Consider the following 221,869-nt stretch of genomic DNA (forward strand, 5'->3'; position numbering starts at 1 on the left):
CATTCGCCGCCCTCGCCATCTTCACCTTATGGGCTGGCCTTCGCCCCGGAGACGCCGGGAATAATAGGTTCGGGAAGCCACCAACGCGACTGGGAATGATGTGGACGCTAACTCGACCCGTTTGAGGCCTAGGGCGACGTCTTCTCCCCACCCCTCGCGGACCCTCGCTGCGTCTGCTTCCCGCCGCGCTCGCTGCGCTATCGCCCCGTCCGTCGCATCGAGGACGCACAGGGCCTCGCCGACCCCGATCTTGGCGACGCCGGCATGGCCGAGATGCGCGGGCCCCTCGCCAGGAGAGGCCCGCGCGGGCAGGCGCAGTCAGATCGGTCGCCGGCTCAGAATTTCGCCGCTACGCCGATGGCGTAGGTCGATCCGTAGCGCTCGTTCTCGACGAGCTGGCGGGAATTGCCGATCCAGCGGCGCCAGTCGGCGTCGGTGAGGTTCTTGCCCTCGGCGTAGACCTGCCAGTTCTTGTTGATCGCGTAGCCGACCTTGAAGTCGAGCCGGCCGCGTCCGGCGGTGTAGGTGTCGGTCGCGTCGCTGTCGCCGAGGGTGTCGAGGAACTTGGAGCGGTACGAGTAGGCCAGACGCGCAGTCCAGTTGTACTTCTCGTAGGTCAGCTCCGCCGTCCCCGTGAGGTCGGAGGTGTAGATCAGCGGCACGCTGCGGCCGTCGGCGTCGGTGTGAGACTTCTGGGCCGTGGCGTTGAACGACACGCCCATGCCGTCGAAGGGCGAGGGCAGGTAGTTGTCGAGCTGCATGACGAAGTTGAACTCGGCGCCCTCGGCGTAGGCGCTCGACAGGTTGACCGGCTGGAAGATCTTCACGCCGGTGTAGGTGACGCCGTTGATGGTCTCGGAGGCCGGATCGCGCTCGGTCTGGAAGACCGGGTTGTCGATGTTCTTGCGGAACAGCGAGATCGAGATCACGCCGCTACGGCCGAAGTAGTGCTCGACGCCGATGTCGAAGTTGACCGACTTGAGCGGCTTGAGCTCGGGGTTGCCGAGGCTGATTTCGCCGTCGTTGCGGCTGTAGTTCACCGTCGGCGCCAGGTCTTCGTAGTTCGGCCGGCCGATGGCGGTGGTGACGGCCAGGCGCACCAGCGTGTTCTCGTTGAAGTCGTAGCGCCCGACGATCGAGGGGAAGTAGTCGGTGTAGGACTTGGAGCCGAACACGTTGAACGGCGTGTCGAACGAGGCGGTCTCGTCGAACTGCTTGCCGGCGTAGTCGGACTTGGTGTGCTCGACGCGCAGGCCCGGAATGACGGTCCAGCGGTCCACGTGGATGGTCGCCTGCACGTAGCCGGCGGCCACCTTTTCCTTCACGTCGTAGTCGCCGCCGAGATCGTCCGGCACCGAGCCCTCGGCGTCGAGGGTCAAGACGTTGTGGCTGCGGGCGTAGTCCAGCGCTTCCTGGAAATCGACGGTCGGGCCGAACGTATTGCCATAGAGGGTGCGCGCGGGGACGGCGGTGAAGTCGGTCAGCGGCATGGAGCCGGAGGCGACTTCATAGAGGCGGTAGAAGACGTCGCTGCGCTTGTGGCGCTGGGTGTACTTGAGGCCGACCTTCCAGGTGGTGTCGCCCGCGAACATGGTCGTCGGCAGGGTGTAGTTCGCCGAGACCTGATTGAGCGTCTCGCGATAGTGGTCGGCTTCCAGCTCGGCCTCGGAGCCGAAGTACTTGGACGCGTCGTAGGCCGCCGCGGAGGGCGTGACCTTGAACAGGACGTCCGACAGGTCGTACGTGCCGCTGGCGTCGGACTTGCTGTCGGTGGCGAAGGCGAAGTTGTAGCGCGGGTCGTCGTCCTTGACCGCGCTGGAGGTGGTGAAGTCCGCGTCGAGCACGCCGCCGCCGACGTCGAACTGGCCGCCGAGATTGATCGTGGCGATGTGCTCGTCTTCGTAGCGGTACTTGACGTCTCGCTTGGGAACCTTGTTGCCGGCGTAGGTCCCGGTGCCGTCGCCGGTCGGCGTCTGGCTCTTCAGCGAGATCGTGAACTGCTCGCGCTGCTCCATGTCGGTGAAGTGCGAGAACAGGGTGTGCAGGTGGAGCTTCACCCCGTCCTTGGGACGCCAGTCGAAGTTGACCGCCGCGCCCTGGCGGTTGCGGGTCACGTCGTAGTTGCGCAGCTTCCAGTCCTTGGGCACGACCTGGTCGCCGACGGCGGTCCAGGTGCTGGAGCCCTGCAGGTTGTCGGAGCCGAACGGACGGCGCGAGGCGTTCAGCGCCACGACCACGCCGAAGTCGTCGTTCGCGCCGAAGCGCGCCCCGCCCGAAAAGTCGGTGTCGTAGTAGCTGCTGTCGGTGAGGTCGATGTGGCCGAAGCTGTAGCGGCCCGTGAAGAACGGCGCGCGGCGGTCGAAGGCGGTGGCGGTCTTGATGTCGACCGCGCCGGCGATGGCGTTGGCGTCGTATTCGGCGGTCTGGGCCTTGATCACCTCGACCGAGCCGATGAGGCCGGACGGGATGGTGTCGACCTTGACCTCGCGGGTGTCGGCTTCGGGCGCGGCGGCGTCCTGGCCGTTGATGCGCACGGCCGTCAGCGACGGATCGAGGCCGCGAAGGATGACGTAGCGCCCTTCGCCCTGATCGTCGTCGACCGAGACGCCCGGCATGCGCTGCACCGCTTCGCCGACGTTCTGGTCCGGCAGCTTGCCGGCGTCGTTGGCGGTGACCACGCTGCGCAGGTTGTCGGACTTGTGCTGCTGCTCGAGCGCCTCGCGCTCGGCCGCGCGATGGCCGAAGACGACGACGGAATCCACGGTGTCCGTGTCGTTATCCGACGTGGTTGTTACATTTTGCGCGTGAGACGCGGTTGCAAATCCAAGCGCGCAAGCGGCGCTCAACATGAGCGTTGATCTCAATTTCATGATTATTCCCCCTCCACACCTCGTCCGGGTGGGCGGGGACGGCGCTAGCACGCGACTACGACGGTTTTGCTACCCCTGCGCATGTTGGCGAGGCGGCGCGCGCGGACGTTGATCCACCGTGTTCCGTCCGCCCCACATTGCGGCGAAGGCGCCTCGCCTCAGCGCGCGGCCGCAAGCCGCGTCTCGGCGAGGCGCTCGAGCGTTTCCAGGGCGCACGAGGCGGCCCGGTCGGCCGCGCCGCAGCCGTCGATCGTCAGCCACTGGAAGAACGGCGGCGAGCGGGCGTCGAGCGGCGTCAGGTCGCGCATCTGGTCCATGGTCTGCGATCGGTAGAAGGCGCGCACGAACCGCTTGCCGGCGGCGTCTTCATAGAGCGCCAAGCCGAACGCGCCTCCGGGCGGCGGGGTGTTGGCGGGATAGGACGGCACATGCCAGTCAAAGCCGAGGAGCCCGCTCATCTCCGATATGTTGGTGTCGTGCCCGACCAAGACGGTGAGCCGGGCGGGGCCGTTCAGCGCCTCCAGCATGCGCTTCAGAAGGGGGCCCGCGCCGCGCGCGGCGATGTAGAGCGGACGCTGCAGGACCTCGCCCTTCATGGCGTGCAGGCCCATCAGCTGTTCAATGTCCTGGCGGGTGGCGCGGCCCCAGCCGACCTCGGCCATCGGCAGGCCCTCGACATATTCCAGCATCAGCGTCTGCGCGGCGGTGGGGCCGAAATCCAGGGGGCCGCTCAGCTTGGGCCTGCCCCCGCCGTCGACGAAGGCGCTTTGGAGATCGGCGAGCGAGCAGGACGCCGCCGCGGACGGGCAGGCCGGGGCGGCGCAACAGCCGAGCACGCGGCCCAGCGCATCGAGCTCCTGGCGGTGGGCGGCGGCGACGGCGTCGAGGGGGCCGACCGCCTCGACAATCGCCGCCCGCGCGGCGGCGGGGTCCATGGAGGCCCGCTCGGGCGGAGAGAACAGCGGGTCGTCCTCGCCCTCGGGATTGTGGCCGTTGACCAGCCCGCAACCGGGGGCCAGGCCCTCCAGCAGGGCGTCGCCGGTGCGGATCGTCCGCTCGTCGCTGTCGGACCAGACCACGACCTCGCCGGGCGCGGGACAGCCCCGCCGCGGCAGCAGGCCCGCCTTGGACCAGCGCATCCTGTCGGCCGCGCCGAGCAGGCGGATCGCGGCGTAGCCGTGGGCCGTCAGGTGTCCGTAGGGCGTATTCCACTGCGGCCACGGATCGGCGGCGACGCCGGGGGGCGTGACCTCGGCCTTCGTCGGCGGGCGCACGCCATGCCGGGTCAGCATGACGACGCGCTCAAGCTTGAGCGGCTCGGCGCTGGCCGGCGCCGCGGTCCAGGCCGCGAGCAAGAGGATCAGGACGACGAGGCGCTTCATGCCATTCTCCGGCCGCGGAGCTGCGGAGCCGCGGCCATCGCACTTTCGTGTATAAAGTTGATGATGGCCCGCAGCGCCGGGAGTCGCCACGCCCCGCCAAGCCCTGGAACGAGCCATGCCCCTCGTCGGCCCGCTGAAGATCAAAGCCCAGCTTCGCTGCGGGAGCGATTTCGCCATGGGGCCGGGCAAGGCCGACCTGTTGGAGGCGATCGACCGCGAGGGCTCGATCTCCGCCGCCGGCCGGGCGCTGGGCATGAGCTATCGCCGCGCCTGGCTGCTGGTGGACGAGATGAACCGGACCTGGAAGCGTCCGCTCGTCGAGACGGTGGCCGGCGGCGGCAAGGATCGCGGCGCCCATGTCACCGAGACCGGGCGCCAGGTGCTGGCCGCCTATCGCGACCTGGAGGCCCGGCTGGTGGAATCCGCCGGCGGAGAGGCCCTGGCCCGGCTGCAGCGCCTGTTGCTGGACGAGCCGCGCCCCTCGCAGAAGGGCGCCTAGAGCGGGCAGTCCGGCTTGGGCAGGGAAAGGCGCGGATCGCGCACGAAGCTCTCGTCGGTCAGGGCGCGCAGGAAGGCGATGAGCTGATCCGCTTCGGCCGGGCTCGGCCGCAGCATCCGGTGCGCGGCGATGGCGGCCTGAAGATCGGCGGCGGAGCCGTCGTGCAGGTAGGGGCCGGTGAGAGCCACGTTGCGCAGGCTGGGCGTGCGGAAGGCGTAGGCGTCGGACGGCCGATGGGTGATCTCGGCCAGGCCCTGGTCCTCGCCAGCGGTCTGGCCGATGCCGTGGAAGGCGCCGTCGGTGAAGAGGGCGCCGGCGTGGCAGCTTGCGCAGGCGGCGCGGAAGCGGGCCTGGCCGAGGCGGGCCTGCGGCGACAGCCGGCCCCGGTCGACGGGCGCGTCGAACGAGACCAGGGTGCGCTCGAAGGCGGCGATGGCGTCGACCACCTGCGGCGTCGCGATCCTTCCGCCGCGCTCCGGGAAGGCGGCGGCGAACAGCCGGCGGTAGCAGGCGTTCGCGGAGAGCCTGCGGGCCAGTTCGGCGTCCTGGCCGCCCATGGCCATCTCCACCGGATGGTCGCCGAACAGGGGGATGCGGGCCTGGTCCTCCAGGCGCTGGACGCGCGGGTCCCCCCAGGTGAGCGAGGGCAGATAGCCGACGTTGGCCAGGGCCATGACGTTGCGCCGGCCGGGCTCGCCAGTGGCGCCCGGATGGGTGCGATTGCCGTCGGCGAAGGCGTTCTTCTGCTCGTGGCAGGTGGCGCAGGACATCGTGCCGTCGATCGACAGGTCGGCGTCGTAGAACAGCCGGCGGCCGAGTTCGACCTTGGCCGGGTTCGACGGATTGTCCGCCGGCTGCGGCGGCGGGCCGATGGTCCTGGGCGCGGCGGCCGCGCAGACCAGCGCCAGGGCCGCCAGCGCCGCGCGCGCGAGCTTCAAGGCGCCTGCACCACCATCACCGCCACGGCCGGCGCGCCGTTCGCGGAGATCTGGATCACGTGGCGGCCGGCGGCGAGCGGGAAGGTCACCATCTTGCGCACGCTGGAGCAGGCGGGGCCGTGGCCGTGCGCCGTGGAGGCCACCGGCGCGCCGTCCGCCAGCACGTCCAGCCAGGCGCCGGAGCCGAGCGCCACGCGGTAGCTTCCCGCCCGCGGGACGGTCACGGCGAGCAGCCCGCCATAGCTCACCGAGCCGCCGGGCTTTTCCGGCTGGACCAGGTAGGCGACCTCGGGCGTGCGGCTGAGCTTGATGTCATAGGCCCGGCCGATCTGAAGCTGCGCGGCGTCCAGCCCCGCTTCGGCGGCGGCGGCGGCGAGCGGCGCGGGGCTGGTCCAGCCGGCGAGATCGGCGGGCAGGTTGGCGTCGGTCGCCGCGCAGTCGGCCGGGGCGGGCTGCGCCATGGGCTGGGCCGCGGCGGGGGCGGCGGCGGCCAGGACCAGGGCGGCGATCCAGGCCGGGCGGCGGGGCGTGCGGGAATGCTCAAGCATCATGTGCTGTATTTCACCATATATCGAGATGGGCGTCTCCCGGCCCTAGCTATATATGAATGGATATAGAGATTCGATCCGCTGACGCGGCCACGACATCCCCGGGGGAGCCCTCATGCAAAAGACCATCGCGCTCTTCGCAGCCGCCTCGACGCTCATCCTCGCCACGGCGGCGCGCGCGGCCGACGACGGCCAGGCCGGCCAGGCGTTCGAGCTGGGGCAGATCATCGTCACCGCGCCGCGGGTGCAGGGCGTGGCGATCGACGCCAACACCCTGTCGTCGGAGGCGATCTACGCGTTCTCGCGGCCGACGCTGGACGACGCGGTCAACCTGATTCCGGGGGTGGCTTCGTCGAACACCGGCGGCTCGCGCAACGAGCGCGTGGTGTCGGTGCGCGGCTTCAACCGCTTCCAGGCGCCGCTGATGATCGACGGGGTGCGGGTGTTCCTGCCGGCCGACAACCGGCTGGACTACGGCCGGTTCCTGACGCCCGACGTCGCCGAGGTGCAGGTGGCCAAGGGCTATGTCTCGGTGCTCGACGGGCCGGACGGCATGGGCGGGGCGATCAACCTGGTGACGCGCAAGCCGACCAAGCCGTTCGAGGCCGAGGCGCAGGCCTCGCTCGACATGGGGCGCAAGGGCGAATACGCCGGCTACACCGCCTTCGGCCTGATCGGCACGCGCCAGGACCGCTGGTACGCCCAGGCCAGCTATGCGCGGCGGTTCCAGGACCACACGGACCTGTCCGGCGACTTCACCCCGACGGCCAGCGAGGACGGCGGCGAGCGCGACCTGTCGCGCGCCGAGGACTGGCGGCTCAACCTGAAGGTCGGGGTGACGCCCAACGACACCGACGAATACAGCCTGAACTACACCAAGCAGGAGGGGGAGAAGCTGGCGCCGCTCTCCACGGTCGATCCGGTGTCGACCCAGCGGTTCTGGACCTGGCCCTACTGGAACATCGACAGCCTCTATTTCCTGTCGACGACGGCGCTGAGCGAGCGGCTGACCCTGAAGACCAAGATCTACCGCAACACCTTCGACAACCTGCTGCGGGCCTTCGACAACCGCAATGAAAACACGCAGACCCTGGGCCGCGCGTTCAACAGCTACTACGCCGACGAGGCGCACGGCGGCGCGCTGATCCTGGCCGTCCAGGCCACCGACGCCGACAAGGTGAGCCTGGCCGCCTACTATCGCCGCGACGAGCACGTGGAATGGCAGCAGGGCTTCCCGTCCGGCGCCGTGGAGCCGCACCAGACCTCGCTGGAGGACAGCTACAGCCTGGCGGTGGAGAACGTGCTGGAGCTGTCGCCGGCGCTGACCTTCACGGCGGGGGCCAGCTACGACTGGCGCGACCTGAAGCGGGCCGAGGACTACACGAGCGGCGCCTATGTCTTCTATCCGCTACGCGACAGCCACGCCGCCAACGGCCAGGCCAAGCTCTCCTGGCGGCTGGACGACAAGAGCGAGGTCTACGCCTCGATCTCCTCGCGGGCGCGCTTTCCGACGCTGTTCGAGCGGTTCAGCTCGCGCTTCGGCGGGGCGGTGTCCAATCCGGACCTGAAGCCGGAGCGGGCGACCAACTTCGAGGTGGGCGGCGCGCGCGAGCTGGGCGGGGTCCACCTGGAGGGCGCGGTGTTCTACTCGCGCCTGGACGACGTGATCGTCTCGGTCCCCTTCATCTACACGACCTGCACGGCGGCCGGGGTCTGCACCGACAACGCCGTCAGCCAGAGCCGCAACGTGGGCGAGGGCGAATACTGGGGCCTGGAGGGGGCGGTGGTCTGGCGGGCCGCGGAGACCCTGAGCCTGGGCGCCAACTACACCTACATGCACCGGGACCTGACCGATCCCAACAACGCCGCCTTCCGGCCGACCGACGTGCCCGCGCACAAGGGTTTCGTCTACGCCGACTGGCGTCCGCTGGCGCGGCTGCGGGTGCTGCCGAGCGTGGACCTGGCCTCGGACCGCTGGACGGTGAACACCGCCGGCACGCGCTACTATCGGACCGGCGCCTACGCCGTGGCGAACCTGCGCGTCGACTACGAGCTGGCCGACGGGCTGGAGGTGGGCGTCGGCGGCCGCAACCTGTTCGACCAGAACTACCAACTCGTCGACGGCTTCCCGGAACAGGGGCGCACCCTGTTCCTGAGCCTGCGCGCGCGGCGCTGAGGCGCGGCGCGGCTACTGGGCCTTGGCCTCGTCCGCCGCCTTGAGGACGCGCAGGGCGTTGCCGCCCCAGATCTTGGCGACGTCCTCCTTGGTGTAGCCGGCGGCCATCAGGCGCTTGGTGATTTCCGGATAGTAGGTGACGTCCATCAGGCCCTCGATGCCGCCGCCGCCGTCGAAGTCGCCGCTGACGCCGACGTGGTCGACGCCGACCACCTGGATGGCGTGGAACATGTGCTTCATGAAGTCGTCGATGTCGGCCTTGGGCACGGGCCATTTGGCGTCGATGGCCTTGCGCCCGGCGATGAAGGCCTTGCGCTGGTCGGGGGTCATGTCGTGGCCGTCGAAGCCGATGGACTTCATCAGATCGGCCATGGCCGCCTCGCGCTCGGGGATCTTCGGCGTGGCGATCATGTAGTTGTTGAAGGCGTTGATCTGGATGACGCCGCCCTTGGCCGCGAGCTTCTTCAGGATCTCGTCGGGGACGTTGCGCGGATGGTCGAACACCGCGGCGACGCCGGAGTGGGAGAGGATGATCGGCGTTTTGGACAGCTCGATCATTTGCTCGGTGGCCTCATTGGAGGAGTGCGAGGCGTCGATCACCATGCCCAGGCGGTTGGCCTCGGCGACGAACTGTTTTCCGAGGGGCGACAGGCCATGCCACTCGGGGCCCTTGGGGTCGGTGGAGCTGTCGCCCAGGTCGTTGTTGAGGAAGTGGATCGGCCCGATCATGCGCACGCCGAGCTTGTAGAAGGTCTGCATCAAGGTCAGGTCGTCGCCCAGCGGATAGCTGTTCTCGATGCTCATGAAGACGAAGCGCTTGCCCTCGGCGGCGATGCGCGGGGCGTCCTCGGCCTTGGTGGCGAGCTCGAACTTGTCGCCGTGCTTGGCGACCATCTCGTGGATCTCGACGGCGCGGACGATGGCCGCGTCGCGGGCGGCGGCGTCGCCTTCCGGCGTGCGCGGACCCTGGGGGGTGAAGATGGCGAAGAAGCCGCCGTCGACCCCGCCCTCGACCATGCGCGGATAGTCCACCTGGCTGCCGTCCACGTTCACGTCGTGGCGGTCCATGATGTCCCAGCCGGGGATGTGGAAGTTGGCCGGGGTGTCGAAGTGGGTGTCGAGCACCAGGGCCGCGGCGTGGGCGGCCTCGGCCGGGGTTTCGGCGCGCGCGGCCGACAGGCTCGCGGCCAGGATCAGCGCGGCGAGCGACACAGTACGGATCTTCACTTGGACTACCCCCGAAACGGCGAAGGGCGCAGGTGAGCCCTTCGCCGCCGGGGAGGCAAGCCTGGCCCGGCGGACCGGCGGCTCAGAGCCGGTCGATGCGCGCGGCGTAGCAGCCGCGGCCCGCGTTGTGGGCGTGCTGGCTAGGGCTTGGCTGTCTCCAGAAGGACTCAGGCGGCGTCGTGGAAGATGACGCCGAGGGTGTGGCGATGGCCCGAGCGGATGCGGCTGACGCCGTGGCGCATGATCGCGCGGGCGGGGCCGCGGGGGCCGGCGATGGGGCGGGCCGCGACGGCGAAGACCAGGGCGTCGCCCTGGGACAGCGGGGCGACCTCGGGCCGGGACTGCATGCGGGCCCGCTGCTCGGTGAGCACGAACTCGCCGCCGGTGAAGTCGCGGCCGGGCTGCGAGAGCAGCACCGCGACCTGCAGGGGAAAGACCTCCTGGCCGTAGAGGTCCTGGTGCAGGCGGTTGTAGTCGCCAGGGCCGTAGCGCAGGACGAGCGGGGTCGGCCGGGCCTGGCCCGCCGCGTGGCAGCGGGCCAGATAGTCGGCGTGGGCCGCCGGATAGCGGGCGGGCAGGCCGAGCGCGGCGTTCCAGGCGTTGGCGACCTTGGCGAGCGGCGGATAGAGCCCGGTGCGCAGGGCCTGGACCAGGGGCGGCAGGGGATAGGCGAAGTAGCGGTATTCCCCCTGGCCGTAGCCGTGGCGCTGCATGATCACCTGCTTGCGGAAGCCCTCGCCGTCGTAGGCGGCGGCGAGGGCCTCGCATTCGGCCGGCGTCAGCAGCGCCGGGATCACCGCCGAGCCCTGGGCGTCGAGCTCGGCGGCGAGCGCGGTCCAGTCGAGGCCGGCCAGGCGGGATTCGACAGGTTGGGTCACGCGGCGGCCTCGCGCTTCAGCAAGGCCGCCTTGCGCTCGACGCCCCAGCGGTAGCCGGAAAGCTCGCCGTCGGTGCGCACCACGCGGTGGCAGGGGATGGCGATGGCCAGCGCATTGGCCGCGCAGGCGCCGGCGACCGCGCGGACGGCCTTGGGCGCGCCGATGCGGCGGGCGACGTCGGCGTAGCTTTCCCGCCGGCCCGGCGGGATCTCGCGCAGGGCCCGCCAGACCCGGTGCTGGAAGGCGGTGCCGCGCACATGGAGCGGCAGGTCCAGCCCCTGGGCGGGGTTCTCCACGAGGCCGACGACCCGGGCGACCAGCGCCTCGAAGGCCGGATCGGCGCCGACCAGTTCGGCCCTGGGGAAGCGGTCCTCAAGGTCGCGGACCAAGGCGGCCGGATCATCGCCCAGGAGGATCGCGCAGACCCCGCGGTCGCTGGCGGCGACCAGGATCGAGCCCAGGGAGCATTCACCGACCGCGAAGCGGATCGTCGAGCCCGTCCCGCCGGCGCGGTACGCGCCCGGGGTCATGCCGAGCACCTCGCCGGCGGTCTCGTAGAAGCGGCTCCCGGAGTTGAAGCCGGCCTCGTAGATCGCCTCGGTGACGCCGGCGCCGGAAGCCAGGCCCTGGCGAACCTTTTCGGCCCGGCGCTGGGCGGCGTAGGCGCGGGGGGTGACGCCCACGGCCTCCTTGAACACCCGGTGGAAGTGATGCGGGCTGAGGCCCGTGGCGCGGGCCAGCTCCTCGAGCGGGGGCGGGGTCTCGGCCTCGTCGATCAGGCGGCAGGCGAGGGCGGCGGCCTTGGCCCGGCGCTCGGCGAGGGAGGCTTCGGTCGGCTTGCAGCGCTTGCAGGGGCGAAAGCCGGCGGCCTCGGCCTCGGCGGGCGAGGCGTGGAAGGCGACGTTCTCGCGCAGGGCCGGGCGGGCGGCGCAGGAGGGGCGGCAGAAGACGCCGGTGGTGCGCACCGAATAGAGGAAGGCGCCGTCGGCGGCGCGGTCCTTGGCGACCACGGCGGCCCAGCGGGCTTCGTCGCTCGCGAAGGGGTTCGGGGTGAAGGTCGGTTGCATGGTCTTGTCCATCAGTCAGATCGTGACCGGTGGTGTAGGGGGCGCGGCGAAGCGGCGAACTCCGCTCCTTGCGCTCAAATTCGCTCATGGGCCGGCCGGTGCAAGGGCGCGGGGGACGCGGAGTCCGATTTGCGCGATCGGCCCCGCCGGCCTATATCGGCCGCTTCAACCGGAGGCCTTGAACATGGAACGCGACCTGGACGCCCGCTTCGCCCGCCTCGTTCATCGCGCCCCGGTTTTCCATGTCCGCCTTCATCACCCTCGACGGCCTGTCGTATCGCACGCCTGACGGCCGCACCCTCTTCGACAATCTGACCCTGAGCTTCGGGCCCGAGCGCACCGGCCTCGTCGGCCGCAACGGCGCGGGCAAGACGACGCTCCTGCGCCTGATGCTGGGCGAGCTCTCGCCGCTCGCCGGGAGCGTCAGCGTGCGCGGCCGCCTGGGCGTGCTGCGCCAGGCGCATGCGCCGCCGGAGGGCGCGAGCGTGGCCGACGTGATGGGCCTGGCCGAGCCGCTGGCGCGGCTGGCGCGCATCGGCGAGGGGCGCGGGGAGGCCGATGACTTCGACCTGGCCGACTGGACGCTGGAGGCCCGCCTGGAGGCGGGGCTGGCGCAGGTGGGGCTGGAGGGGCTGGACCTTCAGCGCCCCGCCGCTTCGCTGAGCGGCGGGCAGGCGACGCGGGCGGCCCTGGCCGGGCTGCTCGCCGCCGAGCCGGACGTGCTGGTGCTGGACGAGCCGACCAACAACCTGGACGCCGGCGCGCGCGAGCTGATCGCCGAGGTGCTGGGCGGCTGGGGCGGCGGGGCGGTGGTGGTGAGCCACGACCGGGCGCTGCTGCGCCGCATGGACAGGATCGTCGAGCTTTCCGCTTTGGGAGCCAAGACCTACGGCGGGAACTTCGACCTCTACGCCGAGCGCAAGGCCGAGGAAGAGGCCGCCGCCGCGCGCGACCTGGAGAGCGCCGAGCGGGGCGCGCGGGCGGTGGAGCGCGAGGTCCAGGCGGCGCGGGAGCGCAAGGCGCGGCGCGACGCAGCCGGCCGGCGCTTCGCCGCCAAGAAGAGCGAGCCGAAGATCCTGCTGGGCGCCATGGCCGAGCGGGCGGAGAACTCCGGCGGCCGGGGCGAACGGCTGGCCGAACGGCGGCGGGCCGAGGCGGGCGCGGAACTGGAGGCGGCGCAGGCCAAGGTCGAGCGGCTGCGCGCCCTGGCCTTCGAGCTGCCGCCGTCCGGCCTGGCGGCGGGCAAGACCGTGCTGGTGATGGAGGATGTGGGATTCGCCTATCCGGGCGGCCGGCCGGCGCCGGAAAAGGTCTCGCTGCGCATCGTCGGGCCCGAGCGGGTGGCGGTCGTCGGGCCGAACGGAGCGGGCAAGACCACGCTCCTGCGGCTGGCGGTGGGCGAGCTGGAGCCGACGCGGGGGCGGGTGACGCGGGGCGTGGAGGCCGCCTTCCTCGACCAGAAGACGGCGCTGCTGGCCGAACACGAGACGCTCCTGGAAGCCTATCGGCGGCTCAATCCCGAGGCCGACGACAACGCCGCGCATGCGGCGCTGGCGAAGTTCCTGTTCCGCAACACCGCGGCGGCCAAGCCGGTGGCGGCCCTGAGCGGCGGCGAGCGGCTGCGCGCGGCGCTGGCCTGCGTGCTGACCGGGGCGAGTCCGCCGAAGCTCTTGGTGCTGGACGAGCCCACCAACCACCTCGACCTGGATTCCATCGCCGCGGTGGAGGCGGCGCTCGCCGGCTACGACGGCGCGCTCCTGGTGACGAGCCACGATGCGGACTTCCTGGCGGCGATCGGCGTGGAGCGGCAGGTGCGGCTGGGGTAGGGAGAGGCGAGGCGCTCGCCCGCCTTGGGAGATGACGATGCGGATCTGGGGACGGCGCAACTCCATCAACGTGCAGAAGGTGCTGTGGGCCGCCGACGAGATCGGGCTGGACTACGAGCACATCGACGCCGGCGGCGACGCGGGCGGGCTGGACGAGCCGGCGTTCCGGGCGATGAACCCGCACGGGCGCGTGCCGGTGATCGACGACGGCGGCGTGGTGGTGTGGGAATCCAACGCGATCGTGCGCTACCTCTGCGCCCGCTACGCCGAGGGCGGGCTCTGCCCGGCCGGAGCGGTGGGGCGGGCGCAGGCCGACCAGTGGATGGACTGGGCCCTGGCCGACTTCCAGCGCGACTTCATGTTCGTCTTCTGGGCCTGGTACCGGATGCCGGCGGCCAAGCGGAACATGCCGGCCGTCGAGGCGACCTGGGCGCGCGTGGGCGAGCACCTGGGCCTCCTGGACCGCGAACTCGCGCGGCGGCCCTATCTGGTTGGCGAGGCCTTCACCATGGCCGACATCCCGGCCGGGACCATGCTCTACCGGCTGTTCGAGCTGGAGCTGGAGCGGCCCGAGGCGCCCCACGTGCAGGCCTGGTACGCGCGGCTTAGCGAGCGATCGGCGTACCAGGCCCACGTGATGCGGCCGTTCGGCGAGCTGTTCGGCCGGCTGGCGTTCTGAAGGGCGGGGAAGGCCGCTCATCCTTCTCCCCTTGCGGGAGAAGGTGGCCTTCCGGAGGAAGGTCGGATGAGGGGTTGAAGATCATATCCGCTTCAAGAGCGGCGCTGGCGGGCGCAAGCGGGGAGGTTTGAGAGACCCCTCACCCGACCCGGCTCCGCCGGGCCACCCTCTCCCGCAAGGGGAGAGGGGGCTATGCGCGGGGGCTAGGACGGCGGGGGCTTGCGGACCACGCGGAAGACCGCGTTGGCCTTGGCGCAGGGCTCGCCGTCGGCGGTGACGAAGGCCTGGGTGAAGCACAGGGTTCCGCCCGGTTTGACGAACACCGTGTCGAACTCCAGCCACTGGCCGATCCTGGCCGAGGCCAGGAAGTCCAGCGACAGGTTGACGGTGACCAAGCTTTGCAGATCGCCGAGGCGCTCGACGCACGACAGGCCCATGGCGTTGTCGGCCAGCGCCGAGATCAGCCCGCCGTGGACGAAGCCGCGGCCGTTGGCGTGGGGCCGGTCGGCCCATAGGCCCAGGATCACCGCGCCCTCGGCCTTGCGGCTGTAGATCGGCTCCCAGGGCTCGGTGACCGGGCTCCTGCGGAAGTGCGGCTCAAAGCCGGCCGGGGGCGGGGGAAGGGTGGTGGTCATCGCTCCCTCCTCACGCGGCCGCGAGCCGGGCGAGGCTTTCCAGGGTCCGGGCGCAGGCCTGGGCCGCCTCGGCGCCCTTCACCAGGAAGTGCTCGCGGAAGAAGGCCGCGTGCGGCGCGTGCTCATGGAAGTGGTGCGGGGTGAGCACCACGGAGAACACCGGCGTCTCGGTGGAGAGCTGCACCTGCATCAGGGCGCCGACCACGGTCTCGGCGACGAAGTCGTGGCGGTAGATACCGCCGTCGACCACGAAGGCGGCGGCGACGATCGCGGTGTAGCGGCCGGACTTGGCCAGCGCCTGGGCGTGCAGCGGGATTTCGAAGGCGCCCGGCACCTGGAAGACGTCGATGGCGCCTTCCGGGAAGCCCAGCTTGACCATCTCGGCGACGAAGCCGGCGCGGGCCTGGTCGACGATCTCGGCGTGCCAGAGCGCCTGGACGAAGGCGATGCGGGTGGCGCGGTAGGCGCCGTTGGCGGTGGGAAATTCCAGTGGTTGGGTGACAGCTTGGGTCATGGTCGGCTCCCTAGAGCCCTATCCGTTCAAATGGAATCATTTGAACGGAGAAATAGGGCTCTAATTCAAAGGCTTGAGCGCGATCTGGTCGCAAAACCGGTGTCCACTTTTGCGGATCGCGCTCTAGGGGTGGAACCACGACTCAGGGATCGCCGAAGCGGCGCAGCCGGGCGCGCAGGCGCGCGCGGCCGATCGCAACGGCGGTTCTCATAACCGGACTATGACCGTCGGCCCCGGAATCGCACCGGTGTCTGCTCGTCCCCGCCGGCCGGTGGGCCGACGGGCGCCCGCGGGCTTGTGCGATGCGACCAGGGCCGCAGAGCGCCATCACCGCCGGTGGGGAGTTTCACCCCGCCCTGAGAACGCGACCGCCGGAACAGCCCGGCGGCGCCTGCGATCTAGGCGCCGATGCAGCTTTCAAACAAGTGTTTAAACGCATCCGCGCCGCGTTTTGTGAAGTGACGCGGGGTCAGGCCGGCTCGGCCGCTAGGCGCGCTTGTTGAGGGTGATGGCGGTGGCCGCGCCGGTTGCGGGCTTGGCCGCCGCGCCGGGGCCGTAGCCGCCGGCCCTGGAGCGCTGGGAGGCGACCTCCTCGGCGATGGCGCGCACGATGCCCTCGGTGATGGTCTTGGCCGCCTCCAGCGCGCGGCCCTGGCGGGCGAGGACGGCGTCGAAGGCCTCGGTGGCGCGGATCAGGCGCAGGCGCAGCTCGGACGGCGCTTCGGCCACCAGCTTGGGATTGGCGCGCACGCGCATGGATTCGTGACGGTAGAGATTGGCCAGCCGGGTGGTCTCGGCCTGGTGCTGGGCCGCGTCCTGCGGGCGGCGCGCCTCGAAGGCCTGAGCCTCCAGGGCGATCAGCTCGGTCAGCCGCTCGGTCAGGATGATCATCTGTTCGACGCGGTCGCCGGCGTCGGAAGCGTGGATCGCCATCGCGCTAAGTCTCCTACTCGAGCCCTTGGAGCTTCAACATTTCGCGGCCGACCTGATCGGCCAGGCCGATGCCGCCGGCCTTGGCCATCTGCTTGGCGATGGCGTCGGTCATGAACGACTGGAACATCTGCTCGCCCTGGCCGCCGCCGAACGGCTCGGAGACCTTCACGTCCTGGAACATCTGCTGAAGCATGGACGACAGGAACGAGGCCTCGAATTTCTGGGCGGTCTGCTTGATCTGGGCGCGCTTGGCGGCCTCGTCGCCGGTCATCGGCTTGCCGGCCGACGGCGACGCGCCCGGCGTCTGCAGGAACTGGGTCGGGGTGGAGACGGCGGCCATCGAACCCATCACATCACCTCGATGTCGGCCTGCAGGGCGCCGGCGGCCTTGATGGTCTGCAGGATGGAAATCATGTCGCGCGGGGTGACGCCCAGGGCGTTGAGCCCGGCCACCAGGGTGGCGAGGGAGGCGCCGGACTGGACGGTGAGGAACTTCTTGCCCTTCTCCTCGTCCACCGAGACGCCGGACTGCGGCACCACCGTGGTCTGGCCCTGGCTGAAGGGCGCGGGCTGGCTGACCGCCGGGCTCTCGGTGACGGTGATGGTCAGGTTGCCCTGGGCGATGGCCACGGTGGAGATGCGCACGTTCTCGCCCATGACGATCACGCCGGAGACCTCGTCGATCACCACGCGGGCCGGGTTGTCGGGCTGGACGGAGAGGTTCTCCACCTGGGACAGGAAGGTGGTCATGTCCTCGCCGGCGGGCGGGCGGACGGTGACGATGGTGGGGTTGTCGGCCGCCGCCGCGCCGGGGAAGCGGGCGTTGACCGCGTCGGCGATCCGGCGGGCCGTGGTGAAGTCGGGATTGCGCAGGGTCATGCGCATCTGTGCCATATTGGCGAGCTGGAAGCCGATCTCGCGTTCCACGATGGCGCCGGCGGCGATGCGGCCGGCGGTGGGCACGCCCTTGGAGATGCTCGAGCCGGAGGCGCCGCTGGCCGAGACCGAGCCGGTCTGCACCGTGCCCTGGGCCACGGCGTAGGCCTCGCCGTCGGCGCCCAGGAGCGGGGTGACCAGGAGGGTGCCGCCCTGCAGGCTCTTGGCGTCGCCCATGGCCGAGACGGTGGCGTCGATCTGCGAGCCGGAGGCGGAGAAGGCGGGCAGCTTGGCCGTGACCATGACGGCGGCCACGTTCTTGGTGTTCATCGTCGCGTCGCGCGTGTTCACGCCCAGCCGCTCCAGCATCGCCTCCAGGCTCTGCTTGGTGAAGGGCGAGTTGCGCAGGGAGTCGCCGGTGCCGTTGAGGCCGACGACGATGCCGTAGCCCACCAGCATGTTGTCGCGGACGCCCTCGAACTCGACGATGTCCTTGATCCGGGAGTTGGCGAACGCGGGGCCCGCCGCGAGGCTCGCGGCGAAGGCGAGGGCGCTGAAGAGTCTGAAGGAGCGACGCATGGCAACCTGGCTACCGACTGGATCGGCAAGTCCCATGCGACCGGCGTGCCAAGATTGCCGGCTCGAAAAGTCTAGCGAAAACAATGCGAAGGTGATTCGCGGGGAGTCTGCGGATGCTGCCGACGGCAGAAATTGCCCGGCATTAACCATACCCTAAGCATGCCCGTGAGAGAGTGGCTCCTGAAGTAATCCGGTATGAGCAAGTTGCGCGCATGAAGGTCAGCGGTACGAGCGGCGTCGGCGGTCCGTCGGGCGGCGGCCGCACGCGCGCGACCGGCGGCGGGCAGGGGTTCCGGCTGACGCAGCCGGGCGCGGCCGCGCCGACGGCCCAGGCGGCGCCGACGGCCGGCGTGGCCGGGGTGATGAGCCTGGACGCGCTGGTGGCCCTGCAGGACGTGGGCGGGCCGCTGGAACGCAAGCGGCGCGCGGTGCGCCGGGCGGGACGGCTGCTGGACGTGCTGGAAGACGTGAAGGTCGCCATGCTGGGCGACGGCGTGAGCGCCGCCGACCTGGATCGCCTGAGCCGCGCGGTGCGCGATCAGCGCGAGGCCACCGACGAGCCGGCCCTGGAGGACGTGCTCAACGAGATCGAAACGCGCGCGGCGGTCGAGCTGGCCAAGCTTGAACTAGCCAAGCGTGCGATCTAATAGCACGCCTCGCGCGTCCCGCGTTGAAAGCGGCGCCGAGTTTGCTATAAGCCCACCCAAATCGTTCTTGGGGGTTTCCAGGGGGCGTTGAGGTGTCGATGACCACAGCCGCTGTTCTGGCTGAAGAATCCTATCGTCCTTCCGAGGACGAGGAGTTCATGAACGAGCGTCAGCTTGAGTACTTCAAGCAGAAGCTGTTGAATTGGAAAGAGGACATTCTTCGCGAATCTCGCGAGACGCTGTCCCATCTCCAAAGCGAAACCGAGAATCATCCTGACCTCGCCGATCGCGCCTCGTCGGAAACCGATCGAGCGCTTGAACTGCGCACGCGAGACCGTCAGCGGAAGCTCATTTCCAAGATCGACGACGCCCTGCGGCGAATCGAAGACGGCTCCTACGGATGGTGCGAGGAGACCGGCGAGCCGATCGGCCTGGCGCGCCTGGAAGCCCGTCCGATCGCCACCCTGAGCCTGGAGGCCCAGGAACGGCACGAACGGCGCGAGCGCGTCCACCGCGACGACTGAGGCGCCGGCGCCCGCTGCTTCAGCGTTCGGCGCCCAATGTTTTGTCAGACTTCATGAAGGCGACACAGAGTTGTCGCCGCCTTTTCGCGGACGCGGCCTAGCGACGCCCCCCGACAACGAACGGGGATGCCACATGAAGTTCCTATCCACCACGGCCGCGGCGGCCATCGTCGCGGCGCTGGCGCCGTGCGCCCATGCCGACGAGGCCCGGCAGGCCGCCGGCGCCTCGGCGGTCGACGAGGTCATCGTCACCGGCACGCGCCGGGTCGACCGCACGGCCTTCGACTCGACGGCCCCGGTGGACGTGGTCTCGGCCGAGGCGCTGGAGTCCATCGTCTCCGACCAGATCATGGACAAGCTGGCGGCGACCACCCCGTCCTTCAACGTGCAGCGCCTGCCCATGGCCGACGGCCAGGTGTTCGTGCGCCCGGCCACGCTGCGCGGCCTGTCGCCGGACCAGACGCTGGTGCTGGTGAACGGCAAGCGCCGCCACCGCTCGGCGCTGCTGGGCTCGCGCGGCGCGCAGGGGGTCGACCTGGGGCAACTGGCGGGGATCGCCATGGAGCGCATCGAGGTGCTGCGCGACGGCGCCTCCGCGCAGTACGGCTCCGACGCCATCGCCGGGGTGATCAACATCATCCTGAACGACAAGCCCGGCTTCTCCGGCTTCGTGCAGGGCGGCCAGTACTACGAGGGCGACGGCGCCAAGCTGGAGGCGGCGGGCCGCTACGGCTGGGCGAGCGACGCCGGCCACCTGGCCGTGAGCCTGGACTACACCTCGAGCGATCCGACCTCGCGCACGCGCCAGCGGGCCGACGCCATCGCCCTGCAGGCGGCCAACCCGACGCTGAAGGTGCCCAACCCGGTGCAGCGCTGGGGCCAGCCGGAGCGCGAGCTGTGGCGCGGGACCCTCGACGGGGCCTACCAACTGACCGACGCGGTCGAGCTCTACGGCTTCGCCACCTATTCGGACTCCAACGGCGTCAGCGACTTCAACTGGCGCAACCCGGCGACGGACTCCTCGTTCAAGACCTCCACGGTGTTCCCGGGCTGGGACCTGCACACGATCTATCCGACGGGCTTCTCGCCGCAGTTCGGCCAGGACGAGACCGACTATGCGCTGAACGCCGGCCTGCGCGGCTCGCTCGCCGGGTTCGACTGGGATCTCAGCGCCTCGACCGGCCGCGACAAGATCGACTACTTCATCCGCAACACCATCAACGCCTCGCTCGGGCCGAACTCGCCCACGTCGTTCCGGCCGGGGGTGCTGATCCAGGAGGAGAAGACCCTCAACCTGGACGTGGTGCGGCCGCTGGAGCTGTCGGTCCTGGCCAAGCCGGCCAACCTGGCGTTCGGCCTGGAGCGGCGCCAGGAGACCTATGAGATCGAGGCCGGCGACGAGGCCTCCTGGGCGGTCGGGCCGGGGGCGGCGACCGGCCTGCCGTCCGGCTCCAACGGCTTCCCCGGCTACAGCCCCTCGCAGGCGGGCTCGTGGGACCAGACGAGCACGGCGGCCTATGTGGACCTGGACCTGCCCTGGACCACGGCCTTCTCCACCGACCTGGCGGTGCGCTACGAGGACTTCTCGGAGTTCGGTTCGACCACCGACGGCAAGATCGCCGCGCGCTACGAGTTCTCGCCGCACTTCGCGATCCGCGGGGCCGTCTCCACCGGCTTCCGCGCGCCGACGCCGGGCCAGCTCTACAGCACGCGCACCTCGCAGGGCCTGGACACGACCACCCTGCAGCTCTTCACGGCCGGCCGGCTGTCGCCGCTCGACCCGGTGGCGCAGTACTTCGGCGCCAAGGCGCTGAAGCCGGAGACCTCGCGCAACTATTCGGCGGGGCTGGTCTGGCGCAACGACGCCGGGCTGACGCTGAGCCTGGACGCCTATCAGATCGAGGTGGACGACCGCTTCGCCGTCTCGAAGAGCTACACGGTGACCTCGGACATCCGCGCCATCCTGCTGGCCCAGGGCGTGCCGGGGGCGGATTCGCTGACCTCGCTGAACTACTTCACCAACTCGTTCGACACCCGCACGCGCGGGATCGACCTGGTGGCCTCCTGGCGCACGGACCTGGCCGGCGGGGCGCTGACGCTCACCGGCGCCTACAACTGGAACCAAACCAAGGTGCTGCGCGCCAACAGCGCCGAGGTGTCGGAACTGGCGAAGACCAACCTGGAGGAGGGGCTGCCGGCGCATAAGGGCAACGTCACGGCCACCTATGCGCACGGCCGGTTCGAGGGGATGGCGCGGATCCGCTACTATGGCGAATGGACCGACGCGGAATACCAGTCGTCGGCGAACCTGATCCAGACCTTCGGCGCCAGGGCGTTCGTCGACCTGTCGCTGAGCATGGAGCTGAACGAGCACCTCAAGGCGACGGTGGGCGGAGAGAACATCTTCGACACCTATCCGGACGAGGCCACGTTCCAGGCGTCGCGCGGGCTGATCTATTCGCGCAACGCCGTCTACGACACCGACGGCGGGCTCTACTACGTGCGCCTGAGCGCCACCTTCTAGGCCCGCGGCCCCAGCCCCCGCCGCGTACGGGACGCGGCGGGGCGCAAGGCTGTGGCTTGGGCGCTTTGGCCGGGCTAAGAACCGGCCATGACCGACCGTCTTGTAATCGCCGCCGTCCAGGCCAATCCCATCGTCGGCGCCGTGGAGCGCAACGAGGCGATGGCGCGTGAGCTCATCGCCGAGGCCTGCGAGGCCGGAGCCGACATCGCGCTCTTCTCCGAACTGTTCCTGACCGGCTATCCGCCGGAGGACCTGGCGCTGAAGCCGGCGCTGTGGAACGCCAGCCGCGCGGCGGTGGAGCGCCTGGCCGGCGCCACCAAGGACGGCTGCGCGGCGCTGGTGGGGGCGATCTGGCCGCCGGAGACGCCCGGCGGGCGGCCGCGCAACGCGCTGGCCTATCTGGCCGAGGGCGTGGTCAAGGGCGTGGCCTTCAAGTGCGACCTGCCCAACTACGGCGTGTTCGACGAAAAGCGCATCTTCGAGCGCGGCATGGGCCCGGAGGTGTTCGAGCTGAAGGGCGTGAAGATCGGCGCGCCGATCTGCGAGGACATCTGGGAAAAGCCGGTCTGCGCGGAGCTGAAGGCCAAGGGCGCGGAGATCCTGCTGGTGCCCAACGGCTCGCCGTTCCGGGTGACGGCCGACTACGAGCGGATGGACGTGGCCCAGGCGCGGGTGGAGGAGACCGGCCTGCCGCTGGTCTACGTGAACCAGGTGGGCGGCCAGGACGAGCTGGTGTTCGACGGCGGCTCGTTCATCCTGCAGGCGGACGGGACGGTCGCCATGCAGTTGGCGATGTTCGAGGAGCGTCTGGCGGTGACGACCTGGACGCGGGACGAGCGCGGCTGGACCTGCGTCGAGGCGCCGATGGAGCCGTGGTGCGCGGGCGCCGAGGAGATGTACCGCGCCATGGTGCTGGGCCTTCGCGACTATGTGAAGAAATCCGGCTTTCCCGGCGTCCTGCTTGGACTTTCCGGCGGCGTGGACTCGGCGATCTCGGCGGTGGTGGCGGCCGACGCCCTGGGGCCGGACGCGGTGCGCTGCTTCATGATGCCCTCGCGCTACACCAGCCGCGAGAGCCTGGAGGACGCGGCCGACTGCGCAAAGCGGCTGGGCGTGCGGCTGGACGAGATCAAGATCGAGCCGGCGGTGAACGCGTTCGCCGAGATGCTGACGCCGCTCTACGAGGGCCGGGCGCCGGACATCACCGAGGAGAACATCCAGGCGCGGATCCGCGGGGTCTCGCTGATGGCCCTGTCCAACAAGCTCGGCCTGATGCTGATGACCACCGGCAACAAGTCGGAGATGGCGGTGGGCTACGCCACGCTCTACGGCGACATGTGCGGCGGCTACAACGTCTTGAAGGATCTCTACAAGACCGACGTCTACGCCGTGTGCGTGTGGCGCAACGCCAACAATCCGTATGGCCTGGCGGACAACCCGATCCCCGAGCGGATCCTCACCAAGCCGCCGTCGGCCGAGCTGCGGCCGGACCAGACCGACCAGGACAGCCTGCCGGCCTATGCGGTGCTGGACGCCATCCTGCACGGGCTGGTGGAGGAGGAGGCGACGCTGGACGAGATCGTCGCCCAGGGCCACGATCCGGACACGGTGGAGCGGGTGCAGCGGCTGCTCTACGGCTCCGAATACAAGCGCCGCCAGGCGCCTCCGGGCGTGAAGATCGGCCGCCGGGCCTTCGGCCGCGACCGGCGCTACCCGATCGTCAACGGCTTCCGCGACAAGGTCACGCGCGGCTGAGCCGGATCAGGTGATTTGGGCGGTCCCGGGCGCGACGCCGCCGTTGCGCCAGGCCGCGCGCACGGCCGGGATGATCTGATCGACCGTGTCCACCGAGGTCCAGGCCTCGGCGAAGGCGGGGGGCGTCAGTTTCTGGTCGATGGTGTGGTTGAAGAGGTCGAACAGCGGCTTCCAGAAGCCCCGGGGATTGTGGAAGACGATCGGCTTGGCGTGCAGCTCCAGCCGCCGCCAGGAGAGCAGCTCCACCACCTCCTCCAGGGTGCCGATGCCGCCGGGCAGGACGGCGAAGCCGTCGGCCTCCTCGAACATCATCATCTTGCGCTGGTGCATGGAGGTGACGATCACGGTGCGCACCTCGTCCAGCGCCCGCTCGCGGCTGGTCAGGAAGTCGGGGATCACCCCCAGGACGTCGCCGCCGGCGCGGTGGGCGGCGCGCGCGCAGGCGCCCATCAGCCCCACGCCGCCGCCGCCGTAGACCAGGCGCAGCCCCTCGGCGGCCAGGGCCGAGCCCAGGGCCGCGGCGTCGGCCAGGAACGCCGGATCGGCCGCGTCGGAAGAGCCGCAGAATACGCAGATGGACCGCAGGCCGGGCGTTTGCCCCATGGTCGAAGCACTCCAGAACGGGCGCCGCGCTTGCTACGGCGGCGCAAAAGGCCAAATAGCTCTATGACCGGGCCGAGGAGATTCAAGCAAGCGGTGAAGAAGGCGTCGATTCTCATCCTGGCGGGAGCCCTGGGCGGGCTGGGCGCCTGCGGGCCCACGGGGCCGTCCTCGCCGCCGCCCGCGCCGGCCGCCAGCCGCGCGCCCGCCGCCCCGTCGGGATACCTCGCCCCGCCCAGCCTGACGGCCAGCCAGGTGTCCGGCGCCCGCGTCTTCCTGAGCGGACGGGCCGCGCCGGCGGCGCACGTGCGCCTGGCCAGCCCGGACGGCGATGCGATGTTCACCGACGCCGACGCCAAGGGCCTGTGGCGGCTGTCGGTGTCGCAGACGCCCGCGCCGCAGCTCTTCGGCCTGTCGATGACCGTGGACGGCCGCCAGGTGCAGGCCCAGGGCTATGTGCTGGTCACGCCCAAGGGCCGCGCGGCCCTGCTGCGGGCCGGGGCCGGGGCGGTGACGCTGGACCGGGGCGGCGCGCCGCGGATCACGGCGCTGGATTTCGACGCCGAGGGCGGGGCGGTGGTCTCCGGGCTCGCGCCGTCGGACACGCCGATCACCGTCAGCGTCGACGACCGGCAGATGGGCGAGGGGCGCAGCGACGCGGCCGGCCGCTTCAGCATCGTGCTGAGCCAGCCGCTGAGCGCGGGCCAGCACCGCCTGCAGATCTCCGGCGAGTCCTGGGACGCCTCGGCGAACTACAACGTCACCCCCGCCGGGCCGGTGGCTGGCGCGCCCTATCACGGCCGGGTGGAGGGCGAGGACGTGCGGGTGGACTGGATCACGCCGGGCGGCGGGCTGCAGACCACCCTCGTGCGCAACTGAGGCGGAGCAGGACTTGGCCCATTTCCACGCCGCCCACGGCCGGGCGATGTCGACGCCCGGCATGGTCTCGCCGGCCTCGGTGAAGTTCGACTTCTGGACCTCGATGGCCGACCTGTGGCGGCTGGTGATGCGCTCGGGCGCGCCGCAACTGCGCGCGCGGCTGGGCCTGGCGATCGGCCTGGTGGTGGCGGGCAAGCTGGCCGGGGTGGCCGCGCCGGTGATGCTGGGCGACGCCATCAACACCCTGGAGCCGGCGGTGAAGAGCGCGGCCGGGATCGGCGCGGGCTTCATCGGCCTGGCCCTGGCCTTCGCCGGCCTGCGGTTCGTGGCGGCCTGCGCCCCGTTCGCCCGGGACGCGGTGTTCAACGCGGTCTCGCAGGCGACCCTGGCGCGGGCGGCGGTGGAGGCGTTCGACCACACCCTGGCGCTGTCGCTGGACTTCCACCAGGGTAAGCAGACCGGCACGCTGGCGCGCGTGATCGACCGGGGCGCGCGCTCCACCGATTTCCTGATCCGCAGCGTCGCCTTCAACCTGGGCCCCACGGCGGTGGAGCTGGTCATGGCCATGGCGGTGATGACCCTGAAGCTCGACTGGCGCTTCGCGCTCGCCGCCTTCCTGACCATCGTGGTCTACACGGTCGTCACCTTCCGCATCACCGATTGGCGGCTTTCGCACCGGCGCGAACTGAACGAGACCGACTCCCACGCCGCCGGCCTGTCGGTGGACGCGCTGATGAACTACGAGGCGGTGAAGACCTTCGGCGCGGAGGCACGCACGGTGAAGGCCTACGCCGACGCCATGGCCCGCTTCGTGCGGGCGGCGGTGAAGTCGAACACCTCGCTGTCGCTCCTGAACTCGGTGCAGTCGCTGGTGCTGAACATCGGCCTGGCGCTGATGGCGGTGATGGCCGGGCTGGAGGTGATGGACGGGCGCATGCGCATCGGCGACGTGACGACGGCGGTGCTCTTGCTGATCGGCGTCTACGGGCCGCTGAACATGCTGGGCTTCAACTACCGCGAGATCCGCCAGGCCTTCATCGACATGGAGCAGATGGTCACGCTCACCGCCGAGCCGCCGGGCATCGTCGACGCGCCGGCCGCGCGCGACCTGCCGCCGGCGACGGGCAAGGGGGCCGAGGTGGTGTTCGACCACGTGGGCTTCCGCCACGACGCGCGCTCGACGGGCCTGGCCGACGTCAGCTTCACGGCCGCGCCGGGCTCGACGGTGGCGATCGTCGGCCCCTCGGGGGCGGGCAAGACCACGGCCGTGCGCCTGGCGCTGCGGCTGATCGATCCGCAGGAGGGGCAGGTGACGATCGACGGGGTGGACCTGCGCAAGGCGACCCAGGCCTCGCTGCGGCGGGCGGTGGCGCTGGTGCCGCAGGACGTGGCCCTGTTCAACGACAGCCTCTACGCCAACATCGCCTTCGCCCGGCCCGACGCGCCGCCGGCCGCCGTGCGCGCGGCGGCGGACGCGGCCGAGCTGGGCGGCTTCATCGACAGCCTGCCGGACGGGCTCTCCACGCGGGTGGGCGAGCGGGGGCTGAAGCTGTCGGGCGGCGAGCGCCAGCGGGTGGGCATCGCCCGCGCGCTCTTGGCCGACCCGCGCGTGCTGATCCTCGACGAAGCCACCAGCGCGCTCGACGGGCGCACGGAGGAGGCGATCCAGGCGACCCTGCGCAAGGTGCGGGGCGGGCGCACCACCCTGGTGGTGGCCCACCGGCTCTCGACCATCGTCGACGCCGACCAGATCATCGTGCTCAGGCGCGGGCGGGTGGTGGAGCAGGGGACCCACGCCGAGCTCCTGGAGAAGGCCGGGGAATACGCGGCGCTGTGGCGGCGGCAGACGCGGGAAAGCTGAGGTCTGTTCAGCCGCCGCGACGTCCTGCGGGTACTTCGGTGACAGCTTATTCCTGTCCCGATCCTCGGACCGTCTTCGCCCGGCTGGTCCGGGCGATCCAAGCGGCCGCTCGGCTTGGGTCCCCCGGATCGGCCTTCGCCCGACCGGAGGATGACGGCTGCAGAGACGATCGCGCGCTCGGGCCTGGAAATAGGATTGGCGGCGATGCCGGCGAACGACCCTTAGCGGACGTTTGTCAAGAGGACGTGCCTCGCGCTTGAGACGGCACAGGGAACTGCACGCCACGCGCTTCCAGCATGGCCTTCACCTTGGCGCGTTTGGGTTCAAGGTCAGGCCGAATGGCACGGACTTGAACGTGCGCCCCTAAATTCGATAAATCGTAATTATAACCGCGGTCCAACAGTTCTGCGAGCTTGTCGTACTGTGCCATATCCGCCGCAAATATAGAGATGGTATTGTATGTCCCGTAAACGCGATTGATGTCCGCGCCCGCTTCCAGGATCGCATAATAATTCGCCCACTTGTCGTCGTGAATGCCCATGGACATTGCCGACATAAGGGCGCTCCTTTCGCTTTCTTTTGATCCAGCGTTGGGATCGCCACCGTGATTCAAAAGCGCCTTCAGTATCTCCACAGGTTCTTGCGCCGCGGCATAGACCACAGAAAAATCGCCACCCAGCAATTGGTTGGGATTGGCGCCGCCATCCAACAGCGCCTCTACGCCGCGCAAATTTCGGCAACGTATCGCCCAGAGCAGCGGAACAGCTCTTTCGTTGCCCACCGCGTTGGGGTTGGCGCCGGCCGCGATCTGACGGGCCACGGTCTTCTCGTCCCCTGAACAAGCAGCCTTTGCCAGGGCCGCCACCTTGGGATCAGGGAACAGTTCGCTGGCGGATCTACCGTTGATTTTGCGTTCCATAGATGCCGCAGGCTGTGTGCAACCCACAATCACCGAGGCGGCCACGACGGATAGGATGACGACTATGCGTTTCATGGGACCGTTAAGCATTCTCAATGCGAGACTAGGCTGCTCTCAGCGGGATGATCAATATCGGCCCACTACCCTTGGCCGACACTTGGGACGCGCGGTGTCCGGCCCGGCGGCTGACGCGCCTTTAGCGCCCGCCGCCGCGCCTATTCCGCCGCCTTGCCGAAGTCGCCGCCCACGACCGGCGCGCCCTTGGCCCGGCGGGGCGGGAAGAGCCGCCGCCAGAGCTTGCCGAAGCGCTCGGAGTAGACCTTGGGCGCGGCGAGGAGCACCGGGGTGAGCAGGAGGGTGAGGAGGGTGGCGAAGGACAGGCCCCAGACCACCGCGCCGGAGAGCTGCACCCACCATTCGGAGCCCGGCGCCTTGTACTCGATGTGCGCGTTGCGGAAGTTCGGGTGGATCTGGAACATCAAGGGCAGGAGGCCGACCACCGTGACCAGGGTGGTCAGCATCACCGGGCGGAACCGCTGGACGGCCGCGCGCATGGCCGCCTCGTCGGCGGCGTAGCCCTGGTGGCGGAGCTGGTAGAAGGTGTCGACCAGCACGATGTTGTGGCCCACCACCACCCCGGCCAGGGCGACGACGCCGGTGCCGAGCATGATGATCGAGACGTAGTCGAAGGTGTGAGCGAGGTTCACCTCGACGCCGAGCAGCACGCCGACGGTGGAGAGGATCACCGCCGATAGGGTGACGAACACCCCGTAGAAGCTGTTGAACTGCCAGAGCAGGATCAACATCATCAGGAACAGCGAGGCGGCCATGGCCGTGACGAAGAAGGCGGCGGCCTTCTGGCCCTCCTCGTCGGCGCCGGTGAATTTCCAGGTCACGGCGGGGTCGATGTCGGCCTTCTCCAGCCAGGGGCGGAGCTGGGCGATCTTCTGGTTGGCGGCCACGCCCTCGACGGTGTTGGCCTGGATCAGCACCAGGCGCTGGGAGTTGCGGCGCTGGATGGTCGAGACCTGCTGGGCGGGCACGCGCTGGACGAAATAGCTGGCCGGCACGGGGCCGAGGGCGGTGGGCACCTTCAGGCTCTCGAAGGCCGAGATGTTGCGCGCCTCGGGCGGGAAGCGCATGCGGATGTCGACCTCGTCGTCGGCGTCGTCGGGGCGGAAGCGGCCGACCAGCACGCCGTTGGTGACGAACTGGATCGCCTGGCCCACCGACAGGACGTCGGCGCCGTAGCGGCCGGCGGCCACGCGGTCGACGGTGAAGTTCCACTCGATGCCCGGCGAGGTGCGGTTGTCCTCCAGCTCGATGAGCTGGGGATCGGCGGCGAGCTTGGCCTTGACCATGTCGGCGGCCTTGTTCAGTGCGACCGGATCGTGGCTGAGGAGCTGGACCTGCACGTCCTTGCCGGTGGGCGGGCCGCCCTGGGGCTCGCGCACCTCGATCTCCATGCCCGGCATGTGGCCGACCCGGTGGCGGATCTCGTCGGCGATGTCCTTGCCGCGCAGCCCCAGGACCAGTCGCTCCTCGTAGGGCTCGAACTGCATCTGGATGCGGCCGATGGTGTCGTTGGGCGCGGCGTTGGGCCCGCCGCCGCTGTCGCCCGAGCCCGAGCGCACGTACATCGACTTGACGCCCTTGATCCCCTGCAGCCGGCCCTCGACCTGGCGCACCAGCACGTCCTGGGCCTCGGGCGAGAGGTTGCCGCGGGCCTTGACGTAGACCCGCACCCATTCGGGGTCCTGGCGCAGGAAGAACTCGGTGGGCCGGCCGTGGCCGAACAGCACGACGATCGTCACCACCACCGCCAGGCCGGCGGCCAGGGTGCGGGTGGGGTGGCGTCCCATGACGTCGATCGCGCGGGCGTAGCGGCCCATGAAACCGCTCATCTGGCGCGGATCGCCGTGCTCGGACTTCTCGATCTCGGCCAGGTGCTCGGCGTCGACGGCGGCGGCGCGGCCGAACACCGAGCCGAGGGCCGGGGTGAAGATCAGCGCGACGAAGATCGACGCGCCCAGCACGAAGAACAGGGTCAGCGGCAGGAAGCTCATGAACTTGCCGGCCACCGAGTTCCAGAACATGAACGGCAGGAAGGCGCAGAGCGTGGTCAGGGTGCCGTTGACCACCGGCCAGAACATGCGCTTGCCGGCCGCGGCGAACGCCTCCTCCTTGGTCAGGCCCTCGGCCATCTTGCGGTCGGCGTACTCGACCACGACGATGCCGCCGTCCACCAGGATGCCGACCGCCAGCACCAGGCCGAACATGACCATCTGGTTGAGGGTGACACCCATGGCGTTGAGCATCAGGAAGGCCAGCATGAAGCAGGCCGGGATCGCCGCGCCGACCATCAGCCCCTGGCGCACGCCCAGGCTGGCGATGATGATCACCATGACCAGGATGGTGGCGCTGATCAGCCCCGATTCCAGCACCACCAGGGTGCGGCCGATGAAGTCGCTCTCATCGTAGGTGTAGTCGACCTTGATGGTGTCGGGCCAACGCTTGGACTCCTCGGCGACGACCTGGCGCACCTCCTTGACCGTCTCCAGGATGTTGGCGCCGCTGCGCTTGGCCACCTCCAGCGAGAACGCCCGCTGGCCGTTGAAGCGAGTGATGTAGGTGGGCTCCTTGAAGGTGCGGCGCACGTCGCCGATGTCGCCGACGGTGATCACCCGGTCGCCGCTCTTCTTGATCGGCAGGGCCAGGATGTCCTTCGGCTCCTCGATGACGCCGGGCACCTTGACCGCGAAGCGGCCCTGGCCGGAACGCAGGTCGCCGGCCGGCACGAGCTGGTTGTTGCGGCTGATCACCTGGGCGAGCTCGCCGGTGGTGACGTTGTAGGATTCCATCCGCACCGGATCGACGGTGACCTCGAGCAGCTCATCGCGGGCGCCGTTGAGATAGACCTCCAGCACGCCGGGGGTGGCCTCCAGCCGCTCCTGCAGGCGGCGGGCGACGCGGTACATCTCCCGCTCGGGCGCGGCGCCGGACAGCACGACGCCGATGACCGGGTCGCCGCTGGTGTTGGCCTCCTGGATGATCGGCGGCAGGGCGTCGGGCGGGAACTTGCCGCGGGCCTGGTCGACCTTGGCCCGCACGTCCTCCAGGGCCTTTTCCTTGTTGAAGTCGGCCTCGAACTCCAGGGTCACCACCGCCGAACCCTGGTGGGCGACGGCGTTCATCTCCTTGATGCCCTCGATGCTCTGGAGGGCCACCTCCAGGGGCTTGATCAAGAGCCGCTCGCCGTCCTCGGGGCTGACGCCGGGGTAGGGGACGACCACGGAGATGTAGGGGATGTCGATGTTCGGCTGGGATTCCCGGGGCATGCCGAGGTAGGCCAGCACGCCGAACAGGCTGGCGATCAGGGCGACGCCGAGCACGACCTTGCGCCGTTTGATCGCGCCGTCGATCAAGGATCCGATCATGCCAGCCTCCCAGGGGCCGCGCGGGGTTCATCCGCCCGCCGCGCGCCCGCAATCGCTTCAACCAGGCCGCCGCCGCGTCAGTTCGCTGCGGCCACCCGAACCCTCTGGCCCTCGCCCACGTAGGACTGGCCGACCGTGATGACCCGCGTGGGGCCGTGCAGGCCGCGCACCCAGATGCCCTCGGGCGTCTCCTCCAGCACCGTCACCGGGGCGAAGCCCACCGTCTGGTCGGCCTTGACGAAGCGCACGCCCTGGCGGCCGGCGGCGTCCAGCACCAGGGCCGAGACCGGCACCAGATGCGCCGGGCCGACGCCGGCGCGGATGCGGATCTCGGCCGACAGGCCCGAACGCGCGGTCAGGCGCGGGTTCTGAGCGATCACCTCGACGTGGTAGGTGCGCGTCTGGGCGTCGGCGTCGCGGGCGGCGTAGCGCACCTTGCCGGAGAGCTTCTCGCCGGAGACCAGGGTGGCGACGGCCGGCGCGCCGACGGCGAACTGGCCGGCCTCGGTCTCGGGCACGTCGCCGACGATCAGGATCGGGTCGAGTTCGATCACCGTGCCGCAGGTCTGGCCGGGGCTGAGGTAGGAGCCGACCTCGACGTTGCGGTTGGTGAAGACCCCGTCGAACGGGGCGCGGATGTTCACCTGGTCAAGGGCGATCTCGGCCTGGCGCACGGCGGCGGAGGCCGAATCCAGGCTCGCCTGGCTCTGCAGCACCTGGGTCTGGGAGCGATAGCCCTTCTTGGCGAGCTCGACGGTGGCCTGCTGGGTCAGCTCGCGCGAGCGCAGATCGGCCTTGGCCTGGTCGAGGGTGGCCTGGCGGGCGTTGACCTCCAGCCGGCACAGGGTCGCGCCCTTGCGCACGAAGGCGCCCTCGACCGCCGGGGTCGCGGCGACCACGCCGGCGGTCTCGGAAGCGACGGCGACGGTGCGGGCGGACTCGGTGCGCCCGCGCAGCACCACGTCGTACTCGTGAGCCACCTCGGGCGTCAGCTTCGCCTGGACGGTGGTCGCCTGGGGCGCGGACTTGGCCGCGGCGCGCGCCTCCTTCGGCCGGGCCGCGCCGAACAGCGCGCCGATGATGAAGAACAGCGCGACCGCGCCGATCAGGCCGATGGCGACGACGGTTGACGACTTGAGCCGCATGATCCCCCGATCCTGACGCGGGCCGGCCGCAGCCCGCCTGACGCGCTCCATCCCCCCGACAATTTTGGAACACCGGTTCTGGTGGCGCGGGCCCTCCAGGGCAAATGAAATCGCGGACAGGAAGCCGATCGCGCGCAAGTTGCGCCCATCGGGCCGCACAGGCGGAAAGAGGCTTGCGCCGGCGCGCGGACATGCCCAAGTGCGCGCGCAAGGAGGCCGCCACCGATGAAATACCTGCACACCATGGTCCGCGTCGCCGATCTCGACGCCTCGCTCGACTTCTATTGCAACAAGCTGGGGCTGCGCGAAGTGCGCCGGTTCGACAATCCGGGCGGACGCTTCACCCTGGTGTTCCTGTGCGCCCCCGAGGACGTCGGGCGCGCCGCCGAGGACATGGCGCCCCTGGTGGAGCTCACCTTCAACTGGGATCCGGAGGCCTACGGCGGCGGCCGCAACTTCGGCCACCTGGCCTATGCGGTGGACGACATCTACGAGACCTGCCAGCGGCTGATGGACGGCGGGGTGACGATCAACCGGCCGCCGCGCGACGGGCACATGGCGTTCGTGCGCTCGCCGGACGGCATCTCCATCGAGCTGCTGCAGGCCGGCGAGTCCAAGGCGCCGGCCGAACCCTGGGCCTCGATGCCCAACGTCGGCGTCTGGTAGGCCGCCGGCCCCGGAAAGCCTTGTGAGCGGGGACTGACGGCGCCAGTCTTCGCCCATGACCTCGACCGGGACCACGCGTCGAGGCGCCGCCGAGCGCAATCGGCCGCCGTTCTGGCGCCTGCTGCTCATTGCGCTGGGCCTCGCCGCGGCTGCTGCGGCGGCCGCGCAGGCGCGCGGCCGCGAGGCGGTGGTGCTGCGGCTGGACGGGGCGATCGGGCCCGCCAGCGCCGACTATGTCGTCAAGGGACTGGAGAAGGCCGCAGACCAGGGGGCGGCCGTGGTGGTGCTGGAGATGGACACGCCCGGCGGGCTGGACGTCTCCATGCGCCAGATCATCCGCGCGATCATCTCCTCGCCGGTGCCGGTGGCGGCCTATGTGGCGCCCGGCGGGGCGCGGGCGGCGAGCGCCGGAACCTACATCCTCTACGCCAGCCACATCGCCGCCATGGCGCCGGGCACCAACCTTGGCGCGGCCACGCCCGTGCAGATCGGCGGCCTGCCTGGGCTGACGCCGGGCGCGCAGCCCGAGCCCGCCGCCGAGCCGGCCCAGCCGGGGGAAGGGCAGGCGGGCGCCGAGCCGCGCGCGCCGCCGGCCGACGCCATGGAGGCCAAGATCACCAACGACGCGGCGGCCTATATCCGCGCGCTGGCGGGCCTGCGCGGGCGCAACGCCGACTGGGCCGAGCGGGCGGTGCGCGAGGCCGCGAGCCTGGACGCCGAGGCCGCGCTGAAGGCGCATGTGGTCGACTTTGTCGCCAGCGACGTCGGCGACCTCCTGGCCCAGGCCGACGGGCGCACGGTGAGCGTGCAGGGCGCGCCGCGGGTGCTGCACACCAGGGGGCTTTCCGTCGAGACCCGGGCGCCGGACTGGCGCCACGGCCTGCTGGCGGCGATCGCCAATCCGAACGTCGCGCTGATCCTGATGATGGTCGGGGTCTATGGCCTGCTCTTCGAGTTCCTGCATCCGGGGGCGATGGCGCCGGGGGTGATCGGGGCGATCTGCCTGATCGCGGGGCTCTACGCCCTGGCCATGCTGCCGGTGAACTACGCCGGCCTGGGGCTGGTGGTGCTGGGGCTGGCGCTGATGGTCGCCGAGGCCTTCGTGCCCTCGTTCGGCGCCCTGGGCGTGGGCGGGATCGCCGCCTTCGTGCTGGGCGCCCTGATCCTGTTCGACACCGGCGCGCCGGAGTTCCGCGTCTCGGTGGCGCTGATCGCCGGCCTGGCCGCCGCCAGCCTGGGCTTCATCCTGTTCGTCGCGCGCCTGGCGATCGGCGCGCATCGGCGCAAGGTGGTCTCCGGGCCCGAGGAGATGATCGGCTGTCCGGGCGTGGTGCAGGACTGGAACGGTCTGGAAGGCCACGTGTTCGCCCATGGCGAACGCTGGCGCGCGACGGCCGAGCGGCCCCTCAAGACGGGGGACAAGGTGCGCGCCCGGGCCCTGAACGGGCTGACCCTCACCGTCGCCCCGCAGGACTAGCCGTCAGGAGACGCCGATGCTGACCGACCTCGCCTTCTACATGCCGATCCTCGTCGTCGCGCTGGTGATCCTGGCCGCGGCGATCAAGATCCTGCGCGAGTACGAGCGGGGGGTGGTGTTCACCCTCGGCCGCTTCACCGGCGTGAAGGGGCCGGGGCTGATGCTGCTGGTGCCGCTCGCCCAGCAGATGGTGAAGGTGGACCTGCGCACCATCGTGCTGGACGTGCCCAGCCAGGACGTGATCTCGCACGACAACGTCTCGGTGCAGGTGAACGCTGTGCTCTATTTCCGCGTGGTCGACCCGGAGAAGGCGACGATCCAGGTGGAGAACTACCTGCAGGCCACCAGCCAGCTCGCCCAGACGACGCTGCGCTCGGTGCTGGGCAAGCACGAGCTGGACGAGATGCTGGCCGAGCGGGACAAGCTGAACGCCGACATCCAGGAAATCCTCGACGCCCAGACCGACGCCTGGGGGATCAAGGTGGCCAACGTCGAGATCAAGCACGTGGACATCGACGAGAGCATGGTGCGGATGATCGCGCGCCAGGCCGAGGCCGAGCGCGAGCGGCGGGCCAAGGTGATCACAGCCGAGGGCGAGCAGCAGGCCGCCCAGAAGCTGCACGAGGCCGCCGTGGTGCTGGCCAAGCAGCCCGAGGCGATGCAGTTGCGCTACCTCGGCGCGCTGCAGGCGATCGCCACCGACCGCACCAGCACCATCGTCTTCCCGTTCCCGCTGGAGGCGGGCGAGGTGCTGTCGGCCATGCGGGCGGCGCGCAAGGACGGCTAGGCGCAGGTCAGACCTGGCGCAGCCAGACCTCGCCGATGGAGTGGTCGGCGCGCTTGCGCAGCACCACGTTGGCGCGCTCGCGGGTGGGTAGGATGTTCTGCAAGAGGTTGGGGCGGTTGATGTCGCGCCAGATGCGCCGGCCGGCCTCGGGCGCCTCGGTCGGGTCGAGGTTGCGCATGTGGTGGAAGTAGGATTCGCCCTGGCGGAACACCGTGCGCTGCAGGAGCACGAAGCGCTCGACGTACCAGCGCTCGATGTCGGCCTCGTCGGCGTCGAGGTAGAGCGAGAAGTCGAAGAAGTCGGAGACGATGGCCGAGGGCGGCCGATCCACGCCGACGCCGGTCTGCAGAACGTTCAGCCCCTCGAAGATCAGGACGTCGGGATGCTCGACGACCTGCCGCTCGTCGGGGACGATGTCGTAGGTGACGTGGGAATAGACCGGCGCCTCGACGTGGCCGGCGCCGGCCTTCACATCGGACAGGAAATCGACCATGCGGCGCAGGTCGTAGCTCTCCGGGAAGCCCTTGCGCTGCATCAGGCCGCGCGCCTCCAGGTCGGCGTTGGGGAAGAGGAAGCCGTCGGTGGTGACCAGCTCGACGCGCGGATGCTCGGGCCAGCGCGCCATCAGCGCCCGCAGGATGCGCGCCAGGGTGCTCTTGCCCACCGCCACGCTGCCGGCGATGGCGATGACATAGGGACCGCTGGCGGCGGGCCGGCCAAGGAAGGCGTCCTTGACGCCGACGAGGCTGCGGGCGGCGGCGACGTGCAGGTTCAACAGGCGCGACAGCGGCAGGTGGATGTCGACCACATCCTCCAGCGAGACCTTGTCGTTGACGCCGCGCAGGCTGGCCAGGTCCTCTTCCGACAGGGTGAGCGGCGTGGCGGCGCGAAGCCGGGCCCAGGCTTCCCGGTCGAAGGTGAGATAGGCGTCGGCGTGCATGCTGGGCCTCCCTGCCGCCCTGGCGCGGGCCGCCGCGACCGACCTGCCACAGAGCTGGGCGGGGCGCCAGATTGCGTTACGTCAACGCGGCCGGCCGGGGCGGCGGCGAAAAGACTTGCGATCGGGCTGTTCAAGCGCCGACTTTAGGCGGGCGCGGGCCGGACGGCCCAGGCCGGGGAGGCAAGGCACATGGATCATCCCGCACCCTCGTCGAACGGACCCGGCCGCCCGGCAGTGGCCCGCGCGTCGCTGGGCGTGATCCTGACGCTGGTCGGCTCGCTGACGCTGTGCCTGCTGGTGTGGATGTCCAACAGCGGCGCGGCGCTGGCGCAGAAGCTGATGTTCGCCATGGGCCTGGCCCTGACCAGCCTGGTGTCGGCTACGGCCCAGGCGCTGGTCTTCGCCGGGCTCTGGCTGCTCTGGCGGGCGGTGCATCACCGCGAGCAGGACTAGGCGCGCGCGGGGCGGGCGAGGCGGCGGCGGACTGTCTCGTCGATCAGCTTGAACGCCAGCCAGCCGACGAAGAGGGCCGGCACGATCGCCGCGAACAGGATGTTGTGGCCCAGCAGCGACGGGCGTCGTGCGCGGACGATGTCGCCGACCATCTCCAGCAGCGGCCCGTGCGTCGCATAGAGCGGATAGGAGATCTCCCCCAGCAGGATCGCCAGGCGCGGCGGCTCGCCGGTGGCGGAGGCTCCCGCGAGCAGGACGAACGGCATGACCATGGCGATGACGAAGACGTCCCACCAGGCGATGGGCAGCCGTACGGCGAGCGCGGCGACGAGCATGACGGGCGAGAGCAGGGCGACCAGCCTGGGCAGGCGCCAGCGGGGCTCGAGCCTGTAGGCGAGGCACCCCACGGTGAAGCCGAACAGCACCCTGGCCAGGCCGCCGACGAAGGACGGCCATTCCCATCCGATGTCGGCTGAGCCGTAGCGCATGACGCAGGCGGCCAGGGCGACGAACGCTCCAGCGCAGAAGACCGCCAGCCATCGCGTGGGCAGCCGGACGAGGCAGCTCGCCCAGAACGCGTTGGCGATGAATTCGAGGAAGAGCGACCAGAGCGGGCTGTCGCCCACGAACAGCTTCCACTCGGTGTTCCGGCTGCGCCAGAAGACCGGCAGCAGGAGGAGATTCAGGGCGACGCCCAGGACGACGAGACCCGTCGGGTCGCTTGCGCCCGGGTTCAGCTTGGAGTGGACGAACAGGTAGAGCGCGCCGATGAGGACGCCGGCCGCCGAAATCGGCACCAGCCGCGCGGCCCGGCGCGCCAGGAACGCGGGCAGGGCGGTCTCGCCGAGCAGCTTCCGCTCATAGGCGTGCGAGAGGACGAACCCGCTGAGCATGAAAAAGAAGTCCACGGCCAGGTAGCCGCGGGGGAAGATGTTCCCGCACTGCAGGATCGTATGGCAGTGATAGAGCACCACCGAGACGGCGGCGACGCCGCGAAGGGCGTCCAGCGTGGCGTAGCGGCGCCGGTTCAACCGCGCCTCCCGAGCTCGCGGAAGGCCGCGACGAGGTGGTCGAACGCGGCGCGCACGCGCGGGACGTTGCGCAGGTCCTCGTGGGTCACGATCCAGGTGTCGAGCTCGCCGACGGCGAGGTCGGGCAGGACCGGCTCGAGCCGCGGGTCGGCGAGGCCGGCGGGCCGCTGAATGGCGGCGATCCCGAGGCCCGCCCGCGCGGCGGCGAGCTGGGCCGGGTGGCTGTCGGTGCGCACGACGAACCGTTCGCGGCCGACGCCCGGGAAGAAACGGGCGGCGAAGGCCAGGTCGGCCCGGGCGCGGTCCGAGCCGATCAGGTCGTGGGCGGCCAGGTCCTCCAGCGTCGCGGGCCGGCCGCGCCGGGCCAGATAGTCGCGGCTGGCGAACAGGCCGAGGGGAATGGCCGGCGCCTTGCGCGCCACCAGGGCCTCCTGGGCCGGCGGGTGCATGCGCACGGCCACGTCGACCTCCTGCTCCAGCAGGTTGGCCGACTCGTTGCTCAGCACGACCTCGACGATCAGGCGGGGATGACGCTCGCGCAGCGCGGCGAGCATGGGCGGCAGCACCTCGACGCCGACGAACTCGGAGACGCTCATGCGCACGACGCCGGCGACCTCGCCCGGCGCGGCCGAGGCGGCGCGCACGAAGGCTTCGGAGGCGCGCGCCATCGCCCGGGCCGAGGCGCCGAGCGCGCGGGCCTGGTCTGTGGGCGTCAGGCCCCTGACCGAGCGGGTGAAGAGCGCTGTGCCGAGGGCGGTCTCCAGCGACGCGATGCGGGCGCGGATGGTCGGCTGGGCCACGCCCATGCGCCGGGCCGCGCCCGACAGGCTGCCTTCCTCCAGCACGGCGAGGAAGGCGCGCTGGTCGTCCCAGTCGATCCGATCGCTCATAAATTTCGTACTAGCTGCTGAACCCTCTTCGACAATTCCTTTCAGGGCTCGCGCCGTCCACCCTTTTCGCAATGGATCGAAAGGAGATCGGACATGAGAGAGGCGAAGACGGCGCTGGTGCTGGGCGCGACCGGCGGGATCGGCGGCGAGACGGCCAGGGCCCTGCTGCGGCGCGGCTGGAAGGTGACGGCCATGGCGCGCAAGCCCGAGGCGCGGCGCCTGCGGGCGGGCGACCCGCTGGCCGGCGCGACCTGGGTGAAGGGCGATGCGATGAACGCCGCCGACGTGCGGCGCGCGGCCGAGGGCGCGCAGGTGATCGTCCACGGCGTCAATCCGCCCAGCTATCACAACTGGGGCGGGCTGGTGCTGCCGATGATCGACAACACCATCGCCGCGGCCAAGGCGGCCGGCGCGCGGGTGGTGCTGCCCGGCACGATCTACAACTACGGGCCGGACGCCTTTCCCGACCTGAAGGAGGACTCGCCGCAGGATCCTGTGTCGGAGAAGGGCCGCATCCGCATGGAGCTGGAGCGGCGGCTGGAGGCGGGCGCCCGCGAGGGCGCGCCGGCGCTGATCGTGCGCTTCGGCGACTTCTTCGGCGCGGAGGCCGGCAACAGTTGGCTGAGCCAGGGCATGGTCGCGCCGGGCAAGCGGCTGGGCGCCATCAGCTATCCGGGCGATCCGGGCGTCGGACACGCCTGGGCCTATCTGCCGGACGCGGCCGAGGCGATCGCGCGCCTGCTGGACCGGATGGATGAGCTGGAGCCGTTCGCCAGGTTCCACTTCGCCGGGCATTGGGACGCCGACGGAACGGCGCTGACGCAGGCCATCGCCCATGCGGTGGGCCGGCCGGCGACGAAGGTGAGGGCGATCCCCTGGCCGCTGATCGGCTTGGCCGGCCCGTTCCAGGAGACCCTGCGGGAGCTCTACAAGATGCGCTACCTGTGGAAGACGCCGATCCGGCTCGACAACGAACGGCTGGTCGGCTTCCTCGGCGAGGAGCCGCACACGCCGCTGCCGCAGGCCGTGCGCGCGACGCTGCAAGGGCTGCGCGTGAGCTGAAGGCAAGACCGGCGATGTGGGGGGCGTGAAGCGCGCGGACGCCGTCCGCGCGTCTTCCGAATGGCTCCCCGGGCAGGACTCGAACCTGCGACCCGGCGGTTAACAGCCGCCTGCTCTACCAACTGAGCTACCGAGGATCACCGTCGGAGGCCGGGCGTATACTGCGCGTCGGGCGGGCGCGCAACCCGCCGTGCACGGCCTTTTGTCGCGTCGGCGCCGATGGGCGGCCTAGAAGCCGGCTTCCTTGCCGTTGGGGCGGCCGTCGACGATCTGGTCCAGATATTCGCTGAGGCCGTAGCCGACCTGATCGCCGCAGCGGTACTCGGTCATGCCCTCGGTGATGCGGGTGTTGAGCTCGGTCCCGTCCGGCGCGGTGCGGCGGTTGCGCAGGGGAATCAGCGACAGCACCCGGCCGGTGACCTCGTAGCGCTTGCCGCCCTCGGTCGCGATCTTGGCGCGCAGGGCGGTCTGGTAGCCGGCCTCGTCCCAGTCGCTGTCGATCCGGCACTCGGTGATCAGGTCGTAGACGCCGTCGCGGAACACCATGCCGCCCTCGCGCACGCCGCCTTTGCCGTCGCCGATGGTGGACAGCATCATGCCGAAGTCGCGGCCGAAGTTCATCGGGCACCAGCGGTACCATTCGATGGCCTGCCAGTGGCGCGGGCCCCAGGACTTGTCGCGCAGGCCGAAGCCGGAGATCTCGAATCGCTCGTCGCCGACGGTGAAGACCCCGCTGGCCGCGCAGTGCTGCTCGTAATGGGCCTTGGCGAAGGACTTCTCCGGGTCGATCTCCAGGGACGAGCCGTCGGCCTTCACCGTCTCGCCGCCGTACATGGGCGAGACGCCCTCGTAGTCGAACGCGAAGCTGCAGGGCACGCTGGGATTGTCGCGGTAGGCGGCCTTGGGATCGGCCATCTGCGCCGGCTCCTTCAGCAGCAGCGCCTTGCCCGAGAAGCTCGCCCTGAGTCGCTTGAAGGGCTCGACCACCTCGACCTTCAGGCCCCCGGCGTTCATCTCGCGATTGTGCTCGATCTTGGGGCGGCCGAACATGAAGGCGATGCGCCCATCCGGCAGGTAGAGGCAGACGCTGACCTCGGCGTAGCCCTCGTTGGGCCGGTTGCCGATGCGGAACCAGCCGCCCGTCTTCTTCTTCGGGTCGAAGACGTTGAAGTACATGCTTTCGTTGTAGTTCTTCGCCTCGCCCGGATCGTGCGGAAACTCGTCCTGCGGCTCCAGGCGCGTCTTGAAGCCCGCTTTCGCCTTGGCCATCGCGCGTCTCCCTTGCTCTTGCTTGGAAGAAGGGTAGGGCGCTTGACGCCGGGGCCGACAAGCCCGGCGGGGCGGGAAAAAAAGAGCCCGGCCGAAGCCGGGCTTATCAAAGTCGGTGATGGTGGGGTGTCTTCGGAAGAAGACAAGGCGAGCCTCGCGCCACATGGTTAACGAGCTGTTAATCGCGTCTCGCGGCCCGACGAAGATTTTACGAAACCTCGGCTAGCGGCGGACCGCGTCGGTGCAGCGCTCGCGGGCGACGGCGAGGATCTCGTCGGCCAGCGGGCTGTCGTCGGACAGGGCGCGCGACAGCGCCATCGCCCCGGCCATGCGGGTGAAGAGGTCGATGGCGGCGGCCCGCCCGTCGTCGTCCCGCGGCAGCCTCTCGGCCAGGGACTGGAGTATCCGCTCAAGGCCCTCGGCGAACACCTGCTTGACCGCCTGCGGCTGGCGCGCGGTGTCGCCGCCCAGGGCCGCGGCCGGGCAGGCGCGGCCGGGGGCGCGGCGGGCGGCCTCGGAAAGGTAGCCGGCGATCAGGGTTTCCAGGTCGCCGGCCCTGGCGCGCTCGGCGTCCATCTGGCGGAAGGCCGCGTCCAGCGCCTCGGCGGCCAGGGCGTCTTTCGACGAGAAGTGATTGTAGAAGCCGCCGTGGGTGAAGCCGGCGGCCTTCATCAGCTCGCCCACGGCCACGCCGTCGAAACCGCGCTCGCGGAACAGACGGGAGGCCGCGGCCACCACCTTGTCCCGGTTCTCCTGCGCCTGGGCCCGGCTGATCCGCATGGCGACCTCATTTGCTGATGATCATCATCAATAACGCGTGATCGCGCGGCGCGCAACGGCTGGGGCGGCTTGACCGGCGCTTTTCGATGATGATCGTCATCATTGTGTAGCGGCCGGGCGGATCCGGCCGCGCTGACGGGAGAGGCTCATGCCGCTTTGGAAAATCTATCACCCGCCGGGGGCGTTCAGCCTGGAGGACAAGAAGGGGCTGTCGGCCGACATCACCGCCCTCTACCGGCGCCTGCCGAGGTTCTATGTGGGCGTGGTGTTCCACGCCGTGGAGCCGCAGGACTTCTGGGTGGGAGGCGAGGCGCGGGACAACTTCGTGCGCATCTGGATCGACCACATCGCCCGCACCATGCCGACGCCGGAAATCCGGGCGATGGCGATCAGGGCCTTCGACGGGGCGCTCAGGCCCTACATCGCCGACAAGGGCCTGGACTGGGAGTTCCACATCGACGAGACGCCGTTCGACCTGTGGTCGATCCAGGGACTGCGGCCGCCGCCGCCCGAATCGGAGGCGGAGAAGCGTTGGATCGCCGAGAACCGGCCGAGCGCCTACGAGGTCTAGGGGCGCAGGCGGGGGGGCGCGAAGGCCGCCCCCCGGCCGGGCCTCAGCCGTGCCGCGCCGGGATCGGCTGGGTGTATTCGCCGCCGCCGGCCTCGGCGTCGGCGAACGCCTTCTTGCGCGGGCCCAGGTAGCCGAACAGGTAGGCGGCCACCTTGCGCATCTGGATCTCCTCGGAGCCCTCGGTGATGCGGTAGCGGCGGTGGTGGCGGTAGATGTGCTCGAAGGGCTTGTGGCGCGAGTAGCCGATGCCGCCGTGCACCTGCATGGCCCGGTCGGCGGCCTCGCACACCAGGCGGTTAGCCCAGTAGTTGCACATGGAGACCTTGTCGGAGATCTCCTTCTCGATCTGCTTGTGCTCCATGCGGTCCATCTGCCAGGCGGTCTTGCGGATCAGAAGGCGCAGCATCTCGGCCTGGGTGGAAAGCTCGACCAGCGGCCACTGGATCGCCTGGTTCTCCGACAGCGCCTTGCCGAAGGGTTTGCGGGCGCGGGCGTACTTGACGCTCTCCTCGATGCAGAAGACCGCCGCGCCCAGGGAGGAGGCGGCCTGACGGATGCGGTTCTGGTGCACGAAGCTCTGGCCGATGCCCAGGCCCCGGTCGATCTGGCCCCAGTAGCTGTCCTCCGGCACCCAGACGTTCGTGAAGCTCACCCGCGGGTGGTCGGTGGGCATGTTGAAGGTCCACAGATACTCTTCGACCTTCACGCCGGGGGTGTCGGCAGGGACGATGAAGCAGGTGATGCCGAGCGCGTCGCCGTCCTCGCCGCTGGTGCGGGCGAAGACCATGCAGTGGGTGGCCACGTGCATGCCGGTGGACCACATCTTCTCGCCGTTGATCAGCCAGCCGGGCTGGCCGTCCCTGTCCTGGCGGACGGCGCGGGTCTCCATGAAGGTGGCGTCGGAGCCGTGGTTGGGCTCGGTCAGGCCGAAGATGGTGCGCATCCTGCCCGACAGCAGCGCCTCGGAGTCGCGCTCGTACTGGGCGTTGGTGGCGAACTCCTTGAACATCAGGATGAAGGGGTTGTTGCCGACGATCGAGTGCTCGTTCTGCAGGTCGTTGAACAGGCCCAGGCCCTTGGCGGCCAGGTGTTCGCGGATCACCGCCATGTCGAGGTTCGAGCCGCCCTTGCCGCCCATCTCCTTGGGCCAGGCGTAGCGGTAGTGGCCGGCCTCGTCGGCCCGGCGGCGGGCCTCGGCCAGCAGGGCCTCCCACTCGTGGCGGGGCAGGCCGTCGCGGTCCCAGTCGGTGCGGGCCCATTCGCGGCGGTGGTCGAAGAAGCGCTCGTTGTCGTCCTGGGCCTGCAGCGGCTTGATCTCGGCCTCGATGAAGGCGTCAAGCTCGGCCAAGTAGGCCTCCAGTTCCGGCGGCAAATTGAAATCCATGGCGCGTCCTCGGCACGATCTGATTTTATGATTTCATGTAATTCGGCATTTACAGGACGGCGCAAGACCTTCCACAAGAAAGTAATATGAACGGCACGAGCTTACCCAGGGTAAGCCAATGCACGACATGGGAGGTTCACGTCGCGTAATGAACGACGTCGTTGCAGAGGGATTGGCGAGACTGGCGCCGCGCCTGGCCGGAGAGGGGGCGCGGCTGGACGGGCCGAGCCGCCTGTCGGCCGGCGCCAGCATGGAGACCTGGGCCTTCGCCTATGACGGGCCGGACGGGCGGCGCGAGCTGATCCTGCGCCGGCGGCCGGGCGGCGCGCCGGCGCAGGACGCCGACGGGCGGGCGGTTCCGCTGCGGGTGGAGGCGGCGCTGATCCAGGCGGCGGCGGCCGGCGGGGTGCCCGCGCCGCCGATCGTCCACGTCTGCGGCGAGGCCGACGGCCTGGGCGAGGCCTATGTGATGGGGCGCGTCGAGGGCGAGACCCTGGGGCGCAAGATCGTCTCCGATCCCCGCTTCGAGGCGGTGCGGCCGAAGCTGGCGCGCCAGTGCGGCCAGGTGCTGGCGCGCATCCACGCCACGACGCCGCCTGACGGCGCGGGCCTGCGCACCGCCGACGCCGTGGCCGAGCTCGACAAGTACGAGGAGATCTACCGGGCGAGCGGCGCGGAGCGGCCGATCCTGGAGCTGGCCTTCCGCCATCTGCGCCAGCGCGCGCCCGAGCCCCTGGCGCCGGTGCTGCTGCACGGCGACTTCCGGAACGGCAACCTGATGATCGACCCGCAGGCCGGGGTGGTGGCGGTGCTGGACTGGGAGCTGCCGCACCTGGGCGATCCGGCCGAGGACCTGGGCTGGCTGTGCGTGAACTCCTGGCGGTTCGGCCGGCCGGACCGGCCGGTGGGCGGCTTCGGCGACTACGCCGACCTCCTGGCCGGCTACGCGGAGGCGGGCGGGCGGCCGATCCCGCTGGAGCGCGTGCTCTACTGGCAGGCCCTCGGCTCGCTGAAGTGGGGGGTGATGTGCCTGATCATGTACATGAGCGGCGCGACCAACAAGGAAGCCGGCGTCGAGCGCGCCGTGATCGGCCGCCGCGTGAGCGAGACCGAGATCGATATCGTCAGACTGTTGGAGCGCGGCCTGTGATCACCCACCCCACCGCCGTCGAACTCGTCGACGTGGTCGCCCGCTGGATCGACGGCGTGCGGCCGAACCTGTCCGGACGGGACGCCTTCATGGCCCGGGTGGCGGTCAACGCCCTGGGCATCGTCAGCCGCGAGCTGAGGGAGGGACCGGCCGCAGAGGCCGCCGCCGTCGCGCGGCTGGCCGAGCTGCTGGGCCACGAGGGCGGCTTCGCCGAGCTGAACGCCGAGCTCTGCGGGCGGCTGCGCGCAGGCGAGATGGATGCGGCCACGCCCGGCCTCCTGGCGGCGCTGGAGGCCGGGGCGAGCGCGCAGATCGCCATCGACCAGCCGAACTATCGGCCCGAGGAATCCTGACGCCAGCGTCACCAAGGCTTGAGCAACGCCGCGTAACGCTGTCTTGTTGCGACGGGCCGGCGCCTGGCGCCGGCGGCGGAGGAACACCCATGGCTGCTAACAAGGCGCACGACGTCGCCTCGATGACCGCGATCCTCAACCGGCAGAAGGCGGCGCACCTGGCGCAGGGCGCGCCGAGCGCCGAGACGCGGATCGACCGGATCAACCGCTGCATCTCGCTGCTGATCGACAACCGGCGCGCCATCGAGGACGCGCTGAACACCGACTTCGGCTCGCGCTCGCGCGAGGCGACGGCCTTCACCGACATCGCCGGCTCCATCGGCCCGCTGAAGCACGCCCGCGAAGGCGTGCGCAAATGGATGCGGCCGGAGAAGCGCAAGACGACGCCGGCGATTCTCGGCCTGTTCGGCGCCAAGGCCGAGGTGCGCTTCCAGCCCAAGGGCGTGGTGGGGGTGATCAGCCCCTGGAACTTCCCGGTGAACCTGACCTTCGGCCCACTGGCCGGCATCCTGGCGGCGGGCAACCGGGCGATGATCAAGCCCTCGGAATACACGCCGGCCACCTCCGAGCTGATGGCCAAGATGTTCTCCGCCGCCTTCGACGAGACCGAGATCTGCGTGATCACCGGCGGGCCGGAAGTGGGCCAGGCGTTCGCCGGGCTGGCCTTCGACCACATGATCTTCACCGGCGGCACCTCGATCGCCCGCCACGTGATGCGCGCGGCGGCGGACAACCTGGTGCCGCTGACCCTGGAGCTGGGCGGCAAGAGCCCGGTGGTGATCGGCAAGTCGGCCAACATGGAGACCGCCGCGGCGCGGATCATGAACGGCAAGACCCTGAACGCGGGGCAGATCTGCCTGGCGCCGGACTATGTGCTGACGCCGAAGGAGAGCTTGGAGGGCTTCATCGGCGAGGCGCAGAAGGCCGTGACCCGGATGTTCCCGACGATCAAGGACAACCCCGACTACACCGCCATCATCGCCCAGCGGCACTACGACCGCATCAAGAGCTATGTGGACGAGGCGCGCGCCAAGGGGGCGCGGGTGATCGAGATCAAGCCCGAGAACGAGGACCTGAGCCAGCAGGAGCACCGCAAGATCGCGCCGACCCTGATCATCGATCCGAGCGACGACATGAAGGTGATGCAGGAGGAGATCTTCGGGCCGGTGCTGCCGGTGAAGACCTATTCGGGCGTGGACGAGGCGATCGGCTACATCAACGCCCACGCCCGGCCGCTGGGGCTCTACTACTTCGGCGAGGACGCGGCCGAGCAGGAGAAGGTCTTGTCGTCGACCACCTCGGGCGGGGTGACGGTGAACGACGTGATCTTCCACGTGGCCCAGGAGGAGCTGCCGTTCGGCGGCGTCGGGCCCGCCGGCATGGGCAGCTACCACGGCCATGACGGCTTCCTGGAGTTCAGCCACAGGAAGTCCGTGTTCAGCCAGATCAAGAAGGACATCGGCCCCTTGCAGCAGCTGCGCCCGCCCTACGGGCCCGGCATCCGCAAGTACCTGGATGGGCAGATGAAGGGCTAGAGCGAAATCCGTTTCGATTGAAACGGATTTCGCTCCAGACTCCTTGAATTTAGAGCGTTTTCTACGCCGAACCGGCATCCGCCTCGGCGGAAAGTGCTCTACGCCGACTTCGGCTTGCGTTCCGGCCGCTCGGCGGCCGGGGCGGCCGGGGCGGCCGGGGCGGCGAGGGGGAAGTCGCGCGGGTGCACGAACTCGCGCCGGTACCAGGGCGCGCGCTCCGGGTCGAAGATGGACTTCAGCCAGTCGACCACGGCGCGGATGCGCGCCGACTGGCCCACGTCGCGGTGATGCACCAGCCACAGCTTGGCCGCCGGCAGGGGATTGACGTCCAGCATCACCAGCGACGGCTCGACCGCCATGATCGCGGTGGGCAGGGCGCCGATGCCGACGCCGTTCTTGACGGCCTGGACCACCACGGCGCTGGAATTGGTCTCGATCCGCTTCTTGGTGAGCGTCTGGAAGGCGATGGCCTTCTCGCCCCAGATCTCCTTCTGATGGGTCTGGGCCACGTGGTGGACGTAGGGGTGGCTCAGCACCTCGACCCCGTCGCTGGGCGCGCCGTAGAGGTCCAGGTACTCGCGCGAGGCGAAGAGCGCGTAGTGGACGTGGGCGATGGTGATGCCCACGGCGTCGGCGTAGGCCGGCTCCGAGAAGGTGAGGGTCAGGTCCGCCTCGCCCTCCAGCGGCCGGTCGGGCCACAGGCCGCAGTCGACCACCAGGTCGATGCCCGGATTGGCCCGCAGGAAGGCGGGCATGTGCGGGCTGATGAAGAAGCCGGCCAGGCCGTCGGGCGCGGCGAGCTTCACCCGGCCCTCGGGCAGGCTCTCGGCGTTGGAGACCTCCAGCTCGAGCGCCTCGGCGGTCTGCTGCATGGTGCGCACGCGCTGGTAGGCGGTCACGCCCGACTGCGTCAGCGTCACCCCGCGCGGGCCGCGGATGAACAGGCTGACGTTGAGCTGGCGCTCCAGCTCGTCGATCGTTCGGGTCACGGTGGAGGGATTGAGGCGCAGCTCGCGGGCCGCGGCGTTGAAGCCGCCGGTTTCCGCCACCGCAAAGAACACGCGCAGATGAGACCAATCCGCTCGGCGCCGAGCGATCTTCGTCATGTGTGACCCCAGCAAATTCGCCTTCACCCTATTGCAAAGTTCGCGGGCGCCCAAGCGTGTCTCGCAAGTCTAGCCACGTCTTCCTGCGACATCCGCGGGAGACTTGCCATGAGACCAGCCAAGACTTCGCCGGCCTTTGGACCGGTCGTCAGCAGAATCCGCCGCGAGCTGGCGGCCTACGACCTGATTCCCGCCACCGCGCGGGACATCGCCGAGGCGCGGGATTTCGCCGCCGACCTGATCGGGCCGGCCATCGTGTCGGCCGAGGCCCTGCAGCGGGTGCACGAGCGGAGCGGGGCGGGCCTGTTCCTGGCGCGGGAGGAGGGGACGCTGACCGGCGTGCTGGCCTTCGTGCTGCTCAATCGGGCCGGGCTGGACGCGGTTTGGGCCGAGACCTTCGAGGCGGTGGACCCGGCGGCCTCGCACGTGAACGCGGCCGGTGAGGATCCGGCGGCGCTCTACGGCTGGGGCGTGGCGGCGACCACCAAGCCCAGCGCCGCGCGCCTGATCGAGGGTGCGCGGGCCATGTGGGCCGGCGCGGTGATGGGACTGCCCTATTTCGCCCGGCCGACGACGCCGAAGGGCGAGCGGCTGATGCGCGAGCGGCTGAACTTCGAGGACTGTCCCGGCTCGACCACGGGCCTGGTGTGGCTGCCGCCGGACCGCGTGCGCAAGGAGGCGGCATGACCGTGCAGAGCGATCCCATGCGGCCCAACGCCCCCCGCTACGAGGTGCGCGTCGCGCGCACGCTCAACGACCTCATGCAGGTGCAGACCGTGCGCTCGCTCGTCTACATGGGCGACCAGGACTGCCCCTACGAGGAGGAGTTCGACGGCAACGACCTGGCCGGCGCGACGCACCTGCTGCTGCGCTACGGCGCCGAGCCGGTGGGCGTGGTGCGCATGCGCTGGTTCGGCGACTTCGCCAAGATGGAGCGGCTGGCCGTGCGCAAGGAGCACCGGGGCGGTCCGGGGCTCCTGATGCTGTCGCGCGCGGCGTTCGAACTGGCCGCGCGCAAGGGCTACCGCAAGCTGATGGGCCACGCCCAGGTGCGCGGCGAAGCGTTCTGGAAGCGCTACTTCAAGGGCCGTCCGCGCACCGACCGGCCGCGCTTCTCCTTCTCCGACTACGACTATGTGGAGATCGAGTTCGACCTGGCGCCGCCGGCCGACGCCATCGGCCTGGACACCGATCCGTTCGTGCTGCTGCGCCCCGAGGGCGACTGGGACCGGCCGGGCGTGCTGGAGGCGCGCGCGGGGCTGAACGACGCCAGGGAGCTGGCGGCTTGAGCGGCCCGGCGATCACCGCCCTGGGGGCGCGCCCGCGCCTGCTGGTGTGCCTGGACCTGGTGACGCCGCCCGCGGCGTCGGACGGGGAGGCCGTCGACAACGCCTTCGTGCGCAATTGCCGGCGGGTGCTGGAGCACGCCCGCGACCGCGGCTGGCTGGTGGTGCACGTGCACGACGCCAAGGCCTTCCCGACCAGCGCCCGCTGCATCGAAGGCCTGGAGCTGCTGCCCAGCGAGCCGCTGTTCCACCGCCTGGGCGTTTCGGCCTTCTCCAGCCCGGAGTTCCGCGCCCTGGCGCGGGCCAACCCGCAGGCCGAGCTGGTGATCGTGGGCGCCTCGCTGGACTCGGCGTGCCTGGCCACGGCGCTGGCGGCCTTCGACCGCGGCATGGCGGTGACCCTGGTCAGCGACGCGGTGTCGGTCAGCCCGAAGGAGCGGGAGGGCCTGGAGGGGCTGGAGCTGATCGTGCGGGCCCTGGCCGAACCCTTCGTGCGGTTCGTCGGGGTGGACGGTCTGCTGGAGCGTGGTCGTAAATTCGTCGTGATCGAGGGCGGGGCGGCGCCGCAGCGGCGCGCAGCGCCCTAATTCGCGCAACACCCCCATTGCGCTTCCGTTTAGGCTTGGCCTTGGCTAGGGTTTACGCGTGCGCCGCATCCGGCGCGGCGGCTCAAGCGGCGAGATCCTGACCATGCCCGACTCCGATCGCAGCGACCCTATCGACGTGGCCGTCGGGTCGCGGATTCGCGTGCGGCGGCAGGCCTTGAAGATCAGCCAATCGGCGCTGGCCGACGCGCTCAACCTCAGCTTCCAGCAGATTCAGAAGTACGAACGCGGCGCCAACCGGGTGTCCGCCTCGATGCTGGTCAAGATCGCGCGCAAGCTGGAATGCTCGGCCGCGGCGCTGCTGGGCGAGACCGAGGCGCACGCCGGGGACGCCGAATTCCTGCAACTGCTGTCGGCGCCCGGGGCGGTGGACCTGCTCACCGCGTTCAGCAAGATCTCCGACCCGGCCGTGCGCTCGGCGGTGATCAGCGTGGCGCGCGGCCTGGCCAACAACGGCTCGCGCTGCAAGGTCGGATAACGCCGCCGCCAGGCCGGCGGCGACGTTTCACGAACCCTGTTCGGGACGCCTGGAGGCCAGGCGTCTCCTCTTCAGATCAGGCGCTCTTGGCGCGGCCGCGACGGCGGGGCGCGGCGTCGTCGGCCGGCTTGCGGCCCAGGCCGAGCGACTTGGCCATGGCCGAGCGGGCCTCGCTGTAGGTGGCCGCGACCATCGGATAGTCGCGCGGCAGGCCCCACTTGTCGCGATACTCTTCCGGCGTCAGGCCGCGGGTCGACAGATGCCGCTTGAGCGTGCGGTAGGCCTTGCCGTCTTCGAAGCTGATCAGTGCATCGGGCGTGATCGACTTGCGCACTTGCGCGGGCGTCAGCTTAGGCGCGGCGGGTTCTTCTTGAACCTCGACGGGCGCGGCAGTCTCGGCCACGGAAACGCCGGTCAGGCTCGAGGCGATTTGCTGGATCACGAGTGGAATGTCGGTGGGCGAAACGTGCGTGTTCGAGAAGTAGGCCGCTGCGACATCGGCAACGAGTTCACGCAGGCGGTCATTGTCTTCGGTCATCATCGCACCTTCGATTTCTGGACTCCGATTTGCTGGCGATAGGCCCGACGCCAAGCTGCTGCAAGATTAATTTCCCCGTACCGTAAAAGACGACATCTTGTGGTTGCTCGCCTTCAAGGCGTGCGCGTTGCAGTGATCTTTCAGATAGTCGCGGCGTGCGATTTTCGCCGTTCGGGCAGGCGCCGAAGCCTCGTCGAACGGCGGCCGGACCGACTCGTTTGCGGCCGGCGGCGAGCCTGGATAGCGTGGCCGCGCCGGCGCATGGGGACGCCGGCCGCTCGCCGAGGACAGCTTCATGGGCCGGATCGCCGCCATCATCCTTATGCTGACGATCGCGGCCGTGGCGCCGGCAAGGGCCGCCGACGGCGGCGAGGCGCAACGCTGGGCGCGCGAGGCGGCGGCCGTGACCATCGTGCGCGACGACTGGGGGATCGCCCACGTCACCGGCAGGACCGACGCCGACGCCGTGTTCGGGGCGATCTACGCCCAGGCGGAGGACGACTTCAATCGCGTGGAGCGCAACTACCTGTTCGCCCTGGGCCGCGAGGCCGAGGCCGACGGGGAGGGGCTGGTCTTCAAGGACCTGCGCATGAAGCTGTTCGTCGATCCCGACGACCTGAGGGCGCGCTACGCGGCGAGCCCGGACTGGCTGAAGGCGCTGATGAACGCCTGGGCCGACGGGCTGAACTACTACCTGGCGACCCATCCGGACGTGAAGCCGAAGGTGATCAAGCGCTTCGAGCCGTGGATGGCGCTGAGCTTCACCGAGGGCAGCATCGGCGGCGACATCGAGCAGATCTCCGTGCCCAAGCTGGAAGCCTTCTACTCGGGCCATGAGGTGGCGCTGAACGAGGAACAGACCGGCGCGCGCTTCGTCGAGCCCACCGGCTCCAACGGCGTCGCCATCGCGCCCGCCAACACCAAGGACGGCCACGCGCTGCTCCTGATCAACCCGCACACCTCGTTCTTCTTCCGCTCGGAGCTGCAGATGACGAGCGGGGAGGGGCTGAACGCCTATGGCGCGTCGACCTGGGGCCAGTTCTTCATCTACCAGGGCTTCAACGCGCACGCCGGCTGGATGCACACCTCCAGCGGCGTCGACGTGATCGACGAGTTCGCCGAGACCATCGTCAAGAAGGACGGCAAGCTCTTCTACAAGTACGGCGACGACCTCAGGCCCGTGGCGGTGAAGACCATCGTCGTGCCGTACAGGACCGCCGACGGCGCGATGGCGAAGAAGACCTTCACCGTCTACCGCACGCACCACGGCCCGATCGTGCGCGAGGAAGGCGGCAAGTGGGTCGCGACGGCGCTGATGTTCAAGCCGATCGAGGCGCTGGAGCAGTCGTACCTGCGCACCAAGGCCAGCGATCTTGCGAGCTACATGAAGGTGGCCGAGCTGAAGGCCAATTCCTCGAACAACACGCTCTTCGCCGACTCCAAGGGCGAGATCGCATACCTGCACCCGCAGTTCATCCCCAGGCGCGACGACCGCTTCGACTATCGCTATCCGGTGGACGGCTCGGACCCGGCGACCGACTGGCAGGGGCTGCACGACCTGGACACGGTCCCGCATGTGATCTCCCCGCCCAACGGCTATGTGGTGAACACCAACGACTGGCCCTATTCGGCGGCCGGGCCCTATAGCCCGAAGAAGGCCGACTTCCCGCGCTACATGGACACCTTCGGCGAGAACCCGCGCGGCGTGCACGCCGCGCTGCTGCTGAAGGACCGCAAGGACTTCACCCTGGACGGCCTGGTCGCCGCCGCCTTCGATTCCTACCTGCCGACCTTCGCCCGGCTGATCCCGACCCTGAGCGCGGCCTACGACGCCCTGCCGGCGAGCGATCCGCGCAAGGCCGAGCTGGCCGAGCCGGTGGCGCTGCTGAAGGGCTGGGACGACCGCTGGGGGCTGGAATCGACCGCGACCTCGCTGGCGGTGTTCTGGGGCGAGAACCTGTGGGCCAAGGCCGGGCCGGCGGCGAAGGCCGAGAAGAGCTCGCCCTGGCACTACATGGCCGAGAGGCTGACGCCCGAGGACCGGATCGCCGCCCTGGCCGCGGCGGTGGACCGGCTGAAGACGGACTTCGGCGACTGGCGCGTCCCCTGGGGCGAGATCAACCGCTACCAGCGCAATGACGCGTCCATCGTGCAGACCTTCGATGACAAGAAGCCCAGCCTGGCGGTGCCGTTCGCCTCGGCCCAGTGGGGCTCGCTGGCGTCGTTCGGCGCGCGGCGCTATCCGGGCACGAAGCGCTACTACGGCACCTCGGGCAACAGCTTCGTGGCGGTGGTGGAGTTCGGCGACAAGGTGCGCGCCCGGGCGGTGACGGCCGGCGGGGAGAGCGGCGATCCGTCATCGCCGCACTTCGGCGACGAGGCCCAGCGCTACGCCGACGGGAACCTTCGGCCCGTCTACTTCTACCCCGAGGACTTGAAGGGCCACATCGAGCGCAGCTACCACCCCGGCGGCTGAGCGGTCAGCGCGCGGGCGCGTCCTCGCCGACGATCGACACCCGCTCGCCGTAGCGCGAGTAGGGATAGTAGTCCCACACCGCCTGGTGCTGGGTGCAGCGGTTGTCCCAGAAGGTCAGGGTGTTGGGCTCCCAGCGCACGCGGCAGTGCAGCTTGGGCTCGCGCTGCAGGAGGCCGAAGGCCATGTCCAGCAGGGCGCGGCTTTCCCAGCGCTGCAGCCCCTCGACGTGGCTGGTGAAGCCGGAATTCACGTAGAGCACCTGGCGGCCGGTGTCCGGATGGCGGGTGATCACCGGATGGACGTGGCGCGGATAGCCGCCCTCGGGCGGGACGGACTTGTAGTTGCCGACATAGGGCAGGGCGCCGTCGTGCACCGCGTCCAGGCCCTCCATGAAGCCGCGCATGGCCGGCGAGAGCATTTCGCAGGCCATGTACATGTTGGCGAACAGGGTGTCGCCGCCGCCGCACTCGGGCGTCTCGGTGATGTAGAGCATCGAGCCCATCGGCGGGACCGCGTCGCAGGTGACGTCGGCGTGCCAGCCCTCGCCGGCGGTGTAGGCCGACTTGGCGGTGGTCTTCACCACCAGGATTTCCGGATCCTGGTCGGGCCGGTTGTGGTGCATGGGATGGACGTGCAGGCGGCCGAAATGGCGGCCGAACGCCTTGTGCGCCTCGCGATCCAGGCGCTGGTCGCGGAAGACGAGCACCATCCAGTCGGCCCAGGCCTGGCGGATGTCGGCCAGGAGTTGGCCGCCGACCGGCTGGGACAGGTCCACGCCCCGAATCTCCGCGCCGATGTGCGGCGAGATCGGGGTCACGCTGAAGCTGGAATATTCGGTGCGGCGGGCCTCTTGGACCGGCACGTGCTTGGAAAGCGCTACGACCGCCATGTCGTCCTCCCTTCGCGCCGGGCGCGGTCTGCGCCGCGTCCCCGCGCCTGATGGCGAAGGATCGCGGTGGGGAGGGCCCGTGTCCAGGGGGTGATTCGCCGGCGGGCGGCCGCTGCGGCGGCGGGCAGGCGAGCCGCCGGCCGATTCTTCAAAGACTAAGGGAAGTTGGAGGCCTGGCCCGGAATCGAACCGGGGTGCACGGATTTGCAGTCCGCTGCGTAACCACTCCGCCACCAGGCCGTTCGGCGCCGACGCGATGATCACGCGCCCCGCCGGGAGGGCGGATCGCTAACAGAACGCGCCGTCCGCGGCAATCTCTCTCGCAGGCCCGCATTGCGCTTGGGTTAAGGGCGGACCTATAAGCCCCTGACCGTGCAAACCCCGAGGACTTCATGGCCGCCGATCTCTCCGCCGCTCGCCTGAACATGGTGGAAAGCCAAGTGCGCACGCAGGATGTGACCGACGTGCGCATCCACGACGCCATGCGCGAGGTCGCGCGCGAGTCGCTGCTGCCGGCCGACAAGGCTTACCTGGCCTACGCCGACGTGGACGCCGAATACGCGCCGGGCCGCTACCTGATGAAGCCGCGCAACGTCTCCAAGCTGCTGCAGGCGCTCAAGCCCGCCGCCGGCGAGCGCGCCCTGGCGATCGCCGCGCCCTATGCGGCGCTGGTGCTGGAGCACATGGGCCTGTCGGTGGAGCGGCTGGACGGATCGGACCTGTCGACCCCGCCGGGGCCGGCCTACGACGTGATCATCTGCGAGGGCGCGGTGGCCAAGGCGCCGGCCGCCTGGCTGGCGGCGCTGTCCAAAACCGGACGCCTGGCGGTGGTGGAGCGCGACGGGCCGGTGGGCAAGGCCGCGATCTATCGTCGCGCCGAGGACGGTTTCGGCCGTAGCCAAATCTTCGACGCGACCCCGCCGATCCTTGAAGAATTCAAGCCGGAACACGGGTTTGCGTTCTGACGCCCGGCGGAAACACGTTCGAAACGTCTAGGTGAAAAAAGCTTAAGGTCGAGCCCACTGGTCCAAGCGCAATGAGACCGTCATATAGGGGCCCGAGCTCTCGCTGCTTTTGGGGATATTGAATGTTCACCTGCCGTCGCAAAGGTTTGCTGGCCGCTGCATGCGTCGCCGGCCTGGCGAGCGGTCTCGCGGCCACCCAGGCGAGCGCCGAGACCCTGGCGGACGCGATCGCGCTCGCCTACGACAGCAACCCGACCTTGCAGGCCCAACGCGCGACTCAGCGCGCGCTCGACGAGAGCGTGGTGCAGGCCAAGGCGGGCTGGCGGCCGACGCTGAACGCTCAGACGTATTACTACTATCGGCAGTATCGCTCCCCGGGCGTGGCCGCCATCGGCCAGACATTTGACACGACAAAGCAAGACTATGCGGTCCTGACGCTGAGCCAGCCGGTTTGGACCGGCGGGCGCGTGGGCGCCGCGGTGTCGGCGGCCGAGGCCGACGTGCTGCAGGGACGCGAGAACCTGCGCCGGGTGGAAGGCCAGGTGATCGCCAGCGTGATCCAGGCCTATGTGGACGTGCGCCGCGACCAGGAGGCGCTGGCGATCCGCGAGGAGAACGTCAAGGTCCTGCAGCGCCAGCTCGAGGAATCCAAGGCCCGCTTCGATGTGGGCGAGATCACCCGCACGGACGTGGCCCAGTCCGAGGCGCGGCTGGCCGCGTCCCAGGCGCTGTTGCGCTCGGCCCAGGCCCAGCTCGCCGTCAGCCGGGCGAGCTACGCCGCGGTCGTGGGGCAGAACCCGGGCGACCTGGCGCCGGAGCCGTCGCTGGCGCCGCTGCTGCCGGACGACGTGGACAAGGCCTTCGACGTCGCCGAACAGAACAACGCGCAGATCCGCGCGGCCGAATACGCCGCCGACGCCACCAAGGCGCGGGTGGCCGAGGCCAAGGCCGACCACATGCCGAGCGTGTCGGTGAGCGGCAACCTCGTCTGGTTCACCCCGGCCAGCCCGTTCCGCACCAGCGACGCCACCCGCGAGATCGTCGGCCAGGCGACGCTGACCGTGCCGCTGTACGCCGGCGGGCTGACCAGCTCGCGGGTGCGGGCGCAGGTGGAGCGGGACAACGCCGCGCGGATCGGCATTGAGACCGCCCGCCGCAGCGTGCTGCAATCGGTGACCCAGTCCTGGAACCAGCTGCTGGCCGCGCGCGCCAACATCTCCTCCACCGCCGAGCAGGTGAAGGCCGCCGAGATCGCCGCCGAGGGCACGCGCCAGGAGCAGCAGGTCGGCCTTCGCACCACGATCGACGTCCTGAACGCCGAACAGGAGCTGCGCAGCGCCCAGCTTTCGCAGGTGAGCGCGGTGCATGACGAGTATGTCTCGTCGGCCTCGGTGCTGCTGGCGATGGGCCGGCTGGAGGCGGCGAACCTGACGCCGGCGACGGCGACCTACGATCCGAAGACGAACTTCGACAAGCTGCGCATCACCTGGGGCTGGGTGCCCTGGGAGGAGCCGATCGGGGTGGCCGATTCGGCCTTCACGCCGAAGACCAAGGAAATGCCGCGCGAAGAGACCGTCACCCTGCCGGCAGCCGACGCCGCCAAGCCCGAGCAATAACGCCGCAGGCGCGCGCAGCTTCGCCTTTTGGGCGAATAGGCGCTTGCGGACTCGGGTGGAAATTGCAGGATCGGCCCGTCGCGCCTAGGCTAGGCGCACGGGATTCTCCGACGCTATCCACGGCTTAGACATGTCCGACCAGACCGCTCAAGAACCGACGATGGAGGAGATTCTCGCCTCCATCCGGCGCATCATCTCGGAGGACGACGGCGACGACGCCGAAGGCGGCGCGCCCGCCGAGGCGATGGAGGAGGCGGAGCCCGAGGCCGAGGCGGCCCCGGCGCTGGAGCTGCCGCCAGAGCCGGAACCGGAGCTGGCGCCCGCACCCGAGCCGGTGCTGGAAGCCCCCGCCGAGGAAGAGGACGTCTTGGAGCTGACCGAAAAGGTCGAGACCGTGGGCGACCTGGACGTCTATTCGCCCACCGCCGCTCCGGCCGCCGAGCCGGAAGCCAGCACCCTGACGCCGGAAGAGGGCCTGGTAGGCCCGGTCGCCGCGAGCGCGGCGGCCAGCGCCTTCGGCCAGCTCTCGGCCTCGATCCTGATGGGCAACGCCGACCTGACCCTGGAGCAACTGGTGCGCGAGATGCTGCGCCCGATGCTGAAGGACTGGCTGGACGCCAACCTGCCGCGCATCGTGCAGGCCACGGTGGACGCCGAGGTCGAGCGCATTTCCCGCGGCCGAGTACGCTAAGCCTGCATAGAGCCCCGCTCAGCCCCGCCCCGGCGGGGCCCCAGGCGTCCGTCCGAAATCCGGGGTGACCCGAAAAAGCCTGGCTGCCCGCTTTCGCGGGAGCGAGCGGGAATGTATTCACCGCCGACAAATCGCCATGCTTGAAAAAACCTTCGATCCGAAATCCGTCGAACCGCGTCTCTACGAGGCCTGGGAACGGTCCGGCGCGTTCGCGCCGACGACCGCTCCGGCCGCCGAGCCGTTCACCATCGTGATCCCGCCGCCGAACGTGACGGGCTCGCTGCACATCGGCCATGCGCTGAACAACACCCTGCAGGACGTGCTGATCCGCTTCGAGCGGATGCGCGGCAAGGCGGCCCTGTGGCTTCCGGGCACCGACCACGCCGGCATCGCCACCCAGATGGTGGTGGAGCGCCAGCTCGCCGCCGCCGGCAACATCTCGCGCCGGGACATGGGCCGCGAGGCGTTCGTCGCCAAGGTCTGGGAATGGAAGGCCGAGAGCGGGGGGATGATCGTCAACCAGCTCCGCCGGCTGGGCGCCTCGTGCGACTGGAGCCGCGAGCGCTTCACCCTGGACGAGGGCCTGTCGGCCGCCGTGCGCAAGGTGTTCGTCACCCTCTACAAGGAGGGGCTGATCTACCGCGACAAGCGGTTGGTGAACTGGGATCCCTTCTTCCAGACCGCCATCTCCGACCTGGAGGTGGAGCAGAAGGAGGTCGACGGCGCCTACTACCACTTCGCCTATCCGCTGGAGGACGGCTCCGGCGAGATCGTCGTGGCCACCACGCGGCCAGAGACGATGCTGGGCGACACGGCCGTGGCGGTGCATCCGGACGACGAGCGCTACAAGGGCCTTGTCGGCAAGTGCGTGCGCCTGCCGATCGTCGGCCGGCCGATCCCGATCATCGCCGACGACTACGCCGACCCGGAGAAGGGCTCGGGGGCGGTGAAGATCACGCCCGCGCACGACTTCAACGACTTCATGGTGGGCAAGCGCCACAACCTGCCGGCCATCAACGTGATGGACGACTTCGCGCGCATCAACGACGAGGCCCCGGCCGCGTTCCGCGGCCTGGACCGTTTCGCCGCCCGCAAGAAGGTGGTCGAGACGATGGAGGAGCTGGGCCTGCTGCGCGAGATCGAGCGGACCCGGCACGTGGTTCCGCACGGCGACCGCTCCGGCGTGCCGGTGGAGCCCTATCTGACCGACCAGTGGTACGTGAACGCCGAGGTGCTGGCGCGCCCGGCGATCAAGGCGGTGGAGGAGGGCGAAACCGTCTTCGAGCCGCGCCACTGGGAGAAGACCTACTTCGAGTGGATGCGCAACATCCAGCCCTGGTGCGTCTCGCGCCAGCTCTGGTGGGGCCACCGCATCCCGGCCTGGTACGGGCCGGACGGTGCGATCTTCGTCGCCGAGACGGTTCAGCAAGCCGCCGACCAAGCACGTGAACGCTACGGCCGCGATGAAGTCCTGCGCCAGGACGAGGACGTGCTGGACACCTGGTTTTCGTCCGGGCTGTGGCCGTTCTCGACCCTGGGCTGGCCGGAGAAGACCGCCGACCTGGAGCGGTTCTATCCGACCAACACCCTGATCACCGGCTTCGACATCATCTTCTTCTGGGTCGCCCGGATGATGATGATGGGCCTGCACTTCACCGGCGAGGTTCCGTTCAAGCGGGTCTTCATCAACGCCCTGGTCCGCGACGCCGAGGGCAAGAAGATGTCCAAGTCCAAGGGCAACGTGATGGACCCCCTGGAGCTGGTGGACGACTACGGCGCCGACGCCCTGCGCTTCACCCTGGCGGCGATGTCCGGCCAGGCGCGCGACATCAAGCTCTCGCGCCAGCGCATTGAGGGCTATCGCAATTTCGGCACCAAGCTGTGGAACGCCACGCGCTTCTGCCAGATGAACGGCTGCGCGCGGGCGGCGAGCTTCGATCCTGCCGCGGTGAAGACCACGCTGAACAAGTGGATCGTCGGCGAGACCGCCCGCACGGCCAAGGCGGTGACCGAGGCGCTGGACGGCTGCGGCTACGACGAGGCCACGGGGACGCTCTACCGCTTCATCTGGAACGTGTTCTGCGACTGGTACGTGGAACTGGCCAAGCCGATCCTGAACGGCGAGGACGCGGCCGCCAAGGCCGAGACCCAGGCGACCGCGGCCTGGGTGCTGGACGTGATCCTGAAGCTCTTGCACCCGGTCATGCCGTTCCTGACCGAGGAGCTGTGGGCGCAGACGGCGGGGGAGGGCGCGCCGCGCGACCACGCCGGCTTCCTGATGGTCGCGCCCTGGCCGGAGCTGCCGCAGAGCCTGGTCGATCCGGCCGCCGACGCGGAGATCGGCCTGATCATCGCCGCGGTCAGCGAAGGCCGCTCGGTGCGCGCCGAGCTCAACGTGCCGCCGGCCGCGCGGCCGCCGCTGCTGGTCATCGAGGCCGACGAGGCCCAGCGCCAGACCCTGCTCGCCAACGCCGCGGTGATCGGCCAGACCCTGCGCGTCAGCGAGGTGCGCGTCGAGGCCGCCGCGCCGGAAGGGGCGATCCCCTACGTCGTGGAGGGCGCGACCCTGGCCCTGCCGGTGGCCGAGTTCATCGACCTGGCCGCCGAGCGCGCGCGCCTGACCAAGGAGATCGCGGCCCTCACGACCGACGCCGAGCGCACGGCCAAGAAGCTTTCCAACCCCGACTTCGTCGCCCGCGCGCCGGAAGAGGTGGTGGAGGAGAACCGCGAGCGGCTGGCCGAGGCCGAGGCGGCGAAGGCCAAGCTGGAAGCGGCCCTGGGACGGCTGACCGGCCTCTAGGCGAGGCCCCGTCACATCTTGCTCAGGTTTAACTTGAGGTGACGGCCGGTTACGCCATGGTGGGGCCCGTTGGAGGGACCCCCATGCGCATACTGATCAAGGCGGCGGCGCTGGCCGCGGCGGCCGCGTTCGGCCTTTGGACGGCGACCGCGCCGGCGCTGGCGGCCGACGCCCCGGCGAAGGCCGAGGCCAAGGCGGACAAGCCCAAGGACGACAAGTTCCTCGACCTGCCGCCGCTGCCGGCCGACGCCAGCGTCAAGCAGTCGATCAAGCTGGACGGCAAGACGCTGAACTACACCGCCACCGTCGGCTCGCTGCCCGTGCGCGACGACAAGGGCGAGAAGATCGGCGAGGTGGTCTACACCGCCTATGTGCTGGACGGGCCGCGCGATCCGAACCGGCCGGTCACCTTCGCCTTCAACGGCGGGCCAGGGGCGGCCTCGGTCTATCTGAACCTGGGGGCGATCGGGCCTAAGCGCGTGCAGTTCGGCGCCCAGGGCGATTCCCCCTCCGAGCCGGCGCGGCTGATCGACAACGCTGGCACGTGGCTGGACTTCACCGACCTGGTGTTCATCGACCCCGTCGGCACCGGCTATTCCCGCTCGCTGGTGAACGAGGACGAGACCAAGAAGGACTTCTTCCAGGTCAAGGCGGACATCGAGTACCTCTCGCGCATCGTCTTCGACTGGCTGGTGAAGAACGGCCGCATGGCCTCGCCGAAGTACGTGGTGGGCGAGAGCTACGGTGGCTTCCGCGCCCCGAGCATCGCCCGCTTCCTGCAGACCGAACTGGGCGTGGGGCCGAGCGGGGTGATCATGCTCTCGCCGTTCCTGGACGCGCACATGCAGGTGGCCGAGGACTTCTCGCCCATGCCGTGGATCGTCAACCTGCCATCGATGGCCGCGGCCAAGCTGGAGCGCGACGGCAAGCCGCTGAACGCGCAGACCCTGGCCGAGGTCGAGGACTACGCCCGCGGCGAGTTCGCCGTCGACCTGATGAAGGGCGTCTCCGATCCGGCGGCCGTGGCCCGGATCGTCGATCACGTGACCCGCTACACGGGCCTGGACCCGGCGCTGGTGAAGAAGATGGGCGGGCGCGTCGATCCGGCGACCTTCCTGCGCGAGCTCTATCGCGACCAGGGCAAGCTCGCGAGCGTCTACGATTCCAACGTCACCGCCTGGGATCCCTTCCCGTGGTCGCAGCCGCAGCGGACGGGCGATCCGATCCTGGACCAGATCATCGCGCCGACGACCAGCGCCATGGTCGACTTCATGACCCGCACGGTCGGCTGGAAGATCGACGCCCGCTACAACGCCCTGAGCAACGCGGTGAACGAGGCCTGGGAGAAGGACTGGTACACCTCCATCGAGTCGGTGAGCGACCTGCGCAAGGCGCTGGCGGCGGACGGCAAGATGCGGGTGATGATCGCCCACGGCTACGACGACCTGTCGTGCCCGTTCTTCGCCTCGCGGCTGATCCTGGACCAGATGCCGGCCATGGGCGACCCGGGACGGGCGAGCCTGAAGGTCTATCCGGGCGGGCACATGTTCTACAGCCGGCCGGACAGCCAGGCGGCGTTCCGGCGCGACGTGAAGGCCCTCTACGCGGCGCGCTCCTGAACCCAGCCTCGAACGGACGTTTGCCTAGCGGGCTAGGTTATGCTTGTTCACCTAGGACAGAACGCGCGCCGGCGTCATGGCGCGCCAGTGCATTAGGAGAACGCCCATGACCGAGGCTGCTTTGCCCGCCGGTTGGCCCGCCATGTCCATCGCCCAGGCCCACGCGCTGCTGACGGGGGCGGGCTCGCCCTTCGAGATGGAGGAGGTGGTCGTCGACGGGGTGAAGCTCAGGTCGTGGAAGAACCAGCCGCCGACCCTGCGCACGCTGGTGGAGGGCTGCCGGGCCCACGGGGACAAGGCGTTCCTGGTCTACGAGGACGAGCGCGTCACCTACGAGGCGTTCTACAAGGCCGTCGCAGCGCTGGCGGCGGAACTGGCCGCCCAGGGCGTGACCAAGGGCGACCGCGTGGCCGTGGTCATGCGCAACCTGCCCGAATGGGTGGTGTCCTTCTACGCGGCCGCCTCGCTGGGGGCGATCGTCACGCCGCTGAACGCCTGGTGGACCGGGCCGGAGCTGGAATACGGCCTGACCGATTCCGGCGCCAAGGCCGCGCTGGTCGACGCCGAGCGCTTCGAACGCCTGAAGGAGCACATCCACAACTGCCCGGCGCTGAAGAAGGTCTACGTCTCCCGCGAGATCGAGGAGATCGCCCACCCGCTGGTGGCCAAGGTGGAGGACGTGATCGGCGGCGCCAACGACTGGGCCTCGCTGCCCGAACAGGCGCTGCCGGCCTGCGAAATCGCCCCGGACGACGAGGCGACGATCTTCTACACCTCGGGCACCACCGGAAAGCCGAAGGGCGCGCTGGGCACCCACCGGGGCATCAACTCCAACATCATGACCGCCGGCGCGGCCGGCGTGCGCCACTTCCTGCGCCGGGGCGAGGCGCCGCCGGCGCCCGACCCGGACGCGCCGCAGCGCTCGGTCCTGCTGTCGGTGCCGTTCTTCCACGCCACCGGCTGCTTCGCCGTGCTGAACCCGATGCTGTTCTTCGGCGGCAAGCTGGTGATGATGTACAAGTGGGACGTGATCCGCGCCTTCGAGCTGATCGAGCGCGAGAAGATCCAGTCCGCCGGGGGCGTGCCGACCATCGCCTGGCAGCTCATCGAGCACCCCGCGCGGGCCAACTACGACCTGTCTTCGCTGGAATCGGTGTCCTACGGCGGCGCGCCGTCGGCGCCGGAGCTGGTGCGCCGCATCCGCGAAGCCTTCCCCAAGTCGCAGCCCGGCCAGGGCTGGGGCATGACCGAGACCTGCGCGACGGTGACCAGCAACGGCGCGGAGGACTACGTCAACCGCCCCGACAGCTGCGGGCCGGCCGCCGCCGTCGCCGAGCTGAAGATCATGGATCCGGGCGACGGCGTGACCGAGCTGGCGATCGGCGAACTCGGCGAGCTGTGGGCCAAGGGACCGATGATCGTGAAGGGCTACTGGAACAAGCCGGAAGCCACGGCCCAGACCTTCGTCGACGGCTGGGTGCGCACGGGCGACCTGGCGCGGCTGGACGAGGAGGGCTTCTGCTTCATCGTCGACCGGGCCAAGGACATGCTGATCCGCGGCGGCGAGAACATCTACTGCGTGGAGGTGGAGAACGTGCTCTACGACCACCCGGCGGTGATGGACGCGGCCATCGTCGGCATCCCGCACAAGACGCTGGGCGAGGAGCCGGGCGCCGTGGTGACGCTGAAGCCGGGCGCGGAAGCCTCCGAGGCCGAGCTGCGCGCCCACGTGGCCGACCGGCTGGCGGCGTTCAAGGTGCCGGTGAAGGTCAAGTTCTGGCACGAGACCCTGCCGCGCAACGCCAACGGCAAGATCCTGAAGAACGAGCTGAAGAAGCTGTTCGCCGAGGAGGGGGCCGACGCCTGAGCCGGCCCTGACCCGCAAGCGCGCCGACGTCCTGCTGGTCGAGCGCGGCCTGTTCGACAGCCGCGCCAAGGCCCGCGCCGCCATCGAGGCGGGGCGGGTGACGGCGGCCGGGCGGCCGGTGGCCAAGGCTTCCGATCTCCTGGAGCCGGACGCCGAGCTGACGGCGCAGGCGGCCCATCCCTGGGTGGGGCGCGGGGCGCTGAAGCTGGCCCGGGCGCTGGAGATCTGGCCGGTGCGCGTGGAGGGCCGCGTGGTGCTGGACGTGGGCGCCTCGACCGGCGGCTTCACCGAGGTCTGCCTGGCCGGCGGCGCGGCGCGCGTCTACGCCGTGGACGTGGGGCGCGGCCAGCTTCACCCCAAGATCGCGGCCGATCCGCGGGTGGTCTCGCTGGAGGCCACGGACGCGCGCGCCCTGACGGCGGCGCTGGTTCCCGAGGCGCCGGAGCTGGTGGTCTGCGACGTGAGCTTCATCAGCCTGGCCAAGGCGCTGCCGGCGGCCCTGGCGCTGGCGGCGGCCGGGGCGGACCTGGTCTGCCTGGTCAAGCCGCAGTTCGAGGCCGGCCCGGCCCAGGTGGGCAAGGGCGGGATGGTGAAGGACGAGGCGGTGAGGCTGAAGGCCGTGACGGACGCCGAGGCGTTCCTGGAAGCGGCGGGCTGGCGCCTGCGCGGCCGCGCCGACAGCCCGATCGCCGGAGGCGACGGCAATCTGGAGTTTTTGGTCTGGGCGACCAAGGCGGCCTGAACCCGGATGCAAGAAAGGCCGCCCGCGGAGGAGCGGAGCGGCCTTTCCGACGCCCTGGTCCGCGCTTCAATACTTAAGCGAAGAGCGGTCCAAGCACGCAGTCCCGACGCCTGTAGGGGCAGGCGGCGCCGGGGTGTTCGATTTAGTCGACGACCTGATAGCGGCCGGAGTCGTCGCGGCAGACGCGCACGAAGCGCTTCTGGACGCGGCCGTCGGGCAGGTAGATCGGGCTTTCGGCCAGGGTGCAGCTATCGGCCGGCGGGCCGGAGCGCTCGGTGACCGAATAGCTCTCGGTGTAGCCGCGGTCGCCGTCGTCGTCGTAGCGGCCCTGGTAGTACCGGTTGTCGTAGCGCGGCTGGTAGTAGCTGGTGCGCGGGGCCGGCGGCGGCGGGGCGTAGGACGAGGTGCAGGCCGCCGAACGGTTGCCCACGGCCGCGCCGGTGGCCGCGCCGAGCGCGCCGCCGAGCAGGGCGCCTTCGGTGCGCGCGTTGCGGGCGGCGGCGTTGGAGCCGATCACCGCGCCCATGGCGCCGCCGATCAGGGCGCCGACGGTGCCGCGGTTGGTGGAGGCCCGGCGGCAGGGATCATAGTTGTACGAGCCGCCGTCGTAGTAGCCGGCCGACTGGGCCGCGGCGAAGGTGGGGATGGACAGGGCGCCGGTGAGCGCCATGACGCCCGCGACCGCGGCGGTCGCGCCCTTGGCGATGATGGTACGGTTGGACATCAGACACTCCTTGAAAAACGGGATTCTTCGATCGGCCCGGCTCAGGTCCGGCCGCTCGGCCGCCAGACGCCGTCACGTCCGCGGCAGACTTCGAAGTCGTGGTTGCGGCCGCCGTAGTACTCCTGCACCCAGTGGCAGTCGGCGCGGGCGGCGACGCGCTTGGGATACTTCAGGCACTTGACCCGGCGCTTGCCGATCTCGTGGCCGGCGACCGCGCCGACCGCCCCGCCGAGCACGGCGCCCTCGGTCTTGCGGCCGTGCGAGGCGACGGCCGAGCCGAACAGGGCGCCGGCGACCGCGCCGACGGCGGTGCCGGTGTTGGCCGAGCGGCGTTGCTCGGCCTTGCAGATGTCGCCCTCGCCGTAGTTGCGGGCGGACTGGGCGGCGGCGAATTGCGGGGCGACGAAGGCCGGCGCGGCGATCGCGGCGGCCACGGCCAGAACGACGGTGCGGTTCATGGACCTCTCCTTGGCGTATAAGCGGCGCCCCTCGCCGCGTTTCGAACGTGACAATGGCAGGGCCAAGCTGAACGATGCTTGAGCGGTTCGTTCATCTTCGTTCATCTGGCCGGACGCGGGGCGGCGGGGCGGACCGCATCCGCTGGGGAAATAGAGTTTGAACATGCGACGTTCCAGACCCGCGCGGCGGCCGCAGGCGGGTTCGAAGGCCGGAATCGGGCAGGAAGCCGGGCAGGACGCCGGGCCGGTGGTCGAGATCGTGATCGAGGCCATGGGCGGCGAGGGCGACGGCGTGGCGGCCGGTCCGATCTACGCGCCCTTCACCCTGCCGGGCGAGCGGGTGCGGCTGGCCGGGCGCGGCGAGCGGCGAGAGCTGGTGGAGGTGCTTCAGGCGAGCCCGGAGCGGGTCGCGCCGCCGTGCCCGCACTTCGGCGCCTGCGGCGGCTGCGCCCTGCAGCACTGGGAGCACGGCGCCTATCTGGCCTGGAAGGTGGAGCGGCTGAGGACCACGCTGGCGCGCCAGCACGTCGAGACCGAACTCCTGCCGGCCTTCGCCGCCCAGCCACGCACGCGCCGGCGCCTGGCGCTGCACGCGCGGCAGGGGAGCAAGACGGCCGCGCGCCTGGGCTACAAGGCGCGCAAGTCGTGGAGCCTGGTGGAGGTCTCCGCCTGCGAGATCGCCGATCCGCGCCTCGTGGCGGCGTTCCCGGCGCTGGCGCGGCTGGCCGCCCCTCTGTTCGAACATCCCAAGTCGGCTCCCACCCTGCACGTGACGCTCACGGCCGCCGGTCTCGACGTCGATATTTCAGGGGTGGAGCGCAAAAGCGGCGGTTTGTCGGCGGATGCACGGCTACGCTTGGCCGAGGCCGCGGCGGAGGCCGACCTGGCGCGCGTGACCCTGGACGGGGAGATCGCCTACCTGGCCCGCCAGCCGACCGTGAGGTTCGGCCAGGCGAGCGTGGCCCTGCCGGCGGGCGGGTTCCTGCAGGCCACGCCCCAGGCCGAGGCGGCGATGACGGCGTTCGTGACGGCGGAGGCGGCGGGGGCCAAGCGCATCGCCGACCTCTACTGCGGGGCGGGCACCTTCACCTTCCCCCTGGCCGGGATCGCGCCGGTCCTGGCGGCGGACGGGGCGGGGGAGGCCGTGCGCGCCCTGACCGCGGCCATCGCCACCGCGCCGGGGCTGAAGGCGATCACCGCCGAGGCCCGCGACCTGGTGCGCCGGCCGGTGCTGGCCGAGGAACTGAAGAAGGTGGACTGCGTGGTGTTCGACCCGCCGCGGGCCGGCGCGGCCGAGCAGGCCGCCGAGATCGCCCGCTCGGACGTGGCGCGGGCGATCGGCGTCTCGTGCAACCCCGCGACCTTCGCCCGCGACGCCCGCACGCTGATCGACGCCGGCTTCGCGCTCGAGCGCGTGCTGCCGGTGGACCAGTTCCTCTGGTCGGCGCACATGGAGCTGATCGGCGTGTTCTCGCGCTAGGCCGAAGCCTGAAATCCTTCCCCAGAGGGCGAGCATGACTCGAAGTCCCCCTCAGTCCCTGCGGGACAGCTCCCCCAGAGGGGGAGCATTCTGGCGGCGTCGCCGAAAGGGCGGGGGCGCGGCTCAGGTTCCGAACAGGTCCATCTGGTCGCCGGCCCTGGGCGGGACGCGGAAGCGGGAGAGGTCGAGCGCGGGCAGGGCGCCGTCCAGGCCGAAGCGGCGCCTGGCGGCGGCGAAGCGCTGGCGCAGGAGGTCGGCGATCGGGCCCTGGCCCTTCATGCGCTTGCCGAACTCGGCCTGATAGGCTTGGCCGCCGCGCGTCTGGCGCACCAGCGACATCACCCGCGCGGCGCGGTCGGGATGGTCGCTGGCCAGCCACTCCTCGAACAGCGTCTTGATCTCCAGCGGCAGGCGCAGGACCACATAGGCCGCCGAGACGGCCCCGGCGTCGGCGACCGCCTCGAGCACCGCCTCCATCTCGTGGTCGTTGAGGCCGGGAATCACCGGGGCGAACATGGCCAGCACCGGAACCCCGGCGTCGGACAGCCGCCGGATGGTGTCGACCCGCCGCTGCGGCGTGGCGGCCCTGGGCTCCATGCTGCGCGCGAGCCTGCGGTCCAGCGTGGTGACCGAGATGGCGGCGCGCACGAGGCCCTGCGCCGCCATGGGGCGCAGGATGTCCAGGTCGCGCTGGATCAGGGCCGACTTGGTGATGATCGAGAAGGGGTGGGAGAAGCGCTGCAGCACCTCCAGCACCGCCCGCGTGACGCGCAGGCGCCGCTCCTGCGGCTGATAGGGATCGGTGTTGCCGCCGATGTGGATGACGTCGGGCCTGTAGCGGGGGGAGGAGAGCTCTCGTTCCAGCAGCCGGCCGGCCTCGGGCTTGAAGAACAGCTTGGATTCGAAGTCGAGGCCGGGCGAGAGCCCGACATAGGCGTGGGCGGGCCGGGCGTAGCAGTAGATGCAGCCGTGCTCGCAGCCCCGGTAGGGATTGATCGAGCTGTCGAAGCCCACGTCGGGGCTGTCGTTGTGGGTGATGATGACGCGCGCCGCCTCGGGGGTGACGGAGGTCTTCAGCGCCGGGACCTCGGCGTCGGCCTCGTTCCAGCCGTCGTCGAAAGCCTCGCGCAGCCGGGCCTCATAGCGGCCGGTGGCGTTGGACCGCGCCCCGCGCCCGCGCAACTGGGGAGCCGCATTGGACATGGGTGCAATGGAGCATGGCGAAAAGAACAAAACAAGAACTTCTTGACCCAAGCCGAAGCGGGCCGCTTCCTCCGCCCATGATCACCGCCGTCATCCCCACGCTGAACGCCGCGCGAGAGCTGCACGCCCTCTTGAGCGCCCTGGTGCCGGCCGCCGCCGAGGGGCTGGTGCGCCAGGTGCTGGTGCTGGACGGCGGCTCCAGCGACGGCACGCACGAGCTTTGCGAGGACGCCGGGGCCGACGTGCTGGACGTGCCGCTGGCCGAGGCGGCGCGGCGCGCGCGGGGGGACTGGATCCTGGCCCTGCCGGTGGACCTGCGCCTGCGCCGCGGCTGGGACGCGGCGGTCGTCGCGCACCTGGAGCGGGGCGGCGGGGCGGCGCTGCTGGTGGACGCGACCGAGCCGGAGGGCTGGCTGGCGCGGCTGAAGGGGCCGTCGAAGGCCGGCGTGCTCCTGAAGCGCGCGGCGGTGGAGGCGCTGGGGCCGGGCGCGGACCTGGACGCCCTGCGCCGCCACGCCGGGCGCGCGCCCAGGCTGTCCTAGAACCCGAGCTTGAAGTCCAAGGTGGCGTCGGCGACCTTCGCGCCGGCGGCCAGGGCGTCGAGGGTGTTGGTGTCCTCGTTGAACAGGCGCCGGTAAACCCAATAGGCGGCCACGACTTTTTCGACGTAGTTGCGGGTCTCCTGAGCCGGCATGCTCTCGATCACCATCAGGCTGTCGGTGTCGTCGCCGAGCATCTGCACGGTGCGTTGCAGGACGCCGGGGCCGGCGTTGTAGGCGGCCACAGCACGCAGCAGATCGGGCCCCACGCCGCGCTGCATCAGCCAGGTCAGATACTCCTGGCCGACCCGCAGGTTGAACGACGGATCGAACAAGGGGCTCATGTCGGTCTTCAGCTTGTCGTCGCCGGCCGCGCGCGCCGCCGCGTCGGGCGTGAGCTGCATCAGGCCGACCGCGCCCGCCCCGGACGTCGCCATCGGGTTGAAGCGGCTTTCCTGGCGCACGATCGCGTAGACCAGGGCCTTGTCGACGGTGAAGCCCCACTGCGGCTGCAGGATCGGGGTCGGATAGTCGCGGAAGCCGCCCACGGTCGAATCGCCGGCCGTGGTGAGCGGGGCGTTCAGCGCCAGGATGAGGGCGGTCCACAGGCTGCGCTCGGCGTCGGTCTTGGCCAGGGTCAGGCCCGCGCGCAGCTCAAGGCCGGCGTCGTTGACGAGGCCGATCTGCGCCAGGCCCGCGGCGCGATGGGCGCGCGGGTTGGTCTTGACGAAGCGCGGCAGGTCCATGGCCGGGCCGTCGAAATCGGCGGGAATGAACAGCGGCGAAAGGCGCGGCGCGGCCTGCGAGACCTGCACCGGCGCCGGATCGGGCGCCAGCTTCAGCCGGCGCGCGGCGATCATGCCGTAGAAGGTCTGGCGTTCCTTGGCGGCGACGCGCAGGAGGGGCTCGACCGCGTCCCTGTCGCCGGCCGCGTCGGCGGCGCGCGCGGCCCAGAAGCCGCCGGCGGCCTTCAGCCACGGGTCGGTCGAGGTCTCCGACACCTTCTGGAAGTAGGTTTCGGCCTTGGCGTATTCCTTCAGCCGGTAGGCGGCCAGGCCCGCGATCCAGTGATCGCCGGCGCGCGGCGCCAGCTCCAGGGCCAGGCGGACGTTTCCGGAATAGTAGGCTTCGCGCGCGCGGCGGGCGCGATCGCCGGGCAGGGGACCGGCCAGGCGGCTGGCGGCGCGTTCGACCGCGCCCCAGGCGGCGGAGGCGATCAGCGGCGCGCGGGGCGCCGCCGCCTCGGCCGGCTTGCGCTTCATGGCCAGGGCGTAGATCCGGTCGGCGCCGGGCAGGTCGGCGTACTTGGCCAGCCAGTCGGCCAGTTCCTGGAAGGTGGCGGTGTGCGCCGAGGGGTGCATGAGCTGGTGGAAGGTCAGCTCGCCGGTGAGCGACTGGTCCTTGATCTCGGCCAACTGCATCTGGGCGCCGATGAAGTCGCCCTGTTCGACAGAGGCGAAGGCGGCCGCGTAGCGTCGAGCGTCCCACGGCGACAGCGCCTGTGGAGCCGCAGCGGCCTGGCTGGCGATGCCGGCGATGAGGAGCGCGGCCCCCGCCACACTCCGCATGCGCGTCAAGAGCGTCATGCCGTTCCCCACGCGCAGTCGTTAACGATTTGACTGCGCGGCCCTTTTTTCGATGCGTCGTTAGGCTTAACCAGGGCGCTCCGGCCGATCAAGCCTTTCAGTGAGCGTCACGAGGTCGCTCCACGCTTTCTTCTTGGCTGCCGGCTGGCGCAGCAGGAAGGCCGGGTGCAGCGTCGGCATGGCGGGCAGTTCCAGGCCGTTCTCGCCGCGCCATTCGAACCAGCGGCCGCGCAGGGAGAGAATCCCTTCCTCGCGCTTGAGCATCGACTTGGCCGCCGCCGCGCCCAGGAACAGCAGCATCCGCGGCGCGATCAGCTCGATGGCCCGCTCGACGAACGGGGCGCAGATCATCTGCTCGGAGGGGCTGGGCGTGCGGTTGCCCGGCGGTCGCCAGAAGACGGTGTTGGTGATGAACACCCGGTCGGTGAGGCCCGCGGCCGCGAGCATGCGGTCCAGCAGGCGGCCGGCCCGGCCGACGAAGGGCTCGCCGCGCTGGTCCTCCTCCGCCCCCGGACCCTCGCCGACGATGACGAGCGGCGCGTCGGGCCGGCCGCGGGCGAACACGGCCTGGTGCGCGGCGCCCTCGAAGCGCAGCGGGCAGCCCTCGAAGCCGGCGATGGCGGCCTTCAGGGCGTCCAGGTCCTGCGCCGCGGCGGCCAGGCGGCGGGCCTCGGCCACGGCGCTGGAGATGTCCGGCCCGGCGTTCCGGGCGGCGGCCGGGGCGGGCTTGAGCGGGGCGGCGGGGATGCGTTCCGGCGGCCGCGGCGGGGCGATCTTGCCGGCGGCGATCCGGTCGATCGGCTCGTCCAGCAGCATGGCGTCGACGCCGGCCTCGGCCCAGAACGCCAGGAGGCTCTCGGCGGTCCGATCAGGTGTTGTTGCGGAGGTCGCAGTCATGTGGGCCTTGAAACGCGGCGGGCTGATTATTCTTGACCGCCAGCGCATCAGCTTCCGATAAGTCGCGCGAGGGATCAACGCCGCGCGGCGATTGGACGAGGGGGCCACGACCGCGCCAGATGGGAGCTTCGGGGATATGAGCCAAGACGTCGAACGCGAGTCCATGGAGTACGACGTCGTCATCGTCGGCGCGGGGCCGGCCGGCCTGTCCGCCGCGATCCGGCTCAAGCAACTGGCGGCCGAGGCCGGGACCGACGTGTCCGTGGCCGTGCTGGAGAAGGGCTCCGAAGTGGGCGCCCACATCCTGTCGGGCGCGGTGATCGATCCCAAGGGCATCAGCGAGCTGATCCCCGACTGGAAGGAGCAGGGCGTGCCGCTGGAGACGGCGGTGACGCGCGACAAGTTCCTGGTGCTGGGGCCGCAGGGCGAGCTGGACATCTCCTGGCTGCCGTTCCCCAAGTTCATGCTGAACCACGGCAACTACATCGCCTCGCTCGGCAACGTGTGCCGCTGGCTGGCCCAGCACGCCGAGAGCCTGGGGGTGGAGATCTATCCGGGCATGGCCGCCTCCGAGGTGGTCTACAACGAGGACGGCTCGGTGAAGGGCGTCGTGGCCGGCGTGTTCGGCATCGGCAAGGACGGCGAGCCGGGCCCCGACTATCAGCCGGGCGTGGAGCTGCACGCCAAGTACACCTTCATCGGCGAGGGCGTGCGCGGCTCGCTGGCCAAGCAACTGATCGCCAAGTTCGGCCTGGACGAAGGCCGCGAGCCGCAGAAGTTCGGCATCGGCATCAAGGAACTGTGGCAGGTTCCCGACGAGAACTTCGAATCCGGCCTGACGCAGCACACCTTCGGCTGGCCGCTGAACAACCAGACCGGCGGCGGCAGCTTCATGTACCACTTCGGGGACAACTACGTGGCCATCGGCTTCGTGGTGCACCTGAACTACAAGAACCCCTGGCTGTCGCCATTCGACGAGTTCCAGCGCTTCAAGACCCACCCGGCGATCCGCGCCTATCTGGAGGGCGGCAAGCGCATCGCCTACGGCGCGCGGGCGATCACCGAGGGCGGCCACCAGTCGCTGCCCAAGCTCTACTTCCCCGGCGGGGCGCTCCTGGGCTGCTCGGCGGGCATGGTCAACGTGCCGCGCATCAAGGGCAGCCACAACGCGGTCAAGAGCGGGATGCTGGCCGCCGAGGCCGCCTTCGCCGCCCTCCAGGACGGCCGGTCCAGCGACGAGCTGAAGGGCTACGAGGACAGCTACCACAAGTCCTGGGTCGCCAAGGAGCTGAAGAGCGTCCGCAACTTCAAGCCCTTGTGGTCGAAGTTCGGCACCATCCCCGGCATCGGCCTGGGCGGGCTCGATGCGATCATGGCCAACATCCTGGGCGGCTGGTCGCCCTGGGGCACGCTGAAGCACGGCAAGACCGACGCGGCGGCCACGGGCCTGGCCAAGGACTACCAGCCGATCGTCTATCCGAAGCCGGACAACGAGGTCAGCTTCGACAAGCTCTCCTCGGTGTTCCTGTCGTCGACCAACCACGACGAGAACCAGCCGGCGCACCTGAAGCTGAAGGACCCGAGCATCCCGATCGAGGTGAACCTGCCCCGGTTCGGCGAGCCGGCGCGGCTGTTCTGCCCGGCGGGGGTGTATGAGGTGCTCTACGACGACGACGGCAAGAACCCGAAGTTCCAGATCAATTTCCAGAACTGCGTCCACTGCAAGACCTGCGACATCAAGGATCCCTCGCAGAACATTAACTGGACCACGCCACAAGGGGGCGACGGGCCGAACTACCCGAACATGTGACGCGTGGCGCACTTGCGGCGCCGCGCCAAAGAGCCGAGTTTCCGCAGATGCGTCTTGCTTTTCTGATCGCCGCCGCCCCGCTTGTCCTGCTTTCGGCCTGTGCGACGGTCCCAAGCGGGCCTGACGCGGCGGCCGGGGGCTTGGACTTCGGCGGCGGGCCGATGTCGACCTCCGGGTACGGCCTGTTCCTGGCCGGCCAGGCGGCGCTGAACGACGGGCGCAACGCCCAGGCCGCCGACTATTTCGAACAGGCCGCGCAGGCCGGCGACCTGGACGGCGGCGTGGTGGCCGAGCGGGCGTTCGCCGCCGCGCTGATGGCCGGCGACGTGGAGAAGGCGGCGGCCCTGGCGCCCACCGGCGACGACGCCTCCGAGGGCGGCCGGCGGCTGGGGCTCCTGACCGTCGCCGTCGAGGAGATGGCCGAGGGCAAGGGCAAGGACGCCCGCACCCTGCTGGACGGCGACGACATCGGATTTCCCCATCGCAGCGCCGCGGCGCTGCTGGCGCCCTGGGCCGCGGCCATGGCCGGCGACACCAGCGGCTCGCTGGTGCGCCCCAACCTGAAGGACGACCGGCTGGTCGAGTACATCGGCGAGCTCGGCCAAGCCTATCTGTTCGAGCGCGCGCGGCGCTACGACGAGGCCGAGACCGATTTCAAGGCCCTCGCCGAGGGCGAGCGGACCACCGAGATGGCCGTCCTGGCCTATGGCGGCTTCCTGGAGCGGCGCGGGCGGCGCAAGGACGCCGTGGCGCTCTACGACACCGCGCTGACGGCCGATCCGCATCGCTCGAGCATCCTGGCCGCGCGGGAGCGGGCCGCGGCGGGCCGCACTGCGCCCCCGGCGCCGACGCTGCGCGAGGGCGCGGCCCAGGTGATGCTGGCCCCGGCCGCGGCGATGCTCGCGGCCAAGCAGAACCAGCTCGGCCTGGCCTATCTGCGGCTGGCCCTGCGGCTGGATCCGCGCAAGGCCGAAGCCTGGGTGATGGTGGGCGACGTGATGGCCGGCGCCGGCGAGCTCGAACAGGCCCGCTCCGCCTATGAGAAGGTGCGGCCCGGCTCGCCCGAGTACGTGGACGCCCGCGCCAAGCTGGCCTGGGCCTATCAGACGTCCGGCGATTCCGAGTCGGCGATCAAGGTCGCCCGCGAGGCCGCCGAGGGCGGCGCCGCCGACGCGCGCCTGAACCTGGCCGACCTGCTGCGCGCCGACGAGCGCTACGGCGAGGCCGCCGACATCCTGTCGGGCCTGATCGCCGAGGAGAGCGAGCCGGACTGGCGGCTGCTCTATGCGCGGGGCGTCTGCTACGAGCGCGTCGGCCGCTGGCCGGACGCCGAGGCCGACATGCAGGCGGCCCTGAAGCTGCGGCCCGACGAGCCGGAGCTGCTGAATTATCTCGGCTATTCCTGGATCGACCGGGGCGAGCACCTGAAGGAGGCGCTGGCCATGGTGGAGAAGGCGGTGGCCGCCGATCCGCACAACGGCGCGATGATCGATTCCCTCGGCTGGGCGCACTACCGGCTGGGCGACTACGCCAAGGCCGTGGACCTCCTGGAGGAGGCGATCGAGCTGGAGGCGGGCGATCCGGAGATCAACAACCACCTGGGCGACGCCTACTGGCGCGTCGGGCGCAGGGACGAGGCCCGGTTCCAGTGGAAGCGGGTGCTGACGCTCAATCCGGACGACAAGATCAAGGCCGACGCCGAGGCCAAGCTCGCCTCGGGGCTGGGCCCGGCCGGGCCGGCCAAGACCTCGCGCGTGGCCACGCCCTAAGAGTCCATGGCGCTCCAGGCTTTCGCCCCGGCCAAGGTCAATCTGTTCCTGCACGTGGGCGCGCCCGCGGCGGACGGCTATCACCCGTTGTGCAGCCTGATGGTGTTCGCCGACGTGGGCGACCGGCTGTCGGTCTATCCGGCCGACGCCATCGAGATGGTGGTGGACGGCCCCTTCGCCCAGGACCTGGCCGGGGAGGGGGACAACCTGGTGCTGCGGGCGGCGCGGGCGATCCTGGCCGCCACGCCGGGGCCCAAGCCGCCCTTCGGCCTGATGCTGGAGAAGATGCTGCCGGTGGCCTCCGGCCTGGGCGGGGGCTCCAGCGACGCCGGGGCCGCCCTGCGGCTGCTCAGCGGGGCGCTGGGGCTGAACCTTTCCGGCGAGACGCTGGAGGCGATCGCCGCCGAACTGGGCGCCGACGGCGCGGCGTGCCTGTGGGGCAGGCCGGTGATCGCCGAGGGGCGGGGAGAGCGCCTGACGCCGGCGCCGGGCCTGCCCGTCGTCGACGCAGTGCTGGTCAATCCGCGCACGCCGGTGTCGACCCCGGCGGTGTTCCGCGCCCTGGACGCGGCGGGGAGCTTCTCGGACGTGACGCCGCCGCCCATGCCCGAGGCGTTCGAGGGCGTCGAGGAACTGGCCGCCTGGCTGCTTGGCCAGCGTAACGACCTGCAGGCGCCGGCGGTGGGGCTCGCGCCCCAGATCGGCGACGTGCTGGCCTGCCTGCAGGACGAGCCGGAGACGCTGCTGGCGCGCATGACCGGGTCGGGCGCCACCTGCTTTGCCCTGTGCGCGGGAGACTACGAGGCCGAGAGCCTGGCCGGGCGGCTGGCGGGCCTGCGGCCCGACTGGTGGGTCAGGCGCTGCCGCCTGGGCGGTCCCTGGGGCTGAGGCCCCGGCCGGGCGACGGTTCCGGCGCAAGCCCGAACATAAGCCCAAAACGAAAGCGGGGGCCCCGAAGGACCCCCGCTCCTTAAGCCAGGACTGGCGCCAGCCCTACTCGTGCAGGGCTTCCCCATGCAGCGCCATGTCGAGGCCCTCGACTTCGCCCTCCTCGGACACCCGCAGGCCGGTGGTGAACTTGCAGATCATCAGGATCACGAAGGTCATGACGCCCGACCACACGATGGTGGCGCTGACGCCCATGAGCTGCTTCATGATGCTGGCGCCTTCGCCAGCGCTGTTGATCGCCTTGTCCGCCAGGACGCCCGTGAGCAGGGCGCCGGTGATGCCGGCGATGCCGTGCACGCCGAAGGCGTCCAGGCTGTCGTCGTACTTGAAGGCCTTCTTGATCCAGACCGCGCCGGCGTAGCCCGCCACGCCGCCGGCCAGGCCGACGATCAGCGCGCCTTGCGGGTTCACGAAGCCGGCGGCCGGGGTGATGGCCACCAGGCCGGCGACCGCGCCCGAGGCGAGACCCAGCATGCCGGGCTTCTTGCGCTCGATCCACTCCACGGTCATCCAGGCCATGGCCGCAGCGGCGGTGGCCACTTGCGTGTTCAGCATGGCCGCGGAGGCCAGGCCGTCAGCGGCCCATTCCGAACCGGCGTTGAAGCCGAACCAGCCGACCCACAGCAGGCTGGCGCCGACCATGGTGAAGACCAGGTTGTTCGGCGCCATGTTCTCGGTGCCGTAGCCCTTGCGGGGGCCCATGACGAGCGCGCAGACCAGACCCGCGACACCGGCGTTGATGTGCACCACGGTGCCGCCGGCGAAGTCGAGCACGCCCATGCCGCCGAGCCAGCCGCCGCCCCACACCCAGTGGCAGATCGGCGCGTAGACGAAGATCGACCACAGGACCATGAACAGCAGCAGGGCCGAGAACTTCATGCGCTCGGCGAAGGCGCCGGCGATCAGGGCCGGGGTGATGATCGCGAAGGTCATCTGGTAGACGATCCAGAGGAACTCCGGCAGTTGCGGCGCCGCGGCGAAGGCCGTGTCGATCGTCACGCCGTGCAGGAACAGGACATCGAAGCTGCCGATGTACTTGTTCAAGCCCTCCGACGGGTTGATCCCGAACGACATGCCGTAGGTCAGCGCCATCCAGACGATCGTCACCACGCAGGTGATGGCGAAGGATTGGGCCACCGTGGCGATGAAGTTCTTCTTGCGGACCATGCCGCCGTAGAACAGCGCCAGACCCGGGATGGTCATCATCAGCACCAGGGCGGTGGAGGTCAGGATCCAGGCGGCGGCCCCGCCGTCCAGTTCCAGCTTCTTCTGGTGCGCCATCAGAGGCGGCCCGGCCTCCTCGGCGGCAGGCGCGGCCTCGGCGGGCGCAGCCGCCTCGGGCGCGGGCGCCGCAGCTTCCGGCGCGGCGGCGTCAGGCGCTGGCGCGGCCGCTTCGGCCGCGGCCGGCGCCGCCGCCTCCTGCGCCAGGGCCGGAGCCGCCAAAGGCGCCCCGACGATCGCGGCGGCGAGCATTAGCCCGGCCAGCCGTTGAATTGGGTTGAACTTCATCTCGCTTAATCCCCTTGTCCCGTAGACTGCGCGCGTCAGAGCGCGGCCGAGCCGGTTTCGCCGGTGCGGATGCGCACGGCGTCCTCGACGTTGAGCACGAAGATCTTCCCGTCACCGATCTTGCCGGTGGCGGCGGCTGCCTTGACGGCCTCCACGGCCTTCGACGCCGCAGCGTCGTCGACCACGGCCTCCAGTTTCACCTTCGGCACAAAGTTCACTTGGTACTCCGCGCCCCGATAGATCTCGGTCTGGCCCTTTTGCCGGCCATACCCCTTCACTTCCGAGACCGTCAGGCCTTCAACGCCGGCGGCGACGAGCGCTTCGCGCACATCGTCCAGCTTGAAGGGTTTGACGATCGCCATGATCAGTTTCATCCGCTCGCTCCCGCGCAGCCAGAAGACTGGCCCGCGCCCCTCGTGGTTATCCGAGCCGTCATGATCTTGCTGTTCGACGGCGAAGTTGACGCTATCGACAGGGACCCGAAGGCGGACGCGTGCGGTAACCTCTGATCAAGGAAAGGTTGCGCGAGCCCAAAAAACGGGCGGCGAAGCGCCTCCGGCGCCCAATCTATGTGCGAAATCCGGGCTGGGTGGTCGCTGCGCAGGCGGAAATGAGGCCGTCCCGAGGCAGGCGTTCACGAACCCGTGAGCGCCGCAACCCTGTCGGTCAACAGGCGTAAAAGGCGCCCGTCGGCCGGGCCCAGTCCCGCGGACGTTCTGACGGAAGCGGGGCGCGACGGCCCCCACCAACGGCAAGAGGACTGTAATGTATTTTAATCGACTGCTGACCGCCGCCGCCGTGGCGGCCATGATGGCCGGCGCCGCTCAGGCCCAGCCCACCGACGCCGCACAGCCGGCCGGTGCGTCGCCGCCCGCCACGGCCGCCGAGGCGCCCAAGGTGGTCGCGCAGGGCGACATCGTCACGACCGCGCGCATGTCGGGCCAGTTCACGACCTTCCTCAAGGCGGTCGACGCCACGAACCTGACGAACCTTCTGAGCCAGACGAAGAACATCACCGTGTTCATGCCGACCGACGCGGCCTTCGCGGCGCTGCCGCCGGGCGAACTGGACAAGCTGATGTCGCCCGACAACCGCGCGGCGCTGCAGAAGCTGCTGATCTACCACATCGTCAACGCGAGCCTGGATTCCTCCAAGTTCAAGGGCGCGAAGGGTCCGGTGCCGACGGTGGCGGGCGTCAACGTGGAGATCGACGGCAGCGGCGACCACATCATGGTCAACGACGCCGACGTCGTGCAGACCGACGTGATGGCCACCAACGGCGTCATCCACGTGATCGACAAGGTGCTGAACCCGGACTGGACGCCGCCGCCTGCGGCCGCCGAGCCGGCGGCCGAAGCGCCGGCCGAACCGCAGCACTAAGACGACGCCCGGCGGCGGCGGGGGCGGCTGGAGCCTTCGCCGCGCGCCGGCGAACGCTCCGCGGCCGACGGCGACTGAAAGCTTTTCGGGCGCGTCTTGAAGCGAGGATCGGCGGGCCCTATGGTCCGCCGACTTTTTTTGCGCCCCCGAATACGCCCATCTCCATGTCCTCTGAAAAGCCGCTTTCGTTTCAGGGCCTGATCCTGAAACTCCATGATTATTGGAGCCGCCAGGGCTGCGTGATCCTGCAGCCGCACGACGTGGAGGTCGGCGCGGGCACCCTGCATCCGGCGACCGTGCTGCGCGCCCTGGGCCCCAAGCCCTGGCGGGCGGCCTATGTGCAGCCCTCGCGGCGGCCGGCCGACGGCCGCTACGGCGAGAACCCCAACCGGCTGCAGCACTATTATCAGTACCAGGTGATCCTGAAGCCGAACCCCGACGACCTGCAGGACCTCTACCTCGGTTCGCTGCGGGCCATCGGTCTGGACACGCGCCTGCACGACATCCGATTCGTAGAGGACGACTGGGAGAACCCCACGGTCGGCGCCTGGGGCCTGGGCTGGGAAGTCTGGTGCGACGGGATGGAAGTGACCCAGTACACCTACTTCCAGCAGGTGGGCGGGCTGGACGTGTGGCCGGTGTCCGGCGAGCTGACCTACGGGCTGGAGCGGCTGGCCATGTACCTGCAGGGCGTGGACCACTTCACCGAGCTGGCCTTCAACGACCCGGACGGCCCGGCGCCGCAGACCTACGGCGACGTGTTCCTGGAGAACGAGCGCCAGCAGTCGACGGCCAACTTCGAAGGCTATGACGTCGAGGTCCTGAAGCGGCAGTTCGAGGACATGGAGCGCCAGGTGCCGCGCCTGCTGGCCATGAAGGGCCCGCAGGGGCAGGCGATCGTGCTGCCGGCCTACGACCACGTGCTCAAGGCCAGCCACCTGTTCAACCTGATGGACGCGCGCGGCGCGATCGCCGTGGCCGAACGCCAGAGCTACATCGGCCGCATCCGCGAACTGACCAAGATGTGCGCCCAGGCCTGGGTGGCCAATGAAGGGGGCAACGGCTAGTCCCATGCCTCAACTGCTTCTCGAGCTCTTCTCCGAAGAGATTCCCGCGCGCATGCAGGCCCAGGCCGCCCGCGACCTGGAGCGCATGGCGCGCGAGCGCCTGGCCGAGCAGGGGCTGCTGCCCGAAGCGCTGACCACCTTCGCCGGGCCGCGCCGCCTGACCCTGGTGGCCGACGGGCTGATGGCCGCCCAGGGCGACCGCTGCGAAGAGCGCAAGGGCCCGCGCGTTGGCGCGCCCGAAAAGGCCATCGAGGGCTTCCTGCGCTCGGCCGGCGTGCCGTTCGAGGACCTGATCGAGCGCGACGGGGTCTATTTCGCCCTGATCGAGCGCAAGGGCCGGCCGACGCCGCAGATCGTGGCCGAGATGGTCGACGCCATCGTGCGCGGCTTTCCCTGGCCGAAGTCGATGACCTGGGGGCGGGGCACGCTGCGCTGGGTGCGCCCGCTCAAGCGCATCCTGTGCGTCTTCGACGGCGAGGTCGTGCCGTTCGACATCGACGGGATCGACAGCGGCGACACGACCGAGGGCCACCGCTTCATGGGCGACGCCCAGCCGTTCCGCGCCCGCGACTTCGACGCCTACCGCGACGGGCTGGAGAAGCACTTCGTGGTGCTGGATCCGGAGGAGCGCCGGGCGCGCATCATGGACGCGGCCCGCACGCTCTGCTTCGCGCGAAACCTGGAGCTGGTGGAGGACGCGGGCCTCCTGGACGAGGTGTCGGGCCTGGCCGAATGGCCGACGCCGATCCTGGGCGACATGGAGCCGGCCTTCCTGGCGCTGCCGGCCGAGGTGATCCGCACCTCCATGCGCACGCACCAGAAGTACTTCGCCGTGCGCGACCCGGCGAGCGGCGGGCTGGCGCCGCACTTCGTCACCGTGGCCAACATCGAGGCGCCGGACGGCGGCAAGGCGATCGCCGCGGGCAACGCGCGGGTGCTGTCGGCGCGGCTGAGCGATGCGCAGTTCTTCTGGAACGAGGATCGCAAGGTCCGCCTGGAGGACCGCCTGGAGAAGCTGAAGGGCGTGACCTTCCACGCCAAGCTGGGCACGGTCCATGAGCGGGTCGAGCGGATCACCGCGCTCGCCCGCGACCTGGCGAAGGTGACGGGCGCCGACGCGGAGGCGACCGCCGAGGCCGCGCGGCTGGCCAAGGCGGACCTGGTCACCGGCATGGTCGGCGAATTCCCCGAGCTGCAGGGGATCATGGGCGGCTACTACGCCCGCGCCGAGGGCCTGCCCGAGGTCGTCGCCGACGCGATCCGCGACCACTACAAGCCGCAGGGCCCGAGCGACGCGGTCCCCGTGGCGCCCGTGTCGGCCGCCGTGGCCCTGGCCGAGAAGCTGGACACCTTGGTGGGCTTCTTCGCCATCGACGAGAAGCCGACCGGCTCGCGCGACCCCTACGCCCTGCGCCGCGCCGCGCTGGGCGTGATCCGCATCGTGCTGGAGGGCGGGCTGCGCCTGTCCCTGCTGGAGACGGCCGCGGCCCATCAGCGCCGGTTCGCCAAGGTGGAGGGCGCGCCGTCGGCCGCCGCCGAACTGCTGGCCTTCTTCGCCGACCGGCTGAAGGTGTCCCTGCGCGAGCAGGGCAAGCGCCACGACCTGGTGGACGCGGTGTTCGCCCTGGGCGACGACGACCTGGTGCGCATCGTGGCGCGGGTGGAAGCCCTGGACGGCTTCCTCGCCACCGAGGACGGGGCCAACCTGCTGGCCGGCTACAAGCGCGCGACGAACATCCTCAGGGCCGAGGAGAAGAAGGGCGCGTTGCCGCAAGGCGCCTTGGAGGCCATGCCGGGCGCTCCCTACGAGGAGACGGCGCTGATCACGGCGCTCGGATCGGTGCGGCCAATGGTGGCGCAGGCTTTGCAGACTGAAGATTTCTCTGGCGCGATGCGTGCCCTTTCGGGTTTACGCCAGCCAGTGGACGCGTTTTTCGACGCGGTGTTGGTGAACTCGGAGGTCGAGGCGGAACGGGCCAACCGTCTTCGACTTCTAATGCAGGTGCGCGACGCCATGGGCGGCGTCGCGGACTTCTCGCAAGTGACGGGCTGAGGAGAAGTTTCAGCATGACGACCGGTACGCTGACCAAGACGCAGTGGGTCTATGCATTCGGCGGCGGCGGCGCGGACGGCGACGCCTCCATGAAAAACCTCCTGGGCGGCAAGGGCGCGAACCTGGCCGAGATGTCGTCGCTGGGTCTGCCGGTGCCTCCCGGTTTCACCATCACGACCGAGTGCTGCACGCACTACTATTCCAACGAGAACAGCTATCCGGCCGAGCTGGAGGCCCAGGTGCTCAAGGGCCTGGCCCGGGTGGAGGAACTGACGGCCAAGCGCTTCGGCGACGCTTCCAACCCGCTGCTGGTCTCGGTGCGCTCGGGCGCGCGGGCCTCGATGCCGGGGATGATGGACACCGTCCTGAACCTGGGCCTGAACGACGAGACGGTCGCGGGCCTGGCCAAGCTTTCCGGCGACCGCCGCTTCGCCTTCGACAGCTACCGCCGCTTCATCCAGATGTACTCGAACGTGGTGCTGGGCCTGGACCACCACATGTTCGAGGAGATCCTGGACGAGCATAAGGAGCGTCTGGACGTCACCATCGACACGGCCCTGTCCGCTGAGGACTGGGAACGCGTGGTCGCCGACTACAAGAAGGCCGTGGAGGCCGAGCTCGGCAAGCCGTTCCCGCAGGAGCCGCAGGCCCAGCTCTGGGGCGCGATCAGCGCGGTGTTCGCCAGCTGGATGAACGACCGGGCCAAGTTCTATCGCCGCATGCACGACATCCCCGAAAGCTGGGGCACGGCGGTGAACGTGCAGTCCATGGTGTTCGGCAACATGGGCGACACCTCGGCCACGGGCGTGGCCTTCACCCGCAATCCCTCCACCGGCGACGCGCGGCTCTACGGCGAGTTCCTGATCAACGCCCAGGGCGAGGACGTGGTGGCCGGCATCCGCACGCCGCAAGCCCTGACCCGCGCCGCCCGCGAGGAGATGGGCGAGAAGGCCCCCTCGATGGAGGAGGCGCTGCCGGAGGTGTTCACCCAGTTCAAGTCCGTCGTCGAGACCCTCGAGACGCACTACCGCGACATGCAGGACATCGAGTTCACGGTCGAACAGGGCCGGCTCTACATGCTGCAGACGCGCAACGGCAAGCGCACCGCCAAGGCCGCGCTGAAGATCGCCGTCGACCTGGCCGAGGCCGGGGTGATCAGCAAGGAAGAGGCGGTGATGCGCGTCGAGCCGGGCTCGCTCGACCAGCTTCTGCACCCGACCATCGACCCCTCCAGCCCGCGAGACGTGGTCGCCCAGGGCCTGCCGGCCTCGCCCGGCGCGGCCACCGGCAAGATCGTCTTCACCGCCGAGGAGGCCGAACATCAGGGCTCGGCTGGCGAGGCGGTGATCCTGGTGCGCGACGAGACGTCCCCTGAGGACATCCGCGGCATGGACGCGGCCCGCGCCATCCTGACCGCCCGCGGCGGGATGACCAGCCACGCGGCCGTGGTGGCCCGCGGCATGGGCCGGCCGTGCGTCTCCGGCGCCGGCGAGATCCAGATCGACGAGAAGGCCGGCGAGTTCCGCGTGCGCGGCCGCGTGTTCAAGGCCGGCGACATCATCACCGTCGACGGCGCCAAGGGCGAAGTGCTGGCCGGGGCGGTGAAGATGATCGAGCCGGAGCTGTCCGGCGACTTCGCCACCCTGATGGGCTGGGCCGACCAGGCCCGCCGCCTGAAGGTGCGCGCCAACGCCGAGACCCCGCTCGACGCCAAGACGGCCCGCCAGTTCGGCGCCGAGGGCATCGGCCTGTGCCGCACCGAGCACATGTTCTTCGACGAGGACCGGATCGCCGCCGTGCGCGAGATGATCCTGGCCGACGACGAGCAGGGCCGGCGCACGGCGCTGGCCAAGATCCTGCCGATGCAGCGCGCCGACTTCGTGCAGCTTTTCACGATCATGGAAGGGCTGCCGGTCACCATCCGCCTGCTCGACCCGCCGCTGCACGAGTTCCTGCCGCACACCGAAGAGGACGTGAAGGCGGTTGCCGAGGCCACGGGCCTGGACGCGGGCAAGCTGTGGCGCCGGGCCAAGGAACTGCACGAGACCAACCCGATGCTGGGCCACCGCGGCTGCCGGCTGGGCGTGTCCTATCCCGAAATCTACGAGATGCAGGTTCGGGCCATCTTCGAGGCGGCCTGCGAGATCGCCGCCTCGGGCAAGGCCGCGCCGATCCCGGAAATCATGCACCCGCTGGTGGCCAAGGGCGAGGAGATGCGCTTCCTGCGCCAGCTCACCGACCGCACCGCCAAGGAGGTGCTGGCCGAGAAGGGCATGCAGGTCGACTACATGGTCGGCACCATGGTGGAGCTGCCGCGGGCGGCGATCCGCGCGGGCGACCTGGCCGAGTACGCCGAGTTCTTCTCCTTCGGCACCAACGACCTGACCCAGACGACGTTCGGCATCAGCCGCGACGACTCCGGCCGGTTCCTGAACGCTTACATCGACAAGGGCATCTTCGAGAAGGATCCCTTCGTCAGCCTCGACCAGGAAGGCGTGGGCGACCTGATCCGCATCGCCACCGAGCGCGGCCGGGCCGTGCGGCCGAACGCCAAGCTCGGCATCTGCGGCGAGCACGGCGGCGACCCGGCCTCGATCGCGTTCTGCGAGAAGGTGGGCCTGGACTACGTGTCCTGCTCGCCCTACCGCGTGCCGATCGCCCGTCTGGCCGCCGCCCAGGCCGCCATCGGCGAGCGCGAGAAGGACCGCTAGGCGGTCTCGCGCAAGGACAGCGTCATCGCCGGGCTTGTCCCGGCCATGACGATTTTACAGGAACGGCCGCCTCACCAGGCCCACGTCCAGTCCTTGGCCGAGACGCGGCAGCCGCCGTCGGGCCAGCCGGTCCAGCCGCGTCCGCGCACCACCTGGCCGGGACGCGCGTCGGTGGCGCGGCCGTCCATCAGGGCGGTCTCGCCGTTGACCAGCACCCATTCGACGCCGGTGGAGAGCTGGTGCGGGTTCTCGTAGGTGGCGTGGTCGGCGATCGTCGCCGGGTCGAACACCACCACGTCGGCGTAGTAGCCGGGCTTTAAGAGACCGCGGTCGTGCAGGCCGAGGTTGGCCGCCGGCAGGCCGGTGAGCCGGTGCACGGCGCTGGCCAGGGTCGTGGCGTGCTCGTCGCGCACGTACTTGCCGAGCAGGCGGGCGGTGTTGCCGTAGGCCCTGGGGTGGGTGGACGACTTCAGGAACACGCCTTCGGGCGCCTGGGCCGAGGCGTCGGAGGCGAAGCTCATCCAGGGCAGGCCGACCAACTCCTTCACATTGTCCTCGGACATCAGGAAGTAGACCACCTGCACGCGGCTGCCGTCCTCGATGACCAGGTCGATGGCGGTGTCTTCCGGGCTCTCGCCGCGGGCCTTGGCGACCTCGGCCAGGGTCTTGCCGGTGAGGGGCTTGAGCGCCGGATTCTTGAAGCCGACCAAGAGCGTGCCCTCGGCGCCGGCGTGGAGGTAGAGGTTCTCGAAACTGGGATGCTCCTCGCGCATCTCGGCGAGCACTTTCTTGCGGATTTCGGGATCCTTCAGCCGCGCGATCCAGGCGTCGGTCCCGCCGGCCTGGACCCAGGTCGGCATGGCCGCGTCGAGCCCGGTGGAGCCGGCGGTGTAGGTGTACATGTCGGCGGTGATGCGCTGGCCCTGGGCGCGGGCGGCCTCGATGCGGGCGATCGCGGCCTTCTGCTTGGCCCAGTTGGCGCGGCCGCCCGCCTTCATGTGGTAGATTTCGGCCGGCGCGCCGGACTCCTTGGAGATCTCGATCAGTTCGTCGACGGCTTCCAGCAGGCGGTCGCCCTCCGAGCGCATGTGGCTGATGTAGATGCCGCCGCAGCGGCCAGCCTCGGTGGCCAGCGCCGCCAGTTCGGGGGTCTCGGCGTAGCTGCCCGGCGCGTAGATGATCGAGGAGCCGACGCCGAGGGCGCCGTCCTCCATGGCCTCGTCCACTAGCTTCCTCATGCGATCGAGCTGTTCGGGCGTGGGATCGACGTCGTCCTCGCCGAGCTCGTGGATGCGCACCGTCGCCGCGCCGACGAAGGACGCGACGTTCTGGGAGACGCCGCGCCGCGTGAGGCCGGTGAGGTATTCGTCCAGGGTGGTCCAGTCGATGGGATACTTGATATCGCCCTGGTGGCTGAGCGCCTCGGCCTTCATCGCGGGCGAGTAGGGGCCCATGGAGGCGCCTTCGCCCATCACCTCGAGCGTGACGCCCTGGGAGAGTTCGCTCAGGCCTCGGCCGTCGACGATCAGGCTCTGGGTGGCCCAGCTCAGCATGTTGATGAAGCCCGGCGCGACGGCCTTGCCATTGGCGTCGATCTCGGTGCGGCCGCCGGCCGTGGCGTGCGGGCCGACATAGGCGACGCGTTGGCCGACGATCCCCACGTCGCCGACGAAGGGCGCGCCGCCGGTCCCGTCGTAGATGGTCCCGCCGCGGATCACCACGTCGAAGTCCTGCTCGGGGCTGTTGGGGCTGGAGGCCGAGGCGGCCAGGGCGGAGAAGAGGCTCAGCGCCAGGGCGATGGCGGTCGGTGTCTTCATGGGGTCTTCCGCGCGTGTTCCTCTGGCCGATGCAGGTGCAGACAATAGCGGGCGGCGGCGCCGTGTCAGGCGCAGTCGGGCATTGCGGGCTTTTCACCTGACAGGACGCGCGAAGTCTGGCCTCTTCCGCGCGAAGCGTAAGCATGGGGAGGGAAGAGATGGCGCAGTTCGATCCGGCCGCGGCGACGGCCGCCTATCTGGCCGAGCTGCCGCCCGCGGCGCACGCCAAGGCCCAGGCATACACCCAGGGCGGCCACTGGCTGCTCCTGTGGGGCGCGCTCGTGGGCGTCATCGTCGCCTGGCTGGTGCTGCGCTCGGGCGTCTTGGTGAAGCTGCGCGGCGGGATCGAGCGCGGCAGGCCGCGCCCCTGGCTGGCGGCGTTCGCAGTGCTGGCGGTCGACGGGGTGCTGGAAAGCGTGCTGGGCCTGCCCTGGAACGCCTACGCCGACTGGTGGCGCGAGCGCGCCTATGGCCTGTCGAGCCAGGGGTTCGGCGGCTGGCTGGGCGACTGGGCGCTGATGACGGGCTTCGTCACGCTGATCACGGTCGTCCTGCTGGTGCTGGTCTACGCGCTGATCCGGCGCGCGCCGCGGACCTGGTGGATCTGGAGCGGCGCGGCCACGGCGCTGGTGTTCCTGTTCGCCATCGTGATCGTGCCGGTCACGCTGCTGCCGTTGCTCAACAACTATAAAGAGGCCCCGTCCGGGCCGGTGCGCGACGCGGTGGTGCAGATGGCCAAGGCCAACGGCGTGCCGTCCGACAAGATCCTGATCTACGACGGCTCCAAGCAGTCCAACCGCTACACGGCCAACGTCATGGGCATCGGCGGCACCGCGCGGATCGCCATGAGCGACGTGATGTTCAAGAAGGGCGCGGACCTGGCCGAGGTGAAGGCGGTCGTCGGCCACGAGATGGGCCACTACGTGCACGGCCACATCTATTGGCTGACGCTGTCCTACGGCGTGCTGGGGCTGGCCGCCTTCTTCCTGGTGGACCGGCTGTTCCGGCCGGTGCTCGAGCTCACCGGGGCGAAGGGCGTGACGGGCCTGGCCGACCCGGCGGGCTTTCCGGTGATCTCGATCATCATGGCCATGCTGGCGCTGCTCAGCACGCCGGTCACCAACGCGATCACCCGGACCATCGAGGCCGACGCCGACCGCTATTCGCTGCAGCACGTGAACGAGCCGGACGGCCTGGCCAGGGCGCTGGTGAAGACGGTGGAATATCGCGCGGCGACTCCCTCGCGGCTGGAGGAGGTGCTGTTCTACGATCACCCGTCCGTGGGCCGGCGCATCCGACTGGCCATGGACTGGAAAGCCACTCACCCCAAGGCCGTGCAGCCATGAGATACATGATCACCTTCAACCAAGTCGAAGGCGTCTGGGAGGAGCTGAACGAGGCCGAGCAAACGCGCCACGCCGCCCAGCTCGGCGCCCTGATCGGGGCGCTGAAGGCGAACGGCTCGGAACTGGTGTTCCTGGCCCCGCCGGGGCAGGCGGCGACCGTGCGCATGCATCCCGACGGGCTGGTGGAGACGCTGGACGGACCGGCGCGCCCCGGCTTCGAACAGGCCGGCGGCTACTACGTCGTCGACGTCGACAGCCTGGAGGAGGCGATCGAATGGGCCCGGCGCGGTCGCTTCCTCGCCGGCTCCAGCGAGGTGCGCCAGATCATCGACTTCCCGGAATGAGGCGCGCGCCTCAGCGCTTCTTCACGAACACCGTGCCGGCCGAATAGCCCGCGCCGAACGAGCAGATCAGGCCGATCTCGCCGGGGGCGAAGTCGCCGTTGGCGGTATGGAAGGCGATGATCGAGCCGGCCGAGGAGGTGTTGGCGTATTCGTCCAGGATGATGACGTTCTCCTGGGGCGTCGGCTCGCGGCCGAGCACGCGCTTGCCGATCAGCTCGTTCATGTTGACGTTGGCCTGGTGCAGCCACAAGCGCTTCAGGCCGGTGGTGTCGAGGCCGAGGTCGGCGGCGTGGGCCAGGATCATCTCGGCGACCATCGGCACCACTTCGCGGAACACCTTGCGGCCTTCCTGTACGAACAGCTTGTCGGCCTTGCCCACGCCCTCGGGCGCGGCGCGGTTCAGGAAGCCGAAGTTGTTGCGGATGTTGTTGGAGAAGACGGTCTTCAGCCGCGTGCCGAGGATGTCCCAGCCCTGGCCGGGCGTGGCCTGGTCGGCGGCCTCGACGATCACGGCGGTGGCCACGTCGCCGAAGATGAAGTGGCTGTCGCGGTCGCGGAAGTTCAGGTGGCCGGAGGTGATCTCCGGATTGACCATCAGCACCGCCCGGGCGCCGGCGGCGATGTAGTCGGCCGCGGTCTTCACGCCGAAGGTGGCCGAGGAGCAGGCCACGTTCATGTCGAAGGCGAAGCCGTCGATTCCCAGGGCCTGCTGCACCTCGATGGCCATGGCTGGATAGGCGCGCTGCATGTTGGACGCCGCGCAGATCACCGCGTCGATCCGGCTGGCCGGCTTGCCCCACGCCTCGATCGCCTGGCGGGCGGCGGCCACGCCGATCTCGGCCATGATCGAAAGCTCGTCGTTGGGCCGCTCGGGGATGACCGGGCGCATGACATCCGGGTCGACCAGGCCGGTCTTGTTCATCACGTGCCGCGACTTGATGCCGGACGCCTTCTCGATGAACTCGACGGAGGAGGGGGCCAGCGCCTGGACTTCGCCCGCCTCGATCGCGGCGGCGTTGGCCGCGTTGAAGCGCTCCACATAGGCGTTGAAGGTCTCCACCAGCTCGGCGTTCGAGAGCGTTTCCTGCGGGGTGTAGAGCCCGGTGGCGGCGATGACGGCGTTGGACAAGGACCAGATCCTCCGATGACGCCCGTGTCCGCGGGCAAGCCGAGACAGATAGCACGCCTGACGCCCGCGTCATCGCCCGAGCGTCGTCGTCCATGTGGCGCGGGAGCCACAGGCCCGGCCCGCCCGTGGATCGCCCGCGAACCGACTCCTTCCCGCCTCGTTTCAGGAGCACAGGTTTCGTGGCTGAGGGGACGAGTACGAGTCGAGTAGGAGTATAACTAAAATGAAATCTCTCATCATCGTGGCCGCCACGACGGCCGTCGCCGCAGCATTTCCCTTCGTCGCGAACGCGCAAGATCTGAGCATGAAAGGCTACGGTTCTGTCGGATATTCCCAAGGATCGTACGACAGCGGCGCCGATCTTGGCGCGATTCAGGGACGCCTCGGCGCTCGATTTGGCAAATACTTGGGCGCTGAAGGCGAGATCGGCCTCGGCGCCAGGAACGACGACACCTGGCTCGCCGGGACCAAGGTGCACGAATCGCAGCTCGCCCAGGGTGCGGTCTACGGCGTCGGCTTCCTGCCCGTCGCGCCCAACGCCGATCTCTACGCCCGCGTCGGCTACGGCGACACCAAGCTGAAGACCAAGGCCGCCGGCGTGCCCGACACCAACACCGTCCAGTCCTGGAACTACAGCGTCGGCGGCCAGTACTTCGTCGACGGCGCCAACGGCGTGCGGGCGGACTACACGCGCGAGGAGTTCCAGCACAGCGAAGACAGCGCCGACGTGGTCTCGGTGGGCTACGTCCACAAGTTCTGATCCCGCCTAGCGCGCCGGCCGTTCGCTGAGATCGGCCGGCGCGTGAAGCTCGGCGGGGATGCGTACCATGCTCCGCCGGGCTCGGGCCGGCCCCTATCCGGCGAGCCCCGGGGAGCGCGGCCCGGGAAGCCCTCCCTGTCGGCGGGGAGGGCTTCTTCTTGACCGCGGGCGAGGTTGCGGGGACCTTGGCCACGGGAGAAAACGCCTTGAACGCAGGTTTCCTGATTCAATTCGCCGCCTCGGCCCTGGCCGTGGGCGCCCTGGTGCTGCTGGTGGCCTGGGCGCGGATCGCGCGGCCGACGCCGCCGCTCGACGAGGCCCGCGCCCGCGCGCTGATCGCCGAGGAGTTTCCCGACCGCCCGATCGGGCAGGTCTGGGTGGCGAGCGACGGCGCCGGCGCCCTGGCGCGCTCGGGGGCGGCGGCCCTGGTCATCTGCCGCGTCGGCGACGGCTATGCGGCGCGGCATATCCCCTGGGCGCAGGCCCTGAGCTCCAGCCTGAGGGACGGACGCTTGCGCATCGAGCTGGGCGAGATGGCCGCGCCCCGGGCCGAGCTGGCGCTGGACGCCTGGCCGCCGAAGGACCTGGCCGCATGAAGGCGATCGATCCGGTCACCCTGGCCACGCCGTTCTTCATCATCGCCATCATCCTGGAAGTGCTGGCCGGGCGGATGGGCAAGGCCAAGGCGGCCTATGAGGCCAAGGACACGCTGACCTCGCTGATAATGGGCCTGGGCAGCACGGTGGCGGGGATCCTGTTCGCCGGAACCATCGCGGCGGCGAGCCTGTGGATCTACCAGCACCGATTGTTCGACATCCCCATGACGGCGGTCTGGGCCTGGGTCGCGGTGTTCCTCCTGGAGGACCTGACCTACTACTGGTTCCACCGGCTGAGCCACGAGCGGCGCGTCTGGTGGGCGGCCCACGTCAACCATCACTCCAGCCAGCACTACAACCTGTCCACGGCGCTTCGGCAGACCTGGACGGGCGGCGTGGCGGCGACCTGGGTCCTGTGGCTGCCGCTGAGCTTCCTCGGCTTTCCGCCGGCGATGGTGGCGATCCAGAAGGGGATCAGCCTCGTCTACCAGTTCTGGATCCACACCGAGGCGATCGGGAAGATGCCCCGCTGGTTCGAGGCGGTGTTCAACACGCCCTCGCATCACCGCGTGCACCATGCGAGGAACCCGCGCTACCTGGACCGCAACTACGCGGGCATCCTGATCATCTGGGACCGGCTGTTCGGCACCTTCCAGCCGGAGCTGGACGAGGAGGCCTGCCGCTACGGGATCGTCAAGAACCTGGCCACCTTCAATCCGCTGCGCGTGGCGTTCCACGAATGGGCGGCGATCGCCAGGGACCTGGCGAAGTCGCGCTCGCCCGGCGAGGCCGCCGGCTACGTCTTCGGCCCGCCGGGCTGGAGTCCGGACGGATCGCGCGAGACCTCGGCCATGCTGAAGGCGCAGTGGCGGGCGGCTAATCCCGAAGCAGCGGCAGCGACAGCCCCGACGCCGGCCGAGCACTCAGCAACTCGCGCCTGAAGCGGAAGAGTTCGGCCGGCCGGCCGCCGGTGTCGGTCTCCAGCCGCCCCAGCCCCTCCACCAGGCCCGCGCGCTCCAGGGCGCGGCGGAAGTTCTGCTTGTGCAGGGCCACCCCGGCGATCGCCTCGACCGTGCGCTGCAGGGCCGACAGGGTAAAGGCCTCGGGCATCAGCTCGAACACCACGGGCCGGTACTTCAGCTTGCCGCGCAGGCGCGAGAGGGCGGTGGCCAGGATGCGCCGGTGGTCGGAGATCATCGGCTCGCCGAGCGCCGCCGAGAGTTCCTCGGACGGGGCGCCGCACGCCTCGCCGCGGTCGCGGGCCGCCTCGGGCGCCAGGCCCGCCTCGTAGAGCAGCTCGTAGCGCTCGAGCACGCGCTCTTCGTTCCAGGGCGCGCCGTCGAGGGCGAAGGCCAGGCGCGCGCGGGCCAGGCGGCTGGCGGCCTCGGCGCCGCGCCCCATCTCGGCCCAGCGGCGCAGGGCCACCTCCAGCACGGCCAGCGCCCGCGGCCGGCCACCGCGCCAGTCCTCGTAGGGGAAGAACCGCGACCAGGACGACCATTCGGTGTCGGGCGCGTGGGTGTCGACGGCCTGGGGCGTGAGCGCCAGATAGCCCACCGAGATCACCCGCGAGGGCGCCGCGCCCGGGCCCATGTTGGCGACCGGCGCGTCGCGGCCCCGGTCGCCGAAGGTGTAGAGTTGCTCCACATAGCCCAGGTCGAAGCGGGTCTGCTGGGTGACGAACGCGCGCAGGGCCAGCTCGAAGGTGCGGTGGGCGTCCGGGTCGAACGGGCCGAAGGGCAGGCCGGCCAGCTCGGAGGCGCGGCCGTCGCCGTCGCGGGGACGCACGGTGAGCACCACGGCCTCGCCCTCGCGGATCGCCACGATCACCGCCGACAGGCCGATGACGACTGGGTCGGCCATGGGCTCAGGCGCTTCGCATCAGTAGCGGACCGGGAAATCGAACGGGGCGGCGGCGGCGTAGTCATAGTCGCCCATCGCATTGACCGCGTCGATCATGCGGCCGCGCCGGTCCAGCAGGTCGTCGGCCAGCGCGACGATGCGCCGGTTCGGCGACGCATGCGGCGCGGCCCGGCGCATGGCCGCGGCGATCATCCGCTCGTCGGCCCCCGGATTGCGCTCGCACGCCAGGACGAAGGCGCTGGCGGTGGAGCGGCTGATGCCGGCCCAGCAGTGGATGAGCATGGGCGCGGTCTCGTCCCAGTCGCGGGCGAAGGCGATGAGGCGGCCGACCACGTCCTCGTTCGGCAGGACCAGCCCCTCCGTCGGCTCGGCGATGTCGTTGACCGCCAGCTTCAGGTGGCGGGCCTCGTCCAGCCCGCCGGGGGTGGGGATCATGGTGGCCGGGTCGAGCAGGGTGACCATGTGCGAGGGCCGGCGCGCGGCCAGGGTGGCCGGCACATCTCCCAGTCCGCACACGATGATGGTCATCGGCTCCTTACTCCGTGTCGAACGCCGCCGGCGTGGCGGCGAATCCCGCCGCCTCGGAAAGCACACAGTAGCGCTGAATGTAACGCTCTTGGGCGTGGCTCGGCGATTGCGGCTCGATATGCAGCTCGTAGCCCGGCGGCGGGGCGCCGAACAGGGTCAGCGCCTCGGCGTGGGTGAAGCCGGCGAGCTGGGTGGCCTCGAAGAAGGCGCAGGCGCGGTCGGCCTGCTTGATCAGCTTCTTGATGGCCACGGGGGTCTTGGCCGGCAGGCCGAAGCGCACGTGGATGGCCGTCTCCAGCCGCTCCTCGAAGGTCTTGTAGTCGTAGCCGAGCGCGGCCTTGAACGGGCTGATCATGTCGCCGATCACGTATTCCGACGCGTCGTGCAGCAGGGCGGCCAGGCGCCATCGCGGCTCGATGTCCGGCTGGACGTGGGCGACGATCTCCTCGACGACGACGGAGTGCTGGGCCACCGAGAAGGCGTGCTCGCCGACGGTCTGGCCGTTCCATCGCGCGACCCGCGCCAGGCCGTGGGCGATGTCCTCGACCTCGATGTCCATCGGCGAGGGGTCCAACAGGTCGAGCCGGCGGCCCGACAGCATGCGCTGCCACGCCCTGGGTTCTCTTTTTCCGCTACGCAGCCCTTTTCTCAACGAAGCGTTCCTTCCACAGTCAAGGTCGTGAGATCGGATGGTCTGTGAACTGGCTGAACGCTTGAGAAAGATCAACGCGTCGTGTGCGGCCGGGACGCAGGGTCCGCGGCGAATTTGCGAGGGAGAGGCATGAGCTGGGCGAGAATCATGGCGCCGCTGTCGGGCGGGGCTGGGGATGCGGAGGCGATCGCCGCGGCTGCGGCCCTGGCCGAGCCGTTCGGCGCCGAACTGGCGGGCGTCTACACGCCGGCTGACGTGGCCGACGTGATGCCCTGGATGGGCGAGGGCTTCCTCGGCGGCGTGCAGACCACCGCGCTCGAATCGCTGAAAGAGGCGGCGATGGCCGGCGAGGTGAACGCCAAGAAGGCGATGGGCGCCTGCGCCTACGCCAAGAAGTCGTTCGTCGCGCTGCAGACGCCGGTGTGGGCGGGCCTGTCCGCCGAGAGCCGGCTGTCCGACGTGGTGGTGTTCGGCGACGACCCGGCGCGGGGCAGGGGGCCGCTGGCCGAAGCCTTCCAGCAGATGCTGGCCGACGAGCAGCGCCCGATCATGGTGGCGCGGCCGGGGCTGAAGGTGGGCTCGGCGGTGGCCGTGGCCTGGGACGGCGGCAAGGAAGCCTCGCGCGCCGCGCGCTTGGCCGTGCCGCTCCTGGAGAAGGCCTCGAAGGTGGTGATCCTGTCGGCGCCCAAGGCCACCGCGCGCAGCTTTGATCCGAACCGGCTGCAGGCCTACTACGCCGCGCGGGGGATCAAGGCCGACGTGGACATCCTGCCGGACGCCGGCGACGCCGCGCCGCTGCTGCTCTATGCGGCCAAGAAGGCTGGCGCCGACGTGCTGGTGGCCGGCGCCTTCGGCCACCCGCGGCTGCAGGAATTCATCTTCGGAGGAACGACCCGTTCGCTGCTGAACGCCGACGAGCCGTCGCTCTTCCTTTCCCACTGATTTCAAGGACGAAGTGCTGCCATGCCCCTTTCGCGCATCGTAATGCGGCTCGCCCGCAATCCCGGAACCGAGTTCGCCGGCGGCGACGACCATCGCGGCTATTCGCTGATCGCTCCGCTCACCGCCGACGGCCATCTGGACGAGGGCCTCTACGCCAAGACCAAGGGCGAGTGCACCGTGCACCGCTTCGCGCCCGACGAGGACCCGGCGGACGGGCGGCTCGCCCGGCGCGGAACGCGCTGGTACTTCGACTACGAGGCGGGCGAGACCGAGGACGACGAGCCGGTCCACCGCCTGGGCGAGCACCGCTTCGCCGTGGGCGAATACGTCACCGTGACCGACGAGGACGGCCGCCCGCTGACCTACAAGGTCGTGGAGGTGCGGCCGGCCGCCGAATAGGGCGTCAGACCCCGCCGTTGCGCCGCACCAGCTTGGAGACCGCGTCGTAGACGTCGTCGTGGTCGCCGCCGTCGCGGCCCTTGACGACGGCGACCGTCAGCGGCCCGGAGCGCGGACCGCCGGCCTCATAGCCGGCGAACTTGTAGCCGCCAGGCAGGTCCTCGCCGGCCAGGATGAAGGTGGCGCGCACGCCGTTCTTGGCCGGGCTCAGGGACTCGCCCTTCAGGCGCACGTCGCGCTGCATGCGCACGACCGCGCCGTGCTTGCCGGCGTCGATGTGCAGGGGGCCGATGCGCACCTGGGCGGAATCGTCGCTGTCGTCGGCGACGATGTGCACGCCCGGCAGGTCCACGCGCGTCTTCTCGCGTGCGGGGGTCGACGCGCTCCAGTCCTGGTCGGTCTCGCCGGAATCGGTCTCGCCGGAATCGGCCACCGCCTCGGCCGTGGCCGTGGCCGTGGCTCGGGGCTCGCCGGACTTCGCCGCGCCCACGTCGGCCTGGGCCTGCGCCTCGGCCGCCGCGGCGTCCCGGGCCGTGGTGGCGCCGGGCTCGGCGCGGACCACGGCGTCGGCCGGCGCTTCGGCGCCCGCCTTGGCGGCGGGTTCGGCGGGCGGCGCCTCGCCTTTCAACTCGGCGCGCAGGTTGGCTTCGACCCCGTCGAGGGTGGCGTCGACGCCGCCGCTCACCGGAATCAGCTTGAGGGTGATCTGCGCGCCGTCGTTGGAGACGTAGTCGCAGGTCTTGCCGTCGGCGGCCTGGCTGACGCGCCGCAGGCCGTCCTCGCTCTGCGGGCAATCGAGCCGGGCCACCGCCCTGTGGACGCTCTCGGCTTCGCACCCGCCCGCCGTCAGGGCCAGGGCCGCGGCGGCCGTCGCGCTCAACAGTCTCATGAAAAAAGCCTCCGGTCCCGTTCGTGGCTGAACGGTGACCGGAGGCTCGCGTCAGGTCGAGTGAATTCGCGGTAAGCCGCTTACTGGCCCGGGCGCGATCCGGCGCCTTCGCGGCGGGCCAGGAAGGCCAGGCGCTCGAACAGGTGAACGTCCTGCTCGTTCTTCAGGAGCGCGCCGTGCAGCGGCGGGATCAGCTTGGTCGGATCGTTTTCCTTCAGGGCGTCGCCGTCGATGTCCTCGACCATCAGCAGCTTCAGCCAGTCGAGCAGCTCGGAGGTGGACGGCTTCTTCTTCAGGCCGGGCACCTTGCGCATGTCGTAGAAGATGCGCAGCGCCTCGGAGACGAGCTTCTGCTTGATGCCCGGATAGTGCACCTCGACGATCTCGTTCATCGTGTCGGAGTCGGGGAAGCGGATGTAGTGGAAGAAGCAGCGGCGCAGGAAGGCGTCCGGCAGCTCCTTTTCGTTGTTGGAGGTGATGATCACCACGGGCCGGACCTCGGCCTTGATGGTCTCGTCGGTCTCGTAGACGTAGAACTCCATCCGATCGAGTTCCTGCAACAGGTCGTTGGGGAACTCGATGTCGGCCTTGTCGATCTCGTCGATCAGCAGCACCGGGCGCTTGCCGGCGGTGAACGCCTCCCAGAGCTTGCCCTTCTTGATGTAGTTGCGCACGTCCTTGACGCGCTCGTCACCGAGCTGGCTGTCGCGCAGGCGGGTGACCGCGTCGTACTCGTAGAGGCCCTGGTGGGCCTTGGTGGTGGACTTGATGTGCCAGGTGATCAGGTCCGCGCCCAGGGCGTTGGCGACTTCATAGGCCAGGACGGTCTTGCCGGTGCCCGGCTCGCCCTTGATCAACAGGGGCCTTTCGAGAGCGATAGCGGCGTTGACCGCAACCTTGAGGTCTTCGGTGGCGACGTAATTGTCGGTGCCTTCAAATCGCGTGCTCATCAGGGCTCCTGTCGCGGGACGCGCGGGTCCGCGCTCGAACAATTGTTTCAACTGTCGTCAAACTATAGGCCAACGCGCGACATTCAAGCGGCTTGAACGTCGCGTGAAGGCGCACGCGACGTCAGGTGCGCGCTTAGCGGGCGGCGTTCAGCGGCGCGGCGCCGGCGATTCGCCGTCGAGGTAGCCCATGCGGCGCAGATCCTCGTCGGCCACGTCGCGAGCCTGGAAGTTGGCGAAGTCGTCCTCGCCGCCGCTGGCCTCGGCCGCGTCGCGCACAGTGTCCAGGCCGTCGATCTCGTCGGGGGAGAAGAGGGCGTCGTCCTCGGCCTCGGCGTCCAGGTCGACGAAGCCGTCCCCGTCGTCCTCGCCGGCGCGGTAGCGCAGCTCGTCGTCGTCTTCGAGGTCGCGGTCGTCGAAGGCGGACTCGTCGAACTCGTCCTCGTCCTGGTCGCCGTCGGCGCGGGTGACGTCGAGCACGTCGTCGAGGTCCTCCAGCGTCATGAAGGACTCGCCGTCGTCGCTGAAATTGGTCTCGTCGGCCGCCTCGGCGCGGTCCTGCGGATCGAAATCGGCGTCGTCGCCCCACTGGCCGGGCATGGGCCGCTCCCCAGGCTCGAGCGCCGGCGGCGCTCCTCGCCCATTCAACCCGCGGCGGCGCTTCGCGTTCCCTGGCCGACGAATTCGCCCATCGCCTCGGCGATCTCGGCGATCACCGGATCCCAGTCGCCGAAGGTCTTGGCCGAGAACATGCGCACGCCGGTGTACCAGGGGTAGCGCTCGGTCCCGAGCTGGGTCCAGGCGCCTGGCGTGGAGATCAGCCAGGTGGGCACGCCGCAGGCCGCGGCGATGTTGGAGGTGGCGTTGGCCGGGCCCATCACCAGGTCCATGGCGCAGCTCAGGGCGGCCACGTCGTCCAGATCCATCTTCAGGTCGATGCCCTGCGGCTGGATGATCTCCACGCCGAATTCGCGGCGGGCCATCTCGATGTCGGCCGTGCAGTCGCCGTACTGCAGGTTCACGAAGGTCGCGCCGGGCGTCTGCAGGATCGGGCCCCAGCGGTCGAAGGGCGAGAAGTACTTCTTGCGCGCCGAGTTGATCAGCATGCTCGTCCAGACCAGGCCGATCCTGGGGCCCGGATGGTCGGCGAACTGCTCGCGCCAATAGGCCACGCGCTCGGGGTCGGCCTTCAGGAAGCCCTCGGGACGCTCGGGGAAGTCCTCCAGCTTCAGGCGGAACTGGCGCAGCGGCTGGCCCATCGGCGCCCAGCAATCGACGTCCGCCCAGTCGGTGATCATCGGCACCGAGCGGATGTTGCGGCCGTGCCGCTTGAAGGTGTTGTGCACGCCCAGGTTCGCGCGCGGGAACGAGCGCTGCAGCAGCGGCACCAGCCGGCGGTCCACGGCGATGCTGAGGCGGCCGCCCGGGCCGAGGGCGGCGAACAGGTCGTCCAGCATGTTGGCGAACAGCACCTCGTCGCCCAGGCCCTGTTCGCCGACCAGCAGCAGGTGCTTGCCGTCGATGTCTTCGAAAGGCGTCCATTGCGGCCGGTTGATGAGGAAGTGAATCGGGTCGTGGAAGTCCGGCGACAGGCGCGCCTCGTAGGCCTCCCAGCCCTGCGGCAGATCGCCGCTAGCCAGCAGCATGGTGGCCAGCGCCAGGCGCATGGTCTCCTTCTCGTCCGGCGCGGTGCAGGCGTTCATCGCCATGCGGCAGTCGGCGATGGCCGTCTCGGTGTCGCCCATGGTGAAGAGGGCGTTGGAGCGGTTGTAGCGCGCCTTCACGTGTTTCGGATCCAGGCGCAGGGTCTCGGTGTAGAAGATCGCCGCCTGTTCGGTCTCGCCCAGGTCGGCCATCACCGTGCCGAGCGTGTTCCACAGGAGCGGGCGGTCCGGCGCGGCCTGGATGGCGGGCTTGAGCACGTCGATCGCGTCGCTGTAGCGCATCTGCTCGCGCAGCACGCAGGCCAGGTTGTTGGAGCTCTCCGGGGCGTAGGGCCGCGCGGCCAGGTGGATGCGGAAGAGCGCCTCGGCCTGAGGCAGCATCTGCATGCGAAAAGCCAGTCTGCCCAAGTCGTTAGCGATTTCGGGGCTGTCCGGATTGAGCGCCAGGGCGCGTTCGTAGGAATCGATCGAGGCCGCCCAGTCGCCGAGCTTTTCGTGGGCGATCGCGGCGATGTGGTGGCCGAAGAAGTTGCTGGGGTCGGCCTTCAGCGCCTTGGCGCACAGCTTCAGGGCGCGTTCGAATTGGCCGGCCGAGACGGCGGCCAGGGCGCCGTTCAGGTGGGGCAGGGCGGCCTGCACGGCGCGGGCGTCGGCCAGCTCCTTGCGCAGGCGTTTGAGGGCTTCCTTGGACGCGCTGTCGCCCGCCGGCGCCAAAGCCTTAGGATCGCGCGCCAGGGGCGGCGCTCGGTCGGTTTGCGCGCCCATGCGCCACCTCTTCCACTTGGGTTTCGAGGCGAGCTTGAAAAATCATGCTTAACGGTCTGCTAATGCGGTCGGGAGGCGTTCGCGCAACGAGCGGTTAACTCCCGTGGACCTAGCGTGCCCTCGTTCACGAAGCGGACTTCCGCGTCGTGCGACCGGGCGACACGCCTCAAGCCGGAGGGGCCGGCTATTGGAGATTGAGGAATGCCGCTGAAGTTGTCCCTGAAGCCCGGTGAGAAGTTCGTTCTCAACGGCGCGGTCGTTCAGAACGGGGACCGTCGCACGACGCTGGTGCTGCAAAACAAAGCGTCCGTCCTTCGTGAAAAGGATATCATGCAGCCTGAGGAAGCGAACTCGCCGGCGCGGCGTATCTACTTCCCGATGATGATGATGTACTTGGACGAAGTTGGGGCCAACCGCTACTACGACGAATTCGCGGAGCGGTTGACGGAGTTCATGGGGGCGATCCGCAATCCGGAGATCCTGGCGGATTGCGTCGCGATCTCGAAGCACACCATGGCGCGCGAGTACTACAAGGCGCTGATGCTGTGTCGGAAGCTGATCGAGTACGAAGACGTGAGGTTGGGGAATGTCGCTTCAAGCGTACCAGCAGGCGGCCAGCCGGGCTGAGCCTCCGCGTGACGCAGAATATCGGCTGTTCGGGCAGGTGACTCGCGCGCTGATGCGCGCCTCCCAGTCCGACAAGTTCGATTTCGCCACGCGGATCGACGCCATCGACTGGAATCGCCGGCTCTGGTCGGCCCTGGCGCAGGACTGCGCCAATCCCGGCAACAAGCTGCCGGCGCAGGTGCGGGCCAACATCATCAGCCTGAGCATCTGGGTCAGCCGCCATTCCAGCCTGGTGATGCGCGGCGAGGAATCGTTCGAGGATCTCATCGAGATCAACAAGATGATCATGCAGGCCCTGGCCGGCCCCGGCACCTCGTCCGCCGCCGCCTGATCGCGCCAGATCATCGACGACATGACGCCGGCCCATCGGGCCGGCGTTTTCGTTTCGGCGGGAGGTCGTGGGGCGGCAAATCCTGCCGCCGCCCGGCAGAATTTGCCGGGCAATGAGCGCCGCCTCCGCCCGGCGCGCGGGCGGGTGGGGTCAAAACATCAGCGAAATCAATGGGTATGGAGGGCGTCGGCGACTGGCCTGGCGCTTGCTTGTCGCCTAACCGGGCAAAACGCCCCCGACAGTCAAAATGACGTCGGTCCCTGAGAAAAAGGACTACTCGCTATGGGAATGAATAGCGTTAATACGAACGTTGGGGCGATGGTCGCCCTGCAGAACCTCAACTCCACCAACAAAGACCTTCAAACGACGCAAAGCCGCATCAACACCGGCTTGAAGATCGCGTCCGCGAAGGACAACGGCGCCATCTGGGCCATCGCCCAGAACCAACGCGCCGAATCGAGCTCCCTGAACGCCGTCATGTCGTCGCTGCAACGCGGCCAATCGGTGGTGGACGTGGCGCTCAACGCCGGCTCGGCCATTTCCGATCTGCTGGTTCAGATGAAGGAAAAGGTCGTCGCGGCCTCCGAAACGGGCCTCAGCTCCGCTTCGAAGCAAGCCCTCAGCGACGAGTACCAAGCTCTTCGCGCTCAGATCGACACGATCTCGGGCAACGCTTCGTTCGACGGCGTGAACCTGATCTCGGCCGTCGCGACCAGCTCGACCGGCATCAAGGCGATCGCCAACGCGAACGCTTCGGCGACGATCGACGTGGACCACGTCGACCTCTCGACCACCAACTCGGCGATCGCGAGCACGCTCACGAGCCTCACCGGCACCGTGACCAGCTCGGACATCACCAACATCGAAACCGCCATCCAGAACGTCTCTTCGGCGCTCTCGAAGCTGGGCACCGGCGCCAAGGCGCTGGACACGCACCTGACCTTCGTCGGCAAGCTGCAAGACACCCTGGACGCCGGTGTCGGCAACCTGGTGGATGCGGACCTGGCCAAGGAAAGCGCGAAGTTGCAGGCCCTGCAGACCAAGCAACAGCTCGGCGTGCAGGCTCTGTCCATCGCCAACCAGTCCTCGGGCATCCTCCTGGGTCTGTTCCGATAAGTCTTACGGGCGCGGTTCGTCCGCGCCCAATGACGTCGGCGGCGGGGAGGCGAGCCTTCCCGCCGTCATTTTTCAACGGGAGTCGCCGCGCTCGACCAAGAGACGGCGAAGGGAAAGATGGAGAACAACGTCGCATCGACTGCGCCTCTCCACGATATCGAGCCGGTTCAGCCGGTCCGCTCCTCGGTTCCCGCCGCCGCACCCGCGGCGCCCGAACCCCGGCAAGACCAAGCCGACCTGCGCCTCGTGATCGAAGAGAACGGCCACACCGGAACCTTCGTCTACAAGACCATCGACCGCCGCACCGGCGAGGTGGTCTCGCAGATCCCCCGCGAAGAAGTGCTGAAGATGCAGCACGCCGAGGGTTACGAGTCCGGAACGGTCATTAAGACGCAGGCCTGACGCCCGCGGCCGGCCAGCGGGCCGGACCCCAAGCCCGGCAAGGGCTTTCACCGCGATCGGCGCCCGCCGATGCGCGGCTGAGCGCGTTAGGCCGTTAACTTTCTGCTCACCATGTCCCCTCTAGCGTTAACCATGCTTTGGGGGGTGCGAGTCGGGCGCCGTCCAAGCCTCTCTGAAGGAGACGGCCGCCATGGCGATTTCGGTGAATACGAACAAGTCGGCGCTGATCGCGCTGCAGAACCTCAACGCGACCAACGATAAGCTGGCGGACGTCCAAACCCGCATCAACACCGGCCTGCGCGTCTCGAACGCCAAGGACAACGCCGCGGTCTACGCCATCGCCCAGAAGCAGAGGGCCGAGTTCAGCTCGCTCGACGCGGTGAAGATGAGCCTGGATCGGGCCAACTCCATCACCGACGTGGCGATGACCGCCGGCCAGCAGATCTCCGACATCCTCGTGCAGATGCGCGAGAAGGTGGTGGGCGCGGCCGACGGCTCGGCCTCCACGGCCTCGAAGAAGGCGTTCGACGACGAATATCAGACCCTGCTCGAAGCGATCGGCCAGTTCGCCAACTCCGCCGAGTTCGACGGGGTGTCGATCCTGAACGGCACCATCACCTCCGCCATCTCCTTCCTGGCCAACGCCGAGGGCGACAGCTACGTCAACCTGTCGCCGCAGAACTTCACCGTGTCCGGCTCGATCATCAACCTGGGCGGCACCTCGCTGACCGGCACGACGACGGCCACGCAGTCGGTGCTGGCCAGGCTCGATTCGGCGATCGCCAACGTCACTTCCTCGCTGGCCGAGCTGGGCGCCCAGGCCAAGCAGATCGAAAAGCACGTGACCTTCGTCGGCAAGCTGCAGGACACGATCGAAAGCGGCATCGGCAACCTGGTGGACGCCGACATCGCCAAGGAAAGCGCGCGATTGCAGGCCTTGCAGGTGCAGCAGCAGCTCGGCGCCCAGGCCCTGTCGATCGCCAACCAGGCGCCGCAGATCATCCTGCGCCTGTTCCAGTAAGCCCGGTCTCCGTTGGGGAGCGTCAAAGCCCTGGGGCCGCGCGGCGGCTCCGGGGCTTTTTCTTAGGCGTTAACGGCCCGGCTTAACGCCTCGTCAGTCCTTGTCCGTCACGTTTCAATCGAGTGACTCTGTAACCGAAAGCCGTCGTCGTGATCAGTTTGGACAGCAACGTGTTGCTTGCCTACTACCAGGCGCGGACCGGCGTCGGGGCGAGCCAGTTCGCGGCCCAGGCGGCGGCCGGCTCGGCGGCCAACCAGAAGAAGGTGCCCACCGCGCCGTGGAGCACGCTTTCGAAGTCGCCGCAGCCCGACGACCTGATGAAGGGCGTGCTGAACGGGCACAAGTTCGTCGACGAGAACGCGGCCAAGATCGACGTCAAGGACGCCAACAGCGACTACAAGAAGCTGTTCTCGGTCTACCAGGCCCTGGCCACGCTGAACGCCCTGGCCGAGAAGGCCAATTCCTCGGACACCTCGGCGGCTGAGCTCAAGCGGATTCAGGCGGCGTTCACCCGCGGCATGAGCGAGGTCTCGTCCTATCTCGACACGGCGAAGTTCGACGAGTTCCGCCTGACCCAGGGCGACATGACCACCCAGGCGCGGATGAGCGTGGGCGTGCCCAAGACCAACGCCACCTATGTGACGGCGCCGCTGCAGGCCGGCTCGGCCGACGACGCGGTCGACGCCTTCCAGGGGAACGTCAGCTTCAACCTGGCGGTCAAGAGCCTGGCCAACGTCACGACCAACGTCACGTTCGACCTTTCCGAGATGGGCTCGACGACGCGGTCGATGAACAACGTCGTCAAGTACATGAACGACAAGCTGGCCGCCGCCGGGGTCTACACCCGCGTGACCGTGGACCGGATCGCCGGGCAGGACCAGACCACCACGGTCAACGGCAAGACCATCACCCTGTCCAAGGCCGTCGATCAATTCGCCCTGAAAATCCAGGGGGATACCACCGAACAGCTCACGTTCTCCGCGAACACGACCGCGCCCGCCGTCTATGTGACGCAGACCGTCGGCGATCCCGACCCGGACGGCAAGCCGAGCACCAACGACGCGGTGCAGAACGAGCAACTGCTCAAGCTGGAGACCGGGACCGCCTCCGACGCGGTGCGCCGGCCGGGCGACGTGAACTGGGTGGACGGCCGGGTCTTCGCCGTGGACCTGCCCAGCGAGGTGACCAGCGTCCGCAAGACCGTGACCGGCGCGGACGGCTCGATCTACATGCTGGCCGACGTGAACGGCGAGGTCGACGGCCAGACCATCAAGGGCCAGAGCGACGTGGCCCTGATGAAGTACGATTCGGCCGGCAAGCTGATCTACACGCGCACCCTGGGCGCGGCGAGCAACGCCGACGGCTTCGGGCTGGCGGTGTCGGCCGACGGCCAGATCGCCATCTCCGGCTCGGTGACCGGCGGACTGATCCGGGGCGAGACGGGCGCCGATCCGACGACGGCGGACAGCTTCGTCACGGTCTTCGACGACCAGGGCCAGGAAGTCTGGACCCAGCGCCAGGGCGCGCGCGACGAGGACGAGGCGACCAGCGTGGCCTGGGGCGCGGACGGCACGCTCTATGTGGCCGGGCGCACCAAGAGCGCGCTGTCCGGCCAGAGCGCGTCCGGCGGCTGGGACGGCTATCTGCGCAGCTACAACACCAACGGCACCCTGGTGTCGACGAACCAGTTCGGCACGAGCGGCGACGACAAGATGGCCGGGCTGGTGGTCGACGGGAACAACGTGATCGTCGCCACCCAGGAAGGCGGCGACGCCAAGCTGCGGCAGTTCGACTTCACCACGGCCAATGCGCCGACGCTGGCGGCGACGCGCGACCTGGGCTCGCTGGGCGGCGGCAGCCTGGCCGGCGTGGCCCTGGACGGGAGCAAGGTGGTGCTGGCCGGCTCCTCGGGCGGGGTGCTGAGCGTCGGCACGACCACGCGCGCCTATTCCGGCGACATCGACGCCTTCGCCGCCACGGTCTCCACCGACCTGTCGAGCACGGCCTCCGACGCGATCGCCTATTACGGCGGCTCCGGCTCGGAACACGCGACCGCGGTGACGGTGTCCGGCGGCAAGGTTTGGATCGCCGGCACCTCCAAGGGGGACATCGGCGGCGCCGCGCCGATCGGCGACGTGGACGGCTTCGTGGCCGAACTGGACGTGGCGACCGGCGCGGTCGGCTATTCCCAGCGCTTCTCCGGCAAGGACGGCTTCGCCACGCCCAACACCATCACGGTGGGGCAGACCGGCTCAAGCGTGCTGGACCGCCTGGGGCTGCCGGAAGGCACGATCAACTACAAGGACAGCCAGCTCATCACCGCGGCCACGGCGGCCCGCGACGGCGACAGCTTCCAGATCCGCACCCGGATCGGCGGGCCGGCGGTGACCATCTCGATCAGCAACGACGACACGCTCGACACCCTGGCCCAAAAGATCCGCCGGGTGACCGGCTACACCGTCAAGGTGGACGTGGTCTCCGACGTCGACAGCCGCAAGCTGCAGATCAAGCCGATCAACGACCGCTACAGCCTGGAGATCCTGGGCGGGACGGGCGGCAAGGACGCGCTGGAGGCGCTGGGGCTGCAGGAAGGCTTCGTGCGCGCGACGACGATCGACAAGAAGACCGACAAGATCGTTCCGGCCGACGGCGGCTCGCCGATGTATGCACTGAAGCTGCCGCGCGACGTGAGCCTGAACAGCGACACCGACGTGAAGAACGCCCTGGACAAGCTGAGCCTGGCCATGTCGGCGGTGCGCACGGCCTATCGCGACCTGCAGTCGGCGGCCACGCCGAAGGACCCGCTGGCCAATGTGAAGGGCACCGCGCCCGCCTATCTGACCGCGCAGATCGCCAACTACCAGGCCGGTCTGGACCGCTTGACCGGCGGCGGCTAGGCGCCGGGCGAGGCTCGCGCTTGAAACCACGAACGCCCCGGTCTAGCGAGAACCCATGGAACTGCTGAAAGACCGGCGAGTGGTCTTCATCCTCATGGGCGGCGCGGTGGCGCTCGCCGCCGGGATTCTCATCGCCATGGCCCTGATGTCGGGCGGCCGCGGGGCGAACACGCCGCCGCCCGCCTCGCGCGGCGGGCTGGTGGTCGAATCGACGAGCGCGGCCGACGACGGCAAGCCGGACGGCGCCAAGCCGCTGCGCTGCTTCGTGGCCGGCCAGTTCGTGGGCGAGCTGACGCTGGCCGACTGCGCCAAGAAGAACGGCGTGGCGACCGACGCCCTGGACGTGGGCATCGACGAGAACGGCGCCTTGGCGGCCGCCGACCAGGCCGGCACCAACCTGGCGCCGCTGCCTCCCGCGGCCGAGCCCGCGCCGGTCACGCCGCTGGAGCCGGCGGCGAGCAGCGGCGCCGCCTCGGGCCCCGCCGGCGGCTGCTGGCGCTACGCGGGCGACTGGCGGCGGCTGCCGGGCGACCTGACGCTGAACGCCTGCGTGCAGGCCCTGTTCGCCGGCCGCTGTGAAAAGCCGGGGCAGGCCAGCTACGGCCGCTGGATGCAGCAGACCCTGCGCCTGGTGCCCGGGCGGGTGGAGGTCTCCAGCGACAACCACACCTTCCGCACCCTGGTGGAGCAGGGGCCGGGATGCTCCACGCCGCTGGTCGGCTGAGCGCGACGAGAATCCTCGCCTAGGCTGCGCCGGCCGTGTAGGTTTCGCGCCATGTTTCGCACCACCCTGATCATCGCCGCCGCGGCCCTCGCGCTCAGCGCCTGCCAGAAGCGGGTCGAGCCGCCGGGCGACGTCGGCGTCTGCTATCACGCCGTGCCCATGACCGACGGCACGATCAAGTACAACAAGGTGGGCGGCCCGGCTTCGAGCCTGGAGGTCTGCGCGGCGCGGCTCGAGGCCATGCGCATCAAGTTCCTGATGCTGGGCGGCAACCAGCGCGAGATCATGGGCGCCTATCAGGGCAATTTCCTCTTCCTGCAGAGGGAGGGGATCTTCACGTCCCCCTCCCTGCAGTCGGGCCGCTACCTGGCCCTGGTGCGCACGGGAGACGGTCGCCTGGCCATCCCCGGCGCCATGCCGCAGCAGTAGGCGGCGAGGAACATAGGTGGAACATTTTGGTTTGATCGGCGCGACGCGTCGGTCTAGCGTGCGTGCGGGCCAGGCCCGCAATCTACGGAAGCTTCAAGGACATCGACATGGCGGGCAGCGTCAACAAGGTCATTCTGGTGGGCAATCTCGGGGCCGACCCGGAAATCCGCACCCTCACCTCCGGCGACCGGGTGGCCAACCTGCGGGTGGCCACCTCCGAGACCTGGCGCGACCGCGGCTCGGGCGAGCGGCGCGAGCGCACCGAATGGCACCGCGTGGTGATCTTCAACGACAACCTGGTGAAGGTGGCCGAGAACTATCTGCGCAAGGGCTCGAAGGTCTACATCGAAGGCTCGCTGCAGACGCGCAAATGGACTGACCAGTCGGGCCAGGAGAAGTACTCCACCGAGGTGGTGCTGCAGAAGTTCCGCGGGGAGCTGACCATGCTCGACGGGCGCGGGGAGGGCGGCGCCGAGCGCGGCGGCGACGACTACGGCGGCGGCTATTCCGGCGGCTTCTCCAGCGGCTCGGGGCCGCGTCAGCAGAGCTCGGGCCCGCGCGAGGACTTCTCGGCCGACCTGGACGACGAAATCCCGTTCTAGGCCGCAAACAGAAAGGCGGCGGGCCGGAATGGCCGCGCCGCCTCGGGACCGTCTCGCCCCGCGGATCGCTCCGCGGGGCGATTTCGTATCCGGACTAGAACTGCATCCGCAGGCCGACGCGGAAGACGCGGCCGAGAACGTCGTAGAGGGTCCGGTTGGTCTGCGCGTAGGCCAGGGTGTTTTCGTAGCCCTGGTAGGCGGGGTTCGCCGTGAGCACCGGATCCTTGTTGAAGATGTTCTTGACCGAGATGTAGCCCTCCGCCGACGCATTGCCGATTTCGAAGCTGCGCGACGCGGACAGGTCGAAGTAGAGCGCGCCGTCCAGGTGGTTGTCGTTGATGGTGTACTGCGGCGACGAGACCGTCGGGCAGTTGGTCGTGCACTCGATGAAGTCGTTGTCGATGACGCCGGAGCTGACGCCGCGGGCCGTGACGTTGAAGGTCCACGGATCGAGCTTGTAGGTGCCGGTCAGGCGGTAGATCCAGTCCGGCGTGCTGCCGGTGTTCTCGCCCGCGCTGTCCTGAACGGTCACGCCGTCGTCGGTGATGTTCTCGATGTAGTGGGTGAACATGCCGCGCAGGGTGACGTCGCCGGCGCCCTTGCCGAACATCTCTTCGACGTTGAACCGATAGGAGACCTCGATGTCGAGGCCCTTGGCGGTCAGGCTGTTGAGGTTGTCGTAGTAGAGGTCGATCGTGCTCAGCGAGCCGTTCACGTAGTTCATGTTGTCGCAGTACTTCTGCACGTGGTTGATCGTGCAGTAGTCGGCGGTTTGCTGGGCGGTGACGAAGCTGATCACCCCGTCGACCTTGATGTCGTAGTAGTCGACCGAGGCGGCGAAGCCCGGCAGGAAGCGCGGCTGGAGCACGAAGCCCACGCCGTAGCCGTCGGCGACTTCAGGCTGCACGCCGGGATTGCCCTGCAGGTTCTGCACGAAGGCCACCGAGGCGCCGTTGATGGCCACCGAGTTGCTTCGCGCGGTCCCGGAGTCGAACAGCTCGCTCATGTTCGCCGCGCGGATGTCGCGGGAGACCGAACCGCGGAACTTGATGTCCTCGATCGGCGAGTAGGTCAGACCGACCTTCCAGGTCTTCACGCCGCCCGACGTGGAGTAGTCGGTGTAGCGGAAGGCGCCGGTGAACTCGAGCGTGCTGATGATCGGCGCGACGACTTCGAGGTAGGCTTCCTTGACGTTGTAGTCGCCGCTGGTGACGCGGTAGTTGCCGTACTTCCAGCCGCTGCCCTCGTATTGAGCGTCGACGGAGCCCGACATTTCCTCCTTGCGGTACTCCGCGCCGAAGGCCACCGAGATCGGTCCGGCCCAGCCCTGGATGTCGCTGGTGGTGAAGTTGATGGCCGCGACGTTCTGCTTGAACTCCTGGTCGCGGGTGGGGGTGCCGAGCACGTAGTTCAGGGCTTCCTGGCTGGCGACGCCCACGCCCAGGCGGTTCAGCGGCACGCAGCCGTTGGTCGGGTCGGTCAGCGTCGAGCGGCAGACGATCTCGCCGGTGGACGGATCGACGACCGCGTCGGTGGCCAGCGCCAGGCGGGCGTTGTTCCAGATGTTGATCAGGTGTTCGCGGGTGTTGGTGACGCCATACTGGTAGTAGCCGTCCCACTTGAAGCCCAGGCCGAAGGCGTTGAAGTCGCCGTTGGCCCCGACGACATAGCGCTCGGTGTCGCGCTTGTTCTTGCTGCCCGAGGCCGGCATGTCGGCGTTGTTGGTGCCCATGGTGAAGGAGGACAGCCCCAGCGACGCCATCTGGGCTGCGACCGAGGCCGGCAGATAGGCGTTGTCGGCGTAGATGGTCACGCCGGTGTTGGTGGGCTGGACGTAGTAGGACATGCCTTCGTAGCTGGCGTAGGACGCCTGGGCGAACACCGAGATGTTCGGCGTCGGCTCATAGCTCACGCGGCCGAAGTAGCTTTCGCGGTCCTCGTCGGGAGACAGCGTGTTCGAGCCGTTCATCGCCGAGGAGGAGTACTGCCAGTCGCCGCCGACCATCCACTGGCCGGCGACGTCGCCATAGGCGAGCTGGTTCACCGAGCCGTTGACGCCGAAATAGGTGCCCTTCAGCGGGCCGGAGGTGATAAGGCCGCCGGGCGTGTAGCTGGAGATGCCCGCGTGGTCGGTGACGATATAGGTCGGCGCGCCCGCGGACTTGTCGGGGTTCAGGATCCCGAAGTGGCCGTTCTGGTTCCACTTGCGGTCGATGTTCTGGACGCCGTCCTGGCTGACCTTTTCAGCGCTGAACAGCACGTGGCCCTTGCCGCCGGCGAACTTCTCGCCAGCGGTGACGTTGAACTTCCAATTCTGGTTGTCACCGTAGGTCGTCTCGCCGTACTCGGCGGTCATCTTCAGGCCGGTGAACTCCTTGTCGAGGACGAAGTTCACCACCCCGCCGACGGCGTCGGAGCCGTAGACCGACGAGGCGCCGCCCGTCACCACCTCGACCCGCTTGATCAGCGATTGCGGGAAGGTGTTGGTGTCGACCTGGCCGGTGGAGGCCGAGACCACGGAGCGCTGGCCGTCGAACAGCACCAGGGTGCGGCCCGTGCCCAGCGCGCGCAGGTTGAGGGCGCTGATGCCCGCCTGGCCGTTGGAGAGCGCGCCGGAGGAGGAGGCCGCGGTGGCGCTGCCGGTCACCGAGGGCAGGGTGTTGACGAAGTCGGCGATATTCGCCGGCGCTTCTGCCTGGATCTCCTCGGTGCCCAGCACGTTCACCGGCGTCGGCGCGTCATAGCCGTCGCGCACGATGCGCGAGCCGGTGACGACCACTTCGTCGAGCGCGCTGGTTTCGCCGCCGGCCGCGGCGGTGTCGGCGTCAGCGTCGGCGGCGAGGGCGCCGGCGGCGTGCATGCACAGCGCCAGGGCGCTGACGGTGGCGAGCGCATAGCGTCGCGCGCCGGGAGCGGAGCGGAACTTGGGTGAAACGTGCATGTCTATCCTCAATCTCGAAGAGTTTTTGCAAGCAGATCGCGAGGTCGTTCGCGATCGAGCGGCTGTTTCGGTGTGTCGGAGAACGGTCGCGCGTAGTCATCGGCGGGTTCACCGCCAACGGCTGAAGGAACACTTGGGTGAAAGGCGCTCGGCTTTCGGAGGGCGTCGCTGGCGAGCGAAGACCCCCTCAGAAACGGCGATCTACAATGGAATATAGATCGACATGTCTTTCAAACGTCACGCTTTTGACACGCCCGTCGCTAAAGTGGATGGCGAGTGCTGGCTTTGACGATTTTGTCAAAAAGCGCAGGCGTGACGTAAGTCGTATGAGACCTTCTCTGAAAACCGCACATGGAGACCCCCTGTAAGTTCTTGAACGGGACGCGTAGTCATTGGCTAGCGACGGCCGCGAAGTCTCCTCCGAAGCCTGCCAATATCATCTCGTCTCAACAACAATACTGGGGGCGCATTTATTTGTATTGCCCTAGCCGCGGTTCCCCGCAAAAATCGGCTTATTGCCGACGATTTATGCATCACATCGGGAGAGTCATGTCGAAATTCGAACACGTCGGCCTGGACGCCGTCGATTTCCAAATCCTGCGGGAGCTCTGCGCCGACGGTCGCGCGTCCGACGTGTGGCTGGGCGAAAAGATCAATCTGTCCAGCACGGCGGTCGCGCGCCGGCGCAAGATCCTGGAAGAGCGACAGGCGGTGCTCAGCTACACCGCGAACCTGAACCTGCCGATGCTGGGATTCAGCGTGGTCGTCTTCGTGGCCATCGAACTGAGCTCGCAGGCCGAAAAGGCGCTCAACGAGTTCGAGCGCGAAGTCGTCAAGTGTCCGTCGGTGTCCTATTGCGGCTTCGTCTCGGGAGACACCGACTTCCTGATCATGCTGAACGTGGAGTCCTTTGAGGACTACGACCGCGTCTATCGCCGCGAGCTGTCGACCCTGCCGCATGTCTCGCGGATCCGCTCGAGCTTCGTCATCCGCGAGGTGGCCCGCCGCTCGACGCCGCCGATCGTCTTCCAGGAACGTCCGTAGGGGCGAAAACGATGCGCCCCGCGCCCAAGGGGTAGGCGCGGGGCGCTGGTCCAAAGCCGCGGCGGCGAGACTGAAATCGGGATCTCGCGGCCGATGGGGCTCTGGCTCTTGAGGCGGCGCGCGATGTGGGCCGAAGCGCCGCCCTCAAGCTCTTTCGACTGGCGGGCGGATCAGTCCGAGGCCGCCGCCGGGGCCGGATACTTGACGCCCAGCTGGTCGAGGTAGGTCTTGTACTTCTTGGAGTTGTAGTAATACGGCTCCATCTTCGGCCGCATGCGTTCCATCAGGTCGGTGTTCAACCAGATCGCCGGCTTGTCGTCCTTGGTCAGGACCGGATCGTAGGTGTCGTACTTCTGCTGGTCGGTGTTGAAGTAGTCCTTGGCCTCGGCCAGCAGGCTCGGCGTCGTCATCAGGTCGAGCACGGTGAGCGCCACGGCCTTGGCGCCGGCCACCGCGCCCTTGTGGGCGATCGGCGTGGCCATGGCGATGGCGGCGGTCACGTTGTGGCCGATGGTGTTGGGAATGTTCGACGGGAAGCGGATGGTGATGGTCGGCACCGTCCACATGATGTCGCCGATGTCGTCGGAGCCGCCGCCGATGGACTGGCCGCGGGTCTCCGGCGTCGACAGCTTGGCCACCTCGCTGCGCAGGGGCTGGATCTTGAAGTGGTTGGTTTCCTGCACGGCCTTGGCGAAGGCCTGGTCGTCGGCGCTCCACTTGGGCATGCCGACCAGCTCGATGTTCTTCTGCGCCGCCTCGGCCATCGGCTTGTTGGCGAAGTTGGGCGCGGCGTAGCCGAGGATATGGTGCTCCACCGTGGTGCCGGTGGCCATGGCCGCGGCCTCGGAGATGGTGTTGCCGGTCTCGTAGAGGTCGCGGATCGACTTGAAGGTCTGCTCGCGGAAGTAATACCAGACGCTGGCCTTGCCCGGCACGATGTTGGGCTGGTCGCCGCCGTTGGTGATGACGTAGTGCGAGCGCTGGGTCACCGGCAGGTGTTCGCGCCGGAAGTTCCAGGCCACGTCCATGATCTCGACGGCGTCGAGCGCGCTGCGGCCCGCCCAGGGCGCGCCGGCGGCGTGGGCGGTCTTGCCGTGGAAGGTGTACTCCACCGAGACCATGCCGTTGTTGCCGGCCGGGCCCCAGCCGGTGGAGAAGTCGCTGCTGACGTGGGTGAAGATCGTCGCGTCCACGTCCTTGAATAGGCCGTCGCGCACGTAGAAGGCCTTGGTGGCCAAGAGCTCCTCGGCGATCCCCGGCCACAGCATCAAGGTGCCGTTGACGTGGTTCTTGACCATCTGGTCCTTCACCGCCAGGGCGGCGGCGACGATCAGCGGCATGCCGGCGTTGTGGCCCTCGCCGTGGCCCGGCGCGCCTTCCACCATCGGCTTGATCTGCGGCGAGCCGGGCACCTGCGACAGGCCGAGCAGGCAGTCCTCGTCGCTGCCCAGGGCGATCTTCGGCCCGCCGGTCCCGTTGCTCCAGGTGGCGGTCCAGGCCGACGGGATGCCGGCCACGCCCTTGACGATCTTGAAGCCGTTCTTTTCCAGGATGCCGGTGAGGTACTCCTGGGTCTTGAACTCCTGGAAGCCTGGCTCGGCGTAGCTGAACACCTGGTCGACCATCTGCTGGACGAGCGTGGCGTTGGCGTCGACGTCGGCGATGGCGGCGGCCTTCATTTCCGCCGGCGCCTCGGCGCGGGCCAGGGCGCCCGGCAGGCAAAGCGCCGTGGCGAGCAGTAGAACTGACAAGGGCCTCTTCTTGCCGGCGCTCATCCTTGTATCCCCCGAGACAAACGGTTGCGCTCGAAGCGGGTTCGGGCCCGCTCAAGCCATGGTTGATTTCGCGTCGGCCACGTATGAGTGGTGGCGTCCGCAGATTTGTCGGCGAGGTGAACGCGGCGTCCAGCGTTTGAGCACTGAAACTGACGCCACCTCTGTACTTCGGTTCGCCCCCTTCATCCGGCGCGAAGACGCCGCCTGACGTCGTCGCGCAGTTTTTCGACGAAAAGAGCTCTATTAGGTTTGAAAAACATCAGAACAACGCGAACGCATCACAGATTTCAGCGCGTGTAAACGCCGTGGCGCGGATTTCCGCGACAAATCGCGTGATACTTGAAGGGTGCGCGCTTTCCTCGCCGCCGGCGCCCACCGAGGCGGCGACGAGGCGCCTAAAACGCGGTCATCCGCCGGCGCGGTCCGTCGGACGCGCCTGCGGGCTTCAATTCTTGCGGGCTAGTTCTTCTTGTCGGGCTTGGGCGGGCACACGTCGCTGATGCGATGGGCCTCGGTGCTGGCCTTGGCGGCGATCGGGATGCCGAGGATGTCGGTGGCCACCGTGGCGGTGAGCTGGAAGGTGGTGGGGGTGAACGAGCCCTCGCCGGCCACCTTGACCTTCTGGCCCTTCTTGCTGACGCACTCGCCGCTCAGCTTGATCCGGCCGCCCTCGAAGCTCTTCAGCGGATAGGTGCAGGTGTAGTGGTGGTTCGAGGGGCCCATCATGAACTTGGTCACTTCCTCGGGCGTGATGCACCGCTGCTCCACCGACTTGGTGTGGATCGGCGAGAGCAGCCGGTTGGTGCTCTCCCAATAGCCCGGCAGGATGCCTTCGGCCGCGGCGGCGGGGCCGGCGATCCCGATGAAGGCGAAGAGAAGCAGCAACTTAGATTTCATTCTTCATCCTTGCCCGGCGAATGGGGCGAGCCCGTGACGCACGTCTCAGGCTAGATGGAGGCGCAGGCGCCCGGCTCCAAGGGCCGAGACGCGCCAAATGTCGCCGTCGCGCTCCACGCCGGCGCCGTCGCAGGCGAGCGTCCCGCCCGTCGGGAACCAGGCGGCGGGCGCCACGATCTCGCTGGGCGCCTTGACCGCCGGGTCGACGTCGATCTCGGCGGTGAACACGCCGCTCTCCCAGTCGAACGCCTGGCTGACGATCCGGCCCTGGGCGGCGCGGACATAGGGGCGGGCGAAGCCGCGCACGGCCCGGCCGCCGTCGTCGGGTCCGGCCTCCTGGTCGCGGGAGAAGATCGACAGGTCCTCCTGGTTCCAGCCGTCGCCGACGCGCAGGTCGTTGCGGTTCGAGGCGGTGTAGTTCCACTGGGTGGACGAGATCAGCAGGGCGTCCATGGCGTCGTACATCAAGGACAGCGCCTTCTCGTGCGCCTCCCAGACCTTGGGCCAGCGCTCGCCCCTGGCCCAGGCCTCGTAGGCCTCGCCGCCGTTCAGGTCGTAGGGGATGCCGAACTCGCCGATCAGGGTGGGCGCGCCCGCGCGCTCGCCGACCTCGCGCACCTGGCCGAGCTGGCGGATGTAGCGGGCCCGCGTGCGCTCGGCGTCGGCGTTCACGTCGAAGGTCTTCAGGCCCAGGGTGCGGATGTCGTACCAGTGGTTGGCGTTGACCGAGCCCGGAGGCAGCTCGCCGAAGCCGTGGCCGGTGGCCGCCGCGAAGGGATCCAGCTCGGCGAACAGCAGCCAGTCGCCGCGCACCTCGCGCACCGTGCGGGTCACGTCGGCCATGAAGGGGGCCATGAAGTCGTTCTCGTGGTCGACCTTGCGGGCGCCGGCCATGACGAAGGCGTCCTCGCGCAGGGCCAGGGGCTCGCCGCCCTCGGGCTTCCAGATCCCGGCGCGCTCGAACGGATCGGGTCCGTCGTCCAGCCAGATGCGCACGGCGCCGGCGTTCACCTCCAGCTCGTCGGCGACGACCATCCGGCGGCTCTGCGGGTCCAGGCCCATCACCGGCAGGCGCGCGGGCAGGCCGGCGGCCACCGCCAAGCCGTCGAGCGGCGACCAGACCGGCCCCGGCCGGGGCGGGCGCGGGTTTTCCGGCGTGGCCTCCGTGTGGCGCTGCGACAGGCGCTGGCCGCTCCAGCCCGAACCCGGCTCGTTGAGGCTGTCGAAGCCCATGACGTTGTCCAGGCCGGCGACGCGCTCGGCCACGGCGCGCATCGCGCCGCGATAGTGGTCCTGCAGGAAGTCCTGGACGTTGCGGCCGCCGACGTTCCAGTCGGGGGTGAAGGTCCTGCCGGCGAAGAAGGCGGTCCAGCAGATCCCGTTGACCGGGTACTGGTAGTTCCGCGACCAGGTCATCATCGGATAGCGGTCTTCCTGACGGCGGACCGGGCTCGAATAGTCGTAGAGGTTCTGCATGACGTGCGCCGCGCCGGCGGCGCCGAAGCGCGTGAAGTCCAGCCCGAGCGCCTCGAACACCCAGCCGGGCGCGCCGTCGCCGCCGCTCATGCGGCTCCAGACGTCCTGGTGGAAGTCGATGAAGACCTGCAGCTCGTGTTCGCCCGCCCGGCGCACGACCTCGGCCAGGTAGTCGAGATAGGCGGCGTCGTACCGGCCGGGACCGGCGTGCTCGACCGCCTCCCAGGTGGTGAGCAGGCGCAGGCAGTTGAAACCCCACCCGCGCAGCCGGCCCAGGTGTTCGTTGGCCTCGTCCAACGGGAAGGGGCGGCCGACGAACGAGACCTCGCGATGGTCGGAGAAGTCGCTCGGCCGGTCGGTGCCGCCGTCGGGGTAGGGGACCTTGCAGTCGCCGCCGAGGTTCACCCCGCGCAGCAGGACCTGGCGTCCGGCCTCGTCGATGAAGCGCGTCCCGCGGCTGCGCACCTGGCCCATGTTCGCTCCCCTGGTCTGCGCGGCCGCCGCCGCCCGGCCGCGAGCCTAGGCAGGGCGGCGGCGACCGCCAAGGGGGAGGACGGCGCGATCAGCTGCTGATGATCGCCCCGCAGGCCACGCGCGCGCCGGCCCCGCCGATCGGCTGGGTCGTGTAGTCGTCGGGCTGGGCGTGGATGATCAGGGCCGAGCCGTCGGCGTCCAGCAGGGCCGGGCGTCCGCCGGCGCCGCGCAGGGAGACGAACGGCGAGAAGAGTTCGGCGCTCGCCGTGCCGTCGGCGGCCACGAAGAGGTTCGGCAGGTCGCCGGAATCGTTGGCCTGCGGGTTGAGCAGGCCGTGGACGACCGGGGTCATGGCGTGCACGTGGCCGCCGGCCGAGGTGAAGTCGGACTTCGAACAGTCGCCCTTTTCGTGGAAGTGCATGCCGTGCCAGCCGGGCGGCAGGCCCTTGGCCTCGATGTGCAGGATCACCCCCTTGGGCGACTCGGTGACCTTGGCCATGCCCGCGCTCTCGCCCGCGTTGGTCTTCAACTGGAACTCCACGAAGTCGGCGGCCGAGGCGGCCGTGCTCGCGACAGTGGCGAGGGCGAGGGCGAGGGGCAGGATTTTCATTGGAAACGCTCCTTATGCGGGCGGTAAAGTTGGCGTCGGCGCCCCTGCGATGTTAACAACCGACAGGACGATTTTGTGTCCGATTCTGACGGCTAAATCCCTCCTTTGACTGACGAGACCATCACTCCTCCGGACGACGGCCGGCGCGGGGGCATCGCCCCTATCGCCATCGAGGACGAGCTGCGCCGCTCCTATCTCGACTACGCGATGAGCGTGATCGTCAGCCGCGCGTTGCCCGACGTGCGCGACGGCCTCAAGCCCGTGCACCGCCGCATCCTGTTCTCGATGAACGAGGAAGGGCACACGCCCGACCGCGGCTATGTGAAATCCGCCCGGGTGGTCGGCGACGTCATGGGTAAGTATCACCCGCACGGCGACGCGGCGATCTACGACACCCTTGTGCGCATGGCGCAGCCGTTCTCGATGAACCTGTTGCTCATCGACGGCCAGGGCAACTTCGGCTCGGTGGACAACGATCCGCCGGCGGCCATGCGCTACACCGAATCGCGCATGACCAAGGCGGCCATGGCGATCCTGGCCGACCTGGACAAGGACACGGTCGACTTCAAGGACAACTACGACGGCTCCTTCCGCGAGCCGGTGGTGCTGCCCTCGCGGGTCCCGAACCTTCTGGTGAACGGCGCCGGCGGCATCGCGGTGGGCATGGCCACCAACATCCCGCCGCACAACCTGGGCGAGGTGGTCGACGCCTGTCTGGCGATGATCGACAACCCCGAGATCGGCCTGGACGAGCTGCTGGACATCGTGCCGGGGCCGGACTTCCCGACCGGCGGCGAGATCATCGGCCGCACGGGCGCGCGCCAGGCGCTGATGGGCGGCCGCGGCTCGGTGATCATGCGCGGCAAGGCGTCGATCGAGGAGATCCGCAAGGATCGCGAGGCGATCGTCATCACCGCGATCCCCTACCAGGTGAACAAGGCCGCGCTGGTCGAGCGCATCGCCGAACTGGTGCGCGAGAAGCGCGTGGACGGCGTGGCCGACCTGCGCGACGAGAGCGACCGCGACGGCATGCGCGTGGTCATCGAGATGAAGCGCGACGCCTCGGCCGACGTCGTCCTGAACCAGCTCTACCGCTACACGCCGCTGCAAAGCTCGTTCGGCGTGAACATGCTGGCCCTGAACCGCGGGCGACCGCAGCAGATGGGCCTGAAGGAGATGCTCGAGGCCTTCGTCGACTTCCGCGAGGAGGTCGTCGTCCGGCGCACCAAGTTCGAGCTCTCCAAGGCCCGCGACCGGGGCCACGTGCTGGTCGGGCTGGCCATCGCCGTGGCCAACATCGACGAGGTGATCCACATCATCCGCTCGTCCAAGGATCCGGCCGAGGCGCGCGAGCGCCTGGTCGCGAAGCCTTGGCCGGCGGGCGACATGATGGCGCTGATCGACCTGATCGCCGACCCGCGCACGGTGCTGGTGGACGGCGACAAGGTGCGCCTGACCGAGGAGCAGGCCCGCGCGATCCTGGCGCTGACCCTGTCGCGCCTGACGGGCCTGGGCCGCGACGAGATCTTCGGCGAGGCGCGCGAGCTGGCCGCGACCATCCAGGGCCACCTGGACCTGCTCTCCAGCCGGGCCAACATCATGGCCGTGGTGCGCGAGGAGCTGGTCGAGGTGAGGGCCCAGTTCGCCGTGCCGCGCCGCACCGAGATCGTCGAGGGCGACGCCGACGTCGAGGACGAGGACCTCATCGCCCGCGAGGACATGGTCATCACCGTGACCCACGGCGGCTATGTGAAGCGCACGCCGCTGGCGACCTACCGCACCCAGCACCGGGGCGGGAAGGGGCGCTCGGGCATGGCCACCAAGGACGAGGACGCCGTCACCCGGGTGTTCTCGGCCAACACCCATGCGCCGGTGCTGTTCTTCTCCTCCGCCGGCAAGGTCTACAAGCTGAAGGTCTGGCGCCTGCCGATCGGCACGCCGACCTCGCGCGGCAAGGCGTTCGTGAACCTCCTGCCGATCGAGCCGGGCGACACCATCACCTCGATCCTGCCGCTGCCGGAGGACGAGGCGACCTGGGACCAGTTCGACGTGATGTTCGCCACCCGCTCGGGCAACGTGCGGCGCAACAAGCTGTCCGACTTCGTGCAGATCAACCGCAACGGCAAGATCGCCATGAAGCTGGACGAGGGCGATTCCATCGTCGGCGTGGCGGTGTGCAACGCCGAGGTCAACGACGTGCTGCTGACCACGGCGCTGGGCCGCTGCATCCGCTTCGCCGTGGACGAGGTGCGGGTGTTCGCCGGCCGCGAGTCCACCGGGGTGCGCGGCGTGCGCCTGGCTGACGGCGACGCGGTGATCTCCATGGCCATCCTGCGTTCGGTGGCGGCCACGCCGGCCGAGCGGACGGCCTATCTGAAGCGCGCCAACGCCGTGCGCGGCGGCGGGGCCGAGGAGGAGGGCGCGCCGGTCGAGGAGGAGGAAGCCGCCGAAGGCGCCGAGGACGTGGAGCTCACCGCCGAGCGCTATGTGGAGCTGAGCGCCGCCGAGGAGCTGATCCTGACCGTCTCCACCGAGGGCTTCGGCAAGCGCACCTCGGCCTACGACTACCGGCGCACCGGCCGCGGCGGCCAGGGCCTGATCGCCCAGGACCTGACCAAGCGCGGCGGCAAGCTCGCCGCCTCCTTCCCCGTGGAGGAAGCCGACGAGATCCTGCTGGTGACCGACCAGGGCCAGTTGATCCGCACGCCGGTGAGCCAGGTGCGCATCGCCGGGCGCAACACCCAGGGCGTGACCATCTTCCGCACGGCGGCCGACGAGCACGTGGTCAGCGTCGAGCGCCTGGCCGATTCCGGCGAGGACGACGAGGTCGAGGAGCCGCCCGAAGCCGAGGCCTGACCCGTCGCGGACCCGGCGCGGCGTGTGAACGCGCTGGAGATATGCTGAAATCCTGCGGACTTGAGAGGCGATCACAATCGCGCGGGTGACGCGCCGTGAAGCGGCCGGCGGGCGAATTTGCGCTTGCTTTCGCCGCGCCGGGCGGCGACACGCGAAAAAGAACCAGTTGGGGGGTCTCGCCGTATGCAGCGTATCGGTCTCTACCCGGGCACGTTCGATCCGATCACCAATGGCCACACCGACATCATCGGGCGGGCGGTGAAGCTGGTGGACAAGCTGGTGATCGGCGTGGCGATCAACGCCGGCAAGGGGCCGCTGTTCTCTTTGGAAGAACGGGTCGAGATCCTGCGCTCGGAGACCGAGCACCTGAACCATCGCGCCGAGATCGTCGTCGAGCCCTTCGAGGGGCTGTTGATGAACTTCGCGCGCGAGGTGGGCGCCGGGGTCATCATCCGCGGCCTGCGCGCGGTGGCCGACTTCGAATACGAGTTCCAGATGACGGCGATGAACCAGCAGCTCGATCGCGAGATCGAGACCGTGTTCCTGATGGCCGATCCGCGCCACCAGGCGATCGCCTCGCGGCTGGTCAAGGAGATCGCCGTGCTGGGCGGGGACATCTCCAAGTTCGTCAGCCCCAGGGTGAAGGACCGCCTGCTGGACAAGGTCGGGCGCGGTTGATCGACCCGAAGGCCTTCGCCGCCGAGTGGGTCGAGGCCTGGAACAGCCACGACCTGGCGCGAATCCTGTCGCACTATGCCGAGGACGTGGTCTTCACGAGCCCGGCCTCGAGCCGCTACACGGGCGACCCCAGCGGGCGGGTCGTAGGCAAGGCGGCCCTGGAAGCCTACTGGCGCCGGGCGCTGGAGAACGCGCCGGACCTGACCTTCACCCTCAGATCGGTGTTTTCCGGTCCCAACGCGGTGGCGATCCGCTATTTCAGCTCGCGCACCGGCGCCGAGGCCGTCGAAGTGCTGCGCTTCAACCCAGATGGTCTGGCGGTGGATTCCGCAGCCTATTACGAGTGACCCCCATGATCCGCACCGCCTTGACCGCCGCCGCCCTCGCGGCCCTGGCGCTCGCCGCCCCGAGCGCCGCCCAGACGCCCCAGACCCCGCCGGCGGAAACCGCGCCGGGTCCGAACGACTGGCGCGCGCCCGACCCGCAGGACATCCTGGTGATCGACACCAACAAGGGCCGGATCATCGTCGAGATCACGCCCACGACCGCGCCCTTGCACGCGCCGCGCATCCGCGAGCTGACCCGCAAGGGCGTCTATGATGGGCGCACCTTCTTTCGGGTGATCGACGGCTTCATGGCCCAGACGGGCGATCCGCTGGACAACGGCACCGGCGAAAGCGACCTGCCGAACCTGCCGGCCGAGTTCACCTTCCGCCGCGGGACGGATACGCCGATGGTGGTGGCCGACGACCAGTCGGTGGCCGAGCTCGGCTTCATCGGCCCGGTGCCGGTGATCAGCCAGTCCTCGATGCTGATGCCGATGACGGCGGACGGCAAGGTCAACGCCTGGGGGCTGTTCTGTCCGGGCGTGGCCGGCATGGCGCGCGGCTCCGAGCCGGATTCGGCCAACAGCCAGTTCTTCCTGATGCGCGACGAGTATCCGAAGCTGGAGAAGCGCTACACCATCTGGGGCCGGGTGATCTCGGGTCTGGACGTGGTGCGCGCGCTGAAGACCGGCGAGCCGGTCGACCCGCCGCAGGACAAGATGACCAAGGTGCAGCTCCTGGCCGACATGCCGGCGGCCGAGCGGCCGAAGATCCGCGTGATCGATCCCAAGGGGCCGTGGTTCCAGGCCGAGATCGCCCGCAACAAGGCGCTGAACGGCGGCCACATCTCGCCGTGCGGCGTGAAGATTCCCGTCGAGGTGAAGTAGCCCCCGTCGAGGCGGGGAGAGGAGCCGCGGCCCCGCCGGGGATCGGACCCGGCGAGGCGGCGGCCTGAGGCGTCCTACCAGTTCACCGACAGTCGCCCGTAGACGTAACGGCCCGAGCGGCCGAACGGCGAGTAGTTGGAGAACGGGGTGTTCGACGTCGAGTTCAGGGACGCCGGGTAGGCGTCCGGGTATTCGTCGAAGATGTTGTCCGCGCCCAGCGCAAGCTGGACGTGGTCGATCACGTCCCAACGGCCTTCAAGGTCCACCACCGTCTTGGCCTTGAGGGTGAAGTCGGTCGCCGCCGTGGTCCCGGGGCTCAGCACCTCGCCGTAGCGGGTGGCGCGCAGGGTCGCGCCGAACGGGCCCCGCTTCCAATCCACCGAGCCGGTGAGCTTGGAGTCGGGCGTGCCCTTCTCGAAGGTCAGGATGTTCACCCGGCCGAACAGCTCCGGCGACGGCGACAGGGCCGCCAGCGGCGCGGTTTCCGGCACCTTGTCGACCTTGGTGTCGTTGAAGTTGGCCCCCAGGGTGAAGGCGAACTGGCCGGCCTGCTCGGTGTCGAGCTTGAAGTTGGCCACGATGTCCACGCCGTTGGTGGTGGTGTCGACGCCGTTGATGAAGAACCGGCCGCCGCCGATGCCCACGAAGCCGAGCGAGGTCAGGTAGTCGCGGACGTTGGTCTGGGTCAGGTTCTCGGACAGCACGATGCGGTCCTTGATCTCGATCCGGTAGCCGTCGATCGTGACGTTCACGCGGCCGAGGCGGATGACCGCGCCCAGCGAGTAGTTGACCGACTTCTCGGGATCGAGCGGCTTGGCGCCCAGGGCCGCGGCCACCGGGTCCGTCGCCGGGAAGGTGGTGATGTCGAACGGCACCCCGTTGATGAAGTTGGTCGAGGTGGTGGCGAAGTACTGCTGCTGCAGCGACGGCGCGCGGAAGCCGTTCTGGATCGACCCACGCAGGGCGAACGCCGGGGTGAAGTCGTAGCGCAGGGCGATCTTGCCGGTGAGCGTCTCGCCGAAGTCGGAGTAGGATTCGCCGCGCACCGCGGCCGAGGCCAGCAGCGCGTCGGTCAGGTTGGCTTCCAGGTCGACGTAGGCGCTGACCGCGGTGCGGTCCTTGTCCACCGCGTTGGAGGGACGGAAGCCCGGGAACACCTGGGCGCCGGACGCGGTGGGCTGGCCGTTCAGCAGCTCGCCGCCGTTGCGATAGGAGTCCGGCTCGCCGGCGTGGATCTTGTAGCCCTCACGCCGCCATTCCAGGCCGGCGGCCACGTTGAGCGGCGAAGCCAGGCCCACGTCGTAGGTGCGCACGCCGGAGAAGTTGAAGACGAGCTGGTTGTACTCGAACCCGCCGGCGTTGAACGTGGTCTTGCTCGTCGGGCCGATGGAGCGGTTCAGCGTGTCGCGGATCGTGAAGTCCATCTTGTTGAACCCGTAGACCAGCGAGGAATCCATGTCCCACTGGCCCCACTTCCACGTGCCGCCGCCGGCCGCCGAGAAGTCCTTCACCTCCGGATTGATCAGCGGCAGGAAGCCGTCAGGGTAGATCGCGGTGATGTTGCGGGAGTCCGAGGCGCGGCGGAAGAAGCCGGCCGAGGTGGAGTCGCGGTCCTGGTAGCTGGACCAGCCGTAGAGGTGCACGCCGTTGGCGAGGTCGTAGCCGGCGTTGGCGAACAGGGTGTACTGCTTGATCCGCGGGTCGCCGAACCAGGCGTCGTAGCGGTTGAAGGTGGCCTCGCGCGGGTCGAAAGCGCCGTTCACCAGGTCGTACTGCTGGCGCCAGTCGGGCGCGGTGCGCACGGTCTTTTGCTGATTGAGGTATTCGCCCGAGAGGGTCAGGAAGCCGCTGTCGCCGAGCGGCAGGCCCACCCAGCCGGAGAGGTTGGCGGTCTCGCCGTCGGTGCGGTCGTAGGACGCCTTGTCGGCGACGCTCCAGGTGGCGCCGGCAGGCGGGTCGCCGACCTTGGTGTCGACGGTGGTCACGCGCGCGCCGTAGGTGGCGCTGAAGCCGCCGCCGTGGGAGGCCTCGCGCAGGCGCACGTTCAGCACCCCGGCGATGGCGTCGGAGCCGTACTGGGCCGAGGCGCCGTCACGCAGCACTTCGATCGAGCGGATGGCCGAGGCGGGAATGGTGTTGAGGTCCACCGCCGAGGAGCCGCGGCCGATGGTGCCGTTGATGTTGACCAGCGAGCTCTGGTGGCGGCGCTTGGAGTTGACCAGCACCAGGGTCTGGTCGGGCGCGAGGCCGCGCAGGGTGGCCGGACGGATGGTGTCGGTGCCGTCGGCGAGGCCGGGGCGGGGGAAGTTGAAGGAAGGCAGGGCCACCGACAGGGCCTGGTTCAGCTCGGTCACGCCGCTCTTGGTGAGCTCGGCGCCGCCGACGACGTCGACCGGAACGGCGGTGTCCAGGGCCGAGCGGTTGGCCGCGCGCGTCCCGGTGACGACATATTCCTCAACCTGTGTCGGCTCGTCCTGGGCGAGGGCCTGGCCTGCGACGAGCAGGCTGCCGGCCGAAGCGGCGGCGAATAGAAAGGTGCGGTAAGACATGGAGTTCCCCGGTTTTTGGCCGAGTTCGAGGGACTCGGCTCCGGGGAATAGCTAGTTCTGTGCGAACGTGTCGAAAATGACATTAATGTCACGCTCAGCCACAAACTTGCCTGAATGCGCACGAGGCGTGGATCGTCTGTGGATACGCGGGCCCACGCGCGCGCCGATCATCGAAGGGTCGGAACGTCCGGCGTTTTCGGCTATTGCGGGGGCGAACACGCGCCGCGCGTCCGGATCGTCCGGGACCGCGCGGCCTGAAGACAGGACCGCCTTTCGATGACCGATCCCGAAAACACCCTGATCATGACGCTGGAGACCGGCCCCGTGACCATCCGCCTGCGGCCGGACCTGGCTCCGGGCCACGTGGAGCGCATCAAGGAACTGGCGCGCGAAGGGTTCTACGACGGGGTGGTGTTCCACCGGGTGATCCCGGGCTTCATGGCCCAGGGCGGCGATCCCACGGGCACCGGGACCGGCGGGTCGGACAGGCCGAACCTGAAGGCCGAGTTCTCCGACGAGCCGCACGTGCGCGGCGTCTGCTCGATGGCCCGCACGCCCAATCCGAACTCGGCCAACAGCCAGTTCTTCATCTGCTTCGACGACGCCACCTTCCTGGACGGCCAGTACACCGTGTGGGGCGAGGTGGTCGACGGCATGGAGCACGTGGACGAACTACCCAAGGGCGAGCCGCCGCGCGCGCCGGGCAAGATCGTGTCCATGAAGGTGGCCGCGGACGCCTGAGGCCGATGACGCCCGGGCTGGAAGCCGCCTACGCCGAGCCGCACCGGCGCTATCACGGCCGCGCTCACATCGACGCCTGTCTGGCGCTGCTGGACCAGGTGGACGGCTTGAGCGGGGCCGACCGGCGGCTCCTGACCTGGGCGATCTGGTGGCACGACGCCGTCTATGACCCGAAGGCGCCGGACAACGAGGCGCGGAGCGCCGAGATGGCGCGGCGCGACCTCGCCGGCCTCGGCGTCGGGCCGGCCGAGCGGGAGGAGGTCGCGCGGCTGATCGGGCTGACCGCCGGCCACGCCGTGGCGGCCGGCGACCGGCTGGGGGCGATCCTGGTCTCCATCGACCTGGCGATCCTGGGCGCGACCGCGAGCGCCTATGACGCCTATGCGCGCGACGTGCGCGCCGAATACGCCCACGTGCCCGAGGCGGCGTGGCGGACTGGCCGCGCGCGCGTGCTGAAGGCCTTCCTGGATGCGCCGGCGATCTACGCCGATCCGGGGTTCGCCGGCCGGCTCGAAGCCCAGGCGCGGGCCAACGTCGAGCGAGAACTCGCGGGCCTGGCTCAGGCCTGAGGCGCGAGCGCCAGCACCACCAGCACCGGATAGTGGTCGGAGCCGATCGCCGGGCCGCGCTCGACCTTGACGGTGCGCCAGGCCGATCCGGCGTAGACGTGGTCGATGGGCAGGAGCGGGAAGGGCGCGCCGAGACCGCGCAACTGCGCGAACGGCGTGGGCCAACTGAACAGGGCCCGGGTGCGCCGCCGAAGGCCCCAGGCCCGGTCGTCGGCCCGGCGGGCGAACGACCAGGGCGTGGAGTTGAAGTCGCCGGCCAGGATGAGCCGGTCGCGCCGGCCGGGCGGGTCCAGCAATTCGCCGATCCGCCGCCGCTGCCAGGCCTGGCCCCTGGCGCTGGTCGGCCAGAGCAGATGGGCGGCCATCACCGTGAAGGTTCCGCCGCCGGGCGCCGGCAGCACCGCGCGCGCGGCGGGAATGCGCCCGCGCCGGCCCGCCGCCTCTTCGAAGCCCCGCGACAGCGGCTTGGCGCGGCTGAGGACGACCGATCCGCAGAACCTGTCGTGCGCGGTGTAGCAGCTCGCGTGATAGCCGCCCGCATTCCGCAGGGCCGCGACGAGCGCGCGCGAGGGCTCCTCCATGACGATCACGTCGGGATGCGTCTTCAGGAGCCAGGCGAGCGCCCCGTCGACGTCCGCGTTGCGCCCGCCCCAGGCGTTGAACTGCACCAGGCGGATTTGCCGCGGCGCGTCCGCCGGCGCGGCGGGCGGGTCGGGGCGCAGGTATTCCGGGGCCATCAGCAGGCCGGAGGCGAGGAGCCCCGCCAGCGCCAGGGCGAAGGTCGCCCGCCGCGCCGCGCCCGCCGGAGCCGCCAGGCCCAGCACGGCGGCCGCGAACGCGCCCGCCAGCCAGATCGGCGCGAGGTGGGTCAATATGTCGAGACGGCGGCTGAAGACGCCCCCCAGGGCGGCCACGGCGCCCGACGCGCAGACGGCCGCCACGGTGAGCGCCGCCGTCGACAGGGCCCGCAGGAGGAGGCGGCGCAGCAGGGACATCGGGCGGCTCTAGCATGCGTTGCGGCTTGACGCACAGGCCGGCGCATGGCCTTGACCCGGGCCTCATGCAGCTTGCCGACTTCGACTTCGACCTGCCGGACGACCGGATCGCGCTGCGGCCCGCCACGCCCAGGGATTCCGCGCGCCTGCTGCTGGTCGAGCCCGCGGCGCCGCTCGCCGACCTTCGGGTGTCCGACCTGCCGGACCTGTTGCGCGCGGGCGACGTGCTGGTGCTGAACGACACCAGGGTGATCCCGGCGAGGCTGAAGGGCCGGCGCATCCGCAGCGAGTCCGTCGTGGCCGTGGAGGCCACCTTGCACCGGCGGCTCTCGCCCAGCCGCTGGAGCGCCTTCATGCGGCCGGGCAAGCGGTTGGCGCCCGGCGACCGGGTGGCGTTCGGCGAGACCGAGGACCGCGCCTGCCTGCTCGCCAGCCTGGACGCGACGGTGGCGGAGAAGGGCGAGGGCGGGGAGGTCACCCTGGCCTTCGACCTGGCCGGCCCCGACCTGGACGCGGCCATCGCCGAGCGGGGCGCCATGCCGCTGCCGCCCTATATCGCCGCGAAGCGGGGCGAGGACGCCCAGGACCGCGCCGACTACCAGACCGTCTACGCCGACGAGTCCGGTTCGGTGGCCGCGCCGACGGCGGGCCTGCACTTCACCCCCGAGCTGCTTGAGCGGCTGCGGGCCAAGGGCGTAGCCCTGGAGTTCGTGACCCTGCACGTGGGCGCGGGCACCTTCCTGCCGGTGAAGACCGAGGTGATCGCCGAGCATCGCATGCACCCCGAATTCGGCGAGGTGGACGCGGCGACCGCCGGGCGGCTGAACGCCGCGCGGGCGGCGGGCGGGCGGATCGTCTGCGTCGGCACCACCTCGCTGCGGCTGCTGGAAAGCGCGGCCGGCGAGGACGGCGTGATCCGCCCCTTCGCCGCGGAGACCTCGATCTTCATCACGCCGGGCTACCGCTTCCGCGCCGCCGACGGGCTGATGACCAACTTCCACCTGCCGAAATCGACCCTGTTCATGCTGGTCAGCGCCTTCGCGGGCCTTGAGACCATGCGCGCGGCCTATGCGCATGCGATCGAGAGCGGCTACCGCTTCTATTCCTACGGCGACGCGAGCCTGCTCTGGAGGGCGGCCTGATGGCGGCCTTCCCCTTCACGATCAAGGCGACCGACGGCGCGGCGCGCACCGGCGTCCTGTCCACGCCGCGCGGCGAGATCCGCACGCCGGCGTTCATGCCGGTGGGCACGGCCGGGACGGTCAAGGCGCTGACCGTGGATCAGGTGGCCCAGACCGGCGCGGACATCCTCCTGGGCAACACCTACCACCTGATGCTGCGGCCCACGGCCGAGCGGGTGGCGCGGCTGGGCGGCCTGCACAAGTTCATGCGCTGGGAGCGGCCGATCCTGACCGACTCCGGCGGCTTCCAGGTGATGAGCCTGTCGAAGATCTCCAAGGTCACCGAGGAGGCCGTCACGTTCCAGAGCCACCTGGACGGATCGCGCCACGCACTCAGCCCGGAACGGTCCATCGAGATCCAGGCCGACCTCTTGGGCTCGGACATCGTCATGCAGCTCGACGAGTTGGTGGCCTGGCCGGCGGAGGAGACGGTCGCGGCCGAGGCGCTGCGCCGCTCGGCCCGCTGGGGCGCGCGCTGCAAGGCCGCGTTCGGCGAGCGCGAGACCCAGGCGCTGTTCGGCATCCAGCAGGGCTCGACCGTGGAGCATCTGCGCCGCGAATCGGCCGAGCGGCTCGTGGAGATCGGCTTCGACGGCTACGCCATCGGCGGCTTGGCCGTGGGCGAGGGCCACCAGGCGATGTGCGAGGTGCTGGACTATGCGCCGGCCATGCTGCCGGCGGACCGTCCGCGCTACCTGATGGGCGTGGGCAAGCCGATCGACCTGGTCGAGGCGGTGGCGCGCGGGGTGGACATGTTCGACTGCGTGCTGCCGACCCGCTCGGGCCGGCACGGCCAGGCCTGGACCTGGGACGGGCCGATCAACCTGAAGAACGCCCGCTTCGCCGAGGACGAGGCGCCGCTCGATCCCGACAGCGCCTGCCCGGCGTCGTCGGCCTATTCCAAGGCCTATCTGCACCACCTGGTGAAGGCCCAGGAGATCCTGGGCCAGGTGCTGCTCTCCTGGCATAACCTGGCCTTCTTCCAGGCCCTGATGGGCGAGATGCGAGCGGCCATCGCCGAGGGCCGGCTCGACGCCTTCCGCCGGGCCTTCGCCGCGCGCCAGGGCGCGTCGGGCTAGGCGCCGCGCGGTTCAGCGGATCGGATAGCGCGGCTTGAACTCCTGGGTGACCACGGGCGGCGGCTCGGCCATGTGCGCGGGCGTGGCCGGCGGGTTGCAGCCCTTGGATTCGCCCAGCCCCTTCAGGTAGCCGCGGCGCACCGCGCCGGCCAGGATCGACTTCTGCACGAGCCGGTCGTGCCGCTCGGCGCCGGTGAGCTTGCGCACCCAGCTTCGGAAGGGGATCACGTCGCTGGCGGCGCCGGCCACCATGCCGAGCGCGCCGTCACGCCCCTGTTCGCCCATCGAATCGCCAGGCTCGGGCGGCTGGTCGAGGTCGGGGCCCAGGGCGTCGTCCAGCGGGGCGAGCAGGGCCTCGATGGTGTGGCAGGTCAGGCGCTTGTCCGGCCGCGCATAGGGATCGGCCAGCGCCTCGAGCAGCACCGCCGGTATCTTGGTGCGCAAGACGTTGACGTCGCGCAGGGGCGCCTGCACGGCGCTCTCCAGATCCTCGCGATTGGCCTCGGAGGTGGTCTGGATCTTCGGCGAACCGTCCGCCGGCGTGGTGGTGCAGCCGCCCATCAGCAGCAGGAGGGCCGCGCTCATCGTGATTGCGACGCGCATGGATGTTCACTCTAGTCCTGTTTCAACCGCCCCGAAATCGCCAGTCGCCGGCCTTGCTCCGAAGAGAGCTGGGCCCTAAGGTCCGCGCCGCTTCGCCCGGCGCGTCCCGCGCGCCGCGCCAAGGGCCGGTAGCTCAGTGGTAGAGCATTCGACTTTTAATCGAATGGTCCTGGGTTCGACCCCCAGCCGGCCTACCAAACCCCGCACGCGCAGATTCCTCACGCCGCCTGCCTGACAAGGTCGCGCCGGTAGAATTTCGTGTCCACCGCCATGCGCGGAAAGCTGGCGGGCAGTTCGTCGGCGGCGATCTCGTCGAAATCGTTCTTCTCGTAGAAGCGGTGCGCGGCGAGGAACCGGTCGGTCGTGCCCAGGTAGATGGTGGACAGGCCCACCGCCCGCGCATGGGCGATCAGCACGTCCAGCAGCCGTCCACCCGCGCCGCCGGCGCCCCGGGCTGACGGGTCGACGAACATCTTGCGCAGCGCGCCGATGCGCCCGCCGATGTCCTTCAGCCCGATCGTGCCGACCACGGCGCCGAGCCGCTCGGCCACCCAGAAGCCGCCGGCGCCGGACTGGTAGAAGTCGGGGATCGCCATCAGGTCGGGCTGGTCCTGGGCGGTGATCTCCACGCCGTACTCGTCGCGCTGGACGCCCACGATGAGGCGCACGACGGCGGCCGTGTCGTCGGGCTCGAAGCTGCGAATCGTGATCGGCGCAACCGCCATGGAGGCGCGCTCCTGCTCTCTTGGCAGGCGAGCTTAACCGTCGGCTGATGGCGGCAAAACGGCGATTCGATGGTGCAGTTTGGTCCGGCGGCTAGTCCGGGTGGTCGGCGGCCGACGCCGGGGCGACGTAGGGCGGGAAGGCGGCGGCCATGGGCTCGTACTTGTCGCGCGCGCGCTCCAGGCGGGCCTTCATCTCGGCGGCGACGTCGGGGAACAGGGCCGCGACGCTGTAGTTTTCGCCGGGATCCTGTTCGAGATCGAACAGCAAAGGATAGCCGTGCCGGTCCAGCGGGATGTCGTAGGTGCGGTAGTAGGAGCGCACGATGTATTTCCAGCGCGCGGTGCGCAGGGCGGCGACCTGGGCGTTGTTGAAGAGCACGATCTCCTCGTGCGGCGAGGGAGCGTCGCCGAGCAGCACGGCGGACAGATCGCGTCCGTCGAGCTCGAGATCGGCTGGCGGAGCCTTGCCGGACAGCGCCATCAGCGTGGGCAACAGGTCCAGGTTGGAGGCCAGGGCGCCGGAGACGCGCCCGGCCGGCAGGGTTCCCGGCTGGCGGGCGATGAACGGCACGCGATAGCCGCCGTCCCAGGCCGCGCCGCCCTTGCGGTCGCGGAACGGGCCGGAGGAGCCCTCGAACCACGGCCCGTTGTCGGAGGTGAAGGCGACCATGGTCGATTCCTCCAGGCCGAGCGCGCGCAGGCGCTCCATCAGGCGCCCGACATTGCGGTCGATCTCCTCGACCACCTCGCCGTAGGCGCCGGCGGGCGAGCCGGTGAGGTCGTCGGGATTGGGCCGCAGCGGCACGTGCGGGGCGGTGAGCGCCAGCAGGATGAAGAACGGCCGGTCCTGGTTGGCCTCGGCGAAGGCGAGCGTGCGTTCGAAGAAGTGCTGGGTGAGCTTGGGGAAGTCGACGCGGCTCTCGGTGAGCGGGGCGTCGGGCGCGTCGGCCGCGTAGAGCGCCAGGGGGCGCATGTCGTGGCTGTAGGGCAGGCCGTAGAAGGCGTCGAAGCCGTAGGCCATGGGCGGCCAGTGCGGCGCCACGTGGCCCAGGTGCCACTTGCCGATCAGGGCGGTGGCGTAGTCCGGCTTCAGGGCCTTGGGGATGGTGAAGGCGCCCGGCGGCAGGCCGATGGAATCGGAGGGCTGGATCACCTCGTGGGCCAGGCCGTGGCGGATGGCGTACTGGCCGGTGAGCAGGCCGGCGCGCGAGGGGCTGCAGACGTTGGCCGAGGCGTAGAAGTCGGTCAGGCGCACGCCCTCGGCGGCCATCCGGTCGAGGTTCGGCGTGCGGATGATCCTGCCGCCGTCGCAGCCCAGGTCGCCGTAGCCCAGATCGTCGGCCAGGATGATGATGTAGTTCGACGGCTTCACGGCGCGCTCCCCCAACCTGGCCCGATCACGCCGAGCCTTGCCGCCAGTTTTTCGCAAAGCCGGTTCGAGCGCCACCCCGCAACTTGTGATCCGCGCCGGGTGGCGGGGGAGCCATAGCGGGGCTAGCCTTCCCGTTCGGCAGACCGAACAGAGGAGGCGCTCCCATGGATGGCCGCCACCTGATCTACTTCTCCGACCCCATGTGCTCGTGGTGCTACGGCTTCTCGCCGGTGATCGAGGACATCCGCGAAACCTTCGGCGACAAGCTGCCGATCCGTGTGGTGATGGGCGGCCTTCGCCCCGGTACGGAGGAGCCGCTGAGCGAGGACGCCAAGCGCTCGCTGCGCGACCACTGGACCCATGTCACCGAGGCGTCCGGCCAGCCGTTCGACGAATCGGTGCTGGACCGCGAGGGCTTCATCTACGACACCGATCCGGCCGCCCGCGCGGTGGTGCTGCTGCGGCGCAACCATCCGAACCTGGCGCTGGAGTACCTGCGCCGGCTGCAGGCGGCGTTCTACGCCGAGAACCGCGACGTGACCTCGCTGGAGGTGCTGGCCGACATCGCCGCGGACCTGGGTGTGCGGCGCGACGCCTTCCTGCACCAGCTCGACACGGTCGACGCGCGCCAGGAGACCTGGCGCGACTACGCGATCTCGCAGCGCGCCGGCGTCACCGGCTTTCCCACTCTGGTGGCCGGCCCCAACGACGAAGGGGTCTATGGCGTGGTGACGCGCGGCTACGCCCCCGCCGACCAGGTGCTGGCCGTGCTGCGGGCGTGGATGGCCGACGCGGCCTAGGCGGCCGGCTCCTCGAGCGTCACGTAGAGCTCCGATTCCAGCACCCATTGGCCGGTGACCTTGCGCCAGACCGCCAGGTAGGTCCCGGACATGGTGGTTTCGCCGCCGGCGCCGCGCCAGCGGGCGGTCCAGTCGCCGGCCTCGGCGGCGCGCGTCTGCGCCTGGTCCAGGCGCACGTCGGCGGTGGCGCGCACGTAGGTGATGAAGGCCGGATCGCGGAACTGGCCGGCGAAGGCCTCGACCACCGCGTCGGCGCCCAGGATCAGGCCGCCGTCGCCGGTGATCAGCTTGACGTCCGGCGCCAGGAACGGGCGCAGGCGGGCGGCCTCGTGCGAGGCGATGAGCTTGTTGGTGAGCTTGCGGCGGGCGCGCACGGCGGTTTCGGCGGCGGACACGGCGGATTCCCTTGAACTGAAGCGCCGGTGTTGCGACGACGCAGGCCCGACGTCCACCCTAGAAAATCATCGCCGGCCGAACGCAACCGTAACGCGTGGTTTACGGGATTGCGGCTATAGGCCGCATATGGGGGCGCTGATCCGCAAACTGGCCCGATGGCGAACCTCGCCGCGCATCGCCACGGCGATGGAGATGGCCTGTCTCGCCCCCGCGCTGGCGCTGCTGGTCGCGGGCCTGCTGACCTGGGGCGGTTACTTCTGGCTCTCGCGCCAGATCCAGGCCGCCGCCGACGACGCCCTGGCCGCCGCCGTCGCCGAGATCAACGTCGACGCCCGGGAGGGCAAGGCCAAGGCCGAGGCGGAACGGGCGCTGGCGGCGAGCGCGGCGCTGGGCTCGGGAACGATGCAGGTCTCGGTGGTCACCCAGCCGAGGCGGCTGACCGTGCTCCTGATCTACGACGCCTCGCGCTCGCCGATGTTCGCGCTGGGCCGGCTGATGCCGATGCCCTCGCCGATGATCGTGCGCTCGGCGAGCCGCAGGCTGGCGTCGTAGGGCGCTACTGCTGCTGTTGCTGCTGCTGGTCGTAGGTGATCCCGCCGAACGGGCCGCGTCGGCGGTTGTTGCGCGGCGAGGCCGAGGGCTGCGAGACCCGGAGGAACTCCGGCTCGGTCATGGCCGCCCGCGCCCGGCGCACTGAAACCCCCACGGCGAGCTGGCTTTCGGCCTCGCCCTTGTAGACCCCGCGCGACGGCGGCACGTCGGCGTAGTCGCGGCCCACGGCGGCGGCCACGTGGCGCTCGCCGGCGACGACGTTGTTGGTGGGGTCCAGGCCGAACCAGCGTGTGGAGGGCAGGAACACCTCGACCCAGGCGTGGGTGGCGTCCGGATCGGAGCGGTCGCCGGCCTTGCGGTCGGTGAACAGGTAGCCCGAGACGTAGCGCGCCGGCACGCCCCACGAGCGGCAGATGGCGATCATGATGTGGCTGAAGTCCTGGCAGACCCCGCGCCGGGCCTCCAGGGCGTGGTCGATCGGGCTGTCGGCGTCGGTGACGCCCGCCTCGTAGCCGAACGACTTGGACAGGATGTCGTTGAGCTCCAAGAGCGCCGAGAGCGGATCGCGCACCCGCAGCTCCTCGAGGTTCTTCTCCTTGACGAACGCCTTCAGGGCGTCGGTCTCCACCGCGAAGCCGTGCGGGCGCAGGAAGTCGAAGTTCTCGCCGCGGACGAAGTCGCTGCGCAGGCGGTCCCATTCGCCCACGTCCAGCGCCTCGGGCAGGGGCGCCGGGGCCTGGGTGTCGACGGCCGAGCGGGCCACCATGGTCAGCCGGTCGTGCGGCTGGGGCACGTCGAAATGGTAGACCGCGTTGCCGAAGGTGTCGGCGTAGGAGAAGAGCTGGGCCGGCGGGTCCAGCTCCAGCTCGAAGCTGATCAGCCGCTGGCCGGCGCCCTTCTGCGGCTGCATCCAGACCTCCATGACGCTTTCGCGCACCGGAGAGTCGTAGAGGTATTGGGTGACGTGGCGGATTTCGAGCAGCACGTGTTCGCGTCCTTAGGCCGGCAGCCGCGCTTCGAGGGGATAGGCGACGAAGGCGTCGTGCAGGGCGTGGTGCACGGCCGCGCACTCATCGCCGATGTTGGCGAGGAACACGCCCGCGCCCTGGGTTTCGATCTCCTGCATGTCGGCGTACTGCATGCGCGCGCGCAGCCGCCCGGCCAGCCGCTCGGGGCTGACGTGGGCCGTCACGGCCAGGTACTTGGTCAGGCTCGCCAGGTGCTCCTCGATCTGGGCGGTGGCGAAGCGCAGCGAGCGCGGGAAATCCTCGTCCAGCAAGAGGAAGCGCAGGATCAGCCGAGGCTGGATGTCGGCGGTGTAGGCCCGCAGGTAGGGCTCCAGCGCGCAGCCCATGCGCAGCACGCTGGTCAGGGCGAAGTGGTCGTTCAGGGCTGGGCGGTGCGTGTCGCCGAAGCAGACCTCCAGCAGTCGCGCCACAAGCTGGGCGCGCTCCAGGTACATGCCCAGCAGCAGGAACCGCCAACCCTCGCCGTGGCTCATGGTGGCGTCGGCCGCGCCCTTGAACAGGTGCAGGTCGGCGATGATCTCGTGCAGGAACACGGAGGATCCGTCGGCGAAGGCCTTGTTGGCCTCGTGCGAGGTCATCCGCAGGAAGACGAAGTTCAGCCGCTCCCAGGTCTCGGTGGTGATCTGGTCGCGCACCTGGCGGGCGTTCTCGCGGGCGCGGGCCAGGGACGAGACGATCGAGCCGGGGTCTTCCTTGTCGAGCACCAGGGAGGTGGCCACCTCGTAGGGCGCGGCGGCGCGCTCGGGGTCCGGATCGCCCACGGCGGCCAGGGCGATCCGCGCCACCTGGGCCGCCCCGTCGGTGCGGTCCAGGGTGGCGTTGAGCATCACGTCGGAGAGCCGGCAGATGTGCTCGGCCCGCTCAACGTAGCGGCCGATCCAGTAGAGGCTGTCGGCCACGCGCGCCAACATCATGAGCGGGGCTCCTTGGTATCGGCCAGCACCCAGGTGTCCTTCGAGCCGCCGCCCTGGCTGGAGTTGACCACCAGCGAGCCCTTGCGCAGGGCGACGCGGGTGAGGGCCCCGGGCGTGACGACGATCTTGTCGCCCGACAGGATGAAGGGCCGCAGGTCGACGTGGCGCGCGTCGATCTCGCCCTCGATCAGGCAGGGGGCGGTGGACAGGCTGATGGTGGGCTGGGCGATGTAGTTGTCGGGATTGGCGCGGATCGCCTCGGCGAAGGCCTCGCGCTCGGCCTGGGTGGAGTGCGGCCCCACGAGCATGCCGTAGCCGCCCGAGGCGCCGACGGCCTTGACCACCAGCTTGTCGAGATTGGCCAGCACGTGGCTGAGCTGGGCCGGCTCGCGGCACAGGTAGGTCTCGATGTTGGGCAGGATGGCGTCCTCGCCCAGGTAGTAGCGGATGATCTCCGGCACATAGGCGTAGACCGCCTTGTCGTCGGCCACGCCGGTGCCCGGCGCGTTGCAGATCACCACGTTGCCGGCCCGGTAGGCGTTGAACAGGCCGGCCACGCCCAGCGCCGAATCCCGGCGGAAGGTGAGGGGGTCGATGAAATCGTCGTCCACCCGGCGATAGATGATGTCCACCCGCCGAAGGCCGGTGGTGGTGCGCATGTAGATCAGGTTCTCGTGGACCACGAGGTCGCGGCCCTCGACGAGCGGCACGCCCATCAGGCGCGCGAGATAGGCGTGCTCGTAGTAGGCCGAATTGTAGACGCCGGGGGTGAGCACCACGACCTGGGGATTGGGCCGCCATTCGGCGGCCATGCTCTTCAGGGTGGCCAGCAGCAGGTCCGGATAGCGGTCGATCGAACGCACGCCCGAGGCGCGGAACGTGCCCGGGAAGGTGCGCTTGGAAGCCTCGCGGTTGGCCAGCATGTAGGAGACGCCCGAGGGCACGCGCAGATTGTCCTCCAGCACGGCGAAGTCGCCGTTGGGCTGGCGGATCAGGTCCGAGCCGCAGACGTTGGCGTAGGCCTGGTGCGGCACGAAGAGGTTCTGCATCTCCCGGCGGTAGGACGGCGCGCCCAGCACCAACTCGCGCGGCACGATCCCGTCCATCAGGATCTGCTGGTCGCCGTAGATGTCGGCCAGGAACATGTTCAGCGCGCGCAGCCGCTGGGTCAGCCCAGCCTCGATCTTGGCCCATTCGTCGGCCGGAATGATGCGCGGCAGAAGGTCGGTCGGGATGATCCGCTCGGTGGAGCTTTCCGCGCCATAGACGGTGAAGGTGATGCCCTGCAGCAGGAAGAAGCGCTCCAGGGTGCGCTGGCGCTCGGCCAGGTCCGCGCCGCTCAGGGCGGCGAGCCGGCGCGCCAGGGCGGCGTAATGAGGACGCACCGTCGCGTCCGCCGCAGACATCTCGTCATATGGCGCAGGCGCGGTTTCTTGAACGGGGACGGGAGTTTCGTCCGAACGCTGCGCCTTGGCCACGCTGAGCTCCACTCGAATGACACCTTTCGCGTTCACACCGTCTCCGAACCTAGGATCGCTCCAATGGTTTGGAGCGCGATTTCAGGCTCAGCGACCGCGCGGGCGGTGAGTGCTCAATATTTGATCAGTTTCAGCGCGCATGGAAAGCATCTCTCGCTTCGCACCCCAGGTGACAGTTCAGATGGCCCCGGTTACACCGCTGGGCGGGGGCGTAAGGGTGAGTTGCTTGCGACGTCTGGTCTATGCGCTCGCCGCTTCGGCGGCCTGGTCCTTGTTCGCGCCCGCCTTGGCGGCCGGCGCCGAGGCGCCGAGGGCGCGGATCGACGGCGAGCTGGATTCCAGTCTTCGCGAGGCGATCGCCAGGGCCGTCGGGGAGACGGACCGTCCGATCCAGAACCGTTTCGAGGCGCGCCGCCGGGCCCGCGAGGCCGGCGAGGACGCGATCGCCGTGCTGCGTTCGGAAGGCTACTACGCCTATGAGGTCGAGCCGGTGGTGGGCGAGGGCGACGCGCCGACGCCGGTGATCCAGGTCACGCCCGGCCCGCTGTTCACCATCGCCGCCCCGAAGATCGAATGGCTGGAGCCGGCGCCCGGCGAGGCGGCGCAGGCGGCGGGCGACAAGGCCATGGCGCTGCGGCTTGGCGGCCCGGGCCGGGCCGCCGAGGTGGTGGCCGCCGAGGGCCGGATCGTCGCGGCCGTGCAGAAGCAGGGCTACGCCGACGTGCGGGCGGCCCCGCGCGAGGTGATCGTCGATCACGCCGATCACACGGTCAGGCCCACCTTCCGCATCGAGGCGGGCGATCTCGTGCGGCTGGACGGCATCGAGCTGATCACCCACGGGCGCACCCGCAAGCGCTGGCTGGACAAGCTGGCCACCTGGAAGCCCGGCGACGCCTATGACCCGGACGACGTGGCCGAACTGGAGCGCCGGCTGCTGGACACCGGGGTGTACGACTCGGTCACCGTGGCGCTGGCGCCCAAGCAGAAGGCCCAGGCCGACGGGCGGCGGCCGATCATCGTCAGCCTGGCCGACCGCGACAAGCGGACCCTGGAGCTCGGCGCCAGCTATTCGACCAGCGAGGGCGCCGGCCTGGACGGAAGCTGGACGCGCTACAACGTGCTCGGCCGCGCCGACACCCTGGCCGCGGTGATCCGCGCCTCCGACATCGACAGCAAGGTCGGGCTGAACCTGTCGCTGCCCCATTGGCGGCGGGCGCAGCAGACCCTGAAGATCGGCGGATCGGCCTACAACGACCGGACGAGCGCCTATGACGAGACCGGCGTCGGCCTCAGCGCGGACGTGACCCGGCGCTTCGGCAAGACCTCGTTCCTGACGCTCGGCGCGTCGGTCGACTTGAGTCGCACGATCGAGAAGCAGACCGCCACGCTCAGCACCCTGGGGCGCAACCTGGCGATCTTCACCGGCCTTGGCGTGCTGTCGCTGGACCGCAGCAACGATCCGCTCAATCCCACGCGCGGCTGGCGGCTGGAGACGCGGGCCGAGCCCACCCTGCTGGCGGGCGAGGGCGCGCTGCCGTACCTGAAGGTCCAGTCGCAGGCGACGGCCTATCTGCCGCTGACCAAGACCGCGCGCACGGTGCTGGCCGGGCGGCTGAAGCTGGGCACGACGGTCGGGGGTTCGATCCCCGAGGTTCCGGCCTCGCGGCGGTTCTACGCCGGCGGCGGCGGCTCGGTGCGCGGCTACGCCTACCAGGCGGTGGGGCCGCGTCTGGCCGACAACACGCCGCAGGGCGGGCTTTCGCTGCTGGAGGCCTCGGCGGAGGTCCGCCAGAAGGTCGCCGACAAGTGGGCCGTGGTCGCCTTCCTTGACGCCGGCGCCGTCGGCACCGACCGGTTTCCGGCGGGCAAGGACCTGAGCGCCGGCGCGGGCCTTGGCGTGCGCTACGACCTGGGCTTCGCCCCCGTCCGCGCCGACATCGCCGTGCCGCTGGACAAGCGGCGAGGCGACTCCGGCTTCCAGATCTACCTCAGCATCGGGCAGAGCTTTTGAGCGGCGAGGAGACCAAGCCTGCGCCGGCGCGGCGGAAGCCGCGGCACGGCCTGCGGATCGGCCTGGCCCTGGCGGCGGCCGTGGCGCTGCTCGTCGGCCTGGCGGTCGGCGCGCGGTTCGCCGTGCTCGCCCCCGGCGTCCGCCACTTCATCGAGGCCCACGTCGACGGGTTGAAGGCCGGCCGGGTGGGCCGGCTTCAACTGAGCGGCCTGGACGGGGACCTGTGGCGCGACTTCACCGTCAAGCGCCTGGCCATCGCCGACGACAAGGGCGTCTGGATCGAGGCGCAGGACCTGCACATGCGCTGGCGGCCCTCGGCGCTGTGGGCGCGCACGGTGGCGATCGACCTGCTCACCGCCAAGCAGTTGCGCGTGCTGCGCCGCCCGCAGCTCGGCCCGCCCACGGGCGAGGGCGGGATGCCGGTGAACGTGCGGATCGCCGACCTGCGCACGCGCGTGGAGATGCTGCCGGACTTCAGCTACAGCCGCGGGCTCTATGATCTGACGGCCTCGCTGGAGCTGCGCCGCGACGACGAGGGCCAGGCCGGCCAAGTGTCAGCCAAGAGCCTTCTGCACGCGGGCGACCACGTCAACGCGCGCTTCGACATGGGCGGCAAGCGCCCGCTGCTGCTGGACATCGACGCCAACGAGGCCAAGGGCGGCGCGGTGGCCGGGGCGCTGGGCCTGCCGGCGGACCAGGCGTTCGACCTGCAGGTGCGCGCGAGCGGGCGGATGTCGGCCGGCCAGTTCAAGGCGCGCGCGGTCTCCGGCGAAACGACGCCGCTGGAGGCGCACGGCGACTGGAGCGAACAGGGCGGCCAGGCCGAGGGGCGCGTGTCGCTCACCGCCTCCAGCCTGACCCGCGGGCTGGCCGAACGGCTGGGCGACGACGTGAGCTTCATGCTCTACGGCCGCAAGACTCCTGGAGAACTCTACCTGCTGGACGGCCGGCTCTCGTCGGCCAACCTGACCGTCACGGCGCGGGGCCAGGGCGACATCGGCGAGCGGCGCACCGGGCCGGCGGGCCTGGCGGTGTCGCTGAGCGCAGCGGACCTGTCCAAGCTGGCGGGCGTGGAGGGGTTCGGGCCCGGTCGCATCGACGGCGCCCTGCGCGGACGCGCTGACGATCTGGTCTTCACCGGCCAGGCCGACGTCGGCCGGGTGACGACAGGCGCCTACCAGCTGGCGGGCCTGAGCGGGCCGGTGGAGTTCAGCCGGCAGGGCGACGACTTGGCCCTGAAGCTGAAGTTCGACGGCGCGGGCGGAGCGGGGCAGGGCTACATGGCCGCGCTGCTGGGCGCTGCGCCGCGCCTGGAGATGGAGGCCCGCCGGCTGAAGAACGGCCGGATCCTGCTGCGCCAGCTTTCGGCGAAGGGCTCGGGCCTGGAACTGGACGCCAGCGGCGCGCGCACGCTGCTGGGCGCATTGACGTTCCGGGGCGAAGCGCGGCTCTTCAACCTGCAGGCGGCCCGGCCCGGCGCGGCCGGGGAGCTGACGGCGAGCTGGTCGGCCGACCAGAGCAAGGCCGACGGGCCCTGGCGCTTCGGCTTCGACGCCGGCGGCAAGGGGCTGGCGCTGGGGATTTCCGAGCTGGACCGGATGCTGGGCGCCCAGCCTAGCCTGCATGGCGAGGCGGCGCTGGAGGGCCGGCGGCTGACGGTCTCGGACGTGCGGCTGAACGGCGCGGCGGTGGCGGCGCAAAGCTCCGGCGTGGTCGCCGAGGACGGCGGACTGGATTTCAAGCTCGACTGGAGCGCCTCGGGGCCGTTCCACGCCGGGCCCGTGGAGGTGACCGGCAAGGCGGCGGGCTCGGGAACCCTGACCGGCGCCCTGGCCACGCCCAAGGCCGAGCTCGTCGCCGACATCGACGCGATCGACGTGCCGCGCCTGCCGCTGAAGACGGCCAAGCTCACGCTCGACTTCCAGCGCGCCGCGGACGGCGCCAGCGGCCACGCGGCCCTGACCGCCGCCAGCGACTACGGCCCGGCGCGCGCGCAGGCGGCCTTCGCCTTCCCGGACGGCGGCCTCGACCTGACGGACGTCAAGGTGCAGGCGGGCGGGGTGGACGCCTCCGGCTCGGTGTCCCTGCGCAGCCACGGCGCCTCCGGGGCGGACCTGGACCTGGCCGTGGGGCCTGGAGCGTTCCTGGAGAGCGGGCGCATCGACGGCCAGATCAAGATGGCCGACGGCGAGGGCGGCGCGCGGGCGCTGGCGACCCTGACCGCCGAGGACGCCCTGTTCCCCGGCCGCAGCTTCGCGATCCACCAGGCGCGGCTGAGCGCGGACGGACCGCTTTCGCACTTGCCGTTTGTCGTGACGGCCGACGGCGCCTCGCGCAGCGGCCGCTGGAGCCTGAACGGCAAGGGCGCCTACGGCGACGGCGCGCTGACCTTCGACGGCGGCGGCAAGCTCGGCCGGCGCGAGCTGAAGACGGTGGAGACCGCCCATCTGCAGCTCGCCGGCGCGGCGCGCGGGGCGCGGATGCGGCTGGCCGCCTCGGACGGCGGCGCCCTGGACATCGACGCGCGCATGACCGACGGCGACGCCGACATCAAGGTCAAGGCCGACGGCGTCGACATGGGGCTGTTCAACGAGGACCTGGCCGGCCGGGCCAACGCCACGCTGACCCTGCACGGCCGCGGCGAGCGGCTGGACGGGGCCTTGGACGCTGAGCTCGACGGTGCGCGCGGCCGCGGCGCCGATCCGGCCACCGGCCTCAACGGCGTGCTCCACGCCAAGCTCGACGGGCCGAGCCTGCACATCGAGGCGCAGGGCGCCAACAGCCAGGGCCTGAAGGCCCAGGCGAACCTGGACCTGCCGGCCGAAGCCTCGGCCTCGCCGTTCCGCATCGCGCTCGACCGCACCAAGCCGGTGAAGGGCACGTTCTTCGCCGACGGCGAGGTGCGGCCGCTGTGGGACCTGTTCTCCGACGGCGAGCGCACCCTTTCCGGCCACGTGCGCATGCAGGGCAGCCTGGACGGCACCTTGGCCGACCCCCGCGCCGTGGGGCACGCCCAGGTGGACGGCGGCCGCTTCGCCGACGCGGGCATCGGGCTGGTGCTGGGCGACGTCCAGCTCAAGGCCGACTTCGCCGACAACGCGGTGAGCGTGTCGGAGGCCACCGCCTCGGACGGCCACGGCGGCCTGGTGTCCGGCGGCGGGCGCATGAGCCTGGCGCGCAACGGCGCCTCCAGCTTCCGCCTCGACCTGAAGGGCTTCCGACTGATCGACAACGAACAGGCCAGCGCCACGGCGAGCGGCCAGGCGACCATCGATCGCGGCTCGGACGGCAAGGTGCGCCTGTCGGGCGCGCTGACCATCGACCAGGCCGAGATCGCCGCCGTGACGCCCACGCCCTCGGGCGTTGTGGCCATGGACGTGGTGGAGATCCACAAGCCGGTGAACCTGGAAAGTTCGCTGGCGGCGCCCTCGCGCGTCGGGCCCGGCATCGCGCTCGACGTCAGCCTGAAGGCGCCGCGGCGGGTCTTCCTGCGCGGGCGCGGCCTGGACGTGGAGTTCTCCATGAACGCGCACGTGGGCGGGACCACCTCGAATCCGCTGCTGACGGGCGAAGCGCGGGTGGTGCGCGGCGACTACGAGTTCGCCGGCAAGCGCTTCGAGTTCGATCCGCGCGGGACGGTCTATCTGTCGACCGACCCGGAAAACGTGCGCCTGGACCTGACCGCGACGCGCTCGGACACTTCGCTCGTGGCGGTGGTGCGCATCCTGGGCGCCGCGGCCAAACCCAAGATCACGCTCACGTCAACGCCGGTGCTGCCCAGCGACGAGGTGCTTTCGCAGGTCCTGTTCGGCACCTCGGCCTCGCAGCTATCGCCGCTGGAGGCCGCGCAACTGGCCTCGGCGCTGTCGTCGCTGGCCGGCGGCGGCGGCTTCGATGTCATCGGCGGCCTGCGCAATTTCGCGGGGCTGGACCGCCTGGCGCTGGGCGGCGGCGGGCAGAGCGCGGTGACCGTCTCGGGCGGCAAGTACCTGACCGACGACGTCTACCTGGAGCTGACCGGCGGCGGGCGCGACGGCGCCTCGGCCCAGGTGGAGTGGCGCGTGCGCGACAGCCTGTCGATCATCTCCAAGGTCGGCGGCCAGGGCGACGCCAAGCTCGCCGTGCGCTGGCGCAAGGACTACTGAGGCGCAGCCAAGCGCGCCTGCGCGGCCGTGCGCGCAGCCGGCCGGTCGGCTTAGTGGGTGATCCTGGGGCGCAGCTTGTACTGGCCCTCGCGGAACGATTCGAAGATCAGCGCGGCCTGGGGGTGGCCCACCGGCTGGCCCGTGTCGTCGGGCAGCAGGTTCTGTTCGGACACATAGGCGACGTAGGCGTTCTCATCGTTCTCCGCCAGCAGGTGGTAGAACGGCTGGTCCTTGCGCGGCCGGATGTGCTCGGGAATGGAGAGCCACCATTCCTCGGAATTGCTGAAGGTCGGATCGACGTCGAAGATCACGCCCCGGAACGGAAAAATCCGGTGCCTCACCACTTGGCCGATACGGAACTTGGCGAGTCGAGCGTCCATGCCGTCGAATCTAAGCCCCCTCTCCTGACCGAGAGGTGAACGTATCGATCATGTGACAGTCCGCAACCCAGCGCCTTTCGGCGCGCGAGCGGCCTTGTTAAAGTCGTCTGTGAAGTGAGGCGTACCAGTGCGGCGCGCCTGCGAAGGACAGGTGGCGGTCCATGTCAGAGGCGCCGAGTGCGTCCGGCGCCAGAGCGCGTAGCCGGGGCAAGTCCGCGAGCGAGCAGCCGTGCTATGCGGCGCTCGACCTGGGCACCAACAATTGCCGGTTGCTGATCGCCTCGCCGGCCGGAGGCGGGTTCCGGGTGGTCGAGGCCTATTCCCGCATCGTGCGGCTGGGGGAGGGACTGAGCCAGAGCGGCCGGCTCTCCGAGGCGGCCATGGAGCGGGCGCTGGCGGCCCTGAAGGTCAGCGCCGAGAAGGTGCGCCGCCGTCGGGTGGTGCGGCTCAAGGCCATAGCCACACAGGCTTGCCGCATCGCCGACAACGGCCAGGCCTTCGTCGACCGGGTCGCCGAGGAGACGGGGCTTCGCCTGCAGATCATCACCCCGCGGGAGGAGGCGCAGCTCTCCGTCGCGGGCTGTCTGAACCTGCTGGACCGCAGCGCCGAGGCGGCGCTGGTGGTCGACGTCGGCGGCGGCTCGACCGAGCTTTCCTGGGTGGACCTGTCGGGCGGCGGGCCCGAGGCGACGGGCGGCCGGGTCACCCCCGGGCAACTGCCGATCCGGGCCTGGCTGTCGGTGCCGATCGGCGTGGTGACCCTGGCCGAACGCTTCCCGGAGGGCGAGGTCGCCACCGAGGGCTGGTTCCGCCAGATGGTCGACACGGTTAAGGCCGAGATCGCGGCGTTTCGCCGCGCCGATCCCTTGCGCGATCTCTTCGAGGCGGACCGCGCCCACCTGATAGGCACCTCCGGCGCGATCACCAGTCTGGCCGGCATGCACCTGGGCCTGCGCCGCTACGACCGCGCCCAGGTGGACGGCATCTGGATGAGCCGGGCCGAATGCGACGCGGCGGCGGGCCAGCTCCTGGCGCTGTCGGCGCGCGAGCGGGCCGAGCAGCCCTGCATCGGGCCCGACCGGGCCGACCTGGTGCTGGCCGGGGCGGCGATCCTGCAGGCGGTGCAGGAGCTCTGGCCCTGTTCGCGGGTGCGCGTGGCCGACCGCGGCCTGCGCGAAGGCATACTGATGTCGCTGATCGCCGGACGCGGCCGTCGTCGCCGCCGTCGCCGTCGCGGCCCGTCCCGCAGATCGGAGGCTGCATGAGCGAGCCGCCGCGCAAGCGCATGGTCAAGCCGCCAGAGGGCGGCGTCGAGGAGGGGCGGGGCAAGCCGCAGCGGCTGAAGACCGCCAAGCTGCGCACGGCCTCCTCGCAGGCCTGGCTGGAGCGCCAGGTGAACGACCCGTTCGCCGCCAAGGCCCGCGCCCACGGCTATCGCTCGCGCGCGGCCTACAAGCTGGCCGAGATCGACGACCGCTTCCGGCTGTTGAAGCCTGGCGCTCGGGTGATCGACCTGGGGCTGGCGCCCGGCGGCTGGACGCAGTTGGCCATCGAGCGCGGCGTCGGCGCGGTCGCGGGCGTGGACCTGTTGCCGGTCGATCCGATCCCGCCCGCTCACATCCTGCGGATGGACTTCACCGACCCGGCCTGCGGGCCCCGGCTGATCGAGCTGCTGGGCGGGGCGCCGGACGTGGTGCTGTCGGACATGGCGCCCAATACGGTGGGCCACAAGCAGACCGACCACCTGCGCATCATGGGGCTGATCGAGGCGGCGGCCGATTTCGCCGTCTCGGTGCTCAAGCCCGGCGGCGCCTTCGTGGCCAAGGCGTTCCAGGGAGGCGAGACCGCCCAGCTCATCGGCGAGCTGAAGCGTCGCTTCTCCGAGGTGCGCAACGTCAAGCCCAAGGCCAGCCGGGCCGAGTCCTCGGAGGTCTATATCGTGGCCACGGGCTTCAAGGGCCGCTGAGGGCTCAGGCCTCCCAGGCCAGGACGCCGAGCTTGCACATCCAGGCCAGGGTGAGGCGCATCGGCCCGGCCGGCTGGCCCGGCGTCTTGGCCAACACCTCGGCCACCGTCGCCGCCTCGCCGCGCTCGATGAGGCCGAAGGCGTGGACGGCCTGCGCGAAGGGCGCGCGCACGTAGCTCGCCACGCGGTCGAGCGCGATCTCGTTGGCGCGCGTCAGGTCGTCGATCGTCGCACCGGGACGGATCGCCAGGCGCGTCGCCGGGGCGAGCGTGGCGGTCGCGAAGCCGGCGAACTGGCGGAAGGGGTCGATGACGACGGGGTTGAGCGCGCGGCGCTCCGGCTCTGGCGCGGCGGCTGAACGGATCTGCGCAAGCTCTTGGAACAGCTCGCGAAACTGGCCGATGACCACCGGCCAGTCGAAGACCTCGGCGACGCGCGCGCGCCCGGCCGCGCCCATGCGCCTGCGAAGCTCCGGCGAGCGGATCAGCTCGGCCAACGCCCGCGCCGCGCGGCCGACGTCGACGGCGGTGTGCTGGGCGACGGTGCCCACATAGGACTGGTAGCTCTCCACCTGCATCAGGTGGCGCCAGGCGAGCGCTTGGCCCGATCCGTCCAGCGGCCCGCCGAGGGTGGGGATCAGGAAGCCGTCCTGGCCGTCGCGCACGGTGAAGCTGTAGCCGTCCCAGTCGCTGACCACCACCGGCAGGCCCGCCGCCATCGCCTCCACCGGCGTGAGTCCGAAGGTCTCCTGGATGTTGTCGACCAGCGACATGAAGATGTCAGCGCCGGCCCACAGATCGGCCACCCGGGCCTGGTCGTTGCCGTTCTCGAAGGTGACGCGCACCTGGGGGGCGTAGGCCTCGGCGGCCTCGCGGTAGCGTCTTTGGTCGGCGTCGGCGTCGGGGAACCAGCCGGCCATGGCGAAATGCACGTGCGCGCCGGTCTCCGCGGCCGCCTCCTGCAGCGCCCGGAACATGGACTGGGGATAGGCCTTTTCGAAGAACGACAGCCGCCCGACCCACAGCACCAGCACGTCGTCGGCCTCCAGGCCGAGTTCCGCGCGCAGGGCGGCCCGCGCATCCGGCCGGTCGGCGCTCCTGGCGAAGCGGGCGCCGTCCACGCCGAGCGGGACCACCGGCAGCATGGGGCGCGGCCCCGGCCGGCCGCCGAAACGGTCGGCGAGATAGGCGTCCCAGGCGTCGTAGACGCCGGCCAGGGCGTCGCGCACCGAGGGAGAGGTGCAGACCTGGGCGTCCCAGGGCCGGGTCGGGGCCACCGCGGCGTTGACCATGCGCTGAAGCAGCGCCGGCGGCGCGAGCGTGTGCACCAGTCCGACCAGGCTGTAGGCCTCGTCGCCGGCCGCGGCGCGGCGCTCCCAGGCCAGGTCCTGCAGATCCGGATCGCCGCGGAAGAGCACGCCGGACCGGATCGCCGCCTCGCGCGCCTCGGGCGAGGCGCGCTGCGCCAGGCGGGGCGGGGGCTGCGCGCCGTCCAGCCCGAAGGTCTGCGACAGCGCCTCGGGCGTCGCCGCCTCCTGGGTGACGAAGGTCAGCGGATCGAAGCCGCCGTGCAGCGCCACGGCGCGGTAGAGCTGGCGGTTGGCGATGGTCCGGCCGAAGGGATTGCGGTCGGAGGCGAAGGCGCCCGCGCCGATGTAGATCGCCAAGCTCGACGTCACGCCCCTGAATCTCCCACGCGTCCCCTGGACCGAACCGAGCTTCTAGCAGACACGGCCGTCCTGGCGAGGCGCGCCGACATGCGAACGCCATCGGCCTTCGCCATTCTGCGTCAGGTCAATTGACTCGGGGCCGGTTTGCGAAGATACCCGCCCCGCAAAACGGAGAGTCTCATGGAGATTCGCGAAGGGCTCACCTTCGACGATGTTTTGCTCGAACCCGGCGCATCCGACGTGATGCCCACCCAGGTGGACACGTCCACCCGGTTCACGCGCGAAATCAGTCTGAATATCCCCATCGTGTCCGCCGCCATGGATACGGTCACCGAAAGCCGGCTGGCCATCGCCATGGCCCAGGCCGGCGGCATGGGGATCCTTCACCGCAACCTCACCATCGAGGAGCAGGCCGATCAGGTCCGCGAGGTGAAGCGTTACGAAAGCGGCATGGTCATCAATCCGATGACCATCAATCCCGACACGACCCTGCGCGAGGTCCGCGAGATCAAGGCGCAGCGGAAGATCTCGGGCTTCCCGGTGGTGGAGCCGGACACCGGAAAGCTGGTGGGCATCCTCACCAACCGGGACATGCGCTTCGAGAACGGCGACAACACGCCGGCCAGGGCGCTGATGACCAAGACCGATCTGGTCACGGTGCGCGAGGGCGTCTCCCAGGCCGAGGCCCGCCAGCTCCTGCGCGAGAAGAAGATCGAACGGCTGATCGTGGTCGATGACGACTACCGCGCCGTGGGCCTGATCACCGTCAAGGACATGGAGAAGGCCCAGGCCCATCCGCTGGCGGCCAAGGACGGCCAGGGCCGCCTCCTGGTCGGGGCGGCCTCCACGGTGGGCGACGCCGGCTTCGAGCGCTCCGCCGCCCTGGTGGACGCCGGGGTCGACGTGGTGGTGATCGACACCGCCCACGGCCATAACGCCGACGTCGCCAAGGCCGTCGGCCGGCTCAAGCGCGAGACCAACCGCGTGCAGATCGTCGCCGGCAACGTCGCCACCTATGACGGCGCCAGGGCCCTGATCGACGCGGGCGCGGACGCGGTGAAGGTCGGCATCGGGCCCGGCTCGATCTGCACCACCCGCATTGTCGCCGGGGTCGGCGTGCCCCAGCTCACGGCCATCGCCGACGCCGTGCGCGCCGCCGCCGGCACCGACGTGCCGATCATCGCCGACGGCGGGATCAAGTACTCGGGCGACCTGGCCAAGGCGCTCGCCATGGGCGCCCAGGTGGCGATGATGGGCTCGGCCTTCGCCGGCACCGACGAGTCGCCCGGCGAGGTGTTCCTCTACCAGGGCCGATCCTACAAGGCCTATCGCGGCATGGGCTCGCTGAGCGCCATGTCCCGCGGCTCGGCCGACCGCTACTTCCAGAAGGAGGTGTCGGACGCGCTGAAGCTGGTGCCCGAGGGCATCGAGGGACAGGTGGCCTACAAGGGCCCGATCAGCGCCATCCTGCACCAGATGGTCGGCGGCCTGCGCGCGGCCATGGGTTACACCGGCGCGGCGGACCTGGCGGCGTTCCGCAAGAACGCCCGGTTCATCCGCATCACCGGCGCGGGGCTGCGCGAAAGCCACGTGCACGACGTGATGATGGTGCGCGAGGCGCCCAACTACACGAGCCCGGTCTAGCCGATGAAGACCGCGCCCGAGCTCCAGCTTCTGGCCGTCGGCGCGGCCGTCGGCGTCGTCCAGATCCTCTGGGCGGCGGCGGCGGCCAACCGCCAGCGGGCGGACCTGGGCTGGGCGATCGGCTCGCGCGACGAGCCGCGCCCGCTCACCGGCGTGGCCGGGCGGCTGGAGCGGGCGCTGCGCAACTATCTGGAGACCTTCCCGCTGTTCGCCGCGGTGGTGGTGGTCGCCTATCTGGCCGGAAAGCTCGGGCCGCTCACCCTGTGGGGCTCCGGGCTCTATGTGGCGGCCCGCGCGCTCTATGTCCCGCTCTATGCGGCGGGCGCGCCGATGGTCCGCAGCCTGGTCTGGACCGTGGGATTGGTGGGGATCCTCCTCGTGCTCGCTGCGATCTTCCTATGAGGCCGGCCCTTGCGTGACGGCGGACGCCTTGCGGCGGCCATCGATGTCCTCACCGAAGTCGAAATGCGCCACCGGCCCGTCAGGCTGGCGCTGAAGACGTGGGGGGATGGGGCGCGCTACGCCGGCTCCAAGGACCGGGCGTGGGTTTCCGGCCTGGTGCTCGACGTGCTGCGCCGCCGCCGCTCGCTGGCCTGGCGCATGGGCGAGGAAAGCCCGCGCGCCGCCGCCCTGGCCGCGCTTGGCTTGCTGTGGGGCTGGCCGGTGGAGCGGATCGCCGCGGCCGCTGGCGAGGCGCCGCATGGGCCTGGGGCGTTGAGCGAAGCGGAGATCGCCGCGCTGGCGACGCCCAGGCCGCTCGACGACGCGCCCGCGCCGGTGCGCGGCGACTATCCCGACTGGCTGGAGCCGTCGCTGGAGCGGGTGTTCGGCGCGCGCCGCGCCGAGGAGCTGGCCGCCCTGGCCGAACGCGCGCCGGTGGACCTGCGCGTCAACACCCTGAAGACCGATCCGGAGCGGGCGCTGAAGGCGCTCGCGCCGCTCAACGCCCAGCCGGCCGGGCTGCTGGACACGGCCGTGCGCATGGCCGCGCCGGACCCGACCGCGCGGGGCGGGGCGGTGGAGACCATCCCCGCCTTCTCCAAGGGCTGGTTCGAGGTGCAGGACCTGGGCAGCCAGATCGCCGCGGCGGCGGCCGGCGAGGTGAAGGGCAAGCAGGTGCTGGACCTGTGCGCCGGGGGTGGGGGCAAGACGCTCGCCCTGGCCGCGGCCATGGCCAACACCGGCCAGATCTACGCCTACGACGCCGACGCCCGGCGCCTGGCCGACACCATCCGCCGGGGCGACCGCGCCGGGGTGCGCAACCTGCAGGTCCGCTCTCCCGTGAACCCCGACCCGCTGAAGGGGCTGGAGGGGCGCATGGACGTGGTGTTCATCGACGCGCCGTGCACCGGCTCCGGCTCCTGGCGGCGCCATCCCGACACCAAGTGGCGGTTGACGGCCGAGGCGCTGGCGCGCCGCACCGCCGACCAGGACGCGGTGCTGGACGCCGGCGCGGGCTTCGTGAAGCCCGGCGGCCGGATCATCTACGTCACCTGCTCGATCCTGCCCGAGGAGGACGAGGACCGGGTGGCCGCCTTCCTCGCCCGCCATGACGGCTTCGCCGTCCGCCCCGCACCGGCGCCCGCCGAGCTGGCGGATCGCCTGACGCCCGAGGGCTTTCTTCGCCTGACCCCCTTGTCCTCCGCTACGGACGGCTTCTTTGTCGCCGTGCTGGAGAAGACGCCCACCTCAGACCCCGCAAAGCCGAACCCATGACCGAACCCGCCCACGAACGCGTCCTCATCGTCGACTTCGGCAGCCAGGTGACCCAGCTGATCGCCCGGCGGCTGCGCGAGAGCGGCGTCTATTGCGAGATCCACCCCTACGACAAGGTCGAGCCCATGCTGGAGGCCTTCGGCCCCAAGGCGGTGATCCTGTCGGGCGGGCCGGCCAGCGTGCACGAGGACGAGAGCCCGGCGGTGACCCACAAGGTCTTCGAGCAGGGCGTGCCGGTGCTGGGCATCTGCTACGGCGAGATGACCATGTGCGCCGAGCTGGGCGGCAGGGTGGAAGGCGGCCATTCGCGCGAGTTCGGCCGGGCCGAGATCCTGATCGAGAAGGAGAGCCCGCTCCTGGCCGGCCTCGGCGAGGTGGGCGCCAAGGAGACGGTCTGGATGAGCCACGGCGACAAGATCACCGCCGTGCCGCTGGGCTTCGAGGTCGTGGCGAGCTCCGAGGGCTCGCCCTTCGCCGTGATCGCCGACGAGGGCCGCCGCTTCTACGGCATCCAGTTCCACCCGGAGGTGGCCCACACCCCGCGCGGGGCGCTGATGCTGCGCAACTTCACCCACCGCATCGCCGGGCTGAAGGGCGACTGGACCATGGCCTCGTTCCGCCAGGAGATGGTCGCCAGGATTCGCGAGCAGGTGGGCGAGGAGAAGGTGATCTGCGGCCTTTCCGGCGGCGTGGATTCCTCGGTGGCCGCCGTCCTGATCCACGAGGCCATCGGCGACCAGCTCACCTGCGTCTTCGTCGACACCGGCCTTCTGCGGCTGAACGAGGCCGAGCAGGTCGTGACCATGTTCCGCGACCACTACAACATCCCGCTGGTGCACGTTGACGCCTCGAAGGAATTCCTGGGCGCGCTGGCCGGCGTCACCGATCCGGAAACCAAGCGCAAGACCATCGGCAAGCTGTTCATCGACGTCTTCGACCGGGAAAGCGCCAAGATCGAGGGCGCGACCTTCCTGGCCCAGGGCACGCTCTATCCGGACGTGATCGAGAGCGTCTCGGCCCGCGGCGGCCCGTCCGCCGTGATCAAGAGCCACCACAACGTCGGCGGCCTGCCGGACTACATGAAGCTGAAGCTGGTCGAGCCGCTGCGCGAGCTCTTCAAGGACGAGGTGCGGGCCCTGGGCGTAGAGCTTGGCCTGCCGCCGGCCTTCGTCGGCCGCCACCCGTTCCCGGGGCCGGGCCTGGCCATCCGCATCCCCGGCGAGATCACCCCGGAAAAGGTCTCGGTGCTGCAGAAGGCCGACGCCATCTATCTGGACGAGATCCGCAAGGCCGGCCTCTACGACTCCATCTGGCAGGCCTTCGCCGTGCTGCTGCCGGTGAAGACCGTCGGCGTGATGGGCGATGCGCGCACCTACGAGGACGTGCTGGCCCTGCGCGCGGTGACCTCCACCGACGGCATGACCGCCGACTTCTTCGAATTCCCCTGGGATGTCCTGGGCCGCTGCGCGACCCGGATCATCAATGAAGTCAAGGGCGTGAACCGCGTGGTCTACGACGTGACCTCAAAGCCGCCCGGCACCATCGAGTGGGAGTGAGGGGCGGCCTTTCCGCCTATTCCGAAACGGCCGCCAGGCTGGCGTGCGCCGTCGGCGTGGAGACGTGGAAGATCGGATTGTCCGGCTCCGAGCGCTTCATCGCGTAGTAGCGCGCGTAGTGATCGCCCTCGGCCAGGGGATTGAACGTGAAGAAGAACATGCGCCGGGTGGAGCCGGTGGCGTTCACGTCCGAGCGGTGCGGCACGTAGGAATCGAACAAGACGACGTCGCCGCGCCGTGCGGGCGTGCTCTCCCAGGTCAGGCGCTCGGCCAGTTCGTCGACGACGTCGCCGTTGCGGGGCCCGCCTTCATAGGCGTCCAGCGCGCGGCCCGGCTCTCCGGCCTCGCGCGGCGTCGACAGCTCCTCGAGGTAGTGCGGAGCGAACTCCAGGCAGCCGTTCTCGACGGTGGCGTCGTCGAGCACGATGGCCACGGTCAGGTGGAAGGCCGGGCCGAAGCCCTTGTAGGCGGTGATGTCCTGGTGCGGCCGGAACGCGCCGCCGCCGGGCTGCTTGAGATTGCACTTGTCCTTGAAGAGCGCCATCGGCTGGCCGGCGGCCGCCTCCGCCCACGGGCGCAGCCGCTCGGCGGCAAGGCGCGCGAACGCCGGGCTCGAGCCGACCAGATGCTCGACGCGGCAGACCTTGAGCGGATCGGACCGCTCGGCGACGACGATCGGCGCCTCTTGCGGGCCCGGCCAGGGCTGGTCGCTCCCGCGCAGGCGCGCGTCGGCGAAGGCCATCAGCTCGGCCAGGGCGGCCTCGATCCCGGCCAGTTCGGCGGCGTCCAGGGCCTGCGGCAGCAGGGCGTAGCCCCGGCTCGGCGTGTATGCGGATGACGCCTGCATCGTCCTGTTCGTCCTTCGTCGGTCTGGCCCTGGCCGGCCTGGAGTGCGCGCGACGCGCCGCCAGGGCCAGGCGCTGAAGCGGTTTGCGTGATGGTCGCCCGGAACCTGAGGCGCCATCAAGAGCGCGTCCGGAATCGGGCTGCACCGGACTAACCACAGACGCATTGCAGTATCTTTACGGCGGCGCCCAGGCGATCGCCTAAGAATTGGCGGGGTTCGACGATCGCCAACTCGCCCGCACGTTGAAGCTTGGCCGATGGTCGCGCAGGCGGCTATGAAGCGCTGACGGCCGCCGGCGCCGGGCGACGGGGAGACGCGAGCGTGGGACGCCTACGAGCCTTGCCGGTGTCGTTCGCCTTGGGCCTGAGCGGGTGCGCCGCGCCGTCCGTGTCGGCGTTCGGCGCCTACTTCCCGGCGTGGCTGCTGTGCATGCTGCTCGGTGTGGCCGCGGCGATCGCGGCGCGGGTCGTCTTCGTCACGCTGAAGCTGGCCGACGTGATACCCGCTCAGCTTTTCGTCTGCGCGGCGATCGGCGCGATCGTCGCCAGCCTCCTGTGGCTCATCTGGATCGGGTAGGGCGATGGACGTGGAAGGCCGGCGCAAGCCTGCGATCTGGGCGAAGCTCGCCGCGGCGGCGATCATATTGCTTGCGGCCGTCGCGCTCTTCGCCGCCTGGCGGCGCACGACAGTCCATCCGGCGACGGACGACGCGACGATCGACGCCGACGTCGTGCACGTCGCTTCGCTGGTGGGCGGCAAGGTGGTGCGGATCGGCGTCGAGGAGAACGCCCAGGTGCGCAAGGGCGATCTTCTGTTCCAGATCGACCCGGTTCCCTACCAGGCCACGCTCGCCCAGGCGCAGGCGGACCTGAACCTGGCGCAGGCGGGGCTGGAAACGCAGCGGCGGCTGGTCGCCACGCAGCGCTCCACTGCGGTGGTCGCCGCAGACCAGATTCGGCGGGCCGAGGCCAACCGCGCGCTGGCGGAACGCACGGTGCGAAGGCTCCGCCCGCTGGCCGCCGAGGGCTACATCCCGCGCCAACAGCTCGACCAGGCCGAGGTCGCCTTGCGCGACGCCGAGGTCTCGCTGCGCCAGGCGCGCGAGCAGCAGACGGCCGCGTCCGGGGCCGTCGACACCGTGGCCGGGGCGAGCGCGGCGGTGCAGGCGCGCGAGGCCGCGCTGGTGGTCGCGCGGCGAGCGCTGGCGGACACGACGGTGCGGGCGCCGCAGAACGGACGGGTGGTGGGCCTTTCGGTCGCCGCCGGCGAGGTCGTCGCGCCCTCGCAGTCCCTGTTCACGCTGGTCGCCTCGGATAGCTGGTTCGCGGTCGGCAATTTCCGGGAGACCGAGCTCAAGCGCATCCACGTGGGCGAGTGCGCCACGGTCTATTCGATGATCGATCGCGGGCGGGCGATCCACGCCGTGGTCGACGGCGTCGGGTCCGGCGTGCTCGACGACGCGCGCATCAATCTGCCGCGCTCGCTGCCCTATGTGGAGAAGTCATTGAACTGGGTCCGGGTCGCCCAGCGTTTCCCGGTGCGGCTGCGCCTGAAGGATCCGCCGCCTGGGCTCATGCGGCTCGGGGCGAGCGCCGTGATCGAGGTGGGGCGTGGCGCGGCCTGCCGCTGACCTTGGCGCCCGCGCGGCCGCGCTCGCGCGGGCCGTCGTCGAGCCCATGCCCGAGCGGGCTGAGTTCGCCTTGCGGCTGGCGCTGATCTGCACGCTCACAACCCTGGCCACGGAGATCTACCGGGCGCCGAGCGCGGCGCTCACCGCCTATGTCGTCTTCTTCCTGAATCGGCCGGACCGGACGAGCAGCCTGCTGCTGAACGTGATCATGACCGTGCTGATCACGATCGTCGTCGGCTTCATCCTGCTGATCGCCAGGACGGTCGTCGACCAGCCCGGACTGCGGCTGGCGGTCATGACCCTGATCTCGCTGAGCATGTTGTTCCTGGCCTCGGCCAGCAAGCTGAAGCCGATCGCCGGCATTCTGGCGATGGTCGTGGCCTATTCGCTGGATCTTCTGGGCGCCATTCCGCTGGGCGAAGCCGCCACGCGGGGCGCGCTCTACGCCTGGCTGTTCGTCGCAACGCCCGCGGCGATCTCGGTGGTGGTCAACCTGCTGATCGCGCCGGCGCCGCGCAAACTCGCCGAGCGCGCCCTGGCCCGTCGACTGCGCGCTGCGGCGGCCATGCTGCGCGGACCGACCCAGGAGGAGCGGGGCGCGTTCGCCGGCCTGTTGGACGAGGGCGTGGCGGAGATTCTCGGGCGGCTGCGGCTGGCGGGCCTGGAGCGCACGTCGCCGCCGGTCGACATCGTCCGGCTGACCGAAGCGGCCTATTCCACCGGAGCGCTGCTGTTTGTCGTCGACGCCCTGGCCGACGCCGAGGGGGCGCCGGAGGCGTGGCGTCGCGAGGCGGCGGCGACGCTCATCGAGATGGCGGAAGCCTTCGAATCCGGCGGTTATCCTGTGAGGATCACGATCGAGTCGGTGCGGGCGGGGCCGATCGCCGAACTCACCGCCGAGTTCGCCCGGACGCTGGAGCGTTTCACCGATCCTCCTTCCGAAGCCTTGCCTCAACCGCAGAAGGCGAAGGGCGGCTTTTTCCTGCCGGACGCCTTCACCAACCCGGTGCATGTGCAATACGCCCTGAAGACCACCGCCGCGGCGATGATCTGCTACCTCTTCTATTCGCTGGCGGACTGGCCCGGCATCCACACCTGCCTGATCACCTGCTACATCGTCGCGCTGGGCACGGCGGCCGAGACGGTGGAGAAGCTGACCCTGCGCATCCTGGGCTGCCTGGTCGGGGCGGCGGCGGGCGTGGCGGCCATCGTCTGGCTGATGCCTGCGTTGACCACCATCGGCGGACTGCTGGTCGTGGTGTTCCTCGGCGCCTTGGCGGCCGCCTGGGTCGCGGCGGGCGCCCCGCGCATCTCCTACGCCGGCTTCCAGATCGCTTTCGCCTTTTTCCTGTGCGTGATCCAGGGAAGCGCCCCGGCTTTCGACCTTGTCGTCGCGCGTGACCGGGTCATCGGCATCCTGATCGGCAACCTGGTGGTCTATGCGATCTTCACCAGGCTGTGGCCGGTGAGCGTGACGGCGCGCGTCGACACCGCCATGGCCGAGTTGCTTCGCGGCCTTGGCCGGCTGGCTCGGCTGGCGGCGCCGGGCCCGCGGCGAAGGCTGCTGCCGGAGCTCGCGACGACGGCGGGCGGCCTGCGGAGCGATCTGCTGGTGGCGCGCTATGAGCCGGCCGGCCTGCGGCCCGGCAGCGACTGGGCCGCGCGTCGCGGCCGCGCGCTGGAGGCGATCCAGGGGCTGGAGGGCCCGCTGCTGCTGAGCCGGCCCGACGATGCGCTCGCCGACCGCCTGGACCGGATCGCGGCGCGGATCGGCGCCGCGCAAGGCCCAGCCGCCGCCGAGACCGAGAGCCCCGCGCCGCAAGCCGAGCGCCGGTCCGCGCGCGCGCCGGCGAATCCCGCGCGCCGGCGGCTCGACGAAGGATTGGAAGAGCTGGAGCAGGCCCTTGGCTAGCCGCGTTCACATCCTGCGCGTCGCGCCGGCGCTCGGCGCGCTGCTGCTGGCCGGGTGCATGGGGACCGGAGCGCTGGAACGGGCGCCGGCGGCGCCCGACCAGCCCTGGCGTCCGGCGACCGGACCGGGCGGAGAGATTCTGGCGGGGCCTCAGGCGCGGGAAGGCGAGCCGGGCGCGGAGCAGGGCTACGTGCTGCCGGAGAATGCGGCGGCCGGCGCGCTGCCGGCCCTGCCGGCGATCGATCCGGCCCGCGAGTACGGCCTGGCCGACCTGATCGACCTGGCCGAGGCGCAAAGTCCCGACACCCGCATCGCCTGGAATCAGGCGCGCAACGCGGCGCTGGCCGCCGGGCTTGCGCGCAGCGTCTTCCTGCCAAGCCTGGCCGCGACGGCCTTGGGCGCCTGGCAGACCAGCCACGGGAACGTCTCGGCGCTGGGGCTGGGCGGCGGCGACGATGGGTCGGCCGACGGCCGGCTCGGCGCGGTCTCGCTGCAGTGGCTGCTGTTCGACTTCGGCGAGCGCGCGGCCGATGCGCGGGCCGCCGATCAGGACGTGGTGATCGCCGATATCCGCTTCACGGCGGCCCATCAGGAGCTGATCCACAGCGTGGCCCTGGCCTACTACGCCTACGCGGCGGCGCGCGCCCGCGTGGCGACGACCGAGCAGTCGATGGCCGACGCCCGAGCGGTGGAGGCGGCGGCGGACGCGCGCTACGCCCACGGCGTCGGTACGGTGATCGAGGTGGCGCAGGCGCGTCAGGCGACCGCGCAGGCGCGGCTTGCCCAGGTCCGGGCGGACGGCGCGGAACGCGACGGCTATGTCCGCCTGATGCTGGCGATGGGGGTTTCGCCCCTGGCCAAGATCCGTATCGCGCCGATGCCCGACCGGCCCTTGTCGCCGGATCTCGAGGCGCCGGTCGAGGACCTGCTTTCGGCGGCGTTGGCGCGGCGGCCGGACGTCCTGGCCGCCTATGCGGCGGAAAAGGCCGCCACGGCGCGGGAGGCGGCCGCGGAGGCCGAACGCTGGCCCAAGCTGTTCGCGTCCGGCAGCGCGGCGACGGCGAGCGGCGACGCGAGCCTGACGGCGATCCCGGCCATCGGCGACCAGTCGCCCACGCTCAATCTTTCCGGGGGACGCCACGGGACGTCGATCATCGCGGGCGTGACGGCGCCCCTGTTCGACGGCGGTCGCCGCCGCACGCTGCACGATCAGGCGCGTATCAGGGCCGACACGGCCCGCCTGACGCTGGATCGCGTCAAGCAGCAGGCGCTGGATCAGATCCTGATGAGCCGCAACGCGCTGCATACCGCGCTGGAGACATACTCCGCCGCGCAGGCGCTGCTGACCGCGGCCCAGACCACCTATGACGCCTCGCTGGCGGCTTATCGCAACGAGGTCGGAAGCTCGACGGACGTCGTGGCGGCCGAACGCCAACTGCTGGAGGCGCGCGACCTGACGACCGACGCGCGCAGCGCCGCGCTCTCGGCCGCGGCGACGCTGGCTCTGGCCGCCGGAACGCTGGGAAGCGCGCCCTGAGGTTCAGGCCGGCTGGGCGGCCTTGGCGATCAGGTCGTCGTCGATCTGGCGGGCGCGCACGGCGGCCGGACGCATGAAGATGCGGCCCATGTAGGCCTCGAAGGCCGGGCGCTTGGGCAGGGCGCCGAAGCTCATGCCCCAGCCGATCTGGCTGCCCACATAGACGTCGGCGGCGGTGAAGCGCTCGCCGGCCACATAGGGGTGGGCGCTGACGGCCGTCTCCAGGGTGTCGACGGCCAGGTCGTAGGAGCCGTAGCCCACCATGGCGCGCCGCTCGGCGGGCGGGTCCAGGCCGAGCGAGTGGTTGACGACCGCCTGCTCCAGCGGCCCGGCGGCGAAGAACAGCCAGCGATAGTAGTCGGCGCGCTCGTCCTCGGCGGGCGCCAGGCCCGCGTCGGGGAACGCCTCGGCCAGATAGGCGCAGATCGCCGCGCATTCGGTCACGACGTGGCCGCGGTGGACGATGGCCGGCACCTTGCCCATCGGGTTGAGGCGCAGGTACTCGTCGGTCTTGGCGGTGGTGGAGAAGTCCAGCAGCACCGTCTCGTAGGGCGCGCCGACCTCCTCGAGCATCCAGCGCGCGATGCGGCCGCGGGACATGGGGTTGGTGTAGAAGACCAGATCGCCGCTCATGGCGTCCTCCCGGGTTTGGTCGTCGCGCAAGACTACCATCGCCGCCGGGCGGGGGCATGGGCGGAGCGGCCCCGGCCGGCGTTTTCGACGGCCCGTTCGCATCGGCGGTTGCGAGGCGCGGCGGCCGGCGGCCTAATGGGCCCCGATGATGGCGCGGGGGCGTGGAGCGATGGTCGGTCGTCGCGAGGTCCTGATCGGCGGCGGGGCGGCAGCCCTCCTGGGCGGGGGCGCCTATCTGGGCGTGCGCGACTACGGGTCGATGGCGGCCTACGACCAGGCCGTGGCGCGCATCAGGGCGGCGATGTCCGCCCGGCCGGACACCCGCGAACTGGTCCGCTACGCGACGCTCGCGCCCAACGGGCACAACACCCAGCCCTGGCGGTTCCGGCCCGAGGCCGGCCACATCGACATCCTGCCCGACCTTTCGCGCCGCACGCCGGTCGTCGATCCCGACGACCACCATCTGTTCGTCAGCCTGGGCTGCGCGGCCGAGACCCTGGCCATCGCGGCGGCGGCGCGGGGGCGGGGCGGGGAGGTGAGCTTCCAGGCCGACGACGGCGGCGGCGTGCGCTTCACGTCGGGAAACGGCCGGGCCGGGCAGACCGCGCTGTTCGACGCCATCGTCCGGCGCCAGTCGACGCGGGCCGACTACGACGGCCGCCCGCTCGCCGCCGGGGACGTGCGCCGGCTGGCGCAGGCGGCGGCGACGCCGGGCGTCGACATCGTCTTCATCACCGATCGGCCGCAGCTCGATCGCCTCGGCGAACTGGTGGCCGCCGGGAATTCGGCGCAGATCGCCGATCCGGCCTTCCGGCGCGAGCTGCGCTCGTGGCTCAGGTTCAGCCCCCGCCATGCGATGGAGACCGCCGACGGCCTGTTCAGCGCCTCGAGCGGAAATCCGACGGCGCCGGAATGGCTTGGGCCGACGATGTTCGACCTCTTCTTCAAGGCTGAGACCGAGAACGAGCGCTATCGGCGCCAGATCCGCTCGTCCGCGGGCGTCGTGGTCTTCGTCGCCGAACAGGCCGATCCCGAGCACTGGACGCTGGCGGGCCGGGCCTGCCAGCGCTTCGCCCTGCAGGCCACGGCGATGGGGCTGAAGCAGGCGTTCATCAACCAGCCGGTCGAGGTCGCGGCGCTGCGGCCGGAGCTCGCCAAGCTGGTCGGCCTGCCCGGGCGGCGTCCCGACATCGTCATGCGGTTCGGCTACGGCCCGCAGACGCCCTATTCGGCGCGGCGCCCGCCCGAGGCCGTCATCGTCTGATCAGCGCCGTTGCTGGTCCACGTCGCGCACCGCGCCGCGGGCGGCGCTGGTGGTGAAGGCGGCGTAGGCCTTCAGCGCGGCGGAGATCTTGCGCTCGCGCTTGGCCGGCTTCCAGGCGGCCTCGCCCTTGGCCTCCATGGCGGCCTTGCGCTGCGCCAGCACCTCGTCGGACACGTTCAGACGGATCGTGCGGTTGGGGATGTCGATCTCGATGAGGTCGCCGTCCTCGACCAGGGCGATCAGCCCGCCTTCGGCCGCCTCGGGGGAGACGTGGCCGATGGACAGGCCGGAGGTGCCGCCGGAGAAGCGGCCGTCGGTGATCAGGGCGCACGCCTTGCCCAGGCCCTTCGACTTCAGATAGCTCGTCGGATAGAGCATCTCCTGCATGCCGGGGCCGCCGCGCGGGCCTTCGTAGCGGATGACCACCACGTCGCCGGCCGTGACCGAGCCGTTGAGGATGCCGCTGACCGCCGCCTCCTGGCTCTCATAGACCTTCGCCGGGCCGGAGAACTTCAGGATGCTGTCGTCGACGCCGGCGGTCTTCACGATGCAGCCGTCCAGGGCGATGTTCCCCTTCAGCACCGCCAGGCCGCCGTCCTTGGAGAAGGCGTGCTCGATGTCGCGGATGACGCCGCCCTCGCGGTCCAGGTCCAGCTCGTCCCAGCGGCGGTTCTGGCTGAAGGCCGTCTGGCTGGGCACGCCGCCGGGGGCGGCGCGATAGAAGGTCTGCACCGCCTCGCTGTTGGCGCGGCGCACGTCCCAGCGGGCCAGGGCGTCGCCAAGGGTCGCGCTGTGCACGGTGGGCGTGTCGGTGTGGATCAGGCCGCCGCGTTCCAGCTCGCCGAGGATCGCCATGATGCCGCCGGCGCGGTGGACGTCCTCCATGTGCACGTCGGACTTGGCCGGCGCGACCTTGGACAGGCACGGCACGCGCCGCGACAGCCGGTCGATGTCCTCCATGGTGAAGTCGACCTGGGCCTCCTGGGCGGCGGCCAGCAGGTGCAGCACCGTGTTGGTCGACCCGCCCATGGCGATGTCCAGGCTCATGGCGTTCTCGAAGGCCGCGAAGCTCGCCACCTTGCGCGGCAGCACGCTCTCGTCGTCCTGCTCGTAGTAGCGCTTGACGATGTCGACGATCAGGTGTCCGGCTTCCAGGAACAGGCGCTCGCGATCGGCGTGGGTGGCCAAGGTCGAGCCGTTGCCCGGCAGCGACAGGCCGAGCGCCTCGGTCAGGCAGTTCATGGAGTTGGCCGTGAACATGCCCGAGCAGGAGCCGCAGGTCGGGCAGGCCGAACGCTCGATCGAGGCGACCTCTTCGTCGCTGACCTTGTCGTCGGCGGCCGCGACCATGGCGTCGATCAGGTCGAGGGCCACTTCCTTGCCCTTCAGGATCACCTTGCCGGCCTCCATCGGCCCGCCGGAGACGAAGACGCTGGGGATGTTGAGCCGCAGCGAGGCCATCAGCATGCCGGGCGTGATCTTGTCGCAGTTGGAGATGCAGACCATGCCGTCCACGCAGTGGGCGTTGGCCATGTACTCCACGCTGTCGGCGATCAGCTCGCGCGAGGGCAGGCTGTAGAGCATGCCGTCGTGGCCCATGGCGATGCCGTCGTCCACGGCGATGGTGTTGAACTCCTTGGCCACGCCGCCGGCGCGCTCGATCTCGCGAGCGACAAGCTGGCCCAGGTCCTTCAGGTGCACGTGGCCGGGCACGAACTGGGTGAAGGAGTTCACTACCGCGATGATCGGCTTGCCGAAGTCGGAATCCTTCATGCCCGTGGCGCGCCAGAGTCCGCGGGCGCCGGCCATGTTGCGGCCATGGGTGGAGGTTCGGGAACGGTAAGCGGGCATGACGTGTCTCTGCTCGGCGATGGACGCGGCGCGAACGGTTCGCAGCCGGGATGGCGGTAGCGCCTAAGGGCGACTATGTCACCAACCTCAAGCCAATATTGTGGGAGCCGCCGCCGTGTCCAAGCCCGTCACCATCTATGGCATCAAGGCGTGCGACACGATGAAGAAGGCCCGCGACTGGCTGGACGGCCACGGCGTGGCCTACGCCTTCCACGACTACAAGACCGCCGGGATCGACCGGGCGCGGCTGGAGGCCTGGGTGAGGGCGCTCGGCTGGGAGCCGCTGCTCAACAAGGCGGGCACGACCTTCCGCAAGCTGCCGGACGAGGCCAAGCAGGGGATCGACGCGGACAAGGCGATCGAGCTGATGCTGGCCCAGCCCTCGATGATCAAGCGCCCGGTGCTGGATCTGGGCGACCGGCTGCTGGTGGGGTTCAAGCCCGACGCCTACGCCGCCGCGGTCCGGGGTTGAGGCGGCCGCCGGCGGCGACGGGCCATATGTCGCACGTCCGGACGGCGTCCGCTTAAGCCGCCCTTATCCAAACCATGGTCGTATCGACGCGCGCCTTCGACGGCGCGTGCGCGCCGACGGGGCCGGGCCCCGCATGCGTTCAGCGATGCGGCGCGCCGCCGCCCATCACCGACCCGCGGGGGCTGGGCGTCGCAGCCGGCTCGGCGATCTTCCGCTCGCGGAAAGGGACGGCATGTCGACGACCAGCATGGAGACCGTCGCCGAGACCGCCCGGATGATCCGGGATGGGCGGGTGCTGCTGCTGGCGGGGGACGAGGCGCTGCTGTCGGCGCTGCCGGCGGGCCGCTGGATCGGCGGCACGGCGGTCAATTTCATCTCCGCAGAGGGCGGCGCCACCGAGCGCGGGCGCATCCTCGTGACCGACATCACCGAACATGCCCGCGACGTGCGGATCCGCACCTACGACCTCGCCACGCTCAAGGACATCGGCGCGAACTATCCGGACGGCGGCTTCACCGTGGTGATCGTGCCGGGCCTGAGCGAGGCGCACGCGGCGTTCGCCAAGGACGTGCAGACCTACGAGGGGGTGTTCAACGCCCCGCTGGTCGGCTGGATCTCCGGCGTGGACCTCTCCGAGATCGGCCAGCGCACGCCCAAGTGCTTCGCCGGAGACGGCGCGCCGCTGGACGCCCAGGCGGTGGCCATGCACGTGACGCTCCCGGCTGGACAGATCGCATATGTGGACATCGTCAATCTGTTCACCCAGGGCGAAGGCGAGGCGATCGTGTTCGACGCCGACGGCTTCAGCGCCGAGGGCGAGTGCCAGATCGGCTGCGCGCCGGCGAACCTGGCGGCCTACATCGCCGAGCGCGGGCTCGACATCAAGCTGCCGCTGGTGGCCGACTACAACGACGCGATGATCAACGTCTCGATCCAGGCGGTCGACGAAGAGGCCGGGCGCGTGGACTTCTACGCGCCGGTCTTCAAGGGGGTCGAATACCGCTTCGCCAAGCCGGTCGACGACTACGTGGGCGCGTTCGCCCGCCAGTCGCGCGAAAAGGAGCTCGGCCGCGTGGCGTTCTCCTGCAACTGCATCCTCAACTACGAATACGCGGGGCTGGAAGGCAAGAAGACCGGCTCGTTCGTCGGGCCGGTGACCTTCGGCGAGATCGCCTACATGCTAGTCAACCAGACCCTGGCGTTCCTGGCGATCGACAAGATCGCCTAGCCGGGGCCGGCCGGCGCGGGACTGGCGGCCTGGGGGCTGGCGCCGGAGTGGGCGGGTCTGCGAACATGACGAACATTTCATGGCGCCCGACGCATCCATAAAGCCTACTCAGCGCCTCAATAGGGCACAGGACGGGCGAAAGGGCCCGCAAGTCTGAGAAAAGGAAAACGCCATGGAGGCGGTGCTGATCGTTCTGATCGTGTTTGGATCCATCGCATCATTGTTCATCGTGCCGAGCTACCTGCGAAGCCAGGAGCGGCAGAAGCTGCAGGACACGCTCCGCGCGGCGATCGAGAAGGGGCAGACGCTGCCGCCGGAAGTGATCGAGGCGATGAGCTCGCACGTGAAGCTGAAGCCGCCGCCGTCGCCGCAGCGTGACATGCGCACGGGCGTCATCTGGCTGTTCGTCGCCCTGGGCGTGGCGGCGTTCGGCTGGGTGCTGGGATTCGCCGAGCCCGACGCGACCTTCCCGATGCTCGCCATCGCCACGTTCCCGGGCTTCATCGGCGCCGCCTTCATCGTCATCGCCCTGATCGGGCGTCGCAAGTCCTAGGCGCCGCGCGGAGGGGGGTAAGCCCATGAGGGGCGCCCAAAAACAGACATTCACCAGCCTGCACGACGTGGAGTTGGCCGCCCAGGCCGCCACGGGCGAGCATCGGGCCTTCGGTGAACTGGTGCGACGCCACGGATCGTCGGTGAGGGGCCTGCTGCGCCGCATGGGCGCGGCGGAGGCCGAAGCCGACGACGTGGCCCAGGACGCCTTCCTGACGGCGTTCGAACGCATCGCGGAATTTCGCGGGGAAGGGGCCTTCTCCGCCTGGGTTCGGCGGATCGCCGCGCGCGGCTATCTGCGCAAGTTGCAGAAGGAGCGCCGGTTGCGCGCGCTTACGAGCGAGGCGGAGGACCCGCCCGACACGGGACATGAGGGGGCCGCGGCCGGCCGGATCGACCTGGACGGGGCGCTGAAGAGCCTCAGCGCGCCGGAGCGCCTGTGCGTGTCGATGTGCTACGGCGCGGGCCTGTCGCACGCCGAGGCGGCCGAAGCCTTGAACCTGCCGCTTGGAACGGTCAAATCCCATGTCAAACGTGGTTTGGATAGGCTCAGAACGCGACTGGCGCCTGCTCAAGACGTCGCTGGGGAAGGGAGGCGCGAAAATGGCTGAAGTCGATTTCGAACGCGCCCTGGAGCGGATGTTCATGGACGCGCCGCCGCTCGCCGATTCCGAGGCGTTCGCCGCGCGGATCGGGCGGCGGCTCGACCGCGGCTGGATGATCCGGCGGCTGATGATCGGCGGCGCCGGCCTGGTCGGCGGGGTGATCGGCGTGAGCCAGCTTGTCCTGTCCCGCTTCGTCGACCGGCTGGAGACGGCCTCGGAGGGTTCGGCCCGGGTGATCAGCGCCAGTTGGAGCCAGGTGGCGCCCAAGGCCGGCCTTCTGGCGTCCACGCCGGTGGGCTCGCCGATCGTCTGGGCGGCCATCGGTCTGGCGCTGCTGGCGCTGGGCTTCGTGGTGAGCCGGCTGATCGACGAATTCTAGGGATGCGTCCGCGCCGCCTCGGCGTTGCGGCGCGGAGCCATGCACTATAGGTTCGCCGCCCATTCAAACGCCCGAGCGCGGAGTCCCCATTCGTGACCGATCTGTTCGAAGAGGTCGAAGAGCAGCTTCGCTCCGACCGCTACAAAACGCTTGCGTTGAAGATCGGACCCTGGGTGGCCGGGCTGCTGGTGCTCGCCCTGGTCGCGGCCCTGGGGGTCTGGGGCTGGCAGAGCTACACCGCGCGCGCCGACGCCAAGGCCTCCGAGGAATACGCCAAGGCCATGGACGCCTACGGCCAGGGCAAGAAGGACGAAGCCTTCAAGCTGTGGGGCGAAGTCGCCCAGTCGCCGTCCAAGGGCTACAAGAGCCTGGCCCTGATGCAGCAGGGCGGGGTGCTGCTGTCCGACGGCAAGACGGACGAGGCGATCAAGCTGTTCGACGCCGCCGCCGAGGCCGCGCCAACCTTGCTGATCGGTGACGCGGCCCGCCTCAAATCCGCCTTCGCCCTGCTCGACACCGCTTCCCTGAAGGACATGGAGGCGCGCCTGACGCCGCTGACCGATGACGGCCGGCCCTATCGGGCCCAGGCGCGCGAGGCGCTGGCCTTCGCCAAGCTGATGGCGGGGGACCTGACCGGCGCGCGCGGCGACTTCAGCGTGATCGAGCAGATGATCGACGCGCCCGACGGCGCGCGCCAACGCGCCGGCGCCGCCATCGAACTGATCGATTCCGGCGGGGCCAAGGCCTTGCCCGCCGTGGTCAAGGCCGCCGCCGCCCTGCCGCCCCCGGCCCCAGCACCCGCCGCCGGCGCGCTCGCGCCGCAACAAGAAGCCCCCGGTTCCAAATGAGCTCCATGCGTCGCTTCACACTGGCCGTCGCCCTCGTGTCCCTCGCCCTGGCGGCGGGGGGCTGCTCGACGGTCAAGCGGATCAACCCGTTCCACGGCCCGAAGGGACCGTCGGAGGTCGCCGGGGACGGCCAGCGCATCTCGATCGTGGCCGACGACGAGAAGGTCGAGGTCGCCGAGGGCCTGAAGGGCGCCGACTTCTTCCTGCCGGAGCCGACGGCGCTGGCCGACTGGCCGCTGCCGGGCGGCACGCTCTCGCAGTCCGTGGCTCATGTGGACGCCGGCCACAGCCTGTCCGTCGCCTGGCGGCGCGGCTTCGGCGAGGCCTCCAAGCGCGGCAAGGAAATCACCGCGCCGCCGGTGATGGCGGCCGGCAAGGTCTTCGTGATGGACGGCGAGGCGACCGTCTCGGCGATCAACGCCTCCAACGGCGAGGTGGTCTGGCGCAAGGACCTGCGGCCGTCGAACAAGCGCGACCGCGAAGCCTTCGGCGGCGGCCTGGCGTTCGCCGACGGCAAGCTCTACGTCACCTCCGGCTACCGCTTCGCCGCGCGCCTGGACGCCAACTCCGGCGCGGTCGAATGGAAGAAGGCCACGGACGAGCCGATCCACGCCGCGCCCACCGTCGCGTCCGGCGTGGTGATGGCCGTGTCCATCGACAACACCCTTCTGACCTTCAACGCGGAAACCGGCGATCCGGGCTGGAACTACCAGGCCCTGTCCGAGCCCGCGCGCATCCTGGCCGCCTCCAGCCCGGCGGTGTCGGGCGACACGGTGGTGGCCTCGTTCGGGTCGGGCGAACTGGTGGCCCTGCGCGTGGCCAACGGCATCGACCTGTGGAGCGAGACCCTGTCGCGGGCGAACCGCTCCAACGCCCTGTCGGAGATTCGCGACATTCCCGGCCGGCCGGTGATCTATGAAGGCGACGTCTTCGCCGTCAGCCACTCCGGCGTGTTCGCCGTCACCGACCTTCGCACCGGCTCCACCCGCTGGACCCTGCCGATCGCCGGCATCACCAGCCCCTGGGTCGCCGGCGACGTGGTCTACGTCGTCTCGCGCGACGGCAAGGTCTACTGCGTGGCCCGCGAGAGCGGACAGGTCTACTGGATCAAGGATCTCAACGCGGGCCTGCCTGTGACCAAGAAGCGGGCGTTCGGCCTGTTCGGCAAGAAGGTGGTGCGCCCGGTGTGGTCGAGCCCGCTCCTGGCCTCCAACCGGCTGATCATCGGCTCCAGCGCCGGCCAGCTCGTCGCGCTGAACCCGAAGACCGGCGAGATCGAGAAGAGCGAGAACATCGGCGCGCCGGTGCTGATCGGTCCGATCGCGGCGGGCGGGATGATCTACATCGCCACCGACAAGGCTCAGCTCGTCGCCCTGAAATAGGGGCGACGGAAGGACTCCCATGCCGCTGAAGATAGCGATCGTCGGGCGTCCCAACGTCGGCAAGTCGACCCTGTTCAACCGGCTGGCCGGCAAGAAGCTGGCCATCGTCGACGACCGGCCGGGGGTGACCCGCGACCGGCGCTTCGGCACGGGGCGGCTGGGCGACCTGGACCTGGAGCTGATCGACACCGCCGGCTTCGAGGACGTCACCGACGAAAGCCTGGAATCGCGCATGCGCGCCCAGACCGTGCGGGCGATCGAGGAGGCCGACGTGGCGCTCTTCGTCGTCGACGCGCGCGAGGGGGTGACGCCGCTTGACGAGGTGTTCGCCGAAATCCTGCGCAAGCACGACAAGCCGGTGATCCTGGCCGCCAACAAGGCCGAGGGCAAAGCCTCCGACGCCGGGGTGATGGAGGCCTTCGGCCTGGGGCTGGGCGAGCCGGTGGCGATCTCGGCCGAGCACGGCGAAGGCATGGCCGATCTCTTCGCCGCCGTGGCCGCCGTGGCGCCCGCCGACGACGAGGAGGCCGAGGACGAGGCCGACAAGCCGGTGCGCATCGCCATCGTCGGGCGACCGAACGCGGGCAAGTCGACCCTGGTCAACCGGCTGATCGGCGAGGACCGGCTGCTGACCGGCCCCGAGGCCGGCATCACCCGCGACGCCATTCCCGTGGACTGGACCTGGGAAGGCCGGCCCGTGCGCCTGGTGGACACCGCCGGCTTGCGCCGCAAGGCGCGCGTGCAGGAGAAGCTGGAGAAGCTCTCCACCGCCGACACCATCCGGGCGATCACCTTCGCCGAGGTGGTGATCCTGGTGATGGACGCCACCCATCCGTTCGAGATCCAGGACCTGCAGATCGCCGACCTGGTGGAGCGGGAAGGGCGGGGGCTCGTCTTCTGCCTAGCCAAGTGGGACCTGGTGGAAGAGCCGGGCCAGCGGCTGAAAGAGGTGATCGAACAGGCCGAGCGGATGCTGCCGCAGCTTCGCGGCGCCCCGGTGATCGCGCTCTCGGCCGAGACCGGCCGCCACCTGGACCGGCTGATGCCGGCGGTCTTCAAGGTGCATGACGACTGGTCGACCAAGGTGAAGACCCGCGACCTGAACGACTGGCTGCAGATGGCCATCCAGCGCCATCCGCCGCCGGCGGTGAACGGCCGGCGGGTGAAGCCCAAGTACATGGCCCAGACCAAGGCGCGGCCGCCGACGTTCGTGCTGTTCGCCAGCCGGGCCGACCAGTTGCCCGACCACTACCGGCGCTATCTGATCAATTCGCTGCGCGAGAGCTTCGACCTGCCGGGCGTGCCCATGCGCCTGACCGTCAAGTCGAACAAGAACCCCTACGCCGAAGGGGAGGCCAAGGGCGGCCCGGCCCCGGTGTCGGCGCCGTCGTTCGCGCCGAAGATCGGTCCCAAGGCGCGCCAGCCCAAGGGCGTCGCCGCCGCGCGCGCCAAGGCGGCCGGCGCGGTGAGCGCCGCGGCGCCAGCCAAGGCGAAGGCCAAGAAGCCGACAGGTTCGCCGAAGGGACGGGCGGCCAAGCTCGCCCGCCCGGGGGTCAAGCCGAAGCGAGCGTCCCGGCCGACTTCCAGGCCGAAAAGCTCACGTTGACCTTGGGCAGGCCGAGCTCGGCCTGCGCCAGCTCCACGATCAGGGGGCCGATCTCGTCCGGATGAGGCAGGGTCATCGGGTCTTCGCCCGGCATGGCCTCGGCCCGCATCTTGGTGCGCATCTGGCCGGGGTCGACCAGGGCGGCGCGGATCTGGGTGTTCTCCAGCTCGTCGGCCCAGGTGCGCACGATGTGCTCCATCCCCGCCTTGGAGGCGCCGTAGGCCCCCCAGAAGGCGCGGGGGCGCTCGACGCGGCCGGTGGTGATGAAGATCGCCCGCCCGGCGTCGGAAACCCGCAGCAGGCGTTCGACGGAGCGGATCAGCCGGTAGGTCGCCGTCAGGTTCACCGCCATCACCCGGTCCCACATGGCCGGCTCGATGTGGCTGACCGGCGTGAGCAGGCCCAGGATCGCGCCGGCGTGGACCAGCACGTCCAGCTTGCCGAAGCGCTGGTGGATGGCCAGGCCCAGGTGGTCGAGCCCCTCGGGCTCGCCCAGGTCCAGCGGCACGAGGGTGGCCGAGGCGCCGGTGGCGGCGCGAATCTCGTCGTCCAGTTCCTCGAGGGCGCCTTGGGTGCGCGCGGTGGCGATCACGTGCGCGCCGGCTTTGGCCAGCGCCATGGCGCTGGCGCGGCCGATGCCGCGCGAGGCGCCGGTGACCAGGGCGATCTTGCCCTGAAGCGGAAGGTCGGTGCTCATGGGCGGGTCTTCTAGCGGGTCTCGGCGGGGCTGTCCGCCCGCTTCGCATAGGCCTGGGCGATCGTGGCGCAGGCCATCAACTGGATCTGGTGGAAGATCATGATCGGCAGCAGCATCAGGCCGAGCGTCGCGCCAGGAAACAGCACGCCCGCCATGGGCACGCCGCTGGCCAGGCTCTTCTTGGAGCCGCAGAAGACGATGGTGATCTCGTCCTCCTTGGCGAAGCCGAAGGTGCGGGCGGCCCAGAGGGTGAAGCCCAGCACCACGGCCAGCATGAAGCCGCACAGCAGCAGCAGGCGCAGCAGGTCCAATGCGCTGACCTGGCGCCAGATGCCGCCCACCACGGCCTCGCTGAACGCCGAATAGACCACCAGCAGGATCGAGCCGCGGTCGGCGTAGGAGAGCAGCTTGGCCTTATTGGCCACCCAGCCGCCGATCAGCGGGCGCAGGAGCTGGCCGGCGACGAAGGGCACCAGGAGCTGGACGACGATCGACTGCGCCGAATGCAGGGAAAGGCCGCCGTGGGCGTTCATCAGCAGGCCGGCCAGCACCGGCGTCAGCAGGATGCCCAGCAGGTTCGAGGCGGTGGCCGAGGCGATGGTGGCCGCCACGTTGCCCCGGGCGATGGCCGTGAAGCCGATCGAGGACTGGATGGTCGACGGCAGGCAGCTGAGGAACACGATCCCCGGCGCCAGGGCCATCGGCGTGATGACGGAAGGCAGGGCCGCCATGCCCAGGCCCAGCAGCGGGAAGACGCCGAAGGTGGTCGCCAGCACCAGCAGGTGCAGGCGCCAGTGGGTCACGCCCCGGATCACCGCCTCGCGCGACAGCTTGGCGCCGTGCAGGAAGAAGACGAAAGCGATGGCGATCTTGGTGGCGACCTTGAAGACAGGCTCGGCCGCGCCCTGCGCGGGCAGGACGCTCGCCAGCGCCACCATGCTGACGATCAGGACGATGTACCAGTCTGGTCTCAGCCGCGTGAGCCAGCCCGCGGGCTTGGCGCTCACGCGTCCACGAGGAACGACAGCTGCCGGTCGGCGGAGTCGTTGCGGCCCAGGGCGATTTCGCGGTCCAAGAGGCGGGTGGGGTAGTCGCCGGTGAAGTAGTGGTCGGTGAACTGCGGCTCGACCGGATCGCGCGGGTCGGAGTCCATCGCCCAGTAGAGGCCGTCCACCGAGAGATAGCCCATGGAGTCCACCTCCAGGATCTTGGCGATCTCCTCCACCGAATGGTTGGCGGCGAGCAGCTTGTCGCGGTCGGGCATGTCGATCCCGTAGAAGTCAGGCCACTTGATGGGCGGGGAGGCCGAGCGCAGGTGGACCTCCGCCGCGCCGGCTTCGCGCACCATGCGCACGACCCGCACCGAGTTGGTGCCGCGCACGATGGAATCGTCGATCAGCATCACCCGCTTGCCCGCCAGGACGGCGCGGTTGGGCGACAGCTTCATGCGCACGCCCAGTTCGCGGGCGCCCTGGGTGGGCTGGATGAAGGTGCGGCCGACGTAGTGGTTGCGGATGATTCCCATCTCGAACGGCACGCCGATCTCTTGCGAGAAGCCCAGGGCGGCCGGCACGCCGGAATCGGGGACCGGCACGATCACATCCACGTCCGCCGGGCTTTCCTGGGCCAGGCGCTGGCCCATGCGCTTGCGCACCTCGTAGACCGAGCGGCCGTTCACCACCGAATCCGGCCGGGCGAAGTAGACGTATTCGAAGATGCAGGGCCGCGCGCGGGCGGCGGGGAAGGGGCGAAGGCTCTCCACGCCGCTGTGGTCGATCACCACCATCTCGCCGTGCTCGACGTCGCGCACGAAGCGCGCGCCGATCATCTCCAGGGCGCAGGTCTCCGACGCCAGCACGGCCTTGCCGTCCAGGTCGCCCAGCACCAGCGGGCGGATGCCCAGCGGGTCGCGCACGCCGATCAGCTTCTTGTTGGTGATCGCCACCAGGGCGTAGCCGCCCTCGATCTGGCTGAGCGCCTCGATGAAGCGCTCGACGAAGCGGGCCTTCCGCGAGCGGGCCAGGAGGTGAAGGATCACCTCGGAGTCCGAGGTGGACTGGAAGATCGCCCCGTCGGCCACGAGCTGCTCGCGCAGGGTCAGGAAGTTGGTGAGGTTGCCGTTGTGGGCCAGGGCCACGCCCCCGGCCTCCAGGTCGGCGAACATCGGCTGGACGTTGCGCACGAAGCTGCCGCCGGCGGTGGAGTAGCGGGTGTGGCCGATGGCGGCGCGGCCGGGCAGGCGGTCGACCAGGTCCGGCCCGGTGAAGGCGTCGCCCACATGGCCCATGTGCCGCTCGGTGTGGAACCGCTGGCCGTCGAAGCTGGCGATGCCGCAAGCCTCCTGGCCGCGGTGCTGCAGCGCGTGCAGGCCGAGCGCCGTGATCGCGGCGGCCTCGGCGATGTCGAACGCGCCGAACACGCCGCACTCCAGGCGGGGCGTATCGTCGTCCGGGTCACGCGTCGGCGGGGTCCATCGCTCGCTGGGGCCGGCCCAATGTCGGCCGAAACGCGTGTCCAGGACGTCGTTCATCGGGATTTCTCCACCAGATCGTCGATGACGCTTCGATCGTGGGCGTCATAGCCATTGTCGGATGCGGAATCGCCCTTGCCGTCACGGACGGCGTCAGCGATTGCGGGCTTGAGCTTACCAGCCATGTCAAGTCCCTTCGGCGCGAAGGCTTTCAGCACCCGAGCAGCGCCCGCGGTCAAGGGATAAAGCGCCGCACCCGAGATCCATTGGGGCACGCGCTCAGGCGGCGTGGCGGCGTTGAACGCCAGATTGAAGGCGCCGAGCACCACCAGGGCGCGCAGCAGGCCGAAGCCCAGGCCGATCGAACGGTCGAGGAAGCTCAGCCCTTCGGTGTCCTGAATCTTCTTGGCCAGCATCCCGCCCAGCAGGCGCAGGACGATATAGACCACCACGAAGACGGCCAGCATGGCGCCGACGTTGCCCATCCAGTCCGGATGGATGGCGTGGCGGGCGATCGGGCCGGTGTAGCGCAGGGCGTAGACGCAGGCGAAGGCGGCGAGCACCAGGGCCAGCACGGTGACCATCTCGCGCGTCGCGCCGCGGACGAACCCGGCGATCCCCGACACCACCAGCAGCGACAGGGCGATGATGTCGAACAGAGTCACCGGGCCTAGTCCCAATCACCGTCGCCGATGCGGCGGATGGCGTCGGCCAGACGGGCCGCGCCGCAAACCTTGATCACGCCGCCGCCTTCCAGGTCCCGCGGAGCGAGCGCACGGCGAAAGCCCAGCTTGGCGGCCTCTTTCACGCGCGCATCCATCCGGCTGACGGGCCGGATGTCGCCAGACAGGCTGACTTCGCCGAACACGACACAATCCTGCGGCAGGGCCTGATCCAGGGCCGAGGAGGCGAGCGCCGCCGCCGCCGCCAGGTCCGCCGCCGGCTCGCTGATCCGCAGGCCGCCGGCGACGTTCAAATAAACGTCACGGTCGCCAAAGCCAAGGCCGCAACGGGCCTCCAGCACGGCCAGAACCATGGCCAGGCGGCCGGAATCCCAGCCCACCACCGCGCGCCGGGGCGTGCCGTACGCCGATGGCGCGACCAGCGCCTGGAATTCCACCAGAACGGGCCGTGAGCCCTCGATGCCGGCGAACACGGCCGCCCCCGCCGCGCGCTCGCCGGAGGTGTCCAGGAACAGGGCCGAGGGGTTCTTCACCTCGGCGAGGCCGGCGTCGCCCATCTCGAACACGCCGATCTCGTCGGTGGCGCCGAAGCGGTTCTTGGCCCCGCGCAGCACGCGGAAGGGATAGCCCCGCTCGCCCTCGAAGGAGAGCACGGCGTCGACGATGTGCTCGATCACCCGGGGGCCGGCGATGGTCCCTTCTTTGGTGACGTGGCCGACCAGGATCACGGCCAGGCCGCGCTTCTTGGCCAGGCGCACCAGTTCGCCCGCGGCGGCGCGCACCTGGGTCACCGAGCCTGGGCCGGCGTCGTGGGCGTCGCTCCACAGGGTCTGGATGGAATCGATGATCACCAGGTCGAAGGGCTCATGCTTCAGCCCGTCGAGGATCGTGCGCAGGGAGGTTTCGGCGGCCAGCTTCACCGGCGCGTCGGCCAGGCCCATCCGCTGGGCGCGGGCGCGCACCTGTTCGATCGCCTCCTCGCCGGAGATGTAGGCGCAGCGCGCGCCGCGCCGGGCCGCCTCGCCGACCACCTGCAAGAGCAGCGTCGACTTGCCGACGCCGGGGTCGCCGCCGAGGAGGATCGCCGAGCCGGGCACCACGCCGCCGCCGCAGACGCGGTCGAACTCGTCCACGCCGGTGCAGATTCGGGGCGGGGCGGGCGTGGCGTCGGCCAGGCCCTCGAAGGAAAGACCGCGGGCGCGCGAGGCGCGGCTCGGCGCCATCGCGCCGGGGGGCCGCGCCTGCACTTCCTCGACCAGGGTGTTCCACGCCGAGCAGGCCGGGCACTGGCCGGACCACTTGGATTGGGCGGCGCCGCAGGACTGGCAGACATAGACGGCGCCGTCACGGGCCATGGGAGCTCCTGATTCGGGAATGCGGGGATTCTAGCGCCCGCGGGCCGGCGCGTCCGGCGTGCGCTCGACCGTTGCCGATCTTCGTGCTTCGGCTAGGTTGTCGCGGGGGCAGGTGGAGAGGCCTGAGGGCCGGGGAGCGAACCATGAGCGTGGTGGAACCGGGGCCGGGCGCCTCGAATCTTGTGCAGCGTGTGAAGGACATCCTGCTTCAGCCGACGAAGACCTGGGAGGTCATCGACGGCGAACAGGCGACGGTGGGGGGGCTCTACCGGTCATATGTGATCCCGCTGGCGCTGATTCCAGCGGTGTGCGGCCTGATCGGGGCGTCGGCGTTCGGCCACGGCTTCGGCTTCATGGGCTTCGGGGTCCATTACCGCACGCCGATCGTGTGGGCCTTCACCTCGCAGTTCATCACCTTCCTGCTGACCCTGGGCAGCGTCTACGTGGTGGCCCTGGTGATCGACGCCCTGGCGCCCAGCTTCGGTGGCACGCGGAACCGGATGCAGGCCTTCAAGGTCGCCGCCTACGCCGGGACGGCCTCGTGGGTGGCGGGGGTGTTCGAGCTGCTGCCCGCGCTGTCGGTGCTGGGCATCCTGGGCCTCTACAGCCTCTACCTGCTCTACAAGGGGCTGCCGATCCTGATGAAGACGCCGCAGGACAAGGCGTTGCCCTACACCGCCGTGGTGGTGGTCGCCCTGCTCGTCATCGGCATCGTCATCGGCGCGATCCTCGGGCCGGTCATGATGCTCGGCCGCGGGCCGATGGGCATGTCGCACCGCGACGCCGGAATGTTCGGCCCGCGCCATCACGAGGTGACCATCAACACCCCTGGCGGCAGCGTGGACGTCAGCGACCTGGAGGAGGCCTCCAAGCGCATGCAGGCCGCCGCCGAGGGCATGAAGGACGGCAAGATCAAGGCGGTCGACCCGTCGGCGCTGCAGGCCTATCTGCCGGCCGCGATCGCCGGGTTCCAGCGCACGGAAATCTCCTCGTCGAGCGGCGGCGTGGGCGGCATGAACGGCTCGGCCGCCGAGGGCGACTACGGCCGGGGCGACGACCACCTGACCCTGCGCGTCGTCGACATGGGCGCGGCCGGGGCGCTCACGGCCATGGCCGGCGCGTTCAACGTGCAGTCCAACAAGGAAACCGACGGCAGCTACGAGCGCTTCGGCAAGGTCGACGGGCGCATGACCGTCGAGAAGTACGATCGTTCGTCCAAGCACGGCGAGTACGGCGTGTTCGTGGCCGACCGCTTCATGGTGCAGGCCGAGGGCGACGGGGTGAACATCGACGACCTGAAGGCCGCCGTTCAGGCGGTGGACTTCGCCAAGCTCGAGACCGCCGCCAAGGCCGGCTAGACCTCGCCGAGGTAGACCCGCTCGCCGCGGCCGCCCAGGCGCACGAGGCACTCGTGCGCCACGGTGCCGGCGGCGGCGGCCAGCTCGTCGATCGGCGCGTGGGGGCCGAGCAGCTCGACCATCTCGCCGATGCGCGCGGGCGCGTCGCCGATCTCGATGGCGGTGAGGTCCATGGTGACGTAGACGAGCCGGCGCCGCGCCCCCGCATACCAGGCGTAGCCGCCGCGCGCGGCGCGGATCAGGCCGTCGGCGTAGCCCGCGCCGACCACGGCCAGTCGGGTCGGCCGTTCGGCGCGCACGCCTTCGCCATAGCCCATCAGTTCGCCCGGCTCGACGCTGCGCACGTCCAGGATCGGCGCCTCGAAGGTCGCCACGGCGCGAAAGCGCGGGTCCGGCCGCTCTTCGGGTCCGCCGCCATAGAGGCTGATGCCGCCGCGCACCTGGTCGAAGCGATAGGAACGGCCCAGGAAGACGCCGGCCGAGGCGGCGAAGCTGGCGCGGCTGTCCGGGAAGAGCGCTCGCACGGCGTTGAAGCGCTCCAATTGCAGCGCGTTTCGCGGATGCGCCGGCGCGGTGGCCGAGCCGAGGTGGCTGAGCAGCAGGTCCACGTGCAGGCCGCGCAGCCGGCCGGGCGCCTGGGCGAGGGCCGCCGTCTCCTGGGGCGTCAGGCCCTGACGGTTCATGCCGGTGTCCACGTGCAGGGCGCAGGTCAGCGTCCGGCCGGCGCCGGCGGCCAACGCCACGGCGGCCTCCACCTGGACGGGGCTGGCCAGCACCGGGACGAGGCCGGCGGCCAGCAGGCGCGGTCCCGAGCCGGGGGGCAGGCCGTCGAGCACCAGGATCGCCGCCTCCCGGTCCGGCCCCAGGGCCGCGCGCAGGGCCTCGCCCTCGGTCAGGCGCGCCACATAGAAGCTGCGCACGCCCTCGGCCCAAAGGCGGCGGGCCACCTGGGCCGCGCCCAGGCCGTAGCCGTCGGCCTTGACCACGGCGGCCACCTCGACGCCGGCCGCCTCGGCCCGGATCGCGCCGAGATTGCCGGCCAGGGCGTTCAGGTCGATCGTCAGACGGGAGGAATCGGCGAGCATGCGCCCCTCTTGGCGGCCTTCGGCTGGCGGGGCGAGGCCCATGGCCTTAGCGGTCGAAGACCAGGTGCAGCCAGGCCACGCGCTCCTCGGCGTAGGCCTCTTCGGTGGGAGCGAAATCCTGCGGGGCGTCGAAGGCGCCCACGTGAAAGTGGATCTCGGTGGGCCAGCGGGCGCTGCTGTAGGTGAGGGTGGAGCCGCAGGTTCCGCAGAAGCCCCGCTCGGCGCCCTTCGAGGAGGGGTAGACCGACATCGGCTCGCCGAAGAAGCTCACCATCTCGGCTTCGAATCCGGCGTAGGCCGCGACCGGCGCGCCGGTGTGCCGCCGGCAGCTCTCGCAATGACAATAGCCCGTCCACTTGGGTGGACCGCTGGCCTGGAAGCGCACGGCGCCGCAGAGGCACCGCCCCTCGTGGACGTGATGAGCCATGCGCCTAGGCATGCAGCAAAAAGGGCGGCCCGGAAAGTCCGGACCGCCCGATTTTTCGATCGCGCGTCTCGCCGGGGCGTCAGGCCTCGACGTAGTCGCCTTCGATCTGGCCGGCGCCGCCTTCGAGGAGGTCGGCTTGGGCCTCTTCGGCCGCCAGGCGTTCCTCTTCGAATTGCGAGGCGATGACGTTTTCGCCGCGCGCCTGGCGCTCGGCTTCGTCTTCGCTGCGCGCGATGTTGAGCATGATGGTGACCGTCACCTCAGCATGCAGGCGCACCTTCACTTCGTGCACGCCCAGGGTCTTGATGGGCTTGTCCATCTGGACCATGGCCCGTTCGACCTTGCCGCCCTCGGCGTTGATCACGTCGGCCACGTCGCGGCCGGAGACCGAACCGTAGAGCTGGCCGCTTTCGCCGGCCTGGCGGATCAGCACGTAGGACGCGCCGTCCAGGTTCTCGCCGGACTGGGCGGCCGCGTCGCGGGCGCGGGCGTTGCGGGCCTCGATCTCGGCGCGCTGGGCGTCGAAGACCTTCAGGTTCGCGGAGGTGGCGCGCAGCGCCTTGGAGCGCGGCAGGAGGAAGTTGCGGGCGTAGCCGTCCTTGACGTCGACGACGTCGCCGAGGCCGCCCCAGCCTTCCAGGCGTTCGAGCAGAATGACTTTCATCTTGGCCTCTCCCTTACTTCACGACGTAGGGGAGCAGCGCCAGGAAACGGGCGCGCTTGATGGCCTTGGCCAGTTCGCGCTGCTTCTTGGCGGAGACCGCGGTGATCCGCGAGGGGACGATCTTGCCGCGCTCGGAAACGTAGCGCTGCAGGAGCTTGACGTCCTTGTAGTCGATCTTCGGGGCGTTGGCGCCGGAGAACGGGCAGACCTTGCGGCGGCGGAAGAACGGACGGCGGGCGGGCCCGGCGGGGGCGCCGGCGGCCGGCGTGGTGGAGGTGTCGGTCATGAACTCCTCCCTTTCTTAGGATTGCGAAGAATCGTCGGAGCGGCGCTCGCGATCGCGGCGCGCCAGCACGGGCGACAGTTCCAGGTCGAGCTCGTCGACGCGCACGGTCATGTAGCGCAGCACGTCTTCGTTGATCGACAGCTGGCGTTCCATCTCCTTCACCGCCTCGGCCGGAGCGTCGATGGCGAGCAGGGAGTAGTGGCCCTTGCGGTTCTTCTTGATGCGGTAGGTGAGGTTGCGCAGGCCCCAGTACTCGATCTTGGCGACGGCGCCGCCTTGTTCCTCGAGCATGTGCTTGAGCTGGTCGTTGAGGGCTTCGGCCTGTTGCGGCGAGATGTCCTGCCGCGTGATGACCACGTGTTCGTAAAGCGCCATGTTTTCCTTCTTCCGGTCTGGAGGGCGGCGCGTCCGGCGGCGGAAGGTCCGCCGGAAACGATGGCTCTTGCGCGGCGGCCGGGGGTGTCCCGGCCCATTGGAGCTCCGCGTAAGACCGCTCTCCGTGAAAGCGGGCGCTGATACGGGAAAAACGCTTTCAGGGCAAGGCCTAGATGGCCCCGGCTACTTCCCGGCCTTGGCCTTCCAGGCCTTCACTGCGTTCATGGTCTCGGTCACGTGGTTGTCGGCCGCCAGGTTGGAGTAGGCGTCGACGATCGTGCCGTCGGGGGCGATCACGTAGGAGGTGCGGTTCGACCAGCCCGGGCGCAGGGCCAGAGTGGCGTCGTATTGCTTGGCGATCGACAGGTCCGGGTCGGCGGCCACGGGGAACTTGCCCGAGCACTTCTCGGTGTCGGCCGAGAAGGACTGCAGCTTGTCGAGATTGCCGGCGGTGACGCCGATCACGGTCGCGCCCTGGGCCTTGAAGTCGTCCATCGCCTCGGCGAACAGGTGGGCCTCGAGGTTGCAGCCCTTGGTCTCGGCGGCCGGGAAGAAATAGACCACCACGGGGCCCTTCTTGCGCGCCTCGGCCAGGGAGAAGCTGATTGGCTTGCCGGCCAGGAACCCCTTGGCGGAGAAGTCGGGCGCCTTGGCCCCTTCCTTCAGGGCGGCGAGGGCGGGGGTGGCGGCGAAGGCGGTCAGGGCGAGCGCCACGGCGAAGCGTTTCATGGGAAATCCTCCGGTTGCCCCGATGATACGAACCCGGCGGCCGATTGTCTTCGCAACCGCGAAACATTCTTCGCGTTTCCCGCATGCAGGCGCCGCGCCTGGTCCGTAGGCGGACGCGATGAAGCGGTCGGCGCCGCGACACGCATGAGAGGCATGAAGACATGAAACACGCGATCACCGTCGCGCTGGCCGCCGCCGTCCTGGCCGGACCGGCCGCGGCGCAGACGGCCGCCGCCACGCCGGGACAGACCCCGACGCCTGACGAGATCACCGCCCAGCAGAACCTGAAGTACGCGGACCTCGGCCGCAGCCTGCAGGCCCAGGAGGCCCAGCAGCTTCAGGCCTATCAGGCCGCGCAGGCGGCGCACGCCGCCGAAGTGGCGGCCTACAACGCCGATCTCGAACAGAGGGCCGCCCAGCAGAAGGCCGCCGAAGCCGCCCACGCCAAGGCCATGACCGACTGGCGGGCCGCGGTGAAGGCGTGCAAGGCCGGCCGCCGCTCGGCCTGCGCCCAGACGCCGGAAGGCTAGGGTCGGGAAGGCCAAGGTCGGGAAGGCCAAGGTCGGGAAGGATGGTCGCGCCGCCAACCAGAATCGCGCAGGGTCTCGGCCATCATGACCGAGCCATTTTTCAAGCGCATGGGTGATCATTTCCACCCGACCACCGCCTCCCGAGGCCCCTGGAACCCCAACTCCCTGCACGGGCGCGTCATCGCCGGCCTGCTGGCCTTCGTGCTGGAGGAACGTCATGGCGACCCGGACTTCGTTCCGGCCCGCCTGACGGTGGACATGTACCGCCTGCCGGACTTCTCGCCGATCGAGGTGACCACGCGCGTGGTCCGCGAGGGCGGGCGCATCCGCGTGGTGGACGCCGAGTGGATTTCCGCCGGCGTCAGCCAGGCCCGCGCCACCTGCCAGTTCCTGCGGCGCACGGCCAATCCCCCGGGCAAGGTGTGGGAGCCGGCGGCCTGGGACGCGCCGGATCCGGACGCCATGCCCGTGCCGGACGATCCGCGCATGGGGATGAACGGCATGTGGTCCATGCGCCAGGTGGGCGAGGGCATCCGCGGCTACGGCCCGCGCCAGGCCTGGATGAAGGAGGTGCGCGAGCTGGTGGAGGGCGCGCCCCACACCCCGTTCACCCGCGTCGCCGTGGCCTGCGATTTCGCCAGCCCGTTCGCCAACGCCTCGGACCAGGGGCTGGGCTATATCAACACCGACGTGACGCTCTATCTGCACCGCCTGCCGGCGGGCGAGTGGGTCGGCTTCGAATCCATGAACCACCACGCCACCGACGGGGTGGCCATCGGCGAATGCTTCCTGCACGACGCGACGGGGCCGATCGGCTCGGCCGCCGTCGCCGCGCTGGCCCAGCGCCCGCCCAGCCGGGGCTAGGGAAGGGCTAGGGCCTTTCGCACCTCGTCCCAGGCGATCAGCTTGAAGTTCTGGGCCTCGGGCGAGTTGTCGCCGTCCTGCGCCACCACCAGGCCGCCGGGAAAGTCGGGGCCGAAGCCGGCGGTGGAGATCTCCAGGCCGTCGGTTTCGCTGGTCCCGTCCACGCCGTTCGGCCCCGGCGTGACGAGGAAGCGGCCGACGAAGGCCATGTCCCCCAGCCGGTAGAGGGTGAAGGCCGAGTCGCCCTGGCTGGAGACCACCAGATAGCCGCCGTCGGCCCCCTCGGCGGCGATCGCCAGGCCTTCGGCGTCGGCGGCCAGATGGACGCCGTCGGCCCTGGCTGTGAGCTCGCCCGTCGGCGAAGCGGAGGGATCGGCCTGGAAGCGCCAGACGCCCACGTCCTCCTCGCCCACGTAGAGCAGGCCGGTGCGGTCGTCGGCCACGCAGCCCTCGGACTGGGTGGCGAGCTTGAGCTTGCGCACCACCTTGGCCGTCGGCGCGGCGCCGGAGGCGTCGACCTGGAGCTGGGAGATGGCGCCGTCCTTGGCCACGACGAAGGCGAACACCGCGCGGTCGGAGGCCCTGCGCCACAGGCAAAAGCCATAGGCTTCCGTCACATCGGCCGGAATCCTGGCGATCTCGGTGAGCGCGCCATCGGGCGTCGACAGCTTGAAGAGGGCCAGGACGCCGTGGGTCGCGTCGTTGCGGTCGGACGCCGCCACCAGCACGCCCGGCGCCCCGGCGATGTCCACGTCGGCGCGCAGATCGACGTTGTTGACGCGGCCGGCCGCGATGGAGGCGCGGCGGCGGCCGTCCAGGCCATAGACGTTCAGGCCCGCCTTCTTGTCCGTGGCCACGATCAGGCTCGCGGCCGGATCGGCGGGATTGCGCCAGATGGCCGGGTCGTCGGCGGCGTCGTCGAGCGAGGCCACGGGATCGGTCTCGCGGATGGCGTGGACCTGCGCAGCGGCCGACGCGGCCCCTGTCAGGCCGGCCGCGACAATAGACGCGCCCGCCAGCAGCCAGGCGCGGTGAGATTGCGACATATGCGTCTGTTCCCCTTCCAGTCGTATGGCTGGATCGGCGTCGGATGGCGCGCGTCCATGACGACGCCGTCACCGTTTCTTGACGACTTTAATTTTCACTCGCAATTGCGTTTGCGGTTTAGGCGAGCGCCTCCAGGAAGAACGTCACCGCCTCTTTTCGTGCAGCCTGCGCCGCCTGCGGATGAAACGCCATCAGCACCGGACCGCCCTTGCCGGCGTGGGCGAAGGGGTCGTTGATGGTCTGTGCGGGCAGGTCGCGGTCGAAGCCGTGGGTCGCCTCCGGATAGGCGACGCCGCGCACGGGCGCCTCGCCGCGGACCTGCAGCCGCTCGAACAGGGCCTGGGCCGCGCCGGGCGGGTCATAGGCGTCGGCCTCGCCGGTCTGGATCAGGATCGGCGCGCCGGTGAGGCCGGTCAGGCCAAGGCCCGGAACCGCGTCGTAGGCCCAGCACACCGGATAGAAGGCCGCGTGGGCGGAAAAGCCGGGCTGGCCGTCCAGATAGGGTTCGGCGTTGGCCTTGACCGCGGAGAGCAGGGTGACGACGCCGCCCCAGGAAAAACCCATGATCCCGATGCGCGCCGGGTCGATCTCCGGCTGGGCGCGCAGGAACTTCAGGGCGCCGAAGGCGTCGGCGAGGGTCTCCAGCGGCGAGCGCGGACGCCCGGCCGCGCCGCGATTGGTCCCGCGAGCCGCCCACATGTCGATCTCCAGGGTGGCGATCCCGGCCTCGTGCAGCGCCGCGGCGTGGAAGGCGCCGCGGCCGTCCACCCCGTCCGAGCCGTGGCAGATCAGGACCGCCGGCGCGGGCGGCCCCTCCGTCGGCGTGGACAGGGCGCCGGCGACGGTCAAGCCGGGGGCGGCTTCGTAGGCGACGTAGGAGGTGCGCATGCGCATGGTCGGATCCTCTCGACGGGCCGCGATCTAACCGGATTCCGCCGGCTGCGTCTCAGCGCGGGGAGGGCGCGACCCCTTCGATCTGCGGCGCCGGCACGTCCGAGGCAAGGTCGACAGCGCTGGTCGGCGGGCCCGTCAGGGTCGCCCGGCGCTCGTCCAGGGCCGCCTTGGTGGCCGCGTAGGTGTGACGCGTGATGCCGTACCGCGAATAGAAGAAGACGGCGATGAACCCCGGCACGCCGGCCAGCACGCCGTCCCACAGGGCCAGGTTCCAGACGGTCTCGCTCGGGACCTCGCCGACCTGGGCTTTCACCGGGAAGGCGATGAGGGTCAGCACGAAGCCCGCCAGCGCCGCGCCGACCGCCTGGTCGACCTTGGCGAAGAGCGAGCGGGTCGAATAGAGCACGCCCTCCTGGCGAATGCCGAACTTCAGCTCGTTCTCGTCGGCGATGTCGGCCAGAGCGGACATCACGCTGATCGACAGGATGCTGGCCGCGCCGTAGCTGAGGACCGAGAACGACACCAGAATGACCAGCAGGCCGGGCGTGGCGGCGGACAACAGTCCGAGCCCGCCAAGCACGACGGGAATGGCCGGCGCGACGGCGTAGATGATCGCCGAGATGATCATCACCGCGCGCTTGTCGTAGTGGCCGTGCAGGCGCGCGGCGGCCAGGAAGGCGCTGAAGTAGCCGGCGAAGCTGCCGATCACGTACCAGCGCAACTGCTCGCTGGTGAGCTCCCAGTAGAAGGTGTTGGTGTACAGGTGCAGGCCCGAGCGCAGGCCGACCATCATGCTGAGGAAGAAGTAGGCCGCCAGCAGCCAGCAGTAGTTGCGGTTGGAGAACGCCTTGCCGAGGTCCTTGAAGAACTCGAAGGGGCTGTACCGGGGCAGGTTCTCGGGCGGCTTGGGCAGGTGGGGGATGCGGTCGCGGGTGAACCAGGCCGAGCTGAACAGGATCAGCAGCGCCAGCCCCGCCATCACCAGCGAATAGGGCAGGTAGGGGGCCGGGTTCAGGAGGCCCCGGGGATACTCGGGCGTGGCCCTGAAGAAATAGCTCAACGCCACCCAGCTCGTGGCCGCCGCGCCCGCCCATTGGAAGAAGCTGTTGTAGGCCATCACCTTGGAGCGCTCGGTGTAGTCGCTCGACAGCTCGCCCCCGAGGGCCAGATGCGGAGTGTGGAAGAAGGTCATCGACTGGCGCAGCGCCACCACCGAGACCGCGAACCAGGCGAAGAGCTGGCCCATCGACAAGCCGTCGGGCGGGTTGAACACCGCGACGAGGGACAGGGCGATCGGGATCGGCGCGAAGAACATGTAGATGTGCCGGCGGCCCAGGCGCGAGCGCGTGCGGTCGGACAGCGAGCCGATCAGCGGGTCGGAGACGCCGTCGAGGAACAGGCTGGCGGAGATCGCGACGCCGGCCCAGTGCGCCGGCATGCCCAGAACCTGATTGTAGTAGATCATGGCGAACATGCTGACGGTGAACAGCGCGATCGACTCCGCGCCGCTGCCCACGCCGAAAGCCAGCTTGGTCTTGAACGAAAGCGCCGGCAGGGCGCCCTGCGTCGTCTTCTTCACCCTTACGCCTCCCTGGCCCGAATTCTTGTCTTCGGTACGCTGCGCATGGGGCGGGCCGAGCAGCCCCTGCGTCTAGACGGCAGACGCTAGGGCCTTTGCTTGGCCGGAAAATTTCCGGGCCGACATGCGGGCCGCGCGCGGCGGCCCGCCAGCCCTTCTAGCGGACGGGCTCCACCAGGATTTTGACGTGCGCCTCGGGATCGCCCAGGGCGACGAAGGCGTCGGCCACCTCGCCCAGGCCGACCTTGCCGGTCACCAGGCCCGAGACGTTGATCCGGCCCTCGGCGATGTCGTCCAGGGTGGCGGCGAATTCTTCAGGCGAATAGCCGAAGACGAAGGTCAGCTCGACCTCCTTGGTGATGGCCACGGCCGGCTCGATGCGGTCGGTCTCCATGCACACGCCAGCCACCACGATCTGGGTCCCCGCGGGGGAGGACTCGATCAGGTTCTGCAGGATGCCCGGCGCGCCGACGCATTCGAAGACGACCGGCCGGCCGAACTGGGCGCCCATCATGCGCATCATCTTCTGGGCCGCGCTGGCCATCGGCACGCCGAGCTGCTCCCAGCGCCCGTGCGGCGACTCCTTGGCCGGGTCCAGCACCACGTCGGCGCCCAGCGCCTCGGCCGCGGCGCGGCGGCGGGGGGAGTAGTCGGCGGCGATCACCGGGCCGTAGCCGCGCGCCTTCAGGCTGGCGATCACCGCCAGGCCGACCGGCCCGCAGCCGATCACCACGGCCACGGAATTGGGGTCCAGATGCGCCTTGGCGACCGCGTGCGCGCCCACGGCGAAGGGCTCGGTCAGCGCCGCCGCGTCGGTGGGAAGGCCGTTGGGCACCGGCAGCAGCATCGCCTCGGTCAGGACCATCCGCTCGGCGAACCCGCCCGGCAGGCGGTTGGAGTAGCCCAGGAGCTCGACGCCACCGGCGGTCATCGTCGCCGGCACGCTGACCACGCGCGCCCCGGCCTTCAGCGCGCCGGTGGTTCCGGGGCCGTGGTCGAGGATCTCGGCGCAGAACTCGTGGCCGAAGACCGTGTCGGCCGTGGGGTCGAAATTCATGGTTCCGCCGCCGCCCCGGCGGCTCACCTCGACCATGTGTTCCATGTGGTGCAGGGCGTGCAGGTCCGAGCCGCAGATGCCGCAGGCCAGGGTCTTCACGAGCACCTGGCCCTCGCCCGGCTCGAGCTCGTCGATCTGGTCGCAGACGAGCTGCTTGTTGCGTCGGATCACTGCGCGCATCGCTTCACTCCCGTTCACGCCGCCTTGCCGGGGCTTTGCTTATCCCCTAACCCTCCCGGCTCGGAATCGATAGAGCGCGCAAGCGCCGCGACAGAAACTGGGAGCCTCGCGATGAGCCTCGCCTTCATCTTTCCCGGCCAGGGCAGCCAAGCCGTGGGCATGGGCGTCGACCTGGCCGCCGCCTTCGCCCCCGCCCGCGAGGTGCTCCAGGAGGTCGACGACGCCCTGGGCCAGAGCCTTTCGAAGCTGATGGCGGAGGGGCCGGAGGGCGATCTCACCCTCACCGAGAACGCCCAGCCGGCCTTGATGGCCGTGAGCCTGGCGGTGATGCGCACGCTGGAGAAGGAATTTGGCGTCGGCGTCGACAAGGCCGCCTTCGTCGCCGGCCACAGCCTGGGCGAATATTCCGCGCTCGCCGCCGCCGGGGCGATCAGCCTGGCCGACACCGCCCGCCTTCTGAAGCTGCGCGGCCAGGCCATGCAGCGGGCCGTGCCGGTGGGCGAGGGGGCGATGGCCTCGCTGATCGGGCCCAAGACCGACGTCGCCCTGGCCGAGGCCGCCGCCGCGGCCGGCGCCGAGCTGGGCGTGTGCGTGGTCGCCAACGACAACAACCAGGGCAACGTGGTGATCTCCGGCGCCAAGGCCGCCGTGGACCGCGCCATCGAGAAGGCCAAGGAGCTGGGCGCGCGGGCGATCCCGCTGAACGTCTCCGCGCCCTTCCACTGCCCGCTGATGCAGCCGGCCGCCGACGAGATGGCCGCCGCCCTGGCCGAGGCTGCGATCATCGCCCCCCGCGCGCCGGTGGTGGCCAATGTCACCGCCCGCCCGACCCTCGACCCCGAGGAGATCCGCCGGCTGCTGGTGGAGCAGGTCACCGGCCGCGTGCGCTGGCGCGAGAGCATGTTGTGGCTGGCCGGGGAGGGCGGGGTGACCCGCTTCGCCGAGGCGGGCGCGGGCAAGGTGCTGTCCGGCATGGCCAAGCGCATCGCCCCGGACGCCGAGGCGATTCCGTTGAACGCCCCGGCCGACCTGGAAGCCTTCGCCAAGAGCCTGTGAACAGACGAGGAGATGTAAGCGCGATGTTCGACCTTACCGGCAAGACCGCCCTCGTCACCGGCGCCACCGGCGGCATCGGCGCCGAGATCGCCAAGGCCCTGCACGCCCAGGGCGCGACGGTGGTGCTCTCGGGCACCCGCGAGACCGTGCTGGAGGCCCTGGCCGCCGAACTCGGCGACCGGGCCTACGCCGTGGCCGCCAACCTTTCCGAGCCGGCGGCGGTGGACGGCCTGGTGGCCGCCGCCGAGGCCGCCAGCGGCGGGACCGTGGACATCCTGGTGGCCAACGCCGGGATCACCAAGGACGGCCTGCTCCTGCGCACGAAGGATGAGGACTGGGAGGCGGTGCTCAAGGTCAACCTGGAGAGCTACTTCCGTCTGGCCCGCGGGGCGATCAAGGGGATGATGAAGCGCCGCCACGGCCGAATCATCGGCATCACCTCGGTCGTGGGCGTGATGGGCAATCCGGGCCAGACCAACTACGCCGCGTCCAAGGCCGGCATGATCGGCTTTTCCAAGTCGCTGGCGCAGGAAGTCGCCAGCCGCGGCATCACCGTCAACTGCGTCGCCCCCGGGTTCATCGAGAGCCCGATGACCGATGCGCTGAACGACCAGCAGAAGGCCCAGATCCTGTCGACGATCCCCGCCCAGCGGCTGGGCACGGGAGCCGAGGTGGCCACGGCCTGCGTCTATCTCGCCAGCGACGAAGCCGCCTACGTGACGGGCCAGACCCTGCACGTGAACGGCGGCATGGCGATGATCTGACACAGATTGCGGCCGCTGGCCTCGCCCAAAGGAACATGCTAGGGCGCTTTCCGACGTTAGAATCCAGGGCCCGAAAGGCCCTAGAACCCAAGTCTCGCAACGGTTGACAACACGTCCGCCGTCGCGGATGCAGCAAGTGAATAATTGAGGGACTAAACCGAATGTCCGACATCCTCGAGCGCGTGCGGAAGATCGTCATCGAGCACCTCGACGCCGATCCCGAGAAGGTCACCGAGAAGGCCAGCTTCATCGACGACCTGGGCGCTGACAGCCTGGACAACGTCGAACTCGTCATGGCGTTCGAAGAAGAATTCGACATCGAGATCCCGGACGACGCCGCCGAACACATCCAGACCGTCGGCGACGCGGTGAAGTTCATCGCCGAACGCCTGGGCGCCTGAGCCTAATCAGGCCCCGCCGAACTGCGGACCGCCGCGTCGCTTAAGGGCCTTGCGCCGGTAAGCCGCGGCGGTTTTCGTATGCACCGGCGAGGAGTGAGATTCTGATGCGTCGTGTCGTCGTCACCGGCCTCGGCCTCCTGACCCCTCAGGGGCAGGGCGTCGAGCATTCCTGGAAAGCCATCCTCGCCGGAACGTCCGGCGCCGGACGGATCACCACCTTCGACGCCAGCGACTACGCCTGTCAGGTCGCCTGCGAAGTCCCGCGCGTGGACGGCAGGGGCGGCGGAGGGCCGGACGTGGCTGGCAGTTTCGACCCGGATTCGGCGATGTCGCCGAAGGACCAGCGGCGGGTCGACGATTTCATCCTCTACGCCGTCGCCGCCGCCGACGAGGCGGTGAGGGACGCCGGCTGGACGCCGGAGGACGAGGAAAGCCGCGAGCGCACCGGCGTGATCATCGGCTCGGGCATCGGCGGTCTGGCGACCATCGAGAAGACCTCGGTGGAGCTGCACGAGCGCGGCCCGCGCAAGGTGAGCCCGTTCTTCATCCCGTCGGCCCTGATCAACCTGGCCTCGGGCCAGGTGTCCATCAAGTACGGCTTCAAGGGCCCGAATCACGCGGTGGTCACGGCCTGCGCCACCGGCGCGCACGCCATCGGCGACGCGGCCCGGCTGATCAAGTACGGCGACGCCGACGTGATGATCGCGGGCGGGGCCGAGGCGGCGATATGCCCGGTGGGCATCGCCGGCTTCATCGCCTGCCGCGCCATGGCCACCGCCTTCAACGACACGCCGCAGAAGGCCAGCCGCCCCTACGACAAGGACCGCGACGGCTTCGTCATGGGCGAGGGCGCCGGCATCCTGGTGCTCGAGGAGTACGAGCACGCCAAGGCTCGCGGCGCGAAGATCTACGCCGAGGTGGCCGGCTACGGCCTGTCGGGCGACGCCTACCACATCACCGCGCCCGTCGAGGACGGCGACGGCGGCTTCCGCGCCATGAAGGCGGCGCTGAAGGACGCCGGCATGTCTGCCGACCAGGTGAACTACATCAACGCCCACGGCACCTCGACCATGGCCGACGGCATCGAGCTGGGCGCCGTGGAGCGGCTCCTGGGCGAGGCGGCGTCCAAGACCGCCATGTCGTCCACCAAGTCGATGACCGGGCACCTGCTGGGCGCGGCGGGGGCGATCGAGGCGATCTTCTCGATCCTGGCGATCCGCGACCAGATCGCGCCGCCGACCATCAACCTCGACAATCCCGACGTCGAGACCGCCCTCGACCTGGTGCCCCACAAGGCCAAGCCCATGGCCATCGACGTGGCCATGTCCAACAGCTTCGGCTTCGGCGGCACCAACGCGTCGGTGGTCTTCAAGAAGGTCTCGTGAGCCGCCGGCCGCGATCCCGATCCTCGATGAAGGGCGGACTGGCGCCCTTGCGGCGGCTCGCGATCATGGCGGGCAGCGCCGGCGTGACCCTGGCCCTGGTGGTGGTGCTGGCGCTCGGCTGGGCGCTCTGGACCTACGAGGGGCCCGGGCCCAAGGCGGCCGAGGGCGAGGCGACCACCGTCGTGTTGCGCCACGGCGCGAGCCTGCCCGAGATCGCCGCCACCCTGCGGCGCGAGGGCGTGATCCGGTCCTCGTCGCTGTTCGTGGCGGCGGCCCAGATCACCGGCGGCTCGCGCAGCCTGAAGGCCGGCGAATACGCCGTCGCCTCCGGCGCCTCGATGTCCAAGATCCTGGCGGCGGTGCGCGCGGGCGACGTCGTGCGCCACATGATCACCATCCCCGAGGGCATGACTTCGCAGGCGGTGGCCGACATCCTGGCCCGCTCGCCGATCCTGACCGGCGTCGCGCCGACGCCGCCCGAGGGGGCGGTGCTGCCCGAGACCTACCAGGTGGAGCGCGGCGAGGACCGCGCGGCCGTGCTCAAGCGGATGATGGACGAGCGCGACGCCCTGGTGGCGCGCCTGTGGGCCCAGCGCGACCAGGACCTGCCGTTCTCTTCGCCCGAGGAGGCGGTGACCCTGGCCTCGATCGTCGAGAAGGAGACCGCCATTCCGGCGGAGCGGCCCAGGATCGCGGCGGTGTTCATTAACCGTCTGCGCCAGGGCATGCGGCTGGAGAGCGACCCGACCATCATCTACGGCCTCACCGGCGGAAAGCCCCTGGGACGCGGGCTGAAGCTGTCGGAGATCACCTCGCAGACGCCCTACAACACCTATGTGGTCGACGGCCTGCCGCCGACGCCGATCGCCAATCCTGGCCGCGAGGCCCTGGCCGCGGTGATGAATCCGCCCAAGACGGACGAGCTGTTCTTCGTCGCCGACGGCTCGGGCGGGCACGCCTTCTCCTCGACCTACGAACAGCATTTGAAGAACGTCGAGCACTGGCGGGCGGTGGAGAAGGCCAAGGCGGCCCAGCCGGCCAAGGCCGGCCAGGGCAAGACCGCCGACAGCTAGCGGCGGTTCGGCGCCGGCTTGCGGCGTCCAGGACAATTGCGGGAAGGACGGAACATGCCGCTCTCGGGAATGACGGGGTTCGGGCGCGCCGAAGGCGCCGAGGGCGACTGGAGCTGGTCGGTGGAGGCCCGCTCGGTGAACGGCCGGAACCTGGAGGTGAGGTTTCGCGGCCCGCCGGGGTTCGACGGACTGGAGCGCGCGGCCCGCGAGGCGGCGCAGGCGCGCTTCCAGCGGGGCCAGTTCACGGTCGGCGTCCAGGCCAAGCGCGCCGAGAACGCGGCGGCGGTGCGGATCAACCTCGAAGTGCTCGATCGCTATCTGGCGGCGGGCGAACCCTATCTGGCCGCGGGCCGCGCCGGTCCGCCCAGCCTGGACGGTCTGCTGGCCCTGCGCGGGGTGCTGGAGGCCGACGCCGGGGTGGACGATCCGGAAGCCCTGGCCCGGGTGGAGGCGGCGATGATCGCCTCGATCAACCAGGCGATGGCTGGCTTGGCGGAGATGCGCCGGCATGAGGGGGAAAGCCTGCTGGGCGTGCTGAACGGCCTGCTGGACTCTATCGCCGAGCTCGGCCTCAAGGCCAATGCGACCGCCGGCCTGCAGCCGGCGGCGATCAAGGAGCGTTTCACCCGCCGCCTGGCCGAACTCGTGGGCGAGGCCGCCAGCGAGGAGCGCATCGTCCAGGAAGCGGCGGTGATGGCGGTGAAGGCCGACGTGCGCGAGGAGCTCGATCGGCTGGCGAGCCACGAGGCGGCGGCGCGCAAGCTGCTGGCGTCGGACGGGGCGGTGGGGCGCAAGCTCGACTTCCTGACCCAGGAGTTCATGCGCGAGGCCAACACCCTGTGCTCCAAGTCGGCGCTGGGCGACTTGACCCAGGTGGGGCTGGACCTCAAAGCCGTGATCGAACAGTTCCGCGAGCAGGTGCAGAATGTCGAGTAAGTCGGCGCAGGCCGTCCGGTCCGCGCGGGGGAGCCGCGCCCGATGAGCGCCCACCTTTCCGAACGCCGCCGCCGCGGCCTGATGCTGCTGATCTCCAGCCCGTCGGGCGCGGGCAAGACCTCGCTGTCGCGCCGTCTCGTGGCCGATCACCCGGAGCTGGACCTGTCGATTTCGGCCACCACCCGCGCGCCGCGCCCCGGGGAGCTGGACGGGCGCGAGTACCACTTCGTGGACCGCGCGGCGTTCGACGAGATGATCGCCCAGGACGCTTTCCTGGAATGGGCCAACGTGCACGAGCACCGCTACGGCAGCCCCCGCGCGCCGGTGATGGCCGCGCTCGACGCCGGCCGTGACGTGCTGTTCGACATCGACTGGCAGGGGGCCGGACAGATCACCCAGCGCGCGCCCAGCGACGTGGTGCGGGTGTTCATCCTGCCGCCGTCCATGGCCGAGCTGTCGCGGCGGCTGCACGCGCGCGCGCAGGACGCCGAGGACGTGATCCAGCGCCGCCTGGGCCGGGCCTACGACGAGATCGCCCAGTGGGGGACCTACGACTACGTCATCGTCAACGAGGACTACGACCAGGCCTATTCGGACCTGGCCCACATCTATCACGCCGAGCGGCTGAGGCGGGCGCGCAACGCCTGGCTGACGCCCTTCGTGCAGGAGCTGCTGGACGAGAAGCTCTAGGGCCGCGGGCCGCGGCGGCGTCAATATCTCTTAAGCCTTTTCAACGACTGTTGGCGCGGCGTCTTCAGGGGGAGGACGCCTCGGGGGACACCGTTTGGCCGGCTCCTATCATGCCCTTGAGAAGGCGACTGTTTTGGTCGTCGACGACAACGTCCAGTCGCTCGAGATCATGGTCAGCGTGCTGATGAGCTTCGGCGTGCGCAACATCGTGCGCGCGTCCGACGGCGCGGAGGCGCAGGAATACGTGCTTCGGCAAGTCTTCGACCTGGTGCTGACCGACGCCCAGATGCCCGGGGTCGATGGATACGACCTCGTGCGCTGGATCCGGCGCGAGGGGCCCGAGGCCACGCGCGTGGTGCCCGCGCTCATCGTCACCGCACACACCCGCCGCGCCAATGTGATGAAGGCCCGCGACTGCGGCGCCAACTTCATCGTCGCCAAGCCGATTACGCCGGCCGTGCTGCTGCGGCGCATCCAGTGGGTGGCGCGCGGCGACCGCGTGTTCATCGAAAGCGAGACCTATTTCGGCCCCGACCGCCGCTACAAGCACGAGGGGCCGCCGCCGGAGTTCCCAGACGGGCGCCGGCGCGACGACATGCCCGTCGAGATCGGTCAGGCCGCAGAGCCGAACATGAGCCAGGACGAGCTCGACAACCTCATCAAGCCGCAGAAAGTCACCTCATGAGCGTGGTGCGCAAGTTCCTGCCCAAAACGGCGCTGACGAAGATGATGAAGGAGGCCGGCGACATCTCCGCCTCCGAGGCCCTTCGGCGCGCGGACGTGGCTCTGGGCGAGCTCGAGGCCGGCTGCCTCGACGCCGTGGACCAGGCGCTCGACGCCCTGGAGACCAGCGCCAAGTCCGCCCAGCCGGACCTGGACGCGATGTACAAGCACAGCGCCGACATCGTCGGCCTTTGCGGGGCGTTTCCGGCCGAGGGCCTGGACGAGGCCGCCCGCTCGCTTTGCGACTACCTGGACCTGGTGAGCGAGGGCGAGCCGCACGACCTGCGCGTGACCGGGGTGCACATCGCCTCGATGCGGCTGCTGCACCGTTCGGACGCGCCTAGCGAGGTGCGCCGGCAGATCGTCGAGGGCCTGGCCCAGGCCGCCGCGCGCCACCATCAGCCGTCGAAGGGCTGAGCCCGCCTTTCGCGCCTAGAGCGGCGTGGCCTTGACGCCCTGGGCCTCGCCGGCCGCCGCCTGGGCCTTCCTGGCGCGCTGGAAGCCGGGACGGGCGCTCAGGCGCTCCCAATAGGCCTGCACGGCCGGCGAGAACTCCGCGTCCAGGCCGAGGGTGCGGGCGAGCAACAGGGCGTAGCCGATGGAGATGTCCGCGCCGGTGAAGCGGCCGGCGGCGTAGTGGTCGGCGCCGGCCAGGGCGGCCTCCAGCCCCCTCAGGCGGGCCAGGAACCAGCGTCCGTAGGCGTCGGCCACCTGGGGCAGGCGCCGCTCCGGCGGCTCCAGGCGGCTGTAGCGCAGCACCAGGGTCTGGGGGAAGGTCAGCGTCGCCTCGCCGTAGGCCAGGCCGTTGAGGTAGGCGCCGAAGCCCGGCTCGTCCGGCTCCACGGCCAGCCGGCCGCCGCCATGGCGACGGGCCAGATAGTCGATCATCGCCGCCGACTCGGTCATGCGCGTCTGGCCGTCGACCAGCAGCGGAATGGTGCCGAGGGGGTTTTCCTGCAGATAGTCCCGCGCCAGCACGCGCGGCGGGAACGGCAGCATCTTCAGCTCATAGGGCAGCTCCAGCTCCTCCAGCGCCCAGAGGGGGCGGAACGAACGGGCGTCGGCGCAATGATAGAGCGTAAGCATGGCGCACTGTCGCCGCGGCTCGCGGGCGACGCAACCTCCGCCGGGGGCCGGCCGTTGTTCCTTCAGGCGGCTCGGCCGCGGACGGGAGACTGGCCGATGACGACACATGCGCACGACGAGGCGGACCCGAAGGTCCCGCAGGCCCGGCACGTGAAGAAGCTGGGGCGCGACGAAAAGCCCGATCAGCTCGCCGATTGGGAGCAGGAGGCCGAAAGCCGGCAGGAGGCGCTGATCGACGAGGCGGTCGAGGAGAGCTTTCCCGGCAGCGATCCGGCCGCGCCCAAGCGGATCACCTGAGGGTCACGTCACCGAAGGGCGAGGCGAGCCTGGGCCAAGGTCAGGAACTCGGCGACGCTCAAGGTCTCGGCGCGGCGCGCGGCGTCGATGCCCGCGCCGGCGCACAGCGCCTCTCCGCCCAGCGCCTTCAGGCTGGAACGCAGCATCTTGCGCCTCTGGCCGAAGGCCGCCTGGGTCAGCGTCTGCAGGGCGTCCATCAGCTCGGCCGGCGGCCGGTCGTCGCGGGGGACGAGGCGCACGACCGCCGAATCCACCTTCGGCGGCGGCGTGAAGGCGCGCGCCGGGGCGTCCATCACCAGCTCGCAGCGGGCCGCGGCCTGGGCCAGCACCGCCAGGCGGCCATAGGCCGAGGCGCCGGGCGGGGCGACGATGCGCTGGGCCACCTCCTTCTGGAACATCAGGGTCATGGACGTGGGGGTGAACGGCCCGGTCAGCCATTTGACCAGCAGCGGCGTGCCGACGTTGTAGGGCAGGTTGGAGACCACGGCCGCCGGCCGGCCGCCGGTCAAGTCGGCTTCGTCCACCTCCATCGCGTCGGCCAGTTCGACGCGCAGGCGCCCGCCCGCCGCCTCGCTCAACTCCTGGAGCAGGGGCAGGAAGCGCGGGTCCTTCTCCACGGCGATCACCTGCACGCCGGCCTCGAGCAGGGCGCGCGTCAGCCCCCCCGGGCCGGGGCCGACCTCGATCACCAGGTCGTCCGGCCCCACGCCGGACAGGCGCGCGATCTTGCGGGTGATGTTCAGGTCGAGCAGGAAATGCTGGCCCAGGCTCTTCTTGGCCAAGAGGCCGTGGGCCTCCAGGCTCTCGCGCAGCGGCGGCAGGTCCGAGAGGTTCATCCCTCGCGCCGGGCGGCGATCTCGTCGGCCATGCGCACGGCGGCGATCAGGCTCTCGGCCCGCGCGATGCCGCGCCCGGCGATGTCGAAGGCGGTGCCGTGATCGGGAGAGGTGCGCACGATCGGCAGGCCCAGGGTCACGTTCACCCCGCCCCAGAAGTCGAGCATCTTGATCGGGATCAGCGCCTGGTCGTGGTAGAGGCAGATCGCCGCGTCGTAGCGCTCGCGCATCTCCGGCGGAAACAGGGTGTCGGCCGGCCAGGGGCCGGAGGCGTCGACGCCCAGGTCGCGCAGCGCCTGCACGGCGGGCCGCACGATCTCCACCTCCTCGCGACCGATCGAGCCGTCCTCGCCCGCGTGCGGGTTGAGGCCGGCCACGGCCAGGCGCGGCTCGGCCACGCCGAAGTCGCGCCGCAGCGACTGGGCGGTGATCAGGCCGGTCCTGACGATGCGGTCGACCGACAGGGCCTCGGACACCTTGGCCAGCGGGTCGTGGACGGTGACCAGGCTCGCGCGCAGGCCGCCGGCGGCCAGCATCATCACCGGGCCGCGCGCGCCGTCGAAGGCCGCGCCACCGGTCAGCTCGCCCAGGAACTCGGTATGCCCGGGAAACTTGAAGCCGGCCGCGTAGAGCGGCGCCTTGGCGATCGGCGCGGTGACGACGCCGCGCACGGCGCCGGACAGGGCCAGGCCCACCGCGGTCTCGATCCAGCCGATGATCGCGCCGGCCGCGGCGGGCGAGGGCCGGCCGGCCACCACGGGCGAGCGCAGCGGCTGGTCGAGCACCGGCGCGGCGTGGGCGAAGACGTCCATGGCGTCGGCCGGGGAGGTGACCCTGCGCACCACCGAGGCGCCGCCCAGCGAGGCGGACGCCAGGGCGTCGAAGTCGCCGACCACGACGAAGGGCGGCCCGCCGGCGCGCAGCGCCGCCCAGGCCTTCATGATGATTTCAGGGCCGACCCCCGCCGGATCTCCAAGAGTTAGGGCGAGGGGGCTGTTATTCACCTGGTCTCTATGGTCGCGGAGTTGCGCAGGTCTCTCATGTAACGTCGAGAGAGCATGCTTAGCTGCTGACCATACAGGCGATTCTCGATCTCGTCTCGCGTGAGCTGTTCACCGCCGGCGGCCCGCTTGCCGCACACCGCGATCAGGTGCAGGCCGGCCGTCGTGCGGATCGGCTCGGAAAGCTGGCCGGGCTGCAGCGTCTCGGCCGCCTGGCGGAAGGCCGGCGCCAGGTCCTTCACCTCGGCCTCGCCCAGGTCGCCGGAGACGACGCCCTGGACCTTGTTGGCGGTGGCCTCCAGGCCGTCGCAGCCCTTCAGGTTCGGACGCAGGGCTTCGAGCTTCTGGCGCGCGGCGGCGACGACGCTGTCGGGCGCGTCCTGCGGCACGGCGATGGCCACCTGCTTCAGGTGCACGAGCTGGGCGGTCGAGCCCGAGCGCTTGTCGCGCAGATAGATGATGTAGACCCCGTCGGTGACCGGGATCGGCTGGGAGAGCTGGCCCGGCCGCATCTGCTCGAGCGCGTTGTCGACCTCGGGCGGGAACTCGCCGGCCGTCACCCAGCCGGCGTCGCCGCCGCTGGCGGCCGTCGGCGAGGCCGAGAACTGCCGGGCCACGGCGGCGAACGGCGCGCCCTGCTGCATCTGGGAGATGAGCTGGGCGGCGCCCTGGACGGCCGTGTCCATGCCGCCGACGCGGGCGGCCTCGATGAACACCTCGCTCACCTCGTACTGCGGCTTGCTGGCCGCGGCCTCGGCGTGCTGCAGGGCGGCGGTGATCTGGTCGTCGCCGATGCGCAGGCGCGAGCCGTAGCGGCCGCGGATCCAGCGCTGCCAACTGGTCTGGGCGCGGATCTGGTCGCGCAGCGACTGGTAGACGCCCTGGGCCTTGAGCGCGCCGATGAACTGGTCGGGCGACATGTTGTTGCCGCGCGCCATCTGCTCGATCTCTTCGTCGACGTCCTTGTCGGTGGCGACGATTTCGAACTTCTGCTCCTTCTCGACGCGGCGCAGCTCCTGGATCTGCAGGCGCTCGTCGACCAGCGAGATCAGGGCCTCGCGCTGGATCTGCGGCAGGTTCTGCTGGGTCGGCTGCACGCCCGAGGTGACGATCAGCAGGCGCATGCGCTGGGCCAGGTCGTAGGTCGAGATGATCCCGTCGTTGACCGTGGCCGCGACGGATTCGCTCATGCCCGCCAGCGGCGTGACGTCGGCCGCCGCGTCGTCCTGCGCAGAGGCTGAGATCGGACTGGCGGCGAAGACAGCCGCCAAGGCCAGCCCGCAGGCGCTGGCGCCCCAGACTTTGCGCACGCTCGTCATAGTCGGAGTCATTCCTTGCAGGCGGCGGACGGCGCCGCTGACTTTAGTTCGCATTTATTGCTTCGCCCAATGTGGCGAGGGTGAGGCGGAAGGCGATGGAGTCGCTGGGACCCAGACGGCCGACCACGGTGTCCTCGCGGCGGTAAATGATGTCCACGCGCAGACAGTCGTCGTGGTAGAAAACGCCCAGGTTGCGGACGATCCAAGCCGACTGCTCCAGGTCGAGACTGCCCGAGGCGGTGACGCCCCAGTGCTGGCCGATCGGCACTTCCGTGCCGAGGTCCAGGTTCTCGGTCTTGACCCCGTTGACGTTGGAATCGTCGCGCAGGTAGCGGAAGTAGCCGGAGGCGCGCTTGAGTGCGAAGTTGGCCCCGGCCTCGGCGCGCTCCACGTCCAGGCTGTCGCTGTCCAGGCGCACGCGCGAGAACACCGAAAGTCCCTTCATCGGCTGGGCCTCGGCGGCCACGATCCAGTCGGACGCGCGCGGCTGCAGGCCGGTGCGGGCCGGGAAGACGCTGTTGACGGCGTCGCGGAAGCTGCGGCCGACGAGGAACTCGGCCCGGCGGCCGTCGTCCCACAGCACCGAGGCGCGGGCGCCGACGTTCAGCCGCGCGCCGTCCTCGTAGAGATCGAAGCCGGGGAACTTGTCGGCGCGGAACAGCGTGGTCTCATCGAACTCGAAGGACCGGCTGTCCTCGTCCAGGTAGACGGTGGCGCCGCTGTAGTCGACGTAGGTGATCTGCTTGGCGCTGGGCGACACGGCCACCTGCATCACCGGCTCCAGCACCACGGTGGAATCGCCGAAGCGGCGGTAGAGCGGGTAGGTGATGTCGGCGCCGGCCACGGCGAGCGCCCGGGAGGTGGTCTTCGAGCCGCCCGTCGGCAGGTCGGAGAGGCTGTAGGCGTCGGCGCGGACGTTGACGAACGGATCGACGCGCACGCCGATCTGAGAAGTGTAGCTGCTCCGCCAGTCGAGCCCGCCGGTGGCCCTGCGGCTGTCCAGCCCGGGAAGGCGCTGGGTCAGGTCTTCCGAGGACTGGTCGCGCGTCAGGGCGACGGCCGAGGCGTTCACCCGCAAGCGTCCGCCGAGCACGTTGCGCTGCGGCTCCCACCGGGCCTCGATCAGCGGCGCCACCAGCGGGAAGGTGCGATCGACGTCGGTGGGCCTCAGGCCCTGGATGCTGAAGGCGGCGATCGACAGGTAGGACCGCTCGTCCTGGCGCACGGAATAGATCTGGCTGATCAGACGCCGGTCGTCGGTCAGATAGGGGCCGCGCGCGTGATAGACGTTGCCCACCTCGTACTTGTCGAAGATGTAGTCGTCGGAGGCGCGCTCGGCGGTGAAGCCCCACCGCCACTTGTCGTCGATGCGGAAGGCGCCGCTGGCGAGCAGATAGCTGCGCGAGGTCCGATCGCCGAAGGGATCGCCGCTGGAATCGAAGTCCCGGTCGTAGGTGTAGCCGAAGCGGGCGTCGATCTGGCCGGAGTAGAAGCGCTTGCGGTAGTGGCCGTTGAGGAACGGATTGACCTTGGAGTTGATCTGCGGGCTGAGCGTCAGGTCCGAGTAGGGCGACAGGACGATTAGGTAGGGCTGCTGGTAGGAGAAGCCCCGGCGGTTGGAGGCCGAGATGGTCGGCGGCAGCAGGCCGGACTTGCGCGTCGCTTCGGGGTCTGGGTGCCAGAAGACCGGCAGGTACAGCACCGGCACGCCCAGCACCTGGATCACCGCGTTGCGGTAGTAGACGATCTGGCGGTCGCGATCCTCGACCACCTTGTCGGCCTTGATCGACCAACTGGGCTTCTTGGGCTTGTCGTTCACGCACAGTTCGCAGGGCGTGTAGATCGCCTGGTTCAGCTCGTTGACCGTGTCGCTGCGCCGGATGGCCGAGGCCGCGGCCAGCTTGGCGTTGTCCTGCATGCGCGTGGAGAAGCCGGTGGCGACCCCGGCCTTCATCTCGTCGTCGAGGGTGACCTCGTCGGCGTATTCCACGGTGCCGTCGGCCGAGATCGTCTGCACGTCGCCGCGCGCGGTGATCACGCCGCGGCCCTCGTCGTAGACCAACTCCTGGGCGCGCAGGGTGCGGCCGTTGTAGCGCACCTCCACGTCGCCGCGGGCCGTGATGGTCTTGTGCGCATCGTCGCGCACGACCAGGTCGGCCTCCATGTACAGCTCGTCCGGCTGCAGCCCGTCAGCCGACGGAGCGCTCGCCGGGGCCTTCTCCTGCGCATGCGCGCCCGCGACGGCGAGCACCGCCAGGGCGACGCCTGCGAGCAAGCCATACTTGGCCGAGCTTGGCGGCGACCGCCGACCTGAACGCATCAAACCTGGATTCCTTTCCCGGCGTCGCCCGGATGGATAGCCGGACTTGCGCGGGATTCAACCGTCTTCGGTGTAGCAGAGCAGCGCCAGCCCGGACAGGAGGGCCACCGCCGGCGGCGCCCAGGCGGCCGCGAACAGCGGCAGGATGCCCGCGTCGGCCAGCGCGCCGGCGAAAGCGTTGAAGAAGAAGAACACGAATCCGAGGGCCACGCCCGCGCCCGCCAAGCCCGCCAGGCCGCCCAGCCGGGCCAGCCGCAGCGAAAAGGCCGCCGCCAGCACCGACATGGCGGCGAACAGGACCGGCGTGGCCAGGAGCTGCTGGAAGCGCAGGCGATAGCCGGCGGCGCTGAAGCCGGCCTGCTCGGTCAGCCGGATCGCCGCGGGCAGGCGCCAGAAGGCGATGGCCTCGGGCGAGGAGAAGCGCTCGAGCGCGGCTTCCGAATCGAGGGAGGAGCGGATCGACAGGCTGTCGGAGCGCACCGAGCTTTCGCCGGCGGTGGCCTCGCGCACGTCGGTCAGCTTCCAGAAGCCGGGCTGCAGGCTGGCCTCGGCGGCCTCCAGGCGGCGCTTGAACTCGATCTCGCCCTTCTTGTTCTTCTGGTAGACGAACAGCGACACGCCCTTGAGCTTGACCACCCCGTTCTCGACGGTGCGGGCCTTGGCGTGGATCACCATCTGGGTGCGCTCGTCGCCCTGGCGCAGCCACACCTCCTTGGGCGCGTCGTTGAGGTAGTTCTCCATCAGCCGCGCGCGGGCGAGCTCGAAGCGGGCGCTCAGCGCCGCCGCCGCCGGGTTGAGCAGGGCCACCGTCAGGGCGCCGACCACGAAGGCCGCGCCGGCCGAGGGCAGCACGAAGCGCCAGGCCGAGACGCCCGCCGCGCGCATGGCGACCAGCTCGCTCCTGCGGTTCAGGCCGACGAAGGCGGCGATCCCGCCGAACAGGAAGACGAACGGCAGCAGGATCAGGATCACCGAGGGCGCCTGCAGCAGGGTCAGGCCGAACAACTGGCCGACCGTCACGTCCGCCCGCACGCCCACCGAGCGCGACAGGTCCACGAACTGGACGAGCAGGATCACCGCCGAGATGACCGCCAGCGCCGCCGCCACGCCGGAGAGCGTGCGGTTCATCACATAGCGTTCGATGCGGCCGAGCCCGGTCATGCGGCCGCCTCGCGCACGATCCGCCGGGGCCGCTTGCGGATGTCGATGAAGCGCGACACGCGCTGGCGGAAGATGCTGCGCAGGGCGAAGGCGGTGGTGGCGATCGGAATCGCGTACTGCATCAGGTTCAGCCAGACGCTCTCCTCGCAGGCCGCCTGGACGATGAAGCCCAGGATGCGGGAGATCGCGGCCGCCGCGCTGACCGCGGCGATCCGCCGGCCATAGCCCATCCGGCTGAAGCCGCCGCCGATGATGCCCGCCGCCGCCAGCGCCATGAAGGCGATGTTGTAGAGCGGGGTCGCCAGCCGGGCGTTGCCCTCTGCCAGCAGCTCCAGGCGGTTACGCCGTTCCCAGTCCTGCTGCATGTCCGGGAAGAACAGCTCGTGCAGGTAGCGGTCGGAGGTCTTGTAGTGGACGAGCTGGCTGGTGCGCGTGATCTCGGTCAGGTCGAACGGCAACTCGTCGAAGGTCAGGTAGTTCAGTACGCCCGTGGCGCTGAACTCCTGGTTGGAGCCGCGGCGCATGAGCAGCACCTCGCGGCCGGCCCGCTCGGTCAGTTCGCCCTCGGCCGCGGTGTAGGTGGTCGCGCCGCCGTCGCTCTTTTCCTGATGAATGAAAAGGTTGTGGAAAATGCCTTTCTGATCAACCGACTGCGCATAGACGGTCAATCCCGGCGTGGGTGAGGTGAACTCGCCGGGCCGGATCAGGGTCGAGGCCAGATCGGTGCGCACCTCGAACAGGATCTCGCGCATCAGCCGCGAAGCCGCCGGCTGGACCCACAGGTTGATGGCCAGCGCCACCAGCGTGATCATCGCCGCCAGGCGCATCGCCGGGGAGATCACGCGCCAGCGGCTCATGCCGCCGGCGAAGCAGACCACGATCTCCTGTTCGGTGTGCAGCCGGTTCAGCGCCGTCAGCGCGGCCACGAACAGGGCGATGGGCAGGATCATGTTGATCAACTGCGGCATCGCCAGCAGCGTGATCTTCAGGAAAACCAGGGCGCTCTGACGTTGGCTGACGATGATGTCGAGCGCCGAAAGGCTCTGGCTGAGCAGCGCCACAGCCGTCAGCGCCAGGGTCGCCAACAGGGTCGGGGCCAGCAACTGGCGCATCAGATAGCGGTCGATCAGGCGCATTGGGTCGAAAAATAGGAGTGGCGGGGCGAAATTTCGACGCGCTCCGACGAACGACCTGTTCTAAACCATGCGTCGCGGCGTGAGACAACCGCCGCGCCGACGGGGCGCCCGCAGGTCCAAGGGCGCGCCCGCACGTCTGAAGCACTTGTTTTGAGAGAGCCGAATGGAGATCGAGTTCGTCAAGTTCGAGGCCGCAGCGCCCGAAAAGGCCGCCCTGGCCGTCATCGTGTTCGAGGGCGAAGTCCTGTCCGGTTCGGCCGCGGATATCGACAAGGCGAGCGGCGGCGCCCTGACCCGGGCGCTGGCGAACACGCGCTTCACCGGCGGCAAGGGCCAGACGCTGGACCTGCTGTCCCCCACGGGCGCGCCGGCCGGCCGAATCGTCCTGGTGGGCGCGGGCAAGCGCGAGGCTTGGGACGACATCGCCGCCGAGCACGCCGCGGCCTCCGGCTATAGCGCCGTGAAGGCTTCCGGCCTGGAGGTGCTGCGCATCGCCTTCGCCGATCCGGCCGCCGAACGGGGGGCCGTCCACGCCGCCCTGGGCGCGCGCCTGGCGGCCTACCGCTTCGACCGCTACCGCACCAAGGAGCCGGCCGAGAAGAAGCCCTCCATCACCATGACCGAGATCGTCGCGGCCGATCCCGACGCCGCGCTGGCCGCCTTCGCCGACCAGGCGGCCCTGGCCGACGCGGTGGCCTTCGCCCGCGACCTGGTGTCCGAACCGGCCAACGTGCTCTACCCGGTGGAGTTCGCGCGGCGGCTCAAGGCCCTGGAGGGCCTGGGCCTGGAGGTGAGCATCCTGGGCGAGGCCGAGATGAAGGATCTCGGCATGGGCTCGCTGCTGGGCGTGGGGCAGGGCAGCGGGCGCGAGAGCCAGCTAGTGGTGATGCGCTGGAACGGCGCGGCCGATCCGGCGGCCCAGCCGGTGGCCTTCGTCGGCAAGGGCGTCTGCTTCGACACCGGCGGCATCAGCCTTAAGCCCGCCGACGGCATGGAAGACATGAAATGGGACATGGGCGGCGCGGCCGCCGTCTCCGGCCTGATGCACGTGCTGGCCGCCCGCAAGGCCAAGGTGAACGCCGTGGGCGTGGTGGGCCTGGTGGAGAACATGCCGGACGGCAACGCCCAGCGTCCGGGCGACGTGGTGACCTCCATGTCCGGCCAGACCATCGAGGTGATCAACACCGACGCCGAGGGCCGGCTCGTGCTGGCCGACGCGCTCTGGTACACCCAGCGCGAATTCAAGCCGAAGTTCATGGTGGATCTCGCCACCCTGACGGGCGCGATCATCATCTCGCTCGGCAACGACTACGCCGGCTTGTTCAGCAATAACGACGAGTTGTCGGAAAACCTTCTGGCCGCCTCGAAGGCCGAGGGCGAGCCCCTGTGGCGCATGCCGCTGCCGGCGGCCTACGACAAGCAGATCGAGAGCATGATCGCCGACGTGAAGAACACCGGCGGCCGGCCGGGCGGCTCGATCACCGCGGCGCTGTTCCTGAAGAAGTTCGTCAACGACCTGCCGTGGGCGCACCTGGACATCGCCTCCACCGCCTGGAAGAAGCCCTCCAGCGTGCCGACCATCCCGGAAGGCGCCACCGGCTACGGCGTGCGTCTGCTCAACCGCATGGTGGCCGACAAGTACGAAGGCTAGGGCGGGGCCGTGCGCTTCGTCCTCGCGCCCAGTCCGCTGCTCGGCCCGGCGAGCTGGGCCGCGGTCGCCGCCGCCCTGGCCGAGCTGGGCCACGAGGCCGTGGTCGCGCGCCTGCCGTCCCTGCTGGAGATCGAGGACGACTACTATCCGGCCCTCGGGGAGGCGGCGGCGCGGGCCGCCGGCGCCGCGGGGGACGTGCTGGTGGCGCACAGCGGGGCGGGGGCGGCGGTTCCGGCCGCCCTGGCCGCGGCCCAGGGCCGATTCGCCCAGGTGGTCTTCGTCGACGCCATCCTGCCGCATCCGGGCAAGAGTTGGTTCGACACTGCGCCGGCGGCCTTGCGCGACCAACTTCGCGCCGGCGCGCAACAGGGGCTCCTGCCGTCGTGGGACGGCTGGTGGCCGCCGGGCGCCCTGGCGCGCCTGGTGCCCGACGAGGCCGCGCGCGAGGCCGTGCTCAGCGAGCTGGAGCCGCTCCCGATCACCTATTTCGAGGAGGCCGCCCCGGCGCTCGAGCTGTCCGGACCGGCGGCCTACCTGCGGCTCAGCGGCGCCTACGACGCCGAAGCCAGGATCGCCGGGCGGCTGGGCTGGCCGGTGATCCAGCTTCCGCTGCACCATCTGGCGATCGTCACCCACGCCGCCGCCGTCGCCGGCGCGCTCGCCGCCTTGGCGGACCAGTTGGACGGCTGATAGGTAGGGGCATGTCCGAGCCCGCCTGCGAGGTCTGGTTCTATCACCTGGAACGGTCCGGACTGGACCAGGTCCTGCCGGAGCTTCTGGAGAAGACCCTGGCCAGGGGCTGGCGCGCCGTCGTCCGCGCGCGCGAGGGCGAGCGGATCGAGCACCTGGACGGCTGGCTCTGGAGCTACCGCGACGACAGCTTCCTGCCGCATGCGCCGGACGACGAGCCGGGCGCGGCGCGCCAGCCCGTGCTGCTGACCACCGGCTTCGACAACCCCAACGCCGCCCAGGCGCTGTTCCTGATCGACGGCGCGGAGGAGGGCGAGCTTTCCGGCTACACCCGCTGCGTCGTCCTGTTCGACGGCCGCGACGAAGCGGCGCTGGCCAAGGCGCGGGCGCAGTGGCGCACGATCAAGGCCAAGGGCCTGTCCGCCTCGTACTGGCGGCAGATGGCCAGAGGGTGGGAGAAACAGGCATGAACGGATGGCGGGCCCCGGCGTGCGCGATCGCAGTCCTGGTGCTGGCGGGCTGCGCCAGCGAGCCGCCCGCGCCGCCGCCCGAACCGCCGGCAGAGCCCCCGCAACCTCCACCGCCCCCGCCGTCGCCTCCACCGCCCCCCGACCTGTGCGGCGCGACAGCCGCCCAGCGCTTCGTCGGCCGCCCGCGCACGGAGATTCCGGTGCCCGTCGACGTGGCCCTGCAGCGGGTGGCCTGCACCACCTGCGCCATCACGATGGACTTCAATCCCAAGCGGCTGAACTTCTTCTTCGACGCCGAGACCGGGATCGTGAAGGAGGTCAAATGCGGCTGACGCCGCCTCAGCGGTAGAGCAGCCAGAGCCCGAGCGCCGCCCACGCCGCCAGGATCGCCCAAAGGACGCTGCGGAACGGCTCCTTGCGGGTCTTGTGGCGGAAGATCTGTTGGGCCGCGACCGCGCCGAACACCCCGCCCAGCGCGGCGCAGGTCAGCAGTTCCCGCTCCGGAATGCGCCGCTCGTCGCGGATCGCCCTGCGCTTGTCGGCGGCGAACAGGAAGAAGGCCGCCGCGTTCACGGCGGCCAGATAGAGCGCCAGCGCCTGGGTCATGCGCGGGCTTGCGGGCCGGGGCTGTTGAAGACGTGCGACGACACGGACGGATTCCGGCTAGGGTTCTGACGCTCAAGCTTGCCAGGAGAAGCGCTCCATATGCCAGCGTCCGCGCCCACGCTTAAGACCGAACGCCTCACCCTGGCGGCCCACACCCTGGACGACTTCGCCGACAGCGCGGCCATGTGGAGCGATCCGCAGGTGACCCGGTTCATCGGCGGGCGGCCGTTCACCGAGGAGGAGGTCTGGTCGCGGCTGCTGCGCTATCCGGGCCACTGGCTCCTGAAGGGCTTCGGCTACTGGGTGGCGCGCGAGACCGCCACCGGCCGCTTCGTCGGCGAGGTGGGTTTCGCCGACTTCCACCGCGCCATCGACCCGCCGCTGGGCGACGCGCCCGAGGCCGGCTGGGTGCTCGCGCCCTGGTCTCATGGCAAGGGATTCGGCTCCGAGGCCGTGAGCGCTCTGATGGCCTGGGGCGATCACGCGTTCGGCGGCGCGCGCACGGTCTGCATCATCGCCCCGGACAACGCCCCGTCCATCGCGCTCGCCCGCAAGGTCGGGTTCCGCGAATACGCCCGCAGCGTCTACCACGGCGACGAGACGATCCTCTTCGAGCGCCGCGCTCAGGACTCCCGGATCGCCTCGTAGGCTTCGGCCGCCTCCAGCCATTCGGCCTCGGCCTTGGCGAGCGCGGCCTGGGCGGCGTCCCGCTGGCGGCCGAGGTCGGCGGCCTTGGCCGGGTTCTTGGCGAAGATGTCCGGATCGGTCAGGGCCGCATCGATCCGCGCCAGGGTCTCGGTGGCCTTGGCCAGCGCCGCCTCGGCGGCTTCGGCCCGGCGGCGGGCCGGCCCGCTGGGGACCTTGGCGCGCTTGACCGGCTCGGGCTTGGGCGGAGGCGGGGGCGCGGCCACCTGGGTGGGCGCGCGCGCCGCGGCCCTGGCGCGCTCCAGCACGTAGCGGGCGTAGTCTTCCATGTCGCCGTCGAACGGCGTGATCGTGCCGTCGGCGGCCAGCCACAGCCGGTCGGCCACCAGCTCCATCAGCGAGCGGTCGTGGGTGATCAGGATCACCGCGCCTTCGTAGTCGTTCAGCGCGTCCAGCAGCGCCCGGCGGCTGTCGATGTCCAGGTGGTTGGTCGGCTCGTCGAGGATCAGGAGGTGCGGAGCTTCCATCGCCACGAGGTTCAGCAGCAGCCGCGCCCGCTCGCCGCCGGACAGGTTCGCCACCTTGGTCTCGACCTTCTCGTGGCCCAGGCCGAACTGGGCCAGGCGCGAGCGCCGCTTGGCCTCGGTCTCCTCCGGCAGGATGCGCCGGATGATGTCGAGCGGCGTGTCGTCCGGATCGAGCGCCTCGATCTGGTGCTGGTGGAACCAGCCGGCGCGCATGCGCGGGCTGCGGACCAGTTCGCCTTCGTCGAGGTTCAGCGCGCCCGCCACCAGCTTGGCGAAGGTGGACTTGCCGGCCCCGTTGACGCCCAGGAGGCCGATGCGGTCGTCCACGTCCAGGCGCAGGTTGAGGTTCTTCAGGATCGGCGGGCCGCCGTAGCCCACGCTCCCGCCTTCCACCCGCAGCAGCGGCGGCGCCAGCGGCCGGTCGGGCGAGGGCAGCACGAAGTCGGCCGTATGCTCGCGCAGCACGGCCGAGATCGGCGGCAGCTTGGCGATCATCTTCAGGCGCGACTGGGCCTGGGTCGCCTTGGAGGCCTTGTAGCGGAAGCGGTCGACGAACGCCTGCATGTGCGCCCGCTGGGCTTCGATCTTGGCGCGGGTGGCCTCCTGCAGGCGAAGCTTCTCGGACCGCTGAGCTTCGAAGGAGTCGTAGCCGCCGGTATAGAGTTCCAGCTTGCCCTGGTTCAGGTACAGGATGTGGTCGCAGGAATTGTTCAGGATCTCCCGGTCGTGGCTGATGATCACGGCCGAGTGCGGGTACTTGCGCAACCGCGCCTCCAGCCAGAGGGCGCCTTCCAGGTCCAGATAGTTGGTCGGCTCGTCGAGCAGAAGCAGATCCGGCTCGGCGAACAGGGCCGCAGCCAGGGCCACGCGCATGCGCCAGCCGCCGGAGAACTCGGCCATGGGGCGGGCGAGGTCGGCGTTGGAGAAGCCCAGGCCCGACAGGATCTCGGCCGCGCGCGAGGGCGCCCGGTCGGCGTCGATCTCGATCAGCCGGGCGTAGATCTCGCCCATCCGCTCGGGCGGGGCGGTCTCCAGTTCGGCGAGCAGGCCGGCCCGCTCGACGTCGGCCTCCAGCACGGTGTCGAGCAGCGAGACCGGGGTGGCCGGGTGCTCCTGGTCCACCGAGCCGATGCGGGCGGCCTTGGGCAGCGAGATCTCGCCGCCGCCGATGGTGAGCTGGCCCAGGATCAGCTTGAAGAGCGTCGACTTGCCCGCGCCGTTGCGGCCGACCAGGCCGACCTTGGCGTCCTTGGGCAGGGAGACGGAAGCCTCGTCGAAGAAGCGGCGCCCCCAGGCGTCGAAGACGAGTTCACGGATCTGAAGCATGGGAAACTTGCGGACAAAATAGATGACGCGCGGACCGGCTGTCGCCGCCGCGTTGCGAAGGTCAGATATGTCTTGAAGCCGCCGCCCGCCTGACCTGGGGCGGGTCCATAGCAGAGACGGGCGCTCCCGTCGCGAGGGAATAACGCGGCGTCGCCTTGGCGGGGCCGGAGCGGGCGGCTATAAGCCCGCCACCTCGCGACTCCCCGCGTAGTCTGTACAGAAAAACGCCACGACAAGAGCCATGACCGAACGCACCTTCTCGATCATCAAGCCGGACGCCACCAGCCGGAACCTGACTGGCAAGATCAACGCGATGATCGAAGATGCGGGCCTGCGCATCGTCGCTCAGCGCCGCATCCGCATGACCGAAGCCCAGGCCAAGAAGTTCTATGAAGTCCACAAGGAGCGCCCGTTCTACGGCGAGCTGGTGGCTCAGATGACGTCCGCCCCGGTGGTGGTGCAGGTGCTGGAAGGCGCCGGCGCCGTGGCCAAGTACCGTGAGATCATGGGCGCCACCAACCCCGAGCAGGCCGCCGAAGGCACCATCCGCAAGGCCTACGCCCTGAACGTCGGCGAAAACTCGGTGCACGGCTCCGACAGCCAGGAGAACGCCGCGATCGAGATCGCCCAGTTCTTCACCGACGACCAGATCGTCGGCTGAGCCGAGCCAGAGCTCGAAGAATTCAAGCCCCGGTCGAAAGGCCGGGGCTTTTCGTTTGCGCGCTACGCCGCGGCGAGCTGGCCGCAGACGAACACTTCCTCTCCGGCCTCGAGCAGGGACGACAGCACCTCGGGCGCGTGGTCCGGGGCGACGATCAGCACCATGCCGACGCCGCAGTTGAAGGTGCGCCGCATCTCTTCCTCGGCCACGCCGCCGGTCTCCTGCAGCCAGGCGAACACGGCCGGCAGGCTCCAGGCGTCCCAGTCGAACTCGGCGGCGAGACCCTCGGCGATGGCCCGGGGCGGGTTCTCGATCAGACCGCCGCCGGTGATGTGCGCCAGGCCCTTGATCAGGCCGGCCTTGATCAGCGGCACCACGCTTTTGACGTAGATGCGCGTCGGGGCCATCAGCGCCTGGGCCAGCGTCTTGCCCGGCTCGAAGGGGGCGGGTGCGTCCCAGGCCAGGCCCGAGCGCTCGACGATCCGGCGGATCAGCGAATAGCCGTTGGAATGCGGCCCCGACGAGCCCAGGCCGATCAGGATGTCGCCGGCCGCCTGGTCCGCCAGCCGCGGCAGCACCTTGTCGCGGTCGACCGCGCCGACGGAGAAGCCGGCCAGGTCGTAGTCGCCCTCGGCGTACATGCCGGGCATCTCGGCGGTCTCGCCGCCCACCAGGGCCGCGCCGGCCTGCAGGCAACCCTCGGCGATGCCGGCCACGACCTTGGCCGCGGCGTCCACGTCGAGCTTTCCGGTGGCGAAGTAGTCCAGGAACATCAGCGGCTCGGCGCCCTGGGCCAACAGGTCGTTGACGCACATGCCCACCAGGTCGATGCCGACGGTGTCATGCAGGCCGGTGTCGATGGCGATCTTCAGCTTGGTGCCCACCCCGTCGGTGGTGGTGACCAGGAGCGGATCGGCGTAGCCGGCGGCCTTCAGGTCGAACAGCGCGCCGAAGCCGCCGAGCGAGGCCTCCGCGCCGGGCCGGCGCGTGGCCTTGGCCAGCGGCTTGATGCGGTCCACCAGCGCATTGCCCGCATCGATGTCCACCCCGGCCTGGGCGTAGGTGAGGCCGTTCGGTCGATCAGTCATGGAGCGGAATTCTCGAGAAAAGGCGCTGAGACGTATCGCGCGCTTGCAGACTCGGGCGCGCGCGGGGCTATAGCTAGCCGATGACGCCGATTACCACCACCGCCGAACTGGCGGCGTTTTGCGATCAGTTGAAGGGCCAGCCCTTCGTCGCCGTGGACACAGAGTTCATGCGCGAGACCACGTACTGGCCCAAACTGTGCCTCATCCAGGCCGCTGCGCCCAGCGCCGAAGCGGTGATCGACCCGCTGGCCGAGGGCATCGACCTGGAGCCGTTCCTGGCCGTCCTGCGCGACGAGGCGATCCCGAAGGTGTTCCACGCCGCCCGCCAGGACGTGGAGATCTTCAACAACCTAAAGGCCATGCCGCGGCCGCTGTTCGACACCCAGGTGGCCGGCATGGCCGCCGGCTTCGGCGAGCAGATCGCCTACGACGCCCTCGTGCGGCAGATGCTGAAGATCGAGATCGACAAGTCCAGCCGCTTCACCGACTGGGCGCGCCGGCCGCTCACCGACGCCCAGCTCTCCTACGCCCTGGCCGACGTGACGCACCTGGCCGAGCTCTTCCCCATGCTGCGCGGCCGGCTGGAGAAGGAGGGCCGGCTGGCCTGGGTGACCGACGAGATGGTCAATCTCACCGACCCGGCCAACTACGACGTCGACCCGGAGAACGCCTGGCGCCGCCTGAAGCCGCGCCGGCACACGGCCAAGTACCTGGCGGTCTTCCGCGCCGTCGCCGCCTGGCGCGAGCGCACCGCCCAGATGCGGGACCAGCCGCGAGGCCGCATCTTGAAGGACGAGGCGATCGACGAGATCGCCACGCAGACGCCGGCGGACGCCGACGCGCTGGACCGGCTGCGCTCGGTGCCCAAGGGCTTTTCCGGCTCGCGGTTCGGGCCTGACCTCCTGACCGCCGTGCGCGAGGCCCTGAAGGATCCGGAGGCCTACGCCCCGGTGATCGAGAAGGCCAAGGGCCCGTCGTTCCCGGCGGCCGGCGCGGTGGTGGAGCTGCTGAAGGTGCTCTTGAAGGCGCGGGCCGAGGACGCCGGCGTGGCCTCCAAGCTGATCGCCACGGTCGCCGACCTGGAGCAGATCGCCAACGACGACAACGCCAAGACCCCGGCGCTGACCGGCTGGCGGCGCGAGGCGTTCGGCGAGGACGCGCTGAAGCTGAAGCGCGGCGAGCTGGCCCTGGTGCTGGACGGCTCGCGCGTGCGCGTCGTCGAGGTGCGCCGCGCGCCGAAGGCCAAGGCCGCCGCCCAGTAGGCAAGGTCGGCGCCGGACGGCAGGATGGCGCCATGATCAAGCTCACCTTCGCGCTCGTCCGCCTGCCGCACCTCAGCCGAGAGGCGTTCCAGGACTACTGGTTCAACAAGCACGCGCCGCTGGTCGCCAGCTTGCGCGAGCCGTTGCGCATCCAGCGCTACGTGCAGCTCCACAGCCTGCCGGACGACGTGTCTGCGCCGATCCGCGCCAGTCGCGGCGCGCCGGAGCCGTATGACGGCGTGGCCCAGCTCTGGTGGGCGAGCCTTGAGGACCTGGCCGCGCGCAACGCCGATCCCGCCGCCCAGGAGGCCGGCCGGCTGCTGCTGGAGGACGAGAAGAAGTTCGTCGATCTTTCCAGGTCGCCGCTGTGGTTCGGCGAGGAGAAGGTGATCTTCTGACCGCTCAGGTCAGCGACAGATCCACCTTCAGGGTCGAGGCCAGGGTCGCCGCGCGCTTGGCGGTCTGTTCGCCCAGCAGCATGTCGGCCCAGCCGGGATCGGCGGTGAGCTTCAAGGTCTCGCCGTCGATGGCCAGGGTGGTGCGCGCCAGCAGTTCGGCGTTGCGGCCGGACAGGTCGCAGCCCAGCCGGATCGCCGAGCCCAGGGCGCGGGCGCGCTGGCGCCGCTCGCCCGACAGCACCCGGCTGATGGTGTCGGGCTCCGGCGTGGTGTTCGAGCCCGAATGCCGGGCGAACGCGGCGCAGGCCAGGAACGCGCGCTCGGCGTGGTTCATGCCCGCGATCGGCGCGCGCAGCACTTGGTCGAACACCAGCGAGCCCCGGTGGTCCGGGTGCAGGCGCGAGCCGAGGTCGGCCAGGCGGCAGGCCGCGGCGATCAGGATCGAGTCGCGGCCTCCGAACAGCGGCGGCAGGCTCGACAGGGCCGGGCCGAGCCAGCGCTCCAGCGCCGGGCCGAGTTCCGGCGTCAGGCCGCGGCCGGCGGTCAGGGCCGCGCAGCCCTCCAGCAGGGGCTCGCGCCGGCGCACTTCCGGCGACATGGCCTCCAGCAGCAGGCCCTCGCGAACGCCGTAGGCGCTGACCACGACGCGCTGCAGGCGCAGGTGGTCGATCAGCGCCTCCAGCACCAGGGCGGCGTAGGGCAGGGTCTCCATCCGCTTCTTGGACAGGCCCTCGATGCCTTCCAGCGAGTGGCGCGACTGGCGGGCGACGAAGCGGGCCACGTCCACCGCGTCGGCGCGGCTCATCTGGTACTGGTGGGCCACCCGCAGCGGATAGTTCGCCATGGCCATGTGCAGCAGGGCCAGGTTGCGCCAGGCGCCGCCGACGGCGTGGAACTCCTGGGCGCGGAAGCGCTTGGCGTAGGGGGCCAGCGCCGCGTCGACGGCCTTGCGCACGGGATCGACGCTCAGCGCCTTGGGCGCGCCCAGCGCGAACGGGCCGAGCGGCAGGGTGGCGCCCTCTCCGGGCGCGCCGTGCTCCAGGCGGACCAGTTCCAGGCTCGCCCCGCCCATGTCGCCCACCACGCCGTCGGCGTCGGGCTGGCCGGCGATGACGCCGAGCGCGGCGTAGCGGGCCTCCTCGGGGCCGGACAGGACGCGGGCCTCCAGGCCGGTCTCCTCGCGCACCCGGCGCAGGAAGTCGGGCCCGTCCTCGGCCTCGCGCACCGCGGCGGTCGCGACCACGTGCATGGCCGAGGGATGCCAGCCGTCCAGCACCGCGCTGAAGCGGCGCAGGGCGGCGACCGCCACCTCGACGCCCTCGGGCGAGAGCCGCCCGGTCGAGACCAGGTCGCGGCCCAGGCCGGCCAGGGCCTTTTCGTTGAAGACGGTCCACAGCGCCCGGCCCTCGACCCGGTAGACGACAAGGCGCACCGAGTTCGATCCGATGTCGATGACGGCCGCTTGGCGGCCGGTCTCGGCCGGGGCCGGCTTGGGACTGGGTTCGCTAAGCGCGTGACGCCACATGATCGATCGCGCGCGGCATGTCCTTCACCCTCTGTCCCCGTCCGGAGAGGCTGGGATTGGTCATGAAGTACTCGTGCGCCGAAAAAGCGCTTGGATGGTTCCAGGACGGATCACGGCTATAGCCGCCGTCGGCGTCCAGGGTCCAGCTTTGCGCTTCATCTTTCAGGTTGGCCACCATGATCTGCTGCAGAACCTGCTGGTGGACGGTGGGATTCTCCACCGGCGTCAGCGCCTCGACGCGGCGGTCGAGGTTGCGCGGCATCCAGTCGGCCGAGGAGATGAACACCCGCGCCTCGGACGAGGGCATCGGCGCGCCGTTGGCGAAGGCCACGATGCGGGCGTGCTCAAGGAAACGGCCGACGATCGACTTGACGCGGATGTTGTCCGACAGGCCGGCGATGCCCGGCCGCAGGCAGCAGATGCCGCGGATCACCAGGTCGATGGAAACCCCCGCCTGGCTCGCGCCGTAGAGCGCGTCGATGACTTCCGGGTCCACCAGCGAGTTCAGCTTGGCCCAGATCGCCGCCGGCTTGCCCGCCTTGGCGTTGGCGACCTCCACCCCGATCAGGGCCAGCAGGTCGTGCTTCATGGTGATCGGCGAGAACGACAGCTTTTCCAGCGAGTCCGGACGAGCATACCCGGTGATGTAATTGAAGAGCTTGGCCGAATCCCGACCGAGCGCCGGGTCGGTGGTGAACAGCGACAGGTCGGTGTAGATGCGCGCCGTCACCGGGTGGTAGTTGCCCGTGCCGAAGTGGCAGTAGGTGCGCAACTGGTCGCCTTCGCGACGCACCACCATCGAGAGCTTGGCGTGGGTCTTGTACTCCACGAAGCCGAAGACCACGTGCACGCCGGCCCGCTCCAGGTCGCGGGCCCACTTCAGGTTGGCTTCCTCGTCGAAGCGGGCCTTGATCTCCACCAGGGCGGTGACGTTCTTGCCGTTGTCGGCGGCCTCGATCAGCGCGGCGACGATCGGGCTGTCGGAGGAGGTGCGGTAGAGCGTCTGCTTGATGGCCAGGACGTTGGGGTCGCGCGCGGCCTGGCGCAGGAACTGCACCACCACGTCGAAGCTCTCGAACGGGTGGTGGACCAGGATGTCCTTCTCGCGGATCGCGGCGAAGCAGTCGCCGGCGTGGTCGCGGATGCGCTCGGGGAAGCGCGGCTGGAACGGCTTGAACTTCAGGTCGGGCCGGTCGGACGGAATGATCTGCGACAGCTCGTCCAGGCCGAGCAGGCCGTCGATGAGGATCACGTCCTCGGGCTGGGCGTGCAGGTTGCCGACGATGAAGTCGCGCAGCTCCTCGGGCATCGCCGCCTCGATCTCGACGCGCACCACCGAACCCAGCCGCCGCTGCTTGAGGCGGGCCTCGAACTCGCGCACCAGGTCTTCGGCCTCTTCCTCGATTTCCACGTCGCTGTCGCGGATCAGGCGGAAAACGCCCTGCGCCTCCACGTCGCAATCGGGGAACAGGTGGTCGAGGAACAGGGCGACCAGGCCCTCGAGCGAGACGAAGCGCCGGTCGGCTTTGCCGCGGCGGCCGCCCCTGGGCGCCGGCACGTCCCAGAAGCGCGCCACCTGCGCCGGGATCGGCACCAGGGCGTAGAGCAGCTTGGCGTCGGACTTGCGGCGCAGCTTCAGCACCAGCGAGAACGCCAGGTTCGGGATGAACGGGAAGGGGTGGGCCGGGTCGATCGCCAGCGGCGTCAGCACCGGGAACAGGCGGGTCAGGAACGCCTCCTCCAGCATCGAGCGGGAGGTCAGCGGCACGTCCGAGGCCGCCAGCAGATGCAGCCCCTGGCCGGCGAGTTCGATGCAGAGCTGGCGCCAGCGGGTCTGCTGGTCGGCCATCAAGAGGGCGGCCTCGGCGTTGACGCGCTCGAGCTGCTCGGCGGGCGTCAGGCCGTCCTGGCTGAGCACGCGCACGCCTTCGCGCACCTGCGCCTTCAGGCCGGCCACGCGCACCATGTAGAATTCGTCGAGGTTGTTGGCGCAGATGGACAGGAACCGCAGGCGCTCAAGGAGCGGGTGGCGCGGGTTCTTGCTTTCCTCCAGCACCCGGCGATTGAACGCCAGCCACGACAGTTCGCGATTGAAGAACCGGTCCGGCGAGGCCGCCAGTTCGGCGTTCCAGGCCAGCGGCTTGGACTCCTCTTTCGCCGCCAGGGTCTCGATCGGCGCGGGGTTGTTCATCGGCGAAAGCTCCTCGGGCGCGTGTGGCGACCCGTTCTGGCGCCGACAAATGCGGGAAACAAGTCTTCACTCGAAAAGGTCAAGATTCTCCGCATCATCTTCAAGAATCTGTCGTGCAAGCGTTCTTGAAATAGGGCGTTGCTCGTCATCCGCCACTTCGTCGATGCGGCGGACAATCTCGCGCGCATGCGGGATTGATCTCCGCATGCGGCGCAGAAGATAGGGAAAGACGTCCTTGGGCGCGCGAATGCTCCGTTCTCGGAAGAATTTCCGCAACACGCCCTCGAGCACCTGATCGTCAGGCTCCTCGATCTCGACGACGGGCAGCGCGTTGAGGCGCGAGCGCAGGTCGGGCAGGGCGGCGGGCCACGAGGCCGGGGCGCTGCGCGCGGTGAGCAGCAGGCCCGATCCCTCCCGTCCGGCCATGTTGATCAGGTGGAACAGCGCCTCGTCGTCGACGCCCTGGTCGACGTCCTCGATCAGCACGGGGTGGCCGGCCGCGGCGGCCAGGTCCGGCGCCTCGCGGTCCAGCACCACCGCGCCGGCGACCTCGGCCCAGGCGCGCGCCAGATGGGTCTTGCCCACGCCCTCGGGGCCGACCAGCGCCAGGCAGCCCAGATGCCAGTTCGGCCAGGCGTCCAGCCGCGCGACGGCGTGCGCGTTGGAAGGGCCGATGATGAACTCCTCGCGCCGGTACGAGCGCGGACGCCTGAGCCTCAGACGAAGCTGCTGCGCCATGCCCAAAATCCACGCGAGTTCATGATGATTATTATATCAACCCGTCCGCCCGCGGTCGATGTACAGCTTCCACCCGCCTGGGGACGAGCGTGGCCGGCGCGTGTGGAAAGCGGGGAGACGGCGTCGTCTATTCGGCGGCGCGCGGCGGAATCCGGTCGCGGGCGGAATAGAGGCTCCAGCCCTCGGGCCGCAGCAGCTCCAGCGGCGAGAAGCGGATCTTGTAGTCCATCTTCTCGGAGCCGCGCACCCAATAGCCCAGGTAGACGTAGGGCATGGCGGTCAGGCAGGCCTGGACGATGTGGTCCAGGATCACGAAGGAGCCCAGGCTGCGCCGCGTCATCGCCGGATCGTAGAAGCTGTAGACCAGCGACAGGCCGTCGTGCATCAGGTCGACCAGGGCGCAGGCGATCAGGTCGCCGGGGCCGCCGTCCTCGGAGCGCTGGCGGTATTCGATGATGTGCGTGCGCACCGCCGTGTCCTCGACCATGGCCACGTAGTCGGGCCAGGTCATCTCGGCCATGCCGCCGTCGGCGTGGCGGGCGAGGAGATAGCGGCGCAGCAGGTCGAACTGCTCCATGGTCGCCTCGGCCTCGACCAGATGGCGCTCGACGTCCTCGTTGCGCGCCAGCACGCGCCGCTCGGAGCGGGAGAACACGTAGTCCTTCGCCGGGATGCGCGCGGAGATGCAGGCCTGGCAGGCCTCGCAGGCCGGGCGGTAGGCGATGTTCTGGGAGCGGCGGAAGCCCACCTGGGTCAGCGAGTCGTTCACCGAGGCGCCGTCCGACAGCGGCAGGTGCGCGAACACTTTGCGCTCATGCCGATCGGGCAGATACGGACACGGCGAGGGCGCGGTCAGGAAGAACCGGAGCTGTCGCGTCGGGAAGTGTTGCGTCACGGACCTGCGATCGCCCTCAAACCAATACGCCCTAGCCTAATTAGGCGTCATGAGCTCAGCTTGCGCAAGCGCTGTAACGCCACAGGCGTCATAGGCCGTGATCCGGTGGAAGAACGGGCGCCTCGCGCAACAGAACGATGGCGATGCGTCGATTGCCGGGCAGGGTCGGGTCGTCGGGATAGAGCGGCTCGGAGTTGGCCTTGCCGGAGACCTGGTAGATGCGGTCCGGATCGACGCCGGCGGCCTGCAGCACCCGGCGCGAGCTGTCGGCCCGCGCGGCCGAGAGCGGCCAGTCGCCGTCGGCGCGCGCCCCGTTCTGGTCGGTGGAGGTGTGGCCGGAGATGCTGATGCGGTTCGGCAACTGGTTGATCACCTTGGCCACGGCCCGCAGCAGCAGGCGCGCGCGCTGGTTCGGCTGGGCCGAGCCCTCGTCGAACATCGAGCGGCCTTCCTGGTCGACGAGCTGGATGCGCAGCCCCTCGGGGGTCTGGTCGATCAGGATGTTCTTCGACAGCTCCGCCAGCTCGGGCATGTCCTGCATGGCCTGGCGCAGCGACTGGGCGGCCGACTCGAAGGCGGCCTGCTCGCGCTTCTGCAGCGCCTCGCGCAGGGCGTCGGTGCTGGTGTTGTTGAGCGCCGAGGTGGAGGCGTCCTGGGTCTTGCCCTCGCTGGGGTCGGTCACTTCGGGCTGCATCTCCTCGATCACGGACATGGAGCCGGCGGCCTTGGCGCCGTCCTGGCCCAGCGCCGTGCCGCCCAGGATGCCGCCGGAGCCGGAGGTGGTTTCCGAGACGCTGGCCGGGGCGAAATAGTCGGCGATGCCGCGCTTCTGTTCCGGGCTGGTGGTGTTGATCAGCCACATCAGCAGGAAGAAGGCCATCATGGCGGTCACGAAGTCGGCGTAGGCGACCTTCCAGGCGCCGCCATGGTGGCCGTGGCCGCCGCCCTTCTTCACCTTCTTGATGACGATTGGGGCTTCGCTGCTGAGCGCCATGGGTGACTCGGTGTTAAGCGTGTTTCGAGCCGCAAGGTGCGCGCGGCTCGTTAAGATGCGGTTGCGGACAAGGCGGCGGAGGACGGCGTGGATTCGATGAACGAAGGGGCGGGGCGGCCGTGAGCGAGGTGCGTCCGATCCGCCTGCCGCAGGACGCCGACGCCGTCGAGGCGCTGGACGCCAGCGTCGAGACCGACGCGATCCTGGCCGCGATCCCCGGAGAGACGGGTTTCGAGTTCCTGATCATGGGCGATCGGGCGACCAAGCGCTTCGACCTGGAGGGCCTGTTCCTGCGCGATGAGCCGTGGGACAGCGCCTGGGTGGCCATCGAGGACGACGCGATCTGCGGCTTCGCCGCCACCGGCTTCGAGCCCGACAACCGGCGCCTGACGATCGAGCACTTCTACGTGGACGCCCATTCGCGCCGCAAGGGCGTCGGCTGGGAGCTGATGCAGGCGGTCCAGGCCGAGGCCGCGCGCCGCGGCGCCCTGCACATCTGGCTGATGACCGGCAACCGCAACCTGCCGGGCATCGAGGCGATGAAGGCCATGGGGTTCCAGATCACGGGCCTGGACCTGACCGTCTACGACGGCACCGACCAGGAGGGCGAGTTCGCCGTCTTCCTCAGCCGGATGATGGACTGACCGCGATCAGCGCCGGCAGGATCTGCGTCTCAAGCAGCGGCGCCAGCGCCACGGGGTAGGGCGGGGCGAGCGCGATCCAGCGCATCTCGGTGATCTCGGCCGCCGGCGCCGGCGCGCCGGTCGTCAGGGCGTGATGAACGTGGCCGATCACCCGGCGTCCCGGCTCGTTGGCGGCGTCGGCCTCGAACACGCCGAACGAGCGGGCCTGGACCAGCGCCAGCCCGAGTTCCTCGGAAAGCTCGCGCGCCAGGGTGTCGGCGGCCGCTTCGCCGGCTTCGGCCTTGCCGCCGGGCAGCATGAACCGCTCGGTCCCGCGCTTTCGCACCACCAGCAGGCGGCCCTGGTCGTCGCGGATCAGCGCCGTGACGACCTCGACGGGCGTCAAGCGCCCAGCATCCGCGCCGCGCGCGGGGCGAAATAGGTGATCACGCCGGCCGCGCCGGCTCGCTTGAAGGCCGACAGGCTCTCCAGGATCGAGCGTTCCTCATCCAGCCAGCCGTTGCGGGCGGCGGCCATGATCATGGCGTACTCGCCCGACACCTGGAACGCGAAGGTGGGCATGGAGAAGGTCTCGACCACGCGCCGCACGATGTCGAGATAGGGCATGCCCGGCTTGACCATCACCATGTCGGCGCCCTCGGCGATGTCGAGGGCCACCTCGCGCAGGGCCTCCTCGGTGTTGGCCGGGTCCATCTGGTAGGTCTTCTTGTCGCCCGGATTCTCGACGGAGCCGGTGCCCAGCTTGCCCGAGCCGATCGCGTCCCGGTACGGCCCGTAGAAGGCCGAGGCGTACTTGGCCGCATAGGACATGATCATCACGTCCTGCAGGCCCGCGCCCTCCAGCTCGCGCCTGAGGATCCCGCAGCGGCCGTCCATCATGTCGGACGGCGCCAGGATGTCGGCGCCGGCTTGGGCCTGCATCAGCCCCTGGGCCACCAGCCGCTCGATCGTCGCCTCGTTCAGCACCTTGCCGTTCTCGAGCACGCCGTCGTGGCCGTGATCGGTGAAGGGGTCCAGCGCCACGTCGCACATGATCCCGACCTCGGGGGCGGCGTCCTTCATCGCCTTGACCGCCTGGGCGATCAGGCCGTCCGGATCGGCCGCGGCCGTGCCCAAGGCGTCCTTCCTGGCGCCGTCGATGTGCGGGAAGATGGCGATGGCCGGAATGCCCAGGTCACGGGCCTCCACCGCCGCCTTGGCGGCCTCGGCCACCGACAGCCGCTCGATGCCCGGCATCGAGGCCACCGGCACGCGGCCCTCGCCCTCGTGCACCACCATCGACCAGATCAGGTCGGCGGGCGTCAGCACGGTTTCGCGCACGAGGCGGCGGATCCAGTCCGCCTGGCGCAGACGGCGCATGCGCAGGGCGGGGTAAGCGGCGAGGGGGGGCAGGCTCATGGCTGGCCGTGGTGGCCGATCCCCCGCTCCGATGCAAGCCTGATGAAGCCGAAGGCCGGCGCGGCGATCAGCCAGACCGCGCACAGGAAGGTGAGCACCAGCGAGGCCACCACCAGACCGACGATCGCGCCGTCGATCGTCAGTTGCGACAGGTCGATCCGGATCTCGCCCAGAGTGTCCCAGCCGTTGGCCTGGGTGTACTGGAAGAGTTCGGCGACGCCGCTGACCAGGGCGGCCAGGAAGCAGATCCCGGCCGCCAGCGTCAGGGCGAAGGCCACCCAGAAGATGCGGATCTGGAAGTCGTGGTGGCTGCGCAGCTTCGGATCGCACTCGTCGCGCTGGGCGTAGGCGATGATCACGGCGATCAGGGCCGGCACGCCGGCGAAGAAGATCGCGGCGAACAGCAGCCCGTAGTTGACCAGGGCCAGGTTCCTCGCCGTTTCATTGGCGCGTCCGACGCTCGAGTCAGAGGTCATCGCCCCCTCCGCACGGCCCATCCAGGTTGACATGGTGCTTCAGCGCGGACAGTTCCTCAAGCCGCAACGGCGAGTCCGGGAGAAGACGCGCCAACAGCGGGAAACCCATGGACTTCAGCCTGACAGACGACCAACGCGCGATCGAGGACGCCGCCCGGGCCTTCGCCGCCGCCGAGCTGGCGCCGCATTCGGCGCGCTGGGACGAGGAGAAGATCTTTCCGGTCGACGTCCTGCGCCAGGCCGCCGAGCTCGGCTTCGCCGGCATCTACGTGGGCGAGGACGTGGGCGGCTCGGCGCTGGGGCGGCTGGACGCGGCGATCATCTTCGAGGCCTTGTCCTACGGCGACGTGGCCGTGGCCGCCTTCCTGTCGATCCACAACATGGCCTCGTGGATGATCGACCGGTTCGGCTCGGCCGACCTGCGCGCCCGCTACCTGCCGAAACTGACGGCGATGGAGCTGATCGCCAGCTACTGCCTGACCGAGCCCGGCTCGGGGTCGGACGCGGCGGCCCTGCGCACCACGGCGCGGCTGGACGGCGACTCCTATGTGGTCAACGGCTCCAAGGCCTTCATCTCCGGCGCGGGAACCTCCGACGTCTATGTCGTGATGGTGCGCACCGGCGGGGAGGGAGCCAAGGGCGTCTCCACCCTGGTGATCGACAAGGACCTGCCCGGCGTCTCCTTCGGCGCCCAGGAGCGCAAGATGGGCTGGAACGCCCAGCCGACCGCCCAGGTCAACTTCGACAACGTCCGCGTGCCGGTCGCCAACCGCATCGGCGAGGAAGGCGAGGGCTTCCGCTTCGCCATGATGGGACTGGACGGCGGGCGGCTGAACATCGCCGCCTGCTCGCTGGGGGGGGCGGCCTTCGCCCTGGAGACGGCCAGGGCCTACCTGACCGAGCGCAAGCAGTTCGGCCGGCCGCTGGCCGATTTCCAGGCCCTGCAGTTCAAGATCGCCGACATGGCCACCGAGCTGGAGGCCGCGCGCCTGATGGTGCGGCGGGGCGCGGACGCCCTGGACCGGCGCGATCCGGCGGCGACCAAGCTGTGCGCCATGGCCAAGCGCTTCGCCACCGACGCCGGCTTCGAGGTGGCCAATCAGGCCCTGCAGCTCCACGGCGGCTACGGCTATCTGAAGGACTATCCGCTGGAGCGCGTCGTGCGCGACCTTCGCGTCCACCAGATCCTGGAGGGAACCAACGAGATCATGCGCGTCATCATCGCCCGGGAGATGTTCCGTCAATGAGCGAGGCTGAAGTCCTCACCCGCGTCGAGGGCCGCGTCGGGCGCATCACGCTGAACCGCCCAAAGGCGCTGCATGCGTTGAACACGGCCATGTGCCGCCAGATGACCGAGGCGCTGCTGGCCTGGCGGTCCGACCCGGCCGTGGAGCTGGTTCTGCTCGACCACTCGGGCGAGCGCGGCTTCTGCGCCGGCGGCGACATCCGCATGCTGGCCGAGAGCGGCGCGGGCGACGGCCGGCAGGCGCGCGAGTTCTTCTTCGTCGAGTACCGGCTGAACCACCTGTTGTTCGAATATCCCAAGCCGGTGGTGGCGATCATGGACGGGATCACCATGGGCGGCGGCGTGGGGCTGTCCATGCCCGCCCGCTACCGGGTGGCGACCGAGCGCACGGTCTTCGCCATGCCGGAGACGGGCATCGGCCTCTTCCCCGACGTCGGCGGCGGCTGGTTCCTGCCCAGGATGCCGGGCCATGCGGGCCTGTGGCTGGCGCTCACGGGCGCGCGGATCAGGGCGGCCGACTGCGAGCTCCTGGGCGTGGCCACCGACTTCGTCGACAGCGGGCGGGTCGAGGCGCTGAAGGCCGCGATCGTCGCCGATCCGGGCGCGATCGAGACCCTGCTCACCGAGTACGAGGGCGACGCCGGCCGGCCGGCCTTCGCCGAGCACCAGGACCAGGTCGATCACCTGTTCGGCGGCGAAAGCGTCGAGGCGATCCTGGCGGCGCTGAAGGCCGACGGGTCCGACTGGTCCAAGGTCCAGCTCGACGTTCTCGCGACGAAGTCGCCGCAGACGATGAAGGTCGCCTTCCGCCAGCTCAAGCTCGGCGGCCAGGCCAAGACCTTCGCGGAGAACATGCGCATGGAGTACCGCATCGGCGCCCGGGTCGTTCAGCTTCCGGATTTCCTCGAAGGTGTCAGGGCTGTCATTGTCGACAAGGACAACAGTCCTAAATGGAATCCGCCGACCGTGTCCGGGGTCGGCGAGGCGATGCTCGACGCGATCTTCGCGCCTTTGCCTGCGGCCGAGGAGTGGTCGCCTCTGGATTAGCGGATGCGTAGAGCGGGGCGCTGCGGCGCCCGATCTGATCCTGGGAGGAACTCCATGACCAAACGCCTGATGCTCGCGGCCGTCGCCGCCCTGGCCCTGACCGCCGGCGCCGCCGTCTCCGCGCCGGCCGCTGCGGCGGACGAGGTGATCGCCAAGGCCGTCGCCGATCCAGCCCGTCCGGAGGCCGACGTCGCCCGCGACGCCGAGCGCAAGCCCGCCGAGATGATGGCCTTCGCCGAGGTCCATCCGGGCGAGGTGGTGGCCGACTTCCTGCCCGGCGGGGGCTACTTCACCCGCATCTTCTCCAAGGCGGTGGGCGCCGACGGCAAGGTGTTCGCCGTGATCAGCGAGGCCCAGGCCAACGGCGACAAGCCGCCGGCGGTCGCCGGCATCGCCGCCGATCCGGCCTATGGCAACGTGCAGGTGGTCGCCGCCCAGTTCGAGAGCCTGAGCCTGCCGCAGAAGGCCGACCTGATCTGGACCTCGCAGAACTACCACGACCTGCATCTGAGCCGGCTGCATCTGGACGTCGCCAAGGTGAACAAGGCGGTCTTCGATTCGCTGAAGCCGGGCGGCCTCTACGTGGTGCTCGACCACGCCGCCGCGCCGGGCAGCCCGATCACCAGCGCCGACGAGCTGCACCGCATCGATCCGGCCATCGTCAAGAGGGAGGTCGAGGCCGCCGGCTTCGTCTTCGTCGGCGAGGACGACGCCCTGCGCAACCCGGCCGACGAGCACACTCTGAAGGTGTTCGACCCGGTGATCCGCGGCCACACCGATCAGTTCATCTACAAGTTCAAGAAGCCGGAATAACTAGGGAGTTCCCAATGAAGATCGCCTTCATCGGCCTGGGCAACATGGGCGGCGGCATGGCCGCCAACCAGGCCAAGGCCGGCCGCGCGGTGGCCGCGTTCGACCTGTCGTCGGCGGCCCTGGAGAAGGCGAAGGCGGCCGGTTGCGCGCCGGCCGCCTCGGTGGCCGAGGCGGTGGCCGGGGCGGACGCGGTGATCACCATGCTTCCGGCCGGCCCGCACGTGCGCTCGGTCTACGGCGAGCAGGTGCTGGCGCATGCGCCCAAGAGCGCGCTGCTGATCGATTGCTCGACCATCGACGTGGAGAGCGCCCGCGCCGTGGCGGCCCAGGCCAAAGGCGCCGGCTTCCGCTTCGCCGACGCGCCGGTCTCCGGCGGCACGGCGGCGGCCGAGGCCGGGACCCTGGCCTTCATGGTCGGCTGCGACGAGCCCGACTTCGCCGAGGTCGAGGCGGTGATCAAGCCGATG

208 protein-coding genes and 3 tRNA genes (2 of these 211 running past the window's edge) are annotated in these 221,869 nt (G+C 70.1%); 116 read left to right on the top strand and 95 right to left on the bottom strand.

The window, feature by feature from the left end; genetic code table 11:
- Window positions 1-125, top strand: partial view of a DUF805 domain-containing protein gene (locus tag ACE3TA_RS01675; RefSeq protein WP_374569960.1) — the end only. Its footprint begins 298 nt before the window's first position; only the last 125 of its 423 coding nucleotides appear in the window; its start codon lies off the left edge, out of view; the stop codon is at window positions 123-125.
- Between the two features lie 210 nt (window positions 126-335).
- Here the strand turns inward: ACE3TA_RS01675 and ACE3TA_RS01680 are convergent, their stop codons facing one another.
- The gene (locus tag ACE3TA_RS01680; RefSeq protein WP_374569961.1) at window positions 336-2,762 is read right to left on the bottom strand and encodes a TonB-dependent receptor; all 2,427 of its coding nucleotides are present in this window, start codon (window positions 2,760-2,762) and stop codon (window positions 336-338) included.
- 266 nt (window positions 2,763-3,028) lie between these two features.
- On the bottom strand, window positions 3,029-4,252 hold the full coding sequence (locus tag ACE3TA_RS01685; protein WP_374569962.1) for a histidine-type phosphatase: 1,224 nt from the start codon (window positions 4,250-4,252) through the stop codon (window positions 3,029-3,031).
- 115 nt (window positions 4,253-4,367) lie between these two features.
- Here ACE3TA_RS01685 and ACE3TA_RS01690 point away from each other — a divergent pair, with 115 nt between their 5' ends.
- The gene (locus ACE3TA_RS01690) at window positions 4,368-4,751 is read left to right on the top strand and encodes a winged helix-turn-helix domain-containing protein (protein ID WP_374569963.1); all 384 of its coding nucleotides are present in this window, start codon (window positions 4,368-4,370) and stop codon (window positions 4,749-4,751) included.
- Here ACE3TA_RS01690 and ACE3TA_RS01695 read toward each other — a convergent pair.
- Window positions 4,748-5,689, bottom strand: a complete 942-nt coding sequence (locus ACE3TA_RS01695) for a cytochrome-c peroxidase (protein WP_374569964.1) — start codon at window positions 5,687-5,689, stop codon at window positions 4,748-4,750. The two genes, ACE3TA_RS01690 and ACE3TA_RS01695, sit on opposite strands and share 4 nt — an antisense overlap.
- Window positions 5,686-6,240, bottom strand: a complete 555-nt coding sequence (locus ACE3TA_RS01700; protein ID WP_374569965.1) for a homogentisate 1,2-dioxygenase — start codon at window positions 6,238-6,240, stop codon at window positions 5,686-5,688. The genes ACE3TA_RS01695 and ACE3TA_RS01700 overlap by 4 nt, the downstream gene beginning before the upstream one ends.
- Before the next feature lie 112 nt (window positions 6,241-6,352).
- Between ACE3TA_RS01700 and ACE3TA_RS01705 the strand changes: the two genes are divergently transcribed.
- Window positions 6,353-8,413 (top strand): TonB-dependent receptor plug domain-containing protein, encoded by a 2,061-nt coding sequence (locus ACE3TA_RS01705; protein WP_374569966.1) that lies wholly within the window; start codon window positions 6,353-6,355, stop codon window positions 8,411-8,413.
- 12 nt (window positions 8,414-8,425) lie between these two features.
- Here the strand turns inward: ACE3TA_RS01705 and ACE3TA_RS01710 are convergent, their stop codons facing one another.
- From ACE3TA_RS01710 to ada, 3 genes are all read right to left on the bottom strand, one after another.
- Window positions 8,426-9,640, bottom strand: coding sequence for a dipeptidase (locus ACE3TA_RS01710; RefSeq protein WP_374569967.1), 1,215 nt, complete (start codon window positions 9,638-9,640; stop codon window positions 8,426-8,428).
- A 167-nt stretch (window positions 9,641-9,807) separates the two neighbouring features.
- The gene (locus ACE3TA_RS01715) at window positions 9,808-10,518 is read right to left on the bottom strand and encodes a 2OG-Fe(II) oxygenase (RefSeq protein ID WP_374569968.1); all 711 of its coding nucleotides are present in this window, start codon (window positions 10,516-10,518) and stop codon (window positions 9,808-9,810) included.
- Window positions 10,515-11,597, bottom strand: a complete 1,083-nt coding sequence (gene ada / locus ACE3TA_RS01720) for a bifunctional DNA-binding transcriptional regulator/O6-methylguanine-DNA methyltransferase Ada (RefSeq protein ID WP_374569969.1) — start codon at window positions 11,595-11,597, stop codon at window positions 10,515-10,517. The genes ACE3TA_RS01715 and ada overlap by 4 nt, the downstream gene beginning before the upstream one ends.
- 230 nt (window positions 11,598-11,827) lie before the next feature.
- On the opposite strand from ada, the gene ACE3TA_RS01725 reads away from it, so the two are divergent.
- Both ACE3TA_RS01725 and ACE3TA_RS01730 read left to right on the top strand, forming a co-directional pair.
- Window positions 11,828-13,411 (top strand): ABC-F family ATP-binding cassette domain-containing protein, encoded by a 1,584-nt coding sequence (locus tag ACE3TA_RS01725; protein WP_374569970.1) that lies wholly within the window; start codon window positions 11,828-11,830, stop codon window positions 13,409-13,411.
- A 37-nt stretch (window positions 13,412-13,448) separates the two neighbouring features.
- Window positions 13,449-14,090, top strand: a complete 642-nt coding sequence (locus ACE3TA_RS01730; RefSeq protein WP_374569971.1) for a glutathione S-transferase family protein — start codon at window positions 13,449-13,451, stop codon at window positions 14,088-14,090.
- A gap of 203 nt (window positions 14,091-14,293) precedes the next feature.
- Here the strand turns inward: ACE3TA_RS01730 and ACE3TA_RS01735 are convergent, their stop codons facing one another.
- The 5 genes from ACE3TA_RS01735 to ACE3TA_RS01755 all read right to left on the bottom strand — a co-directional run bounded on the left by ACE3TA_RS01735 (window position 14,294) and on the right by ACE3TA_RS01755 (window position 17,627).
- Complete coding sequence (locus ACE3TA_RS01735) at window positions 14,294-14,725, bottom strand: PaaI family thioesterase (RefSeq protein WP_374569972.1); 432 nt, start codon at window positions 14,723-14,725, stop codon at window positions 14,294-14,296.
- A 10-nt stretch (window positions 14,726-14,735) separates the two neighbouring features.
- A complete protein-coding gene (locus ACE3TA_RS01740) occupies window positions 14,736-15,239 on the bottom strand; it encodes a 6,7-dimethyl-8-ribityllumazine synthase (RefSeq protein WP_374569973.1) in 504 nt (167 codons plus the stop codon).
- Window positions 15,240-15,725: 486 nt separating this feature from the next.
- Complete coding sequence (locus ACE3TA_RS01745; RefSeq protein WP_374569974.1) at window positions 15,726-16,172, bottom strand: flagellar basal body protein; 447 nt, start codon at window positions 16,170-16,172, stop codon at window positions 15,726-15,728.
- Between the two features lie 13 nt (window positions 16,173-16,185).
- On the bottom strand, window positions 16,186-16,443 hold the full coding sequence (locus tag ACE3TA_RS01750; RefSeq protein ID WP_374571099.1) for a rod-binding protein: 258 nt from the start codon (window positions 16,441-16,443) through the stop codon (window positions 16,186-16,188).
- A gap of 77 nt (window positions 16,444-16,520) precedes the next feature.
- Window positions 16,521-17,627 carry a flagellar basal body P-ring protein FlgI gene (locus tag ACE3TA_RS01755; RefSeq protein WP_374569975.1) on the bottom strand — a complete coding sequence of 369 codons (1,107 nt, stop codon included), beginning with the start codon at window positions 17,625-17,627 and terminating at the stop codon, window positions 16,521-16,523.
- Between the two features lie 212 nt (window positions 17,628-17,839).
- Between ACE3TA_RS01755 and ACE3TA_RS01760 the strand changes: the two genes are divergently transcribed.
- The 4 genes from ACE3TA_RS01760 (at window position 17,840) to ACE3TA_RS01775 (ending at window position 23,077) form a co-directional block, all read left to right on the top strand.
- The gene (locus ACE3TA_RS01760) at window positions 17,840-18,274 is read left to right on the top strand and encodes a flagellar assembly protein FliX (RefSeq protein ID WP_374569976.1); all 435 of its coding nucleotides are present in this window, start codon (window positions 17,840-17,842) and stop codon (window positions 18,272-18,274) included.
- Between the two features lie 98 nt (window positions 18,275-18,372).
- Window positions 18,373-18,798: an RNA polymerase-binding protein DksA gene (gene dksA / locus ACE3TA_RS01765; protein WP_374569977.1), complete on the top strand. Its 426-nt coding sequence runs from the start codon at window positions 18,373-18,375 to the stop codon at window positions 18,796-18,798.
- 133 nt (window positions 18,799-18,931) lie between these two features.
- Window positions 18,932-21,322 (top strand): TonB-dependent receptor plug domain-containing protein, encoded by a 2,391-nt coding sequence (locus ACE3TA_RS01770; protein WP_374569978.1) that lies wholly within the window; start codon window positions 18,932-18,934, stop codon window positions 21,320-21,322.
- 87 nt (window positions 21,323-21,409) lie between these two features.
- Window positions 21,410-23,077, top strand: coding sequence for an NAD+ synthase (locus ACE3TA_RS01775; protein WP_374569979.1), 1,668 nt, complete (start codon window positions 21,410-21,412; stop codon window positions 23,075-23,077).
- Between the two features lie 6 nt (window positions 23,078-23,083).
- On the opposite strand, the gene ACE3TA_RS01780 is transcribed toward ACE3TA_RS01775, so the two are convergent.
- Window positions 23,084-23,680 (bottom strand): TIGR00730 family Rossman fold protein, encoded by a 597-nt coding sequence (locus ACE3TA_RS01780; RefSeq protein WP_374569980.1) that lies wholly within the window; start codon window positions 23,678-23,680, stop codon window positions 23,084-23,086.
- 93 nt (window positions 23,681-23,773) lie between these two features.
- Here ACE3TA_RS01780 and ACE3TA_RS01785 point away from each other — a divergent pair, with 93 nt between their 5' ends.
- Entirely contained in the window at window positions 23,774-24,556 is a 783-nt protein-coding gene (locus tag ACE3TA_RS01785) for a hypothetical protein (protein ID WP_374569981.1), read from the top strand.
- A gap of 13 nt (window positions 24,557-24,569) precedes the next feature.
- Window positions 24,570-26,417, top strand: coding sequence for an ABC transporter ATP-binding protein/permease (locus tag ACE3TA_RS01790; protein ID WP_374569982.1), 1,848 nt, complete (start codon window positions 24,570-24,572; stop codon window positions 26,415-26,417).
- A gap of 235 nt (window positions 26,418-26,652) precedes the next feature.
- Here ACE3TA_RS01790 and ACE3TA_RS01795 read toward each other — a convergent pair whose 3' ends face one another.
- The 3 genes from ACE3TA_RS01795 to ACE3TA_RS01805 form a co-directional block, all read right to left on the bottom strand.
- Window positions 26,653-27,411: an ankyrin repeat domain-containing protein gene (locus tag ACE3TA_RS01795; protein WP_374569983.1), complete on the bottom strand. Its 759-nt coding sequence runs from the start codon at window positions 27,409-27,411 to the stop codon at window positions 26,653-26,655.
- A 140-nt stretch (window positions 27,412-27,551) separates the two neighbouring features.
- A complete protein-coding gene (locus tag ACE3TA_RS01800) occupies window positions 27,552-30,773 on the bottom strand; it encodes an efflux RND transporter permease subunit (RefSeq protein ID WP_374569984.1) in 3,222 nt (1,073 codons plus the stop codon).
- Window positions 30,774-30,850: 77 nt separating this feature from the next.
- Window positions 30,851-31,918, bottom strand: coding sequence for an efflux RND transporter periplasmic adaptor subunit (locus ACE3TA_RS01805; RefSeq protein WP_374569985.1), 1,068 nt, complete (start codon window positions 31,916-31,918; stop codon window positions 30,851-30,853).
- 225 nt (window positions 31,919-32,143) lie between these two features.
- On the opposite strand from ACE3TA_RS01805, the gene ACE3TA_RS01810 reads away from it, so the two are divergent.
- The 3 genes from ACE3TA_RS01810 to ACE3TA_RS01820 are packed head-to-tail and all read left to right on the top strand — an operon-like array spanning window position 32,144 to window position 34,848.
- The gene (locus ACE3TA_RS01810; protein WP_374569986.1) at window positions 32,144-32,584 is read left to right on the top strand and encodes a VOC family protein; all 441 of its coding nucleotides are present in this window, start codon (window positions 32,144-32,146) and stop codon (window positions 32,582-32,584) included.
- Window positions 32,585-32,639: 55 nt separating this feature from the next.
- Window positions 32,640-34,061: a nodulation protein NfeD gene (locus tag ACE3TA_RS01815; RefSeq protein WP_374569987.1), complete on the top strand. Its 1,422-nt coding sequence runs from the start codon at window positions 32,640-32,642 to the stop codon at window positions 34,059-34,061.
- Window positions 34,062-34,077: 16 nt separating this feature from the next.
- Window positions 34,078-34,848, top strand: coding sequence for a slipin family protein (locus ACE3TA_RS01820; RefSeq protein WP_374569988.1), 771 nt, complete (start codon window positions 34,078-34,080; stop codon window positions 34,846-34,848).
- Window positions 34,849-34,855: 7 nt separating this feature from the next.
- Here ACE3TA_RS01820 and coaA read toward each other — a convergent pair whose 3' ends face one another.
- Window positions 34,856-35,788 (bottom strand): type I pantothenate kinase, encoded by a 933-nt coding sequence (gene coaA / locus ACE3TA_RS01825; RefSeq protein WP_374569989.1) that lies wholly within the window; start codon window positions 35,786-35,788, stop codon window positions 34,856-34,858.
- Between the two features lie 189 nt (window positions 35,789-35,977).
- Between coaA and ACE3TA_RS01830 the strand changes: the two genes are divergently transcribed.
- Window positions 35,978-36,241 (top strand): hypothetical protein, encoded by a 264-nt coding sequence (locus ACE3TA_RS01830; RefSeq protein WP_374569990.1) that lies wholly within the window; start codon window positions 35,978-35,980, stop codon window positions 36,239-36,241.
- Here ACE3TA_RS01830 and ACE3TA_RS01835 read toward each other — a convergent pair.
- Window positions 36,238-37,272 (bottom strand): acyltransferase family protein, encoded by a 1,035-nt coding sequence (locus ACE3TA_RS01835; protein ID WP_374569991.1) that lies wholly within the window; start codon window positions 37,270-37,272, stop codon window positions 36,238-36,240. The genes ACE3TA_RS01830 and ACE3TA_RS01835 overlap by 4 nt on opposite strands.
- Entirely contained in the window at window positions 37,269-38,162 is an 894-nt protein-coding gene (locus ACE3TA_RS01840; RefSeq protein WP_374569992.1) for a LysR family transcriptional regulator, read from the bottom strand. The genes ACE3TA_RS01835 and ACE3TA_RS01840 overlap by 4 nt, the downstream gene beginning before the upstream one ends.
- A gap of 93 nt (window positions 38,163-38,255) precedes the next feature.
- Between ACE3TA_RS01840 and ACE3TA_RS01845 the strand changes: the two genes are divergently transcribed.
- Window positions 38,256-39,224, top strand: a complete 969-nt coding sequence (locus ACE3TA_RS01845) for an SDR family NAD(P)-dependent oxidoreductase (protein WP_374569993.1) — start codon at window positions 38,256-38,258, stop codon at window positions 39,222-39,224.
- 61 nt (window positions 39,225-39,285) lie between these two features.
- Here ACE3TA_RS01845 and ACE3TA_RS01850 read toward each other — a convergent pair.
- The 3 genes from ACE3TA_RS01850 to ACE3TA_RS01860 form a co-directional block, all read right to left on the bottom strand.
- A tRNA-Asn gene (locus ACE3TA_RS01850) sits at window positions 39,286-39,361 on the bottom strand.
- 91 nt (window positions 39,362-39,452) lie between these two features.
- On the bottom strand, window positions 39,453-40,493 hold the full coding sequence (locus tag ACE3TA_RS01855; RefSeq protein ID WP_374569994.1) for a hypothetical protein: 1,041 nt from the start codon (window positions 40,491-40,493) through the stop codon (window positions 39,453-39,455).
- A gap of 222 nt (window positions 40,494-40,715) precedes the next feature.
- On the bottom strand, window positions 40,716-41,273 hold the full coding sequence (locus ACE3TA_RS01860) for a TetR/AcrR family transcriptional regulator (protein ID WP_374569995.1): 558 nt from the start codon (window positions 41,271-41,273) through the stop codon (window positions 40,716-40,718).
- A 148-nt stretch (window positions 41,274-41,421) separates the two neighbouring features.
- On the opposite strand from ACE3TA_RS01860, the gene ACE3TA_RS01865 reads away from it, so the two are divergent.
- Window positions 41,422-41,844 carry a tautomerase family protein gene (locus tag ACE3TA_RS01865; protein ID WP_374569996.1) on the top strand — a complete coding sequence of 141 codons (423 nt, stop codon included), beginning with the start codon at window positions 41,422-41,424 and terminating at the stop codon, window positions 41,842-41,844.
- 43 nt (window positions 41,845-41,887) lie between these two features.
- Here ACE3TA_RS01865 and ACE3TA_RS01870 read toward each other — a convergent pair whose 3' ends face one another.
- The gene (locus ACE3TA_RS01870) at window positions 41,888-43,228 is read right to left on the bottom strand and encodes an acyl-CoA dehydrogenase family protein (RefSeq protein WP_374569997.1); all 1,341 of its coding nucleotides are present in this window, start codon (window positions 43,226-43,228) and stop codon (window positions 41,888-41,890) included.
- Between the two features lie 148 nt (window positions 43,229-43,376).
- Here ACE3TA_RS01870 and ACE3TA_RS01875 point away from each other — a divergent pair, with 148 nt between their 5' ends.
- The 3 genes from ACE3TA_RS01875 (at window position 43,377) to ACE3TA_RS01885 (ending at window position 46,266) form a co-directional block, all read left to right on the top strand.
- Window positions 43,377-44,378 carry a phosphotransferase family protein gene (locus ACE3TA_RS01875; RefSeq protein ID WP_374569998.1) on the top strand — a complete coding sequence of 334 codons (1,002 nt, stop codon included), beginning with the start codon at window positions 43,377-43,379 and terminating at the stop codon, window positions 44,376-44,378.
- The gene (locus ACE3TA_RS01880; RefSeq protein ID WP_374569999.1) at window positions 44,375-44,731 is read left to right on the top strand and encodes a DUF6285 domain-containing protein; all 357 of its coding nucleotides are present in this window, start codon (window positions 44,375-44,377) and stop codon (window positions 44,729-44,731) included. The genes ACE3TA_RS01875 and ACE3TA_RS01880 overlap by 4 nt, the downstream gene beginning before the upstream one ends.
- Window positions 44,732-44,820: 89 nt before the next feature.
- On the top strand, window positions 44,821-46,266 hold the full coding sequence (locus ACE3TA_RS01885) for a coniferyl aldehyde dehydrogenase (protein WP_374570000.1): 1,446 nt from the start codon (window positions 44,821-44,823) through the stop codon (window positions 46,264-46,266).
- A gap of 98 nt (window positions 46,267-46,364) precedes the next feature.
- Here the strand turns inward: ACE3TA_RS01885 and ACE3TA_RS01890 are convergent, their stop codons facing one another.
- On the bottom strand, window positions 46,365-47,372 hold the full coding sequence (locus ACE3TA_RS01890; protein WP_374570001.1) for a LysR family transcriptional regulator: 1,008 nt from the start codon (window positions 47,370-47,372) through the stop codon (window positions 46,365-46,367).
- A gap of 108 nt (window positions 47,373-47,480) precedes the next feature.
- Here ACE3TA_RS01890 and ACE3TA_RS01895 point away from each other — a divergent pair, with 108 nt between their 5' ends.
- The 4 genes from ACE3TA_RS01895 to ACE3TA_RS01910 are packed head-to-tail and all read left to right on the top strand — an operon-like array spanning window position 47,481 to window position 49,741.
- Window positions 47,481-48,059, top strand: a complete 579-nt coding sequence (locus ACE3TA_RS01895) for a hypothetical protein (RefSeq protein ID WP_374570002.1) — start codon at window positions 47,481-47,483, stop codon at window positions 48,057-48,059.
- On the top strand, window positions 48,056-48,661 hold the full coding sequence (locus ACE3TA_RS01900; protein ID WP_374570003.1) for a GNAT family N-acetyltransferase: 606 nt from the start codon (window positions 48,056-48,058) through the stop codon (window positions 48,659-48,661). Before ACE3TA_RS01895 ends, ACE3TA_RS01900 begins: the two co-directional genes overlap by 4 nt.
- The gene (locus tag ACE3TA_RS01905) at window positions 48,658-49,245 is read left to right on the top strand and encodes an isochorismatase family protein (protein ID WP_374570004.1); all 588 of its coding nucleotides are present in this window, start codon (window positions 48,658-48,660) and stop codon (window positions 49,243-49,245) included. Before ACE3TA_RS01900 ends, ACE3TA_RS01905 begins: the two co-directional genes overlap by 4 nt.
- A gap of 58 nt (window positions 49,246-49,303) precedes the next feature.
- A complete protein-coding gene (locus ACE3TA_RS01910) occupies window positions 49,304-49,741 on the top strand; it encodes a helix-turn-helix domain-containing protein (protein ID WP_374570005.1) in 438 nt (145 codons plus the stop codon).
- A 76-nt stretch (window positions 49,742-49,817) separates the two neighbouring features.
- Here the strand turns inward: ACE3TA_RS01910 and ACE3TA_RS01915 are convergent, their stop codons facing one another.
- Window positions 49,818-50,282: a MucR family transcriptional regulator gene (locus ACE3TA_RS01915; RefSeq protein ID WP_374570006.1), complete on the bottom strand. Its 465-nt coding sequence runs from the start codon at window positions 50,280-50,282 to the stop codon at window positions 49,818-49,820.
- Window positions 50,283-50,574: 292 nt separating this feature from the next.
- Here ACE3TA_RS01915 and ACE3TA_RS01920 point away from each other — a divergent pair, with 292 nt between their 5' ends.
- The gene (locus ACE3TA_RS01920; RefSeq protein ID WP_374570008.1) at window positions 50,575-52,755 is read left to right on the top strand and encodes an acylase; all 2,181 of its coding nucleotides are present in this window, start codon (window positions 50,575-50,577) and stop codon (window positions 52,753-52,755) included.
- Between the two features lie 4 nt (window positions 52,756-52,759).
- Here ACE3TA_RS01920 and ACE3TA_RS01925 read toward each other — a convergent pair whose 3' ends face one another.
- Both ACE3TA_RS01925 and ACE3TA_RS01930 read right to left on the bottom strand, forming a co-directional pair.
- Window positions 52,760-53,644, bottom strand: coding sequence for a TauD/TfdA dioxygenase family protein (locus ACE3TA_RS01925; protein ID WP_374570009.1), 885 nt, complete (start codon window positions 53,642-53,644; stop codon window positions 52,760-52,762).
- Window positions 53,645-53,810: 166 nt separating this feature from the next.
- Window positions 53,811-53,884, bottom strand: a tRNA-Cys gene (locus tag ACE3TA_RS01930).
- A gap of 152 nt (window positions 53,885-54,036) precedes the next feature.
- On the opposite strand from ACE3TA_RS01930, the gene ACE3TA_RS01935 reads away from it, so the two are divergent.
- The 7 genes from ACE3TA_RS01935 to ACE3TA_RS01965 all read left to right on the top strand — a co-directional run bounded on the left by ACE3TA_RS01935 (window position 54,037) and on the right by ACE3TA_RS01965 (window position 63,944).
- Complete coding sequence (locus ACE3TA_RS01935; RefSeq protein WP_374570010.1) at window positions 54,037-54,609, top strand: protein-L-isoaspartate O-methyltransferase; 573 nt, start codon at window positions 54,037-54,039, stop codon at window positions 54,607-54,609.
- 122 nt (window positions 54,610-54,731) lie between these two features.
- Window positions 54,732-56,225 (top strand): TolC family outer membrane protein, encoded by a 1,494-nt coding sequence (locus ACE3TA_RS01940; RefSeq protein ID WP_374570011.1) that lies wholly within the window; start codon window positions 54,732-54,734, stop codon window positions 56,223-56,225.
- A gap of 130 nt (window positions 56,226-56,355) precedes the next feature.
- Window positions 56,356-56,916: a DUF2497 domain-containing protein gene (locus tag ACE3TA_RS01945; protein WP_374570013.1), complete on the top strand. Its 561-nt coding sequence runs from the start codon at window positions 56,356-56,358 to the stop codon at window positions 56,914-56,916.
- Between the two features lie 136 nt (window positions 56,917-57,052).
- Window positions 57,053-59,716, top strand: coding sequence for a valine--tRNA ligase (locus ACE3TA_RS01950; RefSeq protein ID WP_374570014.1), 2,664 nt, complete (start codon window positions 57,053-57,055; stop codon window positions 59,714-59,716).
- 83 nt (window positions 59,717-59,799) lie between these two features.
- A complete protein-coding gene (locus ACE3TA_RS01955) occupies window positions 59,800-61,335 on the top strand; it encodes a S10 family peptidase (protein ID WP_374570015.1) in 1,536 nt (511 codons plus the stop codon).
- 106 nt (window positions 61,336-61,441) lie between these two features.
- Entirely contained in the window at window positions 61,442-63,202 is a 1,761-nt protein-coding gene (locus ACE3TA_RS01960) for a class I adenylate-forming enzyme family protein (RefSeq protein ID WP_374570016.1), read from the top strand.
- A 7-nt stretch (window positions 63,203-63,209) separates the two neighbouring features.
- Window positions 63,210-63,944: a TlyA family RNA methyltransferase gene (locus tag ACE3TA_RS01965; protein WP_374571101.1), complete on the top strand. Its 735-nt coding sequence runs from the start codon at window positions 63,210-63,212 to the stop codon at window positions 63,942-63,944.
- 142 nt (window positions 63,945-64,086) lie between these two features.
- On the opposite strand, the gene ACE3TA_RS01970 is transcribed toward ACE3TA_RS01965, so the two are convergent.
- Entirely contained in the window at window positions 64,087-64,668 is a 582-nt protein-coding gene (locus ACE3TA_RS01970; protein WP_374570017.1) for a glycine zipper 2TM domain-containing protein, read from the bottom strand.
- A 41-nt stretch (window positions 64,669-64,709) separates the two neighbouring features.
- A complete protein-coding gene (locus ACE3TA_RS01975; RefSeq protein WP_374570018.1) occupies window positions 64,710-65,126 on the bottom strand; it encodes a glycine zipper 2TM domain-containing protein in 417 nt (138 codons plus the stop codon).
- 271 nt (window positions 65,127-65,397) lie between these two features.
- Between ACE3TA_RS01975 and ACE3TA_RS01980 the strand changes: the two genes are divergently transcribed.
- A complete protein-coding gene (locus ACE3TA_RS01980; RefSeq protein WP_374571103.1) occupies window positions 65,398-66,606 on the top strand; it encodes a class I SAM-dependent RNA methyltransferase in 1,209 nt (402 codons plus the stop codon).
- Between the two features lie 123 nt (window positions 66,607-66,729).
- On the opposite strand, the gene ACE3TA_RS01985 is transcribed toward ACE3TA_RS01980, so the two are convergent.
- Window positions 66,730-67,809, bottom strand: a complete 1,080-nt coding sequence (locus tag ACE3TA_RS01985; protein ID WP_374570019.1) for a PA0069 family radical SAM protein — start codon at window positions 67,807-67,809, stop codon at window positions 66,730-66,732.
- Window positions 67,810-67,886: 77 nt separating this feature from the next.
- On the opposite strand from ACE3TA_RS01985, the gene ACE3TA_RS01990 reads away from it, so the two are divergent.
- Window positions 67,887-68,351, top strand: a complete 465-nt coding sequence (locus ACE3TA_RS01990; RefSeq protein WP_374570020.1) for a glycosyltransferase — start codon at window positions 67,887-67,889, stop codon at window positions 68,349-68,351.
- Here ACE3TA_RS01990 and ACE3TA_RS01995 read toward each other — a convergent pair.
- Together ACE3TA_RS01995 and ACE3TA_RS02000 are read right to left on the bottom strand one after the other, a co-directional pair.
- Window positions 68,348-69,934, bottom strand: a complete 1,587-nt coding sequence (locus ACE3TA_RS01995) for a lytic transglycosylase domain-containing protein (protein WP_374570021.1) — start codon at window positions 69,932-69,934, stop codon at window positions 68,348-68,350. The two genes, ACE3TA_RS01990 and ACE3TA_RS01995, sit on opposite strands and share 4 nt — an antisense overlap.
- A gap of 66 nt (window positions 69,935-70,000) precedes the next feature.
- Window positions 70,001-70,831, bottom strand: a complete 831-nt coding sequence (locus tag ACE3TA_RS02000; RefSeq protein ID WP_374570022.1) for a uracil-DNA glycosylase — start codon at window positions 70,829-70,831, stop codon at window positions 70,001-70,003.
- Between the two features lie 136 nt (window positions 70,832-70,967).
- Here ACE3TA_RS02000 and ACE3TA_RS02005 point away from each other — a divergent pair, with 136 nt between their 5' ends.
- From ACE3TA_RS02005 to ACE3TA_RS02015, 3 genes are all read left to right on the top strand, one after another.
- Window positions 70,968-72,641, top strand: a complete 1,674-nt coding sequence (locus ACE3TA_RS02005; protein ID WP_374570023.1) for an electron transfer flavoprotein-ubiquinone oxidoreductase — start codon at window positions 70,968-70,970, stop codon at window positions 72,639-72,641.
- 161 nt (window positions 72,642-72,802) lie between these two features.
- A complete protein-coding gene (locus tag ACE3TA_RS02010) occupies window positions 72,803-74,410 on the top strand; it encodes a tetratricopeptide repeat protein (RefSeq protein ID WP_374570024.1) in 1,608 nt (535 codons plus the stop codon).
- A gap of 6 nt (window positions 74,411-74,416) precedes the next feature.
- Window positions 74,417-75,298, top strand: a complete 882-nt coding sequence (locus ACE3TA_RS02015; protein WP_374570025.1) for a 4-(cytidine 5'-diphospho)-2-C-methyl-D-erythritol kinase — start codon at window positions 74,417-74,419, stop codon at window positions 75,296-75,298.
- Between the two features lie 105 nt (window positions 75,299-75,403).
- Here ACE3TA_RS02015 and ACE3TA_RS02020 read toward each other — a convergent pair whose 3' ends face one another.
- Together ACE3TA_RS02020 and ACE3TA_RS02025 are read right to left on the bottom strand one after the other, a co-directional pair.
- Window positions 75,404-76,867, bottom strand: a complete 1,464-nt coding sequence (locus tag ACE3TA_RS02020; RefSeq protein ID WP_374570026.1) for an ammonium transporter — start codon at window positions 76,865-76,867, stop codon at window positions 75,404-75,406.
- 35 nt (window positions 76,868-76,902) lie between these two features.
- Window positions 76,903-77,241, bottom strand: coding sequence for a P-II family nitrogen regulator (locus tag ACE3TA_RS02025; protein WP_374570027.1), 339 nt, complete (start codon window positions 77,239-77,241; stop codon window positions 76,903-76,905).
- Window positions 77,242-77,632: 391 nt separating this feature from the next.
- Here ACE3TA_RS02025 and ACE3TA_RS02030 point away from each other — a divergent pair, with 391 nt between their 5' ends.
- The 4 genes from ACE3TA_RS02030 (at window position 77,633) to ppdK (ending at window position 84,078) form a co-directional block, all read left to right on the top strand.
- On the top strand, window positions 77,633-78,247 hold the full coding sequence (locus ACE3TA_RS02030) for a fasciclin domain-containing protein (protein WP_374570028.1): 615 nt from the start codon (window positions 77,633-77,635) through the stop codon (window positions 78,245-78,247).
- A gap of 164 nt (window positions 78,248-78,411) precedes the next feature.
- Entirely contained in the window at window positions 78,412-79,314 is a 903-nt protein-coding gene (locus ACE3TA_RS02035) for a glycine--tRNA ligase subunit alpha (RefSeq protein ID WP_374570029.1), read from the top strand.
- 4 nt (window positions 79,315-79,318) lie between these two features.
- Window positions 79,319-81,367 (top strand): glycine--tRNA ligase subunit beta, encoded by a 2,049-nt coding sequence (gene glyS, locus ACE3TA_RS02040; RefSeq protein WP_374570030.1) that lies wholly within the window; start codon window positions 79,319-79,321, stop codon window positions 81,365-81,367.
- 14 nt (window positions 81,368-81,381) lie between these two features.
- On the top strand, window positions 81,382-84,078 hold the full coding sequence (gene ppdK / locus ACE3TA_RS02045; protein WP_374570031.1) for a pyruvate, phosphate dikinase: 2,697 nt from the start codon (window positions 81,382-81,384) through the stop codon (window positions 84,076-84,078).
- A gap of 71 nt (window positions 84,079-84,149) precedes the next feature.
- On the opposite strand, the gene ACE3TA_RS02050 is transcribed toward ppdK, so the two are convergent.
- Window positions 84,150-85,895: an amidohydrolase family protein gene (locus ACE3TA_RS02050; protein WP_374570032.1), complete on the bottom strand. Its 1,746-nt coding sequence runs from the start codon at window positions 85,893-85,895 to the stop codon at window positions 84,150-84,152.
- A gap of 158 nt (window positions 85,896-86,053) precedes the next feature.
- Between ACE3TA_RS02050 and ACE3TA_RS02055 the strand changes: the two genes are divergently transcribed.
- Together ACE3TA_RS02055 and ACE3TA_RS02060 are read left to right on the top strand one after the other, a co-directional pair.
- A complete protein-coding gene (locus ACE3TA_RS02055; protein ID WP_374570033.1) occupies window positions 86,054-87,241 on the top strand; it encodes a M48 family metalloprotease in 1,188 nt (395 codons plus the stop codon).
- Window positions 87,238-87,585, top strand: coding sequence for a YciI family protein (locus ACE3TA_RS02060; RefSeq protein WP_374570034.1), 348 nt, complete (start codon window positions 87,238-87,240; stop codon window positions 87,583-87,585). Before ACE3TA_RS02055 ends, ACE3TA_RS02060 begins: the two co-directional genes overlap by 4 nt.
- Window positions 87,586-87,595: 10 nt before the next feature.
- Here ACE3TA_RS02060 and ACE3TA_RS02065 read toward each other — a convergent pair whose 3' ends face one another.
- Complete coding sequence (locus tag ACE3TA_RS02065; protein ID WP_374570035.1) at window positions 87,596-88,714, bottom strand: beta-ketoacyl-ACP synthase III; 1,119 nt, start codon at window positions 88,712-88,714, stop codon at window positions 87,596-87,598.
- Between the two features lie 223 nt (window positions 88,715-88,937).
- On the opposite strand from ACE3TA_RS02065, the gene ACE3TA_RS02070 reads away from it, so the two are divergent.
- The 3 genes from ACE3TA_RS02070 to ACE3TA_RS02080 all read left to right on the top strand — a co-directional run bounded on the left by ACE3TA_RS02070 (window position 88,938) and on the right by ACE3TA_RS02080 (window position 91,011).
- The gene (locus ACE3TA_RS02070; RefSeq protein ID WP_374570036.1) at window positions 88,938-89,474 is read left to right on the top strand and encodes a porin family protein; all 537 of its coding nucleotides are present in this window, start codon (window positions 88,938-88,940) and stop codon (window positions 89,472-89,474) included.
- Between the two features lie 206 nt (window positions 89,475-89,680).
- Window positions 89,681-90,070 (top strand): hypothetical protein, encoded by a 390-nt coding sequence (locus ACE3TA_RS02075; RefSeq protein ID WP_374570037.1) that lies wholly within the window; start codon window positions 89,681-89,683, stop codon window positions 90,068-90,070.
- On the top strand, window positions 90,067-91,011 hold the full coding sequence (locus ACE3TA_RS02080; protein WP_374570038.1) for a sterol desaturase family protein: 945 nt from the start codon (window positions 90,067-90,069) through the stop codon (window positions 91,009-91,011). The genes ACE3TA_RS02075 and ACE3TA_RS02080 overlap by 4 nt, the downstream gene beginning before the upstream one ends.
- On the opposite strand, the gene ACE3TA_RS02085 is transcribed toward ACE3TA_RS02080, so the two are convergent.
- From ACE3TA_RS02085 to ACE3TA_RS02095, 3 genes are read right to left on the bottom strand one after another with little or no spacing between them, the layout of a single operon-like run.
- Entirely contained in the window at window positions 90,947-91,933 is a 987-nt protein-coding gene (locus ACE3TA_RS02085; protein ID WP_374570039.1) for an NAD regulator, read from the bottom strand. The two genes, ACE3TA_RS02080 and ACE3TA_RS02085, sit on opposite strands and share 65 nt — an antisense overlap.
- 18 nt (window positions 91,934-91,951) lie before the next feature.
- On the bottom strand, window positions 91,952-92,461 hold the full coding sequence (locus ACE3TA_RS02090; protein WP_374570040.1) for a tyrosine phosphatase family protein: 510 nt from the start codon (window positions 92,459-92,461) through the stop codon (window positions 91,952-91,954).
- Window positions 92,462-92,468: 7 nt separating this feature from the next.
- Complete coding sequence (locus ACE3TA_RS02095; protein WP_374570041.1) at window positions 92,469-93,113, bottom strand: YfbR-like 5'-deoxynucleotidase; 645 nt, start codon at window positions 93,111-93,113, stop codon at window positions 92,469-92,471.
- Window positions 93,114-93,242: 129 nt separating this feature from the next.
- On the opposite strand from ACE3TA_RS02095, the gene ACE3TA_RS02100 reads away from it, so the two are divergent.
- Window positions 93,243-94,055, top strand: a complete 813-nt coding sequence (locus ACE3TA_RS02100) for a universal stress protein (RefSeq protein ID WP_374570042.1) — start codon at window positions 93,243-93,245, stop codon at window positions 94,053-94,055.
- Between the two features lie 21 nt (window positions 94,056-94,076).
- Window positions 94,077-94,454 (top strand): hypothetical protein, encoded by a 378-nt coding sequence (locus ACE3TA_RS02105; protein WP_374570043.1) that lies wholly within the window; start codon window positions 94,077-94,079, stop codon window positions 94,452-94,454.
- A 4-nt stretch (window positions 94,455-94,458) separates the two neighbouring features.
- Here the strand turns inward: ACE3TA_RS02105 and ACE3TA_RS02110 are convergent, their stop codons facing one another.
- The 4 genes from ACE3TA_RS02110 to ACE3TA_RS02125 form a co-directional block, all read right to left on the bottom strand.
- Window positions 94,459-95,343: a hypothetical protein gene (locus ACE3TA_RS02110; protein ID WP_374570044.1), complete on the bottom strand. Its 885-nt coding sequence runs from the start codon at window positions 95,341-95,343 to the stop codon at window positions 94,459-94,461.
- A gap of 80 nt (window positions 95,344-95,423) precedes the next feature.
- Window positions 95,424-96,293: an AAA family ATPase gene (locus ACE3TA_RS02115; protein ID WP_374570045.1), complete on the bottom strand. Its 870-nt coding sequence runs from the start codon at window positions 96,291-96,293 to the stop codon at window positions 95,424-95,426.
- Between the two features lie 147 nt (window positions 96,294-96,440).
- Window positions 96,441-96,890 (bottom strand): primosomal protein, encoded by a 450-nt coding sequence (locus ACE3TA_RS02120; protein ID WP_374570046.1) that lies wholly within the window; start codon window positions 96,888-96,890, stop codon window positions 96,441-96,443.
- Between the two features lie 44 nt (window positions 96,891-96,934).
- Entirely contained in the window at window positions 96,935-98,719 is a 1,785-nt protein-coding gene (locus ACE3TA_RS02125) for a tetratricopeptide repeat protein (RefSeq protein ID WP_374570047.1), read from the bottom strand.
- A gap of 201 nt (window positions 98,720-98,920) precedes the next feature.
- On the opposite strand from ACE3TA_RS02125, the gene flbT reads away from it, so the two are divergent.
- The 9 genes from flbT to ACE3TA_RS02170 all read left to right on the top strand — a co-directional run bounded on the left by flbT (window position 98,921) and on the right by ACE3TA_RS02170 (window position 106,868).
- A complete protein-coding gene (gene flbT, locus ACE3TA_RS02130; protein ID WP_374570048.1) occupies window positions 98,921-99,346 on the top strand; it encodes a flagellar biosynthesis repressor FlbT in 426 nt (141 codons plus the stop codon).
- Window positions 99,306-99,677 (top strand): flagellar biosynthesis regulator FlaF, encoded by a 372-nt coding sequence (gene flaF, locus ACE3TA_RS02135; RefSeq protein WP_374570049.1) that lies wholly within the window; start codon window positions 99,306-99,308, stop codon window positions 99,675-99,677. The genes flbT and flaF overlap by 41 nt, the downstream gene beginning before the upstream one ends.
- 282 nt (window positions 99,678-99,959) lie before the next feature.
- The gene (locus ACE3TA_RS02140; RefSeq protein ID WP_374570050.1) at window positions 99,960-100,793 is read left to right on the top strand and encodes a flagellin; all 834 of its coding nucleotides are present in this window, start codon (window positions 99,960-99,962) and stop codon (window positions 100,791-100,793) included.
- A 117-nt stretch (window positions 100,794-100,910) separates the two neighbouring features.
- Window positions 100,911-101,195 carry a flagellar protein FlaG gene (locus ACE3TA_RS02145; RefSeq protein ID WP_374570051.1) on the top strand — a complete coding sequence of 95 codons (285 nt, stop codon included), beginning with the start codon at window positions 100,911-100,913 and terminating at the stop codon, window positions 101,193-101,195.
- Between the two features lie 190 nt (window positions 101,196-101,385).
- Window positions 101,386-102,216, top strand: a complete 831-nt coding sequence (locus tag ACE3TA_RS02150) for a flagellin (RefSeq protein WP_374570052.1) — start codon at window positions 101,386-101,388, stop codon at window positions 102,214-102,216.
- A gap of 170 nt (window positions 102,217-102,386) precedes the next feature.
- Window positions 102,387-105,113, top strand: coding sequence for a hypothetical protein (locus ACE3TA_RS02155; RefSeq protein WP_374570053.1), 2,727 nt, complete (start codon window positions 102,387-102,389; stop codon window positions 105,111-105,113).
- A gap of 55 nt (window positions 105,114-105,168) precedes the next feature.
- Entirely contained in the window at window positions 105,169-105,837 is a 669-nt protein-coding gene (locus tag ACE3TA_RS02160; RefSeq protein WP_374570054.1) for a hypothetical protein, read from the top strand.
- Between the two features lie 51 nt (window positions 105,838-105,888).
- Window positions 105,889-106,266 (top strand): hypothetical protein, encoded by a 378-nt coding sequence (locus ACE3TA_RS02165; RefSeq protein ID WP_374570055.1) that lies wholly within the window; start codon window positions 105,889-105,891, stop codon window positions 106,264-106,266.
- A gap of 107 nt (window positions 106,267-106,373) precedes the next feature.
- Entirely contained in the window at window positions 106,374-106,868 is a 495-nt protein-coding gene (locus tag ACE3TA_RS02170; protein ID WP_374570056.1) for a single-stranded DNA-binding protein, read from the top strand.
- Between the two features lie 94 nt (window positions 106,869-106,962).
- Here the strand turns inward: ACE3TA_RS02170 and ACE3TA_RS02175 are convergent, their stop codons facing one another.
- Window positions 106,963-109,809 carry a TonB-dependent receptor plug domain-containing protein gene (locus ACE3TA_RS02175; RefSeq protein WP_374570057.1) on the bottom strand — a complete coding sequence of 949 codons (2,847 nt, stop codon included), beginning with the start codon at window positions 109,807-109,809 and terminating at the stop codon, window positions 106,963-106,965.
- Between the two features lie 549 nt (window positions 109,810-110,358).
- Between ACE3TA_RS02175 and ACE3TA_RS02180 the strand changes: the two genes are divergently transcribed.
- On the top strand, window positions 110,359-110,853 hold the full coding sequence (locus ACE3TA_RS02180) for an Lrp/AsnC family transcriptional regulator (protein ID WP_374570058.1): 495 nt from the start codon (window positions 110,359-110,361) through the stop codon (window positions 110,851-110,853).
- Between the two features lie 170 nt (window positions 110,854-111,023).
- Here ACE3TA_RS02180 and ACE3TA_RS02185 read toward each other — a convergent pair whose 3' ends face one another.
- The 4 genes from ACE3TA_RS02185 to ACE3TA_RS02200 all read right to left on the bottom strand — a co-directional run bounded on the left by ACE3TA_RS02185 (window position 111,024) and on the right by ACE3TA_RS02200 (window position 116,085).
- Window positions 111,024-112,604, bottom strand: coding sequence for an amidohydrolase (locus ACE3TA_RS02185; protein WP_374570059.1), 1,581 nt, complete (start codon window positions 112,602-112,604; stop codon window positions 111,024-111,026).
- A gap of 483 nt (window positions 112,605-113,087) precedes the next feature.
- Window positions 113,088-113,525 (bottom strand): DUF3617 domain-containing protein, encoded by a 438-nt coding sequence (locus ACE3TA_RS02190; protein WP_374570060.1) that lies wholly within the window; start codon window positions 113,523-113,525, stop codon window positions 113,088-113,090.
- 45 nt (window positions 113,526-113,570) lie between these two features.
- On the bottom strand, window positions 113,571-115,475 hold the full coding sequence (locus tag ACE3TA_RS02195; RefSeq protein WP_374570061.1) for a cellulase family glycosylhydrolase: 1,905 nt from the start codon (window positions 115,473-115,475) through the stop codon (window positions 113,571-113,573).
- Between the two features lie 88 nt (window positions 115,476-115,563).
- Window positions 115,564-116,085 (bottom strand): superoxide dismutase family protein, encoded by a 522-nt coding sequence (locus ACE3TA_RS02200; RefSeq protein ID WP_374570062.1) that lies wholly within the window; start codon window positions 116,083-116,085, stop codon window positions 115,564-115,566.
- A gap of 207 nt (window positions 116,086-116,292) precedes the next feature.
- Between ACE3TA_RS02200 and gyrA the strand changes: the two genes are divergently transcribed.
- From gyrA to ACE3TA_RS02220, 4 genes are all read left to right on the top strand, one after another.
- Complete coding sequence (gyrA, locus tag ACE3TA_RS02205; protein WP_374571105.1) at window positions 116,293-118,941, top strand: DNA gyrase subunit A; 2,649 nt, start codon at window positions 116,293-116,295, stop codon at window positions 118,939-118,941.
- Between the two features lie 183 nt (window positions 118,942-119,124).
- Window positions 119,125-119,619, top strand: a complete 495-nt coding sequence (gene coaD / locus ACE3TA_RS02210) for a pantetheine-phosphate adenylyltransferase (protein WP_374570063.1) — start codon at window positions 119,125-119,127, stop codon at window positions 119,617-119,619.
- Window positions 119,616-119,966, top strand: a complete 351-nt coding sequence (locus ACE3TA_RS02215) for a nuclear transport factor 2 family protein (RefSeq protein WP_374570064.1) — start codon at window positions 119,616-119,618, stop codon at window positions 119,964-119,966. The genes coaD and ACE3TA_RS02215 overlap by 4 nt, the downstream gene beginning before the upstream one ends.
- 5 nt (window positions 119,967-119,971) lie before the next feature.
- Window positions 119,972-120,832 carry a peptidylprolyl isomerase gene (locus ACE3TA_RS02220; RefSeq protein WP_374570065.1) on the top strand — a complete coding sequence of 287 codons (861 nt, stop codon included), beginning with the start codon at window positions 119,972-119,974 and terminating at the stop codon, window positions 120,830-120,832.
- A 74-nt stretch (window positions 120,833-120,906) separates the two neighbouring features.
- Here the strand turns inward: ACE3TA_RS02220 and ACE3TA_RS02225 are convergent, their stop codons facing one another.
- Window positions 120,907-123,381 (bottom strand): TonB-dependent receptor plug domain-containing protein, encoded by a 2,475-nt coding sequence (locus tag ACE3TA_RS02225; protein WP_374570066.1) that lies wholly within the window; start codon window positions 123,379-123,381, stop codon window positions 120,907-120,909.
- A gap of 276 nt (window positions 123,382-123,657) precedes the next feature.
- On the opposite strand from ACE3TA_RS02225, the gene ACE3TA_RS02230 reads away from it, so the two are divergent.
- Both ACE3TA_RS02230 and ACE3TA_RS02235 read left to right on the top strand, forming a co-directional pair.
- Window positions 123,658-124,122: a peptidylprolyl isomerase gene (locus ACE3TA_RS02230; RefSeq protein WP_374570067.1), complete on the top strand. Its 465-nt coding sequence runs from the start codon at window positions 123,658-123,660 to the stop codon at window positions 124,120-124,122.
- Between the two features lie 5 nt (window positions 124,123-124,127).
- Window positions 124,128-124,691: a phosphohydrolase gene (locus tag ACE3TA_RS02235; protein WP_374570068.1), complete on the top strand. Its 564-nt coding sequence runs from the start codon at window positions 124,128-124,130 to the stop codon at window positions 124,689-124,691.
- Here the strand turns inward: ACE3TA_RS02235 and ACE3TA_RS02240 are convergent.
- Entirely contained in the window at window positions 124,682-125,686 is a 1,005-nt protein-coding gene (locus tag ACE3TA_RS02240) for an endonuclease/exonuclease/phosphatase family protein (RefSeq protein WP_374570069.1), read from the bottom strand. The two genes, ACE3TA_RS02235 and ACE3TA_RS02240, sit on opposite strands and share 10 nt — an antisense overlap.
- A gap of 65 nt (window positions 125,687-125,751) precedes the next feature.
- Between ACE3TA_RS02240 and queA the strand changes: the two genes are divergently transcribed.
- Both queA and tgt read left to right on the top strand, forming a co-directional pair.
- On the top strand, window positions 125,752-126,828 hold the full coding sequence (gene queA / locus ACE3TA_RS02245; protein ID WP_374570070.1) for a tRNA preQ1(34) S-adenosylmethionine ribosyltransferase-isomerase QueA: 1,077 nt from the start codon (window positions 125,752-125,754) through the stop codon (window positions 126,826-126,828).
- Complete coding sequence (gene tgt / locus ACE3TA_RS02250; RefSeq protein WP_374570071.1) at window positions 126,828-127,946, top strand: tRNA guanosine(34) transglycosylase Tgt; 1,119 nt, start codon at window positions 126,828-126,830, stop codon at window positions 127,944-127,946. The genes queA and tgt overlap by 1 nt, the downstream gene beginning before the upstream one ends.
- Window positions 127,947-127,958: 12 nt before the next feature.
- Here the strand turns inward: tgt and ACE3TA_RS02255 are convergent, their stop codons facing one another.
- A complete protein-coding gene (locus ACE3TA_RS02255) occupies window positions 127,959-128,549 on the bottom strand; it encodes a hypothetical protein (RefSeq protein ID WP_374570072.1) in 591 nt (196 codons plus the stop codon).
- Window positions 128,550-128,671: 122 nt separating this feature from the next.
- Between ACE3TA_RS02255 and ACE3TA_RS02260 the strand changes: the two genes are divergently transcribed.
- Window positions 128,672-128,746 (top strand) — tRNA-Lys (locus ACE3TA_RS02260).
- A gap of 21 nt (window positions 128,747-128,767) precedes the next feature.
- Here the strand turns inward: ACE3TA_RS02260 and ACE3TA_RS02265 are convergent.
- Window positions 128,768-129,274 (bottom strand): GNAT family N-acetyltransferase, encoded by a 507-nt coding sequence (locus ACE3TA_RS02265; RefSeq protein WP_374570073.1) that lies wholly within the window; start codon window positions 129,272-129,274, stop codon window positions 128,768-128,770.
- Window positions 129,275-129,365: 91 nt separating this feature from the next.
- A complete protein-coding gene (locus ACE3TA_RS02270; RefSeq protein ID WP_374570074.1) occupies window positions 129,366-130,646 on the bottom strand; it encodes a sulfatase in 1,281 nt (426 codons plus the stop codon).
- Between the two features lie 164 nt (window positions 130,647-130,810).
- On the opposite strand from ACE3TA_RS02270, the gene ACE3TA_RS02275 reads away from it, so the two are divergent.
- Window positions 130,811-131,446 carry a DsbA family protein gene (locus ACE3TA_RS02275; protein WP_374570075.1) on the top strand — a complete coding sequence of 212 codons (636 nt, stop codon included), beginning with the start codon at window positions 130,811-130,813 and terminating at the stop codon, window positions 131,444-131,446.
- On the opposite strand, the gene ACE3TA_RS02280 is transcribed toward ACE3TA_RS02275, so the two are convergent.
- Window positions 131,443-131,841: a nuclear transport factor 2 family protein gene (locus ACE3TA_RS02280; protein ID WP_374570076.1), complete on the bottom strand. Its 399-nt coding sequence runs from the start codon at window positions 131,839-131,841 to the stop codon at window positions 131,443-131,445. The two genes, ACE3TA_RS02275 and ACE3TA_RS02280, sit on opposite strands and share 4 nt — an antisense overlap.
- A 127-nt stretch (window positions 131,842-131,968) precedes the next feature.
- On the opposite strand from ACE3TA_RS02280, the gene ACE3TA_RS02285 reads away from it, so the two are divergent.
- Entirely contained in the window at window positions 131,969-132,394 is a 426-nt protein-coding gene (locus ACE3TA_RS02285; RefSeq protein ID WP_374570077.1) for a TadE/TadG family type IV pilus assembly protein, read from the top strand.
- Window positions 132,395-132,398: 4 nt separating this feature from the next.
- Here ACE3TA_RS02285 and ACE3TA_RS02290 read toward each other — a convergent pair whose 3' ends face one another.
- From ACE3TA_RS02290 to ACE3TA_RS02300, 3 genes are read right to left on the bottom strand one after another with little or no spacing between them, the layout of a single operon-like run.
- Entirely contained in the window at window positions 132,399-133,379 is a 981-nt protein-coding gene (locus ACE3TA_RS02290; protein WP_374570078.1) for a transglutaminase domain-containing protein, read from the bottom strand.
- A gap of 12 nt (window positions 133,380-133,391) precedes the next feature.
- Window positions 133,392-134,336, bottom strand: coding sequence for an alpha-E domain-containing protein (locus tag ACE3TA_RS02295; RefSeq protein ID WP_374570079.1), 945 nt, complete (start codon window positions 134,334-134,336; stop codon window positions 133,392-133,394).
- Window positions 134,333-135,742 carry a circularly permuted type 2 ATP-grasp protein gene (locus ACE3TA_RS02300; protein WP_374570080.1) on the bottom strand — a complete coding sequence of 470 codons (1,410 nt, stop codon included), beginning with the start codon at window positions 135,740-135,742 and terminating at the stop codon, window positions 134,333-134,335. The genes ACE3TA_RS02295 and ACE3TA_RS02300 overlap by 4 nt, the downstream gene beginning before the upstream one ends.
- Window positions 135,743-136,040: 298 nt before the next feature.
- Between ACE3TA_RS02300 and ACE3TA_RS02305 the strand changes: the two genes are divergently transcribed.
- Together ACE3TA_RS02305 and ACE3TA_RS02310 are read left to right on the top strand one after the other, a co-directional pair.
- Window positions 136,041-137,825 (top strand): autotransporter assembly complex family protein, encoded by a 1,785-nt coding sequence (locus ACE3TA_RS02305; RefSeq protein ID WP_374570081.1) that lies wholly within the window; start codon window positions 136,041-136,043, stop codon window positions 137,823-137,825.
- Window positions 137,822-141,970: a translocation/assembly module TamB domain-containing protein gene (locus ACE3TA_RS02310; protein WP_374570082.1), complete on the top strand. Its 4,149-nt coding sequence runs from the start codon at window positions 137,822-137,824 to the stop codon at window positions 141,968-141,970. Before ACE3TA_RS02305 ends, ACE3TA_RS02310 begins: the two co-directional genes overlap by 4 nt.
- A 50-nt stretch (window positions 141,971-142,020) precedes the next feature.
- On the opposite strand, the gene hspQ is transcribed toward ACE3TA_RS02310, so the two are convergent.
- On the bottom strand, window positions 142,021-142,350 hold the full coding sequence (gene hspQ / locus ACE3TA_RS02315; protein WP_374570083.1) for a heat shock protein HspQ: 330 nt from the start codon (window positions 142,348-142,350) through the stop codon (window positions 142,021-142,023).
- 161 nt (window positions 142,351-142,511) lie between these two features.
- On the opposite strand from hspQ, the gene ACE3TA_RS02320 reads away from it, so the two are divergent.
- Together ACE3TA_RS02320 and ACE3TA_RS02325 are read left to right on the top strand one after the other, a co-directional pair.
- On the top strand, window positions 142,512-143,615 hold the full coding sequence (locus ACE3TA_RS02320) for a Ppx/GppA phosphatase family protein (RefSeq protein WP_374570084.1): 1,104 nt from the start codon (window positions 142,512-142,514) through the stop codon (window positions 143,613-143,615).
- Window positions 143,612-144,316, top strand: coding sequence for an RlmE family RNA methyltransferase (locus tag ACE3TA_RS02325; RefSeq protein WP_374570085.1), 705 nt, complete (start codon window positions 143,612-143,614; stop codon window positions 144,314-144,316). Before ACE3TA_RS02320 ends, ACE3TA_RS02325 begins: the two co-directional genes overlap by 4 nt.
- 4 nt (window positions 144,317-144,320) lie before the next feature.
- Here the strand turns inward: ACE3TA_RS02325 and ACE3TA_RS02330 are convergent, their stop codons facing one another.
- A complete protein-coding gene (locus tag ACE3TA_RS02330) occupies window positions 144,321-145,994 on the bottom strand; it encodes a glycosyltransferase family 4 protein (RefSeq protein WP_374570086.1) in 1,674 nt (557 codons plus the stop codon).
- A gap of 171 nt (window positions 145,995-146,165) precedes the next feature.
- Between ACE3TA_RS02330 and guaB the strand changes: the two genes are divergently transcribed.
- From guaB to guaA, 4 genes are read left to right on the top strand one after another with little or no spacing between them, the layout of a single operon-like run.
- Entirely contained in the window at window positions 146,166-147,629 is a 1,464-nt protein-coding gene (gene guaB, locus ACE3TA_RS02335) for an IMP dehydrogenase (RefSeq protein ID WP_374570087.1), read from the top strand.
- Window positions 147,630-147,632: 3 nt separating this feature from the next.
- Window positions 147,633-148,031 (top strand): MAPEG family protein, encoded by a 399-nt coding sequence (locus ACE3TA_RS02340; protein ID WP_374570088.1) that lies wholly within the window; start codon window positions 147,633-147,635, stop codon window positions 148,029-148,031.
- Window positions 148,032-148,040: 9 nt separating this feature from the next.
- Window positions 148,041-149,345 (top strand): RsmB/NOP family class I SAM-dependent RNA methyltransferase, encoded by a 1,305-nt coding sequence (locus tag ACE3TA_RS02345; protein WP_374570089.1) that lies wholly within the window; start codon window positions 148,041-148,043, stop codon window positions 149,343-149,345.
- Window positions 149,342-150,901: a glutamine-hydrolyzing GMP synthase gene (gene guaA / locus ACE3TA_RS02350; RefSeq protein ID WP_374570090.1), complete on the top strand. Its 1,560-nt coding sequence runs from the start codon at window positions 149,342-149,344 to the stop codon at window positions 150,899-150,901. Before ACE3TA_RS02345 ends, guaA begins: the two co-directional genes overlap by 4 nt.
- Before the next feature lie 16 nt (window positions 150,902-150,917).
- On the opposite strand, the gene ACE3TA_RS02355 is transcribed toward guaA, so the two are convergent.
- Window positions 150,918-151,748 (bottom strand): phytanoyl-CoA dioxygenase family protein, encoded by an 831-nt coding sequence (locus ACE3TA_RS02355; RefSeq protein ID WP_374570091.1) that lies wholly within the window; start codon window positions 151,746-151,748, stop codon window positions 150,918-150,920.
- A 321-nt stretch (window positions 151,749-152,069) separates the two neighbouring features.
- Between ACE3TA_RS02355 and ACE3TA_RS02360 the strand changes: the two genes are divergently transcribed.
- Genes ACE3TA_RS02360 through ACE3TA_RS02375 form a run of 4 tightly spaced genes read left to right on the top strand, consistent with a single transcriptional unit; the run spans window position 152,070 to window position 156,827 of the window.
- Entirely contained in the window at window positions 152,070-152,324 is a 255-nt protein-coding gene (locus tag ACE3TA_RS02360; RefSeq protein WP_374570092.1) for a YtcA family lipoprotein, read from the top strand.
- A gap of 4 nt (window positions 152,325-152,328) precedes the next feature.
- Complete coding sequence (mdtN, locus tag ACE3TA_RS02365; RefSeq protein WP_374570093.1) at window positions 152,329-153,378, top strand: multidrug transporter subunit MdtN; 1,050 nt, start codon at window positions 152,329-152,331, stop codon at window positions 153,376-153,378.
- Window positions 153,359-155,290, top strand: coding sequence for an FUSC family protein (locus ACE3TA_RS02370; protein WP_374570094.1), 1,932 nt, complete (start codon window positions 153,359-153,361; stop codon window positions 155,288-155,290). The genes mdtN and ACE3TA_RS02370 overlap by 20 nt, the downstream gene beginning before the upstream one ends.
- Window positions 155,283-156,827, top strand: coding sequence for a TolC family protein (locus tag ACE3TA_RS02375; protein ID WP_374570095.1), 1,545 nt, complete (start codon window positions 155,283-155,285; stop codon window positions 156,825-156,827). Before ACE3TA_RS02370 ends, ACE3TA_RS02375 begins: the two co-directional genes overlap by 8 nt.
- A 3-nt stretch (window positions 156,828-156,830) precedes the next feature.
- On the opposite strand, the gene ACE3TA_RS02380 is transcribed toward ACE3TA_RS02375, so the two are convergent.
- Entirely contained in the window at window positions 156,831-157,460 is a 630-nt protein-coding gene (locus ACE3TA_RS02380; RefSeq protein ID WP_374570096.1) for a glutathione S-transferase family protein, read from the bottom strand.
- A 169-nt stretch (window positions 157,461-157,629) separates the two neighbouring features.
- On the opposite strand from ACE3TA_RS02380, the gene ACE3TA_RS02385 reads away from it, so the two are divergent.
- Window positions 157,630-158,724 (top strand): nitroreductase family protein, encoded by a 1,095-nt coding sequence (locus tag ACE3TA_RS02385; protein ID WP_374570097.1) that lies wholly within the window; start codon window positions 157,630-157,632, stop codon window positions 158,722-158,724.
- Here the strand turns inward: ACE3TA_RS02385 and ilvD are convergent, their stop codons facing one another.
- Window positions 158,725-160,575 carry a dihydroxy-acid dehydratase gene (gene ilvD, locus ACE3TA_RS02390; protein WP_374570098.1) on the bottom strand — a complete coding sequence of 617 codons (1,851 nt, stop codon included), beginning with the start codon at window positions 160,573-160,575 and terminating at the stop codon, window positions 158,725-158,727. It lies immediately after the preceding gene.
- Between the two features lie 115 nt (window positions 160,576-160,690).
- On the opposite strand from ilvD, the gene ACE3TA_RS02395 reads away from it, so the two are divergent.
- The 8 genes from ACE3TA_RS02395 to der all read left to right on the top strand — a co-directional run bounded on the left by ACE3TA_RS02395 (window position 160,691) and on the right by der (window position 167,647).
- Window positions 160,691-161,047 carry an ArsC family reductase gene (locus ACE3TA_RS02395; RefSeq protein ID WP_374570099.1) on the top strand — a complete coding sequence of 119 codons (357 nt, stop codon included), beginning with the start codon at window positions 160,691-160,693 and terminating at the stop codon, window positions 161,045-161,047.
- A 232-nt stretch (window positions 161,048-161,279) separates the two neighbouring features.
- Window positions 161,280-162,275: a hypothetical protein gene (locus tag ACE3TA_RS02400; RefSeq protein ID WP_374570100.1), complete on the top strand. Its 996-nt coding sequence runs from the start codon at window positions 161,280-161,282 to the stop codon at window positions 162,273-162,275.
- A gap of 172 nt (window positions 162,276-162,447) precedes the next feature.
- On the top strand, window positions 162,448-162,828 hold the full coding sequence (locus ACE3TA_RS02405) for a DUF6249 domain-containing protein (protein WP_374570101.1): 381 nt from the start codon (window positions 162,448-162,450) through the stop codon (window positions 162,826-162,828).
- Window positions 162,829-162,853: 25 nt separating this feature from the next.
- Window positions 162,854-163,438 (top strand): RNA polymerase sigma factor, encoded by a 585-nt coding sequence (locus tag ACE3TA_RS02410; protein ID WP_374570103.1) that lies wholly within the window; start codon window positions 162,854-162,856, stop codon window positions 163,436-163,438.
- Window positions 163,431-163,811: a hypothetical protein gene (locus ACE3TA_RS02415; RefSeq protein ID WP_374570105.1), complete on the top strand. Its 381-nt coding sequence runs from the start codon at window positions 163,431-163,433 to the stop codon at window positions 163,809-163,811. The genes ACE3TA_RS02410 and ACE3TA_RS02415 overlap by 8 nt, the downstream gene beginning before the upstream one ends.
- A 92-nt stretch (window positions 163,812-163,903) precedes the next feature.
- On the top strand, window positions 163,904-164,659 hold the full coding sequence (locus ACE3TA_RS02420; protein ID WP_374570106.1) for a tetratricopeptide repeat protein: 756 nt from the start codon (window positions 163,904-163,906) through the stop codon (window positions 164,657-164,659).
- Between the two features lie 5 nt (window positions 164,660-164,664).
- The gene (locus ACE3TA_RS02425) at window positions 164,665-166,041 is read left to right on the top strand and encodes a PQQ-binding-like beta-propeller repeat protein (protein WP_374570107.1); all 1,377 of its coding nucleotides are present in this window, start codon (window positions 164,665-164,667) and stop codon (window positions 166,039-166,041) included.
- Window positions 166,042-166,060: 19 nt separating this feature from the next.
- Complete coding sequence (der, locus tag ACE3TA_RS02430; protein WP_374570108.1) at window positions 166,061-167,647, top strand: ribosome biogenesis GTPase Der; 1,587 nt, start codon at window positions 166,061-166,063, stop codon at window positions 167,645-167,647.
- On the opposite strand, the gene ACE3TA_RS02435 is transcribed toward der, so the two are convergent.
- Genes ACE3TA_RS02435 through radA form a run of 5 tightly spaced genes read right to left on the bottom strand, consistent with a single transcriptional unit; the run spans window position 167,595 to window position 172,852 of the window.
- The gene (locus ACE3TA_RS02435; RefSeq protein WP_374570109.1) at window positions 167,595-168,344 is read right to left on the bottom strand and encodes an SDR family NAD(P)-dependent oxidoreductase; all 750 of its coding nucleotides are present in this window, start codon (window positions 168,342-168,344) and stop codon (window positions 167,595-167,597) included. The two genes, der and ACE3TA_RS02435, sit on opposite strands and share 53 nt — an antisense overlap.
- Window positions 168,345-168,355: 11 nt before the next feature.
- Window positions 168,356-169,351 carry a bile acid:sodium symporter family protein gene (locus tag ACE3TA_RS02440; protein ID WP_374570110.1) on the bottom strand — a complete coding sequence of 332 codons (996 nt, stop codon included), beginning with the start codon at window positions 169,349-169,351 and terminating at the stop codon, window positions 168,356-168,358.
- Window positions 169,348-170,874 (bottom strand): amidophosphoribosyltransferase, encoded by a 1,527-nt coding sequence (purF, locus tag ACE3TA_RS02445; protein ID WP_374570112.1) that lies wholly within the window; start codon window positions 170,872-170,874, stop codon window positions 169,348-169,350. Before purF ends, ACE3TA_RS02440 begins: the two co-directional genes overlap by 4 nt.
- Window positions 170,871-171,479, bottom strand: a complete 609-nt coding sequence (locus ACE3TA_RS02450; protein WP_374570113.1) for a CvpA family protein — start codon at window positions 171,477-171,479, stop codon at window positions 170,871-170,873. Before ACE3TA_RS02450 ends, purF begins: the two co-directional genes overlap by 4 nt.
- A 5-nt stretch (window positions 171,480-171,484) precedes the next feature.
- Window positions 171,485-172,852, bottom strand: coding sequence for a DNA repair protein RadA (gene radA / locus ACE3TA_RS02455; RefSeq protein ID WP_374570114.1), 1,368 nt, complete (start codon window positions 172,850-172,852; stop codon window positions 171,485-171,487).
- Window positions 172,853-172,995: 143 nt separating this feature from the next.
- Between radA and ACE3TA_RS02460 the strand changes: the two genes are divergently transcribed.
- Window positions 172,996-174,210 carry a Yip1 family protein gene (locus tag ACE3TA_RS02460; RefSeq protein ID WP_374570115.1) on the top strand — a complete coding sequence of 405 codons (1,215 nt, stop codon included), beginning with the start codon at window positions 172,996-172,998 and terminating at the stop codon, window positions 174,208-174,210.
- On the opposite strand, the gene alr is transcribed toward ACE3TA_RS02460, so the two are convergent.
- The 6 genes from alr to ACE3TA_RS02490 all read right to left on the bottom strand — a co-directional run bounded on the left by alr (window position 174,207) and on the right by ACE3TA_RS02490 (window position 177,776).
- Window positions 174,207-175,295, bottom strand: coding sequence for an alanine racemase (alr, locus tag ACE3TA_RS02465; RefSeq protein ID WP_374570116.1), 1,089 nt, complete (start codon window positions 175,293-175,295; stop codon window positions 174,207-174,209). The genes ACE3TA_RS02460 and alr overlap by 4 nt on opposite strands.
- Window positions 175,296-175,341: 46 nt before the next feature.
- Window positions 175,342-175,722, bottom strand: coding sequence for a GFA family protein (locus ACE3TA_RS02470; protein ID WP_374570117.1), 381 nt, complete (start codon window positions 175,720-175,722; stop codon window positions 175,342-175,344).
- A gap of 79 nt (window positions 175,723-175,801) precedes the next feature.
- Window positions 175,802-176,386: a 50S ribosomal protein L9 gene (rplI, locus tag ACE3TA_RS02475; RefSeq protein ID WP_374570118.1), complete on the bottom strand. Its 585-nt coding sequence runs from the start codon at window positions 176,384-176,386 to the stop codon at window positions 175,802-175,804.
- Between the two features lie 13 nt (window positions 176,387-176,399).
- Window positions 176,400-176,672 (bottom strand): 30S ribosomal protein S18, encoded by a 273-nt coding sequence (gene rpsR / locus ACE3TA_RS02480; RefSeq protein WP_374570119.1) that lies wholly within the window; start codon window positions 176,670-176,672, stop codon window positions 176,400-176,402.
- A 15-nt stretch (window positions 176,673-176,687) separates the two neighbouring features.
- On the bottom strand, window positions 176,688-177,047 hold the full coding sequence (rpsF, locus tag ACE3TA_RS02485) for a 30S ribosomal protein S6 (protein WP_374570120.1): 360 nt from the start codon (window positions 177,045-177,047) through the stop codon (window positions 176,688-176,690).
- A gap of 183 nt (window positions 177,048-177,230) precedes the next feature.
- Window positions 177,231-177,776, bottom strand: coding sequence for a peroxiredoxin (locus ACE3TA_RS02490; RefSeq protein ID WP_374570121.1), 546 nt, complete (start codon window positions 177,774-177,776; stop codon window positions 177,231-177,233).
- A gap of 161 nt (window positions 177,777-177,937) precedes the next feature.
- Between ACE3TA_RS02490 and ACE3TA_RS02495 the strand changes: the two genes are divergently transcribed.
- Window positions 177,938-178,306: a hypothetical protein gene (locus ACE3TA_RS02495; RefSeq protein WP_374570122.1), complete on the top strand. Its 369-nt coding sequence runs from the start codon at window positions 177,938-177,940 to the stop codon at window positions 178,304-178,306.
- Between the two features lie 84 nt (window positions 178,307-178,390).
- Window positions 178,391-179,170 carry an acyl-CoA thioesterase domain-containing protein gene (locus tag ACE3TA_RS02500; protein WP_374570123.1) on the top strand — a complete coding sequence of 260 codons (780 nt, stop codon included), beginning with the start codon at window positions 178,391-178,393 and terminating at the stop codon, window positions 179,168-179,170.
- On the opposite strand, the gene ACE3TA_RS02505 is transcribed toward ACE3TA_RS02500, so the two are convergent.
- From ACE3TA_RS02505 to ACE3TA_RS02520, 4 genes are all read right to left on the bottom strand, one after another.
- On the bottom strand, window positions 179,167-180,216 hold the full coding sequence (locus ACE3TA_RS02505; RefSeq protein WP_374570124.1) for a phytase: 1,050 nt from the start codon (window positions 180,214-180,216) through the stop codon (window positions 179,167-179,169). The two genes, ACE3TA_RS02500 and ACE3TA_RS02505, sit on opposite strands and share 4 nt — an antisense overlap.
- Window positions 180,217-180,334: 118 nt before the next feature.
- Window positions 180,335-181,111: a dienelactone hydrolase family protein gene (locus ACE3TA_RS02510; RefSeq protein WP_374570125.1), complete on the bottom strand. Its 777-nt coding sequence runs from the start codon at window positions 181,109-181,111 to the stop codon at window positions 180,335-180,337.
- A 52-nt stretch (window positions 181,112-181,163) separates the two neighbouring features.
- Window positions 181,164-182,690 (bottom strand): MFS transporter, encoded by a 1,527-nt coding sequence (locus ACE3TA_RS02515; protein WP_374570126.1) that lies wholly within the window; start codon window positions 182,688-182,690, stop codon window positions 181,164-181,166.
- Between the two features lie 157 nt (window positions 182,691-182,847).
- Window positions 182,848-183,927 (bottom strand): zinc-binding dehydrogenase, encoded by a 1,080-nt coding sequence (locus ACE3TA_RS02520; protein WP_374570127.1) that lies wholly within the window; start codon window positions 183,925-183,927, stop codon window positions 182,848-182,850.
- Window positions 183,928-184,038: 111 nt separating this feature from the next.
- On the opposite strand from ACE3TA_RS02520, the gene fabD reads away from it, so the two are divergent.
- From fabD to ACE3TA_RS02565, 9 genes are all read left to right on the top strand, one after another.
- A complete protein-coding gene (gene fabD / locus ACE3TA_RS02525; RefSeq protein ID WP_374570128.1) occupies window positions 184,039-184,983 on the top strand; it encodes an ACP S-malonyltransferase in 945 nt (314 codons plus the stop codon).
- 23 nt (window positions 184,984-185,006) lie between these two features.
- Window positions 185,007-185,747 carry a 3-oxoacyl-[acyl-carrier-protein] reductase gene (gene fabG, locus ACE3TA_RS02530; RefSeq protein ID WP_374570129.1) on the top strand — a complete coding sequence of 247 codons (741 nt, stop codon included), beginning with the start codon at window positions 185,007-185,009 and terminating at the stop codon, window positions 185,745-185,747.
- 161 nt (window positions 185,748-185,908) lie between these two features.
- Window positions 185,909-186,148 carry an acyl carrier protein gene (locus tag ACE3TA_RS02535; RefSeq protein WP_374570130.1) on the top strand — a complete coding sequence of 80 codons (240 nt, stop codon included), beginning with the start codon at window positions 185,909-185,911 and terminating at the stop codon, window positions 186,146-186,148.
- 104 nt (window positions 186,149-186,252) lie between these two features.
- Window positions 186,253-187,533, top strand: coding sequence for a beta-ketoacyl-ACP synthase II (gene fabF / locus ACE3TA_RS02540; RefSeq protein WP_374570131.1), 1,281 nt, complete (start codon window positions 186,253-186,255; stop codon window positions 187,531-187,533).
- 65 nt (window positions 187,534-187,598) lie between these two features.
- Window positions 187,599-188,606, top strand: a complete 1,008-nt coding sequence (gene mltG, locus ACE3TA_RS02545; protein ID WP_374570132.1) for an endolytic transglycosylase MltG — start codon at window positions 187,599-187,601, stop codon at window positions 188,604-188,606.
- A gap of 54 nt (window positions 188,607-188,660) precedes the next feature.
- Window positions 188,661-189,542, top strand: coding sequence for a YicC/YloC family endoribonuclease (locus ACE3TA_RS02550; RefSeq protein WP_374570134.1), 882 nt, complete (start codon window positions 188,661-188,663; stop codon window positions 189,540-189,542).
- A gap of 42 nt (window positions 189,543-189,584) precedes the next feature.
- Window positions 189,585-190,232, top strand: coding sequence for a guanylate kinase (gene gmk, locus ACE3TA_RS02555; protein ID WP_374570135.1), 648 nt, complete (start codon window positions 189,585-189,587; stop codon window positions 190,230-190,232).
- Window positions 190,233-190,365: 133 nt separating this feature from the next.
- The gene (locus ACE3TA_RS02560; protein WP_374570136.1) at window positions 190,366-190,917 is read left to right on the top strand and encodes a response regulator; all 552 of its coding nucleotides are present in this window, start codon (window positions 190,366-190,368) and stop codon (window positions 190,915-190,917) included.
- Window positions 190,914-191,372 carry a hypothetical protein gene (locus tag ACE3TA_RS02565; RefSeq protein WP_374570138.1) on the top strand — a complete coding sequence of 153 codons (459 nt, stop codon included), beginning with the start codon at window positions 190,914-190,916 and terminating at the stop codon, window positions 191,370-191,372. Before ACE3TA_RS02560 ends, ACE3TA_RS02565 begins: the two co-directional genes overlap by 4 nt.
- A 15-nt stretch (window positions 191,373-191,387) precedes the next feature.
- On the opposite strand, the gene ACE3TA_RS02570 is transcribed toward ACE3TA_RS02565, so the two are convergent.
- Complete coding sequence (locus ACE3TA_RS02570) at window positions 191,388-192,041, bottom strand: glutathione S-transferase family protein (protein WP_374570140.1); 654 nt, start codon at window positions 192,039-192,041, stop codon at window positions 191,388-191,390.
- A 96-nt stretch (window positions 192,042-192,137) separates the two neighbouring features.
- Here ACE3TA_RS02570 and ACE3TA_RS02575 point away from each other — a divergent pair, with 96 nt between their 5' ends.
- Window positions 192,138-192,338 (top strand): hypothetical protein, encoded by a 201-nt coding sequence (locus tag ACE3TA_RS02575; RefSeq protein WP_374570142.1) that lies wholly within the window; start codon window positions 192,138-192,140, stop codon window positions 192,336-192,338.
- A gap of 8 nt (window positions 192,339-192,346) precedes the next feature.
- Here ACE3TA_RS02575 and rsmA read toward each other — a convergent pair whose 3' ends face one another.
- From rsmA to lptF, 6 genes are all read right to left on the bottom strand, one after another.
- Window positions 192,347-193,174, bottom strand: a complete 828-nt coding sequence (rsmA, locus tag ACE3TA_RS02580) for a 16S rRNA (adenine(1518)-N(6)/adenine(1519)-N(6))-dimethyltransferase RsmA (RefSeq protein ID WP_374570144.1) — start codon at window positions 193,172-193,174, stop codon at window positions 192,347-192,349.
- Entirely contained in the window at window positions 193,171-194,178 is a 1,008-nt protein-coding gene (gene pdxA / locus ACE3TA_RS02585) for a 4-hydroxythreonine-4-phosphate dehydrogenase PdxA (protein WP_374570145.1), read from the bottom strand. The genes rsmA and pdxA overlap by 4 nt, the downstream gene beginning before the upstream one ends.
- On the bottom strand, window positions 194,175-195,494 hold the full coding sequence (locus tag ACE3TA_RS02590; RefSeq protein WP_374570147.1) for a peptidylprolyl isomerase: 1,320 nt from the start codon (window positions 195,492-195,494) through the stop codon (window positions 194,175-194,177). Before ACE3TA_RS02590 ends, pdxA begins: the two co-directional genes overlap by 4 nt.
- 43 nt (window positions 195,495-195,537) lie before the next feature.
- Window positions 195,538-197,769, bottom strand: a complete 2,232-nt coding sequence (locus ACE3TA_RS02595) for an LPS-assembly protein LptD (RefSeq protein WP_374570149.1) — start codon at window positions 197,767-197,769, stop codon at window positions 195,538-195,540.
- A gap of 102 nt (window positions 197,770-197,871) precedes the next feature.
- Window positions 197,872-198,975 (bottom strand): LPS export ABC transporter permease LptG, encoded by a 1,104-nt coding sequence (gene lptG, locus ACE3TA_RS02600; protein ID WP_374570151.1) that lies wholly within the window; start codon window positions 198,973-198,975, stop codon window positions 197,872-197,874.
- Window positions 198,972-200,111 (bottom strand): LPS export ABC transporter permease LptF, encoded by a 1,140-nt coding sequence (gene lptF, locus ACE3TA_RS02605; RefSeq protein ID WP_374570153.1) that lies wholly within the window; start codon window positions 200,109-200,111, stop codon window positions 198,972-198,974. The genes lptG and lptF overlap by 4 nt, the downstream gene beginning before the upstream one ends.
- Before the next feature lie 163 nt (window positions 200,112-200,274).
- Here lptF and ACE3TA_RS02610 point away from each other — a divergent pair, with 163 nt between their 5' ends.
- From ACE3TA_RS02610 to ACE3TA_RS02625, 4 genes are read left to right on the top strand one after another with little or no spacing between them, the layout of a single operon-like run.
- Window positions 200,275-201,762 (top strand): leucyl aminopeptidase, encoded by a 1,488-nt coding sequence (locus ACE3TA_RS02610; RefSeq protein WP_374570155.1) that lies wholly within the window; start codon window positions 200,275-200,277, stop codon window positions 201,760-201,762.
- A 9-nt stretch (window positions 201,763-201,771) separates the two neighbouring features.
- A complete protein-coding gene (locus ACE3TA_RS02615) occupies window positions 201,772-202,452 on the top strand; it encodes a hypothetical protein (RefSeq protein ID WP_374570157.1) in 681 nt (226 codons plus the stop codon).
- Between the two features lie 11 nt (window positions 202,453-202,463).
- Window positions 202,464-202,922, top strand: a complete 459-nt coding sequence (locus ACE3TA_RS02620; RefSeq protein WP_374570159.1) for a DNA polymerase III subunit chi — start codon at window positions 202,464-202,466, stop codon at window positions 202,920-202,922.
- The gene (locus tag ACE3TA_RS02625; protein WP_374570161.1) at window positions 202,919-203,254 is read left to right on the top strand and encodes a peptidase inhibitor I78; all 336 of its coding nucleotides are present in this window, start codon (window positions 202,919-202,921) and stop codon (window positions 203,252-203,254) included. The genes ACE3TA_RS02620 and ACE3TA_RS02625 overlap by 4 nt, the downstream gene beginning before the upstream one ends.
- Window positions 203,255-203,261: 7 nt before the next feature.
- Here ACE3TA_RS02625 and ACE3TA_RS02630 read toward each other — a convergent pair whose 3' ends face one another.
- Complete coding sequence (locus ACE3TA_RS02630; RefSeq protein WP_374570163.1) at window positions 203,262-203,528, bottom strand: DUF1294 domain-containing protein; 267 nt, start codon at window positions 203,526-203,528, stop codon at window positions 203,262-203,264.
- A gap of 99 nt (window positions 203,529-203,627) precedes the next feature.
- Here ACE3TA_RS02630 and ACE3TA_RS02635 point away from each other — a divergent pair, with 99 nt between their 5' ends.
- Window positions 203,628-204,176, top strand: a complete 549-nt coding sequence (locus ACE3TA_RS02635) for a GNAT family N-acetyltransferase (protein ID WP_374570165.1) — start codon at window positions 203,628-203,630, stop codon at window positions 204,174-204,176.
- Here ACE3TA_RS02635 and ACE3TA_RS02640 read toward each other — a convergent pair.
- Complete coding sequence (locus tag ACE3TA_RS02640) at window positions 204,152-206,026, bottom strand: ABC-F family ATP-binding cassette domain-containing protein (RefSeq protein WP_374570167.1); 1,875 nt, start codon at window positions 206,024-206,026, stop codon at window positions 204,152-204,154. The genes ACE3TA_RS02635 and ACE3TA_RS02640 overlap by 25 nt on opposite strands.
- A 241-nt stretch (window positions 206,027-206,267) precedes the next feature.
- On the opposite strand from ACE3TA_RS02640, the gene ndk reads away from it, so the two are divergent.
- The gene (ndk, locus tag ACE3TA_RS02645) at window positions 206,268-206,687 is read left to right on the top strand and encodes a nucleoside-diphosphate kinase (protein WP_374570169.1); all 420 of its coding nucleotides are present in this window, start codon (window positions 206,268-206,270) and stop codon (window positions 206,685-206,687) included.
- A gap of 62 nt (window positions 206,688-206,749) precedes the next feature.
- Here ndk and purM read toward each other — a convergent pair whose 3' ends face one another.
- Window positions 206,750-207,775, bottom strand: a complete 1,026-nt coding sequence (gene purM, locus ACE3TA_RS02650) for a phosphoribosylformylglycinamidine cyclo-ligase (RefSeq protein ID WP_374570171.1) — start codon at window positions 207,773-207,775, stop codon at window positions 206,750-206,752.
- Window positions 207,776-207,855: 80 nt separating this feature from the next.
- On the opposite strand from purM, the gene rnd reads away from it, so the two are divergent.
- Both rnd and ACE3TA_RS02660 read left to right on the top strand, forming a co-directional pair.
- On the top strand, window positions 207,856-209,037 hold the full coding sequence (rnd, locus tag ACE3TA_RS02655) for a ribonuclease D (protein ID WP_374570173.1): 1,182 nt from the start codon (window positions 207,856-207,858) through the stop codon (window positions 209,035-209,037).
- A 32-nt stretch (window positions 209,038-209,069) separates the two neighbouring features.
- Entirely contained in the window at window positions 209,070-209,435 is a 366-nt protein-coding gene (locus ACE3TA_RS02660) for an EthD domain-containing protein (RefSeq protein WP_374570175.1), read from the top strand.
- 4 nt (window positions 209,436-209,439) lie between these two features.
- Here the strand turns inward: ACE3TA_RS02660 and ACE3TA_RS02665 are convergent, their stop codons facing one another.
- From ACE3TA_RS02665 to ACE3TA_RS02685, 5 genes are all read right to left on the bottom strand, one after another.
- Window positions 209,440-210,960: a Ppx/GppA family phosphatase gene (locus ACE3TA_RS02665; protein WP_374570177.1), complete on the bottom strand. Its 1,521-nt coding sequence runs from the start codon at window positions 210,958-210,960 to the stop codon at window positions 209,440-209,442.
- Window positions 210,941-213,151: an RNA degradosome polyphosphate kinase gene (locus ACE3TA_RS02670; protein ID WP_374570179.1), complete on the bottom strand. Its 2,211-nt coding sequence runs from the start codon at window positions 213,149-213,151 to the stop codon at window positions 210,941-210,943. Before ACE3TA_RS02670 ends, ACE3TA_RS02665 begins: the two co-directional genes overlap by 20 nt.
- A gap of 66 nt (window positions 213,152-213,217) precedes the next feature.
- Window positions 213,218-213,889, bottom strand: coding sequence for a chromosomal replication initiator DnaA (locus ACE3TA_RS02675; protein WP_374570181.1), 672 nt, complete (start codon window positions 213,887-213,889; stop codon window positions 213,218-213,220).
- A 127-nt stretch (window positions 213,890-214,016) separates the two neighbouring features.
- Window positions 214,017-214,784: an arginyltransferase gene (locus ACE3TA_RS02680; protein ID WP_374570183.1), complete on the bottom strand. Its 768-nt coding sequence runs from the start codon at window positions 214,782-214,784 to the stop codon at window positions 214,017-214,019.
- Between the two features lie 88 nt (window positions 214,785-214,872).
- Window positions 214,873-215,778, bottom strand: coding sequence for a flagellar motor protein MotB (locus tag ACE3TA_RS02685; protein WP_374570185.1), 906 nt, complete (start codon window positions 215,776-215,778; stop codon window positions 214,873-214,875).
- A gap of 119 nt (window positions 215,779-215,897) precedes the next feature.
- Between ACE3TA_RS02685 and ACE3TA_RS02690 the strand changes: the two genes are divergently transcribed.
- Entirely contained in the window at window positions 215,898-216,422 is a 525-nt protein-coding gene (locus ACE3TA_RS02690; protein WP_374570187.1) for a GNAT family N-acetyltransferase, read from the top strand.
- Here the strand turns inward: ACE3TA_RS02690 and ACE3TA_RS02695 are convergent.
- The 3 genes from ACE3TA_RS02695 to ACE3TA_RS02705 are packed head-to-tail and all read right to left on the bottom strand — an operon-like array spanning window position 216,403 to window position 218,296.
- On the bottom strand, window positions 216,403-216,807 hold the full coding sequence (locus ACE3TA_RS02695) for an NUDIX domain-containing protein (RefSeq protein WP_374570189.1): 405 nt from the start codon (window positions 216,805-216,807) through the stop codon (window positions 216,403-216,405). The genes ACE3TA_RS02690 and ACE3TA_RS02695 overlap by 20 nt on opposite strands.
- Window positions 216,804-217,820, bottom strand: a complete 1,017-nt coding sequence (gene hemB / locus ACE3TA_RS02700; protein WP_374570191.1) for a porphobilinogen synthase — start codon at window positions 217,818-217,820, stop codon at window positions 216,804-216,806. The genes ACE3TA_RS02695 and hemB overlap by 4 nt, the downstream gene beginning before the upstream one ends.
- Window positions 217,817-218,296, bottom strand: a complete 480-nt coding sequence (locus ACE3TA_RS02705) for a hypothetical protein (RefSeq protein WP_374570194.1) — start codon at window positions 218,294-218,296, stop codon at window positions 217,817-217,819. The genes hemB and ACE3TA_RS02705 overlap by 4 nt, the downstream gene beginning before the upstream one ends.
- Before the next feature lie 107 nt (window positions 218,297-218,403).
- Between ACE3TA_RS02705 and ACE3TA_RS02710 the strand changes: the two genes are divergently transcribed.
- The 4 genes in view from ACE3TA_RS02710 to mmsB are tightly spaced (at most 54 nt apart) and all read left to right on the top strand, a layout consistent with a single transcriptional unit that may run on beyond the window.
- On the top strand, window positions 218,404-219,543 hold the full coding sequence (locus ACE3TA_RS02710; protein ID WP_374570196.1) for an isobutyryl-CoA dehydrogenase: 1,140 nt from the start codon (window positions 218,404-218,406) through the stop codon (window positions 219,541-219,543).
- Window positions 219,540-220,589, top strand: a complete 1,050-nt coding sequence (locus ACE3TA_RS02715; RefSeq protein WP_374570198.1) for an enoyl-CoA hydratase/isomerase family protein — start codon at window positions 219,540-219,542, stop codon at window positions 220,587-220,589. The genes ACE3TA_RS02710 and ACE3TA_RS02715 overlap by 4 nt, the downstream gene beginning before the upstream one ends.
- Before the next feature lie 54 nt (window positions 220,590-220,643).
- A complete protein-coding gene (locus tag ACE3TA_RS02720; protein ID WP_374570200.1) occupies window positions 220,644-221,402 on the top strand; it encodes a class I SAM-dependent methyltransferase in 759 nt (252 codons plus the stop codon).
- Between the two features lie 14 nt (window positions 221,403-221,416).
- Window positions 221,417-221,869, top strand: partial view of a 3-hydroxyisobutyrate dehydrogenase gene (mmsB, locus tag ACE3TA_RS02725; RefSeq protein ID WP_374570202.1) — the 5' portion only. 435 nt of this gene lie beyond the right edge of the window; 453 of the gene's 888 nt are visible here — the first part of the coding sequence; it begins with the start codon at window positions 221,417-221,419; the stop codon falls past the right edge of the window.

Source organism: Phenylobacterium sp. (assembly GCF_041916435.1).
Taxonomy (GTDB): domain Bacteria; phylum Pseudomonadota; class Alphaproteobacteria; order Caulobacterales; family Caulobacteraceae; genus Phenylobacterium.

Coding starts and splice junctions, on each gene's coding strand:
- ACE3TA_RS01985 (WP_374570019.1), bottom strand. CDS start 67,809: ATGTCCAATGCGGCTCCCCAGTTGCGCGGGCGCGGGGCGCGGTCCAAC.
- ACE3TA_RS02055 (WP_374570033.1), top strand. CDS start 86,054: ATGGCGCAGTTCGATCCGGCCGCGGCGACGGCCGCCTATCTGGCCGAG.
- ACE3TA_RS02170 (WP_374570056.1), top strand. CDS start 106,374: ATGGCGGGCAGCGTCAACAAGGTCATTCTGGTGGGCAATCTCGGGGCC.
- rpsR (WP_374570119.1), bottom strand. CDS start 176,672: ATGACCGACACCTCCACCACGCCGGCCGCCGGCGCCCCCGCCGGGCCC.
- ACE3TA_RS01685 (WP_374569962.1), bottom strand. CDS start 4,252: ATGAAGCGCCTCGTCGTCCTGATCCTCTTGCTCGCGGCCTGGACCGCG.
- ACE3TA_RS02050 (WP_374570032.1), bottom strand. CDS start 85,895: ATGAAGACACCGACCGCCATCGCCCTGGCGCTGAGCCTCTTCTCCGCC.
- ACE3TA_RS02385 (WP_374570097.1), top strand. CDS start 157,630: ATGGTCGGTCGTCGCGAGGTCCTGATCGGCGGCGGGGCGGCAGCCCTC.
- ACE3TA_RS02675 (WP_374570181.1), bottom strand. CDS start 213,889: ATGGCGCAGCAGCTTCGTCTGAGGCTCAGGCGTCCGCGCTCGTACCGG.
- ACE3TA_RS02565 (WP_374570138.1), top strand. CDS start 190,914: ATGAGCGTGGTGCGCAAGTTCCTGCCCAAAACGGCGCTGACGAAGATG.
- ACE3TA_RS01845 (WP_374569993.1), top strand. CDS start 38,256: ATGAGAGAGGCGAAGACGGCGCTGGTGCTGGGCGCGACCGGCGGGATC.
- ACE3TA_RS02355 (WP_374570091.1), bottom strand. CDS start 151,748: ATGCAGGCGTCATCCGCATACACGCCGAGCCGGGGCTACGCCCTGCTG.
- ACE3TA_RS01950 (WP_374570014.1), top strand. CDS start 57,053: ATGCTTGAAAAAACCTTCGATCCGAAATCCGTCGAACCGCGTCTCTAC.
- ACE3TA_RS02715 (WP_374570198.1), top strand. CDS start 219,540: ATGAGCGAGGCTGAAGTCCTCACCCGCGTCGAGGGCCGCGTCGGGCGC.
- ACE3TA_RS01740 (WP_374569973.1), bottom strand. CDS start 15,239: ATGACCCAAGCTGTCACCCAACCACTGGAATTTCCCACCGCCAACGGC.
- ACE3TA_RS02175 (WP_374570057.1), bottom strand. CDS start 109,809: ATGCACGTTTCACCCAAGTTCCGCTCCGCTCCCGGCGCGCGACGCTAT.
- ACE3TA_RS02265 (WP_374570073.1), bottom strand. CDS start 129,274: ATGGCGGTTGCGCCGATCACGATTCGCAGCTTCGAGCCCGACGACACG.
- ACE3TA_RS02125 (WP_374570047.1), bottom strand. CDS start 98,719: ATGGGCGCGCAAACCGACCGAGCGCCGCCCCTGGCGCGCGATCCTAAG.
- ACE3TA_RS02090 (WP_374570040.1), bottom strand. CDS start 92,461: ATGACCATCATCGTGTGCGGACTGGGAGATGTGCCGGCCACCCTGGCC.
- ACE3TA_RS02165 (WP_374570055.1), top strand. CDS start 105,889: ATGTTTCGCACCACCCTGATCATCGCCGCCGCGGCCCTCGCGCTCAGC.
- ACE3TA_RS01980 (WP_374571103.1), top strand. CDS start 65,398: ATGGGCGGCGAGGGCGACGGCGTGGCGGCCGGTCCGATCTACGCGCCC.
- fabG (WP_374570129.1), top strand. CDS start 185,007: ATGTTCGACCTTACCGGCAAGACCGCCCTCGTCACCGGCGCCACCGGC.
- ACE3TA_RS02405 (WP_374570101.1), top strand. CDS start 162,448: ATGGAGGCGGTGCTGATCGTTCTGATCGTGTTTGGATCCATCGCATCA.
- ACE3TA_RS02410 (WP_374570103.1), top strand. CDS start 162,854: ATGAGGGGCGCCCAAAAACAGACATTCACCAGCCTGCACGACGTGGAG.
- ACE3TA_RS02380 (WP_374570096.1), bottom strand. CDS start 157,460: ATGAGCGGCGATCTGGTCTTCTACACCAACCCCATGTCCCGCGGCCGC.
- ACE3TA_RS02195 (WP_374570061.1), bottom strand. CDS start 115,475: ATGGGCCAGGTGCGCAGCCGCGGGACGCGCTTCATCGACGAGGCCGGA.
- ACE3TA_RS01805 (WP_374569985.1), bottom strand. CDS start 31,918: ATGCGGCTCAAGTCGTCAACCGTCGTCGCCATCGGCCTGATCGGCGCG.
- rplI (WP_374570118.1), bottom strand. CDS start 176,386: ATGAAAGTCATTCTGCTCGAACGCCTGGAAGGCTGGGGCGGCCTCGGC.
- ACE3TA_RS02180 (WP_374570058.1), top strand. CDS start 110,359: ATGTCGAAATTCGAACACGTCGGCCTGGACGCCGTCGATTTCCAAATC.
- ACE3TA_RS01750 (WP_374571099.1), bottom strand. CDS start 16,443: ATGACCGGCGACGAGGCCGCCAAGCGCGCCCAGATCAAGCAGACCGCC.
- ACE3TA_RS02520 (WP_374570127.1), bottom strand. CDS start 183,927: ATGCGCGCAGTGATCCGACGCAACAAGCAGCTCGTCTGCGACCAGATC.
- ada (WP_374569969.1), bottom strand. CDS start 11,597: ATGGACAAGACCATGCAACCGACCTTCACCCCGAACCCCTTCGCGAGC.
- ACE3TA_RS02640 (WP_374570167.1), bottom strand. CDS start 206,026: ATGCTTCAGATCCGTGAACTCGTCTTCGACGCCTGGGGGCGCCGCTTC.
- ACE3TA_RS01770 (WP_374569978.1), top strand. CDS start 18,932: ATGAAGTTCCTATCCACCACGGCCGCGGCGGCCATCGTCGCGGCGCTG.
- guaA (WP_374570090.1), top strand. CDS start 149,342: ATGACCGAACCCGCCCACGAACGCGTCCTCATCGTCGACTTCGGCAGC.
- purF (WP_374570112.1), bottom strand. CDS start 170,874: ATGAACGACGTCCTGGACACGCGTTTCGGCCGACATTGGGCCGGCCCC.
- ACE3TA_RS01815 (WP_374569987.1), top strand. CDS start 32,640: ATGACCTCGACCGGGACCACGCGTCGAGGCGCCGCCGAGCGCAATCGG.
- ACE3TA_RS01760 (WP_374569976.1), top strand. CDS start 17,840: ATGAAGGTCAGCGGTACGAGCGGCGTCGGCGGTCCGTCGGGCGGCGGC.
- ACE3TA_RS02115 (WP_374570045.1), bottom strand. CDS start 96,293: ATGAGCACGCGATTTGAAGGCACCGACAATTACGTCGCCACCGAAGAC.
- ACE3TA_RS02720 (WP_374570200.1), top strand. CDS start 220,644: ATGACCAAACGCCTGATGCTCGCGGCCGTCGCCGCCCTGGCCCTGACC.
- ACE3TA_RS01745 (WP_374569974.1), bottom strand. CDS start 16,172: ATGGCGATCCACGCTTCCGACGCCGGCGACCGCGTCGAACAGATGATC.
- ACE3TA_RS01795 (WP_374569983.1), bottom strand. CDS start 27,411: ATGAAACGCATAGTCGTCATCCTATCCGTCGTGGCCGCCTCGGTGATT.
- ACE3TA_RS01870 (WP_374569997.1), bottom strand. CDS start 43,228: ATGGATTTCAATTTGCCGCCGGAACTGGAGGCCTACTTGGCCGAGCTT.
- flbT (WP_374570048.1), top strand. CDS start 98,921: ATGCCGCTGAAGTTGTCCCTGAAGCCCGGTGAGAAGTTCGTTCTCAAC.
- ACE3TA_RS02275 (WP_374570075.1), top strand. CDS start 130,811: ATGGATGGCCGCCACCTGATCTACTTCTCCGACCCCATGTGCTCGTGG.
- ACE3TA_RS02415 (WP_374570105.1), top strand. CDS start 163,431: ATGGCTGAAGTCGATTTCGAACGCGCCCTGGAGCGGATGTTCATGGAC.
- ACE3TA_RS02030 (WP_374570028.1), top strand. CDS start 77,633: ATGTATTTTAATCGACTGCTGACCGCCGCCGCCGTGGCGGCCATGATG.
- ACE3TA_RS01800 (WP_374569984.1), bottom strand. CDS start 30,773: ATGATCGGATCCTTGATCGACGGCGCGATCAAACGGCGCAAGGTCGTG.
- ACE3TA_RS01890 (WP_374570001.1), bottom strand. CDS start 47,372: ATGACGAAGATCGCTCGGCGCCGAGCGGATTGGTCTCATCTGCGCGTG.
- glyS (WP_374570030.1), top strand. CDS start 79,319: ATGCCTCAACTGCTTCTCGAGCTCTTCTCCGAAGAGATTCCCGCGCGC.
- flaF (WP_374570049.1), top strand. CDS start 99,306: ATGTCGCTTCAAGCGTACCAGCAGGCGGCCAGCCGGGCTGAGCCTCCG.
- ACE3TA_RS02000 (WP_374570022.1), bottom strand. CDS start 70,831: ATGACTGCGACCTCCGCAACAACACCTGATCGGACCGCCGAGAGCCTC.
- hspQ (WP_374570083.1), bottom strand. CDS start 142,350: ATGGACGCTCGACTCGCCAAGTTCCGTATCGGCCAAGTGGTGAGGCAC.
- mdtN (WP_374570093.1), top strand. CDS start 152,329: ATGGACGTGGAAGGCCGGCGCAAGCCTGCGATCTGGGCGAAGCTCGCC.
- gyrA (WP_374571105.1), top strand. CDS start 116,293: ATGAGCGTGATCGTCAGCCGCGCGTTGCCCGACGTGCGCGACGGCCTC.
- ACE3TA_RS01730 (WP_374569971.1), top strand. CDS start 13,449: ATGCGGATCTGGGGACGGCGCAACTCCATCAACGTGCAGAAGGTGCTG.
- ACE3TA_RS01895 (WP_374570002.1), top strand. CDS start 47,481: ATGAGACCAGCCAAGACTTCGCCGGCCTTTGGACCGGTCGTCAGCAGA.
- ACE3TA_RS01690 (WP_374569963.1), top strand. CDS start 4,368: ATGCCCCTCGTCGGCCCGCTGAAGATCAAAGCCCAGCTTCGCTGCGGG.
- ACE3TA_RS02325 (WP_374570085.1), top strand. CDS start 143,612: ATGAGCGAGCCGCCGCGCAAGCGCATGGTCAAGCCGCCAGAGGGCGGC.
- coaA (WP_374569989.1), bottom strand. CDS start 35,788: ATGCACGCCGACGCCTATCTCACCTTCGACCGGGAAGCCTGGGCCCGG.
- ACE3TA_RS02470 (WP_374570117.1), bottom strand. CDS start 175,722: ATGGCTCATCACGTCCACGAGGGGCGGTGCCTCTGCGGCGCCGTGCGC.
- ACE3TA_RS01995 (WP_374570021.1), bottom strand. CDS start 69,934: ATGACGCTCTTGACGCGCATGCGGAGTGTGGCGGGGGCCGCGCTCCTC.
- ACE3TA_RS01725 (WP_374569970.1), top strand. CDS start 11,828: ATGTCCGCCTTCATCACCCTCGACGGCCTGTCGTATCGCACGCCTGAC.
- ACE3TA_RS02685 (WP_374570185.1), bottom strand. CDS start 215,778: ATGGCGCTCAGCAGCGAAGCCCCAATCGTCATCAAGAAGGTGAAGAAG.
- ACE3TA_RS02425 (WP_374570107.1), top strand. CDS start 164,665: ATGCGTCGCTTCACACTGGCCGTCGCCCTCGTGTCCCTCGCCCTGGCG.
- rnd (WP_374570173.1), top strand. CDS start 207,856: ATGACGCCGATTACCACCACCGCCGAACTGGCGGCGTTTTGCGATCAG.
- ACE3TA_RS02085 (WP_374570039.1), bottom strand. CDS start 91,933: ATGGCCGACCCAGTCGTCATCGGCCTGTCGGCGGTGATCGTGGCGATC.
- ndk (WP_374570169.1), top strand. CDS start 206,268: ATGACCGAACGCACCTTCTCGATCATCAAGCCGGACGCCACCAGCCGG.
- ACE3TA_RS02535 (WP_374570130.1), top strand. CDS start 185,909: ATGTCCGACATCCTCGAGCGCGTGCGGAAGATCGTCATCGAGCACCTC.
- ACE3TA_RS02220 (WP_374570065.1), top strand. CDS start 119,972: ATGATCCGCACCGCCTTGACCGCCGCCGCCCTCGCGGCCCTGGCGCTC.
- ACE3TA_RS01970 (WP_374570017.1), bottom strand. CDS start 64,668: ATGTCCAACCGTACCATCATCGCCAAGGGCGCGACCGCCGCGGTCGCG.
- ACE3TA_RS01975 (WP_374570018.1), bottom strand. CDS start 65,126: ATGAACCGCACCGTCGTTCTGGCCGTGGCCGCCGCGATCGCCGCGCCG.
- ACE3TA_RS02550 (WP_374570134.1), top strand. CDS start 188,661: ATGCCGCTCTCGGGAATGACGGGGTTCGGGCGCGCCGAAGGCGCCGAG.
- ACE3TA_RS02080 (WP_374570038.1), top strand. CDS start 90,067: ATGAAGGCGATCGATCCGGTCACCCTGGCCACGCCGTTCTTCATCATC.
- ilvD (WP_374570098.1), bottom strand. CDS start 160,575: ATGCCCGCTTACCGTTCCCGAACCTCCACCCATGGCCGCAACATGGCC.
- ACE3TA_RS02120 (WP_374570046.1), bottom strand. CDS start 96,890: ATGCCCGGCCAGTGGGGCGACGACGCCGATTTCGATCCGCAGGACCGC.
- radA (WP_374570114.1), bottom strand. CDS start 172,852: ATGGCCCGTGACGGCGCCGTCTATGTCTGCCAGTCCTGCGGCGCCGCC.
- ACE3TA_RS02665 (WP_374570177.1), bottom strand. CDS start 210,960: ATGTGGCGTCACGCGCTTAGCGAACCCAGTCCCAAGCCGGCCCCGGCC.
- ACE3TA_RS01945 (WP_374570013.1), top strand. CDS start 56,356: ATGTCCGACCAGACCGCTCAAGAACCGACGATGGAGGAGATTCTCGCC.
- ACE3TA_RS02340 (WP_374570088.1), top strand. CDS start 147,633: ATGAAGACCGCGCCCGAGCTCCAGCTTCTGGCCGTCGGCGCGGCCGTC.
- ACE3TA_RS02610 (WP_374570155.1), top strand. CDS start 200,275: ATGGAGATCGAGTTCGTCAAGTTCGAGGCCGCAGCGCCCGAAAAGGCC.
- ACE3TA_RS02635 (WP_374570165.1), top strand. CDS start 203,628: ATGCCAGCGTCCGCGCCCACGCTTAAGACCGAACGCCTCACCCTGGCG.
- ACE3TA_RS01940 (WP_374570011.1), top strand. CDS start 54,732: ATGTTCACCTGCCGTCGCAAAGGTTTGCTGGCCGCTGCATGCGTCGCC.
- ACE3TA_RS02460 (WP_374570115.1), top strand. CDS start 172,996: ATGAGCGTGGTGGAACCGGGGCCGGGCGCCTCGAATCTTGTGCAGCGT.
- lptF (WP_374570153.1), bottom strand. CDS start 200,111: ATGCGCCTGATCGACCGCTATCTGATGCGCCAGTTGCTGGCCCCGACC.
- ppdK (WP_374570031.1), top strand. CDS start 81,382: ATGACGACCGGTACGCTGACCAAGACGCAGTGGGTCTATGCATTCGGC.
- ACE3TA_RS02100 (WP_374570042.1), top strand. CDS start 93,243: ATGAGCTGGGCGAGAATCATGGCGCCGCTGTCGGGCGGGGCTGGGGAT.
- ACE3TA_RS02145 (WP_374570051.1), top strand. CDS start 100,911: ATGGAGAACAACGTCGCATCGACTGCGCCTCTCCACGATATCGAGCCG.
- ACE3TA_RS02500 (WP_374570123.1), top strand. CDS start 178,391: ATGACCGAGCCATTTTTCAAGCGCATGGGTGATCATTTCCACCCGACC.
- ACE3TA_RS02060 (WP_374570034.1), top strand. CDS start 87,238: ATGAGATACATGATCACCTTCAACCAAGTCGAAGGCGTCTGGGAGGAG.
- ACE3TA_RS02235 (WP_374570068.1), top strand. CDS start 124,128: ATGACGCCCGGGCTGGAAGCCGCCTACGCCGAGCCGCACCGGCGCTAT.
- fabD (WP_374570128.1), top strand. CDS start 184,039: ATGAGCCTCGCCTTCATCTTTCCCGGCCAGGGCAGCCAAGCCGTGGGC.
- ACE3TA_RS02590 (WP_374570147.1), bottom strand. CDS start 195,494: ATGACGAGCGTGCGCAAAGTCTGGGGCGCCAGCGCCTGCGGGCTGGCC.
- ACE3TA_RS02110 (WP_374570044.1), bottom strand. CDS start 95,343: ATGAGACTGTTGAGCGCGACGGCCGCCGCGGCCCTGGCCCTGACGGCG.
- ACE3TA_RS02630 (WP_374570163.1), bottom strand. CDS start 203,528: ATGACCCAGGCGCTGGCGCTCTATCTGGCCGCCGTGAACGCGGCGGCC.
- ACE3TA_RS02230 (WP_374570067.1), top strand. CDS start 123,658: ATGACCGATCCCGAAAACACCCTGATCATGACGCTGGAGACCGGCCCC.
- rpsF (WP_374570120.1), bottom strand. CDS start 177,047: ATGGCGCTTTACGAACACGTGGTCATCACGCGGCAGGACATCTCGCCG.
- ACE3TA_RS01830 (WP_374569990.1), top strand. CDS start 35,978: ATGGATCATCCCGCACCCTCGTCGAACGGACCCGGCCGCCCGGCAGTG.
- queA (WP_374570070.1), top strand. CDS start 125,752: ATGCAGCTTGCCGACTTCGACTTCGACCTGCCGGACGACCGGATCGCG.
- ACE3TA_RS02150 (WP_374570052.1), top strand. CDS start 101,386: ATGGCGATTTCGGTGAATACGAACAAGTCGGCGCTGATCGCGCTGCAG.
- ACE3TA_RS01755 (WP_374569975.1), bottom strand. CDS start 17,627: ATGCGTCGCTCCTTCAGACTCTTCAGCGCCCTCGCCTTCGCCGCGAGC.
- ACE3TA_RS02255 (WP_374570072.1), bottom strand. CDS start 128,549: ATGCGCGTCGCAATCACGATGAGCGCGGCCCTCCTGCTGCTGATGGGC.
- lptG (WP_374570151.1), bottom strand. CDS start 198,975: ATGACCGGGCTCGGCCGCATCGAACGCTATGTGATGAACCGCACGCTC.
- ACE3TA_RS01855 (WP_374569994.1), bottom strand. CDS start 40,493: ATGGCCAAGGCGAAAGCGGGCTTCAAGACGCGCCTGGAGCCGCAGGAC.
- ACE3TA_RS02320 (WP_374570084.1), top strand. CDS start 142,512: ATGTCAGAGGCGCCGAGTGCGTCCGGCGCCAGAGCGCGTAGCCGGGGC.
- ACE3TA_RS01775 (WP_374569979.1), top strand. CDS start 21,410: ATGACCGACCGTCTTGTAATCGCCGCCGTCCAGGCCAATCCCATCGTC.
- ACE3TA_RS01860 (WP_374569995.1), bottom strand. CDS start 41,273: ATGCGGATCAGCCGGGCCCAGGCGCAGGAGAACCGGGACAAGGTGGTG.
- ACE3TA_RS02660 (WP_374570175.1), top strand. CDS start 209,070: ATGATCAAGCTCACCTTCGCGCTCGTCCGCCTGCCGCACCTCAGCCGA.
- ACE3TA_RS02490 (WP_374570121.1), bottom strand. CDS start 177,776: ATGAAACGCTTCGCCGTGGCGCTCGCCCTGACCGCCTTCGCCGCCACC.
- dksA (WP_374569977.1), top strand. CDS start 18,373: ATGACCACAGCCGCTGTTCTGGCTGAAGAATCCTATCGTCCTTCCGAG.
- ACE3TA_RS02160 (WP_374570054.1), top strand. CDS start 105,169: ATGGAACTGCTGAAAGACCGGCGAGTGGTCTTCATCCTCATGGGCGGC.
- ACE3TA_RS02300 (WP_374570080.1), bottom strand. CDS start 135,742: ATGTCTGCGGCGGACGCGACGGTGCGTCCTCATTACGCCGCCCTGGCG.
- ACE3TA_RS02025 (WP_374570027.1), bottom strand. CDS start 77,241: ATGAAACTGATCATGGCGATCGTCAAACCCTTCAAGCTGGACGATGTG.
- der (WP_374570108.1), top strand. CDS start 166,061: ATGCCGCTGAAGATAGCGATCGTCGGGCGTCCCAACGTCGGCAAGTCG.
- ACE3TA_RS01820 (WP_374569988.1), top strand. CDS start 34,078: ATGCTGACCGACCTCGCCTTCTACATGCCGATCCTCGTCGTCGCGCTG.
- ACE3TA_RS02010 (WP_374570024.1), top strand. CDS start 72,803: ATGTCGACCTCCGGGTACGGCCTGTTCCTGGCCGGCCAGGCGGCGCTG.
- ACE3TA_RS02705 (WP_374570194.1), bottom strand. CDS start 218,296: ATGACCTCTGACTCGAGCGTCGGACGCGCCAATGAAACGGCGAGGAAC.
- ACE3TA_RS01705 (WP_374569966.1), top strand. CDS start 6,353: ATGCAAAAGACCATCGCGCTCTTCGCAGCCGCCTCGACGCTCATCCTC.
- alr (WP_374570116.1), bottom strand. CDS start 175,295: ATGCTCGCCGATTCCTCCCGTCTGACGATCGACCTGAACGCCCTGGCC.
- ACE3TA_RS02285 (WP_374570077.1), top strand. CDS start 131,969: ATGGGGGCGCTGATCCGCAAACTGGCCCGATGGCGAACCTCGCCGCGC.
- ACE3TA_RS02435 (WP_374570109.1), bottom strand. CDS start 168,344: ATGAGCACCGACCTTCCGCTTCAGGGCAAGATCGCCCTGGTCACCGGC.
- tgt (WP_374570071.1), top strand. CDS start 126,828: ATGGCGGCCTTCCCCTTCACGATCAAGGCGACCGACGGCGCGGCGCGC.
- ACE3TA_RS02105 (WP_374570043.1), top strand. CDS start 94,077: ATGCCCCTTTCGCGCATCGTAATGCGGCTCGCCCGCAATCCCGGAACC.
- ACE3TA_RS01960 (WP_374570016.1), top strand. CDS start 61,442: ATGACCGAGGCTGCTTTGCCCGCCGGTTGGCCCGCCATGTCCATCGCC.
- rsmA (WP_374570144.1), bottom strand. CDS start 193,174: ATGAACCTCTCGGACCTGCCGCCGCTGCGCGAGAGCCTGGAGGCCCAC.
- ACE3TA_RS02015 (WP_374570025.1), top strand. CDS start 74,417: ATGGCGCTCCAGGCTTTCGCCCCGGCCAAGGTCAATCTGTTCCTGCAC.
- ACE3TA_RS02625 (WP_374570161.1), top strand. CDS start 202,919: ATGAACGGATGGCGGGCCCCGGCGTGCGCGATCGCAGTCCTGGTGCTG.
- ACE3TA_RS02620 (WP_374570159.1), top strand. CDS start 202,464: ATGTCCGAGCCCGCCTGCGAGGTCTGGTTCTATCACCTGGAACGGTCC.
- ACE3TA_RS02295 (WP_374570079.1), bottom strand. CDS start 134,336: ATGATGTTGGCGCGCGTGGCCGACAGCCTCTACTGGATCGGCCGCTAC.
- ACE3TA_RS02225 (WP_374570066.1), bottom strand. CDS start 123,381: ATGTCTTACCGCACCTTTCTATTCGCCGCCGCTTCGGCCGGCAGCCTG.
- coaD (WP_374570063.1), top strand. CDS start 119,125: ATGCAGCGTATCGGTCTCTACCCGGGCACGTTCGATCCGATCACCAAT.
- ACE3TA_RS01810 (WP_374569986.1), top strand. CDS start 32,144: ATGAAATACCTGCACACCATGGTCCGCGTCGCCGATCTCGACGCCTCG.
- purM (WP_374570171.1), bottom strand. CDS start 207,775: ATGACTGATCGACCGAACGGCCTCACCTACGCCCAGGCCGGGGTGGAC.
- ACE3TA_RS01780 (WP_374569980.1), bottom strand. CDS start 23,680: ATGGGGCAAACGCCCGGCCTGCGGTCCATCTGCGTATTCTGCGGCTCT.
- ACE3TA_RS02575 (WP_374570142.1), top strand. CDS start 192,138: ATGACGACACATGCGCACGACGAGGCGGACCCGAAGGTCCCGCAGGCC.
- ACE3TA_RS02710 (WP_374570196.1), top strand. CDS start 218,404: ATGGACTTCAGCCTGACAGACGACCAACGCGCGATCGAGGACGCCGCC.
- ACE3TA_RS02140 (WP_374570050.1), top strand. CDS start 99,960: ATGGGAATGAATAGCGTTAATACGAACGTTGGGGCGATGGTCGCCCTG.
- ACE3TA_RS02190 (WP_374570060.1), bottom strand. CDS start 113,525: ATGAAATCTAAGTTGCTGCTTCTCTTCGCCTTCATCGGGATCGCCGGC.
- ACE3TA_RS02240 (WP_374570069.1), bottom strand. CDS start 125,686: ATGTCCCTGCTGCGCCGCCTCCTCCTGCGGGCCCTGTCGACGGCGGCG.
- ACE3TA_RS01900 (WP_374570003.1), top strand. CDS start 48,056: ATGACCGTGCAGAGCGATCCCATGCGGCCCAACGCCCCCCGCTACGAG.
- ACE3TA_RS02505 (WP_374570124.1), bottom strand. CDS start 180,216: ATGTCGCAATCTCACCGCGCCTGGCTGCTGGCGGGCGCGTCTATTGTC.
- ACE3TA_RS02495 (WP_374570122.1), top strand. CDS start 177,938: ATGAAACACGCGATCACCGTCGCGCTGGCCGCCGCCGTCCTGGCCGGA.
- guaB (WP_374570087.1), top strand. CDS start 146,166: ATGGAGATTCGCGAAGGGCTCACCTTCGACGATGTTTTGCTCGAACCC.
- ACE3TA_RS02070 (WP_374570036.1), top strand. CDS start 88,938: ATGAAATCTCTCATCATCGTGGCCGCCACGACGGCCGTCGCCGCAGCA.
- ACE3TA_RS01915 (WP_374570006.1), bottom strand. CDS start 50,282: ATGATGACCGAAGACAATGACCGCCTGCGTGAACTCGTTGCCGATGTC.
- ACE3TA_RS02510 (WP_374570125.1), bottom strand. CDS start 181,111: ATGCGCATGCGCACCTCCTACGTCGCCTACGAAGCCGCCCCCGGCTTG.
- ACE3TA_RS01935 (WP_374570010.1), top strand. CDS start 54,037: ATGGCCGCCGATCTCTCCGCCGCTCGCCTGAACATGGTGGAAAGCCAA.
- ACE3TA_RS01875 (WP_374569998.1), top strand. CDS start 43,377: ATGAACGACGTCGTTGCAGAGGGATTGGCGAGACTGGCGCCGCGCCTG.
- ACE3TA_RS02020 (WP_374570026.1), bottom strand. CDS start 76,867: ATGAAGTTCAACCCAATTCAACGGCTGGCCGGGCTAATGCTCGCCGCC.
- ACE3TA_RS01885 (WP_374570000.1), top strand. CDS start 44,821: ATGGCTGCTAACAAGGCGCACGACGTCGCCTCGATGACCGCGATCCTC.
- fabF (WP_374570131.1), top strand. CDS start 186,253: ATGCGTCGTGTCGTCGTCACCGGCCTCGGCCTCCTGACCCCTCAGGGG.
- ACE3TA_RS02570 (WP_374570140.1), bottom strand. CDS start 192,041: ATGCTTACGCTCTATCATTGCGCCGACGCCCGTTCGTTCCGCCCCCTC.
- ACE3TA_RS02035 (WP_374570029.1), top strand. CDS start 78,412: ATGTCCTCTGAAAAGCCGCTTTCGTTTCAGGGCCTGATCCTGAAACTC.
- ACE3TA_RS02670 (WP_374570179.1), bottom strand. CDS start 213,151: ATGAACAACCCCGCGCCGATCGAGACCCTGGCGGCGAAAGAGGAGTCC.
- ACE3TA_RS02005 (WP_374570023.1), top strand. CDS start 70,968: ATGAGCCAAGACGTCGAACGCGAGTCCATGGAGTACGACGTCGTCATC.
- ACE3TA_RS01840 (WP_374569992.1), bottom strand. CDS start 38,162: ATGAGCGATCGGATCGACTGGGACGACCAGCGCGCCTTCCTCGCCGTG.
- gmk (WP_374570135.1), top strand. CDS start 189,585: ATGAGCGCCCACCTTTCCGAACGCCGCCGCCGCGGCCTGATGCTGCTG.
- ACE3TA_RS01990 (WP_374570020.1), top strand. CDS start 67,887: ATGATCACCGCCGTCATCCCCACGCTGAACGCCGCGCGAGAGCTGCAC.
- ACE3TA_RS01925 (WP_374570009.1), bottom strand. CDS start 53,644: ATGGCGGTCGTAGCGCTTTCCAAGCACGTGCCGGTCCAAGAGGCCCGC.
- ACE3TA_RS01955 (WP_374570015.1), top strand. CDS start 59,800: ATGCGCATACTGATCAAGGCGGCGGCGCTGGCCGCGGCGGCCGCGTTC.
- ACE3TA_RS01735 (WP_374569972.1), bottom strand. CDS start 14,725: ATGACCACCACCCTTCCCCCGCCCCCGGCCGGCTTTGAGCCGCACTTC.
- ACE3TA_RS01865 (WP_374569996.1), top strand. CDS start 41,422: ATGCCGCTTTGGAAAATCTATCACCCGCCGGGGGCGTTCAGCCTGGAG.
- hemB (WP_374570191.1), bottom strand. CDS start 217,820: ATGAGCCTGCCCCCCCTCGCCGCTTACCCCGCCCTGCGCATGCGCCGT.
- ACE3TA_RS01920 (WP_374570008.1), top strand. CDS start 50,575: ATGGGCCGGATCGCCGCCATCATCCTTATGCTGACGATCGCGGCCGTG.
- ACE3TA_RS02400 (WP_374570100.1), top strand. CDS start 161,280: ATGTCGACGACCAGCATGGAGACCGTCGCCGAGACCGCCCGGATGATC.
- ACE3TA_RS02200 (WP_374570062.1), bottom strand. CDS start 116,085: ATGAAAATCCTGCCCCTCGCCCTCGCCCTCGCCACTGTCGCGAGCACG.
- mltG (WP_374570132.1), top strand. CDS start 187,599: ATGGCGGGCAGCGCCGGCGTGACCCTGGCCCTGGTGGTGGTGCTGGCG.
- ACE3TA_RS01700 (WP_374569965.1), bottom strand. CDS start 6,240: ATGATGCTTGAGCATTCCCGCACGCCCCGCCGCCCGGCCTGGATCGCC.